At 75.0% G+C, this 227,812-nt stretch carries 223 protein-coding genes, 1 tRNA gene, 3 pseudogenes and 10 riboswitches (1 of these 237 running past the window's edge); of the genes and pseudogenes, 125 read left to right on the top strand and 102 right to left on the bottom strand.

The window, feature by feature from the left end; translation table 11 throughout:
• The 3 genes from purE to BJ968_RS06850 form a co-directional block, all read left to right on the top strand.
• On the top strand, window positions 1-21 hold the final stretch of the coding sequence (purE, locus tag BJ968_RS06860) for a 5-(carboxyamino)imidazole ribonucleotide mutase (protein ID WP_343077871.1). Its footprint begins 501 nt before the window's first position; 21 of the gene's 522 nt are visible here — the last part of the coding sequence; its start codon lies beyond the left edge, outside the window; the stop codon is at window positions 19-21.
• Between the two features lie 75 nt (window positions 22-96).
• Window positions 97-1,353: an alpha/beta fold hydrolase gene (locus BJ968_RS06855; RefSeq protein WP_218885576.1), complete on the top strand. Its 1,257-nt coding sequence runs from the start codon at window positions 97-99 to the stop codon at window positions 1,351-1,353.
• Between the two features lie 107 nt (window positions 1,354-1,460).
• Window positions 1,461-3,215, top strand: coding sequence for a S8 family serine peptidase (locus tag BJ968_RS06850; RefSeq protein ID WP_343077870.1), 1,755 nt, complete (start codon window positions 1,461-1,463; stop codon window positions 3,213-3,215).
• 58 nt (window positions 3,216-3,273) lie between these two features.
• Here BJ968_RS06850 and BJ968_RS06845 read toward each other — a convergent pair whose 3' ends face one another.
• Window positions 3,274-4,521, bottom strand: a complete 1,248-nt coding sequence (locus tag BJ968_RS06845) for an LCP family protein (RefSeq protein WP_179750381.1) — start codon at window positions 4,519-4,521, stop codon at window positions 3,274-3,276.
• A gap of 155 nt (window positions 4,522-4,676) precedes the next feature.
• Here BJ968_RS06845 and dprE2 point away from each other — a divergent pair, with 155 nt between their 5' ends.
• From dprE2 to BJ968_RS06825, 4 genes are all read left to right on the top strand, one after another.
• Window positions 4,677-5,420, top strand: coding sequence for a decaprenylphospho-beta-D-erythro-pentofuranosid-2-ulose 2-reductase (dprE2, locus tag BJ968_RS06840; RefSeq protein ID WP_179750379.1), 744 nt, complete (start codon window positions 4,677-4,679; stop codon window positions 5,418-5,420).
• A gap of 143 nt (window positions 5,421-5,563) precedes the next feature.
• Window positions 5,564-6,874, top strand: a complete 1,311-nt coding sequence (locus BJ968_RS06835; RefSeq protein WP_179750377.1) for an MFS transporter — start codon at window positions 5,564-5,566, stop codon at window positions 6,872-6,874.
• Between the two features lie 190 nt (window positions 6,875-7,064).
• The gene (locus tag BJ968_RS06830; protein ID WP_179750375.1) at window positions 7,065-7,421 is read left to right on the top strand and encodes a YciI family protein; all 357 of its coding nucleotides are present in this window, start codon (window positions 7,065-7,067) and stop codon (window positions 7,419-7,421) included.
• A 92-nt stretch (window positions 7,422-7,513) separates the two neighbouring features.
• Window positions 7,514-8,755 carry a DUF6596 domain-containing protein gene (locus tag BJ968_RS06825; RefSeq protein ID WP_179750373.1) on the top strand — a complete coding sequence of 414 codons (1,242 nt, stop codon included), beginning with the start codon at window positions 7,514-7,516 and terminating at the stop codon, window positions 8,753-8,755.
• On the opposite strand, the gene BJ968_RS06820 is transcribed toward BJ968_RS06825, so the two are convergent.
• Window positions 8,752-9,360: a hypothetical protein gene (locus BJ968_RS06820; protein WP_179750371.1), complete on the bottom strand. Its 609-nt coding sequence runs from the start codon at window positions 9,358-9,360 to the stop codon at window positions 8,752-8,754. The genes BJ968_RS06825 and BJ968_RS06820 overlap by 4 nt on opposite strands.
• A 74-nt stretch (window positions 9,361-9,434) precedes the next feature.
• Here BJ968_RS06820 and BJ968_RS06815 point away from each other — a divergent pair, with 74 nt between their 5' ends.
• Window positions 9,435-10,598, top strand: a complete 1,164-nt coding sequence (locus tag BJ968_RS06815; protein WP_179750369.1) for a DNA glycosylase AlkZ-like family protein — start codon at window positions 9,435-9,437, stop codon at window positions 10,596-10,598.
• Between the two features lie 4 nt (window positions 10,599-10,602).
• Here the strand turns inward: BJ968_RS06815 and BJ968_RS06810 are convergent, their stop codons facing one another.
• Entirely contained in the window at window positions 10,603-11,220 is a 618-nt protein-coding gene (locus tag BJ968_RS06810) for an MBL fold metallo-hydrolase (protein WP_179750367.1), read from the bottom strand.
• A 9-nt stretch (window positions 11,221-11,229) separates the two neighbouring features.
• Complete coding sequence (locus BJ968_RS06805; protein WP_179750365.1) at window positions 11,230-11,493, bottom strand: hypothetical protein; 264 nt, start codon at window positions 11,491-11,493, stop codon at window positions 11,230-11,232.
• 185 nt (window positions 11,494-11,678) lie between these two features.
• Here BJ968_RS06805 and BJ968_RS06800 point away from each other — a divergent pair, with 185 nt between their 5' ends.
• From BJ968_RS06800 to BJ968_RS06785, 4 genes are all read left to right on the top strand, one after another.
• The gene (locus tag BJ968_RS06800; protein ID WP_179750363.1) at window positions 11,679-11,882 is read left to right on the top strand and encodes a hypothetical protein; all 204 of its coding nucleotides are present in this window, start codon (window positions 11,679-11,681) and stop codon (window positions 11,880-11,882) included.
• 32 nt (window positions 11,883-11,914) lie between these two features.
• On the top strand, window positions 11,915-14,803 hold the full coding sequence (locus tag BJ968_RS06795; RefSeq protein WP_179750361.1) for an AAA family ATPase: 2,889 nt from the start codon (window positions 11,915-11,917) through the stop codon (window positions 14,801-14,803).
• Window positions 14,804-14,835: 32 nt separating this feature from the next.
• The gene (locus BJ968_RS06790; protein ID WP_179750359.1) at window positions 14,836-15,300 is read left to right on the top strand and encodes a YbaK/EbsC family protein; all 465 of its coding nucleotides are present in this window, start codon (window positions 14,836-14,838) and stop codon (window positions 15,298-15,300) included.
• 68 nt (window positions 15,301-15,368) lie between these two features.
• Entirely contained in the window at window positions 15,369-16,049 is a 681-nt protein-coding gene (locus BJ968_RS06785; protein ID WP_179750357.1) for an NADPH-dependent F420 reductase, read from the top strand.
• 109 nt (window positions 16,050-16,158) lie between these two features.
• On the opposite strand, the gene BJ968_RS06780 is transcribed toward BJ968_RS06785, so the two are convergent.
• Window positions 16,159-16,770 carry a TetR family transcriptional regulator gene (locus BJ968_RS06780; RefSeq protein ID WP_179750355.1) on the bottom strand — a complete coding sequence of 204 codons (612 nt, stop codon included), beginning with the start codon at window positions 16,768-16,770 and terminating at the stop codon, window positions 16,159-16,161.
• A gap of 187 nt (window positions 16,771-16,957) precedes the next feature.
• On the opposite strand from BJ968_RS06780, the gene BJ968_RS06775 reads away from it, so the two are divergent.
• Entirely contained in the window at window positions 16,958-17,866 is a 909-nt protein-coding gene (locus tag BJ968_RS06775) for a dienelactone hydrolase family protein (RefSeq protein WP_179750354.1), read from the top strand.
• 75 nt (window positions 17,867-17,941) lie between these two features.
• Here the strand turns inward: BJ968_RS06775 and argG are convergent, their stop codons facing one another.
• The 4 genes from argG to BJ968_RS06755 form a co-directional block, all read right to left on the bottom strand.
• Window positions 17,942-19,354, bottom strand: coding sequence for an argininosuccinate synthase (argG, locus tag BJ968_RS06770; protein ID WP_179750352.1), 1,413 nt, complete (start codon window positions 19,352-19,354; stop codon window positions 17,942-17,944).
• A gap of 38 nt (window positions 19,355-19,392) precedes the next feature.
• Window positions 19,393-21,012, bottom strand: coding sequence for a Na+/H+ antiporter (locus BJ968_RS06765; RefSeq protein ID WP_179750350.1), 1,620 nt, complete (start codon window positions 21,010-21,012; stop codon window positions 19,393-19,395).
• A 241-nt stretch (window positions 21,013-21,253) separates the two neighbouring features.
• Window positions 21,254-22,573, bottom strand: a complete 1,320-nt coding sequence (locus BJ968_RS06760) for an FAD-linked oxidase C-terminal domain-containing protein (RefSeq protein WP_179750348.1) — start codon at window positions 22,571-22,573, stop codon at window positions 21,254-21,256.
• Complete coding sequence (locus BJ968_RS06755) at window positions 22,570-22,851, bottom strand: helix-turn-helix domain-containing protein (protein WP_179750346.1); 282 nt, start codon at window positions 22,849-22,851, stop codon at window positions 22,570-22,572. The genes BJ968_RS06760 and BJ968_RS06755 overlap by 4 nt, the downstream gene beginning before the upstream one ends.
• A gap of 59 nt (window positions 22,852-22,910) precedes the next feature.
• Between BJ968_RS06755 and map the strand changes: the two genes are divergently transcribed.
• The 4 genes from map to BJ968_RS06735 all read left to right on the top strand — a co-directional run bounded on the left by map (window position 22,911) and on the right by BJ968_RS06735 (window position 26,725).
• Window positions 22,911-23,678: a type I methionyl aminopeptidase gene (gene map / locus BJ968_RS06750; protein WP_179756317.1), complete on the top strand. Its 768-nt coding sequence runs from the start codon at window positions 22,911-22,913 to the stop codon at window positions 23,676-23,678.
• A gap of 110 nt (window positions 23,679-23,788) precedes the next feature.
• A complete protein-coding gene (locus BJ968_RS06745) occupies window positions 23,789-24,400 on the top strand; it encodes a TetR/AcrR family transcriptional regulator C-terminal domain-containing protein (RefSeq protein ID WP_179750344.1) in 612 nt (203 codons plus the stop codon).
• A gap of 198 nt (window positions 24,401-24,598) precedes the next feature.
• Window positions 24,599-26,173: an FG-GAP and VCBS repeat-containing protein gene (locus BJ968_RS06740; RefSeq protein ID WP_179750342.1), complete on the top strand. Its 1,575-nt coding sequence runs from the start codon at window positions 24,599-24,601 to the stop codon at window positions 26,171-26,173.
• Between the two features lie 60 nt (window positions 26,174-26,233).
• Window positions 26,234-26,725 (top strand): hypothetical protein, encoded by a 492-nt coding sequence (locus tag BJ968_RS06735; protein ID WP_179750339.1) that lies wholly within the window; start codon window positions 26,234-26,236, stop codon window positions 26,723-26,725.
• Window positions 26,726-26,748: 23 nt separating this feature from the next.
• Here the strand turns inward: BJ968_RS06735 and BJ968_RS06730 are convergent, their stop codons facing one another.
• The gene (locus tag BJ968_RS06730; RefSeq protein ID WP_179750337.1) at window positions 26,749-27,627 is read right to left on the bottom strand and encodes an SIS domain-containing protein; all 879 of its coding nucleotides are present in this window, start codon (window positions 27,625-27,627) and stop codon (window positions 26,749-26,751) included.
• Window positions 27,628-27,713: 86 nt separating this feature from the next.
• Here BJ968_RS06730 and BJ968_RS06725 point away from each other — a divergent pair, with 86 nt between their 5' ends.
• Entirely contained in the window at window positions 27,714-28,754 is a 1,041-nt protein-coding gene (locus BJ968_RS06725; protein ID WP_179750335.1) for an SIS domain-containing protein, read from the top strand.
• Window positions 28,751-29,848, top strand: a complete 1,098-nt coding sequence (locus BJ968_RS06720; RefSeq protein WP_179750333.1) for an amidohydrolase family protein — start codon at window positions 28,751-28,753, stop codon at window positions 29,846-29,848. The genes BJ968_RS06725 and BJ968_RS06720 overlap by 4 nt, the downstream gene beginning before the upstream one ends.
• Window positions 29,849-29,966: 118 nt before the next feature.
• On the opposite strand, the gene BJ968_RS06715 is transcribed toward BJ968_RS06720, so the two are convergent.
• A complete protein-coding gene (locus tag BJ968_RS06715; RefSeq protein WP_179750331.1) occupies window positions 29,967-31,511 on the bottom strand; it encodes an amino acid permease in 1,545 nt (514 codons plus the stop codon).
• Window positions 31,512-31,690: 179 nt separating this feature from the next.
• On the opposite strand from BJ968_RS06715, the gene BJ968_RS06710 reads away from it, so the two are divergent.
• From BJ968_RS06710 to BJ968_RS06695, 4 genes are all read left to right on the top strand, one after another.
• Complete coding sequence (locus tag BJ968_RS06710) at window positions 31,691-33,619, top strand: primary-amine oxidase (RefSeq protein WP_179750329.1); 1,929 nt, start codon at window positions 31,691-31,693, stop codon at window positions 33,617-33,619.
• Window positions 33,619-35,055, top strand: coding sequence for a gamma-aminobutyraldehyde dehydrogenase (locus BJ968_RS06705; protein ID WP_179750327.1), 1,437 nt, complete (start codon window positions 33,619-33,621; stop codon window positions 35,053-35,055). Before BJ968_RS06710 ends, BJ968_RS06705 begins: the two co-directional genes overlap by 1 nt.
• A gap of 11 nt (window positions 35,056-35,066) precedes the next feature.
• Complete coding sequence (locus tag BJ968_RS06700; protein ID WP_179750325.1) at window positions 35,067-35,534, top strand: Lrp/AsnC ligand binding domain-containing protein; 468 nt, start codon at window positions 35,067-35,069, stop codon at window positions 35,532-35,534.
• A 111-nt stretch (window positions 35,535-35,645) separates the two neighbouring features.
• Window positions 35,646-36,527 carry a universal stress protein gene (locus BJ968_RS06695; RefSeq protein ID WP_179750323.1) on the top strand — a complete coding sequence of 294 codons (882 nt, stop codon included), beginning with the start codon at window positions 35,646-35,648 and terminating at the stop codon, window positions 36,525-36,527.
• A gap of 110 nt (window positions 36,528-36,637) precedes the next feature.
• Here BJ968_RS06695 and BJ968_RS06690 read toward each other — a convergent pair whose 3' ends face one another.
• From BJ968_RS06690 to arsM, 3 genes are read right to left on the bottom strand one after another with little or no spacing between them, the layout of a single operon-like run.
• A complete protein-coding gene (locus BJ968_RS06690; RefSeq protein ID WP_179756315.1) occupies window positions 36,638-36,994 on the bottom strand; it encodes an arsenate reductase ArsC in 357 nt (118 codons plus the stop codon).
• A gap of 56 nt (window positions 36,995-37,050) precedes the next feature.
• Entirely contained in the window at window positions 37,051-37,833 is a 783-nt protein-coding gene (locus BJ968_RS06685) for an aquaporin (RefSeq protein WP_179750321.1), read from the bottom strand.
• On the bottom strand, window positions 37,830-38,699 hold the full coding sequence (gene arsM / locus BJ968_RS06680; RefSeq protein WP_179750319.1) for an arsenite methyltransferase: 870 nt from the start codon (window positions 38,697-38,699) through the stop codon (window positions 37,830-37,832). The genes BJ968_RS06685 and arsM overlap by 4 nt, the downstream gene beginning before the upstream one ends.
• 101 nt (window positions 38,700-38,800) lie before the next feature.
• On the opposite strand from arsM, the gene BJ968_RS06675 reads away from it, so the two are divergent.
• Both BJ968_RS06675 and BJ968_RS06670 read left to right on the top strand, forming a co-directional pair.
• Window positions 38,801-39,163, top strand: a complete 363-nt coding sequence (locus BJ968_RS06675) for an ArsR/SmtB family transcription factor (protein WP_179750317.1) — start codon at window positions 38,801-38,803, stop codon at window positions 39,161-39,163.
• A 75-nt stretch (window positions 39,164-39,238) separates the two neighbouring features.
• Window positions 39,239-39,505 (top strand): hypothetical protein, encoded by a 267-nt coding sequence (locus tag BJ968_RS06670; protein ID WP_179750315.1) that lies wholly within the window; start codon window positions 39,239-39,241, stop codon window positions 39,503-39,505.
• On the opposite strand, the gene BJ968_RS06665 is transcribed toward BJ968_RS06670, so the two are convergent.
• On the bottom strand, window positions 39,495-39,884 hold the full coding sequence (locus tag BJ968_RS06665) for a Rid family hydrolase (RefSeq protein WP_179750313.1): 390 nt from the start codon (window positions 39,882-39,884) through the stop codon (window positions 39,495-39,497). The genes BJ968_RS06670 and BJ968_RS06665 overlap by 11 nt on opposite strands.
• A gap of 51 nt (window positions 39,885-39,935) precedes the next feature.
• On the opposite strand from BJ968_RS06665, the gene BJ968_RS06660 reads away from it, so the two are divergent.
• Complete coding sequence (locus BJ968_RS06660; protein WP_179750311.1) at window positions 39,936-40,466, top strand: isochorismatase family protein; 531 nt, start codon at window positions 39,936-39,938, stop codon at window positions 40,464-40,466.
• A gap of 2 nt (window positions 40,467-40,468) precedes the next feature.
• Here BJ968_RS06660 and BJ968_RS26410 read toward each other — a convergent pair whose 3' ends face one another.
• Both BJ968_RS26410 and BJ968_RS06650 read right to left on the bottom strand, forming a co-directional pair.
• Window positions 40,469-41,110 carry an FCD domain-containing protein gene (locus tag BJ968_RS26410; RefSeq protein ID WP_179750309.1) on the bottom strand — a complete coding sequence of 214 codons (642 nt, stop codon included), beginning with the start codon at window positions 41,108-41,110 and terminating at the stop codon, window positions 40,469-40,471.
• Window positions 41,107-41,814: an SDR family NAD(P)-dependent oxidoreductase gene (locus BJ968_RS06650; RefSeq protein ID WP_179750307.1), complete on the bottom strand. Its 708-nt coding sequence runs from the start codon at window positions 41,812-41,814 to the stop codon at window positions 41,107-41,109. Before BJ968_RS06650 ends, BJ968_RS26410 begins: the two co-directional genes overlap by 4 nt.
• Window positions 41,815-41,887: 73 nt before the next feature.
• Here BJ968_RS06650 and BJ968_RS06645 point away from each other — a divergent pair, with 73 nt between their 5' ends.
• Window positions 41,888-42,640 carry a glucose 1-dehydrogenase gene (locus BJ968_RS06645; RefSeq protein WP_179750305.1) on the top strand — a complete coding sequence of 251 codons (753 nt, stop codon included), beginning with the start codon at window positions 41,888-41,890 and terminating at the stop codon, window positions 42,638-42,640.
• Window positions 42,641-42,788: 148 nt separating this feature from the next.
• Here the strand turns inward: BJ968_RS06645 and BJ968_RS26405 are convergent, their stop codons facing one another.
• The gene (locus tag BJ968_RS26405; protein ID WP_179750303.1) at window positions 42,789-43,601 is read right to left on the bottom strand and encodes an IclR family transcriptional regulator domain-containing protein; all 813 of its coding nucleotides are present in this window, start codon (window positions 43,599-43,601) and stop codon (window positions 42,789-42,791) included.
• A 267-nt stretch (window positions 43,602-43,868) separates the two neighbouring features.
• The gene (locus BJ968_RS06635) at window positions 43,869-44,795 is read right to left on the bottom strand and encodes an exopolyphosphatase (protein WP_343077869.1); all 927 of its coding nucleotides are present in this window, start codon (window positions 44,793-44,795) and stop codon (window positions 43,869-43,871) included.
• A gap of 240 nt (window positions 44,796-45,035) precedes the next feature.
• On the opposite strand from BJ968_RS06635, the gene BJ968_RS06630 reads away from it, so the two are divergent.
• The gene (locus BJ968_RS06630) at window positions 45,036-46,037 is read left to right on the top strand and encodes a LacI family DNA-binding transcriptional regulator (protein ID WP_179750301.1); all 1,002 of its coding nucleotides are present in this window, start codon (window positions 45,036-45,038) and stop codon (window positions 46,035-46,037) included.
• 44 nt (window positions 46,038-46,081) lie between these two features.
• Window positions 46,082-46,507 (top strand): Dabb family protein, encoded by a 426-nt coding sequence (locus tag BJ968_RS06625; protein WP_218884877.1) that lies wholly within the window; start codon window positions 46,082-46,084, stop codon window positions 46,505-46,507.
• A gap of 55 nt (window positions 46,508-46,562) precedes the next feature.
• On the opposite strand, the gene BJ968_RS06620 is transcribed toward BJ968_RS06625, so the two are convergent.
• Window positions 46,563-46,898: a DUF8129 domain-containing protein gene (locus BJ968_RS06620; protein ID WP_179750299.1), complete on the bottom strand. Its 336-nt coding sequence runs from the start codon at window positions 46,896-46,898 to the stop codon at window positions 46,563-46,565.
• A 540-nt stretch (window positions 46,899-47,438) separates the two neighbouring features.
• Here BJ968_RS06620 and nrdH point away from each other — a divergent pair.
• The 4 genes from nrdH (at window position 47,439) to nrdF (ending at window position 51,256) form a co-directional block, all read left to right on the top strand.
• Window positions 47,439-47,678: a glutaredoxin-like protein NrdH gene (nrdH, locus tag BJ968_RS06615; RefSeq protein ID WP_179750297.1), complete on the top strand. Its 240-nt coding sequence runs from the start codon at window positions 47,439-47,441 to the stop codon at window positions 47,676-47,678.
• A 23-nt stretch (window positions 47,679-47,701) separates the two neighbouring features.
• A complete protein-coding gene (gene nrdI / locus BJ968_RS06610) occupies window positions 47,702-48,100 on the top strand; it encodes a class Ib ribonucleoside-diphosphate reductase assembly flavoprotein NrdI (RefSeq protein ID WP_179750295.1) in 399 nt (132 codons plus the stop codon).
• Window positions 48,101-48,171: 71 nt separating this feature from the next.
• A complete protein-coding gene (gene nrdE, locus BJ968_RS06605; RefSeq protein ID WP_246314762.1) occupies window positions 48,172-50,253 on the top strand; it encodes a class 1b ribonucleoside-diphosphate reductase subunit alpha in 2,082 nt (693 codons plus the stop codon).
• Between the two features lie 31 nt (window positions 50,254-50,284).
• A complete protein-coding gene (nrdF, locus tag BJ968_RS06600) occupies window positions 50,285-51,256 on the top strand; it encodes a class 1b ribonucleoside-diphosphate reductase subunit beta (protein ID WP_179750291.1) in 972 nt (323 codons plus the stop codon).
• Window positions 51,257-51,316: 60 nt separating this feature from the next.
• Here the strand turns inward: nrdF and BJ968_RS06595 are convergent, their stop codons facing one another.
• The gene (locus BJ968_RS06595; protein WP_218884876.1) at window positions 51,317-52,063 is read right to left on the bottom strand and encodes an FCD domain-containing protein; all 747 of its coding nucleotides are present in this window, start codon (window positions 52,061-52,063) and stop codon (window positions 51,317-51,319) included.
• A gap of 127 nt (window positions 52,064-52,190) precedes the next feature.
• Here BJ968_RS06595 and BJ968_RS06590 point away from each other — a divergent pair, with 127 nt between their 5' ends.
• Together BJ968_RS06590 and BJ968_RS06585 are read left to right on the top strand one after the other, a co-directional pair.
• Window positions 52,191-53,207, top strand: a complete 1,017-nt coding sequence (locus tag BJ968_RS06590; RefSeq protein ID WP_179750289.1) for an ABC transporter substrate-binding protein — start codon at window positions 52,191-52,193, stop codon at window positions 53,205-53,207.
• Between the two features lie 149 nt (window positions 53,208-53,356).
• Window positions 53,357-54,067 (top strand): ANTAR domain-containing protein, encoded by a 711-nt coding sequence (locus BJ968_RS06585; RefSeq protein ID WP_179750287.1) that lies wholly within the window; start codon window positions 53,357-53,359, stop codon window positions 54,065-54,067.
• Here BJ968_RS06585 and BJ968_RS06580 read toward each other — a convergent pair.
• Window positions 54,064-54,705: a TRIC cation channel family protein gene (locus BJ968_RS06580; RefSeq protein WP_179750285.1), complete on the bottom strand. Its 642-nt coding sequence runs from the start codon at window positions 54,703-54,705 to the stop codon at window positions 54,064-54,066. The two genes, BJ968_RS06585 and BJ968_RS06580, sit on opposite strands and share 4 nt — an antisense overlap.
• 132 nt (window positions 54,706-54,837) lie before the next feature.
• On the opposite strand from BJ968_RS06580, the gene BJ968_RS06575 reads away from it, so the two are divergent.
• Window positions 54,838-54,910 (top strand) — tRNA-Lys (locus tag BJ968_RS06575).
• A 595-nt stretch (window positions 54,911-55,505) separates the two neighbouring features.
• Here the strand turns inward: BJ968_RS06575 and BJ968_RS06570 are convergent.
• Window positions 55,506-56,228: an Ltp family lipoprotein gene (locus BJ968_RS06570; protein ID WP_179750282.1), complete on the bottom strand. Its 723-nt coding sequence runs from the start codon at window positions 56,226-56,228 to the stop codon at window positions 55,506-55,508.
• Between the two features lie 175 nt (window positions 56,229-56,403).
• Between BJ968_RS06570 and BJ968_RS06565 the strand changes: the two genes are divergently transcribed.
• The gene (locus tag BJ968_RS06565) at window positions 56,404-57,318 is read left to right on the top strand and encodes a CARDB domain-containing protein (RefSeq protein WP_179750280.1); all 915 of its coding nucleotides are present in this window, start codon (window positions 56,404-56,406) and stop codon (window positions 57,316-57,318) included.
• Between the two features lie 151 nt (window positions 57,319-57,469).
• Here the strand turns inward: BJ968_RS06565 and BJ968_RS06560 are convergent, their stop codons facing one another.
• The 7 genes from BJ968_RS06560 to BJ968_RS06530 form a co-directional block, all read right to left on the bottom strand.
• Window positions 57,470-57,796, bottom strand: coding sequence for a putative quinol monooxygenase (locus tag BJ968_RS06560; protein WP_179750278.1), 327 nt, complete (start codon window positions 57,794-57,796; stop codon window positions 57,470-57,472).
• Window positions 57,793-58,965, bottom strand: coding sequence for a levoglucosan dehydrogenase (locus tag BJ968_RS06555; protein WP_179750276.1), 1,173 nt, complete (start codon window positions 58,963-58,965; stop codon window positions 57,793-57,795). Before BJ968_RS06555 ends, BJ968_RS06560 begins: the two co-directional genes overlap by 4 nt.
• A gap of 53 nt (window positions 58,966-59,018) precedes the next feature.
• A complete protein-coding gene (locus BJ968_RS06550) occupies window positions 59,019-59,846 on the bottom strand; it encodes a TIM barrel protein (protein WP_179750274.1) in 828 nt (275 codons plus the stop codon).
• Window positions 59,847-59,893: 47 nt separating this feature from the next.
• The gene (locus BJ968_RS06545; RefSeq protein ID WP_179750272.1) at window positions 59,894-60,865 is read right to left on the bottom strand and encodes an ABC transporter permease; all 972 of its coding nucleotides are present in this window, start codon (window positions 60,863-60,865) and stop codon (window positions 59,894-59,896) included.
• Window positions 60,862-62,346: an ATP-binding cassette domain-containing protein gene (locus tag BJ968_RS06540; RefSeq protein WP_179756307.1), complete on the bottom strand. Its 1,485-nt coding sequence runs from the start codon at window positions 62,344-62,346 to the stop codon at window positions 60,862-60,864. Before BJ968_RS06540 ends, BJ968_RS06545 begins: the two co-directional genes overlap by 4 nt.
• Before the next feature lie 65 nt (window positions 62,347-62,411).
• The gene (locus tag BJ968_RS06535; RefSeq protein ID WP_179750270.1) at window positions 62,412-63,569 is read right to left on the bottom strand and encodes a substrate-binding domain-containing protein; all 1,158 of its coding nucleotides are present in this window, start codon (window positions 63,567-63,569) and stop codon (window positions 62,412-62,414) included.
• A gap of 306 nt (window positions 63,570-63,875) precedes the next feature.
• A complete protein-coding gene (locus tag BJ968_RS06530; protein ID WP_218884872.1) occupies window positions 63,876-64,907 on the bottom strand; it encodes a LacI family DNA-binding transcriptional regulator in 1,032 nt (343 codons plus the stop codon).
• 283 nt (window positions 64,908-65,190) lie between these two features.
• Here BJ968_RS06530 and BJ968_RS06525 point away from each other — a divergent pair, with 283 nt between their 5' ends.
• The 4 genes from BJ968_RS06525 to BJ968_RS06510 all read left to right on the top strand — a co-directional run bounded on the left by BJ968_RS06525 (window position 65,191) and on the right by BJ968_RS06510 (window position 68,098).
• A complete protein-coding gene (locus BJ968_RS06525; RefSeq protein ID WP_425491479.1) occupies window positions 65,191-65,658 on the top strand; it encodes an MmyB family transcriptional regulator in 468 nt (155 codons plus the stop codon).
• A gap of 310 nt (window positions 65,659-65,968) precedes the next feature.
• Entirely contained in the window at window positions 65,969-66,688 is a 720-nt protein-coding gene (locus BJ968_RS06520; protein ID WP_179750267.1) for an alpha/beta hydrolase, read from the top strand.
• An 82-nt stretch (window positions 66,689-66,770) separates the two neighbouring features.
• The gene (locus BJ968_RS06515; protein ID WP_179750265.1) at window positions 66,771-67,370 is read left to right on the top strand and encodes a sulfite oxidase-like oxidoreductase; all 600 of its coding nucleotides are present in this window, start codon (window positions 66,771-66,773) and stop codon (window positions 67,368-67,370) included.
• The gene (locus BJ968_RS06510) at window positions 67,340-68,098 is read left to right on the top strand and encodes an FAD-binding oxidoreductase (RefSeq protein WP_179750263.1); all 759 of its coding nucleotides are present in this window, start codon (window positions 67,340-67,342) and stop codon (window positions 68,096-68,098) included. The genes BJ968_RS06515 and BJ968_RS06510 overlap by 31 nt, the downstream gene beginning before the upstream one ends.
• A gap of 40 nt (window positions 68,099-68,138) precedes the next feature.
• On the opposite strand, the gene BJ968_RS06505 is transcribed toward BJ968_RS06510, so the two are convergent.
• Window positions 68,139-69,005 (bottom strand): MmyB family transcriptional regulator, encoded by an 867-nt coding sequence (locus BJ968_RS06505; RefSeq protein ID WP_218884870.1) that lies wholly within the window; start codon window positions 69,003-69,005, stop codon window positions 68,139-68,141.
• Between the two features lie 201 nt (window positions 69,006-69,206).
• Here BJ968_RS06505 and BJ968_RS06500 point away from each other — a divergent pair, with 201 nt between their 5' ends.
• Complete coding sequence (locus tag BJ968_RS06500; RefSeq protein WP_179750260.1) at window positions 69,207-72,032, top strand: AAA family ATPase; 2,826 nt, start codon at window positions 69,207-69,209, stop codon at window positions 72,030-72,032.
• Window positions 72,033-72,050: 18 nt separating this feature from the next.
• Here BJ968_RS06500 and BJ968_RS06495 read toward each other — a convergent pair whose 3' ends face one another.
• Together BJ968_RS06495 and BJ968_RS06490 are read right to left on the bottom strand one after the other, a co-directional pair.
• Window positions 72,051-72,398 carry a DUF202 domain-containing protein gene (locus BJ968_RS06495; RefSeq protein ID WP_179750258.1) on the bottom strand — a complete coding sequence of 116 codons (348 nt, stop codon included), beginning with the start codon at window positions 72,396-72,398 and terminating at the stop codon, window positions 72,051-72,053.
• Complete coding sequence (locus tag BJ968_RS06490; RefSeq protein WP_179750256.1) at window positions 72,395-72,781, bottom strand: DUF202 domain-containing protein; 387 nt, start codon at window positions 72,779-72,781, stop codon at window positions 72,395-72,397. Before BJ968_RS06490 ends, BJ968_RS06495 begins: the two co-directional genes overlap by 4 nt.
• A gap of 86 nt (window positions 72,782-72,867) precedes the next feature.
• Between BJ968_RS06490 and BJ968_RS06485 the strand changes: the two genes are divergently transcribed.
• From BJ968_RS06485 to BJ968_RS06470, 4 genes are all read left to right on the top strand, one after another.
• Window positions 72,868-73,596 carry a hemerythrin domain-containing protein gene (locus BJ968_RS06485; RefSeq protein WP_218884868.1) on the top strand — a complete coding sequence of 243 codons (729 nt, stop codon included), beginning with the start codon at window positions 72,868-72,870 and terminating at the stop codon, window positions 73,594-73,596.
• A gap of 205 nt (window positions 73,597-73,801) precedes the next feature.
• Window positions 73,802-74,473, top strand: coding sequence for a riboflavin kinase (locus BJ968_RS06480; RefSeq protein ID WP_218884866.1), 672 nt, complete (start codon window positions 73,802-73,804; stop codon window positions 74,471-74,473).
• Window positions 74,474-74,545: 72 nt separating this feature from the next.
• Entirely contained in the window at window positions 74,546-74,866 is a 321-nt protein-coding gene (locus tag BJ968_RS06475; protein WP_179750252.1) for a hypothetical protein, read from the top strand.
• 61 nt (window positions 74,867-74,927) lie between these two features.
• A complete protein-coding gene (locus BJ968_RS06470) occupies window positions 74,928-76,442 on the top strand; it encodes an amino acid permease (protein WP_218884864.1) in 1,515 nt (504 codons plus the stop codon).
• Window positions 76,443-76,488: 46 nt separating this feature from the next.
• On the opposite strand, the gene BJ968_RS06465 is transcribed toward BJ968_RS06470, so the two are convergent.
• The 3 genes from BJ968_RS06465 to BJ968_RS06455 all read right to left on the bottom strand — a co-directional run bounded on the left by BJ968_RS06465 (window position 76,489) and on the right by BJ968_RS06455 (window position 80,705).
• Entirely contained in the window at window positions 76,489-77,949 is a 1,461-nt protein-coding gene (locus BJ968_RS06465; RefSeq protein WP_179750250.1) for an aldehyde dehydrogenase family protein, read from the bottom strand.
• A 32-nt stretch (window positions 77,950-77,981) separates the two neighbouring features.
• A complete protein-coding gene (locus tag BJ968_RS06460; RefSeq protein ID WP_218884862.1) occupies window positions 77,982-79,667 on the bottom strand; it encodes a thiamine pyrophosphate-dependent enzyme in 1,686 nt (561 codons plus the stop codon).
• Window positions 79,668-79,826: 159 nt separating this feature from the next.
• A complete protein-coding gene (locus tag BJ968_RS06455; RefSeq protein ID WP_179750248.1) occupies window positions 79,827-80,705 on the bottom strand; it encodes a LysR substrate-binding domain-containing protein in 879 nt (292 codons plus the stop codon).
• Window positions 80,706-80,784: 79 nt separating this feature from the next.
• Between BJ968_RS06455 and BJ968_RS06450 the strand changes: the two genes are divergently transcribed.
• Genes BJ968_RS06450 through BJ968_RS06440 form a run of 3 tightly spaced genes read left to right on the top strand, consistent with a single transcriptional unit; the run spans window position 80,785 to window position 83,296 of the window.
• Window positions 80,785-81,969 carry an acetyl-CoA C-acyltransferase gene (locus tag BJ968_RS06450; protein WP_179750246.1) on the top strand — a complete coding sequence of 395 codons (1,185 nt, stop codon included), beginning with the start codon at window positions 80,785-80,787 and terminating at the stop codon, window positions 81,967-81,969.
• Window positions 81,966-82,646 (top strand): 3-oxoacid CoA-transferase subunit A, encoded by a 681-nt coding sequence (locus tag BJ968_RS06445; RefSeq protein WP_179750244.1) that lies wholly within the window; start codon window positions 81,966-81,968, stop codon window positions 82,644-82,646. Before BJ968_RS06450 ends, BJ968_RS06445 begins: the two co-directional genes overlap by 4 nt.
• Window positions 82,643-83,296 (top strand): 3-oxoacid CoA-transferase subunit B, encoded by a 654-nt coding sequence (locus BJ968_RS06440; protein WP_179750242.1) that lies wholly within the window; start codon window positions 82,643-82,645, stop codon window positions 83,294-83,296. Before BJ968_RS06445 ends, BJ968_RS06440 begins: the two co-directional genes overlap by 4 nt.
• A gap of 52 nt (window positions 83,297-83,348) precedes the next feature.
• On the opposite strand, the gene BJ968_RS06435 is transcribed toward BJ968_RS06440, so the two are convergent.
• Both BJ968_RS06435 and BJ968_RS06430 read right to left on the bottom strand, forming a co-directional pair.
• The gene (locus tag BJ968_RS06435; protein ID WP_179750240.1) at window positions 83,349-84,401 is read right to left on the bottom strand and encodes an AAA family ATPase; all 1,053 of its coding nucleotides are present in this window, start codon (window positions 84,399-84,401) and stop codon (window positions 83,349-83,351) included.
• Window positions 84,402-84,535: 134 nt separating this feature from the next.
• Complete coding sequence (locus BJ968_RS06430) at window positions 84,536-85,213, bottom strand: TetR/AcrR family transcriptional regulator (protein ID WP_343077867.1); 678 nt, start codon at window positions 85,211-85,213, stop codon at window positions 84,536-84,538.
• A 92-nt stretch (window positions 85,214-85,305) separates the two neighbouring features.
• Here BJ968_RS06430 and BJ968_RS06425 point away from each other — a divergent pair, with 92 nt between their 5' ends.
• The 3 genes from BJ968_RS06425 to BJ968_RS06415 are packed head-to-tail and all read left to right on the top strand — an operon-like array spanning window position 85,306 to window position 89,032.
• Window positions 85,306-86,679 (top strand): flavin monoamine oxidase family protein, encoded by a 1,374-nt coding sequence (locus BJ968_RS06425; RefSeq protein WP_343077866.1) that lies wholly within the window; start codon window positions 85,306-85,308, stop codon window positions 86,677-86,679.
• Window positions 86,676-87,521: a universal stress protein gene (locus tag BJ968_RS06420; RefSeq protein ID WP_179750236.1), complete on the top strand. Its 846-nt coding sequence runs from the start codon at window positions 86,676-86,678 to the stop codon at window positions 87,519-87,521. Before BJ968_RS06425 ends, BJ968_RS06420 begins: the two co-directional genes overlap by 4 nt.
• Window positions 87,518-89,032: an amino acid permease gene (locus BJ968_RS06415; RefSeq protein ID WP_179750234.1), complete on the top strand. Its 1,515-nt coding sequence runs from the start codon at window positions 87,518-87,520 to the stop codon at window positions 89,030-89,032. The genes BJ968_RS06420 and BJ968_RS06415 overlap by 4 nt, the downstream gene beginning before the upstream one ends.
• A gap of 47 nt (window positions 89,033-89,079) precedes the next feature.
• Here BJ968_RS06415 and BJ968_RS06410 read toward each other — a convergent pair whose 3' ends face one another.
• The gene (locus BJ968_RS06410; RefSeq protein ID WP_179750232.1) at window positions 89,080-91,239 is read right to left on the bottom strand and encodes a SpoIIE family protein phosphatase; all 2,160 of its coding nucleotides are present in this window, start codon (window positions 91,237-91,239) and stop codon (window positions 89,080-89,082) included.
• A gap of 145 nt (window positions 91,240-91,384) precedes the next feature.
• On the bottom strand, window positions 91,385-91,822 hold the full coding sequence (trxA, locus tag BJ968_RS06405) for a thioredoxin (RefSeq protein WP_179750230.1): 438 nt from the start codon (window positions 91,820-91,822) through the stop codon (window positions 91,385-91,387).
• A 50-nt stretch (window positions 91,823-91,872) separates the two neighbouring features.
• Between trxA and BJ968_RS06400 the strand changes: the two genes are divergently transcribed.
• Window positions 91,873-92,595 carry an LmeA family phospholipid-binding protein gene (locus BJ968_RS06400; RefSeq protein WP_179750228.1) on the top strand — a complete coding sequence of 241 codons (723 nt, stop codon included), beginning with the start codon at window positions 91,873-91,875 and terminating at the stop codon, window positions 92,593-92,595.
• 71 nt (window positions 92,596-92,666) lie between these two features.
• A complete protein-coding gene (mgrA, locus tag BJ968_RS06395) occupies window positions 92,667-93,701 on the top strand; it encodes an L-glyceraldehyde 3-phosphate reductase (protein ID WP_179750226.1) in 1,035 nt (344 codons plus the stop codon).
• A gap of 27 nt (window positions 93,702-93,728) precedes the next feature.
• On the opposite strand, the gene BJ968_RS06390 is transcribed toward mgrA, so the two are convergent.
• Window positions 93,729-94,184 carry a DUF4383 domain-containing protein gene (locus BJ968_RS06390; RefSeq protein WP_179750224.1) on the bottom strand — a complete coding sequence of 152 codons (456 nt, stop codon included), beginning with the start codon at window positions 94,182-94,184 and terminating at the stop codon, window positions 93,729-93,731.
• 62 nt (window positions 94,185-94,246) lie between these two features.
• A riboswitch (TPP riboswitch) is annotated at window positions 94,247-94,347 on the top strand.
• On the opposite strand from BJ968_RS06390, the gene thiM reads away from it, so the two are divergent.
• The 8 genes from thiM to BJ968_RS06350 all read left to right on the top strand — a co-directional run bounded on the left by thiM (window position 94,340) and on the right by BJ968_RS06350 (window position 103,240).
• On the top strand, window positions 94,340-95,143 hold the full coding sequence (gene thiM, locus BJ968_RS06385) for a hydroxyethylthiazole kinase (RefSeq protein ID WP_179750222.1): 804 nt from the start codon (window positions 94,340-94,342) through the stop codon (window positions 95,141-95,143). (Overlaps the previous riboswitch by 8 nt.)
• On the top strand, window positions 95,140-95,763 hold the full coding sequence (thiE, locus tag BJ968_RS06380) for a thiamine phosphate synthase (protein WP_179750220.1): 624 nt from the start codon (window positions 95,140-95,142) through the stop codon (window positions 95,761-95,763). Before thiM ends, thiE begins: the two co-directional genes overlap by 4 nt.
• A complete protein-coding gene (gene thiD / locus BJ968_RS06375; RefSeq protein WP_179750218.1) occupies window positions 95,760-96,575 on the top strand; it encodes a bifunctional hydroxymethylpyrimidine kinase/phosphomethylpyrimidine kinase in 816 nt (271 codons plus the stop codon). The genes thiE and thiD overlap by 4 nt, the downstream gene beginning before the upstream one ends.
• Entirely contained in the window at window positions 96,572-97,231 is a 660-nt protein-coding gene (locus tag BJ968_RS06370; RefSeq protein ID WP_179750215.1) for a thiaminase II/PqqC family protein, read from the top strand. Before thiD ends, BJ968_RS06370 begins: the two co-directional genes overlap by 4 nt.
• Window positions 97,232-97,313: 82 nt before the next feature.
• Window positions 97,314-98,528 (top strand): acetate/propionate family kinase, encoded by a 1,215-nt coding sequence (locus BJ968_RS06365; RefSeq protein ID WP_179750213.1) that lies wholly within the window; start codon window positions 97,314-97,316, stop codon window positions 98,526-98,528.
• Window positions 98,529-98,603: 75 nt separating this feature from the next.
• Complete coding sequence (gene pta, locus BJ968_RS06360; protein WP_179750211.1) at window positions 98,604-100,715, top strand: phosphate acetyltransferase; 2,112 nt, start codon at window positions 98,604-98,606, stop codon at window positions 100,713-100,715.
• Between the two features lie 199 nt (window positions 100,716-100,914).
• Window positions 100,915-102,633, top strand: a complete 1,719-nt coding sequence (locus BJ968_RS06355) for a DEAD/DEAH box helicase (protein WP_179750209.1) — start codon at window positions 100,915-100,917, stop codon at window positions 102,631-102,633.
• Window positions 102,634-102,799: 166 nt separating this feature from the next.
• Window positions 102,800-103,240 (top strand): OsmC family peroxiredoxin, encoded by a 441-nt coding sequence (locus BJ968_RS06350; RefSeq protein ID WP_179750207.1) that lies wholly within the window; start codon window positions 102,800-102,802, stop codon window positions 103,238-103,240.
• Between the two features lie 2 nt (window positions 103,241-103,242).
• Here the strand turns inward: BJ968_RS06350 and BJ968_RS06345 are convergent, their stop codons facing one another.
• The gene (locus BJ968_RS06345; protein WP_179750205.1) at window positions 103,243-104,607 is read right to left on the bottom strand and encodes a serine hydrolase; all 1,365 of its coding nucleotides are present in this window, start codon (window positions 104,605-104,607) and stop codon (window positions 103,243-103,245) included.
• Window positions 104,608-104,656: 49 nt separating this feature from the next.
• Here BJ968_RS06345 and BJ968_RS06340 point away from each other — a divergent pair, with 49 nt between their 5' ends.
• Window positions 104,657-105,664, top strand: coding sequence for an alanine racemase (locus BJ968_RS06340; RefSeq protein ID WP_179750203.1), 1,008 nt, complete (start codon window positions 104,657-104,659; stop codon window positions 105,662-105,664).
• On the opposite strand, the gene BJ968_RS06335 is transcribed toward BJ968_RS06340, so the two are convergent.
• Window positions 105,625-106,536 (bottom strand): oxygenase MpaB family protein, encoded by a 912-nt coding sequence (locus BJ968_RS06335; protein ID WP_179750201.1) that lies wholly within the window; start codon window positions 106,534-106,536, stop codon window positions 105,625-105,627. The two genes, BJ968_RS06340 and BJ968_RS06335, sit on opposite strands and share 40 nt — an antisense overlap.
• A gap of 34 nt (window positions 106,537-106,570) precedes the next feature.
• Complete coding sequence (locus tag BJ968_RS06330) at window positions 106,571-107,434, bottom strand: NAD(P)H-binding protein (protein ID WP_179750199.1); 864 nt, start codon at window positions 107,432-107,434, stop codon at window positions 106,571-106,573.
• A gap of 82 nt (window positions 107,435-107,516) precedes the next feature.
• Between BJ968_RS06330 and BJ968_RS06325 the strand changes: the two genes are divergently transcribed.
• Entirely contained in the window at window positions 107,517-107,900 is a 384-nt protein-coding gene (locus tag BJ968_RS06325; protein ID WP_179750197.1) for a winged helix-turn-helix transcriptional regulator, read from the top strand.
• 121 nt (window positions 107,901-108,021) lie between these two features.
• On the opposite strand, the gene BJ968_RS06320 is transcribed toward BJ968_RS06325, so the two are convergent.
• The 3 genes from BJ968_RS06320 to BJ968_RS06310 are packed head-to-tail and all read right to left on the bottom strand — an operon-like array spanning window position 108,022 to window position 111,044.
• Window positions 108,022-109,680: a catalase gene (locus BJ968_RS06320; protein WP_179750195.1), complete on the bottom strand. Its 1,659-nt coding sequence runs from the start codon at window positions 109,678-109,680 to the stop codon at window positions 108,022-108,024.
• A 29-nt stretch (window positions 109,681-109,709) separates the two neighbouring features.
• Window positions 109,710-110,144 (bottom strand): transcriptional repressor, encoded by a 435-nt coding sequence (locus BJ968_RS06315; RefSeq protein WP_179750193.1) that lies wholly within the window; start codon window positions 110,142-110,144, stop codon window positions 109,710-109,712.
• 51 nt (window positions 110,145-110,195) lie between these two features.
• Window positions 110,196-111,044 (bottom strand): SDR family oxidoreductase, encoded by an 849-nt coding sequence (locus BJ968_RS06310; protein WP_179750191.1) that lies wholly within the window; start codon window positions 111,042-111,044, stop codon window positions 110,196-110,198.
• Window positions 111,045-111,115: 71 nt separating this feature from the next.
• Between BJ968_RS06310 and BJ968_RS06305 the strand changes: the two genes are divergently transcribed.
• From BJ968_RS06305 to BJ968_RS06290, 4 genes are all read left to right on the top strand, one after another.
• Window positions 111,116-112,780: a metallophosphoesterase family protein gene (locus BJ968_RS06305; protein ID WP_179750174.1), complete on the top strand. Its 1,665-nt coding sequence runs from the start codon at window positions 111,116-111,118 to the stop codon at window positions 112,778-112,780.
• Window positions 112,781-112,851: 71 nt separating this feature from the next.
• Window positions 112,852-113,076, top strand: coding sequence for a hypothetical protein (locus tag BJ968_RS06300; protein ID WP_179748100.1), 225 nt, complete (start codon window positions 112,852-112,854; stop codon window positions 113,074-113,076).
• 105 nt (window positions 113,077-113,181) lie between these two features.
• Window positions 113,182-113,802, top strand: a complete 621-nt coding sequence (locus tag BJ968_RS06295; protein WP_179750172.1) for a DUF47 family protein — start codon at window positions 113,182-113,184, stop codon at window positions 113,800-113,802.
• 5 nt (window positions 113,803-113,807) lie between these two features.
• Window positions 113,808-114,809 (top strand): inorganic phosphate transporter, encoded by a 1,002-nt coding sequence (locus BJ968_RS06290; protein ID WP_179750170.1) that lies wholly within the window; start codon window positions 113,808-113,810, stop codon window positions 114,807-114,809.
• Between the two features lie 104 nt (window positions 114,810-114,913).
• Here BJ968_RS06290 and pstB read toward each other — a convergent pair whose 3' ends face one another.
• From pstB to BJ968_RS06250, 8 genes are all read right to left on the bottom strand, one after another.
• Window positions 114,914-115,693 (bottom strand): phosphate ABC transporter ATP-binding protein PstB, encoded by a 780-nt coding sequence (gene pstB / locus BJ968_RS06285; protein ID WP_179750167.1) that lies wholly within the window; start codon window positions 115,691-115,693, stop codon window positions 114,914-114,916.
• 27 nt (window positions 115,694-115,720) lie between these two features.
• Window positions 115,721-116,803 (bottom strand): phosphate ABC transporter permease PstA, encoded by a 1,083-nt coding sequence (pstA, locus tag BJ968_RS06280; protein ID WP_179750165.1) that lies wholly within the window; start codon window positions 116,801-116,803, stop codon window positions 115,721-115,723.
• Window positions 116,800-117,753, bottom strand: coding sequence for a phosphate ABC transporter permease subunit PstC (pstC, locus tag BJ968_RS06275; RefSeq protein WP_179750163.1), 954 nt, complete (start codon window positions 117,751-117,753; stop codon window positions 116,800-116,802). The genes pstA and pstC overlap by 4 nt, the downstream gene beginning before the upstream one ends.
• A gap of 111 nt (window positions 117,754-117,864) precedes the next feature.
• A complete protein-coding gene (pstS, locus tag BJ968_RS06270; protein ID WP_179750161.1) occupies window positions 117,865-118,983 on the bottom strand; it encodes a phosphate ABC transporter substrate-binding protein PstS in 1,119 nt (372 codons plus the stop codon).
• Between the two features lie 218 nt (window positions 118,984-119,201).
• Window positions 119,202-120,146, bottom strand: coding sequence for an NUDIX domain-containing protein (locus BJ968_RS26400; protein WP_179750159.1), 945 nt, complete (start codon window positions 120,144-120,146; stop codon window positions 119,202-119,204).
• A 35-nt stretch (window positions 120,147-120,181) separates the two neighbouring features.
• On the bottom strand, window positions 120,182-122,323 hold the full coding sequence (locus tag BJ968_RS06260) for an RNA degradosome polyphosphate kinase (RefSeq protein WP_179750157.1): 2,142 nt from the start codon (window positions 122,321-122,323) through the stop codon (window positions 120,182-120,184).
• Window positions 122,324-122,409: 86 nt separating this feature from the next.
• Window positions 122,410-123,306: a mycothiol synthase gene (mshD, locus tag BJ968_RS06255; RefSeq protein ID WP_179750155.1), complete on the bottom strand. Its 897-nt coding sequence runs from the start codon at window positions 123,304-123,306 to the stop codon at window positions 122,410-122,412.
• Complete coding sequence (locus BJ968_RS06250) at window positions 123,303-124,142, bottom strand: winged helix-turn-helix transcriptional regulator (protein ID WP_343077862.1); 840 nt, start codon at window positions 124,140-124,142, stop codon at window positions 123,303-123,305. Before BJ968_RS06250 ends, mshD begins: the two co-directional genes overlap by 4 nt.
• A 194-nt stretch (window positions 124,143-124,336) precedes the next feature.
• On the opposite strand from BJ968_RS06250, the gene BJ968_RS06245 reads away from it, so the two are divergent.
• The 5 genes from BJ968_RS06245 (at window position 124,337) to BJ968_RS06225 (ending at window position 128,087) form a co-directional block, all read left to right on the top strand.
• Window positions 124,337-125,134, top strand: coding sequence for a hypothetical protein (locus tag BJ968_RS06245; RefSeq protein WP_179750153.1), 798 nt, complete (start codon window positions 124,337-124,339; stop codon window positions 125,132-125,134).
• Between the two features lie 165 nt (window positions 125,135-125,299).
• Window positions 125,300-125,842, top strand: a complete 543-nt coding sequence (locus BJ968_RS06240; protein WP_179750151.1) for a heme-binding beta-barrel domain-containing protein — start codon at window positions 125,300-125,302, stop codon at window positions 125,840-125,842.
• Between the two features lie 23 nt (window positions 125,843-125,865).
• Window positions 125,866-126,291 carry a transcriptional repressor gene (locus BJ968_RS06235; RefSeq protein WP_179750149.1) on the top strand — a complete coding sequence of 142 codons (426 nt, stop codon included), beginning with the start codon at window positions 125,866-125,868 and terminating at the stop codon, window positions 126,289-126,291.
• An 11-nt stretch (window positions 126,292-126,302) separates the two neighbouring features.
• Complete coding sequence (gene ygfZ / locus BJ968_RS06230; protein WP_179750147.1) at window positions 126,303-127,391, top strand: CAF17-like 4Fe-4S cluster assembly/insertion protein YgfZ; 1,089 nt, start codon at window positions 126,303-126,305, stop codon at window positions 127,389-127,391.
• A gap of 69 nt (window positions 127,392-127,460) precedes the next feature.
• A complete protein-coding gene (locus tag BJ968_RS06225) occupies window positions 127,461-128,087 on the top strand; it encodes an RsiG family protein (protein WP_218884855.1) in 627 nt (208 codons plus the stop codon).
• Window positions 128,088-128,112: 25 nt separating this feature from the next.
• Here BJ968_RS06225 and BJ968_RS06220 read toward each other — a convergent pair whose 3' ends face one another.
• The gene (locus BJ968_RS06220; protein WP_218884854.1) at window positions 128,113-128,661 is read right to left on the bottom strand and encodes a MarR family transcriptional regulator; all 549 of its coding nucleotides are present in this window, start codon (window positions 128,659-128,661) and stop codon (window positions 128,113-128,115) included.
• 53 nt (window positions 128,662-128,714) lie between these two features.
• Here BJ968_RS06220 and BJ968_RS06215 point away from each other — a divergent pair, with 53 nt between their 5' ends.
• Both BJ968_RS06215 and BJ968_RS06210 read left to right on the top strand, forming a co-directional pair.
• Window positions 128,715-130,268 (top strand): FUSC family protein, encoded by a 1,554-nt coding sequence (locus BJ968_RS06215; RefSeq protein ID WP_179750143.1) that lies wholly within the window; start codon window positions 128,715-128,717, stop codon window positions 130,266-130,268.
• 9 nt (window positions 130,269-130,277) lie between these two features.
• Window positions 130,278-130,613 (top strand): DUF2516 family protein, encoded by a 336-nt coding sequence (locus BJ968_RS06210; RefSeq protein WP_179750141.1) that lies wholly within the window; start codon window positions 130,278-130,280, stop codon window positions 130,611-130,613.
• A gap of 3 nt (window positions 130,614-130,616) precedes the next feature.
• On the opposite strand, the gene BJ968_RS06205 is transcribed toward BJ968_RS06210, so the two are convergent.
• Entirely contained in the window at window positions 130,617-130,928 is a 312-nt protein-coding gene (locus tag BJ968_RS06205) for a hypothetical protein (protein ID WP_179750139.1), read from the bottom strand.
• Window positions 130,929-131,029: 101 nt separating this feature from the next.
• Here BJ968_RS06205 and dtd point away from each other — a divergent pair, with 101 nt between their 5' ends.
• Window positions 131,030-131,455, top strand: a complete 426-nt coding sequence (gene dtd / locus BJ968_RS06200; RefSeq protein WP_179750137.1) for a D-aminoacyl-tRNA deacylase — start codon at window positions 131,030-131,032, stop codon at window positions 131,453-131,455.
• A 76-nt stretch (window positions 131,456-131,531) separates the two neighbouring features.
• Here dtd and BJ968_RS06195 read toward each other — a convergent pair whose 3' ends face one another.
• Complete coding sequence (locus tag BJ968_RS06195) at window positions 131,532-132,374, bottom strand: class I SAM-dependent methyltransferase (protein ID WP_343077861.1); 843 nt, start codon at window positions 132,372-132,374, stop codon at window positions 131,532-131,534.
• Window positions 132,375-132,429: 55 nt separating this feature from the next.
• On the opposite strand from BJ968_RS06195, the gene mshA reads away from it, so the two are divergent.
• Genes mshA through BJ968_RS06180 form a run of 3 tightly spaced genes read left to right on the top strand, consistent with a single transcriptional unit; the run spans window position 132,430 to window position 135,654 of the window.
• Window positions 132,430-133,704, top strand: coding sequence for a D-inositol-3-phosphate glycosyltransferase (mshA, locus tag BJ968_RS06190; RefSeq protein WP_343077860.1), 1,275 nt, complete (start codon window positions 132,430-132,432; stop codon window positions 133,702-133,704).
• Window positions 133,705-133,751: 47 nt separating this feature from the next.
• On the top strand, window positions 133,752-134,504 hold the full coding sequence (locus BJ968_RS06185) for a phosphoglyceromutase (RefSeq protein WP_179750134.1): 753 nt from the start codon (window positions 133,752-133,754) through the stop codon (window positions 134,502-134,504).
• 1 nt (window position 134,505) lies between these two features.
• Entirely contained in the window at window positions 134,506-135,654 is a 1,149-nt protein-coding gene (locus BJ968_RS06180; protein WP_179750132.1) for a glycosyltransferase, read from the top strand.
• A gap of 26 nt (window positions 135,655-135,680) precedes the next feature.
• On the opposite strand, the gene BJ968_RS06175 is transcribed toward BJ968_RS06180, so the two are convergent.
• Together BJ968_RS06175 and phoU are read right to left on the bottom strand one after the other, a co-directional pair.
• Window positions 135,681-136,373, bottom strand: coding sequence for a hypothetical protein (locus tag BJ968_RS06175; protein WP_179750129.1), 693 nt, complete (start codon window positions 136,371-136,373; stop codon window positions 135,681-135,683).
• Between the two features lie 60 nt (window positions 136,374-136,433).
• Window positions 136,434-137,099 carry a phosphate signaling complex protein PhoU gene (gene phoU, locus BJ968_RS06170; RefSeq protein WP_179750127.1) on the bottom strand — a complete coding sequence of 222 codons (666 nt, stop codon included), beginning with the start codon at window positions 137,097-137,099 and terminating at the stop codon, window positions 136,434-136,436.
• A 187-nt stretch (window positions 137,100-137,286) separates the two neighbouring features.
• On the opposite strand from phoU, the gene BJ968_RS06165 reads away from it, so the two are divergent.
• Together BJ968_RS06165 and BJ968_RS06160 are read left to right on the top strand one after the other, a co-directional pair.
• Entirely contained in the window at window positions 137,287-138,543 is a 1,257-nt protein-coding gene (locus BJ968_RS06165) for a sensor histidine kinase (protein WP_343077859.1), read from the top strand.
• The gene (locus tag BJ968_RS06160; protein ID WP_179750123.1) at window positions 138,540-139,220 is read left to right on the top strand and encodes a response regulator; all 681 of its coding nucleotides are present in this window, start codon (window positions 138,540-138,542) and stop codon (window positions 139,218-139,220) included. Before BJ968_RS06165 ends, BJ968_RS06160 begins: the two co-directional genes overlap by 4 nt.
• Before the next feature lie 61 nt (window positions 139,221-139,281).
• Here BJ968_RS06160 and BJ968_RS06155 read toward each other — a convergent pair whose 3' ends face one another.
• Entirely contained in the window at window positions 139,282-139,974 is a 693-nt protein-coding gene (locus tag BJ968_RS06155) for a hypothetical protein (RefSeq protein ID WP_179750121.1), read from the bottom strand.
• 310 nt (window positions 139,975-140,284) lie between these two features.
• Between BJ968_RS06155 and BJ968_RS06150 the strand changes: the two genes are divergently transcribed.
• Genes BJ968_RS06150 through ispF form a run of 3 tightly spaced genes read left to right on the top strand, consistent with a single transcriptional unit; the run spans window position 140,285 to window position 141,923 of the window.
• The gene (locus BJ968_RS06150) at window positions 140,285-140,767 is read left to right on the top strand and encodes a CarD family transcriptional regulator (RefSeq protein ID WP_012084764.1); all 483 of its coding nucleotides are present in this window, start codon (window positions 140,285-140,287) and stop codon (window positions 140,765-140,767) included.
• Window positions 140,764-141,447 carry a 2-C-methyl-D-erythritol 4-phosphate cytidylyltransferase gene (gene ispD / locus BJ968_RS06145; protein WP_179756288.1) on the top strand — a complete coding sequence of 228 codons (684 nt, stop codon included), beginning with the start codon at window positions 140,764-140,766 and terminating at the stop codon, window positions 141,445-141,447. Before BJ968_RS06150 ends, ispD begins: the two co-directional genes overlap by 4 nt.
• The gene (ispF, locus tag BJ968_RS06140; protein WP_179750119.1) at window positions 141,444-141,923 is read left to right on the top strand and encodes a 2-C-methyl-D-erythritol 2,4-cyclodiphosphate synthase; all 480 of its coding nucleotides are present in this window, start codon (window positions 141,444-141,446) and stop codon (window positions 141,921-141,923) included. The genes ispD and ispF overlap by 4 nt, the downstream gene beginning before the upstream one ends.
• Before the next feature lie 45 nt (window positions 141,924-141,968).
• Here ispF and BJ968_RS06135 read toward each other — a convergent pair whose 3' ends face one another.
• From BJ968_RS06135 to BJ968_RS06120, 4 genes are all read right to left on the bottom strand, one after another.
• The gene (locus BJ968_RS06135; protein WP_179750117.1) at window positions 141,969-142,397 is read right to left on the bottom strand and encodes a hypothetical protein; all 429 of its coding nucleotides are present in this window, start codon (window positions 142,395-142,397) and stop codon (window positions 141,969-141,971) included.
• A 99-nt stretch (window positions 142,398-142,496) separates the two neighbouring features.
• Window positions 142,497-143,720, bottom strand: a complete 1,224-nt coding sequence (locus BJ968_RS06130) for an AI-2E family transporter (RefSeq protein ID WP_179750115.1) — start codon at window positions 143,718-143,720, stop codon at window positions 142,497-142,499.
• Window positions 143,721-143,800: 80 nt separating this feature from the next.
• Window positions 143,801-144,427, bottom strand: coding sequence for an MBL fold metallo-hydrolase (locus BJ968_RS06125; RefSeq protein WP_179750112.1), 627 nt, complete (start codon window positions 144,425-144,427; stop codon window positions 143,801-143,803).
• Window positions 144,424-145,542, bottom strand: a complete 1,119-nt coding sequence (locus tag BJ968_RS06120; RefSeq protein ID WP_179750110.1) for an S-(hydroxymethyl)mycothiol dehydrogenase — start codon at window positions 145,540-145,542, stop codon at window positions 144,424-144,426. The genes BJ968_RS06125 and BJ968_RS06120 overlap by 4 nt, the downstream gene beginning before the upstream one ends.
• 56 nt (window positions 145,543-145,598) lie before the next feature.
• Here BJ968_RS06120 and cysS point away from each other — a divergent pair, with 56 nt between their 5' ends.
• Window positions 145,599-147,017 (top strand): cysteine--tRNA ligase, encoded by a 1,419-nt coding sequence (gene cysS / locus BJ968_RS06115; RefSeq protein ID WP_179750108.1) that lies wholly within the window; start codon window positions 145,599-145,601, stop codon window positions 147,015-147,017.
• Window positions 147,017-147,982 (top strand): 23S rRNA (guanosine(2251)-2'-O)-methyltransferase RlmB, encoded by a 966-nt coding sequence (rlmB, locus tag BJ968_RS06110; RefSeq protein WP_179750106.1) that lies wholly within the window; start codon window positions 147,017-147,019, stop codon window positions 147,980-147,982. Before cysS ends, rlmB begins: the two co-directional genes overlap by 1 nt.
• 397 nt (window positions 147,983-148,379) lie before the next feature.
• On the opposite strand, the pseudogene BJ968_RS06105 reads toward rlmB, so the two are convergent.
• A pseudogene (locus BJ968_RS06105) lies at window positions 148,380-149,063 on the bottom strand (winged helix-turn-helix transcriptional regulator); the annotation flags it as partial.
• Between the two features lie 149 nt (window positions 149,064-149,212).
• Between BJ968_RS06105 and BJ968_RS26395 the strand changes: the two are divergent.
• Both BJ968_RS26395 and BJ968_RS06095 read left to right on the top strand, forming a co-directional pair.
• Window positions 149,213-150,083: pseudogene (locus BJ968_RS26395) on the top strand (class I SAM-dependent methyltransferase).
• Window positions 150,084-150,137: 54 nt separating this feature from the next.
• Window positions 150,138-150,638 (top strand): MarR family winged helix-turn-helix transcriptional regulator, encoded by a 501-nt coding sequence (locus BJ968_RS06095; RefSeq protein WP_179750105.1) that lies wholly within the window; start codon window positions 150,138-150,140, stop codon window positions 150,636-150,638.
• Window position 150,639: 1 nt separating this feature from the next.
• Here the strand turns inward: BJ968_RS06095 and BJ968_RS06090 are convergent, their stop codons facing one another.
• The 3 genes from BJ968_RS06090 to BJ968_RS06080 form a co-directional block, all read right to left on the bottom strand.
• Window positions 150,640-151,524: an NAD-dependent epimerase/dehydratase family protein gene (locus BJ968_RS06090; protein ID WP_425491477.1), complete on the bottom strand. Its 885-nt coding sequence runs from the start codon at window positions 151,522-151,524 to the stop codon at window positions 150,640-150,642.
• 19 nt (window positions 151,525-151,543) lie between these two features.
• Window positions 151,544-152,809, bottom strand: coding sequence for a DUF4032 domain-containing protein (locus tag BJ968_RS06085; RefSeq protein ID WP_179750102.1), 1,266 nt, complete (start codon window positions 152,807-152,809; stop codon window positions 151,544-151,546).
• Window positions 152,810-152,905: 96 nt separating this feature from the next.
• Entirely contained in the window at window positions 152,906-153,982 is a 1,077-nt protein-coding gene (locus BJ968_RS06080) for an ABC transporter ATP-binding protein (protein ID WP_179750100.1), read from the bottom strand.
• A gap of 271 nt (window positions 153,983-154,253) precedes the next feature.
• Between BJ968_RS06080 and BJ968_RS06075 the strand changes: the two genes are divergently transcribed.
• The 6 genes from BJ968_RS06075 (at window position 154,254) to BJ968_RS06050 (ending at window position 162,297) form a co-directional block, all read left to right on the top strand.
• On the top strand, window positions 154,254-154,736 hold the full coding sequence (locus tag BJ968_RS06075; protein ID WP_179750098.1) for a cation:proton antiporter regulatory subunit: 483 nt from the start codon (window positions 154,254-154,256) through the stop codon (window positions 154,734-154,736).
• Window positions 154,737-154,767: 31 nt separating this feature from the next.
• Window positions 154,768-155,952 (top strand): cation:proton antiporter domain-containing protein, encoded by a 1,185-nt coding sequence (locus BJ968_RS06070; protein WP_179750096.1) that lies wholly within the window; start codon window positions 154,768-154,770, stop codon window positions 155,950-155,952.
• 269 nt (window positions 155,953-156,221) lie between these two features.
• Window positions 156,222-157,184, top strand: coding sequence for an ABC transporter permease (locus BJ968_RS06065; protein ID WP_246314705.1), 963 nt, complete (start codon window positions 156,222-156,224; stop codon window positions 157,182-157,184).
• Window positions 157,185-157,324: 140 nt separating this feature from the next.
• A complete protein-coding gene (locus BJ968_RS26390) occupies window positions 157,325-158,170 on the top strand; it encodes an ABC transporter permease subunit (protein WP_179756282.1) in 846 nt (281 codons plus the stop codon).
• A 72-nt stretch (window positions 158,171-158,242) separates the two neighbouring features.
• Complete coding sequence (locus BJ968_RS06055; RefSeq protein ID WP_179750094.1) at window positions 158,243-159,871, top strand: type 2 periplasmic-binding domain-containing protein; 1,629 nt, start codon at window positions 158,243-158,245, stop codon at window positions 159,869-159,871.
• Window positions 159,872-159,903: 32 nt separating this feature from the next.
• Complete coding sequence (locus tag BJ968_RS06050) at window positions 159,904-162,297, top strand: glycosyl hydrolase family 95 catalytic domain-containing protein (RefSeq protein WP_179750092.1); 2,394 nt, start codon at window positions 159,904-159,906, stop codon at window positions 162,295-162,297.
• A 168-nt stretch (window positions 162,298-162,465) separates the two neighbouring features.
• On the opposite strand, the gene BJ968_RS06045 is transcribed toward BJ968_RS06050, so the two are convergent.
• From BJ968_RS06045 to BJ968_RS06035, 3 genes are read right to left on the bottom strand one after another with little or no spacing between them, the layout of a single operon-like run.
• Window positions 162,466-163,218 carry an SDR family oxidoreductase gene (locus BJ968_RS06045; protein WP_179750090.1) on the bottom strand — a complete coding sequence of 251 codons (753 nt, stop codon included), beginning with the start codon at window positions 163,216-163,218 and terminating at the stop codon, window positions 162,466-162,468.
• Entirely contained in the window at window positions 163,215-164,273 is a 1,059-nt protein-coding gene (locus tag BJ968_RS26385) for a zinc-dependent alcohol dehydrogenase (RefSeq protein ID WP_218884842.1), read from the bottom strand. The genes BJ968_RS06045 and BJ968_RS26385 overlap by 4 nt, the downstream gene beginning before the upstream one ends.
• Complete coding sequence (locus BJ968_RS06035; RefSeq protein WP_179750088.1) at window positions 164,270-165,637, bottom strand: enolase C-terminal domain-like protein; 1,368 nt, start codon at window positions 165,635-165,637, stop codon at window positions 164,270-164,272. The genes BJ968_RS26385 and BJ968_RS06035 overlap by 4 nt, the downstream gene beginning before the upstream one ends.
• Window positions 165,638-165,913: 276 nt before the next feature.
• Between BJ968_RS06035 and BJ968_RS25495 the strand changes: the two genes are divergently transcribed.
• Window positions 165,914-166,597: an FCD domain-containing protein gene (locus BJ968_RS25495; protein WP_218884841.1), complete on the top strand. Its 684-nt coding sequence runs from the start codon at window positions 165,914-165,916 to the stop codon at window positions 166,595-166,597.
• Between the two features lie 32 nt (window positions 166,598-166,629).
• Here the strand turns inward: BJ968_RS25495 and otsB are convergent, their stop codons facing one another.
• Together otsB and BJ968_RS06020 are read right to left on the bottom strand one after the other, a co-directional pair.
• Complete coding sequence (gene otsB / locus BJ968_RS06025) at window positions 166,630-167,430, bottom strand: trehalose-phosphatase (RefSeq protein WP_179750086.1); 801 nt, start codon at window positions 167,428-167,430, stop codon at window positions 166,630-166,632.
• Window positions 167,427-168,851 (bottom strand): trehalose-6-phosphate synthase, encoded by a 1,425-nt coding sequence (locus BJ968_RS06020; RefSeq protein WP_179750084.1) that lies wholly within the window; start codon window positions 168,849-168,851, stop codon window positions 167,427-167,429. The genes otsB and BJ968_RS06020 overlap by 4 nt, the downstream gene beginning before the upstream one ends.
• A gap of 170 nt (window positions 168,852-169,021) precedes the next feature.
• On the opposite strand from BJ968_RS06020, the gene BJ968_RS06015 reads away from it, so the two are divergent.
• Window positions 169,022-170,923: a protein kinase domain-containing protein gene (locus tag BJ968_RS06015; RefSeq protein ID WP_179750082.1), complete on the top strand. Its 1,902-nt coding sequence runs from the start codon at window positions 169,022-169,024 to the stop codon at window positions 170,921-170,923.
• 24 nt (window positions 170,924-170,947) lie between these two features.
• Here BJ968_RS06015 and BJ968_RS06010 read toward each other — a convergent pair whose 3' ends face one another.
• The 9 genes from BJ968_RS06010 to BJ968_RS27155 form a co-directional block, all read right to left on the bottom strand.
• A complete protein-coding gene (locus BJ968_RS06010; RefSeq protein WP_179750080.1) occupies window positions 170,948-172,111 on the bottom strand; it encodes an AAA family ATPase in 1,164 nt (387 codons plus the stop codon).
• A gap of 144 nt (window positions 172,112-172,255) precedes the next feature.
• Window positions 172,256-173,335, bottom strand: coding sequence for a substrate-binding domain-containing protein (locus BJ968_RS06005; RefSeq protein ID WP_179750078.1), 1,080 nt, complete (start codon window positions 173,333-173,335; stop codon window positions 172,256-172,258).
• Window positions 173,336-173,360: 25 nt separating this feature from the next.
• Window positions 173,361-173,651, bottom strand: coding sequence for a GNAT family N-acetyltransferase (locus BJ968_RS06000; RefSeq protein ID WP_179750076.1), 291 nt, complete (start codon window positions 173,649-173,651; stop codon window positions 173,361-173,363).
• 131 nt (window positions 173,652-173,782) lie between these two features.
• Window positions 173,783-174,226 (bottom strand): riboflavin kinase, encoded by a 444-nt coding sequence (locus BJ968_RS05995; RefSeq protein WP_179750074.1) that lies wholly within the window; start codon window positions 174,224-174,226, stop codon window positions 173,783-173,785.
• 4 nt (window positions 174,227-174,230) lie between these two features.
• Entirely contained in the window at window positions 174,231-175,835 is a 1,605-nt protein-coding gene (locus tag BJ968_RS05990; protein ID WP_179750072.1) for a dipeptide ABC transporter ATP-binding protein, read from the bottom strand.
• Between the two features lie 9 nt (window positions 175,836-175,844).
• The gene (locus BJ968_RS05985) at window positions 175,845-176,693 is read right to left on the bottom strand and encodes an ABC transporter permease (RefSeq protein ID WP_179750070.1); all 849 of its coding nucleotides are present in this window, start codon (window positions 176,691-176,693) and stop codon (window positions 175,845-175,847) included.
• On the bottom strand, window positions 176,690-177,667 hold the full coding sequence (locus BJ968_RS26380) for an ABC transporter permease subunit (RefSeq protein WP_179750069.1): 978 nt from the start codon (window positions 177,665-177,667) through the stop codon (window positions 176,690-176,692). The genes BJ968_RS05985 and BJ968_RS26380 overlap by 4 nt, the downstream gene beginning before the upstream one ends.
• A gap of 3 nt (window positions 177,668-177,670) precedes the next feature.
• Window positions 177,671-179,350, bottom strand: coding sequence for an ABC transporter substrate-binding protein (locus BJ968_RS05975; protein WP_179750068.1), 1,680 nt, complete (start codon window positions 179,348-179,350; stop codon window positions 177,671-177,673).
• Window positions 179,351-179,452: 102 nt separating this feature from the next.
• Window positions 179,453-179,533, bottom strand: a complete 81-nt coding sequence (locus tag BJ968_RS27155) for a putative leader peptide (protein WP_425491566.1) — start codon at window positions 179,531-179,533, stop codon at window positions 179,453-179,455.
• A 7-nt stretch (window positions 179,534-179,540) separates the two neighbouring features.
• A riboswitch (SAM riboswitch) is annotated at window positions 179,541-179,627 on the bottom strand.
• A gap of 125 nt (window positions 179,628-179,752) precedes the next feature.
• On the opposite strand from BJ968_RS27155, the gene BJ968_RS05970 reads away from it, so the two are divergent.
• The 6 genes from BJ968_RS05970 to BJ968_RS05945 all read left to right on the top strand — a co-directional run bounded on the left by BJ968_RS05970 (window position 179,753) and on the right by BJ968_RS05945 (window position 186,323).
• On the top strand, window positions 179,753-181,123 hold the full coding sequence (locus BJ968_RS05970) for an FAD-binding oxidoreductase (protein WP_179750067.1): 1,371 nt from the start codon (window positions 179,753-179,755) through the stop codon (window positions 181,121-181,123).
• Between the two features lie 47 nt (window positions 181,124-181,170).
• Window positions 181,171-181,265, top strand: a riboswitch (SAM riboswitch).
• A 160-nt stretch (window positions 181,266-181,425) separates the two neighbouring features.
• Window positions 181,426-182,328 carry a sulfurtransferase gene (locus BJ968_RS05965; RefSeq protein ID WP_179750066.1) on the top strand — a complete coding sequence of 301 codons (903 nt, stop codon included), beginning with the start codon at window positions 181,426-181,428 and terminating at the stop codon, window positions 182,326-182,328.
• Complete coding sequence (locus BJ968_RS05960) at window positions 182,325-183,554, top strand: aminotransferase class I/II-fold pyridoxal phosphate-dependent enzyme (protein ID WP_179750065.1); 1,230 nt, start codon at window positions 182,325-182,327, stop codon at window positions 183,552-183,554. Before BJ968_RS05965 ends, BJ968_RS05960 begins: the two co-directional genes overlap by 4 nt.
• A complete protein-coding gene (locus BJ968_RS05955) occupies window positions 183,551-184,069 on the top strand; it encodes a GNAT family N-acetyltransferase (RefSeq protein ID WP_179750064.1) in 519 nt (172 codons plus the stop codon). Before BJ968_RS05960 ends, BJ968_RS05955 begins: the two co-directional genes overlap by 4 nt.
• A gap of 173 nt (window positions 184,070-184,242) precedes the next feature.
• Window positions 184,243-185,730, top strand: coding sequence for a pyridoxal-phosphate dependent enzyme (locus BJ968_RS05950; RefSeq protein WP_218884840.1), 1,488 nt, complete (start codon window positions 184,243-184,245; stop codon window positions 185,728-185,730).
• The gene (locus BJ968_RS05945) at window positions 185,727-186,323 is read left to right on the top strand and encodes a methyltransferase domain-containing protein (protein WP_179750063.1); all 597 of its coding nucleotides are present in this window, start codon (window positions 185,727-185,729) and stop codon (window positions 186,321-186,323) included. The genes BJ968_RS05950 and BJ968_RS05945 overlap by 4 nt, the downstream gene beginning before the upstream one ends.
• Window positions 186,324-186,401: 78 nt before the next feature.
• Here BJ968_RS05945 and BJ968_RS05940 read toward each other — a convergent pair whose 3' ends face one another.
• From BJ968_RS05940 to BJ968_RS05925, 4 genes are all read right to left on the bottom strand, one after another.
• Window positions 186,402-187,376, bottom strand: coding sequence for an ABC transporter substrate-binding protein (locus tag BJ968_RS05940; protein WP_425491564.1), 975 nt, complete (start codon window positions 187,374-187,376; stop codon window positions 186,402-186,404).
• 88 nt (window positions 187,377-187,464) lie between these two features.
• Window positions 187,465-188,244: an ATP-binding cassette domain-containing protein gene (locus BJ968_RS05935; RefSeq protein WP_179750062.1), complete on the bottom strand. Its 780-nt coding sequence runs from the start codon at window positions 188,242-188,244 to the stop codon at window positions 187,465-187,467.
• Entirely contained in the window at window positions 188,241-189,206 is a 966-nt protein-coding gene (locus tag BJ968_RS05930) for an amino acid ABC transporter permease (protein WP_179750060.1), read from the bottom strand. Before BJ968_RS05930 ends, BJ968_RS05935 begins: the two co-directional genes overlap by 4 nt.
• Window positions 189,203-191,176, bottom strand: coding sequence for an FAD/NAD(P)-binding protein (locus BJ968_RS05925; RefSeq protein ID WP_218884839.1), 1,974 nt, complete (start codon window positions 191,174-191,176; stop codon window positions 189,203-189,205). Before BJ968_RS05925 ends, BJ968_RS05930 begins: the two co-directional genes overlap by 4 nt.
• Before the next feature lie 172 nt (window positions 191,177-191,348).
• Window positions 191,349-191,443: riboswitch (SAM riboswitch) on the bottom strand.
• A 121-nt stretch (window positions 191,444-191,564) separates the two neighbouring features.
• Here BJ968_RS05925 and BJ968_RS05920 point away from each other — a divergent pair.
• The gene (locus tag BJ968_RS05920) at window positions 191,565-192,572 is read left to right on the top strand and encodes an ATP-grasp domain-containing protein (RefSeq protein ID WP_179750058.1); all 1,008 of its coding nucleotides are present in this window, start codon (window positions 191,565-191,567) and stop codon (window positions 192,570-192,572) included.
• A gap of 190 nt (window positions 192,573-192,762) precedes the next feature.
• Here BJ968_RS05920 and BJ968_RS05915 read toward each other — a convergent pair whose 3' ends face one another.
• The 3 genes from BJ968_RS05915 to BJ968_RS05905 form a co-directional block, all read right to left on the bottom strand.
• A complete protein-coding gene (locus tag BJ968_RS05915; protein WP_179750056.1) occupies window positions 192,763-194,079 on the bottom strand; it encodes an NtaA/DmoA family FMN-dependent monooxygenase in 1,317 nt (438 codons plus the stop codon).
• A gap of 11 nt (window positions 194,080-194,090) precedes the next feature.
• The gene (locus BJ968_RS05910; RefSeq protein ID WP_179750054.1) at window positions 194,091-195,134 is read right to left on the bottom strand and encodes an LLM class flavin-dependent oxidoreductase; all 1,044 of its coding nucleotides are present in this window, start codon (window positions 195,132-195,134) and stop codon (window positions 194,091-194,093) included.
• A gap of 28 nt (window positions 195,135-195,162) precedes the next feature.
• Window positions 195,163-196,551 carry an NtaA/DmoA family FMN-dependent monooxygenase gene (locus BJ968_RS05905; RefSeq protein ID WP_218884838.1) on the bottom strand — a complete coding sequence of 463 codons (1,389 nt, stop codon included), beginning with the start codon at window positions 196,549-196,551 and terminating at the stop codon, window positions 195,163-195,165.
• Window positions 196,545-196,633, bottom strand: a riboswitch (SAM riboswitch). Its footprint overlaps the gene before it by 7 nt.
• A 74-nt stretch (window positions 196,634-196,707) precedes the next feature.
• Between BJ968_RS05905 and BJ968_RS24185 the strand changes: the two are divergent.
• Window positions 196,708-198,053 (top strand): annotated as a pseudogene (locus BJ968_RS24185) (nitrite/sulfite reductase); the annotation flags it as partial.
• Window positions 198,054-198,299: 246 nt separating this feature from the next.
• Here BJ968_RS24185 and BJ968_RS05895 read toward each other — a convergent pair.
• The 7 genes from BJ968_RS05895 to BJ968_RS05865 form a co-directional block, all read right to left on the bottom strand.
• Window positions 198,300-199,865 carry an MFS transporter gene (locus BJ968_RS05895; RefSeq protein WP_281372920.1) on the bottom strand — a complete coding sequence of 522 codons (1,566 nt, stop codon included), beginning with the start codon at window positions 199,863-199,865 and terminating at the stop codon, window positions 198,300-198,302.
• 79 nt (window positions 199,866-199,944) lie between these two features.
• Complete coding sequence (locus BJ968_RS05890) at window positions 199,945-200,496, bottom strand: GNAT family N-acetyltransferase (protein ID WP_179750050.1); 552 nt, start codon at window positions 200,494-200,496, stop codon at window positions 199,945-199,947.
• On the bottom strand, window positions 200,496-200,867 hold the full coding sequence (locus BJ968_RS05885; protein ID WP_179750048.1) for a rhodanese-like domain-containing protein: 372 nt from the start codon (window positions 200,865-200,867) through the stop codon (window positions 200,496-200,498). The genes BJ968_RS05890 and BJ968_RS05885 overlap by 1 nt, the downstream gene beginning before the upstream one ends.
• A 20-nt stretch (window positions 200,868-200,887) precedes the next feature.
• A complete protein-coding gene (locus BJ968_RS05880; RefSeq protein ID WP_246314684.1) occupies window positions 200,888-201,955 on the bottom strand; it encodes an LLM class flavin-dependent oxidoreductase in 1,068 nt (355 codons plus the stop codon).
• A gap of 79 nt (window positions 201,956-202,034) precedes the next feature.
• Complete coding sequence (locus BJ968_RS05875; protein WP_179750046.1) at window positions 202,035-203,402, bottom strand: NtaA/DmoA family FMN-dependent monooxygenase; 1,368 nt, start codon at window positions 203,400-203,402, stop codon at window positions 202,035-202,037.
• 14 nt (window positions 203,403-203,416) lie between these two features.
• Window positions 203,417-204,661: an LLM class flavin-dependent oxidoreductase gene (locus BJ968_RS05870; RefSeq protein ID WP_179750043.1), complete on the bottom strand. Its 1,245-nt coding sequence runs from the start codon at window positions 204,659-204,661 to the stop codon at window positions 203,417-203,419.
• Window positions 204,658-204,767: riboswitch (SAM riboswitch) on the bottom strand. (Overlaps the previous gene by 4 nt.)
• A gap of 10 nt (window positions 204,768-204,777) precedes the next feature.
• Window positions 204,778-206,118 carry an aminotransferase class V-fold PLP-dependent enzyme gene (locus BJ968_RS05865; protein WP_179750041.1) on the bottom strand — a complete coding sequence of 447 codons (1,341 nt, stop codon included), beginning with the start codon at window positions 206,116-206,118 and terminating at the stop codon, window positions 204,778-204,780.
• Window positions 206,119-206,171: 53 nt separating this feature from the next.
• Window positions 206,172-206,285, bottom strand: a riboswitch (SAM riboswitch).
• A gap of 137 nt (window positions 206,286-206,422) precedes the next feature.
• Window positions 206,423-206,514, top strand: a riboswitch (SAM riboswitch).
• A 61-nt stretch (window positions 206,515-206,575) separates the two neighbouring features.
• Here BJ968_RS05865 and BJ968_RS05860 point away from each other — a divergent pair.
• From BJ968_RS05860 to BJ968_RS05845, 4 genes are all read left to right on the top strand, one after another.
• On the top strand, window positions 206,576-207,544 hold the full coding sequence (locus BJ968_RS05860; protein ID WP_179750039.1) for a methylenetetrahydrofolate reductase: 969 nt from the start codon (window positions 206,576-206,578) through the stop codon (window positions 207,542-207,544).
• Window positions 207,541-209,871, top strand: coding sequence for a 5-methyltetrahydropteroyltriglutamate--homocysteine S-methyltransferase (gene metE / locus BJ968_RS05855; RefSeq protein WP_179750037.1), 2,331 nt, complete (start codon window positions 207,541-207,543; stop codon window positions 209,869-209,871). Before BJ968_RS05860 ends, metE begins: the two co-directional genes overlap by 4 nt.
• A gap of 53 nt (window positions 209,872-209,924) precedes the next feature.
• Window positions 209,925-210,572, top strand: coding sequence for an LLM class flavin-dependent oxidoreductase (locus BJ968_RS05850; protein WP_179750035.1), 648 nt, complete (start codon window positions 209,925-209,927; stop codon window positions 210,570-210,572).
• Between the two features lie 90 nt (window positions 210,573-210,662).
• A complete protein-coding gene (locus tag BJ968_RS05845) occupies window positions 210,663-210,998 on the top strand; it encodes an LLM class oxidoreductase (protein ID WP_179750033.1) in 336 nt (111 codons plus the stop codon).
• Between the two features lie 23 nt (window positions 210,999-211,021).
• Here the strand turns inward: BJ968_RS05845 and BJ968_RS05840 are convergent, their stop codons facing one another.
• A complete protein-coding gene (locus BJ968_RS05840) occupies window positions 211,022-212,113 on the bottom strand; it encodes an LLM class flavin-dependent oxidoreductase (protein WP_179750031.1) in 1,092 nt (363 codons plus the stop codon).
• A 100-nt stretch (window positions 212,114-212,213) separates the two neighbouring features.
• Window positions 212,214-212,327: riboswitch (SAM riboswitch) on the bottom strand.
• Between the two features lie 99 nt (window positions 212,328-212,426).
• A riboswitch (SAM riboswitch) is annotated at window positions 212,427-212,519 on the top strand.
• Between the two features lie 185 nt (window positions 212,520-212,704).
• On the opposite strand from BJ968_RS05840, the gene BJ968_RS05835 reads away from it, so the two are divergent.
• The 8 genes from BJ968_RS05835 (at window position 212,705) to BJ968_RS05800 (ending at window position 219,520) form a co-directional block, all read left to right on the top strand.
• Window positions 212,705-214,297: an ABC transporter substrate-binding protein gene (locus BJ968_RS05835; protein ID WP_179750029.1), complete on the top strand. Its 1,593-nt coding sequence runs from the start codon at window positions 212,705-212,707 to the stop codon at window positions 214,295-214,297.
• Window positions 214,294-215,289 (top strand): ABC transporter permease subunit, encoded by a 996-nt coding sequence (locus tag BJ968_RS05830; RefSeq protein WP_179750027.1) that lies wholly within the window; start codon window positions 214,294-214,296, stop codon window positions 215,287-215,289. Before BJ968_RS05835 ends, BJ968_RS05830 begins: the two co-directional genes overlap by 4 nt.
• 38 nt (window positions 215,290-215,327) lie before the next feature.
• Entirely contained in the window at window positions 215,328-216,176 is an 849-nt protein-coding gene (locus tag BJ968_RS24180; RefSeq protein WP_343078233.1) for an ABC transporter permease, read from the top strand.
• Window positions 216,173-217,798 carry a dipeptide ABC transporter ATP-binding protein gene (locus BJ968_RS05820; protein WP_179750025.1) on the top strand — a complete coding sequence of 542 codons (1,626 nt, stop codon included), beginning with the start codon at window positions 216,173-216,175 and terminating at the stop codon, window positions 217,796-217,798. The genes BJ968_RS24180 and BJ968_RS05820 overlap by 4 nt, the downstream gene beginning before the upstream one ends.
• On the top strand, window positions 217,795-218,286 hold the full coding sequence (locus BJ968_RS05815) for a GNAT family N-acetyltransferase (protein WP_179750024.1): 492 nt from the start codon (window positions 217,795-217,797) through the stop codon (window positions 218,284-218,286). Before BJ968_RS05820 ends, BJ968_RS05815 begins: the two co-directional genes overlap by 4 nt.
• Window positions 218,287-218,369: 83 nt before the next feature.
• Entirely contained in the window at window positions 218,370-218,768 is a 399-nt protein-coding gene (locus BJ968_RS05810; RefSeq protein ID WP_179750023.1) for a pyridoxamine 5'-phosphate oxidase family protein, read from the top strand.
• Window positions 218,765-219,214 carry a pyridoxamine 5'-phosphate oxidase family protein gene (locus BJ968_RS05805; protein WP_179750022.1) on the top strand — a complete coding sequence of 150 codons (450 nt, stop codon included), beginning with the start codon at window positions 218,765-218,767 and terminating at the stop codon, window positions 219,212-219,214. Before BJ968_RS05810 ends, BJ968_RS05805 begins: the two co-directional genes overlap by 4 nt.
• Window positions 219,215-219,256: 42 nt before the next feature.
• Window positions 219,257-219,520, top strand: coding sequence for a hypothetical protein (locus BJ968_RS05800; protein WP_179750021.1), 264 nt, complete (start codon window positions 219,257-219,259; stop codon window positions 219,518-219,520).
• On the opposite strand, the gene BJ968_RS05795 is transcribed toward BJ968_RS05800, so the two are convergent.
• Window positions 219,517-220,356 (bottom strand): TIM barrel protein, encoded by an 840-nt coding sequence (locus tag BJ968_RS05795; RefSeq protein ID WP_179750020.1) that lies wholly within the window; start codon window positions 220,354-220,356, stop codon window positions 219,517-219,519. The genes BJ968_RS05800 and BJ968_RS05795 overlap by 4 nt on opposite strands.
• 154 nt (window positions 220,357-220,510) lie before the next feature.
• Between BJ968_RS05795 and rpiA the strand changes: the two genes are divergently transcribed.
• On the top strand, window positions 220,511-221,230 hold the full coding sequence (rpiA, locus tag BJ968_RS05790; RefSeq protein ID WP_179750019.1) for a ribose-5-phosphate isomerase RpiA: 720 nt from the start codon (window positions 220,511-220,513) through the stop codon (window positions 221,228-221,230).
• A 147-nt stretch (window positions 221,231-221,377) separates the two neighbouring features.
• Here the strand turns inward: rpiA and BJ968_RS05785 are convergent, their stop codons facing one another.
• On the bottom strand, window positions 221,378-222,658 hold the full coding sequence (locus tag BJ968_RS05785; RefSeq protein WP_343077853.1) for an APC family permease: 1,281 nt from the start codon (window positions 222,656-222,658) through the stop codon (window positions 221,378-221,380).
• Between the two features lie 132 nt (window positions 222,659-222,790).
• Between BJ968_RS05785 and ppk2 the strand changes: the two genes are divergently transcribed.
• Complete coding sequence (gene ppk2 / locus BJ968_RS05780; RefSeq protein ID WP_179750018.1) at window positions 222,791-223,621, top strand: polyphosphate kinase 2; 831 nt, start codon at window positions 222,791-222,793, stop codon at window positions 223,619-223,621.
• Window positions 223,622-223,643: 22 nt separating this feature from the next.
• On the opposite strand, the gene BJ968_RS05775 is transcribed toward ppk2, so the two are convergent.
• Together BJ968_RS05775 and BJ968_RS05770 are read right to left on the bottom strand one after the other, a co-directional pair.
• On the bottom strand, window positions 223,644-224,120 hold the full coding sequence (locus tag BJ968_RS05775) for a hypothetical protein (RefSeq protein ID WP_179750017.1): 477 nt from the start codon (window positions 224,118-224,120) through the stop codon (window positions 223,644-223,646).
• Window positions 224,117-224,710, bottom strand: coding sequence for an RNA polymerase sigma factor (locus BJ968_RS05770; protein WP_343077851.1), 594 nt, complete (start codon window positions 224,708-224,710; stop codon window positions 224,117-224,119). The genes BJ968_RS05775 and BJ968_RS05770 overlap by 4 nt, the downstream gene beginning before the upstream one ends.
• Window positions 224,711-224,905: 195 nt before the next feature.
• Between BJ968_RS05770 and BJ968_RS05765 the strand changes: the two genes are divergently transcribed.
• From BJ968_RS05765 to BJ968_RS05735, 7 genes are read left to right on the top strand one after another with little or no spacing between them, the layout of a single operon-like run.
• A complete protein-coding gene (locus tag BJ968_RS05765) occupies window positions 224,906-225,370 on the top strand; it encodes an Asp23/Gls24 family envelope stress response protein (protein WP_179750016.1) in 465 nt (154 codons plus the stop codon).
• A gap of 4 nt (window positions 225,371-225,374) precedes the next feature.
• On the top strand, window positions 225,375-225,725 hold the full coding sequence (locus BJ968_RS24175) for an Asp23/Gls24 family envelope stress response protein (protein ID WP_179750015.1): 351 nt from the start codon (window positions 225,375-225,377) through the stop codon (window positions 225,723-225,725).
• Window positions 225,726-225,753: 28 nt separating this feature from the next.
• Window positions 225,754-225,933, top strand: a complete 180-nt coding sequence (locus tag BJ968_RS05755) for a DUF2273 domain-containing protein (protein ID WP_179750014.1) — start codon at window positions 225,754-225,756, stop codon at window positions 225,931-225,933.
• Complete coding sequence (locus BJ968_RS05750; RefSeq protein WP_179750013.1) at window positions 225,926-226,342, top strand: Asp23/Gls24 family envelope stress response protein; 417 nt, start codon at window positions 225,926-225,928, stop codon at window positions 226,340-226,342. The genes BJ968_RS05755 and BJ968_RS05750 overlap by 8 nt, the downstream gene beginning before the upstream one ends.
• Window positions 226,339-226,926, top strand: a complete 588-nt coding sequence (locus BJ968_RS26375) for a DUF6286 domain-containing protein (RefSeq protein ID WP_179750012.1) — start codon at window positions 226,339-226,341, stop codon at window positions 226,924-226,926. The genes BJ968_RS05750 and BJ968_RS26375 overlap by 4 nt, the downstream gene beginning before the upstream one ends.
• On the top strand, window positions 226,923-227,492 hold the full coding sequence (locus BJ968_RS05740; RefSeq protein WP_179750010.1) for a hypothetical protein: 570 nt from the start codon (window positions 226,923-226,925) through the stop codon (window positions 227,490-227,492). The genes BJ968_RS26375 and BJ968_RS05740 overlap by 4 nt, the downstream gene beginning before the upstream one ends.
• 14 nt (window positions 227,493-227,506) lie before the next feature.
• Entirely contained in the window at window positions 227,507-227,731 is a 225-nt protein-coding gene (locus BJ968_RS05735) for a LysR family transcriptional regulator (protein WP_179750008.1), read from the top strand.
• The last annotated feature ends 81 nt before the right edge of the window (window positions 227,732-227,812 follow it).

Below are 227,812 nucleotides of genomic sequence, written 5' to 3'. Positions count from 1 at the left end.
AGCGTCGGGTTCGGTTCCTGAGGGCCGCTCCGCCCCGGCCCGCCGGCGCGCGGTGACGCCGCGCCCGGACGCGGGCCGGGTAGCGTCGGCGCCGTGCTGAGCACCGAGTCCCACCGCGTCGACGGCCACGACGTCCACGAGCACGTCCTCACCGTCCCCCTGGACCACGCGGGCGCGACGCCCGGGACGATCGAGGTGTTCGCCCGCGAGTACGTCCGCGACGGGCAGCGCGCCGCGCCGCGGCTGGTGTTCTTCCAGGGCGGGCCGGGGAACCCGGCGAACCGGCCCGACGTGATCGGCGGCTGGCTGGACCGGGCGCTGGAGGAGTTCCGCGTCGTCCTGCTCGACCAGCGCGGGACGGGCCGGTCGACGCCGCTGGACCGGCAGAGCCTCACGGGCAGCGCCGAGGAGCAGGCCCGCTACCTCAGGCACTTCCGGGCCGACTCGATCGTGGCCGACGCCGAGCTCCTGCGCGCCGCCCTGGGGGGTGAGCCGTGGTCCGCGCTGGGCCAGAGCTACGGGGGTTTCTGCCTCACGACGTACCTGTCGCGGGCTCCGCAGGGGCTGCGGGAGGTGTTCGTCACCGCGGGCCTGCCGGGGCTCGCGACGAGCGCCGACGACGTGTACCGCGCCACGTACGCCCAGACCGCGGTGCGCAACGCCGAGTTCTTCGCCCGCTACCCGCGCGACCTGGCCGTGGCGCAGCGCGTCGCCGACCACCTCGAGGCCACCGAGGAGTTCCTGCCGACGGGGGAGCGGCTGTCGGGCCGGCGGTTCCGCACGCTCGGGATCGCGCTGGGGCAGGTGTCGGGTTTCGACGCGCTGCACTTCGCGCTGGAGGACCCGTTCACGCCCGGTGGGCGGCTGCGGGAGCGTTTCCTGGTGGAGGTGGGGCGGCGGCTGTCGTTCGCGGCGCACCCGCTGTACGCGCTGGTCCACGAGAGCATCTACGCGCAGGGGGCGGCGACGGGCTGGGCGGCCGAGCGGGTCCGCGGCGAGTTCGCCGAGTTCGCCCTCGACGCGCCGGTGTTCCGGTTCACCGGCGAGCACGTGTACCCGTGGCAGTTCGACGAGGACCCCGCGCTGGTGCCGCTGCGCGGGGCCGCGCACCTGCTGGCCGCGGACGCGACCCTGCCGCCGCTGTACGACGCCGACGTCCTGGCGCACAACGCGGTGCCCGTCGCCGCGGCCGTGTTCGTCGACGACATGTTCGTCCCGTACGCGTTCTCGCGGGACACGGCGCGCGCGATCCGCGGGGCGCGGACGTTCGTCACCAACGAGCACCAGCACGACGGGTTGCGGCTGGACGGGCGCCGGCTGCTCGACGTGCTGACCGGCCTGGCGCGCCGCTGATCGGTTTTCGGGGCAACTACCGTGCATCTTGCCGAACGTCAAGGGTTGTCTGTGGGCAATCTGTGCACCATGCTCGGCCCGGTCCGAACACCCAGGCAGGAGGCCACGTGCGCAAGATCGTCTTGTCGGCCGCGATGAGCACCGCGTTGCTCGCGACGACCCTGGCGGTGACGCAGTCCGCGTCCGCCGACACCGCAGCGCAGACCACCGCGCAGAGCACAACGAAGACCACCCAGGGGGCGACGACGCGGTACGTCGTCCTCTACGACGCCGGCACCAGCGACGCCGCCGCCCGTTCCGCCATCGAGGCCGCCGGCGGGACCGTGCTGTCCAGCAACGCCGAGGTCGGTTACGCCCTCGTCGAGAGCGCCGCCACCGACTTCACCGCCAGGACCGACGCCGCCGTCGGCCTCGTCGGCGCCGCCGCCGACCGCAGCATCGGCAAGGCTCCCGCCGACGTCGCCTCCAGCGCCGACGCGGTGGAGAAGCTCACCCAGGCCGAGCGCGCCACCCTCGCCGGCCGCTCGACGCTGAAGTCCCCCGCCCGCGCACCCCGCCAGGAACCGCTGGCGGCGCTGCAGTGGGACATGCGGGCCATCGGCGCCACCACCGACGGGTCCTACCGGACCCAGCCGGGCAGCAAGAAGGTCACCGTCGGCATCATCGACACCGGTGTCGACGGCACCCACCCCGACATCGCCCCCAACTTCGACGCGGCCGGCAGCCGGAACTTCGTCACCGACCTGCCCGACCTCGACGGGGAGTGCGAGGTCGCCGGCTGCGTCGACCCCGTCGACGTGGACGACGACGGGCACGGCACGCACGTGGCCAGCACCATCGGCTCGCCCGTCAACGGCCTCGGCATCGCCGGGGTCGCGCCGAACGTCAACCTCGTCAGCCTGCGCGCCGGTCAGGACTCCGGGTACTTCTTCCTGCAGCCCACCCTCGACGCGCTGACGTTCGCGGCCGACTCCGGCGTCGACGTCGTGAACATGAGCTTCTACGTCGACCCGTGGCTGTACAACTGCCAGGCCAACCCGGCCGACACGCCCGCCGAGCAGCAGCAGCAGCGCATCATCGTCGCCGCCGTGCAGCGCGCGATCGACTACGCCCGCAGCAAGGGCGTGCTGCCGGTCTCGGCCAGCGGCAACGAGGCCACCGACCTCGGCGCCCCCGGCGTGGACTCCACCAGCCCCGACTACCCGGTCGACGCCGACGGCAACCCGGTGGACGCCCGGGACCGCACCATCGACAACGCGACCTGCCTCAACGTCCCCGCCGAGAACGACGGGGTCGTGACGGTGAACTCGACCGGGCCGTCCGGGCGCAAGGCGTACTACTCGAACTTCGGCACCGAGCAGTCCGACGTGTCCGCCCCCGGCGGCGACGCCTACGACACCCCGAACGGGCGCAGCGCCCCCGGCGGGATGATCCTGGCGGCCTACCCGGCGAACGTCGCCAAGGCCGAGGGGACCATCGACGAGAACGGCGAGCCGAACACGCCGATGGTCCTGCGGGAGAAGACGAAGGACGGCCAGGACGCCTACTACCAGTACCTGCAGGGGACCTCGATGGCCGCCCCGCACGCCGCCGGCGTCGCCGGTCTCGTCGTCAGCGAGTACGGCAAGCCCGACCCGGCCCACCCCGGGACGCTGACGCTGGACCCGGCGCTCACCCAGGCGATCCTGCTCGGCACCGCCACCGACACCCCGTGCCCGGTGCCGGCGGAGTTCACCTACCGCCGGGTGTCCGCCACGGCCGGTGAGCTCGTCTCGACGGCCACCTGCGCCGGGACGCTCGACGACAACGGGTTCTACGGCGAGGGCATCGTCAACGCCCTCACCGCCGTCTCGGCGTTCTGACCCGCACCACCCCCGGGACCCCCGCGGTCGAGGACGTGCCGTCCTCGACCGCGGGGGTTCACGGCGTCAGGGAGCGCAGCGCCTGCGTGTCGTCCCGCTTGAGGTCCTCGAACATCGCCAGCGCCTCCTCGGTGTCCCACTTCACCGCGACCCCGTGGCTGGTGCGCAGGTTCGGGTCCGAGACCGGGACGGTCATCGAGACGCCGTCCGCGCCCGTCGCCGCGCGCATCCCGCGCAGGAAACCCACGAGGTCGGTGACCGAGGAGTCGTCGTCGAGCGTCACCGCGCCGCCGCCCGCCGAGGCCAGCGGGAACGCGCGGAACGGGTTCAGCAGCGTCGCCGGGCTCGCCGCCTTCGCCGTGATCGCCCCGAGCAGCTCGCGCTGGCGCTGCACGCGGCCGAAGTCGCCGTTGACGTCGCTGTAGCGGTACCGGGCGTACCCCAGCGCCGTCCTGCCGTCCATCGTCTGGCACCCGGCCTGGATGTCCAGGCCCGCCCGCACGTCGTCGACGGCCGTCGCCGGGCACATCTCCACCCCGCCGACCGCGTCGACGATCCGCGCGAACCCGCCGAAACCCGTCTCGACGTAGTGGTCGACGCGCAGCCCGGACACGCCCTCGACCGTCTGCACCAGCAGCGGCGCGCCCCCCGTGGCGAACGCCGCGTTGATCTTGTTCTTGTCGTGGCCGGGGATCGGCACGTACGAGTCGCGGGGGACGCTGATGAGCGCCGCCGGGCCCCCGCCGGCGGGGACGTGCAGCAGCATGATCGTGTCGGTGCGCTGCCCGGAGATGTCGTCGCCGCCGGCGGAGTACTCCGCGATCTCCTCCGGGCTCAGCCCGTCGCGGGAGTCGCTGCCGACGATGAGGTACGTCGTGCCGGGCGTCGCGGCCGGCCGGTCCCCCGTGGGCAGGGCCGCGACCCGGTCCACCGCCGACCAGCCGCGCGCCGCCAGCACCACCGGGTACGCCACGGCCAGGACCACGAGGACGGCCACGACGGCCAGCACCCGGCGGCGGCGGACGTTGGCGCGCCGGCGCGCCGGCCGGGGGTCGGGGGCCCGCCGGACCTGCGGCCCGCGCCCCTGACCGCCGCCCTGACCGGCGTCGCGGCCGCCGCCGTGCCCGGGACGGTCCGCCGCCGGGGCGGGGGAGCGCAGCTCGGCGAGCCGCTGCTCGCGCCCCGGTGCCTGGGCGGCGGCGCGCACGGGCCGCCGGCCGGGCCTGCCGTACGTGGTGGAGTGCCAGCGCTGAGCGTCGTCCCCCGCGGGGGTGGGGTGGTCCGGCTGGGGCGGTTCAGCGGGCATTGCCCCACGGTACGGCCGCGAGCGGCGCGGACCCGGCCCCCACACGGGGAACGCACACTTCCCGCCCCCGACCCGGCCGGGACGCGCCCGCCGTCGGGGAGACTGGGCGCGGCGCGCGGCACGAGGCCGCCCCCAGGAGAGGTGGACCGGACCCGATGGCGCACCCCAACCCCGTGCTGGTGCTCGGCGGACGCAGCGAGATCGGCCTGGAGGTGGCCGAGCGCCTCGTCCGCGCCGGGGCCCGCACGGTCGTCCTGGCCGCGCGCCGGTCCCACGACCTCGCCGGCGAGACCGCGCGGCTGACCGCGCTCGGCGCCGACGTCGAGACCGCCGAGTTCGACGCCGACGACGTCGGCGCCCACGAGGGGTTCCTCGCCGGGGTCGTCGCCCGGCACGGGGCCGTGGACGCCGTCGTCGCCTTCGGGGTCCTGGGGGACCAGGCCCGCGCCGAGCACGACGTCGCGCACGCGCTCGCCGTCGTCCACACCGACTTCGTCGCCCAGGTCAGCGTCCTGTCGCACCTGGCGAACCTGCTGCGGCCGCTGCGCGCGGGCCGGGTCGTGGTGTTCTCCTCCATCGCCGGGGCGCGGGTGCGGCGGGCGAACTACGTGTACGGGTCGGCCAAGGCCGGGCTCGACGGGTTCGCCTCCGGCCTGGCCGACGCCCTGCACGGCAGCGGTGTGCGGCTGCTGCTCGTGCGGCCCGGGTTCGTCGTGGGCCGCATGACCACGGGCATGTCCCCGGCGCCGCTGGCCAGCACCCCCGCCCAGGTCGCCGACGCCGTCGCCGCCGCGCTGGCCGCCGGCCGCGGGGAGGTCTGGGTCCCCGGGACGTTGCGGGCGCTGGCCGCCGCGATGGCCGTCACCCCGCGCCCGGTGTGGCGGCGCGCGCCCCGCTGACCCCTTCCTCCCTCCCTCCCCGCGGTGATCAAGCACTTGTGGACAGGAGTGCTTGATCACCGGAGTGTTTGATCACGGGGGGGCGAGCGGAGGGGGGCGATGGTGGCGGGTCACGGGGTCACCACCCTCTAGGCTCCGGACGCGTGGACGACCCGCGCACCCTCTCGCAGCGCCTCGACGCGCTGCCCTTCACCGCCCGGCACCGGCGGCTGCTCCTCGGGTCCGGGGTCGGCTGGGCGCTGGACGCGCTCGACGTCGGGCTCGTCGCCTACGTCCTCGTCGCGCTGCGCACGCAGTGGGAGCTGTCCGAGGGGCAGCTGTCGTGGATCGCCTCGGTGGGGTTCGCCGGGATGGCGGTCGGGGCGACCCTCGGCGGGCTGCTGGCCGACCGCGTGGGCCGCCGGCAGGTCTTCGCGCTCACCCTGCTGCTGTACGGCCTGGCCACCGGCGCCGCCGCGCTGTCCTGGTCCCTCGGTGCGCTGCTGGTGTTCCGCTTCCTCGTCGGCCTGGGGCTGGGCGCGGAACTGCCCGTCGCCTCCACCCTCGTCAGCGAGTTCGCACCGCGCCGGGTCCGCGGCCGCGTCGTGGTCGTGCTGGAGGCGTTCTGGGCGGTCGGCTGGACCGTCGCGGCCCTCGTGGGTTTCCTGCTGGTCCCCGGCTCGGCCGACGGGTGGCGCTGGGCGCTGGCCATCGGGGCCCTGCCCGCCGTCTACGCCGTCGTCGTGCGCTGGGGGCTGCCGGAGTCGGCGCGGTTCCTGCTCTCGCGCGGCCGGGTGCAGGAGGCGACGCGGGTCGTGCGGGAGTTCGAGGTGTCGGCGGGGGTGACCCCGACCGCCGACGACGTGGTCCCGGACACCGCGACCGCACCCACCCGGGGGATCTGGTCGGCGGGGCTGCGGTCGCGGACCGCCGGGTTGTGGCTGGTGTGGTTCTTCGTGAACTTCAGCTACTACGGCGCGTTCACGTGGATCCCGAGCCTGCTGGTGAAGGACGGTTTCACCGTCGTCCGCTCCCTGGAGTTCACGCTGTTCATCACCCTCGCGCAGTTGCCCGGGTACGCGCTGGCGGCCGTGCTCGTCGAGGCGTGGGGGCGGCGGCGGACCCTGTCGGCGTTCCTCGTCGGGTCCGCGCTGTCGGCGCTGGCGTACTCGGCGGCCGGGTCGGAGGGGACGCTGCTGGCCGCGGGCATGGCGCTGTCCTTCTTCAACCTCGGCGCGTGGGGCGCGCTGTACGCCGTGACGCCGGAGGTGTACCCGACGACGGTGCGCGGCCGGGGCGCCGGGGCGGCCGCCGGTTTCGGCCGGATCGCCTCGATCCTCGCGCCGCTGTCGGTGCCGTTCCTGTCGGGGTCGGGCGGCACGGGGCTGGTGTTCGTGGTGTTCGGCGTCGCGTTCGCCGTCGCCGCGTCGGCGAGCTTCCTGCTGCCGGAGCGGCGCGGGGTGGCCCTCGACTAGGGCGCGTCCCGCGGATCACCGGGGTCGGGTCCGCCCGGCCCGGCCCGTGCCACCTGCCCCTGCGCGCCGTCGGCGGCGGGAGGATCTCCGAGAAGACCGGACGTGGCTGTCGATCCGGCGGCAGGGTGTTCGTCGTCTCGATGACGGAGCCGGACAGGCCGGCCCGCGAACCGGTGCAGGAGGCAGCGCCATGGCCAAGTACGCGATCCTCATCTACGAAGACCAGGCCTTCTACGCGAACGCGTCGCCCGAGGTGTGGGGCGCGGTGCTCGACGCGCACAACGCGTTCGCCGAGCAGGTCGTCGAGCTCGGTGGGTCCCTGGAGGCCGGGGAGGCGCTCGCGCCCACGACGACGGCCACCACGATCAAGGGTGGCGGCCCGGTGACGGACGGCCCGTTCGTCGAGACCAAGGAGGCCTTCGGCGGCTTCTACGTCGTCGAGGCGCGCGACCTCGACCACGCCGTCGAGATCGCCAGGCTCTGCCCGGCCCCCGGCGGCGGCGTCGAGGTGCGTCCGGTCATGGACCCGACGGCAGGTCCGTCCTGACCGCTCCCCGCGACGAGCCGGCCGCGTCCGCCGAGCGGGCGGACGCGGTCGCCGCCGCGCTGGCGCAGGCCCACCGCTGCGAGTGGGCCTTCGTGCTGGCCGCCACGGTGCGCGTCACGGGCGACCTGGACGTCGCGGAGGAGTGCGCGCAGGAGGCGTACGTCAGCGCGCTGCGGACCTGGACCCGCGACGGCGTCCCGCAGCGGCCCGGCGCGTGGCTGACCACGGCGGCGCGGAACCACGCGGTGGACCGGTCGCGTCGCGAGGTCACCCTCCGGCGCAAGCTCCCGCTGCTCGTGGAGCCGGCGACCGTCGACCCGCACGACCCGACCGACCCGGACCGGCCCGAGGCCGCGGTGCCGGACGACCGGCTCCGGCTGGTGTTCACCTGCTGCCACCCCGCCCTCGCCCCCGAGGCCCGCGTCGCCCTCACCCTGCGCCTGGTCTGCGGCGTCCCCACGCCCGACGTCGCCCGGGCCTTCCTGGTGCCCGAGCCGACGATGGCGGCCCGGATCACCCGGGCCAAGAAGAAGATCTCCGCAGCGCGGATCCCCTACCGGGTCCCGGGCCGGGCGGAGCTGCCCGAGCGCCTGGACAGCGTGCTCACCGCCGTCCACCTGCTCTTCAGCACCGGCCACACGGCCGGTGAGGGGGACGCCCTCGTCCGCGCGGAGCTGTGCGACCGGGCCCTGCACCTCGCGCGCACCCTGGCCGCGCTGCTGCCCGAGCAGGCCGAGACCCGCGGCCTGCTGGGCCTGCTGCTCCTCACCGACGCGCGCCGGGCCACCCGGACCGACGAGCAGGGACGGCTGCTCCTGCTCGCCGACCAGGACCGGACGCGCTGGGACCAGCGCGCGGTCCTGGAGGGGCTCACGGTGACGGCCGGGGCGCTGGCGTCCGGCCCACCGGGGCGGTTCACCCTGCAGGCGGCGATCGCCGGCGTGCACGCGGTGGCCCCGTCCCTGGAGCGGACCGACTGGCCGCGCGTCGTGCACCTCTACGACCGGCTGCTGGCGGTGTGGGACACCCCGGTGGTCGCGCTCAACCGGGCCGCCGCCGTGGCGTTCGCCGACGGCCCGGCCGCCGCCCTGCCGCTCCTGGACGAGCTGGCGGGCGATCCCCGGCTCGCCGGCTACCCCTACCTGCCCGCCACCCGCGCCGACCTGCTGCGCCGCGTCGGCGACGCCGCCGGCGCGGCTGAGTCCTACCGGCGCGCGCTGGAGCTCACGGCGAACGCCGCGGAGCGCGCCTTCCTGGAGCAGCGCCTGGCTGAAGTCGGCCGCGCCGCCGAGCCCGCGCCACCGGACCCCGGTGAGCCGCGGGACGCGCCCTAGCCGCGGCGCGGTCCCCGGCGGTCCCGCCGCACCAGCTCGGCGGCGGCCTCGACCTCCAGCGCGGCGAGGTCGACGAGCAGGCTCGCCGCGCCGTGCAGCCGGTCGCTGAGGGCGTCGACGCCGGGGGACAGCAGCGTGAGGTCACCGCGGTCGGCGAGGTCGGCGAAGATGCCGTCGTTGCTGACGACGACGAACTCGACGGGGTCGGGGACCTCCTGCGCGGCGGCCAGCAGGGCCAGGTCGGCGACGTCGGCCCCGTCGGGGACGGCCTGGGCCCGGTCGGCGAACTCCTCCAGCCACGGCCGGGACCGGGCCACGGCCCCCACCTGCCCCGCCAGCGCCACCCGGTCGGCCTGCCGGGCCAGGTCGAGGACGACCGAGAGCCGGGCCCGCAGCCGGGTGGGCCCGGCGCGCAGGTTGTCCAGGTCGACCAGCAGCACGCGGGTGGCGCCCTGTCCCGCCCAGACGGGGTACCCCGCCACCAGGTCGCGCAGGGCGTCGCTGAGGGGGTCCGGCCCGGGCCGGACGACCTCGGGGGAGGGCGCGTCGGCGAGGTCGAACCACTCGTAGTCGGCGTACTCGCCGGGTGCGCCGCCCAGTCCCATGGCCCCAGGGTCCCAGGTCCGGTCCGGTCGGTGACCGCGGGCCCGGTGTCGGCGGTGGCTGCCACGATGCCCCCGTGCGCCACGTCACCGACGCCGAACGCCGCGCCCGGCTCGCGGTCCGCCACGCGCTGGCCCCCGCCCACCGCGTCGCGTCCCCCGAGGCGGCGACGCGGGCCATGACGGTCCTGCACGCCACCGAGCCCGCGACCGTCCACCTGTCCTGCTGGGCGCGCGTGCCGGGCCTGCGGACGACCGACGTGGAGCGGGCGCTGACCGTCGACCGCACCCTCGTCAAGCAGCTCGCGATGCGGCGCACCCTGTTCGTCTTCCCGCGCGACCTGCTGCCCGCGGCCCTGCCCAGCGCGTCGGCCCGGGTCGCGCGCACCGAGCGCGCCGCGATCGCCAAGGACGTCGTGAAGGCCGGGTTGGCCGCCGACGGGGACGCCTGGCTCGACACCGCGCGCGCCGCGGTCCTGGCCGTCCTCGCCGAGGCCCCCGGGGGCCTGTCGGCCCGCGCCGTCCGGGAGGCCGTCCCGCTGATCGACGTGAAGGTCTCGGTCAGCGCCGGGTCGCAGTGGTCGGCCTCGCGGGTCCTGACCCACCTGGGGCTCACGGGGGACGTGGTGCGCGGCGCGAACGCCGGGCACTGGCGGGTGTCGCGGCCGGCGTGGACGCTGACGCGGGACTGGATCACCCCGCCGGGACCGCTGAGCGCCGAGCACGGGTGCACCGAGCTCGTGCGGCGCTGGCTGACGACGTTCGGGCCCGGCACGGAGGACGACGTCGTGTGGTGGCTGGGCGCGACGAAGGGGGTCGTGCGCGCGGCCCTGGCCGACCTCGCGGCGGTGCCGGTGTCCCTGGACGACGGGTCGACGGGGTGGCTGCTGCCCGACGACGTCGAGGAGGTCCCCGACCCCGGCCCGTGGGTCGCGCTGCTGCCGGTGCTCGACCCGACCGTCATGGGGTGGAGGTCGCGGGGGTTCCTCCTCGGCCCGCACCGGGAGCGGTTGTTCGACCGCAACGGCAACGCGGGCACGACCGCGTGGGTCGACGGGCGGGTCGTGGGCTGCTGGGTGCAGGACGGCGGGGGCCGCGTGCGCGTGCGGTCGCTGGAGGAGGTGGCCGCGCCGGCGCGCGAGGCGCTGGAGGCCGAGGCGGACCGGCTGACGGCGTGGCTGGACGGGGTGCGGGTGGGGACGGTCTACCCGTCGCCGGCCATGAAGGAGCCCGTCGCCTGAGCGGTCACCAGCCGCGGGCGCGCCACTCGTCCAGGTGGGGTCGTTCCGCGCCGAGGGTGGTCGGCGCCCCGTGGCCGGGGTGGACGACGGTGTCGTCGTCGAGCACGTCGAACAGGCGGGCGGTGACGTCGTCGAGCAGCGAGGTGAACCGCTCGGGGTCCCCGGAGGTGTTCCCGACGCCGCCGGGGAACAGCGAGTCGCCCGTGAAGACGTGGTCGGGCCCGTCGGGGTCGCGCAGGAGCAGGGCGACGGAGCCGGGGGTGTGGCCGCGCAGGTGGACGACCTCCAGCAGGACGTCCCCCACGCGCACGACGTCGCCGTGCTCGAGGCGCTGCTGCACGGGCAGGGGGAGGTCGTCGGCGTCGTCGGCCCCGGCGGCGGTGCGCGCGCCGGTGGCCTCCACGACGGCCGCGAGCGCGCCGACGTGGTCGTGGTGGCGGTGGGTGGTGACGACGACGTCGAGCTCGCCGTCGACCAGGGCCAGCAGCGTCTCGGGTTCGGCGGCGGCGTCGACGAGCAGCCGCCGCCCGGTGCTGCGGCAGCGGACGGCGTAGGCGACGTTGTCCATCGGGCCGACGTGGGCCTCGTCGAGGGTGGCCGTCGCGGTCGTCGTGGGAGCCATGGCGCGACGCTACCGAGCCGCCCCCCGCGGCGGCCGGGGGACCTCGCCGGCGCGGGTGCGCTCGCGCAGGTCCACGACGGTGGGGGAGGGGCGGGCGTGCTGGTGGCGCTCGTGCACCCGGTGGGCCAGGGCGACGGCGAAGGCCATGGTGCACAGGCCGTAGAAGACGGCGCGCGCGAGCTGGCCCTGGGCGGCGAACCCCCCGGTCAGCACCAGGCAGCCCAGGGCACCGATGAGGTGCACGAGGTCGATGAAGGAGCGCCAGGTGGCCACCGCACGATGGTGGCCCCCGCTCGCTCCCCGGGCACGACGGGCGGCCGAACTCCACCGCCGCGGTCCACGCGTCTTCACGTCGGGTCGCACCTCATCGACTCTAGGTAACTAAGGCGTGCGGGGCCCGCTGAGACGGCGCGAACGCCTGACGTGACCGGCGGTCCCTCAGCGGCAGCGTCGTCACCGTGAACACCTACGGGATGGACTGGGAACTGCGTGAGGGCCTGGCCCTGCGCGTGGACGAGGCGCTGGCCGTCGCCGAGCGCGAGCGGCTCGTGCGCCGGCTGCGCGCCGCGCGCCGGGCCGCGCGCCGGGCCGCATGGCCCGCCGGGCGAGGCTGGTGGGCGCGGCACCGGCTGCCGCGCAAGGAGTTCCGCGCGGCGGGCTGAGGTTGTCCGGACCCGGTGCCACGATGACGCACGTGCCCGTCCTGCCGCCCGTCGCCCCCGGCCCGCCCCCGGCCCTCGTCGGGCGGGCGGTCGAGCTCGGCGCGCTCGAGGCCGCCCTGGCCGCCGCCCGCGCCGGCACCTCGGCCGGGGTCCTCGTCGAGGCCGACGCCGGGGTGGGCAAGTCGCGGCTGGTCGCCGAGCTCGCCGCGCACGCCCGGGCGGCCGGGGACACCGTCCTGCTCGGGCACTGCGCCTCCGCCGGCGGGGAGGCCCTGCCCTACCTGCCGTTCGTCGAGGCCCTCGAACCGCTGCGCGACCGCGGCCGCTCGCCGTCGTTCTGGGCCGTGCAGGCCCCGGGGGAACCCGCGGCCGACGTCTCGCAGGTGCAGCTGTTCGACGCCGTCGCCGCGGCCCTGGCCGCCGCGGCCCGCGAGCAGCCCGTGCTGCTCGTCGTGGAGGACCTGCACTGGGCCGACGGCGCCAGCCGCGACCTGCTGACGTTCCTGCTGCGGCGGCTGCGCGGCGAGCGGCTGCTCGTCGTGGCCACCGTCCGCACCGACGACCTGCACCGCCGGCACCCGCTGCGCCCGGTGCTGGCCGAGCTGAGCCGCCTGCCGGGGGTCCAGCGCATCGTCCTGGACCCCTTCACCACCGAGGAGACCGCCCAGTTCCTGCGCGAGCTCGCCGGCGGCGACGTCCCGCCCGCGACAGTCCGGCGGATCCACGCCCGCGCCGAGGGCAACGCCTACTACTGCGCCGAGCTGCTGCTGGCCGGGGTGGGCCGCGGCGGCCGGCTGCCCGACGGCCTGGCCGACGCCGTCCTGACCCGGCTGGAGACCCTCCCGGGCCCCGTCTCGGACCTGGTGCGGACCGCCTCCGTCGGCGGCCGCCGCGTCCCGCACGACCTGCTGCGCACGGTGACGGGCCTGGCCGACGAGGACCTCGAGCACCGCATCCGCGACGCCATCGCCCTGCGGGTCCTCGAACCCGACGGCGACGAGGGCTACTCCTTCCGGCACGCCCTGCTGCACGAGGCCGTCTACGGCGACCTCCTGCCGGGTGAGCGCGTGCGCCTGCACGCCGCCTACGCCGACGCCATCGCCGCCGCCATCGCCGCGGGGGGCCGGGCGTCGGCGGCGCAGCTGGCCCACCACGCCCGGCAGAGCAACGACCTGCCCCGCGCCCTGGAGGCGGGCATCGCCGCCGCCGACGAGGCCCAGCGGCTGCGGGCGCCCGCGCAGGCGTGGCGGCACCTGGAGGCGGCGCTGCCGCTGTGGACGGCCGTCCCCGACGCCGCCGAGCGCACCGGCACGACGCTGCTGGCCCTGACGCTGCGCGCCTCCCAGCTGGCCTCCAGCGCCGGGGAGGTCGCGCGCTCGGCGCTGCTGGCCCAGGAGGCCGTCGACCTCGTGCCCGCCGGGGCGAGCCCCGCGACGGCCGCGGAGGTCCACTCCCAGTGCGCGTCGGCGCTGTGGGCCGCCGACCGCGACGAGGAGGCCATCGCCCACGCCCGGCGCGCGCAGGAGCTCGGCGGCGACGACCCCGAGGCGTGGTCGGCGGTGTTCTGGGCCACGGCCGTGGCCGCCCGCTGCTACCTGGGCCTGGACCGCTTCGCCGAGTCCGCCGCCGAGGCCCACCGCGCGCTGGCCATGACCGGGGGCCGGGAGTTCGCCGGGGGCGAGGCCGACGTCCTCATCACCCTGGCCGGGCTGGACAACCTCGCCGGCCAGCTCGCCGACGCCGACGCGCTGTTCGCCCGGGCCGCCGCGGCCGCCGAGGCCGGCGGCCACCTCGGCACCGCGCTGCGAGCCCGCTACAACCTGGCCGCGGACCGCTACGACCGCGGCGACCTCGCCGGGGCCCGGGAGGTCCTCGACGAGTCCTGCGCGTGGGCGGCCCAGCTGGGGCTGTCGTGGTCGCCGTACGGGTTGCAGCTGCTGTCCCTGCAGGCCACCACCAGCTTCGTCACCGGCGAGTTCGACCGCGCCCTGGAGCAGGCCCGCGCCGTCGGCCCGCAGGCCCCGCACCTGGCCGCCGTCGCCGTGGGGGTCGTCGCCGCGGAGGTCCTCGCGGCCCGCGGCGCGTTCGAGGAGGTCGCCGCCGTCCTGGACCCCGCCTGGTTCGACGACGCCGAGGAGGGGCTGCACGCGGTCGCGGCCCACGCCGAGGCCCTGCGCTGGGAGGGCCGGCCCGCCGCCGCGGCCGACGCCCTCGTCGGCGCCCTGTTCAGCTACCCCGGCATCGAGCACCCCCTGCACCTGCTGGGGATCCGGCTGGGGGCGCAGGCCGTGGGCGCGCTCGCCGACGCCGGGTCGGCCGACGAGGCCCTCGTGCGGCGCGTGGAGGACCGCGTCGCCGGGCTGCTGCGGGACGGCCAGCCGCGGGCGGGGCAGCTGGGGCCCGAGGGCCGGGCCTGGGCGGCGGTCCTGCGCGCCGAGGCGGCCCGGTTCCGGGGCGCGCCGCCGCTGGACCAGGTCGCGGCCTGGCGGCAGGTCGTGGAGGAGTTCTCCTACGGCGACGTCTACGACCTGGCCCGCGCCCGGTGGCGGCTGGCCGAGGCCAGCGTCGCCGCCGGCCTGCGGGAGGAGGGTCTGCTGCTGCTCGACCAGGCCCGCCGGACGGCGGCGCGGCTGCGGGCCGTCCCGCTCGCCGCGGCCCTGGAGGACCTGGCGCGCAGGGTGCGGGCGCGCTCCGAACCCGGGCGCGGGCCGCTGACGGCCCGGGAGCTGCAGGTGTTGGACCTCCTGGCCGCCGGGCGCACCAACCGGCAGGTGGGGGAGCAGCTGTTCATGGCCGAGAAGACCGCCAGCGTGCACGTCTCCCGGATCTTCGCCAAGCTCGGAGCGTCGTCCCGCGCCGAGGCGGTCTCGATCGGGCTGCGCAGCGGGCTCCTGGCCGACCGGGACCACCACGACGGGTGACGCCGAGCCACCCCGCGACCCGAGGAGTCCTGGTGCACCGCAACGCTGTCGTCGTCGCCCGGGCGCTGCGCGAGGCCGGGGCCCGGGGCGAGGTCGTCGAGCTGACGAGCCCGGCGCGCACCGCCGCCCAGGCGGCCGAGGTCCTCGGCTGCCCGGTCGGCGCGATCGCGAACAGCCTCGTGTTCCTCGCCGACGACGAACCGGTCCTCGTGCTGACCAGCGGCGAGCACCGCGTCGACGTGACCGCCACGGCCGCCGCGCTCGGCGCGCGCGAGCTCACCCGGCCCCGCGCGCCCGTGGTCCGGGCCGCGACGGGGCAGCCCGTCGGCGGGGTCTCCCCCGTGGGGCACCCGCAGCACCTGCGCACCGTCATCGACGTCGACCTGCTGCGCTACGACGTCGTGTGGGCCGCGGCCGGGACCCCGCACGCGGTGTTCCCCACGACCTTCGCCGAGCTCGTGCGGATGTGCGACGCCGAGCCCGTGCGGGTCGCCTGAGCGGTCCCGGCCCACCCGTCCGGGTGAGGTGCCGGAATGCTCCCCGCGCGGTGCGCCTTGCAGCAGTCATGAGCGTCATCGGAATCATCGGCAGCGGCAACATCGGCAGCGTCCTCGCGCGACTCGCGGTGGACGCCGGTCACGACGTCGTCATCGCCAACTCCCGCGGCCCGGAGTCGCTGGCCGGCCTCGTCGGAGAGCTGGGCCCCCGGGCGCGCGCCGCGACGACCGCCGAGGCCGCCGAGGCGGGGGACCTCGTCGTCGTCACCATCCCCCTGGGCCGCGTCCAGGACCTGCCGGCCGGGCTGCTGGACGGCAAGGTCGTCATCGACACCTGCAACTACTACCCCGAGCGCGACGGCGACATCGCCGTCCTGGACAGCCACGAGCTGACCACCAGCGAGCTCGTGCAGCGCCACTTCGCGGGGGCCCGCGTCGTCAAGGCGTTCAACAACATCTTCGCCCAGAACCTCGGGGAGCTGCAGCGCCCCGCGGGCGCGGCGGACCGCACGACCCTGACGATCGCCGGGGACGACGAGGAGGCCGAGCGCGTGGTCGCCGAGTTCCTCGACGCCATCGGCTACGACGTCTTCGACACCGGGAGCCTGGCCGACAGCTGGCGCTTCCAGCGCGACCAGCCCGCGTACGCGGGGGTCTACACCGAGAGCGGGGACCCCGCCGAGCCGCGTCGGCGCACCCGCGAGGAGCTGCAGGCCCGGCTCGAGGAGGCGGACCGCTCCATCCGCTGAGCCGTCCCACCCAGTCCCACCCGCGTCCCACCCGCGTCCCCCCGGACGGCCGGCACCGGCCCGTCCGGGGGGACGCGCGGTTCGGGGGCTCCCGCTGCTCCCGGGGGCGTCAGGGGCGGCGCGGGTACGCCGCCTCCAGGCCGCGCACGAACCCCTCGAACGCGGCGTCGACGCGGGCGGTGTCGCCGGTGACCAGGCGGTCCAGCAGCAGCCCGCGCATGGTCGACAGGACGAGGGTGCCCAGCGACCGGGCCGTCGCGGGGTCCGCGCCGGCGGCCGCGAACCCGGCGGCGACGAGGTCGCTGCGCTCGCGCACGGACCGCCGCACCGTCGCGGCGAGGCCGTCGTCGTAGAGCGCCTGGCCGGTGATGGCCAGGAACAGCCGGACGTGGCGCTCGCCCGGCTCGGCGGTGGCGTGGTGCCACAGCGCCCGCAGCGGCCCGCCCTCGGGGTCGCCCTCGTGCAGGCCCGGGGCGCTGAAGGCGCGGGTCAGGACGCGCTCGACGATCTCGGCGAGCAGCCCCTCGCGGGAGCCGAAGTGGTGCAGCAGCGCGGCGTGGCTGACGCCGACCCCCTCGGCGACGCGGCGCAGCGAGGCGTGGGCCAGGCCCTGCTCGACGACGTGCTCGGTGGCCGCCTGCAGGAGTTCCTCGCGGCGGTGCCGGTAGCGCAGCCGGCGGCCGTCCTCGGCCGGCGGGCCGTCGTCTGCGGGGGGTGGCACGGGGGAAGGGTAGCCGCGGCGGGGAGGTCGCCGGGCGGCGCGCAGGACTTGCTTGACCACGTGGTGAGGCAAAGTTAGCGTGAGCCCGGCCGGCCCGGTGGAGGTGCTCGGGGTCACGACGTCGCGTCCCCGGCGGCTCCGTCCGCGCGGGCCCGTACCCCCCGTCGGTCCCCGAGAGGAAACCCCGATGCCGCGCACCACCCCCACCAGCGACCGCACCCCGCGCCGCGGCACCCGCCGCGTGCGTGCCTCGCTCGCCGCGACCACGTTCGCCCTGACCCTGCCGCTGCTCGCCGCGCAGCCCGCGCAGGCCGCGGACAACCCCTACGAGCGCGGCCCGGCGCCCACGACGTCCAGCATCCAGGCCACCCGCGGCTCGTTCGCCACGGCGCAGACCACCGTCTCGAGCTTCTCGGCCCGGGGTTTCGGCGGCGGCACGATCTACTACCCGACCTCCACGACGGCCGGCACGTTCGGCGGGGTCGTCATCGCCCCCGGCTACACGGCCACCCAGTCCAGCATCGCCTGGCTGGGGCCGCGGCTGGCGTCCCAGGGTTTCGTGGTGTTCACCATCGACACCCTGAGCCGCTACGACCAGCCGGCCACCCGCGGCGACGAGCTGCTCGCGGCCGCCGACTACCTCACCGGCAGCAGCAGCGTCCGCAGCCGGGTCGACGCGAGCCGGATCGCGGTGGTGGGTCACTCGATGGGTGGCGGCGGCACCCTGGAGGCCGCCAAGGACCGCCCGTCGCTGCGCGCGGCGATCGGCCTGACCCCGTGGAACCTCGACAAGACGTGGCCGGAGATCACCACCCCGACGTTCATCGTGGGGGCGCAGGACGACACCGTCGCCCCGGTGACCTCGCACTCGGAGCCGTTCTACCAGTCGCTGCCCTCGACGACCGAGAAGGCGTACCTGGAACTGCGCGGCGCGAGCCACTTCGCCCCGAACTCGTCCAACACCACCATCGCCTCGTACAGCATCTCCTGGCTCAAGCGGTTCGTGGACGACGACACCCGGTACAGCCAGTTCCTGTGCCCGGCGCCGTCGATCACCACGACCATCAGCGAGTACCGCAGCAACTGCCCGTACTGACCGGCTGCGCGGCAACGGGTCCGGACAGCGCGCAGGCCCGGCGGGGAACCCCGCCGGGCCTGCGCGTGCGCCGGGTCAGTCGGTGCCGGACTCCATGGCCGCGGCGTCGAGCAGTTCGTCCTCGCTGGTCCGCCCGCGCGAGGCGATGGCCTCGGCGCCACCGGACTCCAGGGCGCCGATGAGGCTGACCTGCGAGCTGCCGACCATGCCCAGACCCGCGTACTGCTCCAGCTTGGCGCGGGAGTCGGCGATGTCGAGGTTGCGCATGGTCAGCTGGCCGATGCGGTCGACGGGGCCGAAGGCGGAGTCCTCGGTGCGTTCCATCGACAGCTTGTCGGGGTGGTAGCTGAACGCCGGGCCCGAGGTGTCGAGGATCGAGTAGTCTTCCCCGCGGCGCAGCCGCAGGGTGACGGTCCCGGTGACGGCGTTGCCGACCCAGCGCTGCAGGGACTCGCGCAGCATGAGCGACTGCGGGTCCAGCCAGCGCCCCTCGTACATGAGCCGGCCCAGGCGGCGGCCCTCGTTGTGGTAGCTGGCGACGGTGTCCTCGTTGTGGATGGCGTTGACGAGGCGCTCGTAGGCCGCGTGCAGCAGCGCCATGCCCGGCGCCTCGTAGATGCCGCGGGACTTGGCCTCGATGATGCGGTTCTCGATCTGGTCGGACATGCCCAGCCCGTGCCGGCCGCCGACGGCGTTGGCCTCCAGCACCAGGTCCACGGCGCTGTCGAAGGTCGTGCCGTTGATCGAGACGGGACGGCCCTGCTCGAAACCGATCGTCACGTCCTCGGGGGCGATCTCGACGGCGGGGTCCCAGAACCGCACGCCCATGATCGGCTCGACGAGTTCCACGCCGACGTCGAGGTGCTCCAGCCGCTTGGCCTCGTGGGTGGCGCCCCAGATGTTCGCGTCGGTCGAGTACGCCTTCTCGGTGCTCGCGCGGTACGGCAGGTCGCGCGCCTGCAGCCACTGCGACATCTCCGTGCGCCCGCCGAGCTCGGTGACGAACTCCGCGTCCAGCCACGGCTTGTAGATGCGCAGGGCGGGGTTGGCGAGCAGGCCGTAGCGGTAGAACCGCTCGATGTCGTTGCCCTTGTAGGTGGACCCGTCGCCCCAGATCTGGACGTCGTCCTCGAGCATCGCCCGCACCAGCAGGGTGCCGGTGACCGCGCGGCCCAGGGGCGTGGTGTTGAAGTAGCTGCGGCCGCCGGAGCGGATGTGGAACGCGCCGCAGGTCAGGGCGGCCAGGCCCTCCTCGACGAGCGCGGCGCGGCAGTCGACGAGCCGCGCGAGCTCGGCGCCGTAGGCCGACGCGCGGCCCGGGACGGAGTCGATGTCGGGCTCGTCGTACTGGCCGATGTCCGCGGTGTAGGTGCACGGTACCGCGCCCTTCTCGCGCATCCAGGCGACGGCGACGGAGGTGTCGAGACCGCCGGAGAAGGCGATGCCGACGCGCTCGCCGGCGGGCAGGGACGTGAGCACCTTGGACATGCGGAACAGTATGCACACCCCTGCATGAACATTCAAAGTCAGTCGACGGGAGCCTCCCGCTGCGGCGGCGGCGCGTGCAGGTACCGGCCCCCCGCCCGCAGCAGCGGCACCTCCTCCTCGGCCAGCAGCCGCGTCTCGTCCCGGTCCAGGCGCTCCTGCAGCCGCCACATCTGGGTGTCCTCCAGCAGCCCGTCGGCCACCAGGTCCGCCAGCGCCTCCCGCTTGAGGGCCAGCAGCTGCAGCTGCAGCGCGCGCAGCTCGCGCTGGTCCAGGTGCGCGCCCAGCGGCGAGCCGTCGGTGACGTGGTCGCGCAGCGCCTCCACCACCTCCGCCGACACCCCTGCGCGCCCGTCCGCCGCGTCCAGCTCCGTGCGGGCGACCTCGCTGAGCCGGGCGTACGCCCGCTCGTAGGCCGTCTGCTCCTCCAGGGCGTCCGGCACCGGCACGCGCGCCCAGCGGATGACGGCCGGCAGCGTCGCCCCCTGCACCAGCAGCGTGAACCCGATGACGACGAACGTCAGCACGAGGACCTCCTCGCGGCCGGGGAAGGGCCCGGCGCCGGCGCTCAGCGGGATCGACAGGGCCGCCGCCAGCGAGATGGACCCCCGCATCCCCGCCCACGTCGAGACCACCCGGGTGCGCCAGCCGACCCGCAGCGCCCGCTGCGCCGGGCGCCGGTCCAGGGCCCGCACCAGGTGCGGGGTCACGAGCATCCACAGCAGCCGGGTCGCGAACGTCGTCAGCGCCAGCAGCACCCCCTCGCCGACCAGCCGCGCCGCCTGCGACCCGCCGCCGGCGCCGGTGAACAGCGAACGCGCCTCCAGGCCGACGAGCACGAACAGGCCGCCGTTGACGAGCCACGTGGTGATCTCCCAGAACGCCCCGACCTGCAGCCGGCCGCGCGCGCCCACCAGGCGCCGGGTCTGCCGGCTGATCCCCAGCGCGCACACCACGACGGCCACCACCCCCGAGGCGTGGACCTCCTCGGCCAGCACCGAGGCCGCGAACGGCTCGACGACCGAGACCGCCCCCAGCACCAGCGGGTCGCTCACCCGGCGCAGCAGGAACAGGGCCAGCCACGCGACGACGACCCCGGCGGCGATCCCGCCCGCGTACGACCAGGCCAGGTCGCCCAGCGCCGACCAGGCGGTGACCCGCTCGCCGCCGGCGGCCGCGACGGCGACCGCCAGCACGACCAGCGCGGTGCCGTCGTTGACCAGGCTCTCCCCGCGCAGCATCGTCATCAGCCGCGGCGGCAGGGCGCGGCCGAAGGCGGCCACGGCGCTGGCGTCGGTGGGGGCCAGCACCGCGCCCAGCACCCACGCCGTCGCCCACGGCAGCCCCAGGGCGTGCCCGATGGCGGCGACGGCCGCGGCCGTGGCGACGACGAGGGGGACCGCGGCCAGCAGGATGGCCCGCCGGTAGCGCCAGGCGTGCTGCACCGACGTCGTGTAGGCCTCCCAGTGCAGGATCACCGGCAGCAGGACCAGCAGCACCAGGTCCGGTTCGACGACGACCTCCCCGGCGGCCGGGACGACCGCGAGCAGGCAGCCCAGCAGGAACAGCACCGTGGGCGGGGGCAGCCGGACCTGCCGGGACAGGGCCGGGGCGAGCGCGACCAGCCCCACGACGACGACGAGCAGCGCGTTGGTCTCCACGGCCCGACATGGTGGTCCGCCCCGGCCCGTTGTGCCAGGGCGTGCTGGTGCCACCTTCGCCGGGCCCACCCTCCCCGCCCTCCCCATTGCACCCCTCCCCGCCCTCCTTGGACCCCCAGGAGGGCGCGAAGCACTGTTCGGGCCCCGTGCAAGGGCCCGGGAGGGCCCGAAGCGTGCTCTGCGCGGGGGAGGGAGGCAGCGGGGAGGGGGTCAGCGGGGGAAGGGGGCAGTGGGGGAGGGGTCAGATCGCCTTGCCGGGGTTGAGGATGCCCAGCGGGTCGAAGACGGCCTTGAGGCCGCGCTGCAGGTCCAGGCTGTCCTGCCCGAGCTCGGCCCGCAGCCACGTCCGCTTCAGCAGCCCCACGCCGTGCTCGCCGGTCAGGGTGCCGCCGAGGCTCAGCGCCAGGTCGAACACCGCGCACGCGGCCTCCCACGGCGGGCCCTCGGTCACCGTCGCGCCGCGCTCGACGACGACGATCGGGTGCAGGTTGCCGTCGCCGGCGTGGGCGATGGTCGCGATCCGCACGCCGGTGCGGGCCGAGATGGCCTGGACGCCGGAGACCGCTTCGGCCAGCTTCGAGCGGGGCACCGAGACGTCCTCGATGAACACGTCGCCGGTGGCCTCCAGCGCGGGCAGCCCGGCGCGGCGGGCGGCGAGCAGCTCCTCGGCCTCGGCGGGGTCGGTCGTCGAGCTCCACGACGTGGCGAAGGGGGCGACGACCTCGCCGACGGCCGCGGTGTCCGCGACCGCGCCCCGGCCGTCGCACTGCACGACGAGCACCGCGGCTCCCCGCGAGCGCAGCGACGAACCCCGCGCCGCGTCGACGGCCTCGAGCGTCACGGCGTCGACGAGTTCGAGCACGGACGGCTGCAGCCGGGCCGACGTGATCGCCGAGGCCGCGGCGGCGGCTGCGACGACGTCGTCGAAGTGCGCTGCGAGGGTGGCGGTCTCGGCGGGCCGGGGCCGCAGCCGCAGGGTGGCGCCGACGACGACCGCGAGCGTGCCCTCGGAACCGACGACCAGGCTCGTCAGGTCGTACCCGGCGACGCCCTTGACGGTCTGCCGGCCCGTGGACAGCCGCCGCCCGTCGGCGAGCACGAGGTCCAGGCCCAGCACGGACTCGCGCGTCACGCCGTACTTGGCGCAGCGCAGGCCGCCGGCGTTGGTGGCGATGTTCCCGCCGACGGTGGAGATCGCGGCGCTGGCGGGGTCGGGGGCGTAGAACAGGCCGTGCTCGCCCGCGGCGGCGTCGAGGTCGGCGGTCAGCACGCCCGGTTCGACGACGGCGACCTGGTCGTCGGGCCGGAGCTGCACGATGCGGTCCAGGCCGGACAGGTCGAGGACGACCTCCCCGGCCCGCGCGCTGGCCCCGGCGGCCAGCCCGGTCCCGGCGCCGCGGGGCACGACGGGGGTGCGGTGGGCGCTGGCCCAGCGCAGCGTCTCGACGACGTCGTCGACGCACGTCGCCCGCACGACGCCGTCGGGGAGGGTGTCGGGGCGGTGGCCGGAGCGGTCGGTCGCCGCGGCCTCGCGCGCGGCGAGGTCCTCCAGCAGCTTCACGCCACCCCCTCCGCGGGGCCCTCGACGGGGATCGCCGGTGGCGTGCAGTGCTCGACGACCTGCACCAGCGGCAGGTCGAGCGCGTCGGCGAGCGCGACGACGGTGAAGAACGCCGGGGTGGGGATGCGGCCGGCCTCGATCTTGCGCAGCGTCTCGGCGGGGACGCCGGACAGCGCGGAGACCTGCGGGACGGTGCGCTCGCCGCGGGCGGTGCGCAGGAGTTCGCCGAGGCGGCGCCCGCGGGCGCGCACCTCTTCGGGCAGCGGGGGCCGGACCATGGACGTGATACTAATACCGGGATAGAAGTACCGGGATAAGAATACCGAAGGGGATGGCGATGGTGGAACTCAAGACGCCCGGCGAACTCGAGGCCATGCGCGCCGCGGGCCGGGTCGTGGCGCGGGCGCTCGCCGCCGTGCGCGAGCACGCCGCGCCCGGGGTGCGGCTCGACGAGCTCGACGCCGTCGCCCGCGAGGTGATCTTCGGTGCGGGTGCCACGTCGCCCTTCCTGAACTACCAGCCCCGGTTCGCCGACACCCCCTTCCCCGGCGTCATCTGCGCCTCCGTCAACGACGCCGTGCTGCACGGCATCCCCGGCCCCTACGTCCTGCGCGACGGCGACCTGCTCAGCGTCGACTGCGGCGCCGTGCTCGACGGCTGGGCCGGGGACTCCGCGACGACCTTCAGCGTCGGCACCCCCCGGCCCGGCGACGCCGAACTCGTCGCCGCGACCCGGGAGGCGCTCGCCGCCGGCATCGCCGCCGCCGTGGTGGGGAACCGGGTCGGCGACGTCTCCGCCGCCATCGGCGCCGTCGGCCACGCCCACGGCTGCGGCGTGAACACCGAGTTCGGCGGTCACGGGGTCGGGCACACGATGCACGAGGACCCCTCGGTGCCCAACGACGGCAAGGCCGGCCGCGGCCTGAAGCTGCAGGCCGGCCTCGTCATCGCCATCGAGCCGTGGTTCACCGCCGGCGGGAACCCCGCCTACCGCACCGACGACGACGGCTGGACGATGCGGAGCGTCGACGGCAGCCGCGGCGCCCACGAGGAGCACACCGTCGCGGTGACGGCCGACGGGCCGGTCGTCCTCACCGCGCCCTGAACCGGGCGGGGCGCTCCCGCGGTCCCGGCGGGCCGACGTAACCTGACGCTTCGGACGCCGGGAACCGGGGGCGTCAGGAGGTGAGGGGGAACCCTCCGGACGGAGTCGCCATGCCCAGGTCCTCGACCGCCCCCCTCGACCGCGCGACCATCGCCCGGGCGGCGCTGGAACTCATCGACGAGAACGGCCCGGGCTGGACGATGCGGGCCCTCGGTGACCGCCTGGGCGTGCGGGCCCCCTCCCTCTACAGCCACGTCTCCTCGCAGGAGGAGATCGTCGACGCCGTCCACGAGCTCATCAACGACGAGATCGACCTGGAGACCCTGCAGGCCCCGGACCTGCGGAGCGCGCTGACCGCCTTCGCGCGCTCCTACCGGGCCGCCTACGCCCGGCACCCCCGCGCCGCGGTCCTCATCGTGCGCCGCCCCATCGGCACCGAGTCGGCGCCGCGGGTCTACGACGCGGTGCTCGCCACCCTGCTGCGTCACGGCCTCGCGCCGGAGGAGGCGCTGCGCAGCGTCGTCGTCCTGGACTACCTGGTGCTGGGGTCGGCGGTGGAGACCTTCATCGGGGGTTTCGGGCGGACCGAGGAGTACGAGGGCAGGTACCCGGCGCTGGTCGCGGCCCTGCGCGCCTGCGACCGCCGGACCATCGACCAGGAGGGTTTCGAGGCCGGGCTCGCGCACCTGGTGGAGGCGGTGGCCGCCCGCGCCGCGGGCTGAGGACGTCCCGCGCGGCGGAGGCGCGGAAACCCTTGACCCGCTCTTCCTAACAGCATTAGGTTGCGGTCACGGCACTCGCCGAGCGCGCCCGCCCGAGCGGAACGCACCACCCCGCCACGTACCACCCGCGATGCACCGGACAGGGGGTCCGGCGCATCGCCCTGCGGTCGCGCGCCCACGTTCTCAGGGGGAGAACACATGCAGCGCAACACGTCCACGACCCGATCACGCTTCGTCCCCGCGGTGACCGCCGGGGTCCTGGCCACCTGCCTCGGTGCCGTGGCCGGTGCCCCCGCCGCGCACGCCGACGGCGGGGTCGGCATCTCCAGCGACTTCAACGGCGACGGGTACGAGGACCTCGCCATCGGCTCGCCCTACCAGGCCGTCCGGGGCAAGGCCGACGCCGGCACCGTGACCGTCTCCTACGGCGGTTTCGGTGGCGTGTCCGCCGGCGGCACCCAGCTGTGGCACGGCGACAGCCCGCAGCTGGACGGCAGCGCCTCGGACCACGAGTTCTTCGGCACCGCCCTGGCCGCGGCCGACTTCGACGGCGACGGGTACGCCGACCTCGCCGTCGGTGTCCCGGGCAACGGCTCCGGTGCCACCGGCGCCGGCAGCGTCGTCGTCCTCAAGGGCGGCCCGGGCGGTCTCACCGCCACCGGCAGCCGCGAGTACCGGCAGGGTGCCGGGGTCCCCGGCACCGCGGGCACGTCCGAGGACTTCGGCTGGGCCCTGGCCGCGGGCGACTTCGACCGCGACGGCCGCGCCGACCTGGCCGTCGGCGCCCCCGGCGACACCAGCGGCGGGATCCGCGGCGGCAGCGTCAGCGTCCTGCGCGGGGTGGACGAGTGGAACGGGAACTCCACCGTGCTCGAACCGGACTCCGTCTGGACCGACGGGCAGGTCGGGCAGGGTTTCCCCGCGAACGGCTCGCAGTTCGGCCGCGCGGTCGCGACCGGCGACGTCACGGGGAACGGTTTCGACGACCTCGTCGCCGGATCCCCCGGGACGCAACGGATCACCCTCCTGCACGGTGGCGAGGACGGGATCACCTCCGTGAACGGCCGCACCGTCACCCCGACCGACCTGCCGGGCGGCGCACCCCGTCCGAGCTTCGGGGTCACCCTGGCCGTCGGGCGTTTCGTGGGCAGCCACCACGAGGACGTCGCCATCGGGGCGCCGCAGGCTTCCGTGGTCTCCGAACCGGGTGCCGGGGTCGTCACCGTCCTGCGCGGCGACGCCTGGGGCGTCGACACGACGCGGCCGCAGGTCCTCGTCGAGGGAGCGGTCCCGGGCGGGGACATGCGGGCCCGCGACGGTTTCGGCTCCGCCCTCGTGGCCGGTTCCTTCGGCCACGGCGGCGAGGAGGACCTCGTCATCGGGTCCGAGGGCCAGGACGTCGACCTCGGCCGCGACGCCGGCGCGGCCTACGTCTTCTACGGCGGGGCCGAGTCCTTCTACGAGGCCGACCGGACCGTCCTGTCCTCCACCGCGGACGGCTACCGGAACGCGGGGAACACCAACGACTGGTTCGGCACGTCCCTGGGACGGGCGGACCTGAACGGCGACGGCCGGGACGAGGTCCTCGTCGGCGCCCCCGGCGACCGCGTCGGGGGGCTCCAGGCGGCCGGGTCGGTGGAGGTGTTCGCGGGCCAGGACGGCGCGGTGAGCAACTCGCACGCCCGCACGACGTGGCACCAGGGCCTGTTCCCGAACGTCGCGAACGCGCTGAACTCCCCGTCGGTGCACTACGGCCGCGGTCTGAGCCGCTGACCACGACGCCCCTCCGGCGCCACGCCGGGCGGGCGTCCCGACCCGTGAGGAGGTGCGCCCGTGCCGGCACGGACACCGGGGACGACGACGGGGACAGGGACCCGGACCAGCGAGGACGTCGGGTGGGACCGGCTCGACGCGCCCCTGCGCGAGGCCCTGGCGCGCGCGTGGGCGCAGCGCGGTGACCAGGTGGGGGAACTGCGGGGACGCCGTTTCGTGCAGACCCGCACCCCGGGGGTCGCCGGCAGCCGGTGGCGGGCGCGGCCGCCCGTGCCGGCCTCCGTCTCCACCGCGTTCGTCCACGGCGGGGAACTCCACCTGGCGGTGGCGGGTCCCGCGGGCGGTGCCGCGCTCAGCGCCCGCGCGGCCGACGTCGAGGCGGCTCCTGCGCCGGACGGGACGAGCCTGCTGCTCACCGCCACCTGGCGCGGGGGGAGCGAACGGGGCAGCACCTGCCTGGCCCTGGGGCCCGGACCGGCTGCGGCGGCCCTGCGCGCCGAGGTCGTCGCCGCCTGCGCGGGCCCGCTCCCGCGGGGAGGGCGAGGCTCCTGAGCCCTGCCCTCCCCGGCGGCCGGTCAGGGGGTGCGGCGGCGCGGGCGGGGTTCCTCCACGGCGCGGTACGTGCGGCGCAGGGTCCCGGTGGCCGCCTCCCCGAGCCGCTGGGCCACGGCCACGTACAGGGAGTCCAGGACCAGGGTGGCTCCCGCGCGGCTGGCCGTGGCTCCCGCGCGGTACGCGGTCTCGCGCCCGGTGGCGAGCAGGACGTGGTCGGCGGTGGTCGCCAGCGCCGCCCCCGCCGCGCTCGTCACGGCCACGACGGTGGCGCCGCGCTCGCGAGCGCGGCGGGCGGCGGCGACCACGTCGGGGGTGGTGCCGGAGTGGCTCACGACCAGCGCGACGTCCCCCGGGTGCAGGGTCTCGGAGCTGACCAGGGCGGCGTGCCCCTCGGTCCGCAGGCGGGTGGTCAGACCGACGCGGACGGCCTTGTGGTCGAAGTCGGCGGCCAGCAGGCCGGAGGTCCCGATCCCGTAGCAGTCGGTCAGCCGGGCGGCGTGGACGGCCCGCGCGGCGGCGTCGAGGGCGTCGAGGTCGAGGGTGCGGGCGGTGGCGTGGACCGCCTCGCTCTCCAGGGCGGCCAGCCGGGCGACGACCCCGGCGAGGTCGTCGGCGTCCTCGGGGGAACCGGTGAGGAGGGCGGCCGGTTCGGCCGGGGGCCCGGAGGCGGCCAGGGCGAGCCGCAGCTGGGGGTACCCGGCGAACCCCAGCGACCGGGCGGTGCGCACGACGGTGGCCTCGCTGGTGCCGGTCCGGGCGGCGAGGTCGGTGACGGTGAGCTGGGCGGCCCCGGCGGGGTCGTCGAGGAGCTCGGCCAGGACGCGCGCGGCCGAGGCGGTGGCCGAGGGCACGGCGGCGAGCAGGTGCGCGCGCAGGGACGCGGGGTCGGGTGCGGTCACGGGGCTCCGTCCGGGAGGGTCTGGCGGAATTTTTCGTCGAAGGCTAGTTTCATGTCAACTTCCGCCACTCGACGTCTGGAGCAGCCGTGAGCACCCCCCGCGGACACCTCGTCCGCTCCGAGATCGCCGAACAGCCCGCCGTCGCCGACCGGGTGCTGTCCGCCGCCGGCGGGGACCTGGCCCGCACCGCCCGCCTGCTGCGCGAGGCCGCCCCCCGCGCGGTGCTGCTCACCGCGCGCGGCACCAGCGACCACGCCGCCCTGTACGCCAAGTACCTCCTGGAGGTCGGCCTGGGGCTGCCGTGCGGGCTGACGTCCACCTCCACCCTCACCGTCTACGGCGCCACCCCGGACCTGCGCGGGGTGCTGTGGATCGCCGTCAGCCAGTCCGGGGGGTCCCCGGACCTCGTGGAGTCCACCGCCGCGGCCCGCCGCGCCGGGGCCACCACCCTGGCCGTGACGAACAACCCGTCCTCGCCGCTGGCCGCCGCCGCCGAGCACCACCTCGACGTCCACGCCGGCCCCGAGCTGGCCGTGGCCGCGACCAAGAGCTACACCGCCCAGCTGCTGACCCTGTGGCTGCTGGTCACCGCCTGGCGCGGCGGGGACCTCACCCCCGCCCACGCGGTGCCGGGGTTCCTGGCGCAGGCGGTCGCCGCGCCCGACGTCCCGGACGTGGCCGCCCGGTACCGGTTCGTGGACCGGCTCGTGCTGACCGCGCGCGGGTACTCCTACCCCACGGCGCGCGAGGCGGCGCTCAAGCTCATGGAGACCTCCTACCTGTCGGCGCAGGCGTTCTCGGCGGCCGACCTCATGCACGGGCCGCTGGCGATGGTCGACGCCGACCGCCCCGTCATCGCGGTGGTGCCCGAGGGGCCCGGCGGGGAGGCGGTGACCCCCGTCCTGGCCGCCCTGCACGAGCGCGGCGCGGACGTGTGCGCGGTGGCCCCCGCGGGGCTGGCCCCCCAGGCCACCGTCCGGCTCGCGCTGCCGTCGGGGATCCCCGAGGACCTCGCGCCCGTCGTGCAGATCGTGCCGCTGCAACGGCTGGCCCTGGAGATGGCCGTGGCCCGGGGGCTGGACCCCGACGCCCCCCGGGGTCTGCGCAAGGTCACGGAGACCCGGTGACCGTCCTGGCGCGGGGCACCGTCCGCACCGGCGCGCGCGTGCTGCCCGGCGGCTGGGCGCTGCTCGAGCGCGGTGAGGTGCTGCGGGTCGGGACGGGCCCGGCGCCCGCCGCCGACGAGACCGTCGAGGGAGCCCACGTCGTCCCGGGCTTCGTCGACGTCCACTGCCACGGCGGGGGCGGGGCGAGCTTCGGGGGACCCGTCGAGGACGCCGCCACCGTCGTCGCCACCCACCGCGCCCACGGCACGACCACCCTCGTCGCCAGCCTGGTCACCCGCCCCGTCGAGGAGCTGGCCGCGACCCTCGACGCCTACGCCGACCTCGTCGCCGACGGCGTCCTGGCCGGCGTCCACCTCGAGGGCCCGTGGCTGAGCCCGGACCACCGCGGGGCCCACGACCCCGCGCTGCTGCGCACCCCCGACCCCGCCGACCTCGACCGGCTGCTCGGCACCGGCCTCGTGCGGGTGGTCACGATCGCCCCCGAGCTGCCCGGGGGGCTGGACGCCGTGCGGCGCACCGCCGCCGCCGGCGCGGTCGCCGCGGTCGGGCACACCGGGGCCGGCGCCGACGTCGTCCGCGAGGCGGTCGAGGCCGGCGCGACGTGGGCGACCCACCTGTTCAACGCCATGCCCCCGCTGCACCACCGCGACCCCGGGCCGGTCGCGGCGCTGCTGGAGGACGAGCGGGTGACGGTCGAGCTCATCGCCGACGGGGTCCACCTGCACCCGCTGACGGTCTCCCTCGCCGCGCACCGGGCCGGGCCGGGGCGGGTCGCCCTCGTCACCGACGCGATGGCCGCCACGGGCTCCGCGGACGGCCGGTACCGGCTCGGCGACCTGGACGTGGACGTCGTGGGGGGAGTGGCCCGCCTCGTCGAGGGCGGTTCGATCGCCGGGAGCACCCTGACGCTGGACCGGGCGCTGCGGTTCGCGGTGACGCGGGCGGGGCTGGAGCTCGACGACGCCCTCGCGGCGGTCACGTCCACGCCCGCCCGCGGGCTCGGCCGCACCGACGTCGGCCACCTCGAACCCGGCGCCCGCGGCGGGGCGGTCGTCCTCACCGACGACCTCACCGTGCACCGCGTCCTCACCTGACACCCCGCCGACGACACCCCGCCGACGACACCCCGCCGACGACACCCCGCCGACGACGAGGGCGGCGGCCGGGAGGGACCCCGGCCGCCGCCCGGTCCCCGCGGCGCGGGGGTGGGGGTCAGAGACCGCCGACGGGCGGCTCACCCGTCTCGGGCACCAGGACGGGCGTGTCCGCGTCCAGCGTCCGGCCCCGGAAGAACGGTCGCAGCCGCGCCGCGCACAGCAGCATCAGCGGCACCCCCAGCACCAGCATCCCGATGCCGATGACGAACACGCCGCCGAGCGGGCCGAAGGTCGTGAAACCGTAGTCGGGCTCCAGCATGTCGACGCTGCTCCGGGCGAACGCCCACAGCATCGCGGCCCCGCCCAGGACGGGGAACAGCCCGCGCAGCAGGAAGTCGCGGACCGAGCGGGTCAGCGTCCGGCGGAAGTACCAGACGCACGAGAACGCCGTGATCCCGTAGTAGAACGCGACGGCCAGGCCGAGGGAGGCGATGGAGTCCTGCAACGCGTTCTGGCTCACCAGGCTCAGCACGAGGTAGAACGCGACGGCCGCCGCGCCCATGACGACCGTCCCGAAGGAGGGCGTCCGGTACCTGGGGTGGACGTTCGCGAACCGTTGCGGCAGCGCGCCGTAGACGGCCATCGACAGGGTCCCGCGGGCCGTGGGCAGGATCGTCGTCTGGGTCGAGGACGCCGCCGAGATCGCGACGGTGACCAGCAGCAGCCCCGACAGCACGGCGCCGCCCACGGGGTCGCCCAGCGTGGACAGCACGTCGTCGGCGTTGTCGGGGTTGTTCAGCCCGATGCCCGTGGTGCCGAACCCGGCGTAGGCCTGCACGGCGACGGCGACCAGGACGTACGTCACGACGAGGATCACGGTGGCCAGCAGGGCCGCGCGGCCGGGCGTCCGGTCGGCGTCCCGCGTCTCCTCGCTCACCGCCAGGCAGGCGTCCCAGCCCCAGTAGATGAAGATGCAGAGGATGACGGCCTCGGCCAGCGCCGACCCGCTCACGCCGAACGGGGAGAACCAGTCCCACCGCGGCTGCACGGCCTGCGCGCCGGCGTCGCCGGAGCGCACCAGCCACAGGGCGCCGACCGAGATGATCCCCAGCACCGCGAACTGCACGACGACCAGGACGTTCTGGATGCGCTCGGAGATCGTGATCCCGCGGTAGCTGACGTACGTCATGGCGACGATGAAGACCAGCCCGAGGCCGGTCCGCAGCAGGAGGTCCTCGGCCGCGCCGTCGAAGCCGAGGAAGCGCAGCGTGTAGACCGCGGAGATCTCCGCGACGTTGGCCAGGACGATGACGGCCGACACGGCCACCCCCCAGCCGCCCATCCAGCCGACCCACGGCCCGAAGGCCTTGGTGCCCCACGTGAACGTGGTGCCGCAGTCGGGGGCCGCGCGGTTGAGCTCGCGGTAGGCGACGGCGACCAGGAGCATCGGGACGAAGGCGACGAGGAACATCGCCGGGGCCTTGTCGTGGACGGCGAGGACGACGTACCCGAGGGTGGCGGCGAGGCTGTACGCGGGCGCGGTCGCGCCCAGGCCGATGACGGTGTTGCCCCACAGGCCGAGGGCGCCGGGCTGCAGGCCCTTGCCGGCGGCGGGGCCGGAGGTGACGGGTCCGTCGGGGGGGTGGTCGGTCCGGGGCACGGGACCTCCTGTGCGCGGGTGGGGGTGCAGAACTCGGAGACACTAGCAGCGGCCGGCGATAGGCTCGCGGATTCCGTCGTCTACCGGGTGGTGGACGACGGTTTCCGTCGTCCACCCTTGCTCGAGGCTCAGGTTGACGACACACTGACCCCAGAGCCCACCGAAGGAGGAGGTCCGTGGTGCCCGACCACCCGCTGGTCCCGCTGAGCGGGGAGGAGTTCCGCCGCAACCTCGACGTCCTCCGCGCGAGCGGCCGGCTGACGCCGACGACGCGCTTCGCGGGGGTCGTCCTGGCCGAGCCGCCCAAGGCCGACGTCCTGGCCTGGGCCCCCGGCGACCCGGTGCCCCGGCGGGCCCGCTCGGTGGTGTGGGACCGCGCCGACAACCGCGCCCACGACGTCGTCGTCGACCTCGTCGCCGGGACCGTCGAACGCTTCGAGCCGCTGCCCGGGGCCACGCCCAACTTCACCCTCGACGAGTTCCACGAGGTCGACCGCGTCCTGCGCACCGAGCCCCGCGTCGTGCAGGCCCTCGCCGCGCGCGGCATCACCGACCTCGACCTGGTGCTCCTGGACACCTGGACCTACGGCGCCGCGCTCATGCCCCCGCAGTGGCGCGACCGCCGCCTCGGGTGGGTCGACGTCTGGCGCCGCGGGACACCCGGCGGCAACCCCTACGCCCACCCCGTCAACGGCCTGAAGTTCGTCGTCGACGTCAACACCCTCGAGCTCCTCGACGTCGAGGACGGCCCCGTGGTGCCCGACGCCCCGACGCGCGGGGAGTACGACCCCGCGCTCACCGGCCTCGAACCCGCCCCGCCGCTGCGCCCCCTGGAGATCACCCAGCCCGAGGGCCCGTCGTTCACGGTCACCGACGACGGGGAGCTGCGCTGGCGGAACTGGTCGGTGCGGATCGGCTTCACCCACCGCGAGGGGCTCGTGCTGCACCAGCTCGCCTGGGTGGACGGGGACGAGCGCCGCGAGATCGGCTACCGGATGTCCTTCGCCGAGATGGTCGTCCCCTACCGCGACCCCTCCTTCGAGCACCGCCGCCGCACCGCCTACGACATCGGCGAGTGGGGCCTGGGGTACATGACGACGTCCCTGGAACTGGGCTGCGACTGCCTCGGCGAGATCCGCTACCTCGACGCCGTCCTGGCCGACTCCCGCGGCGAGCCGTACGTCGTCCCGCAGGCGGTCTGCCTGCACGAGGAGGACGACGCCGTGCTGTGGAAGCACGTCGACGAGCACGCCGGGACCCAGGTCCGGCGCTCGCGGCGGATGGTGGTCTCCTTCCACGCCACGGTCGCCAACTACGAGTACCTCGTCTACTGGCGCCTCTACCTCGACGGCACGATCGAGTGCGAGGTGCGCGCGACGGGGATCATGGTGACCACCCCGATCGCGGAGGGGGCGCCCACCCCGGCCACCGGGGTGCTCGTCGACGAGCGCACCTACGCCCCGATCCACCAGCACTTCATCGTCGCCCGGCTCGACCTGGACGTCGACGGACCGCGCACCACCGTCCACGAGGTCGACACCCACGTCGTCCCCACCGGACCGGACAACCCGCACGGGCTGGCGCTGGCGACGACCTCGACCCCGGTCCGCTCCGAGCGCGAGTCCGGCCGCGACGTGGACCAGCAGCGGCAGCGGGTCTGGAAGGTCGCCAGCACCCGGCGCACCAACGCGTGGGGCACGCCGACGGCCTACAAGCTCGTGACGCCCGACGCGATCCCGCACCTGTTCGCCCCCGACGCCCCGCAGTTCCTGCGGGCTCCCGTCATCGGGCACGACGTGTGGGTCACCCGGCACCACGACGACGAGCTGTGGCCCGCGGGGGACCACCCCACCCAGAGCTCGGAGGACCTGGGGATCACCCGCTGGACCGCCGACGACGAACCGCTGGAGGACACCGACACCGTGCTGTGGCACGTGTTCGGCATCCACCACGTGCCGCGGCCGGAGGACTGGCCCGTCATGCCGTCCGACGCCGTGGTGTTCCGGCTCAAACCGTCGGGGTTCTTCGACCGGAACCCCGCCCTGGACCTGCCGCCGAACCCGGCGGCGCACTGCCACCGACCGCCCACCGGAGGGAAGAAGAACTGATGGAGACGCTCCTCAACGTCGTCGACGGCGAGTCCGTCCCCGCAGCGGACGGCGCCACGACCGACGTCGTGAACCCCGCGACCGGCGCCGTGTACGCCACGGCACCGCGCTCGTCCGCGCAGGACGTCCAGACCGCCTACGCCGCAGCGGAGAAGGCCTTCAGCTCGTGGGGGCGCACCACCCCGGCCGAGCGGCAGAAGTTCCTGCTCGACCTCGCCGACGCCATCGAGGACCGCGCCGAGGAGTTCGTCGCCGCCGAGGTGGAGAACACCGGCAAGCCCGTCTCGCTGACCCGCAGCGACGAGATCCCGCCGGGGGTCGACCAGCTCCGGTTCTTCGCCGGCGCGGCGCGCGTCCTGGAGGGCCGGTCGGCGGGGGAGTACCTCGCCGGGCACACGTCGTGGATCCGCCGCGAGCCCATCGGCGTCGTCGGCCAGGTCACGCCCTGGAACTACCCGTTCATGATGGCCATCTGGAAGATCGGCCCGGCCCTGGCCGCGGGGAACACCGTCGTCCTCAAGCCCTCGGACACGACGCCGGCCTCCACCGTCCTGCTGGGCAGGATCGCCAACGAGATCCTGCCGCCCGGTGTGCTCAACGTCGTCTGCGGCGACCGGGACACCGGCCGCGCTCTCGTCGAGCACCCGACCCCGGGCCTGGTCGCCATCACCGGGTCCATCCGGGCCGGGATGCAGGTCGCGGAGTCGGCCTCCAAGCAGGTCAAGCGCGTCCACCTCGAACTGGGCGGCAAGGCCCCCGTCGTGGTGTTCGACGACGCCGACGTCGCCGCGGCCTCGGAGGCCATCGCCGCGGCCGGGTACTTCAACGCCGGTCAGGACTGCACCGCCGCCACCCGTGTCCTCGTCGCCCCCCGCGTGCACGACGACTTCGTGGCCGCCCTGTCCGAGCAGGCGCGCAACACGAAGATCGGCCTGCCGGACGACCCCGACACCGCGGTGGGCCCGGTGAACAACCCGAACCAGCTCGCCCAGGTCTCCGGCTTCGTCGACCGGCTGCCCGACCACGCCGTCCTGGGCGCAGGCGGGTCGCGGGGCACCGGTGACCTGGCGAACGGGTTCTACTACCAGCCGACCGTCGTGTCCGGGCTGGCGCAGGACGACGAGGTCGTGCAGAACGAGATCTTCGGCCCGGTCATCACGGTGCAGCGGTTCACCGACGAGGACGAGGCGCTGCGCTGGGCCAACGGCACGAAGTACGGGCTGGCCTCCAGCGTGTGGACGAAGGACTTCGGCCGCGCCATGCGCATGTCGGCCGCGCTAGACTTCGGCTGCGTGTGGATCAACACCCACATCCCGATCGTCGCGGAGATGCCGCACGGGGGGTTCAAGCAGTCCGGGTACGGCAAGGACCTGTCGATGTACGGGTTCGAGGACTACACCCGGGTCAAGCACGTCATGGCCAACCTCGACTCCTGAGGACGGGGCGCGTGCCGGGCCGCCAGCCCACCTCCACCCTCGACGACGTCGCGAAGCGGATCATCGAGGTCCTGCAGGTGGACGGCCGGATGTCCTACGCCGCCATCGGCAAGGCCGTCGGGCTGTCCGAGGCGGCGGTCCGGCAGCGCGTCCAGCGGTTGCTGGACGGCGGCGTCGTGCAGATCGTCGCGGTCACCGACCCGGTCCAGGTGGGTTTCGCCCGCCAGGCGATGATCGGGATCCGGGCCGACGGGGACACCCGCGTCGTCGCCGACCGGCTCGCCGAACTGCCCGAGGTCGACTACGTCGTGGTGACGGCGGGGTCCTTCGACGTCCTCGCGGAGGTGGTCTGCGAGGACGACGACGGGCTGCTGGAGATCGTGAACACGCGGATCCGGACCATCCCGGGGGTGCAGGCGACCGAGACGTTCGTCTACCTCAAGCTGCGCAAGCAGCTGTACGACTGGGGCACCCGCTGACGCGCTGACCGTCACCGCCCCGGCGTCCCGTTGTGCGACCGCCGTCGCGGGGGGAGGATCGGGGAGCACCGGGACGACCGCGGCTCCCGGTCCCGACCGCGAGGAGGCGGCGTGCGCGCGACGACGGTGGGTTTCTCCGGTTCGGGCGCCTCGCGGCGGGCCCTGCGCTGGACCGTGCAGGACTGCGCCGCGACCGGGCGGCCCCTGCACGTCCTGCTGGGGCCCGCCGCCGGGCACCGCGACCTCGACGCGGTGCTGGGGGAGGAGCTGCTGCGGGTCGCCGGCCGCGAACCGCGGTTCGACGTGACCCTGACGACCGACGACACCGCCCGCGCGCTGCTCGTGGCCGCCGCCGACAGCACCCAGCTCGTCCTGGGCTGCGGGCGCGACGTCGCACCCCTGGGCCCGGGGACCGGCCCGGTCCTGGGCGCGGTGCTGCCCCGCTGCCCCGTGCCCGTGGTCCTCGTGGGGCCGCAGGCCGTCCTGACCCCGGCCCGCCGCGTCGTCGTCGCCACCGACGCCACCGACACCGCTGACGCCACCGGTACCGCCGACGCCGCCGACACCGCGACCGACGGGGCCGTCGCGGCCTGGGCCGCGGACCGGGAGCTGCCGCTGCGGCTGCTGACCACGTGGCGGGCGCGTCCACCGGAGCCGGGGTCCGCCGAGGCGGAGCGGCGGCACGCCCACCTGCTCGCCGCCGGCCGGCACCACGCCGCCCGGGCGCGGCTGTCGGCGGCCACCCACCGCCCCGTGCACGCCGACGTGGTCGAGGGCCCGCTCGCCGACGTCGTCCCGCGGCGGCTGAGCGTGGGGGACCTGCTCGTGGTCGCGGCCGGGGCGGTGCCGGACCTGCCGGTGCGGACGCTGCGCTCACCCGTCGTGCTGGTGCCCCCACCCTCGACACGGCCCCCCGTGCCCACCGGTGAGCCCGGCGACCGGCAGCGCGTGCAGGTCCCCCCGGTGGGGCACCCGGCGCTCACCGGCGCCTGACGCCCGGCGTCCCGGGACGCCGGGCGGGGCGCACCGCGGGTGTTCGTCGTCGCCGACGACTGCACCGGTCCCGCCCCGGCGTGGACCGGTCCCGGTCCGCGGCCGGTGGGTCAGCGGTCCCCGGCGGGCACCAGTTCCGCGAGGAGCTGCTCGACGAGGGTGCGGATCCGGTCGCGGATGGGGCGCACGGCCTCCACGCCCTTGCCGGCGGGGTCCTCCAGCTGCCAGTCCAGGTACCGCTTGCCGGGGTAGAAGGGGCAGGCGTCGCCGCAGCCCATGGTGATGACGACGTCGGAGGCCTCGACGGCTTCGGGGGTGAGGACCTTCGGGCTCTGGTCGGAGATGTCGATGCCGACCTCACCCATCGCCGCCACCGCGGAGGGGTTGACGGAGTCCTTCGGCGCTGAGCCGGCGGAGCGGACCTCGACGGCGTCCCCGGCGAGGTGGGTCAGCCAGCCGGCGGCCATCTGGGACCGGCCGGCGTTGTGGACGCAGACGAACAGGACGCTGGGCTTGCTCTGGTTCACCGGGTGGTCTCCGCATCGGGGTGGGGGTCGGGCTGGGTGTCGGGCTGGGTATCGGGGTCGGTCTGGGGGTGGGGCACGAGGACGTCACCGGCGGCGGCGCCGGCCGTGGGGTGCAGCGCGAGCAGGACCCCCGCGCCGACCACGCCGCCGACCAGCTGGGCGGCGGTGAACGCGGCCGCGGAGGCCGGGGCGATGCCGGCGAAGGTGTCGGTGAAGACGCGGCCGACCGTCACGGCGGGGTTGGCGAACGAGGTGGAGCTGGTGAACCAGTACGCGGCGCCGACGTAGGCGCCGACGGCGGGGGCGGCGATCGCGGCCCGCCCGGTGCGGGCCAGGGCGAAGACCAGGAGCACCAGGACGGCGGTGGCGACGACCTCGGCGAGCAGGTGCCCGCTGGTGGTCCGGTCCTCGTCCGAGGTCTGCAGCACGGGCAGGTCGAACATCGCGTTGGCCAGCAGGCTGCCGCCGACGGCCCCGGCGGTCTGCGCCGCGAGGTAGGGCAGCACGTCCTGCCCGCGCAGGCCCGTCCCGGCGCGCCGCCCCAGCGCCCAGTCGGCCAGGGTGACCACGGGGTTGAAGTGGGCGCCGGAGACGGGCCCGAACAGCAGGATCAGCACGGCCAGGCCCAGGACGGTGGCGGTGGAGTTCTCCAGCAGCTGCAGCCCGACGTCGTCCGGGGACAGCCGCTGGGCGGCGGTGCCGGAGCCGACGACGACCGCGACCAGCAGGCCGGTGCCCAGGAACTCGGCGAGCAGGCGGCGGGGCAGCGGGACGGTCACCGGCACCCGCACGAGCCGGTCGGGTGCGTGCCGCCGCCCTGCGCCTGCGCCGCGCAGCACTCCGCGACCCCTGCCGCGGCGACCGCCCCGGCCGGGTCGGCGATGGGCTTGGTCGCGCGGACGACCGCGCCGTGCAGGCCCTCGGCGACCTCGTGGGTGAACTCGACGCTGGCGTCGGTGAAACCCGCGGCGGCCAGGCCGTGGAGGTACTCGCTGCGGGAGAGCGCCCCGGCGATGCAGCCGGCGTAGCTGCCGCGTTCGGCGCGCTGGGCGGGGGTGAGGTGGTCCTCGGCGACGACGTCGGAGATCCCGATCCGGCCGCCGGGGGTCAGGACCCGGAACACCTCGGCCAGGACGGCGGGCTTGTCGGTGGACAGGTTGACGACGCAGTTGGAGATGACCACGTCGACGGTGCCCGCGGGCAGCGGGACGGCCTCGATGCGGCCCAGGAGGAACTCCACGTTCTCCGCGCCGGCCTCGGCGGCGTTCGCCCGGGCCAGGGCGAGCATCTCCTCGGTCATGTCCAGGCCGTAGGCCTTGCCGGTGGGGCCGACGCGCTCGGCCGAGAGCAGCACGTCGATCCCGCCGCCGGAGCCGAGGTCCAGGACCCGGTCGCCGGGCTGCAGGTCGGCCACGACCAGCGGGTTGCCGCACCCGAGCGAGGCGGCGACCGCGCCGGCGGGCAGCCCGTCCAGCTCCCGGGCGCCGTAGCGGGCGGCGCCGAAGACGTCGGTCTGCTCCAGGGCGTCCGCGCTCCCGCACGAGCCCTGTCCGCCGGCGGTGACCACCCGGGCGGCGGCGGCGTACCGCTGCCGGACCTCTTCCCGGAGCTGCTCCGGAGCCTCGTGCGCGTGCTGGTCCACCATCGCTCCCCCTGCTCCTGGGCATCGACGGGCGTCGATGCGTACGTGGGTCCACTGTGGACTCGGACATCGACACCCGTCAATGTCTGGGGCATGCTGGGGCCATGACGACGGCGCTGCCCCTGACCGAGCGGACGGCCCCGGGGACGACCGGCTGCTGCGCACCGGTGACCGGGGTGCCGCTCTCGCTGCAGGAGGCGGAGCGGCTGGCGGCCGCGCTGAAGGCGGTGGCCGAGCCGACCCGGCTGCGGCTGCTGTCGCTGGTCGCCGCCCACGAGGGGCAGGAGGCGTGCGTGTGCGACCTCACCGAGCCCGTCGGCCTGTCCCAGCCGACGGTGTCGCACCACCTGAAGGTGCTCGTCGACGCCGGCCTGCTGGAGCGGGAGAAGCGCGGCGTGTGGGCGTACTACCGGCTCGTGCGCGGGCGGCTGGAAGACCTCGCCCGCGCCCTCGCGCCGACCCCCTGAGCCTCGCCGCCGACCGGCGGCACCTCCTCGCGGTTCCGGTCGAACACCTGTTCGATCCCGTGGCATCCTCGTGGGGTGTCCGGTGGCCAGCTGCGCAGGGACGGGCAGCGCCCGCTGTACGAGGTCGTCCGCGAGCAGCGGGCCCGGCGGGAGGAACCGGCCGTGCGCCACTGCTGGGTCCGCTCACCCGAGGGCGGGGACCCGTGGCCGGGCATCGTCGTGTCCTGGGTCCGGGACCCGGGCGGGTGGCGGGGTCGCGTCGTCTACGTGGTGCCCGGGGACGAGCCCGTGCTCGTCGAGGCGTGGGTCGAGGCCGAGCACCTGCGCCCCGTCACCGGGTGACGATCGCGTCGGCCTCGACCTCCACGAGCAGCCCGGGTTCGATGAGCCGGCTCACCTCGACCATCGTGGCGGCGGGCCGCACGTGCCCGAGGAACTCCCCGTGCACGCGGCCCACCTCCTCCCAGCGGGAGATGTCGGTGACGAACAGCCGCGTGCGCACGACGTCCTCGAGCGTCGCCCCGGCCTCCAGCAGGGCGGCGCGGATCCGGACGAGGCAGGTGCGGGTCTGCTCGGCGATGTCGTCGCCGCCGACGGGGCCCTGCGGCGAGGCGGCCGTCGTGCCGGCCACGGCGACGTGGTCGCCGACGCGCACCGCGCGCGAGTAGCCCACGAGGGGTTCCCAGGTGCCGCCGCTGGAGACGAGCTGACGAGTGCTCACGGGAGGACTCTGCCGCACCCGGGCGGCCCGCGGTGCCGTAGCGTCCGGACGGTGACCCAGACGCCGTGGCTCGTCCTCGTCGACCTGCAGCGCATCTTCGGCGCGCCCGGCAGCCCGTGGGCCGCGCCGCGGTTCGACGCCGCGGCGGCTGCGTGCGCCCGGCTCGCCGAGCGCTTCGCGCCGAACGTCGTGCTCACCCGCTTCGTCGCCCCCGCCGCGCCGCAGGGGGCCTGGGCGGCGTACTACGAGCAGTTCCCGTTCGCCCTCGTCCCCGACGACGACCCGCTGTACGAGGTCGTCGACGGTTTCACCGGCCGGGGGTTCCCCGTCGTCACCCGCCCCACGTTCGGCAAGTGGGGCCCGGAACTGGCGGCCGTCACCGGGTCGTCGCCGCTGGTCGTCGGCGGGGTCTCCACCGACTGCTGCGTGCTGTCCACGGTGCTGCCGGCCGCCGACGACGGCATCGCCGTCACGGTCGTCGCGGACGCGTGCGCCGGGGCCAGCGACGCCGACCACGACCGCGCGCTGGACGCCCTGCGGCTGTACGCCCCGCTCGTCACGGTCGTCGACTCGCTGGCGTGAACTCACCGGGCCGAGGTCCGGGCGACGATCTCGCGCGCGAGGTCACCGGCCGCGGCGGCCTCGCCGTCGGCGACGGCACCGGCCAGCGCGGTGTGCAGCCGCACGTCGTGGGCGGCCGGGCGCACGCCGGCGCGGTCGGCCACCGCCAGGCCCACGACCGCGCCGAGCGCGGCGAACGTCGCGTTCCCCGACGCGCGCAGCAGGAGGTCGTGCAGCTCGGCGTCGGCGCGCGCGAGCCCGCCCGGGGCCCGCAGTTCCCGCGCCAGCCCCCGCAGCCGGGTGCGGGTGGCGTCGTCGGCGTTGCGCGCGGCGGCCTGCGCGGCAGCCGGTTCCAGGACCTGCCGGAGTTCACGCAGTTCCCGGGTCTGGGTTTCCCGGTCCGGTCCGGACAACCGCCAGCGGACCACCTGCGGGTCCAGCAGGTTCCACTGCGCGGCCGGCCGGACCACCAGCCCGACCCGGGGGGAGGCGGTCAGCAGCCCCAGGGAGGCCAGGACGCGGGTGGCCTCGCGCACGACGCTGCGCGAGGCCAGGGTCCGGTCGACGAGCGCCTCGACCGACGTGCGCGAACCCGCCGGGAGCCGCCCGTCGACGACCGCGGAACCGACGTCGTCGAGGACCCGCTGGAACGCCGGGCTCCTCACCGCCGGGGCACGGGGGAGACGACGAGCTCGTCGATCCGCACGTGCGCGGGGGAGTCCAGGACGAACTGCACGGTGCGCGCGACGTCGTCGGGGGTGAGCATGTGCTCGCGGGCCGCGGCGTCGGGGACGACGGGGCGCTGGTCGAGGAAGTCGGTGGCGACGTCGCCGGGGCACAGGTGGGTCGCCCGGACCCCGTGCGCGGCCTCGCCGGCGTTCAGGGTGCGCACGACGGAGGACAGGGCGCTCTTGCTGGCGGAGTAGGCGACCCCGGCGTTGGGGTGGAAGGCCCAGCCCGCGTACGAGGAGACGACGACCACGAGCCCGGAACTGGCGCGCAGGTCGGGCAGGGCGGCGTCGACCACGGTGACGACGGCGTTCAGGTTCACGGCCACGACGTCCTGGAAGGTGTCCACGTCCTGGTCGTCCCACTGCCGCTGCGGCGTGTTCCGCCCCGCGGCGAGCACGAGGGCGTCGAGGCGGCCGAACTCCGCCACGACGCGGTCCCGCGCGGCGCGGACGGCGTCCCGGTCGCGCACGTCCAGCGGGATCTGCAGGGTCGTCCCGTCGATGCCGGACGCCGTGTCCCGCAACGCCTCCGCGCGCCGTCCCGACAGGACGACCGTCCACCCGGCCGCCGCGGCGGACCGGGCCACGGCCCGGCCCATGCCGGACCCGGCGCCGGTGATCCACAGGACTCGTTGCACGTCGGTCTCCTCGGTCGTAGGTTCTGACTCAACAGTATGCTCATTGACGGTACGCTCACCGAGGAGTTCACCCGTGCACCTGGACCTGACCGAGCGCGTCGTCGTCGTCACCGGGGCGGGGCGCGGGATCGGCCGCACGCTGGCCCACCGGTTCGCCGGGGAGGGCGCGCACGTCGTCGCCCTCGACCGCGCCTTCGAGGACCCCGGGGAACCCGGTGTCCGCCAGACCGCGTGCGACGTCACCGACCCGGACTCGGTCCGGCGCGCGGTCGAGGCGACGGTCGCGGAGTTCGGGACGATCGACGTCCTCGTCAACAACGCCGGGGTCAACGTCGACGGCCGCGTCGCGGACCTCACCTGGGAGCGGTTCCGGCAGTGCCTCGACGTCAACGTCGGAGGGGTCTTCCTCGTCAGCCAGGCCGTCGCGGAGGTCGTGAAACCCCGCCGCCGGGGCCGCATCCTCAACGCCGCGTCGTTCGCCGCGATCGTCCCCAGCGTCGGCAGCGCCGCCTACGCCGCGTCCAAGGCCGCCGTGGTGCAGTTCACCCGCGTCCTGGCCTCCGAGCTCGGCCCGTACGACATCACCGTGAACGCCTACGCCCCCGGCATGGTCCCCACCGCCATGAACGGGTTCGCCGACCTGCCCGCCGACCAGGCCGACGAACTGCTCGACACCCTCTCGCTGCGGCGCTGGGGCCGCGCCGACGACATCGCCGACCTGCTCGTGTTCCTCGCCAGCGACGCCGCGGGCTACATCACCGGCACGCTCCTGGACGTCTCCGGCGGCAAGCTCGCGACGCAGATCCCGAGCCGCGCGCGCCGGTGAGGGCGGAGGCGTCCCCGCCCGGGGCGGGCCCGTGGGCCGGGCACCGGTCGCTGACCGCCGCCGGACCCGGTCACCGGAGTGCTCGGTCACTGAAGTGCTCGAGCACGGCCGGGGTCGGGGACCCGGAGCGGTCGGGGCCGGTGGTGCCCTACCGGATTCCCGCGGCGCGCAGTTCCCGCGCCAGCCGGGCGGCGTGCCGGGTGAGGACGCCGGCGACGCGCTCGACCTCCTCGTCGGTGGCGAGGGCGGCGGGCAGGCTGCAGGACAGGGCGTCCGTCGCGGGGATGCGGTACTCCACGCGCACGCCGACGCAGACGGTGCCGGGCAGGTTCTGCCCGCGCTCCACGGCCCACCCGCGGGTGCGCACGTCGTGCAGCTCGGCGTCGAGGGCCGCCCGGTCGGCGACGGTGTCGGGGGTCAGCTGCGGGAAGGGCCCGGCGGGCAGCAGCGCGTCGAGCTCGGCGGCCGTCCGCTCGGCCAGCAGGGCCTTGCCGAGGGAAGTGGCGTAGGCCGGCAGGTACCGCCCGACCCGCGAGTGCGCGCGGTGGGCGTCGGCGGCCTCGCGGGTGGCGAGGTAGACGACGTTGGGGCCGTCGAGGCGGGCGACGTGGGTGGTGCAGCGGGTCTCGTCGCGCACGGCCTCGACGGCCGCCAGGGCCAGCGGCAGCGCGGGGTCGCGGTCCAGGTAGGCGGTCCCGGTGAGCAGGGCCCGCGACCCGATGCCGTACCCGCCGGCGCCGGGCCCGGACGTCGCGGGCGGTTCGATCCAGTGCAGGTCCACGAGGGTGCGCAGCAGCGCGTGCAGGCTGGAGCGGGGGTACCCGGTGCGTTCCTGCAGCTGGGCGACCGTGAGCACGTAGGGCGGCTGGGCCAGGGCCTGCAGGATGTGCACGGTGCGCTCGGCCGACTTCACCGGTCCCCGGCCGGTCTCCGCCTCCGGGGTGTCCTCCTGGGTCGCCACCCGACGAGCTTAGACGCCGGGCACGCACGTGGACGGTTCCACGTGCGTGGACGGTTCCACGTGGGTGGACGACGGCGAGAGTGCTCGACGTCGAGGACCTCTCCCGGCCCGGGGAACCCCGGGGGCGGTGGGGTCGGGTGCGCGTTCCGGCGGTCTGGGTGTCACCCCGGGTCGCCGCCGTAGCGGTCTTCACCACTCCGCTCGCCCCTCCAGGCGCCCGGCCCCACCGCACCCACCAGGTACCGCGGCAGCGATCACGGTAAACCTTCAGCGGCTGCGCAGCTGCCCGATCAGCTCGCCGAGCACCCGTTCGGCGTCCTCGTGCGGGACCTGGCAGGTGCCGGCGGCCACGTGCCCGCCGCCGCCGTGCTCCAGGCAGACCGCGCCGACGTCGACGGGGGAGGTGCGGTCCACGATGGACTTGCCGATGGCGAAGACGGTGTTCAGCTTCGCGCGGCCCCACATGACGTGCATCGAGACGCGGGCCTGCGGGAACAGGGCGTAGACGAAGAACCGGTTGCCGGCGTGGATCGTCTCCTCCTCGCGCAGGTCCAGCACCGCGACGTCGCCGTGCAGGGTCGTGACGCGCTCCAGCTGCGCCTTGAACAGGGCCGCCTGCGCGTGGAAGAGGTCGACGCGCTCGGCGACGTCGGGCAGCGCCAGGATCTCCTCGACGTCCTGGTAGTCGATGCAGGCGTCGATCAGCTGCATCATCAGCTGGTAGTTCGAGATGCGGAAGTCGCGGAAGCGGCCCAGGCCCGTGCGCGAGTCCATGAGGAAGTTCAGCAGCGTCCAGCCGGTCGGCTCGAGGATCTCGCTGACGTCGTACTGCGCCGCGTCGGCTTGGTCGACGGCGCGCATGAGCTCGTCGGAGATCTTCGGGAACCGCGCCGCACCCCCGAAGTGGTCGTAGACGACCCGGGCCGCCGAGGGCGCCTCGGGGTCGATGACGTGGTTGGCGGCGCCGGCGTTGCGCAGCGTCTCGGAGTGGTGGTGGTCGAAGACGAGGTGCGCCCGCGGGTCGTAGGGCAGGTTCGTGAGGATGTCACGGCCGGTGATCTCCACGGCCCCGTCCTGCACGTCCTTGGGGTGCACGAAGGTGATCTCGTCGACGAGGTCGAGCTGGCGCAGCAGCACGGCGCAGACCAGCCCGTCGAAGTCGCTGCGGGTCACGAGGCGGAAGGTGTCGCTCACACCCGGCTGATCGGCGGCCACGAGCCCGAGCTTGATCGATCGGTGCCGGTCTGTCCCCCGGACGGGTGTCGCGGGCCCCGCGCGGGGCCGCAGCGGTGTGCTTGACGTCCCCGGGGCGCGGTCCCACACTCGCAGCGCCGCGGTGAACCGTGTCACGGTGGCCCGGGCAGTCCCCCCGGCGACGGCCCCGCGGCCGGACGGGGGACCGGACGCGCGCTGGACCTGTGGGACGTTGAGGACATGGCGACGGTCAAGGAAGTCGCCCAGCGGGCAGGGGTGTCGCTGGGCACGGTCAGCAACGTGCTGAACCGCCCCGAGGTGGTCTCGGAGGCGCTGCGCACCCGGGTGCAGGACGCGATCGCCGAGCTGGGTTTCGTGCGCAACGAGTCCGCGCGCCAGCTGCGGGCCGGGGTCAGCCGCACCATCGCGATGGTGGTGCTGGACGTGGCCAACCCCTTCTTCACCGACGTCATCGCCGGGGCCGAGGAACTGGCCGAGCAGCACGACTGCCTCGTGGTCATGTGCAACAGCGCCAACTCCGCCGACCGCGAGGCCCGGCACCTGCGCCGGCTGGACCAGCAGCGCGTCCTGGGGGTCCTGCTGACCCCGGTGCACGACACCCCCGGCCCGGCGCTGACCGAGGTGCGCGACCACGGCACCCCGGTGATCCTCGTCGACCGCGGCGCCGGCCGCGGCGGGCAGGCCTCGGTCGCCGTCGACGACGTCCTGGGGGGACGGCTGGCGGGGCAGCACCTCGTGGGGGCCGGCCACCGCGACATCGCCTACGTCGGGGTCGCCGCGCCGCTGCGGCAGGTGCAGGACCGGCTGCGCGGCGTGCGGGAGGCGGTCGGGGCGGCGGGGACGGTGCGGGTCGTGGAGGCGACGGGGCTGTCGGTGCGGGCCGGGTCGCAGGCCGCGGCGCAGCTGCTGGCCTCCCCGGCGCACGAGCGTCCCACCGCCGTGTTCTGCGCCAACGACCTGCTGGCCCTCGGCGTCCTCAACGAGTGCGTCCGCCGCGGGGTGCGGGTGCCCGAGGAGCTGGCCGTGGTCGGCTACGACGACATCGGGTTCGCCGCGACCGCCACGGTGCCGCTGACGTCGGTGCGCCAGCCGCGGGAGATGCTCGGCCGCACGGCCGTGGAGCTCCTGCTGGCCCAGGTGGAGGGGCGCGCGCCGCAGCAGATCGTCTTCGAGCCCGAGCTCGTGGTGCGGCGCTCGACCGGGCGGCGCGTCAGCCCCTGAGGTCCTCCGGCCGGTCGCGGCGCGGCGGGTGGCAGCATGGCCGCGTGACCGTTCCCGCGCCCGTCCAGCAGCTGCTCGCCGAGGTCGGCGTGGCCGCCTTCACCGCCCGCGACTTCCGCCCCGGCCTCGTCCGGCACGTCGTCCTCTTCCGCTACCGCCCCGAGGTCGACGCCGACCAGCGCGAGGAGGTGCTGCGGCGGTTCCGGGCCCTGGCCGACTCCCCGCGCGACGGGGCGCCGTACATCGTCTCGATCGAGGCCGGGCCCCAGACCAGCGGGGAGGGCGTGGACGGCGGGTTCGACCACGGCATCGTCGTGACGTTCGCCTCCGAGGGGGACCGCAACCACTACGTCGGCACCCCCGTGGTCGAGGACCCGGCGTTCTCCGACCCCGAGCACGCCCGGTTCAAGGAGTTCGTCGGGCCCCTGCTGGCCGACGTCCTGGTCTTCGACGTCGCCGTCCCGGCCTGAGGCCCGGGGCCTGAGGGTCTGAGGCCCGGGATCGGAGTCCCGGGCCCGTCCGGGGTCAGGTCCGCGGCTGGGCGGGGTTGGTGGGCACGCCCTGCGAGGGCGGGTTGACCGGCGGGCCGGTCACCACCGAGGGGCCCTGGGCGTCCGGGGCGGGGGCGTGCTCGGGCTGGGCCCCGGCCGGGTCGCCACCGCTGGGGACGGCGCCGTCGGCCAGCTGCTGAGCCCGCGCGCGCAGCACCGTCAGCACCGGTTCGCGCCGGCCGTGCGCCTCCTCGTGCTCGAGGAGGGCCTGCAGGCCGGGGGCGTCGAGCGAGCGGATCCGGTGCGTCAGCGACGCCAGGGGCAGGTGGTCGTAGTCCGGCACCGGCAGGTGCTCGCGGTCGCTGGTCACGGGGTACCTCCGCGGGGAGGGCGCTGGGCGCCTGGAGCGGCTCCGTCCTTGAACCACCACCGAGCCTAGGTGCCGCACCCCTGCGCGGCGACCGGGCGCGCGGGGCCCAGGGAGCGGGCGGCCGCCCCGTGCGGGGCACCCCGACATCTGGGGTCGGGATGAGCCCGGGACCCCCAGGTGTTGTGGATGAGTGTGTGGACGAGGCCCGTGCGGCGGTGGAGCGGCTGTGGAGGACACGCCGACGCGACACGACACGCCGATCACGCTCCGTGGTCCGTTAATGACGACGAGTGTCACCCAGACGGCCCCGCCGAGGGTGTCGCCGCAGGTCAGGGGCTTGCGGGCCGGACCCCGGTCCCCGACTCGCCCCGGGTGGCGAATCACAACCGTGTCACACACCATGTAGTGGTGGTTTTCCACACCGCCCCCCAGGGGTAGTGTCGTAGTACCCCAGCAGGACGGGAACCCGAGCCGAGACTCCCCGGAGCCCCGGCGACGCTGAACCTGCACGACAGGACCCGAGGGAAGAAGGAACACCCGATGAGCATCACCGTCTACAGCACGCCCTCCTGCGTGCAGTGCAAGGCGACCTACCGCGCCCTGGACCGCAAGGGCCTGGCCTACGAGGTCGTCGACGTGACGGTCGACGCGGACGCGCTCGCGCTGGTCCGCTCGCTCGGGTACGTCCAGGCGCCCGTCGTCGTCGCGGGCGAGGACCACTGGTCGGGCTTCCGCCCCGACCGCATCGACGCGCTGGCCAAGGCCGCCGTCTCCGTCTGACCCGCTCCCCCCGGAGGGTTCCCGTGGCACCCGGCGTCGTCTACTTCTCCAGCGTCTCGGGCAACACGCACCGCTTCGTGGGCAAGCTCGGCCTGGAGCGGCCGGCCCTGCGCATCCCGCTGCACGCGCGGGACGAGCCGCTGCACGTGAGCGAGCCGTTCGTCCTCGTCGTGCCCACCTACGGCGGGGGCAACGGCGCGGGTGCCGTGCCCAAGCAGGTCATCCGCTTCCTCAACGACCCCGCCAACCGGGCCCACCTCCGGGGTGTCATCGGGGCGGGGAACACCAACTTCGGTGAGCACTACGCCGCGGCCGGCGACGTCATCGCCGCCAAGTGCCACGTGCCCCACCTCTACCGCTTCGAACTCTTCGGGACCCCCGACGACGTGCGCCGCGTGCGCGAAGGATTGGACTCGCTGTGACCCTCACCTCCGACGCTCCCGAGCTGCAGACCGTCCCGGCCCAGGGGCCGAGCTACCACACGCTCAACGCGATGCTGAACCTCTGGGACGACCAGGGGAAGATCCAGTTCGGGGCGGACGTCGAGGCCGCGCGCCAGTACTTCCTCCAGCACGTCATCCCGCGCACCCGGCGGTTCGAGACCTTCGAGGCCCGCCTGGACCACATGGTCGAGGAGGGCTACTACGAGAAGCACGTCCTGGACCAGTACCCGCTGGAGTTCGTCCGCGCGCTGACCGACCGCGCGCACGCCGCGAAGTTCCGCTTCGCCACGTTCCTGGGTGCCTTCAAGTTCTACACGAGCTACGCGCTGAAGAGCTTCGACGGCAAGCAGTACCTGGAGAACTTCGAGGACCGCGCCGTCATGACGGCCCTCACCCTGGCCGTGGGGGACCAGCGGCTCGCCACGGCCATCGTCGACGAGGTCGTCGCCGGCCGCTTCCAGCCCGCGACCCCGACGTTCCTCAACGCCGGCAAGGGCTCGCGCGGGGAGCTCGTCTCCTGCTTCCTGCTGCGCATCGAGGACGACATGGAGTCCATCGGCCGCAGCATCAACTCCGCCCTGCAGCTGTCCAAGCGCGGTGGCGGCGTCGCCCTGCTGCTGAGCAACATCCGCGAGTACGGCGCGCCGATCAAGAAGATCCAGAACCAGTCCTCGGGCGTCATCCCCGTGATGAAGCTCCTGGAGGACTCCTTCTCCTACGCCAACCAGCTCGGCGCGCGCCAGGGCGCCGGCGCGGTGTACCTGTCGGCGCACCACCCCGACATCATGCGGTTCCTGGACACCAAGCGCGAGAACGCGGACGAGAAGATCCGCATCAAGACGCTGTCCCTGGGGGTCGTCGTCCCGGACATCACGTTCGAGCTCGCCAAGAACAACGAGCCCATGCACCTGTTCTCCCCGTACGACGTGGAGCGCGTGTACGGCAAGCCGTTCGGCGACATCGCCGTCTCGGAGCACTACCGCGAGATGGTGGCCGACGACCGGATCCGCAAGACGCAGATCTCGGCCCGCGACTTCTTCCAGACCCTCGCCGAGCTGCAGTTCGAGTCGGGCTACCCGTACATCGTGTTCGAGGACACGGTGAACCGGGCCAACCCGATCGCCGGCCGCATCAACATGTCCAACCTGTGCTCGGAGATCCTGCAGGTCAACACGCCCAGCAGGCTGGCCGAGGACCTGACGTACGCCCAGGTCGGCAAGGACATCTCCTGCAACCTCGGGTCGCTGAACATCGCCCTGGCGATGGACGGCGGGGACCTCGGGCAGACCGTCGAGACCGCGATCCGCGCGCTCACCGCCGTGTCGGTGGCCAGCGACATCCAGTCCGTCCCCTCGGTCGCCCACGGCAACTCCCGGTCGCACGCCATCGGCCTGGGGCAGATGAACCTGCACGGCTACCTCGCCCGTGAGCGCGTGCACTACGGCAGCCCCGAGAGCATCGACTTCACGAACGTCTACTTCGCGGCGGTGCTGTTCCACGCCCTGCGGGCCAGCAACCGGATCGCCATCGAGCGCGGCGAGACCTTCGACGGCTTCGAGAACTCCACCTACGCCTCCGGCGCGTTCTTCGACAAGTACGTCGAGAACGACTTCCTGCCCACGACCGAGCGCGTCGAGCAGCTGTTCGCCCAGGCCGGCATCGCGCTGCCCACCCGCGCCGAGTGGGCGGAGCTGAAGGCGTCCGTCGTCGAGCACGGCATCTTCAACCAGAACCTGCAGGCCGTCCCGCCGACGGGTTCGATCAGTTACATCAACAACTCGACCTCCTCGATCCACCCGATCGCCTCCAAGATCGAGATCCGCAAGGAGGGCAAGCTCGGCCGCGTGTACTACCCGGCGCCGTTCATGACGAACGACAACCTGGAGTACTACGAGGACGCGTACGAGATCGGTCCCGAGAAGATCATCGACGTCTACGCCGCGGCGACGCAGCACGTGGACCAGGGCATGTCCCTGACGCTGTTCTTCAAGGACACCGCGACCACGCGCGACATCAACCGCGCGCAGATCTACGCCTGGCGCAAGGGCATCAAGACGATCTACTACATCCGGATCCGGCAGATGGCCCTGGAGGGCACCGAGGTCGAGGGCTGCGTCAGCTGCATGCTCTGAGCGCCGGCTGGATCGATCGGGGGAGAAGGACATGGAGAAGTTGAAGCTCATCGACCGCGTCAACGCGATCAACTGGAACCGGCTGCAGGACGAGAAGGACCTGGAGATCTGGAACCGGCTCACCAGCAACTTCTGGCTGCCGGAGAAGGTCCCGCTGTCCAACGACGTCCAGTCGTGGCAGAACCTCGCCCCGGAGGAGCGCGTCCTGACGATGCGCGTGTTCACGGGACTGACCCTGCTGGACACCATCCAGGGCACGGTCGGCGCGGTCTCGCTCATCCCCGACGCGCTGACCCCGCACGAGGAGGCCGTCTACACGAACATCGCGTTCATGGAGTCGGTGCACGCCCGCAGCTACTCCTCGATCTTCTCCACGCTCGCCACGACGCGTGAGATCGACGAGGCCTTCGGCTGGTCGGAGGACAACGAGGCGCTGCAGCGCAAGGCGTCCATCGTGCTGGAGTACTACCACGGTGACGACCCGCTGAAGCGCAAGGTCGCCTCCACGCTGCTGGAGTCGTTCCTGTTCTACTCCGGGTTCTTCCTGCCGATGCACTTCTCCTCGCGCGCGCAGCTGACGAACACCGCCGACCTCATCCGGTTGATCATCCGCGACGAGGCCGTGCACGGGTACTACATCGGCTACAAGTTCCAGCGCGGGCTGGAACTCGTCGACCAGGCCAAGCGCGACGAGATCAAGGACTACACGTTCGACCTGCTGTACGAGCTGTACGACAACGAGTGCAAGTACACCGCCGACCTGTACGACGGTGTGGGCCTCACCGAGGACGTCAAGACGTTCCTGCACTACAACGCCAACAAGGCGCTGATGAACCTCGGGTACGAGGGCATGTTCCCCTCGGACATGACGAAGGTGGACCCCTCGATCCTGGCGGCGCTGTCCCCGAACGCCGACGAGAACCACGACTTCTTCTCCGGGTCGGGGTCCAGCTACGTCATCGGCAAGGCCGTGGCCACCGAGGACGAGGACTGGGACTTCTGACCCGCCCGGCCTGACCCGGCGAACCCCTCCGTGCACGCGCGCGGAGGGGTCCGTCGCGTCTCAGGGGGTGTCGGGCCCGCCCGCGTGCTCGACCCGGTCGCCCGCGGTGCGCATGTGCGAGCGCATGGCTGCCTCGGCCGCCGCCGGGTCGCGGGCCACGACGGCGTCGAAGACGGCCCGGTGCTCCGCGCAGGCCACCTCGGCCTGCTCGCGGCGACGCAGCCCGCGGCCCACCCACAGCCGCAGCAGGGTGCGGGTCGTCTCCAGCAGGTCGGCGAGGACCTCGTTGCCCGACGTGCGGGCGAGGACGACGTGGAACTGCGCATCGGCCTCGATGAACGCGGTCAGGTCGTCGAGCGTGGCGTCCATGGCCGCGAGGGAAGCGCCCAGCGCCTCGGCGCCGGCCTCGTCGACGCGCTCGGCGGCCAGGACCGCGGCGTGCACCTCCAGGGCGCTGCGGACCTCCGACAGCTGCGCCGTGTGCTCGGCCGAGAGCATCAGGCCCCAGCTGAGGGTGGTCGGCAGCAGGTCGGACATGCTGTCGCGCAGGTAGGTGCCCGACCCGGGGCGGACGGTGACGATGCCGAGCACGTCGAGGGCGGCCAGCGCCTCGCGCACGGCGGAACGGCCCACACCCAGCTCCTCGGCGAGCTGGCGCTCGGGCGGCAGCCGGGAGCCGGGGGCGAACTGCCCCGAGGACAGCAGGTTCGTGAGCTGACGGACGACCTCGGAGACGGCGCTGCCGCGGGGCACGGCCGTGAGCTCCATCCGCGCCAGAGCGGGGTCGTCGCTGCGGAAGGCCGGCACGCCGTCAACGTACCGGAAACGCCGTCACCGGCCCGGCTGTCGTCCCTCGCCGGACCTCGGCGGGTGTGATCAGCACCTCAACCGGTGGAGCGACCTACCACACCTTTGGTGAGGCTAGCCTTGGCTCGTGAACCGTCGCTCCGTCCTCGCCGCCCTGGCCGCCTCCGGCGCCCTCACCACCCTCGCCGCCTGCGGCGGGGACGACACCGCCACCGGGGGGTCGGCGACGTCCCCGACGACGTCGGCCGCCCCCGGGTCCTTCCCCGTGACCATCGAGCACAAGCTCGGCTCCACCACCGTCGCCGCCGCCCCCACCAAGGTCGTCACCGTCGGCTACAACGAGCAGGACTTCGTCCTCGCGCTCGGCGTGACGCCCGTCGGCACCCGCACCCCCCTCGGCGACTACGACTCCACGAAGCGGCCGTGGGCCGCGGACCTGCTGCCCGCCGGCGGCATCCCCTCCGTGGGGCAGGCGGAGCTGAACTTCGAGCAGATCGCCGCGCTGCAGCCCGACCTCATCATCGGCGCGTACTCCTACATGACGCAGGAGGACTACGACAAGCTCACCGCCATCGCCCCCACCATCGCCGACGTCATCCCCGCCGGGCAGGACGCCTCCACCACCGCCGCGGCCACCTGGCAGGAGGAGCTCGCCGCGATCGGCAAGGCGCTGGGCAAGGAGACCGAGGCGAGCTCGCTCACCGACGACGTCGAAGCGCAGTTCACCGACGCCGCCGACGCCAACCCCGGCTTCGCCGGCAAGACCGTCAGCGTCGTCCTCTACAACCAGGGCTACTACGCCCTCGACGCCACCGACCCCCGCGGCGACTTCTTCCTGCAGTTCGGGTTCGACGCCAACAGCGCGACCGGCTCCCTCAGCGAGGAGCAGGTCGTCCAGCTCGACACCGACGTCCTCGTGGTCCTCGGGCTCAGCAGGGCCGACTTCGCCCAGAACGCCGCCGCCGCCCGCCTGGCGGTCGTCACCGAGAACCGCACCGTCTACGTCCCCACCTTCGCCGACGACTTCGCCGGCGCCCTGGGGTTCTCCAGCCCCCTGTCGCTGCCGTTCGCCATCGAACGGGCCGTCCCGGCGCTCGCGGCCGCCGCCGACGGCGACCCCGCCACCGTCCCCGCCGACCTCTGACCCCCGCCACCCCGGGCGCGCACCGCCCGGGGTGGCACGAGCACGGCCCGTGATCCTCCACAATGGACCCGCACGTGCAGCCCAGGGCGTGCCGACGGTGACGTGGGGACGACCAGCCGGCCAGGGGGCCGGCTCCGTGGGAGGGCTGCGTGAGCGTGCGCGCCGACGCGGTGGCTGCTGCCGTGAACGACATCGCACAAGTGCTCGCCCGGCGCGGTGAGCCGCTCGACCTGGCGCACCGGCTCGTGGAGCACTGCGCCGACCTGCTGTCCGCCTCCGCCGTCGGGCTCTTCGTCGAGGACGCCGACCAGGAGCTGCAGGTGCTGGCCTGCACCCCCACCGACGTGCGCGTCGTCGAGCTGTTCCAGGTGCGCACCCTCCAAGGGCCCTGCATCGAGGCCTACCGCACCGGTCAGGTCGTCTCCGTCGACACGGCCACCGCCCTCGCCGCCCGCTGGCCCGAGTTCGCCGCCCAGGCCGCCCAGGTCGGCATCGTCGCCGTGCACACCGTCCCCGTGCACAGCGGCGGCCGCACCATCGGCGCCCTCAACCTCTTCCGCGACCACGAGGGCGCCTTCTCCGCCGTCGAGTCCGACGTCGCGCACGCCATGGCGTCCTTCGGGGCCGTCGGCATCACCCAGCTCGAGCACGTCGCCGAGGGCGCGCGCGTCCAGGCCCAGCTGCAGGAGGCCCTCGACAGCCGCATCGTCCTCGAGCAGGCCAAGGGCGCCCTCGCCCAGCGCTACCGCGTCCACCCCGACGACGCCTTCCAGCGGCTGCGCGCCCGGGCCCGGGCCGAACGCCGCCGCCTGCGCGACGTGGCGCAGGAGGTCGTCGACGAGCTCGTCCGGACCGCCTAGCCGTCCAGCTCGCCGGGCGCCGGGCGGGGCGCGCGCGGTGCCTGCCAGCCGCGCAGCACCCCGCCCGTGCGCAACCCCGCGCACACCACCCCGCCGGCGAACGCGGCCACCCCCGACTCCACCCCCAGCAGGGGACCGGCCACGGCGACACAAGCCCCCAGCAGCGCCGGCACCGCGTACAGGCCGCCGGTGAGGATGCTGGGCACCTTGCGCACCAGGACGTCCCGCAGCGTCCCCCCGCCCACACCCGTCAGCCCCCCGAGCAGGATCGCCTGCCCCGCCCCGGCCCCCGCGTCGACGGCCAGCTGGGCCCCGGTCACGGAGAACAACGACAACCCGATCGTGTCGAACACCAGGATCGGCCGGTACACCCGCACCAGCAGCCGCTGCCCCCAGAACGCCGCCAGCGCCCCCGCCGTGGCCGTCGCCAGGTAGTACCAGGTCCGGAACGTCGCCGGCGGCAGCTCACCCAGCAGCACGTCCCGCGCGATCCCGCCGCCCACGGCCGTCACGATCCCCAGCGTCACCACCCCGAACAGGTCCAGGTGGGTGGAGCGCATCGCCACCAGCGCCCCGTCCAGGGCGAAGGCGAACACCCCCACCAGCTCGAGCAGGAGCAGGAATCCCTGTGCGGTCACCCTGCCGATTCTGCCGCCGGGGGCGGGATGCCGCCGCCGCGCGGGGGAGCGCCCGGCCGGGGGACGCAGCCCGCAGGGGTGGTGGAGGCCCGCGGGCACGTCTGCGATGATGGGCGCGGGTCCGAGGGCCCGGGGCCTCTAGCTCAATCGGCAGAGCAGCGGACTTTTAATCCGCGGGTTCAGGGTTCGATCCCCTGGGGGCCCACCCACCGCGCAACGGTTTCTCGGGTCGTCCAGCCCCCGTCACCGTCGCTTCAGTCCGCACTCGGCCCGCACGCGCCTTCCAGGTCGCCTCAGCGTCCGGGTCCAGCCGGTCCGTGACCGCGCCCACGTCGTCGTCGAAGGGGTGCTGGCACGTCGACAGCTCCAGCGCTGGCGACGTGTGCCCGAGGAGCACCTGGAGGTGACGGACGCGCGCGCCGGCCGGGGCCGCCAGCGATGCCGCCGTGTGTCTCGACCCGTGCACGGTGAAGCCCTCACGCTCCACCCGATCAGTGGCCGCCACGAAGACCTCGGGCCCGCCAGTCGCGCAGAGGGAGCAGCACACCCGTCGGTGCCGTGCAGACGAGCCCGTCGGGCCCACGGCCGGCGCACGGAGTGCACGTCCCGGACCCTCAGAGGCGCCACCCACCCCAGCGCATCCTCGTGGAGACCGAGATCCGGACCACCGGGTACATCGGGGCCGACGACGACGCCGGGGAGCAGGTCGCCGCCCGCTGGGCCCGCGACGACGTCGTCGCGGGCCCAGCGGATGGGCCCGAACCGCTGGTCCCTGCGGCGCGTGTGGACACGGGCCCAGGTCAGAGGCCGACCTTGGACACTCCGTAGTCGGCCTCAGCGGCGCTGAAGCCCTCGAAGGTGAGCTGATCGGTCAGGCCCTGGCGCGAGAAACCCGACATCTCCAGGTAGCTGGCCGCCTTCTTCGCGGCCTGCTCGTTCCAGTCCGCGCCAGTCTGGTCCACGCCGTAGGCCGCATCCTCCGGGGAGAACCCCTCGAAGGTCAGCTGCTGGATCAGGCCGGACCGGGAGAAGGCGCTGAGCTCGAGGTAGCTCTCCGCCTTCCGCACCGCGTTCTTCTGGGAGACCGAACCGCCCGTGAGGGCCTCGGTGGTCTCCGCGGGCGCGGGGGCCGGCGCCGCCTGCGCGGGGGCGGACGTCTCGACAGCAGCAGGCTCGGACGGCGTGGCGACCTCCGCGGCCGCTGAAGCAGAGGCGGCTGCGGAACTGATGGCGGTGCTGGCTGCGTCGGTGCCGGCGCCGATCGCGGCGAAGAGGACGATCCAGCCGATGATGCCCAGCGCCAAGGAGATGGAGGAGACGATGATGCCGGCCTTCACCCGGGCCGGGCTGATCTCGCCGCGCCTGGCCTTGCCGCGGGCCACCAGGCCCAGGACGAGGCCGATGAGCGAGCAGATGCCGACGATGAAGCCGACAGCGCCGAGGACGACGCTCGCGGTGGCCATCCCAGCGGGCTGGTTCGTCACCTGGGAGTGCTGCGGCGCAGTCGGGTACTGCGTGGACATGGACGTCTCCTGAAGTCGGTGCGGGTCGTCGCTGAGAGCCGCAGGTGACATCGGTGCTGAACTCCGAAACGTCACACGCGCCCTGACCCCCCTTTCGGGGGTCACGCTGCGTAACCCACATGGGCCTACAGTGCGCAGCGGGCACAGCCAGTGCCCAGCACTCATGGGGGGAACCATGCGCACCAAACGCTTCACCACGCTCGCCGCCACGGCGGCGGTCGCGGCCAGCCTGCTGGGGGCAGGCACCGCGCACGCCGCCACGGCCAAGCCGGACCTCGTCGTCACGAAGGTCACCTGGGCTCCGCAGTCGGTCGCCGTCGGGCAGCAGCTCGCCTTCACCGCCACCATCAAGAACCAGGGCAACGCGCCCACTCCGAGCGGCGTCATCCACGGCATCGGCTTCCAGGTCGACGGGAAGCTCCGCACCTGGTCCGACCTGTCCACCTCGCCCCTCGCGCCCGGCGAAACCCGCACTCTCACCGCCAACAGCGGACCCACCGGCTCCCGCACCTGGACCGCGACTCTCGGTGGCCACGAGATCCTCGCCTACGTCGACGACGCCGGCCGCATCGCCGAGTCCAACGAGTCGAACAACCGCACCAAGACCACCTTCACCGTCACCGCCAAGCCGACGCTGACCACCACGTTGGTCGGGGCCAGCAGCTACAGCACCTTCCCCGCGATGCCCGTCAAGACCGGTGTCGCCAGTGCCATCAGCGGCTCCGGCTACGGCTCCTGCTTCACCGACACCGGAGCAGTCCCCGGTACGGAGACCTACCTCGGCGAGTACAGCGCCGGACCCGGCAACTACTACACCGGCGGGCCGTTCAACTACTCCGGCCTCGCCGAAGTCCCCGCGGGCGCGACCAGCGCCACCAGCGTCCCCGTGAGCCTGACGGAGATCCGCAAGTGGCACTACCCCGATCCCGGACTGAAGATCACCTGTGCCGACGGTCAGTACCCGGGGTTCTCCAAGCTCCACGTCACCAGGGTCACCACGAGCAGGTGGACCCTCAACGACGGAGGCTGGTCCGGAGTGACCCAGCTTGCGACTGCCACGGCCGTCGCCAACGCTGACCTGCCCATGTGACGCTCGCGCCTCCCGGCCGCCAGCCCCCGACGCCTCACGGTGTCGGGGGCTTCGTGCTGTCGGAGATCAGGCCGCGGGAGCTCCCACCAACCCAGCTCTGGAAGGCTGGTTGAGCGGCGATCTGGCCCAAGGCACTGCCGGGTCCGCCCGGTCAGCTGGGCAGCAACCGCCGCACGGCGATCGGGTCGGCGAGGTCCGGGGTCAGCGCCTCCAGCAGCTCGACCACCTGCGCCCCGGTGTCGTGGCGCTGCCACGCCGCCTCGTCCTGCCACTCCTCGTACAGCGCGAAGGTGGCTGGGTCGTCCACGTCGCGGTGCACCCGGTACTGCAGGCAGCCGGGTTCGGCCAGGCTGACCTCGGCCAGCTCGTGCAGCCGGGTCAGCACCTGCCCTGCCCTCCCCGGCCGGGCCCGCAGCACCACGACCAGGACGTAGGTGTTCGTCCCGTCGGGGCCGCCCGGGGCGGTGGGGGTGCTCAACCGTCGACCTGGGGGACGTCGGTCCACGCACCGGTGGCGGCCGAGGCCAGGACGGCGTCGTCGACGAGGGTGGCCTGGTACCCGTCCTTGAAGTTCGGGCTGACCGACCCGCCGGTGGCGATGGCGCTGAAGAAGTCGTACGCCTCGATGATCTTCGTCTCACCGTAGCCGATGCCCAGGGCCGGGATCGGCCACAAGCCGTGCCCGTAGGGGGTGTTGGGGCCGGTGTAGACGGTGCGGAAGCCGCGGCGGTCGCCGCCGTCGGACGCGAAGCAGACCTGCAGCTCGTCGCGGCGCTCGTAGTTGAAGACGATGGAGCCCTCGGTGCCGTGGATCTCGAAGGTGATGTGGTTGTTGCGGCCCCAGGCGTTGCGGGTCGCCTCGATGGAGCCGACGGCGCCGTCGGCGAAGCGCAGCATCGTCATCACCTCGTCGTCGACGTCCACGTCACCGCGGGGGCCGTCGCCGCCCCTGGTGGTGCCGAGGCTGTCGGCGCCGCCGGACTGCAGGGGCCGGGTGGGGATGAAGGTCGACGTCATCGCGTTGACGCTCGCGATCTCGCCGACGAGGTAGCGGGCCAGGTCGACGACGTGGCTGCCGATGTCGCCCAGCGCGCCGGAACCGGCGATGTCCTTCTGGAACCGCCACGACAGCGGGGAGTCCGGGTCGGCGCTCCAGTCCTGCAGGTAGGTCCCGCGGAAGTTCAGGACGCGGCCGATGGCGCCCTCCTCGAGGTACTTCTTCGCCAGGGCGACGGCGGGGGTGCGGCGGTAGTTGAACGCCACCATGTGCACGGTCCCGGCGTCCTTCACGGCGTTCCACATCTGCGCGGCCTCGGGGGCGGTGCGCGCCAGCGGCTTCTCGCAGATGATGTGCTTGCCGGCGCGCGCGGCGGCGACGGCGATCTCGGCGTGCAGGTGGTTGGGCGTGGCGATGTCGACGACGTCGACGTCCGGGTCCTCGACGACCTGGCGCCAGTCGCCGGTGGACCGCTCGAAGCCGAAGCGGCGCGCGGCTTCGGCGGCCAGTTCCTCGTTCGACTCGGCGATGACGGACCGCACGGGCAGCGCGGGGGCGGGCCAGAAGAACATGGGCATGGCCGCGTAGGCCAGGGAGTGGGCCTTGCCCATGAAACCGCCGCCGATGAGGCCGACGTTGAGGGTTCGCACGGTGCTGCTCCTGGAGTTCGTGGGGGGTCGTTGCGGGGGAGGGGCGGGCCGGTTCAGCGGCCGGTGGCCAGCAGCCGGTCCAGGTACGCCTTGCTGGTCCGGGCGGCCTCGGCGGGGTGCCCGGCGTACTCGTCCAGCTCGACCACGAGCCAGCTGTCGTAGCCGGACTCGCGCACGGCCGCGACGATGTCGGGCAGGTCGAGGGTGCCTTCGCCCAGCGGGAGGAAGGCGAAGGGTTCGGGGCGGAAGTCCTTCAGGTGGACGTGCCGGATCCGGTCGGGGTAGCGGCGGATGAGGGCGGCGGGGTCGCCGCCGCCCGCGGCGAGGTGCGCGGTGTCGGGGCAGAAACCGATCCGGGTCCGGCTCATCAGGCGGTCCAGCTGCTCGGGGGACTCGACGATGGTGGACAGGTGCGGGTGGTAGCTGGCCTCCAGGCCGTGCTCCTCGGCGATCGCGGTGACCCGGTCCAGGGTCTCGCCGAGGCGGTCGTAGTCCTCCCCGGGGATGCCGGCGCTGCGGGTGGCGCCCCCGCCGACGACCAGCCGGCCGGCGCCGAAGGTGGCGGCCAGTTCCGCGGCCCGCCGGACGCGGTGCAGCTCGTCGGGCAGGACGTCGGCGTAGACGAAGTTCGCCCCGGTGTAGACGCTGACCAGTTCCAGGCCGGCCTCGTCGAGCAGACCCTTCAGGGTGCCGGGTTCGTCGGCGAAGTCGAGGAGGTTCCCGTCGAACATCTCGGTGCCCTCGTAGCCGGCGGCGCCGATGTCGCGCACGGCCTCGGCCATGGAGCCGTTGGTGCGGTAGAAGAGGTCCTTGACGCTGGTGACGCCGGTGGCGTGACCGACGACGCCGCCCCAGGTGATGGTGTGGTACGCGAGTCGCACTGCAGTTCCTCAGGTGGTGGTGGGTCCGCCCCGTCGCCGGGGCGCGGTCACTTCTTGCGGGCCAGGGCGACGGCGAGGATGATGATCACGCCGCGGACGACCTGCTGCTGGCTGGAGTCCAGACCGGCCAGGATGAGGCCGTTGTTGATCAGCCCGATGAGCAGGGCGCCCATGAGGGTGCCGACGACGGAGCCGGCGCCGCCGAAGAGGCTGGTGCCGCCGAGGATCACCGCGGCGATGGCGGACAGCTCGTCACCGGCGCCCCACTGGAACCGGCCGGACTCCAGGCGCCCGGCGTAGAGCATCCCGGCCACCGAGGCGACCAGGCCCGACAGGAGCATCACGGTGAAGGTGATGCGCCTGGTGTTCACGCCCGTGAACTGCGCGGCGGTCCGGTTGCCGCCGGTGGCCAGCACCTGGCGGCCGAACCGCGTCTTGGCCAGCACGACCGCCCCGACGACGACGAACACGAGGCTCCACAGCAGCAGCCCGGGGACGGGGCCGAAGTTCCCGCCGCCGAACAGCAGGTTGAAGGTGTCGTCGAGGATGGGCTGGGGCGCGGAGGCGGTGATCCACTGCGCCAGGCCGGCGGCCACCCCGAGCATGCCCAGGGTCACGAGGAACGAGGGGATGCCCAGCAGGCTGACCAGGGCACCGTTGAGGGAGCCGATGACGAGCCCCACCAGCAGGCCGGCGACGACACCGGCCACCAGGCCGTGGTGGGCGATGGCCATGGCGGCGCACACCGACGACAGGCCCGCCACCGACCCCACGCTGAGGTCGATCTGGGCGCAGGCGATGACGAAGGTCATGCCGACCGCGATGACGGTGATGGTGGCGGTCTGCCGGAAGATGTTCAGCAGGTTGGTCGGCGACAGGAAGCCGTCGTCGCGCAGGAGGACGGCGAAGAAGGCGAAGACGACCGCGAAGCCGATGTAGATGACGTAGCGGCGCCAGTCGAGTCGGCCGATCGCGGCGGCGGTCGACGAGGTGCTCTTGCTGACTGCGGCGGTGCTCATCGGGTCACTCCCTGGACGGCTAGTTCGAGGAACTCCTCGTCGGCGATCGCGTCGCGCGGGTGCTCGGCGACGACGGTCCCGTCGCGCACGATGAGGACCCGGTCGCTGACCGCCAGGAGTTCGGGGTACTCGGAGGAGATGACGATGACGCCCTTGCCGTCGGCGGCGAGGCCCCGGATCATCTCCACGATCTCGCTCTTGGTGCCGATGTCGACCCCGGCGGTGGGTTCGTCGAGGATGAGGACGTCGGGGTCGGTGCCCATCCACTTGGCGAGCACGACCTTCTGCTGGTTTCCGCCCGACAGCAGCCGGACGGGCCGGTTCGGGTGGGCGACCTTCACCGCGAACCGGCGGATGAGGTCTCCGGCCAGTTCGCGCCCGCGGCGGCCGTCGAGCAGCGGGCCGCGCCCGACCTCGCCGAGCAGGGGCAGCAGCAGGTTGTCCGCCACGGAGTGCTCCAGCACCAGACCCTGCTCGCGGCGGTCCTCGGGGATGAGCGCGAGACCGGCCTCGATCGCCTTGGCGGGTGAGGACAGGTCGACGGTCCGCCCCCGCACGCTGACGCTCCCGGAGGTCACCTTGTCGATGCCGAACAGGGCCCGGGCCAGTTCCGTGCGCCCGCTGCCCATCAGCCCGGCCAGGCCGATGACCTCCCCGGCGCGCAGGGTGAAGGAGACGTCGCGGACCTTCGGCGGGGCGTTGAGGGAACGGGCCTCCAGCAGCACCTCGCCGGGTCCGGCGCCTTCGCGCCGGCGGTAGGCCATCTCGTTCCCGAGCGTCCTGCCGACGATCCCCTCGACGATCTGCGCGGGGGTGATCCCGGTCAGCGGCCGGGTCAGCAACCGGTTCCCGTCGCGCAGCACGGTGATCCGGTCGGCGATGCGGTACACCTCCTCCATGCGGTGGGAGATGTAGACGATCGCGAGGCCGTGGGCCGTGAGGCGCCCGATCAGCTCGAACAGCGCCTCGCTCTCGTGCCGGGCGAGGCTTGCGGTCGGCTCGTCCATGACGAGGACCTTGGCGTCCCGGGCGAGGGCCTTGGCGATCTCGGTGAGCTGCCAGTAGGCGGTGCTGAGGTTCCCGACGACGGCGCGCGGGTCGACCTGCACGCCCATCTCCTCGAAGACCACGGACGCCTGACGGACCGCGGCGCGGTCGTCGACGAGGCGACCGCGACCGAGGGGTTCGGCGCCGAGGAAGATGTTCTGGGCCACGGTGAGGCTGGGCACCAGGCTGAACTCCTGGAAGACCATGCCGATCCCGGCGGCCCGGGCGTCCTGGATCGAGCGGATCTCCACGGGGCGCCCGTCGATCTCGATGGTCCCCGCGTCCCGGGTGTACACGCCCTGGAGGATCTTCATGAGGGTCGACTTGCCGGCGCCGTTGCCCCCGGCGAGGGCGTGCACCTCCCCGCGCGCGACCTCGAAGTCGACGCCGCGCAGCACGGCGACACCGTCGAAGCTCTTCTCGATGCCGCTCATCCGGATGGCCGGCGCGTCGAGGGTGCCGGCCGCCCCGGAGGAGTTCTCCGGACCGGTCGCGCGCATCAGTCCTCCACCGAGTCCTGCAGTTCCCGGGGGGCGTCCTGGTGGTAGACCTTCTTCCAGGCGTCCAGGACGTTCTCGTGCGTGACGGGCAGGCCGCTGAGGGCGACGTACGGCGGGGCCTGCTGGCCGACGAACGACCCCGCCGCCAGGTTCGCCTCGGTGACGGCCTGGTCGAAGGGGACCTGCGCGCCGAGGCCGACGACGAGGTCGTCCTCGGCCAGGGCGATCGCGACGTTGGTGCCCAGGTCCTGGGTGGCGATCTTGAGGTCGCTGCGGCCGGAGGCGCGCGCGGCGGCCAGGACGCCCTCGGCCGGGACGTCCCAGACGGCCCAGATCCCGGCCAGGTCGGGGTGCTTGGCCAGCATGGCGTTGGCCGCGCCCTGGGCGTCGCCGGCGAAGTCGGGACCGGCGATGCCCTGGTCCTCCACGACCTCCATGTCGGGGTAGTCCTGGGCCAGGGTGTCGGTGAAACCCTTGTAGCGCTGCTGCGTGGCGAAGAAGTCGGCCTCGTGGTGGATGATGCCGATCTTCCCCTTGCCGCCCGTGGCCTTGGCCAGCAGGTGCGCGGAGATGACGCCGTTGCCGAGGTTGTCCGCGGAGACGACCGAGACGTAGTCCTCCCCGGCGGTCAGGCCCTGCGGCGCGTTGTCCATGAACACGAGCTTCACGCCGGCCCGGGCGGCCTTCTCGTACTGCGCGGCCGTCGCCACCGGGTCGGTGGGGATCGAGACGATGATGTCGGGGTCCTTCGTCAGGACCGTCTCCAGGTCGGAGACCTGCTTGTCCGGTTTGAAGTTCGCGTCGGTGACGGCCACGACCTCGACGCCCAGCTCGGCGAAGCGCTGGCGCAGGCCGGCGATCTGCGCGTTGGCCCAGTCGTTGCCGCCGTAGTGCATGACGATGGCGGCCTTCAGGTGCAGGTCCCTGACCTGCTGGACCTGGGCGTCGGTGAGGTCGGCGGCCGAGGCCGGCGCGGCGTCCTCGCCGTGCGGCCCCTTGGAAAGCACCGTCCCGGCCACCGCCGCCAGCGCCTCGTCGGCCTTGGCCGCGACGGCGGGGTCGGCCTGGCTGGTGGTGCCGCCGGCGGAGGTGCACCCGGTCAGCACCAGGGCTGCGGCGGTGAGCAGTCCGGCGACGGACGTCGTCGTCCTGGGCATGGGCTCGTCTCCTCGTGTCGTGCCGGGTGCTCGGGCGGTGGTGCGAGCGCGGGTACCCGGTGGTTCGTGGGGGTGGTCGTGCCCGTCGACGGGTCGGGCGGCTGGCGGTCGCCCGGAGGGTGCCGGGGGCTCGTCGTAGCGCCCCCGGGACCGGTCGTCGGTCGGTGTGACGCCTACCGTGACCGGTAACAGTGGCAGTGTCAAGCAGGGTGACGCACGTCACATCGAGAGGTTGGGGGTGCCGTCACGCCCCGCCGGGCGGGAGCGGGCGCACGCCGGTGGACCGGGTCGAGCGGGGGAGGAGGGTCAGGCGCGCGGAGGCGCGGTGCTGCTGCGGACCACGAGGCTGGGAGCCTTCGGGGGCTCCTCGCGCAGCTCGGCGCTCGCGGGGTCCTCCAGCAGGCTGAGGGCGTCGCGCGCCAGTTCCGCGAAGTCCTGGCGCACGGTGGTCAGCGGCGGGAAGAAGAAGTCCGAGCCCTCGACGTCGTCGTACCCGATGACGCTCACGTCCTCGGGGACCCGCACGCCGTTCTCGGCGAACACCCGCAGCAGTCCCAGCGCCATGTGGTCGCTGGCGGCGAAGACGGCGGTGGGCAGCCCCTCCTCGAGCAGGGTGCGCCCCAGGTCGTAGGCGTAGGCGGGGCTCCAGTCGCTCTCGAACCAGCGGTGGCCGGCCAGCCCGGCCTCGGCCATCTCCGCCGCCCAGCCGCGGTGGCGGACGCGCCCGTCCAGCCAGTCCAGCGACCCCGCGATGTGCACGACGTCCTTGTGCCCCAATCGGATCAGGTGCTGCGTCGCCATCCGGGCGCCCAGTTCCTGGTTCTCGCCCAGAGCCGGCGCGCCGGGCGTGGAGGCCTCCCCGGCGGCGATCAGGACCAGCGGCACCCGGGCGCGGTAGGCGCGCACCGTCGCCGCCGCGGCGGCCAGCGGGGCGATGGCGACGATGCCGTGCACCCCCATCTCCTCCAGGCCGCGCAGAGCGGCGGGGACGGACGTGGCGTAGGGCTCACCGATCGTCACCACGGCGCAGGTGAGCCCCCGGGTCCGCGCCGCCGTCTCCAGCGCCATCAGCGTGTTGACCGGACCGAGGCGCGGGGAGGCGTCGGTGACGATGCCCAGGGTCCCGGACCGGTTCGTCGCCAGGTTCCGTGCCGTCAGGTTGCGCCGGTACCCCAGCTCCTCGACGGCGGCCAGCACCTTCGACCGCGTGGCGGGAGCGACGTCGGGCAGGTCGTTCAGCACCCGCGAGACCGTCTGGTGGGAAACGCCGGCGACTCGTGCGACGTCCCGCAGGCCCGGGTAGCGGCCTGAGCCGGCGGTCGTCCCGCGTCCCGGCACCTCAGCCTCCGCCGTCCGATCCTCCTGCCCCGACGTCGGCGATCCTAGAGGGCGGGTCGCCCGGTCCCGCCGCCGAGGCCGGGCGGGGACGCCCGGATCCCCAGCACCCCGGTGCGGTGGGCGTGGGACCTGTCCCTGTCAGGGTCTGGCTGCCAGCCCGGTCCTGCCTAGGCTCGACCGGGTGGACCGGGGAGGGCTCGACGGGGGGCGGGGTGAGGGACGGGGCGGCCCGGCCGACGGGCCGTTGCACCGGTTGGTGGACTGCCTCCACGAGGTGCCGGCCGTGCTGCGCAGCCGTCACCTCGACGTCCTGGCCTCCAACCAGCTGGCCCGTCGTCTCACCGCGGCGTTCGAACCGGGCGTCAACGTCGCGCGCTTCGCCTTCCTCAACCCCATCGTCCCCGACCTCACACCCGACTGGGTGACGTTCACGCGCCTCGTCGCGGAGACGCTGCGCGCGTCCCTCGAGAGGCACCGGGAGGACGCGAGGTTCCGCGCCCTGGTGGGTGAGCTCGCCGCCCGCAGCGACGACTTCAACCGGGCCTGGGCCGGGCCCCGGCCCGAACCGCCGGGGACCGGGCAGTTCGGCTGGGAGCACCCCGTGGTGGGCCGCCTGGCGCTGGCCTACCAGGAACTGCGGGCCCGCGGCGGGGAGGACGGGGAGGTGCTGGTCCTGTGGCGGCCCGTCGACGGCGTCTCCGCCGAACGCCTGGAACGGTTGCGCACCGGCGGCGACCCGGTTCCCGGCTGATCACCCCACCGGAACCCAGCACGAGAAGAACTCACCACGAGGAGAAACCGTCACCGGCAGGAACCCACTGCGAGAGGACCAGTCACCGGCAGAAACCCGCCTGCGGGTGTTCCGCGGTGCGCCGCACCGCCCGCCGGTCCTGACCCTGCGAGGACCTGGCTGCCCCGGCGGGCCCGCTCGTACGGTCCCGCAGTACCCGGTACCCGCAGCCGGACCCGCAGCCGGACCCGAGGTCGGGACTGCGCGCCGACGCGGGTGAGCCGCTCCGAGGGGGCGGCGCTCCGCGACCCCACCCCCGAAGGGGAAACGCATGTCGTCCTCGTCCCCGACCGTCGTGCTGGTCCACGGAGCGTTCGCCGACGCCTCCAGCTACGCACCCGTCGTCCGCGAACTCCTCGTCGCGGGGGTGGCCGTCCAGGCGCCCGCGGTGCCCAACCGCAGCCTCATCGGTGACGCCCGTTACGTGGCGTCGGTGGTCCGCCAGATCGAGGGCCCCGTGCTGCTGGTGGGGCACTCCTACGGCGGGGCGGTCGTCACCGTCGCCGGGGTCGAGGAGAACGTCGCCGGCGTGGTGTACCTGTCGGGGTACGCCCTGGAGGAGGGCGAGAGCCTGGGGGAGCTCCAGGGCGGTTTCCCGGACTCGCAGCTGCCGGCGGCGCTGGTGTACCGCGACTACCCCGCCGACGACGGGTCGACGGGTACCGACGTCTACGCCGACCCTGCCCGGTTCGGGACGGTCATCGCCCACGACGTCGACCCCGACCTGGTCGCGGTCCTGGCCGTCTCCCAGCGCCCCCTGGCCGCCGCCGCGTTCAGCGAGAAGGCCCCGGCCGCGGCGTGGAGGACCAGACCGGCGTGGGCCCTGGTCTCGAGCGCGGACCGCACCATCAACCCCGAGGTGCAGCGGTTCGGGTACTCCCGGGCGGGGATCGAGGCCATCGAGGTCGACTCCTCGCACATGGTCATCCTGTCCCACCCCCGGGAGGTCGCCGACCTCGTCGTGCGCGCGTTGCGCGAACTCGCCGGCTGACCCGGCTCCACCGGCGGGAGGGTGGGCCGCCGGCGGGGGAACTCCTTCCCGGCGGCTCGCCCGTGTGCTTGACTACCGGGCTATGGCGACGGTTTCCCCCGGCTTCGGCGGTCGACGGCGCACCCCGCGTGCGGACCTGCCGCCCGGGCAGTACGAGGAGCAGGGTTTCCCCGTCCTGTCCTACGGACCCACCCCGCGCGTCCCCCTGGACGAGTGGCGGTTCACCATCACCAGCGAGTCGGGGACGCAGCAGCGCTGGACCTGGCGGGAACTCATGGCCCTGCCCCACGAGGACATCACCGTCGACATCCACTGCGTCACGAAGTGGTCGAAGTTCGGGACCGACTGGCGGGGCGTCTCGCTCGACGTCCTGCTCGCCGACACCGAGACCACCGCCGACTACGCGGTGGCGCACAGCTACGGCGGGTACACCACGAACCTCCCGCTGGAGGACCTCACGGACGGCAAGGCGTGGATCGCCTTCTCCTACGGGGGTGAGGACCTCGAACCCGCGCACGGGGGCCCGGCGCGGCTCCTCGTGCCGCACCTGTACTTCTGGAAGTCGGCCAAGTGGGTCAACGGCCTGCAGCTCACCGAGACCGACGAACCGGGTTTCTGGGAATCGGTCGGATACCACAACTACGGAGACCCGTGGCGCGAGCAGCGGTACCAGGGCGACTGACCTGGCAGGTCGCCACCCTGTCGGCGGCCAGGTGGGAGAACCCCTCGGCGCGGACCCTCGTCCTGGACGTCCCCGGGTGGCCCGGTCACCTGCCCGGGCAGCACGTCGACGTCCGCCTCACGGCACCGGACGGGTACCAGGCCCAGCGCAGCTACTCGATCGCCTCCTCCTGGCCGACGCCGGACGGGGACCGCCTCGAGCTGACCGTCCAGCGCCTCAGCGACGGCGAGGTCTCGCCCTACCTCACCGACGACCTGCCGCTCGGGGGGCAGATCGAACTGCGGGGACCGGTGGGGGGACGTTTCGTCTGGCGCCCGCAGGGCACCGCCCCGGTGCTGCTGGTGGCCGGCGGGTCCGGTGTCGTGCCGCTGATGTCGATGATCCGCACGCGCGCCGTGCTGGGCGACCGCCACCCGTTCCGCCTCGTCTACTCCCTGCGCAGCCCCGCCGAGCTGTACTACGGCGAGGAGTTGCGGCGGTTGGCGTCCGGCGACGCGGACCTCGACGTGCACTACGCCTACACCCGGGCCGCGCCGCCGGGGTGGCCCGGGCGGCCGGCGCGGCTGGACGCGGCGGCCCTCGCCGAGCACGGCTGGCCGCCGGAGTCCGGCGCCGACTGCTTCGTGTGCGGTCCCGCGGCGTTCGTCGAAGTGGTGGCCGACCTGCTCGTGGACGCGGGGCACGACCCCGGGCGCATCCGCACCGAACGCTTCGGCGGGACCACCTGACGCGGGCAGCCGGCCGGACCGCGCGCCGGCGACCCGGTGCTCACAGCAGTTGCGGACTGCGCTCGACGCGCGCGGTGAGGGCTTCCAGGGCCCGCTCGGCCACCGTGCCGGCGCGGGCCCGCAGGATGGTCACCACGTACCCCGGGTGCTCGGGGACGGCGAGGTTGTCGTAGTCCAGGTCGACCTGCCCGAACCCGTCGACCGTGGCGGAGAAACGCCCCAGCAGGGGGGTCGTGGCGACCTCGTGGCCGGCCCACCACCGGCGGAAGTCCTCGTCGCGCACCGACAGGGTGCCCACCACCTCCTGCAGCCGGGAACTGCCGTGGTCGGCGAACAGGCGCAGGGTCGCCACCGCGCGGCGGGCGGTCTCGTCCCACCCCGGCGTCGTCCGCTTCACCTCGGGGTCGAACAGCTCCAGCAGGAGGTTCCGCCCCGGCTGCAGGGCCTCACCCAGCGCCCTCGCCAGCGGGTTGCTGATCACGACGTCCTGGACCGCGTTCGAGACGAACGTCGGGGTGTGGCTGAACCTGTCCACCAGGGACGTGAGGCGCTCACCCACGACGACCGACGCCTCCCGGGGCGCGGGGACGGCCAGGAACCCGGTCACCAGGCGGGACAGGTACTCCCGCTCGGCCGCGTCCAGCCGCAGGGCCCGCGCCAGCGCCGCCAGCACCTGGGTGGAGGGCTGGTGGTCCCGGCCCTGCTCCAGGCGCAGGTAGTACTCCAGGCTCACCCCGGCCAGGGCCGCGACCTCCTCGCGGCGCAGCCCCGGCACGCGGCGCCCCGCGTCGCGCCGCAGGCCGACGTCCTCCGGTTGCAGCGCGTCCCGGCGAGCGCGCAGGAACCGGCCCACGCTGCGCGCCTCGCCGCTCACCGCGCCGCTCCCGCGGCGGGTGCGTCGTCCCACCTCACGACGACCACCTCCCGTCTCGTGGACCCTCGTCGGGTGCCCGGTCGCGCTAGCACACGAGCACTCAACCCGCTCGTCGACGCGGGCGCATCGCACGTTCGTGCGAGGTCCTGACCACCGGCCCGCACGGCTGCGCTGGCAGACTGCCCGCACACGGCGGTGAGGACCGCGGACGGGGCGACGACGGGGGTTGCGAGGGTGGGCGGGCTGCACGGGCGGCAGCGGGAACTGCGGGAGGCCGCGGCGCTGCTGGACCGCACGCGCCGCTCCGGCCGCACGAGCCTGCTCACCGTCGAGGGCGTGCCCGGCATCGGCAAGAGCGCCCTGCTGCACGCCGTGACCGGCCTGGCGTGCGAACGGGGCTTCACCGTCGGCGCCGGGGGCGGTGAGGAGTCCTCCCGGATGCTGCCCCTGGCCGCGCTGCTGTCGGTCCTGCGCGCCGGTCCCGAGCCGCTGCTGTCGGAGGCGGCCTTCGCCGAGCTGGGGGAGCTGTACGACCGCCAGCCCTGGCTCGTCGAGCGCCTGGCCGACGCCCTCGCCGTGCCGGCCGCCCGCGGGCCGCTGCTCGTGGCGGTCGACGACGCCCAGTGGATGGACCAGCTGAGCGTCTTCGCCGTGCGCGTCCTGCTCAAACGGCTCGCCCACCAACCGGTCTGCTGGGTGCTGGCCGCTCGCCCGGACGTCGACGGCCCCCTGGACCGGCTGGCGGCCGCCGCCCCGCACCCGGACGCCGTCCACCGCCTCGTGCTGCGGCCCCTGGACGACGAGGCCGTCAGGACCCTGGTGCGCGACGAGCTCGGCGCCGACCCCGACCCCGCGCTGCGGGACCTGCTGGACCGCGCCGCCGGGCACCCCCTGCTGGTCAGCTCGCTGCTGGGCGGGTGGCGCCCCGCACCCGACGGGACCGACGCAGCCGAGGGGACCGAGGGGCCCGACGAGCCGGGCGGCGCCGTGGCGAGGCTGCCCCGGCAGCTGGTCCTGGCGGTGCGGCGCCAGCTGGAGAGCCTGCCGCCGGCCTCCGTGGACCTGCTGCGCACCGGCGCCGTCCTGGGCAACCGCTTCGACCTGGCCGACGTCGCCGCCCTGCGCCGCGAACCCGCCACGCACCTGCTCACCCCCCTGGAGGACGCCGAACGCGCCGGGCTGCTGCGCCAGCACGGTGCCCGGGTCGCCTTCCGGCACGACCTCGTGCGCGAGGCCGTCTACCAGGGGCTGCCGCCGGCGGCGCGCGCCGCGCTGCACCGCGACGCGGTCGGCACGATGCTGCGCCGGGGACGCCCCGCCGCGCACGTGGTGCCCCACGTGCTGGGCGGGCTCACGGACACCGCCCCCGAGGACCTCGGGCCCACCGAGCGGCGCCGGGCCGCGGGGTTGCTGCGCACCGCGGCCGCCGAGCTCACCCGGGCCACCCCGGTCGCCGCCTCCGAGCTGCTGACCCACGCGCTGCGCCTGCTGCCGGCCGACAGCCCCGACCGGCTGGACACCGGGCTGGAGGCGCTGGAGGCGGCCACCGCCGGGCTGCAGGTCGAGGCCGCGGCCGAGCTCGGCCTGGCGCTGCTCGCCGAGGCGACCACACCGCTCGGCGCGGGACGCGTCTGGCTGCGGCTGGCCGGGCCGCTGCGCGCCCTGCACCGCGACGGGGAACTGCGCGAGGGGGTGGTGCGGACCCTGGCGGACCTGACCGACGACGACCCGGTCAGCGCCCCCGTGCACCTGCGCCTGCGCGCGGTGCACGCGCTCGCCGCCAGCCGCGGTCCCGGCTCCGCCGCCGCCACCGCCGCCGCGCGGTCGGTGCTCGCCGACGCCGAGCGGCTCGGGGACCAGGACGCCGCCGAGACGGCCCTCCTGGCCCTCGCCGAGTCCGCCGCCCGGCAGGGCCGGCACCGCGACGCCCTGGAAGCGGCCCGCCGCGCCCGGCTGCGCCACGGCGGACCGGCCCGCTCCGCGGAGGTCGCGGCGCTGACGGGGCTGGAGCGGTACGACGAGGCGCGCGCCCTGCTGGCCGAGGCCTCCGAGGTCCACCGCTCCGACGCCTGGCGGACCCTGCCCGAGCACGTCTGGCGGCGCTCGCTGCTGGAGCTGTTCGCCGGCCGCACCGACCTGGCCCGGGCCGAGGCCGAGTACCTGCTGCAGCTGGGGGAGGACTACGAGGAGTTCGCCCTCTACCGGGCCGAGGCGCACTGCGTGCTGGCCCGCGTCGTCGGCACGCGGGGGGACACCGCGGCCGGTCGCCGGCACGTCGAGGCCGCCCGCTGCGGGCTGGCCCCCGGCGACGTGCAGCAGCACCTGACCCTGCACGTGGTCGACGGGCGCCTGGCCGAGGGGGCCGGTCACGACGACGCCGCCGTCGTGGCCTTCACCCGGGCCCTGCGGCTGCGCCGCGAGCACGGCCTGCTCGGCGCCGGGCCCGACTACGACTCCGCGCCGCAGATCGTGCGCGTCGCCCTGCGCGCCGGCGCGCGCGAGCTGGCCGAGGAGGCCGCGGCCGGGGCGGCCGGCTACGCCGAGCGCAACCCCGGCGTGCCCGGCATCCAGGGCATCGCCCTGCACGCCCGTGCCCTGCTCACCGCGGACGTCGAGGGCCTGACCGAGGCGGTGCGCGTCCTGGCGACCGGACCGAGGGTCCCGGTGCACTCGGTGGCGGCCGGTGACCTGGCCGCCCTGCTGGCCGCGGCGCACCGGCGCCCCGAGGCCCTGGAGGCGTGGCGCCGGGCGAGCGAGGCGCTGGAGTCGTGGGGGGCCAGCACCGTCATCGTCGACCCGCGGGCGGTGGCCCTGCGCGACGAGCCCCAGCCGGCCCGGCGGGAGGCGCCGCGCCCGCCCGACGGCTGGGACGCGCTGACGGCGGCCGAGCGGCGCGTCGCCGAGCGCGTCGGGCGCGGGGGCACCAACCGCTCCGTCGCGGCGCAGCTGGGCGTCTCCCCGCACACCGTCAGCACCCACCTGCGGTCGGTCTTCGCCAAGCTGGGCATCAACTCCCGCGTCCAGCTCGCCCACGTCGTCGCCGCGCGGTCCGCGGGGTAGCCGTCGCCCGCCGGTGGGTCACCCGGTGCCGTGGTGCACCACCAGCGCGAGCCCGCCCAGGCCCAGCAGGCCGGTCACCAGCGCCGTCCCGGCCAGCAGGTGCGCCCCGCCGTGCCGGTGGTCGAGGTCGCCGGCGCGCAGCAGGCGGGCGGTGGTCCGCCGGGCCCGGCGCCCGGCCAGGTGGTGCAGCGCCACCGCCCACACGGCCCCGGCCAGCCCCAGCGCGACCGCGCCCGCACCGAGCTGGGCGGGCAGCAGCCGCGCGGCGCCCAGGGAGGCGACCAGCAGCGACAGGGCCGTGCGGCGCCAGGCCAGGGCGGTGCGCTCGGGTTGCAGGCCCGGGTCGTAGAGCGCGCGCCGGGTCACCGCAGCAGGAGCCCGAGCAGCACGAGCACCCCGGCCACGACGGTCCCGGCGCTCAGCGGCGCCGCCAGCGCCGGGGAGGGCAGCGGCTCGCCGCGGCGCAGGGCGCGCTCGTCGCGGGCCCAGCCGCGCCAGGCCTGCACGGGGGCCAGCAGGCCCAACACGACGAGGACGACGGAGGCGGCCAGCCGCAGCTGCGGCTGCAGCGGCAGGTCCAGCCCCTCCAGGGCGACCCCGGCGGCCAGCAGCGCCAGGGAGGTGCGGATCCAGGCCAGGAAGGTGCGCTCGTTGGCCAGCGAGAACCGCGGGTCCGGTTCGGTGCCGTGGCGGTAGACCGACGCCGGGAAGCGTCCGCGCCCGGACGGTGCGCGGCGGCCGGGCTCCACGCCGGGCACCGTACTGCACCGCCGGACCGCACCGCCGGACCGCACCGCCGCGCGTGTGGGCGGCGGTTCCGGGGTAGGTCCCCGGCATGACCAACCCCCGCCGCAACGGCCTGACGTCGGTCGCCGACCAGAGCGAGGACGAGCTCGGGGGTGCGGGCAGCGTCCTGTGGCGCCAGCGCGCCGACCACGCCGACCTCGACGCCCTCATGCACGCCTACGACGCCGAACCGGACGCCGACGCCCGCGGGCGCATCGTGGCCGAGTTCGGCGAACGCGCGCTGCGGCACGCCTTCGCCGAGGAGACGGTCCTGTTCCCCGCCTACCGGCGGCACCTGCCCGGCGACGACGACGAGCTGACCGCCCACATCGAGGGCGACCACCAGCAGGTCAACGAGCTGCTGCAGGACCTGCAGCGCGCCGACCCCGCCTCGCCCGGCTACGACGCGCGGGTCCGGCGCGCGTTCGAGGTCGTCCGGCACGACGCGCACGACGAGGAGGACGACCTGCTGCCCCGGCTGCAGCAGGTCGCCGACGTGGGGGAGCTGCGGGCCATCGGCGCGGCGTGGGAGGCGGCCCGGCGCGCCTCGCCCACCCGCCCGCACCCGAAGGTGCCCCGGCGTCCCCCGGGCAACGTCGTCGCCGGTGCGGGGCTCGCGGTCTCGGACCGGGTGAAGGACGCCGTCGACGCGGCGCTGCCGGTGGGCAGCGCCCGCCGCGCCGTGGGCCGGGGGGCGCTCGCCGTCACCGCCGCGGCGGTGGTCGTGGCGGCCGTCCGGCGGTCGCTGCGGGGCGGTCGCGCGGGCCGCCGGCGCTGAGCCCGGCCGGGGAGCCGCCCCGCCCCGGCCGCACCTCCACCCACCCACCCGTGATCAAGCACTCTCCTGCTTGATCACGGAAGTGCTTGATCACGGGAGTGCTCGATCACTGAGGGGTGGGGGATCCGTCGCGGGTGGGGCGGAGGGGTGGTGCGGCCCGGCTAACCTGGCGGGACCAGACCGCCGGCGGGGGAGAACAGCTGCAGTGGACGAGCACGGACCCGCCCTCCCGCTGGAGGTCACCGGCGTCGTCGAGCGCGGCGACGAGCGTGGCCGCACGCTGGGTTTCCCCACCGCGAACCTGTCGCTGCCGGCGGACGTGGACCCCGCGCGGGACCCCTCCGACGGGGTGTGGGCCGGGGTCGTGCAGGTGCACGGCGACGAGGACGTGTTCGTGGCGGCGGTCTCGATCGGCACCCGCCCGACGTTCTACCGCCGCGACGGCGTCCGCCTCCTCGAGGCGCACCTGCTGGACTTCTCCGGCGACCTGTACGGCCGCCGGGTGAGCGTGCACCTCTTCCGCCGGCTGCGTTCCCAGCGCCGGTTCGACGGGCCCGTCGAGCTCGTCACCCAGCTGGAGGTGGACGTGCGCGCGGTCCGGGCCTGGGCCCGCGAGCAGCAGCTGCGCGGCAAGCGGAAGGTGGCGCCCGGGGCCCGGACCGTGCGCCGGCAGGGGCTCGCGCAGCGGCTCGTCGACCGCGCCGAGCGGCGCAGCGCCGCGGTCGCCGCGGAGGTGGCGGCCGTGCTGGCCGCGGGCGGGACCCCCGAGCACGAGCACGTCGCCCGGGCCACGGGGATCCCCGTGGAGTACCTGCGCTGGCGCTACCCGGACCTGACCGTCCTGCACGGCGACGCCACGGCCGAACGCGCCGGCTGACCGTCCCGCGTCCGGGCGCGGTGGCGGGATCCCCCCCCGTCCGCGCACCGGCCCGGCGAGGGGACGGGGAACGTGTCCGACCTCGACCAGCAGGTCGTCGAGGAGTTCCGCGGCAACGGCGGGACGGTGACGACCCACGGCTTCGGCCGCAACCCGGTCCTGCTGCGCCGCACCGGTGCCCGCAGCGGCGCCGAGCGCGACGAGGTGCGGGAGGCGTTCGAGGCGGCCAGCCCGGGTTCCGCCGCCCACGAGGCGAGGACGTCCCGGGTCGTCCCCGTCGTGGAACTGCGGCCGCGGGACCGAGCGCCGCGGGACGCGGGCCGGGACGCTCGTGACCGGGGGCACCGCGCGCCCCGATCGGGTGCTCCGCCACCGCGCGCGGCCCCCCGGTGAGGACACCTGCCCGTAACATCCCTCGTCCACACTCTGCTCACCGTCGAGATTCGGAGTACAAGTGATCCACGAGCACCCCGGTGCCCCCGAGCCGGCCGCCGCGACCCACGGCGTCCAGCGGAGCCGCCTGGTCAAGACGCTGCGCCGCGGCGACATCGTCCTGTTCATCGTCGCCGCCGTCATCAGCGCCGACAGCATCGCCGTCCTGGCCTCCGGTGGCCCCGAGGGGCTGGTCTGGTCGGCGTTCATCGGTGTCGCCTTCCTCATCCCCTCGGCGTTCGTCTTCGCCGAGACCTCCTCGACGTACCCGGAGGAGGGGGGCCCGTACCAGTGGGTCCGCCGCGCGTTCGGCAAGACGTGGGCGTCCGTCGCGGTGATGCTGTACTGGATCACGAACCCGATCTGGCTGGGCGGGTCGCTGGCCTTCATCGCCGGTGCGGTGTGGTCGGAGTACGTGTTCCCGACGTCCGGCGTCGGCGACTTCGTCGTCAAGCTCGTCTTCGTGTGGGTCGCGATCCTGCTGGCGATCGTGAGCCTGAAGCGCGGCAAGGTGCTCATCAACGTCGGGGCCTACGCGAAGCTGTTCGTGCTGCTGAGCCTCACGGTGACGGCGCTGGTGCACGTCGCCCAGCACGGGGCGGCCGGGGTGGACTGGTCGGCCGCGAAACCCACCGCGGCCGGGTTCCTGGCCATCGTCCCGGTGGCGCTGTTCGCCTTCGTCGGCTTCGAGGCGCCGAGCGCGGCGTCGGAGGAGATGCACGACCCGCAGAGGGACACCCCGGTGGCCATCGCGCGCGGGGCCGGCATCACCCTGCTGGCCTACCTGGCGCCGGTCCTGGCCATCATCCTCGTCACCCCCGCCGACCGCAGCGCCGACGCGGGGGTCATGCAGGCGATCGGCCAGAGCTACACCGTGTTCGGGCCGGCCGCGGGGCCGCTGCTGACGATCACGGGCCTGGCGTTCGTGTACGCCCTCATGACCCAGGGCAGCGCCTGGATGATCGCGACCGACCGCATGCAGGCCGTCGCGGCCGGCGACGGCGCGTTCTTCACGGCCAAGCTCGGGGAGTTCTCCCGCCGGCTCGGCACGCCCGTCCGGATGAACGTGCTGTCGGGTCTGGTCGGCACGGTGTTCCTCGTCGCGGCGACGCTGCTGGTGCACGGCACGGCGGCGGCGGTGTTCGGCGTGGTGCTGACGCAGGCGGTGTCGACGCTGCTCATCAGCTACGTCGTGATCGTCCCGGCGATGATCCGGCTGCGGCGCGTCGACGACGTGCCCCGGCCCTACCAGGTCCCCGGCGGGCGCAACGGGTACACCGCCATGGCCGTCGTCGTCTACGCGTTCATCCTGCTGGGGTCGATCGCCGCGGTCGTCCCGGGCGTCCTGGAGGCGGTCCTGGGCATCGACTACGACTTCCTCGACGAGTGGGGCGTCAGCCGCGGCAGCTTCGAGGTGTTCACCGTCGGCACGCTCGTCGTGGTCGTCGTCGCGGCCCTCGCCGGCCGGGTGGTCGGCGGCGCGGCCGCACCGGCCGGGGAGCCGCCCGTGGTGGCCCGGGAGACCACCCGCAGCTGAGGGTCCTCCGTGACCGGGCACGCTCATGCCCGGTCACGGGGCGGGGTCAGCCGATCCCGACGTACTTGGTCTCCAGGTACTCCTCGATCCCCTCGAACCCGCCCTCGCGGCCGTAGCCGCTGGCCTTGACCCCGCCGAAGGGCGCCGCGGCGTTGGAGACGACACCGGCGTTGAGGCCGACCATGCCGGTCTCCAGGGCCTCCGCGACCCGCAGGCCGCGGTCGAGGTCGCGCGTGAACGCGTAGGCGATCAGCCCGAACTCGGTGGCGTTGGCCAGGGTCAGCGCCTCGTCCTCGGTGTCGAAGACGACGACGGGGGCGACCGGCCCGAACGTCTCCTCGGTGAGCAGCCGGGCCCCGGCGGGCACGTCGGTCACCAGGGTGGGGGCGTAGAAGTACCCGCGGTCCCCGACCGGGGCGCCGCCGGTGAGGACCTTGCCGCCGGCCAGGACGGCCTCGTCGACGCGGGCGGCGACGTCGGCGCGGGCCCCGGCGTCGATGAGCGGGCCGACCTGCGTGCCGGGTTCGACGCCGTCGCCGACGACGAGGTTCCCGAGGCGGTCGGCGAAGCGCTCGGTGAACTCGGCGGCCACGCCGCGCTGGACGTAGAAGCGGTTCGCGGCCGTGCAGGCCTCACCGGTGTTGCGCATCTTCGCGGCGAGCGCCCCCTCGACGGCCCTGTCCAGGTCGGCGTCGTCGAAGACGAGGAACGGGGCGTTGCCGCCCAGCTCCATCGACACGCGCAGGACCTGGTCGGCGGAGGCGGCGATGAGCTTGCGGCCGACCTCGGTGGAACCGGTGAAGGTGAGCTTGCGCAGCCGCGGGTCGGCCAGCAGGGGGGCGGTGACCCGGCCCGTGGTGGACGTGGTGACGACGTTCAGGACGCCGTCGGGCAGCCCGGCCTCGGACATCAGCTCGGCGAACTTCAGCATCGTCAGCGGGGTGGCGGTGGCGGGTTTGACGACCATGGTGCAGCCGGCGGCGACGGCGGGGGCCACCTTGCGGGTCGCCATGGCCAGCGGGAAGTTCCACGGGGTGATCATCAGCGTGGGGCCGACGGGGGCCTTGGTCGTCAGCAACCGGCTGCCGCCGACGGGGTTGGGCGCGTAGCGGCCGGAGATCCGGGGGGCCTCCTCGGAGAACCAGCGCAGGAACTCCGCGCCGTAGGTCACCTCGCCGCGGGCCTCGGCCAGCGGTTTGCCCATCTCCAGCGTCATGAGCAGCGCGAACTCGTCGGCGCGGGCCGTGAGCAGGTCGAAGGCGCGGCGCAGGACCTCGGCGCGCTCGCGGCTGGGGGTGCGGGCCCAGGACGCCTGGGCGGCGACGGCGGCGTCCAGGGCCTCGCGGCCGTCGGTCTCGTCGGCGTCGGCGACGGTGGTGAGGACCTCGCCGGTGGCGGGGTTCTCCACGTCGATGCGGTGCTCGCGGCGGCCCTCGCGCCAGTGGCCGCCGATGAACAGGCCGCTGGGCACGGTCTGGACCACTTGCTGCGCGGGAGTGGTGCTCACGTCCGGGTCCTCCTCGGGTTCGGGGTGCGGGGTCAGTACGCGCGGGTGCGCTGCTCGACGACGAGGTGGACGAGGGCGAACACGTGCTCCTCGTCGATGGCCCGCAGGGCGGCGGCCAGGGCGCCGGGGACGTCGGCGTCGCGTTCGGCGCGGACGCCGAACCCGCCGAAGGCCTGCGCCACGAGCGCGAAGTCGGGGTTCTTCAGCTGGGTCCCGCTGATCCGGCCCGGGTAGTGCCGTTCCTGGTGGGTGCGGATCGTGCCGTACTCGGCGTTGTCCACCACCACGACCAGCGGTGTCGCCCCGTACTGCGCGGCGGTGGCCAGTTCCTGGCCGTTCATGAGGAACTCGCCGTCCCCGGCGACGGTCACGACCCGCCGGCCCGGGTACGACAGGGACGCCGCGACGGCGGAGGGGACGGAGTACCCCATGGACCCGTTGCGGGCGCTGAGCATCGTGGCGAACCCGTGGGTGGGGAAGTACCGGTGGGCCCAGTTGGTGTGCTCACCGGCCCCGAACGTCACGATCGCGTCGCGGGGCAGGCCGGGCACGAGGTTCGCCATGAAGGTGTCCACGCGCGCCGGGCCGGGGGAGGGGGTGGCCGGCGGCAGGGCGGCGAACCGCTCCTGCTCGGCGCGCATCCGCCGCGTCCAGGCCACCCACTCCGGCCGGACGTCGAGGTCGATGCCGGCCAGGTCGCGCACGAACACGTCGGGTTTGGCGACGACCTGGTACGACACCGCGCCGCTGCGCCCGCGCAGCGAGGGGTCCATCGTCACCAGGAAGTTCTTGCGGGACCAGTCCTGGCGCACCACGAAACCGTCGGTGATGGTGTCGCCGGGGACCGTGCCGACGAAGACGAGCAGGTCGGTCTCCTCCAGCAGGTCGTAGGTCGGTTTCGGCCGCCCGTAGCCGATGGGGCCGACGTAGCTGGGGGAGTCGAAGGGGACGGTGCCCTCGGTGCGCCACTCGGCGGCCGCGGGGATGCGGTGCCTCTCCAGCCAGGCCGTGAGCTGCTGCGCGGCGGCGGGGGTCCAGTCGTTGCCGCCGGTGACGAACAGCGGTTTGGCCGCGCCCGCGAGCGCCCGGGTGAGGGCGTCGACGTCCCGGGCGGTCATGCCGCCGGTGGCGACGGGGATGGGCGGGTGGGCCGGGGTGTGCACCTCGTGGCGCAGGACGTCCTCGGGCAGCCCGACGACGACCGGGCCGGGCCGGCCGCTGCTGGCGGCGAACATCGCCTCGGCGACGATCTCGGAGGCGCGCTCGGCGTTGTCCAGGACCATGACGCGCTTGGCACCGGTGTCGAACCACGCCTTGACGTCGAACTCCTGGAACGCCTCCCGGTCGCGGTGGTCGAAGGGGATGAGCCCGACGAACAGCACCATGGGCGTGGCGTCCTGCCAGGCGGTGTGCAGGCCGACGTGGGCGTTGGCCGCGCCCGGGCCGCGGGTCACCATGGCGATGCCGGGGCGCCGGTGCATCTTGCCGTCGGCCTCGGCCATGTAGGCCGCGCCGCCCTCGTGGCGGGTCACGACCGTCTGGATGCCGGAGTCGTGCAGGCCGTCGAGCACGTCGAGGTAGCTCTCGCCCGGCACGACGTAGACGCGTTCGACGCCGTGCGCGGCGAGCGCCTCCACGACGACGTGGCCCGCGCTGCGGGGGGCGCGGGGACCGGGTGGGTTCGGGGAGGGGGACGGTGCCGCCAGGAGTTCGGTCACGTCCGGGACGCTAGTGAGGCCCGGCGCGGTGGGCAGGCCTCCGCCGGCGGAATCTTCCCCGCTCCTTCCACCCCTGTGAAGACAGGGCGTTGTTCACCGCGCACGGCGGTGAACCGCCCCCGTCCGCTCACCCCCCGCTCACCCCGCGCGGCGGTCGGGTCAGCCGGCCGGGGCGCTCCACGCCGCCAGGAACCGCGCGACCGGCGGGTGGTCGCGGTCGACGCGCCACGTCGCGACCAGTTCGAGGTCCGTGCGCGTCCCGGCGAACGGGCGGTACTGCACCGCCCCGGGCCGGGAACCGGCCGTGGACGCCGGGACGACGGCGCAGCCCAGCCCCGCGGCCACGAGCGCCACCACCGTCTGCACCATCCACAGGTCGTCCTGCACGACGCGCACGTGCACCCCGGACAGCAGGGCCGTGGTGCGCTCGCGCAGCCCGTCGTCGCCGTGGCGGGCCGGCAGCAGGACCGGTTCGCGCTCCAGCTCGGCGACGGGGACGGCGGGCAGGGCCGCGAGGCGGTGACCGGCCGGCACCGCCAGCACGAGCGGTTCGGCCGACAGGACCCGGGAGGCCAGCTGCGGGCCGTCGGGCACGGCGTAGAGCAGGACGACGTCGAGGTCGTCCAGGTCCAGGCGGCGCAGCAGCTCCGGCGGCCGGCCCTCGACGAGGGAGACCTCCAGCCCGGGCAGCTCCTCGCGCACGCGCCGCAGCACCTCCGGCAGCGCCCCGGCGGTGGCCGAGGGCACCAGCCCCACCCGCAGCCGCCCCACGCCGCCCTCGCGCGCGTGCCGCGCGGTCGTGGCCAGGCGGTCGTAGGCGGCCAGGATCCGGCGGGCCTCGGGCAGCAGGGCCCGGCCGGCGGCCGTGAGCCCCGGGGTGCGGCCCGAGCGGTCGAACAGGTCCGCGCCCAGCTCCCGCTCCAGCGCCCGCACCTGCGTCGACAGCGGCGGCTGGGCCACGTGCAGCGAGCGGGCGGCCGCGCTGAACGAGCCCTGCTCGGCGACGGCGACGAAGTACTCCAGGCGGCGCAGGGTCACCCGTCGATACTCGCGAAGTACCGATCCGCTCCACAACCGATATTGGACGTATGGGCGCGGACAGGGTGAAAGTGGACCCGTGCCCTCGCCCGCCTCCCCAGCCTTCGTCTACGACGCCGTGCGGACACCCTTCGGGAAGTTCGGCGGCGCCCTCGCCGAGACCCGCCCCGACGACCTCGCCGCCACCGTCGTGCGCGCCGTCGTCGACCGCTCACCCGGCCTGGACCCCGCCGCCGTCGACGAGGTCGTCCTCGGCCTGGCCAACGGCGCGGGGGAGGACAACCGCAACGTGGCGCGCATGGCCGTCCTGCTCGCCGGGCTGCCCACCTCCGTCCCCGGCAGCACCGTCAACCGGCTCTGCGGCTCCGGCCTCGACGCCCTGTTCGCCGCCTCGCGGGCCGTGGAGACCGGCGACGCCGACGTCGTCGTCGCCGGGGGCGTGGAGTCCATGACCCGCGCCCCCTGGGTGCTGCCCAAACCCTCCCGCGCCTTCCCCGCCGGCGACGTCACCGCCCCCTCCACCACCCTGGGGTGGCGGCTGGTCAACCCGCGCATGCCGAAGGAGTGGACCGTCAGCCTCGGCGGCGCCAACGAGCTCCTGCAGCAGCGGTTCGGCATCTCCCGCGACCGCCAGGACGAGTTCGCCGTCCGCTCCCACCGCCTCGCCGCCGCCGCCTGGGACGAGGGTTTCTACGACGAGCTCGTCGTCGCCGTCGACGGGCTCGCCCGCGACGAGGGCATCCGCGCCGACTCCACCGTCGAACGCCTCGCGGGCCTGAAACCCGCCTTCGGCGGCACCATCACCGCGGGCAACGCCTCCCCGCTGAGCGACGGCGCGTCCGCCGTCCTCGTGGGCTCGGCCTCCGCCGCGCTCGGCCGCGAACCCCTCGCCCGCGTCGCCGGCCGGGGCGCGTTCGCGCTCGACCCGCAGGACTTCGGGTTCGCCCCCGTCGAGGCGGCGAACCGGGCGCTGGCCCGGGCCGGGATCGGCTGGGACCAGGTCGGTGCCGTGGAGCTCAACGAGGCCTTCGCCGTGCAGTCCCTGGCCTGCCTGGACGCCTGGAAGGTCGACCCGGACATCGTCAACACCCGCGGCGGGGCCATCGCCCTCGGGCACCCCCTGGGAGCCTCCGGCGGCCGCGTCGTGGGGACCCTCACCGAGCGGATGCGGCGCGAGCGGGTCCGCTGGGGCGTCGCCGCGATCTGCATCGGCGTCGGGCAGGCGCTCGCCGTCGTCCTGGAGAACGCCGGGGAGACCCGTTGAGCCGCACCGTCTTCCCCGAGGACGTCGACGCCGCCGTCGCGGACGTCGCCGACGGCTCGACGGTCCTCATCGGAGGTTTCGGCCCCGCCGGGCAGCCCGTCGAGCTCATCGACGCCCTGCTGCGGCAGGGGGCCACCGACCTGACCGTGGTGAACAACAACGCCGGCAACGGCGACGTCGGGCTGGCCGCGCTGCTGAAGGCCGGCCGCGTCCGCCGGATCGTCTGCTCGTTCCCGCGCCAGAGCGACTCGTGGGTGTTCGACGAGCTGTACCGGTCCGGGCGCATCGAGCTCGAACTCGTCCCGCAGGGCAACCTCGCCGAGCGGCTGCGCGCGGCCGGGGCGGGCATCGGGGCGTTCTACTGCCCGACGGGGGTGGGGACACCGCTGGCGGAGGGGAAGGAGACCCGGGTGATCGACGGCCGCGAGCACCTGCTGGAGTTCCCGATCCACGGGGACGTCGCGCTCGTCAAGGCGCACGTCGCGGACCGGGCGGGGAACCTCGTGTACCGCAAGACGGCCCGCAACTTCGGCCCGCTCATGGCGGCCGCGGCCCGCACCAGCGTCGTGCAGGTCGCCGAGGTCGTGCCGACCGGCGGGCTGGACCCCGAGAACGTCGTGACACCGGCGATCTACGTCGACCGCGTCGTGCGCGTCCCGCAGGGGGTGGCGGCGTGACCGTCGAGCACCTGGACCGCGGGCCGCTGTCGAAGGACGAGCTGGCCGCGCGCGTCGCCCGCGACATCCCCGAGGGGGCGTACGTGAACCTCGGCATCGGGCGCCCCACCCTGGTGGCCGACCACCTGTCCCCAGAATCGGGCGTCGTGCTGCACACCGAGAACGGGATGCTCGGGATGGGCCGGGCCGCCGTCGGCGACGAGGTCGACCCCGACCTCGTGAACGCGGGGAAGGTCCCCGTCGTCGAGACCCCCGGCGCCTCCTACTTCCACCACGCCGACAGCTTCGCCATGATGCGCGGCGGCCACCTCGACGTCTGCGTGCTGGGCGCCTACCAGGTCGCGGTGAACGGGGACCTGGCGAACTGGCACACCGGGGCGCCCGACGCCATCCCCGCCGTCGGGGGCGCCATGGACCTGGCCACAGGGGCGCGGGCCGTGTACGTCGTCATGCCGTTGCGCGGGCGCGACGGGACCCCCAAGCTCGTCCCGCGCTGCACCTACCCGCTGACGGGTGTGGGGTGCGTCTCGCGCGTCTACAGCGAGGAGGCCGTGCTCTCGTTGCGCGGCGGCGAGGTGGTCGTGGAGGAGACCTGGGGGACGAGCGTCGCCGAACTGCGTGATCTGCTGGTGGGTCTGACGATCGCGTGACGGGCGGACGAGGCGGCGATGACGTCCTCCGAGCCGGGACACCCCCGCGGGATCACGCCAGCCAGCGTCGCCAACCCGTCGGGTCGGGTGCGGGCAGTGGCAGGGGTTCTTCGCCCAGCGCGCGGGCGGCGTCGGCGATGTCGTCGGAGGTCAGCGTCACGACGTCCGCGCGGTCGAGGTCGTCGGCGCTGCGGGCCCCGTCGCGGGTCAGCCTCAGCGCTTGGCGGTTGAGGGCCTGCTCGAACAACGTGCGGGCGAAACGGGCGTTGCCGGACTCCTCGCCGGGGTGCAGACCGGCGAGGATGCGGCGCAGCGTCTCCTCGGCGCCGGGCGCCAACTCGTACTCGTGCTGAGCGGCGATGATCGCGAAGATCTCCTGGAGCTCGTCGGTGGAGTAGTCGGGGAAGTCGACCTCACGCGCGAAGCGCGATCGCAGACCCGGGTTGGACAGCAGGAAGGACTCCATCAGCCGGGGGTAGCCGGCCACGATGACCACCAGGCGGTGGCGGTGGTCCTCCATGCGCTTGAGCAGGACCTCGACGGCTTCCGTCCCGAAGTCGAGGCGGCCCTCACCCTCGGGGGCCAAGGAGTAGGCCTCGTCGATGAACAGGACGCCGTCGAGGGCCCGGCGGATCACCCGGTCGGTCTTGACGGCCGTCTCCCCGACGTACTGCCCGACGAGGCCGGCGCGGTCGACCTCGACCAGGTGACCCTTCTGCAGCAGGCCGACCGCCCGGTACATCTCGGCGAGCAGTCGCGCCACCGTGGTCTTGCCGGTGCCGGGGTTGCCCAGGAAGACCAGGTGCTGCGACGTGGCCGCTTCGGGCAGGCCGTGGGTCTTGCGACGCGCCTGCACCTGCAGGAAGGCGACGAGCGCCCGCACCTGTTCCTTCACCGTGTCCAGGCCGACGAGGCCGTCGAGTTCGGCCTGCAGCACCGAGAGGGGTCGAGCCGGCCCGGGACGAACCCCGCTGCGGTTCCCGAGGCGTTCACCCAGTTCGTCCGCGCCGCGCAGACCGGAGCGTCCGAGCTGGTCGCTGAGGCGCTCGCCGAGTTGCCCGACCGTGTCGCGCAGGTCGTCGAGCGCCTTGCGGTTGAGGGCCATGCCGCGAGCCTAGAGCCCACCGCGTCGGACCACCTGCGAAGGGACGGGCTGTGGGCTGCTGCGCAGTTCCCGGCCCCGGTCGGGCCCGTCCGAACGGGTTCCCGTCGGGTCGGCGGGCGGGGCCGGGCCGTCCGCTACCCCTCCTGAGGACCCTGCTGCGCCAGGACGGCCCGCAACCCCGTCAGCAGCGCCTCGAGCCCGAGGTCGAACGCCGCCCGCGCCGTGTCCCCTCCCGGCCGGGCGGCGTTCGCCGTCCGGACCGTCGGGGCGTCCAGTTCCCCCGGGTCGAAGATGTCCTCGGGGGACTGGGTGTCCAGCGCCGAGCCGAGCACGAACGACTCGACCGCCACGACGACGTTCGTGACGAGGTGCGCGGGCCACCCCCCGGCGAGCAGGCCGGCGCTGACCCGTTCGTACATCGCGACCGTGTGCGGGGCGCTGCTCACGGGCGTGACGGCGATGATCGGGACGAGCGCGGGGTGGCGGGCGTAGGCGTCGCGGTAGGACCACGCCCAGCGGGCCAGGGCCTCGTCCCAGGGCGGGCCGTCGAACCCGGAGCAGTCGATGCGGCGGTTGACGTCGTCCTGCACGGCGCGCAGGACGTCCTGCTTGGTCGCCACGTGGTTGTAGAGCGCGCTGGGGGAGACCCCCAGCCGGCGCGCGAGCGCCGCCATCGTCAGGCCGTCGCGGCCGCGCTCCTCCAGCAGGCGCACGGCCTCGGCGGTGATCCCGTCGCCGGTGAGGACGGGGCTGGTGGGGCGACCGCGCCCGCGCCGGGCCGGCGGCCGGGGGGGTGGGGGTGGCGCGGACACGGGTGCATCCTCGCGCACGACCTTGACACCGGACGGCCGCGGGCCATTAATGAAGGCCGATCACTTTGCGCCGATCGGACCTTGGAGGTCCCGTGAGCCCCACCGAAGTCACCGCCGACGTCGTGGTCGTGGGAGCCGGTCCCGCCGGTCTCAACGCCGCCCGGCACCTCACCCGGGCCGGCCGGGACGTCGTCGTCCTCGAGGCCCGCGACCGCGTCGGCGGCCGCACCCACACCGAGGAGCACGACGGCGTCACCCTGGAGATCGGCGGCCAGTGGATCTCCCCGGACCAGACCGAGCTGCTGGGCCTGCTCGACGAGATCGGGTTCGAGACCTACCCGCGGTACCGCGAGGGCGAGTCCGTCTTCATCGGCCTCGACGGCGTCCGCACGCGCTACCGCGGGGAGACCTTCCCCGTCCCCGACGCCACCGCCAAGGAGATCACCCGCCTCACCGAGCTCATGGACGACCTCGTCGCCTCCGTCGGCGCGACGCAGCCGTGGGCGCACCCGCGCGCCCGCGAGCTCGACACGATCTCCTTCGAGGCCTGGCTGCGGCAGCAGTCCGACGACGAGGAGGCGCGCACCGCCGTCGAGCTGTTCATCGCCGGCGCCATGCTGACCAAACCCGCCCACGCCTTCTCCACCCTGCAGGCCGTGCTCATGGCCGCCTCGGCGGGCTCGTTCACCAACCTCACCGACGAGTGCTTCATCCTCGACCGCCGCGTCGTCGGCGGCATGCAGAGCGTCTCGCAGCACCTGGCCGCCGAGCTCGGCGACCGCGTCCACCTCAGCACCCCGGTCCGCACGATCCGGCAGACCAGCGGTGACGACGGGGACGGCGTCGTCGTGGAGTCCGACCGGGTGACCGTGCGCGCCCAGCGCGTCGTCGTCGCCGTCCCGCCGCCGCTGTTCTCCCGCATCAGCTACGACCCGCCGCTGCCGCGCCGCCAGCACCAGATGCACCAGCACCTGTCCATGGGCCTGGTCATCAAGGTCCACGCCACCTACGCCACGCCGTTCTGGCGCGAGGCGGGGCTGTCCGGCACCTGCTTCGGGACCTCCACCCTCGTGCAGGAGGTCTACGACAACACCCTCCACGGCGACGACCGCGGCACCCTCGTCGCCTTCGTCGCCGACGAGAAGGCCGACGCCGTCCTCGCGCTGCCCGAGGCCGAGCGCCGCGCCGCGGTCCTGGACTCCGTCGCGCAGTTCCTCGGCGACGAGGCGCGGGAACCGGTGGCCTACTACGAGTCCGACTGGGGCAGCGAGGAGTGGACGCGCGGCGCCTACGCCGCCAGCTTCGACCTCGGGGGCCTGGCCCGCTACGGCGCCGACCAGCGCACCCCCGTCGGGCGCATCCACTGGGCCTGCTCCGACCTGGCCGCCGAGGGGTACCAGCACGTCGACGGCGCGCTGCGCTCGGGCCGGGCCGCCGCCGCCGACGTCGAAGAACTCCTCGGGTGAACGCCCCGGGGACGAGCGGACGCCGCTACGTCGTCGCCTACGACGGCGGCCCCGGGACGCTGCAGTGGGCCGACGTGCTCGCGCGGTCCCTGGACGTCGGCGTCGACGTCGTGGTCGTCGTCCGCAGCGACGACCCGTTCGGCGGGGTCTACCCGCCCGTCGGTGACGTCACCGGCGTCATCACCGAGCAGGCCCGCGGCTGGGCCGCCGAGGCGCTCACCGCGTTCGGGCCCGACGTCGACGTGCGGACCGACGTCCGCACCGCCGGCTCGGTGCCCGAGGGGCTGCTGGAGGCCGCCGCCACCGGCGGGGCCTCCGCCGTCGTCGTGGGCGCCGGGGGAGGGATCCTCCCCTTCGGCGTCGGCACCGTCGCGCGGACCCTCCTGCACGTCTCCCCGGTGCCGGTCCTGCTGCTGCCGCGGCACGCCCCGCCGCCGCGCGTCGACCACCTCTACGTCGCCGTCGGCACCCGGGCGGGAGCCTCGGCCGTCCTGCGCGAGGCGTGGGAGGCCGCCGTGCGGACCGGTCTGCCGCTGCACGTCGTGAGCCTCGTCGAGCAGGACGAGGAGTCCGGGGCCGACCCCGGGGCGGTGGCCGGGGTGCAGGCCCTGGTGGACGACATCCGGACCAGCGCCGCGCCGGCGCAGGTGAGCGTGGAAGTGGGGCGAGGACGCACCATGGCCGAAGCAGTGGGTTCCATCGACTGGGCGGCGGGCGGTCTGCTGGTCGTCGGGTCCTCCCGGCTGGCCCAGGGGCGCCAGACGTTCCTCGGGCCGACCGCCGCGCGGATCCTGCGGCACGTGCCCGTCCCGGTCGTCGTCGTCCCCCGGGGCGAGCAGTGACCGCCGCGCCCGAGCGGACCGCCCGCGAGGCCAAGGGCCTGGGCGACGGCCGCGTCGGGCTGCTGGGGGCCGTCGTCATCGGCGTCTCCACGATCGCCCCCGCCTACACCCTCACCGGGGCCCTGGGGCCCACGGCGTCGGCCGTCGGGGACCACCTCCCGGCGATCTTCCTCGTGGGTTTCGTCCCCATGCTGCTCGTCGCGCTGGGGTACCGGGCGCTGAACTCGGCCATGCCCGACGCGGGCACCACGTTCACGTGGAGCTCGCGCGCGTTCGGCCCGTGGATCGGCTGGATGGGCGGCTGGGGCCTGCTCGCCGCGACCGTCCTGGTCCTGTCCAACCTCGCCGGCATCGCCGTCGATTTCTTCTACCTCATGCTGTCCCAGCTCACCGGGGACGAGTCGATCGCCGACCTCGCCGCGAACGTGCCGGTGAACGTGGCGACCTGCCTGGTGTTCATGGCGCTGGCCTGCTGGGTCTCCTACCGCGGGCTGGAGGCGACCAAGGTCGTCCAGTACGTCCTCGTCGCGTTCCAGCTGGTCGTGCTCGTCTGGTTCGCCGTCGCCGCGTTCGTGCACGTCGCGCGCGGCACCGCCCCGGCCGGGCTGACCCTCGACCCGGGCTGGTTCAACCCCCTCGGCGTCGACTCCTTCTCCTCCTTCGCCGCCGGGATCTCCCTGTCGGTGTTCATCTACTGGGGCTGGGACGTCGTCCTGACGATGAACGAGGAGACCCAGGGCGCCCGCACCACCCCCGGCCGGGCCGCGCTGTCCACGATCGCCGTCATCGTCGTCCTCTACCTGACGATGGCGCTGGCCGTCCTGTCCTTCTCCGGCACCGGCACCGACGGGCTGGGCCTGGGCAACGAGGACATCCAGGAGAACCTCTTCGCCGCCCTCGCCAGCCCCGTCATGGGACCGGTCGCGATCCTCATGTCGCTGTCGGTCCTGGCGTCCTCGGCGGCCTCGCTGCAGTCGACGTTCATCTCCCCGGCCCGCACCCTGCTGGCCATGGGCCACTACGGGGCGCTGCCGCCGAGGTACGCCCACGTCAGCCGCCGGTTCCAGTCCCCGGGGTACGCCACCGTCGTCTCGGCCGTCGTGGCGTCGGTGTTCTACGCCGTGATGCGGGTGCTGTCCGAGGACGTGCTGTGGGACACCATCTCCGCGCTGGGGATGATGGTCTGCTTCTACTACGGCGTCACCGCGCTCGCGTGCGTCTGGTACTTCCGCGGCAGCTGGCGCGGGGACGTCAAGGCGTTCCTGTCGACCTGCCTGGCCCCCCTCGTGGGCGGGGTGCTGCTGCTGGTGTTCTTCGTCCAGACCGCGGTCGACTCCACGGACCCCTCCTACGGGTCGGGCTCGCAGGTCGGCGGGGTCGGCCTGGTGTTCGTGCTCGGCATCGGCGTCCTCGCCCTCGGCGTCGTCGTCATGCTCGTGCAGCGCGCACGCCGGCCCGGGTTCTTCCGCGGCCGGACCATCCCCGTCGGGCGCAGCACCACCGACGCGTGAGGCGGTGGGGTCCGGGCCGCGCCCGGACCCCGCCGCTCACCGGCCGCTCACGCGCCGGGCACCTCGAGGGTGAACCACACGACCTTGCCGATGGGCTCCTCCCGCACGCCCCAGCGGGTCGCGGCCGTCTCCAGCAGCCAGATCCCGCGGCCCGACAGGGCGTCGTCGTCGTGGGTCTGCAGCACCGGGACCCGGTCGTTGTCGTCCCCGACCTCGACGTGCACCGAGCGCGGGCTCGCGACGACCCGCAACCGGGCGTCGCTGCGGCCGTGGACGACGGCGTTCGTCACCAGCTCGCTCGCCAGCAGCACCGCGGTCTCCGTCGTGTCGTCGTCGACCCCCTGGTGGCCGCAGCAGCGCTGCACCACCCGGCGGGCGTCGCGCACCGAGCGCGGGTCGGCCGGCAGCACCGTCTCGGCCACCCCGTCCCCGGCCTGCACCGCCCGCGCCGCCGACACCGCGTCCACGTGCAGGACGAGCAGGGCCGTGTCGTCCTCGGCGCCGCTCGCGCGCGTGCCGGCCAGCAGCGAGTCCGCCCACCCCCCGGCGTTCAGGACGTCGCGGGCCTGCAGGGCCGCGCGGACCGCGGCGACGCCCTCGTCGAGGTCCAGGCCGCGGCGCTCCACGAGCCCGTCGGTGTAGAGCACCAGCAGGTCGCCGGGGTCGAGGTCCACGACGTGCTCGTGCCGCAGCGACGTCGGCTCCACCCCCAGCATGAGGTCGTCGCAGGTGTCCAGGACGTCCACCCCGCCGCGCGCGCGGCGCAGCAGCGGCGGCAGGTGACCGGCGTTGGCCCACCGCAACCGCCGCGACCCGATCCCCGGCAGCGGCGGGTCCACGACCGCCAGGACCGCCGTGGCCAGCGCCCCCAGCTCCAGGCCCGCCATCGCCTGGTCCAGCCGGGCCAGCAGCGTCGCCGGGCGGTCGTCACCGTCGAAGGCGATGCCCCGCACCATGTTCCGCACCTGGCCCATGGCCGCCGCGGCGACCTGGTCGTGCCCCACGACGTCCCCGACGACGAGGACGGTGCCGCCCGAGCGGGTCGCGAACGCGTCGAACCAGTCGCCGCCGACCTCCGCGCCTCGGGCTGCGGGCTGGTAGCGCATCGCCAGCTGCAGGCCCTCCCGGACCGGCGGCTGCGTCAGCAGGCTGCGCTGCAGCGTCTCGGACATGCGGCGCACGGCGCGCACCTCCTCGGCCGCGGACCGCTCCCCGGTGATGCGCTCCAGCGCCTGCGCGCACTGCGCCGCGCAGCCGTCGAGCAGCTCCAGCTCCTCGTCCGTGAACGGGTGGTCCCGGCCCCACCCGGCCGCCAGCCCCCCGATCACCTGCCCGCCCACCAGCAGCGGCAGCGAGGCCCAGGCCCGCCGGCCGTTGCCGTTGCGCAGCGAGGCCGTCAGCGGGTGGTAGGCGTCGACCGCCGCGGCGTCGGGCAGCAGGACGCGCTGGCCCGTGCGCGCGCTCACGCAGATCGGCAGCGGGGAGTCGAACGGCAGGCGGTCCCACTGCTCGTCCAGCTCGTCGTGGAGACCACCGACGCCCACCAGCTGCCAGCCGCCCTCGCCCCGCACCGCGATGCCCGCCGCGTCGGCGTCGATCGCGGCCAGGCCGTGGCCGGCCAGGGCGTGGACGACGTCGGTCAGCGACCGGGCCGAGGCCAGCTGCAGCGCCGTCTCGGCCAGCGCCGAGACCCGCCGCGCCGCCTGGGCCTGAGCGGCCTGCGCCACCCGCCCGGCCTCCAGGCGGGCGACGAGCCGGGAGCCGAGCGCCGGCTCGACCTCGTGCGGGACCCCCCGCTGGTGGTCCAGCACGTACCGGCTGACGTCCTCGACGTGGAACAGCAGCAGCTCGACGCGGCCCGCGTCGTCCAGCAGCGGCGAGCAGGCCAGCGACCACCACCGCTCCGCGGGCGACCCCGCCAGGGTCGGCGCGACGTCGTAGCGCAGCAGCGGCACCGACTCCGCCCGCCCCGAGGCCAGGACGCGGGTGAACAGCGCGCGCAGCGGGTTCCCGCCGTCGACCAGCGTCTCCGGGGACGTCGGGTAGACCTCGAAGCCGTCGCGGCCCAGCACCTCGTGCCGCTCGCGGCCGGTGAGGCGGAGGAACTCGGCGTTCACGTCGACGACGGTGAAGTCCGGGCTCAGCACCGTGTACGCCGTCGGCAGGGCCCGGAACACGGCCCCCATGTCGACCGGTGCGGTGGTCACCCTGTCCCGTCCCCCCTGGTCGTCCCCGACCGCTCCCGTCGGCTCGCGGCCCCATCGAATCACTCCGGCGGGGCCGTGTCTGCCTCAAACGCGCGGGAGCCCCGCCCGGGACGGACGGGGCTCCCGCACGGGGACCGGGGACGGGTCAGAAGGCGGCCGGGTCGGTGCCCGCCCGCACGCCCTCGCGCGCCGGCTGCTGCTGGGCCTGCTGCTTGGCCTGTTCGGCCGCGAGCGCCTGCGCGTACTGCTCCTTCACCTGGTCCATGTCCAGGGCGCGGACCTGCTCGATGAGCTGCTCCAGCGCCGGGCCGGGCAGGGCGCCGGGCTGGCCGAAGACCGGGATGCCGTCGCGGTAGGCCACCAGCGTCGGGATCGACGTGATGCCGTAGCGCGCGGCCAGCACCTGCTGGTCCTCGGTGTCCACCTTGGTGAAGGTGATGTCCTCGTGCTGGGTGGAGGCCTGCTCGAACACGGGTGCGAACTGCTTGCACGGACCGCACCAGTCGGCCCAGAAGTCGATGAGGACGATGCCGTCCTTCACGGTCTCGTCGTGCGTCTCCAGGGTCAGTGCCTGAGTGCTCATGCCCTTGCCAACCACGGTGGGTCCCCAGACCTTCCCGTACCGTCGCGCAGGTGCCCCGATCGCGCCTGCTCCGGCTGCTGGTGACCCTCGCGGCGCTCGCGGTGATCGCCGTCGCGGCCGACCTCGGCGCGCGCGCCTGGGCGACCGCCCGCGTCGCGACCGAGCTGCGCACCCGCTACGACCTGCCGCAGGACCCGCGGGTCACCGTCGCGGGCGGGTCGTTCCTGTGGCAGGTCGCGCGGGGGCGCTTCGAGGACGTCACCGTCACCGTCGGGCAGCTGCCGGCCGGCTCCCTCGCGCTGCACGACGTGCGGGTGCGCGTGCCGGAGGTGGACGTCCCGCCCACGGTGCTCCTGGGGCGCGCAGGCACGGTGGACCTCGCCGGCGGGACGCTGCGGGCGCAGGTGCCGTTCGCGGACCTGGCGCGGCAGGTGTCCGTCGCGGGCCTGGACGTGCGGCTGGCCCGGGACGGGGACGCGGTGCGCGCCGCGACGACCGTGCGGGTCCTCACGGCCGGGCTCGAGCTGGCCGTGACCGCCCGGCCCGTCCTGGACGGCGCGGCCGTCCGCCTCGAACCGGTCAGCGCGCAGCTGGCCGGGGCGACGGTGCCGCTGAGCCGGGCGCGGCGGCTGCTGGAGCTGGCCGGGGTCGATGACCTGTCCGTCCCGCTGGAGGGGGTGCCGGCGCAGGTGCGGCTGAGCGGTCTGCGCGTCACCGACACCGGCCTCGCCGTGGAGGGCGCGCTCGCGCCGGGCCCCGTCGACGTCCCCTGAGCCGCCCCGCCCACCCGGGGCCCCGGCCCCGCCGCGGCCGTGCGGCCCGGCCCGCGTGACAGGATCGCGCTGTGACCTACACCGCAGACGCTGGACGGTACGAGTCCATGCCCTTCCGCCGCTGCGGCCGCAGCGGCGTCGAGCTGCCCGCGCTCTCGCTGGGTTTCTGGCACAACTTCGGCGACGACAAGCCGTTCCAGACCCAGCGCGACATCGCCCGCCGCGCGTTCGACCTGGGGATCACCCACTTCGACCTCGCCAACAACTACGGCCCGCCCTACGGCTCCGCCGAGACGAACTTCGGCCGCCTGTTCCGGGAGGACTTCGCGCCGTACCGCGACGAGCTGGTCATCTCCTCCAAGGCGGGCTGGGACATGTGGCCCGGCCCGTACGGCGACCGCGGCTCCCGCAAGTACCTCACGGCGTCCCTGGACCAGTCCCTGCAGCGCATGGGCCTGGAGTACGTCGACATCTTCTACCACCACCGCCCGGACCCGGACACCCCGCTCGAGGAGACGATGGGGGCGCTGGACGCCATCGTCCGGTCGGGCAAGGCGCTGTACGTGGGGATCTCCTCCTACGGTCCCGAGCGGACGCTGCAGGCCTCCCGGATCCTGCGCGACCTCGGCACGCCGCTGCTCATCCACCAGCCGTCGTACTCCATGTTCAACCGGTGGATCGAGTCCGGGCTGCTGGACGTCCTGGAGGCCGAGGGGGTCGGCTGCATCCCCTTCACCGCCCTGGCCCAGGGGCTGCTGACCGACCGGTACCTCCACGGCGTCCCCGAGGACTCCCGTGCGGCGCAGGGCAAGTCCCTCGACCCCTCGGTCCTGAACGACGAAACCCTGCGCCGCATCCGCGGTCTGCAGGAGATCGCCTCCGGGCGCGGGCAGACGCTGGCGCAGCTCGCGCTGTCCTGGGTGCTGCGCGACCGCCGGGTCACCACGACCCTCATCGGGGCCAGTTCGGTGCGCCAGGTCGAGGACAACGTGGCCGCCGTGCAGAAGCTGGAGTTCAGCGACGCCGAGCTGGCCGCGATCGAGGAGTTCGCCGTGGACTCCGGCGTCGACCTGTGGGCCGGCGTCCGCGAGGGCGGCGAGAACTGACCCGTGGGCTGGCCCCCCCGCGGGGGGTCAGCCCAGTTCGGCCGTCGAGGGCCTGCGGCCCGCGCGCACGGGCACGAGCGCGATGAGCAGACCCGCCGCGGCCAGGACCCCGTGCAGCGTGGTGACCGGCCACGCCAGGTTCAGCGGGGTGTCGCCGGACCCCTCGCTGGACAGGCCCCACGCGAACAGCGCGGCGCAGGCGGCGAACAGCACGATCCCGAACCACCGCCCCCGGCGGGCGCCGGTGCGGCCCAGCAGCCCCAGCAGCCCCAGCACCACGTGCACGGCGCTGGAGAGCGGGTTGACCGAGAAACCGACCACCTGCTGCTCCTGGGTCCCGCCGGTCCAGTCCCCGACGCCGGACACCGCGAAACCCGCCACGCCCAGCAGCAGGAGCAGGACCCCCACGACCAGCGACAGGTGCTGCCCGGCGGTGGTGCGCGGGTGCACCGGCTCCACCGACCCCGCGAAGTTCTGGCTCATGAGCAGCCGCTACCCGGTGGTCCCCGGCGCAAACGGGCCCGGCCCCCCGCGGTGCTACTGTCGGCCGCGACACGGGGTGCTGCGCGCGGATCGCGCAGCTGAGATCACACCCGGAGAACCTGATTCAGGTAATGCTGACGAAGGGATGTCGCGGCATGGCTGCCGTCACGGGGGAAGACGTCGCGCGGGCACGGGCCGCGGTGGCGCAGCGCGCACCGCTGGTGCAGTGCCTCACCAACTCGGTCGTGCAGACCATCACCGCCAACGCCCTGCTGGCCGCCGGGGCCGCCCCGGCGATGGTCGACAACGTCCACGAGGCCGCCCCGTTCGCGGCCGTCGCCTCGGCCGTGCTGGTCAACGTGGGCACCCTCGACGACGTCAAGGCGACGGCCATGGCGCTGGCGGCCGGAGCGGCCCGCGCCCACGGCACCCCCTGGGTCCTGGACCCCGTCGCCGTCGGCGGCCTGGAGTTCCGCACCCGGGTGGCCCGCGACCTGCTCGAGCACGCCCCGACCGTGGTGCGCGCCAACGCCTCCGAGGTCCTGGGGCTGGCCGGCGCCGGAGCCGGGGGGCGCGGGGTCGACGCCACCGACGGGGTCGAGGACGCCGTCGAGGCCGCGCGGGCGCTGTCGTCGCGCACCGGCGGCGCCGTGGCCGTCTCCGGGACCGTCGACGTCGTCGTGCACGCCGGGCGCACCGTCCGCGTCCCCGGCGGTCACGAGCTGCTGACCCGCACGACCGGCGCGGGCTGCTCCCTGGGGGCGCTCGTCGCCGCCTACGCCGGGGTCGAACCCGACCCGCTGGTGGCGGCCGTCGCGGCCCACCTGCACGTCGCGGTCGCCGCCGAGCGCGCCGCCGAGCGCGCCGCGGGGCCGGGGTCCTTCGCCACCGCCTGGCTCGACGAGCTCGACGCCGTCGACGCCGGGGCGCTGGGCGCGGCCGCGGGACGGCTCGCGTGAGCTTCACCCCCAGCCTGTACCTGGTGACCGACACCGCCCTGTGCGGCGACCGCGGGGTCGCCGAAGTCGTGCGGGCCGCCGTCGCCGGCGGCGTCGACGCCGTGCAGGTGCGGGCCAAGCACGGCCCTGACCGCGACCGCCTCGCCCTCGTCGTCGCCGTGCGCGACGTCCTGGCCGGCACCGGGGTGCCCCTCTTCGTCAACGACGCCGTCGACGTGGCGCTCGTCGCGGGCGCCGACGGGGTCCACCTGGGCCAGTCGGACCTGCCGGCCGAGCAGGTCCGCCGCATCGCCCCGGGCCTGCTCGTCGGGCTGTCGGTCTCCACCGTCGAGCAGGCGCAGCGGGTGGACCCCGCGGTGGTGGACTACCTCGGGGTGGGCCCCGTGCGCGACACCGCGACGAAACCCGACGCCGCCGCCGCGCTCGGCGCCGAGGGCGTGCGGGCCGTCGTGGCCGCCTCGCCCGTGCCCTGCGTGGCGATCGGCGGCATCCACCCCGACAACCTCGACCCCCTGCGCGGCACCGGGATCACCGGGTTCTGCGTCGTGTCGGAGATCTGCGCGGCCGACGACCCGCGACGCGCGGCCCGGGCGCTGCGGAACCAGTGGGACCGCGCGTGAGCGCCGTCGCGCTCACCGTCGCCGGCAGCGACCCCAGCGGGGGAGCGGGCGTCCAGGCCGACCTGAAGACGTTCGCGGCGCACGGGGTGTACGGCACGAGCGTCCTGACCGCCCTGACGGCGCAGAACACCCGCGGCGTGCGCGGCGTCCACGTCGTCCCGGCCGGTTTCGTCGCGCAGCAGCTCGACGCGGTGCTCGACGACGTCACCGTGCACGCCACGAAGATCGGGATGCTCGCCGACGCCGGCGTCGTCGCCGCGGTGGCCGCCGCGGTGCGCTCCCGCGACGTCGGCCGCGTCGTCCTGGACCCCGTCATGGTCGCCACCAGCGGTGACCGCCTGCTCGACCCGGCCGCCGTCGCCGCCCTGCGCGAGGACCTGCTGCCGCTGGCCGACCTCGTCACCCCGAACGTGCCCGAGGCGGCCGTCCTGCTGGACGCCGAACCGGCCCGCGACCTCGACGGGTGCCGGGCGCAGGCGCGCGAGCTGTTCGCCCGCAGCGGGACCACCGTCCTGCTCAAGGGCGGGCACCTGACCGGGGCGGACAGCGTCGACGTCCTCGTCGGCGACGCCGGAGAACTCCTCCTGCGGCGGCCCCGGGTGGACACCACCGCGACCCACGGCACCGGCTGCACGCTGTCCTCGGCGCTGGCCGCGCAGGCCGCCCTGCACCCCGGCGCGGGCTGGGAGCAGCTCGCCGACCCCGCCCGCGACTACCTCCAGGCCGCCCTGCGCGCCGGCGCCGCCCTGCGCGTCGGGTCCGGGCACGGCCCCCTCGACCACGCCTTCGCCCTGCGGGAGGACCGACCGTGACCTTCACCGACCGGGCGTGGGAACGCACCGCGGCCGTGCGCGCGGCGATCGAGGCGTCGCCGTTCCTGGCCGAGCTGGGCGCGGGCACGCTCGACGCGGCCGTGTTCCGGCACTACCTGGAGCAGGACGCGATCTACCTGTCCGGGTACGCCCGCGCGCTGTCGCTGCTGGCCGCCCGCGCCCCCGACACCGCGGCCGCGACGTTCTGGGCGCAGTCCGCCCACGGCGCCGTCGTCGTGGAGTCGGCCCTGCACGCCGACCTGCTGGAGTCCGGGCTGCTGCCGCCGGCCCCGGCCGCGCCGGTCGCCTCGCCCACCACCCTGGGCTACGTCTCCCACCTCGTGGCCAGCGCGGCGACCGACCCCTACGCCGTCGCCGCGGCGGCCGTGCTGCCGTGCTTCTGGGTCTACGCCGACGCCGGTCGGCGGCTGGCCGCGCACGCCGAGCTCGTGCCCGGGCACCCCTACGCCCGGTGGGTCGCCGCCTACGACGCCCCCGAGTTCCACGCCTCCGTCGAGCGGGCCCGGGCCCTCGTGGACGCCGCGGCCACGGCCGGGCTGGAGGAGGCCATGCACGAGGCGTTCGCCGTCGCCACCCGCTACGAGTGGCTGTTCTGGGAGACCGCGCACCGGCGCGAGACCTGGCCCGTCCCCTGACCCCGCGCGGGCGCGGACCGCGCCGGGGCGGGAGAGTGTCGGCACGGCTCCGCGCGGGCGGGCCACGAGGAGGGGAGCGGTCTTGTCCAGCAGCGGTTCGGTCGTCGTCGTGAACTGCGGCAGCTCCTCCGTCAAGCTCGCCCTCGTCGACCCCGTCACGGGCGAGCGCGCCCTCAGCTGCCTCGGGGAGCGCATCGGCAGCCCCGACGCCGTCGTCCACATGACGACCGCGCAGGGCACCCGCACCATCACCCCGGCCGCCTCCACCCACCGCGGCGCCCTGGCCCACGTCCTGCAGCGCCTGCTCGACCTGGACCTGCCGCCGCTGCTGGGGGTCGGGCACCGCGTCGTCCAGGGCGGGTCGGTGTTCCACGGGTCGGTGCGCGTCGACGACCGCGTCCTGGCGCAGATCCACGAGCTGTCCGCGCTGGCCCCGCTGCACAACCCGGCCAACGCCTCCGGCATCGAGGCCGCCCGCGCCGTGCTGCCGGAGCTGGAGCACGTCGCCGTCTTCGACACCGCGTTCCACCAGACGATGCCCGAGACGAACTTCCGCTACGCCGTCCCGGCCCGCTGGTACGAGGAGTTCGGCGTGCGCCGCTACGGCATGCACGGCACCAGCCACCGCTACGTCAGCCAGCGGGCCGCGGAGGTCCTGCACGCCGCCGACGGCCGCGACCCGGCCGACCTGAAGCTCGTCGTGGCCCACCTGGGCAACGGGTGCAGCGCCACCGCCGTGCTCGGGGGCCGCTCGGTCGACACGACGATGGGGCTGACGCCGCTGGAGGGCCTGGTCATGGGCACCCGCTCGGGCGACCTGGACCCGGCCGTCGTCGAGCTCGTCGCCGACCGGACCGGCGAGAGCGTCACCGAGATCGTCCGGCAGCTCAACTCCGCCTCCGGGCTGCTGGCCCTGTCGGGGCTGTCCAACGACGTGCGGACCCTGTCGGGCAAGGCGGCCGAGGGGCACGCCGGGGCGCGGCTGGCCCTCGACGTCTTCGTCCACCGCGCGGCCAAGCACGTCGCGGGCCTGACCGTCTCCCTCGGCGGCCTCGACGCCCTCGTGCTGACCGGCGGCATCGGGGAGAACGCCGCGAACGTCCGCTCGATGCTGCTGGCGCGGCTGCGCCACCTCGGGCTCGTCGAGGACCCGGCCGCCAACGCCGAGCACGGCCGCGGCTCCACGCCCGCCGGGCGCATCACGGTGCCCGGTCCCGGGCCGCTGGCGATGGTCGTGCCGACCGACGAGGAGCTGCTCATCGCCCGCGACACCGTGGCCCTCGTCCAGCACCGCTGAGGGTCCGCTGAGGGCACCCTGAGCGGGGGCCGCCCCGCCGTCGCCGCCACCGGTGCGGTGGGGGAAGGTGGACCCATGGCCCGCGTGCTGCTCGTCGTCCCCACCGGCCACGGTGCCGGTCTCACCTCGACCTGCCTGGGGCTGGTGCGGGCCCTCGACGCGCGCGGGGTGGACGTCGGCTTCCACAAGCCCCTCGCCCAGCCCACCCGCGTGAGCGAGGCCGACCGGTCCGTCGCGCTGGTCCGCCTCACCACCGCCCTGGACCCGGCCGAGCCGATCGCCGCGACCCGCGTCGTCGAGCGGCTCTCCCGCGGCGAGGTCGACGACCTCATGGAGGAGGTCGTCGCCGCCGCCGAGGGCGTCCTGGCCGCCCACGACGTCGTCGTCGTCGAGGGGCTGGCCCCCTCGGCGGACCAGGTGTTCTCCGGCCGCGTCAACCAGGCCCTGGCGACCGCCCTGGACGCCGACGTCCTGCTCGTCGGCTCCGCGGGGCTGCTGGGAGCCGAACCCGGTGCGCCGGAACGGATCGCCGAGGACATGGCCGTCACCGCCGGCACCTACCGGACGGGGGAGTCGCTGCGCGTCGTCGGCGGTGTCGTCTCCCGCTGGCCCGTCGCCGACGACCCCGAGACGGGCGTGGCCCGCATCTCCGCGCTGCGCGGGGCCCTGGAGCACCACGGCATCCCGCTCGTCGGCGTCGTGCCCTTCCGCGGCGACCTCACCTGGCCGCGCGTGCGCGACCTCGTGCGCGACCTCGGCCCCGGGCTGGACCTCGACGTGATCACCCACGGCGACCAGGGCCGGCGCATCAAGGAGGTCGTCGTCGCGGCCCAGGCCGTGCCCGGGATGCTCCCGCTGCTGCGCGAGGGCCGGCTCATCCTCGTCCCCGGCGACCGGCACGACGTCGTCATGGCCACCTGCCTGGCCGCGCTCAACGGCACCCGCCTGGCCGGCCTGCTGCTGACCGCCGGTGTCGGGATGGACCCGCGCGTGGCGGAGCTGACCGCCGCGGCCGCCGCCACCGGGCTGCCCATCCTGCGCTCGGACCGCAGCACCTACGCCACCGCGACCGCCGTGAACCGCCTGGACCCCGAGGTCCCCGCCGACGACGCCGAGCGCGCCGTGGCGCTCACGACGACGGTGGCCGACGCCCTGGATCCCCGCTGGCTGGCGGGGCTGCCCACGGCCGCGCACACCCCGCGCCTGTCGCCGGCCGCGTTCCGGCGCCGGCTGACGACGCTGGCCGCCGAGCGCGTCCAGCGGATCGTGCTGCCCGAGGGCACCGAACCGCGCACCGTGCAGGCCGCCGCGCTCTGCGCCCAGCGCGGCATCGCCCGGCCCGTGCTGCTGGGCCACCCCGACGAGGTCGCCGCCGTGGCCGCCGGCCTCGGGCTCGACCTGCCCGACGGCGTGGAGGTGCTCGACCCGGCGGGGCTGGTGGACCGGTACGTCGACGTCCTCGTCGAGGCCCGCAAGCACAAGGGGATGCGGCCCGACGTGGCCCGCGACTCCCTGGCCGACCCGATCTGGCTGGGCACCACCATGCTGCAGGCCGGTGACGTCGACGGGCTGGTCGCGGGCGCGGTGCACACCACGGCCGCCACCGTCCGCCCCGCGCTGCAGGTCGTGCGGACCCGGCCGGGCGCGCGGCTGGTCTCGAGCGTGTTCTTCATGTGCCTGCCCGACGACGTCGTCATCTACGGCGACTGCGCCGTCAACCCCGACCCCGACGCCGAGGACCTCGCCGACATCGCCCTGCAGTCCGCGGCCTCGGCGCGCGCCTTCGGCATCGAACCGCGCGTGGCGATGATCAGCTTCTCGACGGGGTCCTCGGGGGCCGGGTCCAGCGTCGACAAGGTCGCCGAGGCGACCCGCATCGCCCGCGAGCGCGAACCGGACCTCGTCATCGACGGGCCGCTGCAGTACGACGCGGCCGCCGTCGCCTCCGTCGCGGCCTCCAAGGCCCCGGGCTCGCCCGTGGCCGGGCGGGCGACGGTCTTCGTCTTCCCCGACCTCAACACGGGCAACACGACGTACAAGGCGGTGCAGCGCAACGCGGGGGTCATCTCGGTGGGGCCCATGCTGCAGGGGCTGGCCAAGCCGGTGAACGACCTGTCGCGGGGGGCGCTGGTGGACGACATCGTGTACACGATCGCCCTCACCGCGATCCAGGCCTCGCGCGGCTGAGGGACCGTCCGGGGCGCGGGGGAAGAAGCCGGGACGCGGGCCTGTTACTATTCTCAGGACGGCCTGATGCCGTCCACTCAGCGGGCGAGCCGCCCGCGAGGTCGCTTGAGTCTCATCCCTCAGCATCGATGCGCCTGTCTGGGCGTTCTGGGGGCGGACCGCCGTGCGGCCGACAGCCCCACGTGGAGTTCCTTACCCCATGCCCCAGTACGAAGACCGTTCGTACCGTTCTCCCCGTCCCCGCAACGACGAGGGCGGCTTCCAGCGCCGCGAGTCCCGCGGCTACACCGACCGCTACGAGCGGTCCGACCGTGCCTACGACCGTGACGACCGTCCCCGCTCCGGCGGCTACGGCTCCGGCGGCGGCAGCTACAACCGCGACGACCGTCCCCGTTCCGGGGGCTTCGGCAACCGCGAGGGCGGTTCCTCCTACGGCAGCCGCGGCGGCTACCAGGGTCGCGGTGGCTCCGGCGGCCGCTTCGGCGGTGCCCGCCGCAACGGGCCGCCGCGCAGCCCGCGCTCCTTCGCGCCCTCGGCCACCGAGCAGGCGCTGACCGCGGCCGAGTCCGTCGAGGTCGTCGACGCCACGTTCTCCGAGCTGGGCCTGCCCGACGAGCTCGTCGCGGCGCTGGAGCGCCGCGGGATGACCGCGCCGTTCGCCATCCAGCAGCGCGTGCTGCCCGACGGCATCGCCGGCCGCGACATCCTCGGCCGCGCCCGCACCGGCTCGGGCAAGACCCTCGGCTTCGGCCTGCCCATGCTGGCCCGCCTGGCCCAGCAGAAGCGGCCGCGCATCACCGGCGCCCCCCGCGGCCTGGTCCTCGTGCCGACCCGCGAGCTGGCCATGCAGGTGGCCGACGCGCTGCGCCCCCTGGGCGACTCGCTCGACCTGCGGATGTCCGTCGTCGTCGGCGGTGTCCCGTACGGCCGCCAGATCGCCGCGCTGCAGCGCGGGATCGACGTCCTCATCGCCACCCCGGGCCGTCTCGTCGACCTCATCGAGCGCGACGCGGTGTCCCTGGGCGAGGTCGACGTGGCCGTCCTCGACGAGGCCGACCACATGGCCGACCTGGGCTTCCTGCCCAACGTCCGCGCCATCCTGGAGGGCACCAAGCCCGGCGGGCAGCGGATGTTCTTCTCCGCCACGCTCGACCGCGGTGTCGAGGCCCTCGTGACGGACTTCCTCACGAACCCCTCGTTCCACGCCGTCCCGGCCCCGGCCGACGACGTCACGAACATGGAGCACCGGGTGTTCGCGGTCCGCCCGCACGACAAGCTGTCGATCCTCACCGAGATCAGCCAGCGTCCGGCCCGCAGCATCTTCTTCGTGCGCACCAAGCTCGGCGCCCAGCGCCTGGCCGACCAGCTGCGCGAGGCCGGTGCCCCGGCCGAGGCCATCCACGGCGACCTGCGCCAGTCGCAGCGGTCCAAGGCCATCGACGCCTTCTCGCGCGGGGAGACCCGCGTCCTCGTCGCCACCGACGTCGCCGCCCGCGGCATCCACGTCGACGACGTCGACCTCGTCGTGCACGTCGACCCGCCGAACGACCACAAGGACTACCTGCACCGCTCCGGCCGCACCGCGCGCGCCGGCGCCAAGGGCACGGTCCTCGCGATCGCGCTGCCGGACCAGGTCCGGCGGTACGGCTGGCTGCACCGCGACGCCAACGTCGAGGCCAACGGCGTCGAGCACGTCCTGGCCGGCGACGAGGTCGTGCGCGCCGTGGCCGAGTCCGGTGAGCCGGTCGTCGTCAAGGAGCGCAAGGTCGAGGCCCGCGAGGGTCGCCCGCGTCGCGGTGGCCCGCGCCGCGACGGCGGTTTCCGCGGCGGCCCGCGCCGCGACGGCGGTTTCCGCGGCCCGCGCCGCGACGGTGGCGAGTCCCGCGGCCCGCGCCGCGAGAGCGCCCCGCGCGACTGACCAGCACCACCGCACCACCTGCACCACCCCGGCGGACCCGGGCGCGAAGCACAGTTCGCGCCCGGGTCCGTCGGCGTTCGGGGCCCGAACCGTGCTTCGCGCGGCGTGGGGGAGCGGTTGAGGTGAGGATGGGGGACGCACGACGTCACCCACCCGTGGAGGAAGCATGCCCACCCGTACCGCACGCACCGCCTGGAACGGCACCCTCGAGCAGGGCTCCGGCCAGGTCGAGCTGTCCAGCTCCAAGGTCGGTACCTACGACGTCTCCTTCCCCAAGCGCGCCGCCGACGACGCCGGGGGCACCACGAGCCCCGAGGAGCTCATCGCCGCCGCGCACTCCTCCTGCTACGCCATGCAGTTCTCGGCGTTGCTCGCCGAGGCCGGCGGCACCCCCGAGAGCCTCGAGGTCGTCGCCGACGTCTCCCTCGGGCCGGACCCGGCCGGCGGGTTCAAGCTCACCGGCATCACCCTGAAGGTGACCGGTGAGGTCAGCGGGATCGACGCCGACACCTTCGTCAAGACCGCCCAGGCGGCCAAGGAGACCTGCCCCGTGTCCAAGGCGCTGACCGGGGTGGAGATCACCCTCGAGGCGTCGCTGGACGCCTGAGCTCAGGGCGCGCAGCGCTCCAGCGGCACCAGCACGGCGCCGCTGGACGCGCGCAGCGTCGGCGTGCCGTCGGGGCGCTCACCCAGGCGCCAGGTCTCCCCGACCTCGCCGTACCCGTGGTCGTCGACGACCCGCAGCGTGCGGGCGTCGAGGACCTCCAGGACCTTGGGCGCGTCGGCGGGTTCGCCGGAGTCGGGGTCGAGCACCAGAAGGCTCCCGCCGGCCCGCACGACGTCGGTCACGCCCCACAGGCTGGCCCAGCGCCCGCAGAAGGCGTCCAGGTCCACGCCCGGGGTCACGCCCGCACGCACGGGAGACCAGCGCTGCGCGAACAGGTCGACGAGCTTCACCGCGCCCAGGGCGAACTCACCGGCGGGGCCGTCGGCGCAGTTCGTCAGGACGCTGACGGCCAGGCCGCTGCGCGGGTCCAGCAGGCTGCGGGTGGCGTGGCCGGGGAACCCGCCGCCGTGCCCGACGAGGTCCCGGCCGCCGACCTCGTCGCGGCCGAACCCCAGCCCGTAGGTCCCCGGCCCCGGCCCGGTGCTCCACTCCGCCCGCTGCGCGAGCCGCCGGGAGCGCGGGGACAGCAGCCCCTCCCGGCCCTCGGCGTGGGAGGTGAACCACGCCGTGAGGTCCTCGGCCGTGGAGCAGAAACCCGCCGCGGGTGCCATCGCCCCGGTCGCGGCGTGCGGCAGCGGCCGGCGCGGGCCGGCCGCCAGCGCGGAGTAGCCCGTGGCCAGCTCGCCGGCCGCGGGCAGGTCCGGTGTCGTGCGCGACAACCCCAGCGGGGCCAGGACCTCGCGCAGGTGGTCGGCGTAGCCGGTCCCGGTGACGGCCTCGACGACGAGGCCCAGCAGCGCGTACCCGACGTTGGAGTACTTGAAGCGGGAGGACCGGGGCAGCAGGGAACCCCCGGTGCGCACCGCGGCCCGCACCGCGGCCACGTCGGGGAACTCCCCGGCGAGCTGCCAGTGGTCGCCCGCGGTCCCGTCGCGGGTCACCCCCGCGGCGTGGCCCAGCAGTTCCCGCAGGCTCGCCCGCCCCAGTTCGGCGTCCTCCCCGGCCACCCAGGGCACGTGGGTGGCGAGGTCGTCGTCCAGGCGCAGCCGGCCCTGCTCGGCCAGGCGCAGCACGGCCGTCGCCGTGAAGGTCTTGGAGTGCGAGGCGACGCGGAACACGTGGCCGGTGGTCAGCGGCGCACCGCGCCCGAGGTCGGCGGACCCGTGGGCGCTGGAGTGCAGCAGTTCCCCGCCGAGGCGGACCGCGAACTGCACCCCCGGGACCTGCGACCGCTCGCAGCGGAAGGCGATCCAGCGGGCGGCGACGTCGGCGGCGGCGGTGACGGTCTCGGCGGTGAGCGCGGGCACGCCGGTCACCGTAGCCCGGCGGGCGGGCCGGGGCGGGCACGATGGCCTCGTGACCGCCACCCCGCACCTGCTCGTCGACCCCGGGCGGGTCGAGGCCAACCTCGCCCGCACCCACGCCGCGCTGTCCGGGCTGGCCGTCCGCCCGCACGCCAAGACCCACAAGTCCCTGGAGGTCGCCCGCCGCCAGCTCGCGGCCGGAGCGGTCGGGCTGAGCGTCGCGACGGTCTCGGAGGCCGAGGTGTTCGCGCAGGTCTGCGACGACCTGTTCATCGCCTACCCGGTGTTCCTGGACGCCGAGCGGACCGCGCGGGTGCGGGCGCTCGGTGAGCGCGCCCGCGTCAGCGTCGGGATCAGCGGGACCGAGGCGCTGCCGCAGCTGCCGGGCCTGCACGTGCTCGTCGAGGTCGACCCGGGGATGGGGCGCAGCGGCGCCCCCGCCGCCGACGCCGGCCGGATCGCGGCGGCGGCGCGGGACGCGGGGCTCGTCGTGGACGGCGTGTTCGCCTTCCCCGGGCACTCCTACAGCCCCGACGGCCGGGCGGCCGCGGCCGCCGACGAGGCGCGGGAACTGGCGCGAGCGGTGGAGTCGCTGGCGGCCGAGGGCGTCGCGGCCCGCGTCGTCAGCGGCGGGTCCACGCCGTCGCTGGGCTTCGCCGACCGGGACGTCCTGACGGAGTACCGGCCCGGGGTGTACGTCTTCGGCGACGCCCAGCAGTGGGAGCTGGGCACCACCGACCCCGCCGACATCGCCCTGACCGTCGTGGCGACGGTCGTGGCCCGCTTCCCCGGCCGGGTCGTCGCCGACGCGGGCAGCAAGGTCCTGGGCGCCGACCGGCCCGGGTACGCCAGCGGTTTCGGCCGGCTCCTGGACCACCCGGACGCGCGGGTCAGCGCGCTGTCGGAGCACCACGCGACCATCACGGGCTTCGACGCCCCGGTGGGCACGCGCGTGCGCCTGGTGCCCAACCACGTGTGCTCGGCCGTGAACCTGGCCGACGAGCTGCAGGTGGTGGGGTCTCAGCCCTGGCGGGTGGACGCCCGCGGCTGCAACGCCTGAACGCGCCGCCGCGCGACCTCGGCGTGCGGCCACTGCGCGACGCCCCGCGGCAGGACCGGGCGCGCCGCGCGCAGCAGCCCGCGGGTGAGGCCGGCGGCCGCGCGCCGGCCGGGGGACAGGGGCAGCCCGTAGGCCCCGGCGATCCGGGCGGGCAGGACGTCGGCCGTGATGCTGCGGGCCAGCGCCGCGACCCCCGGCAGGGGAGGGGAGGTGCGCTGGGTGAGGACGTCGCGGGCGACGGCGCGCGCGGCGTCGGTGACGACGAGGCCGCGCAGGGTGCGGGCGACGTAGTCGTCGAACTCCGCGACCGTCCCGGGCAGCACCTGGTCGGGGACGGCGAACAGCCGCGCGAAGGGTTTGGACTCCTGCCAGTGCCCTTCCCGCTCGGCCGGGGTCAGCCGGACCCCGGCGTACCGCTCGGCCACCCGGCGCGCCGTCCACACCAGCGTGGCGTGGACCCACAGCGCCAGGTCGGGGTCGTTCGCGCGGTACGGGGTGCCCGCCGGGGTCCCCGGCACCGCGCTGCGGGTCGTGCCGCGCACGGGGGCGTGGGCGCGCCCCACCTCCCGGGCCGCGGCGCGGGCCTGATCGGTGTCCCCGAAGGTCACGGTGAGGGCGGCCTGCAGGGTCCCGAGCAGGCGCCGCGCGGGCCCGGCGGCGTAGTCGCTGTGCACGGCCACGCCCTCGGCGACCAGCGGGTGCGCGACCTGCAGGAGGATCGCCGCCGGGCCGCCGAGGACGACGGCCCGTTCGGCGCTGACCCGCCGGAAGGGCCCGCCGGGGGCGATGACCCCCGGGTCCCCGGGGGTGCCGGGGCCGGGGGCGGGCGGGAACACCGCGCTCAGCGGCAGCCGGGGCAGGGGACGGGGCACCCCCCGATCGTGCCCCACCCCGCGGGCCGGTGCGTCAGGCGGCGGTGTGGGCGGCGCGGACGGCCTCGGCCAGGGTGGTGGCGGGGCGGCCGATGAGCTGCTCCAGGTCGCGCGAGTCGGTGAACAGGTCCCCGCGGGCGATCGAGGCGTCGAGGGCGGCGACGAAACCGGCCGTGCCGGCGTCCAGGCCGAACCCGGTCAGCGCCTGCTCGTACTCCTCGCCGGGGAGGTCGCGGGAGACGACGGTCGTGCCGGTGACGTCGGTGATCGTGGCGGCGAGCTCGGTGAAGTCGAAGGTGGTCCCGGCCAGCTCGTGGGTGCGGCTGGTGGTGTCCTCGCCGACCAGGGCGGCCGCGGCGGCGGCGGCGTAGTCGGCGCGGGTGGCGGCCGAGACCTTCCCGCCGTGGGTGGCGCCGAGGACCTGGCCGGAGCCGAGGTACTCGCCGAGCCGTTCGGTGTAGTTCTCGAGGTACCAGCTGTTGCGCAGGACGACGTGCTGCAGGCCGGAGGCGGCGAGGACCTCCTCGGTGGCCTTGTGCTCGGGGGCCAGCGGGCTCTGCGTGGTGTCGGCGCGCAGCAGGGACGTGTAGACGATCCGCTGCACCCCGGCGGCCTTCGCGGCCTCGACGACGTTGGTGTGCTGGGCGACGCGCTGCCCGACCTCGCTGCCGGAGACGAGCAGCAGCCGGTCGACGCCCGCGAGCGCGGCGGGCAGGGAGGCGGGGTCGGAGTAGTCGCCGGGGCGGACGACGACGCCGCGGTCGGCGAGGTCGGCGACCTTGGCGGGGGTGCGGACGACGGCGACGACGTCGGCGGCGGGCACGCCGCGCTCGAGCAGGGCCTCGACGGCGAGGCGTCCGAGGTGGCCGCTGGCGGCGGTGACGGCGTACGTGGTCATGGTTCCTCCTGGGTGGGTGCTGCGCGATCGATGGCACTAACCATTCCACAGTGCCATGTGTTCCCGCGGTACCCTTGACCGCATGGAGAACGCCTCGCCGCCGCAGGACCTCGTCGCGGACGTCTTCGCCCGCGACTGCACCTCCCGGGCCGCGTTCGAGGACGTCACCGCCAAGTGGGCCTCGCTCGTCCTGCTCGCCCTGGGGGAGGGGTCCTTCCGCTTCAACGCGTTGCGGCGCAAGGTCGAGGGCGTCAGCGAGAAGATGCTGTCGCAGACGCTGCAGGCCCTGGAGCGGGACGGGATGCTCACCCGCGAGGTCGTCACCGCCATCCCGCCGCGGGTGGAGTACGAGCTCACCGAGCTCGGGGCGCAGGTCTCCGGCAAGCTCCAGGGGCTCGCGGAGCTGCTGGAGGCGTCCGCGGGCCAGGTCGGGCTCGCGCGGGAGCGGTACGCCCAGCGCGCGTGACCACCGGAGTGCTCGGTCACGGGAGTGCTCGATCACGGGAGTGCTCGATCACGGGGGGGCGGGGGACGACGAAGGCGCCGGCCCCCGCGGGGACCGGCGCCTCCTCCAGCGCTGAGCTCGATCAGGCGCGGACGTCGCGCTCGTTCGGCACGGCGTGGGTCATGACCAGACCGGACACGTCGCGCGGGCCGTTCTTGCCGAGGTTGGCCGCGCGGGCCAGCTCCTCCTCGGTCAGCGTCTGCGTCTGCAGCGGCTCCAGGTGGCGGACGTCGTCGGCGGTGATGCCCAGGCCCTCGCCCACGCGCTGGCCGTACTCGTCGTCGGCCATGAACATGTGCCAGACCATCCGCTCCTGGATGGGGCGGATGCACTGCGACAGCGCGTCGACGAAGTTCGCGACGAGCTCGTCCTTCTCCCAGTCCAGGGAGAGCTGGAAGCGCTCCCCGGCCTGCTGGTAGTCGTTCGTGACCGGGATGCGCTTGCGGGTCAGGCGGCCGGAGATCACCGGGCCCTGCTCGTCGTGCGTGGGGGCGGTGGCCTCGCGCAGACCGCCGATGATCGACGGCTCGTAGTTCACCGTCGGGTTCTCCCCGCGGCCGTCGACGTGGTACGCCATCGCCCCGTCGCGCTGGTTGGTGCGCACGGTCGCGCCCTTGGCCTGGTTCACCGGCAGCTGCAGGTAGTTCGGGCCGACGCGGTAGCGCTGGGTGTCGGAGTAGGAGAACGTCCGGCCGACGAGCATCTTGTCGTCGGAGAAGTCCAGGCCGTCGACCAGGACGCCGGTGCCGAACGCGATCTGCTCGGACTCGGTGAAGAAGTCCACCGGCTTGCGGTTCAGGACCATCTTCCCGATCGGGGTGAGCGGGAAGAGGTTCTCGGGCCACACCTTGGTGTCGTCCAGCGGGTCGAAGTCGAGCTCGGGGTGCTCCTCGTCGCTCATGGTCTGGACGAGCAGTTCCCACTCGGGGTGGTCGCCGGCGTCGATCGCGGCGTACAGGTCGCGGGTGTGCGGGCCGAGGTCCTGCGCCTGCACGGCCGCGGCGTCGGCCGACGTCCAGCTCTTGACGCCCTGCTTGGGGTGCCAGTGGTACTTGACCAGCAGCGTCTCGCCCTCGGAGTTCACCCACTTGTAGGTGTTGACGCCGAAGCCCTGCTGCGTGCGGTAGCTGGCCGGGATGCCGCGGGGGGAGAACACCAGGGTGAACATGTGCAGCGACTCGGGCGTCTGGCTGGCGAAGTCGAAGACGCGGTTCGGCACCTGGCGGTCGAAGGTGACCGGGTCGGGCTTCTGCGAGTGGATGAAGTCGGGGAACTTGATCGCGTCGCGGATGAAGAAGACGCCCAGGTTGTTGCCGACGAGGTCCCAGTTGCCGTCCTCGGTGTAGAACTTCACCGCGAAGCCGCGCGGGTCGCGCAGCGCCTCGGAGGAGTCGCGGCCACCGGCCACGGTCGAGAAGCGGATGGCCAGGTCGGTGCGCTTGCCCTTCTCCTGGAACAGCTTCGCGCGGGTCTTGCTCGCGATCGGCTCGTCGCCGAAGGTGCCGTAGGCCTCGAAGTAGCCGAAGGCCGTGGTGCCGCGGGCGTGCACGACCCGCTCGGGGATGCGCTCGCGGTCGAAGTGGCTGATCTTCTCGAGGAACTGGTAGTTCTCCAGCGTGGCGGGGCCGCGGGCCCCGATGGTGCGCTGGTTCTGGTTGTCGTACACCGGGTGGCCCTGACGGTTGGTCAGGACCGGGCGGTCGTCCCCGGGGGCCGAGGGCTGGCTCGCGACGTCGGTCATCGCACTTCCTCTCGATCTGGTGGTGCTGGTCAGGCGATGGACTTCGGGGTGCGGCACTCGGGGCAGCGGCCCCAGAACACCACTTCGGCCTCCTCGACCGCGAAACCCGCGGCGTCGGAGGGCGACAGGCAGGGGGCGTGGCCCACGGTGCAGTCCACGTCGACGGTGCGACCGCAGTCGCGGCACACCAGGTGGTGGTGGTTGTCGCCCACGCGCGCCTCGTACCGCGCGGGGTGACCGGCCGGTTCGACGCTGCGGGCGAGCCCGGCGCCGCTGAGCGCCTCGAGGCAGTCGTAGACGGCCTGGGTCGAGACGGTCGGCAGGACGGTCCGGGCGCGGTCGGCGATCTGGGCGACCGCCAGGTGCTCGGAGGTGGTGCGGGCGGCCTCCAGGACGTCGAGCACGACCACGCGGGGCTGCGTGGCGCGCAGCCCCTTCGCGCGCAGGAGGTCGGCACTGGTCACGGCACGACCCAACCAGGCCAGTCTGGAACGAGTCAAGAAAGGGTGGCCTCACTACGGGCGGCGCCAGGCCTCCCCGGTCAGGTGCGAACCGGCCATCGGGCCCATCTGCAGCATCCCGCCGTCGACCGCGTACGACGACCCCGTCACGTACGAGGCCTCCGCCGAGCACAGGAACCCCACGAGCGCCGCGACCTCCCGCGCGTCCCCCGGACGGCCCAGCGGCACCCCCGGGCGGTGCTCGGTGTGCGGGTCGGTGTCCTCCTGCCCCGTCATGGGCGTCGCGATCTCGCCGGGGGCCACCGCGTTGACGGTGATGCCGTGCTCGGCCAGCTCGATCGCCGCCGTGCGGGTCAGCAGCCCCAGCCCGCCCTTGGCCGCGCAGTACGGCGCCGCCCCCACCCGCGGCTGGTGCTCGTGGACGCTGGTGACGTTCACGACGCGGCCCCCGCGCCCGGCCGCGACCATCCGCCGGGCCGCGCGCTGCAGGAAGAGGAACGCCGCGTCGAGGTCGACCGACAGCACCTCCCGCCAGTCCTCGAAGGACAGGTCCAGCAGCAGCGTCGAGGTGCCCGTGCCCGCGTCGTTGACCAGCACCTCCACCCCGCCGAGCTCCTCGGCCAGGGAGTCCACGACGTCGGCCGCGCCGGGCAGGTCGCGCAGGTCGGCGTGCCGCAGCGCCGCGCGCCGCCCCAGCGCCCGCACCTCGCGCACCGTCGCCTCCCCGGCGGCCTCGTCGCGGAACCAGGTGAGGCCGACGTCGTGGCCGCGGCGGGCCAGCTCGACGGCCACGGCCCGCCCGATGCCGGACTCGGCGCCGGTGACCAGGGCCGGGCCGGGGCGGCCGGTGGGGGAGGGGGAGCGCAGGTCGCGGAACGGGGTGCTGGTCGTGGTCTCGGTCATGCCCTGCCCGTACCCTCTCCGGCGCCCGCCACGCGCAGCGGTCCGGGTCCGGCTGCGCGAAGATCGTGCTGATGTCCGACAGGAAACGCCGCCCCGAGCCCCGGCCGCCGCGCGTCCCGCACCGGTGGCGCGCGCGCTGGGACGCCTCCGCCGACCGCCGCGGCGGCCGGTTCCTGCGCCGCCACCTCCTGCCCTGGCTCGCCGTCCTCGTGGTCGGCGGGCTCGGCGCCGCCGCCGGGTTCGCCCTGGCCCCCGGGTCCACCACCTACGTCGGCCCCCTGCAGACCGAGGTCCGCGTCCGGCCCAGCCTGGACCCGGGCGTGCAGGTCGACCTGCCGCCCGTGGGCGAGGTCCGCTTCGACACCCACCGCGCGCCGGTCCTCGTCAGCGCCAGCATCCGCAGCGTCGACCTCGACGCCGCGGCCCGCCTCGTGCGCTCCCCCCAGCAGCTGCTGGCCCTGGAGCTGACCGCCGCCGACACCGTCCGCGCCGCCGCGGTGCGCGCCGCCGCGTACAGCCTCGGCTGCGGGTTCGCCGGGGCGCTGCTGGCCGCCTCCGTCGTCTTCCGCGGCCGCCGCCGCACCCTGCAGACCGGGGCCGCGCTGCTCGTCGTCGTCGTCGCGACCGGTGGCGGCGCCTACGCCACGTTCGACCCCGCCGCGCTGCGCCAGCCCCGGTTCACCGGCCTGCTGTCCCGCGCCCCCTACCTGGTCTCCAGCACCCAGAACGCCCTCGAGCGGCTGGAGAGCTACCGCAGCGGCCTGTCCGACATCGTCCGCAGCGTCTCTACGCTCTACGCCGCCGCGGCGAACCTGCCCGTCCTGGGCGACGCCCGGGCCGGCACCAGCGGCCTGGGGGAGGACGTCACCACCGTCCTGCACATCTCGGACCTGCACCTGAACCCGCTCGGCTACGACCTCACGGCCAACCTCGTCAAGCAGTTCGGCGTCCAGGCCGTCGTCGACACCGGCGACACCACGACGTGGGGCACCGCCGTCGAGTCCAGCTTCCTGGCCCGCATCCGCGACCTCGGCGTCCCCTACGTCTGGGTGCGCGGCAACCACGACTCCACCGACACCCAGGCCCAGGTGGCCGCCGAGGGCGCGACCGTCCTGGACGCCGGGGCCACCACCGAGGTCGCGGGCCTCGTGCTCGCCGGCCAGGGCGACCCCGTCTTCACCCCCGACGGGGAGGGCAAGGTCGCCACCGGGACCGCCGAGCAGGTCCAGGAGCAGGCCAACGACGTCCTCGCCGACGGCATCGCCGCGTGGGACCGGGCCCACCCCGACCGGACCGTCGACGCCGCCCTCGTCCACGACCCCAGCGGGCTGCAGCCCCTGCTGGGGCGCGTCCCGCTCGTGCTGGCCGGTCACCTGCACAAGCGCTCGGTGACGCTGGACGCCTCCGGCACTCGGGTCATGGTCGAGGGGACGACCGGGGGAGCGGGCATCACCGCCGCCGGCCTGACCCGGCTCGCCGACGGCGACCCGCTGCCCCTGTCGGCCACGCTGCTGTACTTCGGCCGCTCCGGCGACGACGCCGGCCGGCTGCTGGCCTACGACGAGGTCACCGTCGGCGGCCTGGGGCTGGCCGAGGTGAACCTGCAGCGCACCGTCCTGACCGACGAGGACCGCCCCCCGCTCGTGGTGCCCAGCGGGTCCCCCACGAGCGGCGCGACGGGCTCGGCGACGGGCTCGGTGACGGGGTCGGCGACGGGCACGGCGACGGGCGGTTGAGGGCTCCGCACGGGTGGTAGTCGCCCAAGTGCCGTCCGGGGGGCCCCGCCCCGGCGTACGGTGGTGCCACCATGACGCACTCGCTCGATCCGGACCCCGCTCTCGACCCGGACGCCTCCCCGGGTCGGCGCGTCCTGCCCGGGGCCCGCTCCGCCGCCCCCGCCGCGCCCCTGGCCGACACCGACCTGGCCGAGGAGATCGAGCTCTACACCGACGTCGTCGTGGCCGCCTCGGAGAGTGACGGCCCGCTGCCCGAAGGTGAGCTCGACCGCGTCCTGGGTGTCGACGGCGACTGATCGGCCGCACCGGCCGCCGGGCGCGTCCGGTCCCGGGACCCCGACCGCCTAGAGTCGACGCCCGGGCCCCTGCACCGGCCCGAGGACCGAGCCGTGGAGCATGCCGTGCGTTTCCGACTGACCCCCCACGACACCTCCTTCTTCGACCTGTTCAGCGCGATGGGGCAGGTCCTGCTCGAGGGGACCGTCCTGCTGACCGAGGCCATCGGCAGCGAGCCGCCCCGCCGCGCGGCGATCGGCCTGGCCATGGAGGACGTCGAGCACCGCGGCGACGAGACCGGCCGCGAGCTGCTGCGCAAGCTCGACACCACCTTCGTGACGCCCTTCGACCGCGAGGACGTCCACGAGCTGACCTCCCGCCTCGACGACTGCCTCGACCTCATGCAGGCCACCGTCGACCTCGTCGTCCTCGTCGAGACCGGCCCCCTGCCCCCGGCCGTCGGCGAGATCGTGCAGGTCCTGTCCCGGCAGGCCGAGCTGACGGCCGAGGCCATGCCCCGGCTGCGGTCGGTGACGACCCTGACCGACTACTGCTCCGAGGTCGGCCGCCTGGAGAACCAGGCCGACCAGCTGCACCGCCGGGTGCTGGCCGACCTCCTCGCCGGCGGCCGCGACGTCTTCGAGGCCTGGCGGGTCAAGGAGGTCGTCGACCGGCTCGACGGCGTCGCCGACGCCTTCGAGCGCGTCGCCCACACCGTGCGGACCCTCGCGGTCAAGGAGTCCTGAGCCGGGTGGACCTCGCCCTCGTCCTCGTGGTCGTCGTCGTGGCCCTGGCCTTCGACTTCACCAACGGGTTCCACGACGCGGCCAACGCCATCGCGACGTCGGTCTCGACGCGCGCCCTGACGCCCCGCGTCGCGCTGACCATGGCGGCGCTGCTGAACCTCGCCGGCGCCTTCCTGGGCACCGGCGTCGCGGCCTTCATCGCCTTCGACGTCGCCGACGTCGGCACGGGCCCCCTCGCCGGCACGGTCGTCCTGGCCGCCCTCGTGGCCGCCATCGGCTGGAACCTGTGCACCTGGCGGCTCGGCCTGCCCTCCTCCAGCACCGGGGCCCTCATCGGCGGGCTGTGCGGAGCGGCCTTCACCGCCGGGGCCGCGATGCACTGGGACGCCGTCCTCGTCTTCGTCCTCGTCCCCATGGTGCTGTCCCCGCTGCTGGGGTTCGGGCTCGGCTACCTGGCCGTCCTCGCCGTCCACCGGGTCGCCCGCGACGCCGACCGCCGCCCCCTCCAGCGCCGCCTGCGGATGCTGCAGACCGTCTCGGCCGCCGCCATGGCGCTGGGCCACGGCCTCCAGGACGCCCAGAAGACCATGGGCGTCATCGTCCTGGTCCTGGTGGCCGGCGGGTTCCACACCGGCCGGGGCATCCCCTGGTGGGTCACGGTGCTCGCCGCGCTCGCGATGGGCGCGGGCACCTACTGCGGGGGCTGGCGGATCATCCGGACCCTCGGCCGCCGGGTCGCCCAGCTCGACCCGGCCCGCGGCTTCGCGGCCGAGACGGTCTCCTCCGCGGTCCTGTACGTGGCGGCGCTGGTGCTCAACGCGCCCGTGTCCACCACCCAGGTGGTCTCCTCGGCGGTCATCGGGGCCGCGGCCACCCGGCGCCGCTCCGCCGTCCGCTGGCGCGTGGTCCGCACGGTGGTCGCGGCCTGGGTGCTCACCCCGGTCGCGGCCGCCGCGCTGGGGGCCGCGGGGTACCTGCTGCTGTCCCTGGCCGTCCCGGGGGTGTGAGGCCCACCCCCGGCCGGGACCGGTCGGGGCCGGCGGGGGGACGACGAAGGGGAGCCCCCTCCCCGGGCGGGAGGGGGCTCCCCGGAGCCGGTGCGGGGCGCGGCTCAGCCGAAGCGGCCCGAGATGTAGTCCTCGGTGGCCTTCTGCGACGGGTTGCTGAAGATCGTCGAGGTGTCGTCGATCTCGACCAGGTGGCCGGGCTTGCCGACGCCGGCCAGGTTGAAGAACCCGGTCTTGTCCGACACGCGCGCGGCCTGCTGCATGTTGTGCGTCACGATGACGATCGTGTAGTCGCTCTTGAGCTCGCCGATGAGGTCCTCGATGGCGAGCGTGGAGATCGGGTCCAGCGCCGAGCACGGCTCGTCCATCAGCAGGACCGAGGGGCGGATCGCGATGGCGCGGGCGATGCACAGGCGCTGCTGCTGCCCACCGGACAGGCCCAGGCCCGGCTTGTCGAGGCGGTCCTTGACCTCGTTCCACAGGTTCGCCCCGCGCAGCGAGCTCTCCACGAGGTCGTCGAGGTCGCTCTTGCGCATGCGCTTGGCGTTCAGCCGCACCCCGGCCGCGACGTTCTCGTAGATCGACATCGTCGGGAACGGGTTCGGGCGCTGGAACACCATGCCGATGTGCTGGCGCACCGACACCGGGTCGACGTCCTTGTCGTAGAGGTCCTGGCCGTCCATGACGACCTTGCCCTCGACGCGGGCGCCGGGGATGACCTCGTGCATGCGGTTGAGCGTGCGCAGGAACGTCGACTTGCCGCAGCCGGACGGGCCGATGAGCGCGGTGACGGCCCGCGGCTCGATCGTCACGTTGACGTCCGCCACCGCGAGGAAGTCCCCGTAGTAGATGTTCAGATCGCTCACGTCGATCATCTTGGCCATGACGGCCTCCTTACTGGTCTGAGACGGTCAGCGGCCGGTCTTGGGGGCGAAGAAGCGCGAGATGAGCCGCGCGACGAGGTTCAGCAGCATCACCAGGGCGATGAGGACCAGGGCGGCGGTCCAGGCGCGCTCGGTGCCGGCCGCGGCCGGCACGCCGGGCTGGGTGTACTGGTAGAAGGCGTACACCGGCAGGGTCGCCATCCGGCCCTCGAAGGGGTTGAAGTTCGACCCCGTGGTGATCCCCACGGTGATCAGCAGCGGGGCGGTCTCCCCGGCGACGCGGGCCACGGCCAGCGTGATGCCGGTCGCGATGCCCGACACGCTCGTGCGCAGCACGACCTTGACGACCGTGCGCCACTTGGGCACGCCGAGGGCGTAGGCCGCCTCGCGCAGGTCGTTCGGGACGAGCTTGAGCATCTCCTCGGTCGAGCGCACGACCGTGGGGACCATGAGGATCGCCAGGGCGATGGCGCCCATGATCCCCAGCTTCGTCCCGGGCCCGGAGACGAGCGCGAAGAGCGCGGCGACGGCCAGGCCGGCGACGATCGAGGGGATGCCCGTCATGACGTCGACGAGGAACGTGATGGCGCGCGCCAGCCGCGAGCCCGCGCCGTACTCGACGAGGTAGACGGCGGTCATGAGGCCGATGGGGACCGAGATCACCGTCGCGATGAGCGTGATGATGATCGTGCCCCAGATGGCGTGCAGCGCCCCGCCGCCCTCACCGACGATGCGGAACATCGACATCGTGAAGAAGTCGGCGTCCAGGCGGTGCCGGCCGTTGTCGACGACGGTCCACACCACGGAGACGAGGGGGACCATCGCGACGAGGAAGGCGATCGTCACCAGGGCGGTGACGAGGCGGTCCTTGGCCTTGCGGCTGCCCTCGCGCACGCCGGAGGCGACCCCGATGACCACCAGGTGCAGCAGCGCCGCGAGCACGGCGACGGCGCCCTTGGACGTCCCGCCGGGCAGCAGCACCGCCAGGGAGAGGACGACGGCCACGGCGAGGGAACCCCACGGGGCCCAGCGGGGGAGCTTGCGCTGGCTCAGCGGCTGGTCGATGGCGGCGGCGAGGTCGCCGGCCGCGCCGTTCGTGGTGGTGGTCATGCCTTGGCTCCCGAGCGCGAGACGATCAGGCGGGCGACGAAGTTCACCGCGAAGGTGATGACGAACAGGGCCAGGCCGCTGGCGATGAGGACGTTGACGTCGACCCCGGAGGCCTCGGCGAAGTTCAGCGCGATGTTGGCCGCGATCGTCGACGGGTTCGTCGCGCTGATGAGGTTGAAGGTGACGACGTTGGAGACCGACAGCACCAGGGCCACGGCCATCGTCTCACCCAGCGCGCGGCCCAGGCCCAGCATGGCGGCGCTGACGACGCCCGAGCGGCCGTACGGGATGACCGAGTACTTGATCATCTCCCAGCGCGTGGCGCCCAGGGCCAGCGCGGCCTCCTCGTGCAGGCGCGGCGTCTGCAGGAAGACGTCGCGGCCGATGGCCGTGACGATGGGGAGCACCATGACCGCCAGCACCAGCCCGGCGGTGAAGATGGTGCGGCCCGTCGCGGAGGCGGGGCCGGCGAAGAGGGGGATGAAGCCGAGGTTGTCGGCCAGCCAGCCGTAGATGGGGGCCATCGCCTTGGACAGGACGACGATGCCCCAGATGCCGTAGACGACGCTGGGCACCGCGGCGAGCAGGTCGACGAGGTAGCCCAGGCCCTGCGCGAGCCGGCGCGGGGCGAAGTGCGAGATGAACAGGGCGATGCCGACCGCGATGGGCGTCGCGACGACGAGCGCGATGACCGCGGCGAGGATCGTGCCGAACAGCAGCGGCCAGACGTAGGCGACGAGGCCCTCGCCGTCACCGACCTCGGCCTTGTCGGCCGTGAGGGCGGGGACGGCCTGCCCGACGAGGAAGGCCGCGACACCGGCCAGGACGAGGAGGATGACCACGCCCGCCCCCGTCGCGGTGCCGCTGAAGATCTTGTCCCCGGCCCGGTTGGCGCCGCGCTCGATGACGGCGCGCTCCTCGGCGGCGGGACTGGGGGTGCGACTGCTCACCCGGGTCCTCCGAAAATCGTGTGTCCAGTGATGGTGCCCCGGGCCGGCCCGGGGAGGAACGGGAGCGGCGGTGGCAGGTGGTGACCCACCTGCCACCGCCGCTCGGCCCGATCAGCTGGAGATCTTCTCCAGGGAGGCGGTGATCTGGGTGCGCAGCTTCTCGGAGATCGGCGCGGAACCGGCGGCCTTGGCCGCGGCCTCCTGGCCCTCCTCGCTGGTCACGTAGGTCATGTAGGCCTTGACCAGCTCGGCGGTGGCGGCGTCCTCGTACTTGGAGCACACGATGTCGTAGGACACCAGGACGACGGGGTACGCCCCGGCCGCGGTCGTGGCGCGGTCGATCTTGATGGCGATGTCGCCGTCGGGGCGGCCCTCGACCTCGGGGGAGGCGTCGACGACGGCCGCGGCGGCCTCGGCGGTCGGGCCGACGAAGGCGTCGCCGACCTTGACCGAGACGATGCCCAGGCCCTCGGGGGCGACCTGGGACTCGTCGGCGTAGCCGATGGTGCCGTTGCCGCCCTTGATGGCCTGGACCACGCCGGAGGTGCCCTGGGCGGCCTCGCCGCCCTCGACGGGCCACTTCTGCGCCGCCTCGGCGGTCCACACGGTCGGGGCGGCCGTGTGCAGGTAGTCGGTGAAGTTCTGGGTGGTGCCGGAGTCGTCGGAGCGGTGCACCGGGGTCACGGCGGTGGCCGGCAGCGTCACGCCCGGGTTGTCGGCGGCGATGGCCGGGTCGTTCCAGGTCTTGATGTTGCCCAGGAAGATGCCGGCGACGGTGTCGGGCGACAGGTTGAGCGTCTTGACGCCCTCGAGGTTGAACGCGACGGCGATGGGGGAGACGTAGACCGGGATGTCGATGGCGTTGCCGCCCTGGCAGGTCTCCTGCGCCTGGGTCAGCTCCTCGTCCTTGAGGTAGGCGTCCGAGCCCGCGAAGGGGACGCCGCCGGAGAGGAACTGCTCGCGGCCGCCGCCGGAACCGACGGGGTCGTAGTTCAGCTGCACGTCGGGGTTGGTGCCCTGGAACCCGGCGGCCCAGGTCTGCTGCGCGACGGTCTGGGTGCTGGCGCCCGCGCCGTTGAGGGAACCGCTCAGCGACGCGGCCGACGAGGAGGCGGAGTCGCTCGAGCCGCTACCGGTGCTCGTCTCGTTGGAGCCACTGCACGCAGCGAGGCCGAGGGAGAGGGCCAGGGCGGCCGGCAGGGCGGCGCGACGGATGATCGTGCGGTTCAAGGGGAGAGCCTTTCGCTCGGCGGGCGCAGGGGGGCGCCGGCGCGGGTTCCGACGGCTCGAAGGTAGGGAGCGTGAGTGACGTGTTCGCTCGCCGCGGGTGAACGAGGCGTGAACGACTACCTACGGTTGCGTGCCGGGTCGGCGGACGAGCGTCGACGAGCAGGTGAACGGGTGACAGTGTGCACGCTGAGTGACGAAGCCTGGGCGTCCGGGTGAGGTCAGAAGGAGTGCCGCTCCACGGCGACGACGGTGGCCTGCGCGCCGCTGCCGCTCAGGTGGGCCACCACGACGGCCGCCTTCTCCAGCTTCGCCCCCAGCGCGTGCGCCTGGGCGCGGTCGCGGGCCCGGGCCGACACGACCGCCTGCAGGGTCGGCAGGACCGGCCCGTGCGAGCACACGACCACGGCCCGCCCGGCGTCGAGCAGACCGCTCACCACCCCCGCGGCTGCGGCCGGGTCGGCGCGGAAGGCGGCCTCGGTCAGGGCCGGTTCCTCCTCCACCGGCAGCCCCGTCAGCTCCGCCGCGGGCAGCACCGTCTGCACGCACCGGGCCCACGGGGAGGTCAGCAGCGCGTGCACGTCGAAGCAGGCCAGCAGGGGGGCCAGGTCGCGGGACTGGGCGTGGCCGGACTCCAGCAGCGGGCGCACGGCCTCCCCGTCGGCCCAGTCGCTGCGCTTGACGGCCCGGGCGTGCCGCAGCACCACCAGCGTCCACGTCGGGGTCGGCAGCTCGCCGTCGGGGAGGGCGGCGTGCAGGAGCTCCACGTCCGCGGCGTGCGTCAGCCGCTGCGCGGCCTCCCGGGGGCTGAACCAGCCCGACTCGGCGATCTCGTCGGGGTCGGCCGGGTCGAACACGTCCGGGTCGGCCGCCCCGGCGGGCCGGGCCAGCCAGTACCGCACCCGCTTGCGCAGGCCGCCGTCCACCTCGTACCGCTGCTCGGGCAGCGGGACGCCGAGGTGGACGCGCACGCCCGTCTCCTCGGCCGTCTCCCGCACGGCCGCCACCGCGGGGTGCTCGACCACCCCCTCGACCCGGTCGAGCTTGCCCTTGGGCCAGGACCAGTCCGCCGCGCGGGTGGCGGTGCGGGGCCGGTGGACCAGCAGCACCTCGGGGCCGGAGCCGCCGGCGCGCACGACGACGCACCCGGCGGCCTCGACGTCCACCCGCGCGCGGGACGAGGACCGGTGGGCCGGCTTGGTCACCGGCGACGGCGCGCGGTCGGGCGGCGTCCCGGGCGGGTCGCGATGATGTGCTCCTGCAGGTCCAGCAGCGGCTCGCCGTCCGCGCCCACGTGGTGGCGCGTCCACGTGCCGTCCGCCCCGAGGTGGAACGAGCTCGTCGTGTCGGCCATGCAGTCGTCCAGCAGCGTCGAGACCTCCCGGACGTGGCGGGGGTCGGTCAGCCGCACGACGGCCTCGACGCGGCGGTCCAGGTTGCGGTGCATCATGTCGGCGCTGCCGATCATGACGACCGGGTCGCCGCCGGAGGCGAACCAGAACAGCCGGCTGTGCTCCAGGAAGCGCCCCAGGATGCTGCGGACCCGGATGTTCTCGCTCAGCCCCGGGACCCCCGGCTTCAGGGCGCAGATGCCGCGCACCACGACGTCGACGGGGACCCCGGCGTTCGAGGCGCGGTAGAGGGCGTCGATGACGGCCTCGTCGACGATCGAGTTCACCTTGATCTTCACCCCGGCCGGCTGGCCCTGCCGGGCGTTGTCGACCTCCCGGTCGATCCGGTCGATGAGCCCCGTGCGCAGCGAGCGCGGGGCCACCAGCAGGCGCTTGTACGCCGTCTTGGGGGCGTAGCCCGACAGCTGGTTGAACAGCCGGGTGAGGTCCTCCCCGACCTGCGGGTCGTCGGTCAGCAGCCCCATGTCCTCGTACAGGCGCGCGGTCTTGGGGTTGTAGTTGCCCGTCCCGACGTGGCAGTACCGGCGCAGCCCGCCGGACTCCTGCCGCACCACCAGGCTCAGCTTCGCGTGCGTCTTCAGCCCCACCAGGCCGTAGACGACGTGCACGCCGGCCTGCTCCAGCTTGCGCGCCCACGTGATGTTGGCCTGCTCGTCGAAGCGCGCCTTGATCTCCACCAGGGCCAGGACCTGCTTGCCGGCCTCGGCGGCGTCGATGAGGGCGTCGACGATGGGGGAGTCGCCGGAGGTGCGGTACAGCGTCTGCTTGATGGCCAGGACCTTCGGGTCCGCCGCGGCCTGCTCCAGGAAGGCCTGCACGCTCGTGGAGAACGAGTCGTAGGGGTGGTGCAGCAGGACGTCGCGGTTGCGGATCGCCGCGAACACGTCCGAGGGCTTGGCCGTCTCGGCGCCGTCGGTCAGGTCGCGGTGGGTGCGGGCGACGAACTTGGGGAACTTCAGCTCCGGGCGGTCCAGGTCGGCGATGTCGCCCAGGCCGCGCAGGTCCAGCGGCTCGGGCAGCTCGTAGACCTCCTGGTCGTGGACGCCGAGCTCGCGCACCAGCAGCTCGCGGACCTCCGGGGCGATGTCGGAGGCGACCTCCAGGCGCACGGCCGGGCCGAAGCGGCGGCGCAGCAGCTCCTTCTCCAGCGCCTGCAGCAGGTTCTCGGCGTCGTCCTCCTCGACCTCGAGGTCCTCGTTGCGGGTGACGCGGAACGTGTGGTGCTGGACGATCTCCATGCCCGGGAAGAGCTGGTCCAGGTGCACCGCGATGACGTCCTCGAGGGGGACGAACCGCGCCCCGTCGCCGTCGGCCTCGACCGTGACGAACCGCGGCAGCAGCGGCGGCACCTTGACGCGGGCGAAGTGCTCCTTGTCGGTCGTGGGGTTGCGCACGACGACGGCCAGGTTCAGCGACAGGCCGGAGATGTACGGGAACGGGTGGGCCGGGTCCACGGCCAGCGGCGTCAGCACCGGGAACACCTGGTCGCGGAAGAACCCGTGCAGGCGCACCTGCTCGCTCTGGCTCAGCTCGTCCCAGCGCACGATGGTGATGCCGGCCCCGGCCAGCGCCGGGCGGACGTTCTCCAGGAACACGTTCGCGTGCCGCTCGGTCAGCTCGTGGGCGCGCACGGCGATGGCGTCGAGGACCTCGCGCGGCTCCAGCCCGCTGGCCGCGGTGACGGCCAGGCCGGTCGCGATGCGCCGCTTGAGGCCGGCCACGCGGACCATGAAGAACTCGTCGAGGTTGTTCGCGAAGATCGACAGGAAGCGGGCGCGCTCCAGGAGCTTGACCTCGGGGTCCTCGGCCATCTGCAGGACGCGCTCGTTGAACGCCAGCCAGGAGACCTCCCGGTCGGCGAAGCGGTCCTCGGGCAGGTCGACGGTCTCCTCGACCGGTGCCACCGCGGGGAGGGGGGTCGTTGCCGTCATGGCGATCAGTCTGCCACCGGGCCGCGGGGGGCCGCAGGCGCAGCCGGGCCGCTGCCGCCGAACACCGGGTGAACCCTCGGCCGGGCTCAGGCGCCCGCGCCGTGCCCCGCGTCGTGCCCCGCGTCGTCGCCGGGCCAGGCGTACTGCACGTCCACCGCGGCGCGCTCGAACCCCAGCCGGTGGTACAGCCGCACCGCCGGGACGTTGTCGCCGTCGACGTACAGGTCGACGGCCCGCACGGAGGGGGCCACCGCCCGCAGGCCGCGCACGAGCAGCGCCCGCCCCAGACCGGCCCCGGCCCGCCCCGGCGCGACCCCCAGGACGTACAGCTCGCCCTGGCCGGCCTCGGCCTTCATCCAGCAGAACCCCGTCAGGTCCGGGCCCTCGTGCGACAGCAGCAGCAGGGCCGGGTCGAACCACGGCTCGGCCAGGCGGGCCCGCAGGTCCGCGACCGTCCACCGGCCCTGCTCGGGGTGGGTGGCGAACGCCGCGGCGTTCAGCGCGACCCACGCCTCGTCGTCGGCGCCGGGCACGAAGGGACGCACCCCCACCCCGGCGGGCAGGTCCGGGACCGGCAGGTCGGCCAGGCCCTCGGCGGGCCGTTCCAGCCGCAGCAGCTCGCGCACCCGCCGCCAGCCGCGGCGCCCGGCCAGGGCCCGCGCGCCGTCGGTGTCGCCGTGCGACCACAGCCGCACGGGCCGGCCCGCCGCGAGCTCCTCGACGCGCGCGGCCAGCGCGGCCCCGTGACCGCGGCGCCGGTGGGCGGGGTCGACGAGCAGCTCACCCTCGAACCCCCCGCCCGCCGGGGCGAGCTGGGCGTACCCGGCCAGGACGTCGCCGTCGCGGCGCAGGACGTGCCGGACGTCGTCGCCGGAGGTGAGCCGCAGCACGGCGTCCTCGGACAGGGCGGTCGCGGCGTCGGCCGCCGAGGCCGCCGCGGCCAGGGCCAGGACGTCGTCGCGGTCGGCGGTCCCCAGGCTCACCGGAGGCCGGAGGGGCTGGGGGGCGCGTCGACGTCCGGAGCGGCCGGGTCGTCGGCCGGGCCCTCGTCGAACCCCTCCTCCAGGTCGCTGCCCAGGTCCGGGCCCAGGTCCGTCCCCATGCCCGCGCCCAGGTCGAGCCGGTCGTCGAGGTCGCGGCCGGAGGAGACGAAGCGGTACCCCACGTTGCGCACCGTCCCGATGGCGTTCTCGTGCTCGGCGCCCAGCTTGGCGCGCAGCCGCCGCACGTGGACGTCGACCGTGCGGGTGCCGCCGAAGTAGTCGTAGCCCCAGACCTCCTGCAGCAGCTGGGCGCGCGTGAAGACGCGGCCGGGGTGCTGGGCCAGGTGCTTGAGCAGCTCGAACTCCTTGTACGTCAGGTCGAGCTGGCGGCCGCGCACGCGCGCGGAGTAGGCCGCCTCGTCGATGACGACGTCCCCGGCGCGGATCTCCGACGGCGCGGCCGGGTCGGTGTCCTCGGCGGGCCGGCGCGAGCGGCCCGCGGCCAGCCGCAGCCGGGCGTCCAGCTCCGCCGGGCCGCACGTGTCGAGCAGGACGTCGTCGGCGCCCCAGTCGGCCGCCACGGCCGCCATGCCGCCCTCGGTGACCACCAGCAGCAGCGGCTGCGACAGGCCCGTGGTGCGCAGCAGGCGGCACAGGGAGCGGGCCGCGGCCAGCTCGCGGCGGCCGTCGACGAGGACGGCGTCGGAGGTCGGCTCGTCCACCAGCACCGAGGCCTCGGCGGGCAGCACGCGCACGCTGTGCGGGAGCAGCCCGAGGGCCGGCAGCACCTCCGTCGAAGGAGCGAGTGCGTTCGTCAACACGAGGATCTGCGCCACCCGCGCTCCTGCCCTCCGTCCGCCGGGACACCGCGCACCGGCGGGGCGCCGGACAGGCCGGGGCGTCCCCGCGGTGGTGTGCAGGACAACGGTGCCCAGACTACGCGTGTCGAGGAGGGCAACAGGACCACCCCCGCCCGCCCGGGGGCCCTCTGGGAGGATCGGGGCGTGAACCGGGACCAGGTGGGGACGGCGTGAGCCGGTCGGCGACGGCGACGACGACCCTGGCGCTCGCCGCGGTCCTCGCCCTGGCCGCCTTCGGGCCGGCCCCCGTGCGGGCCCTGGCCGTCGTGCTCGTCGGCGCGCTGGTCGCCGTCGGCTGGCCCGAGCTGCTGGACCTGCCCGCCCGCCGCAGCACGACCGTCCTCGTCGGGCTCGTGGCCGTGGCCGCGGCGGTGGCCGCGGCGGTGGCCGTCGCGCACGCCCGCGACGAGGGCACCCAGGCCGCGGGGGTCCTGGCCCACTCGCCCGCCGTGGCCGCGCTGTCCCTGCTGGCCGCCTTCACCCACCAGCTCCTGCGCCGCGACGGCCGCCCCCGGCTGGTGGAGTCGGTCACCGCCTCGGTGGGCGCGCAGGCCGTCGTCGTGCTGGGGGCCGCGTGGGTGGCCGTGCCCTCCACCTACGCCGGGGCCACCCTGGCCCCCGTCGTGCTGGCCGCCGTCGTCGCCACCGCCGCCGTCTCGGCCACGACCTGGCCGCTGCGGGTGGCCGGCCCGGTCAACCTCGTCGTGGGCGGGGCGGCCGGCTGGCTCGCGGCGACCCTGGCCGTGCTCCTGGGCGCCGGCACCGGGGACGTCGTCTCGCAGGGCCGCTGGGCGGTCGCGGGGATCGTCGCCGGCGTCGGCGCGGGCGTGCTCGTCTCGGCGTGGCGGGGCCTGACCGCGCGCCTGCCGGCGGCCGGCACGGTCCCCGCGGCCCTGGCCGTGGCCGCCGTGCCCGTCGCCCTCGCCGGCGGCGGCGCGTACCTCGTGGGGCGCCTCGTCCTGCTGTAGTGAGCCCGCCCACGTCACCCCGGCCCGCGGCGCGCGCGCCGGTACGCTGGGCGGGTGCACCCCCTCGAGACGTTCTTCCTCGTCCTGCTGATCGTGGTGAGCCTGGTGATCGCCTGGTTCGCCGGGTACGTCGTGTACCGCCTCTACCAGGGGCAGCGCTGACCCGTGGCCGTCCCCCTGCGCACCGACACCCCGCTGGCCCTCGTCCCGCTGTCGTGGCTCCTGGGCCGCTGGGAGGGCGCCGGCGTGCTGGGCCACCCGGCCCGCGGTGAGAGCGACACCCGGTTCGGGCAGGTCGTCGAGTTCGGGCACGACGGGCGCGACTTCCTCAGCTACACCTCGACCACGTGGGCGCTCGACGAGGACGGCGAGACGACCGAGCCCCTCGACGTCGAGACGGGCTACTGGCGACCGCAGGCCGTCGACCTCGACAGCCCCGCTCCCGCCGACGGCCCCCGGCCCGTCGAGCTCGAGGTGCTGCTGACCCACCCCACCGGCGTCGTGGAGATCCTGGCCGGCACCGCCCGCGGCCCGCGCATCGACCTGAGCACCGACGTGGTGGCCCGCACGACGACGGCCCACGAGTACACCTCGGGCACGCGCGTGTACGGCCTGGTCGAGGGCGACCTGCTGTGGGCCCTGGACGTCACGCTCGAGGGTCACCCCCTGCGCAGCTACGCCTCGGCGCGGCTCAAGCGCGTCGACTGACGGCTCCCGGGGGTGTCCTGACGGTGCCGTCCACCGACCTGCCGGCCCTGCTGCACGCGCGGGGGCTGCGCTCCACGCCCCAGCGCCGGCGCATCCTCGACGCCGTCCGCGACCTGGGGCACGCCAGCGCCGAGGAGGTCTCGGAACACCTCGCCCCCCGCGACGGTTCCCCCGGGGTGGACCCGTCGACCGTCTACCGGGCGCTCGCGGTCCTGGAGGAGGTCGGGCTGGTCGCCCGCACCCAGCTGGACCGCAAGGTGCCGTCCTTCCACGCCGTCGAGCACGGCGGGCACCTGCACCTGGTCTGCGACGGGTGCGGCGCGGTGGCCGAGGCCGCCCCCGGGCCCGCCCGGGAGATGGCCGCCGAGATCCTGTCCCGTGACGACTTCGTCGTCGACACCGGCCACCTCGCCCTGCGCGGGCGGTGCGCGCGGTGCCGCGACCGCTAGGAGGCCCCACCGTGACCGCTCCGACGCAGACCCTGCGCTCGCCCCTGCTGGACAGCCCCGGCGCCGTCGCGGCCGAGGGGCCCGACGCCGGGGTCGCGTGGCACTACGGCGACCCGCACGGCGAGCAGCGCGCCCTCGTGCGCGGTGAGGCCGTCGTCGACCTGTCCCACCGCGGGGTCCTGCGGCTGACCGGGCCCGACCGGCTGTCCTGGCTGCACAGCATCACCTCCCAGGCCCTCACCGGGCTGCCCGCGGGGACGTCCACGGAGACGCTCGTGCTCAGCCCCACCGGCCGCGTCGAGCACGCCCTGCACCTGCACGAGGACGGCGAGGCCACCTGGCTCACCGTCGAGCCCGGCACCGTCGACGCCCTGCGGACGTGGCTGGAGCGCATGCGGTTCCTCCTGCGCGTCGAGATCGCCGACGTCTCCGCCGAGGTCGCCGTCCTGGGGGAGCCGAGCCGGGACGCGGGCTCGGCCGCCGGGCCCGTCTGGGTCGACCCGTGGCCGGGGGCGACCCCGGCGAACGAGGGCGGCAGCGCCGACACCGCCAGCTACGCGGCCGTCACGACCCTGGAGCACCCCGGCGCCGACCGCCCCTGGCGCGAGGTGCTCGTCCCGCGCGACGGCCTGGTCGCCGCCGTGGCCGGCCGCCGGCTGGCCGGGACGTGGGCCAGCGAGGCCCTGCGCGTGGAGGCGTGGCGGCCCCGGCTGGGCCTGGAGACCGACGAGCGCTCCATCCCGCACGAGCTGGACTGGCTGCGCACGGCCGTCCACCTGCACAAGGGCTGCTACCGCGGCCAGGAGACCGTCGCGAAGGTGCACAACCTGGGCCGGCCCCCGCGCCGCCTCGTGCAGCTGCACCTGGACGGCTCCTCCCACGACCTGCCCGCGCACGGCGACGACGTCGTCCTCGACGACCGCACGGTCGGGTCGGTGACCACCGCCGCCCGCCACCACGAGCTGGGCCCGGTCGCCCTCGCCGTCGTCAAGCGGTCCCTGCCGGTCGACGCCCGGCTGCACGTCGTGGCCGGGTCGGGCACCGAGGGGGCCGAGCAGCGCCGGATCGCGGCCGCGCAGGAACTCGTCGTCGCACCCTGAGCGGCCTCCTGACGCGCCGCTGACGCGTGCGTCATACTCTCTCCCAACGCACGCTTCGTGACCAAGCGAGTGCGCGCAGTCGCATCCGAGCCGGGGGAGGCCGTCGTGGACGAGCAGGTCAGCGGGTACCAGGCGGGTGGGCGCCGGGCCCTCGACAAGGTCCTCGCCCCCGACTTCCTCGACGGGCTGCAGGACATGGACCTGCCCACCCTCCGCGAGCACCGCACCGTCGCCGAGCAGGAGGAGGCCGACCTGTCCTACGCCCGGCGGCTCATCCAGGGCCGCCTGGACCTGCTGGGCGCCGAGGAGCAGCGCCGCGCCGGCACCGACGGCGCCGCCGACGTCCGGCACGCCCGTTCCGACGCCGAGCTCGTCGCCAAGCTCACCGACGTCCTGGCCGACCCGCGCCGCACCGACCACGGCATGGGCCGCTTCAGCTCCGTCGAGCCCTCCCGCGTCGGTGAGCACCGGCGCCGGGCCGAGCTGGCCGTCGCCGACCCGCACCTGTCCGACCTCACCGCCATGGACGACGCCCAGCTGGCCGCCGCCCGGACCCGGCTCGTGGCGCTCGAGCAGGAGCTGTCGGCCGACCGGCACCGCGTGCAGCAGGCCATGGACGCCTGCACCGACGAGATCACCCGCCGCTACCGCGACGGCGTCGTCTCCGTCGAGGACGCGCTGCGCTCCTCGCGGTAGCCCCCCGCGGCCCGCGCGCGGGCCCTCAGGCCGGGGCGTGCCGCAGCAGGACCCGCAGGCTCGCGGTCAGGTCGTCCCGCTCCCGCGCGGACAGCCGCGCCGCGAAGGCGCGCTCGGCGTCGAGGACGCGCGGCAGCAGGCGGTCGACGAGGTCGCGGCCGGCGGGGGTCAGGGACAGGCGGGTGACGCGCCCATCGCGCTCGTCGGGCGTCCGTTCGAGGTGGCCGACCCTCGTCAGGTGGTCCAGCCGCTTGGTGGTGGCGGCCCCGGAGGACAGGGTCGCGGCGGCGATGCCCGTGGGGGTCAGGGGCGTGCGGCCGCTGCGGCGGACGGCGCTGAGCACGTCGAACTCCGGCCGGGTCAGGCCCTCGGCCTTGACGACGGGGTCGGTGGCGCGCGCCAGGGCCGCGGCCACCAGGCGCAGGCGGCCCGCGACGGCCATGGGTGCGGTGTCGAGGTCGGGGTGGACGGTGGCCCACTCCCGTCGGACGGCGTCCACCGCGTCCGCGGGGTCGCCCGGGTCGCCCGGGTCGTCCCGGCCGTCGGGGGCGGGGGAGCGGGAGGTGCTGGTCACGGGCCCAGTCTACGCAAGTGCTTCGCAGGTGAAACACCTGTTAACCTCTTGCGGTGAGCCTGCCCGCGCACCTGCACCGGTCCGTCCGCGGGTGGTCCCGCATCGCTCCCGGCCGCCACCCCTGGTGGGCGGCCGGCAGCGCCACCACCGCCCTGGCCCTGCCGCTGGCCGTCGCCCTGGCCGCCGACGCCCCCCTGCTGGCCGCCCCCGCCACCTTCGGGGCCCTGACCAGCCTCTACGGCCGCCACGAGGTCTACGCCCGCCGGTGGCGGACCCAGGCGTGGACCGGTCTCGGGCTCACCCTGGCCGTCCTCGCCGGCGCCGTGGCCGCCGCGCTGCCGCTGACCGGCTGGGCCGACGTCGTCGTGCCGGCCGCGGTCGTCGCCCTCGTGGCCACCGTCGCGAAGTTCACCACCGACGCCGCCCGGACCGGGCCGCCCGGCGGCCTCATCCCCGTCTTCGCCGCCGGCACCCTGACGGCCGAACCGCTGCGCGGAGGCGACCTGCCGGCCGTCGCCGCCGTCACGCTCGCCTGCGCGGCGCTCGGCGTCGCCGTCTCCGGGGCGGCCGTCCTGTGGCGCACCGACGGCCCCGAACGGGTGGCCGTCGCCCGCGCGGTCGGCGCCGTCCTCGGCGCCGGCGGGCACGACGCCTCCGCCCGGCACCGGGCCAGCACCGCCCTGCACGCCGCCTGGGCCGTCCTCGGGCCGCGGGCGCGGGGCCCGCTGGGGGGCTGGCTGGTCCACGCCGAGCGCGTCCTGCACGCCCGCGCCGACGCCGCACCGCTGCGCGCGGTGCTCCCCGCGCTCGCCGGCCGGGGCCCCGTCCCCGCCGCCCCATCCGGGCCCGCCCCCGTCCCGCTCGCCTGGCCGCGCCGGCGCGTGTGGACCGCGCTGCGGACCCCCGGGGTGCTGCACGTCCCGGCGCTGCGGGTGGGGCTGGCCTGCGGTGCCGCCGTGCTGGTGGCGACGGCGCTGGGGTTCGGGCACGTCTACTGGGCCGCCGTGGGGGCGGCCGCGGCCCTGCAGGCGCCGTCGGCGGGCCTGACGACCCAGCGCGCCGTGCAGCGCGGGGCGGGCACCCTCGTGGGGGTCGTGCTGGCCGCGCTCCTGGTGCACCTGGCCACCGACGACGTGCGGGTCTGGGTCCTGACGGTCGTCTGCATGTTCGCCGTCGAGCTGTGCATGCCCCGCAACTACGCGCTCGGGACGGTCGCCATCACCGGGCTGTCCCTGGTGCTGACGCGGCTGGGCGCGCACGGCGCCGGCGTCGAGCGCCTCGTCGTCGACCGCGTCGGCGACACCGTGCTGGGCGTCGCGCTCGGCGTCGTCGTGGCGGTCCTGGTCCGCAACCGGTACGCCCACCACGCCCTGGAGCGCGCCCTGGAGCAGACCCGCGACAGCGTCGCGGGGACCGCCGAACCGCACGTCCTGCGGGCGCGGCTGCTCGCGCTGGCCGAGGCGCGCACCCTGCTCGAGGACGACGAGTGGCGCGTCCCCGCGCCCCGGGCGGCGCGCGCCGACGAGCACGACGGGTACCGCCGGCTGGGCGACCTGCTGCGCGCGGACGGGGGCGAGCGCGGAACTCACCGGGCCCCTCGACCGTAGAGTCCTGACGTGGAGCTCCTCAGCAACCTGCAGAACGGCGTGCTGCTGGTCCTGGGCGTCGCAGCGCTGGGCCTGGAGGTCTGGGCCCTGCTCGACTGCCTGCGCCGGCCGGCCGCGGCGTTCACCGCCGCCGGCAAGCGGACCAAGACGTTCTGGACGGCGATCACGGCCGTCGCCACCGCCGTCGGCTTCGTGTCGGTGTTCTCCGTCCTGGGGATCTTCGGCATCCTCGCGGTCGTCGGGGCCGCGGTGTACCTCGCCGACGTCCGCCCGGCGGTCCGCCAGTACGGCGGCGGCCCGCGCCGCGACCGCGGCGGTCACCAGGGCCCCTACGGCCCCTGGTGAGGGTCAGCGGGCGGAGGCGACCCCGCCCGCGCGGCGGTGCGCCAGGCCCCGCGCGCACCGCACGAGCGTGACCGCGACGACCACGAGCGCCGCGGCCGACACCAGGTCGGCCTCGGTGAACCCGCGGTCGGCGGTCCAGGCGTGCAGGACGCGCCCCTCGACGGGCTGGTTGACGCGCGTCCAGATCGCGGCCAGCAGGCCCAGCACGACGGCGCCGTCCAGCCGCGGCCGCACGAGCGCCCCGAGGGCGCAGACCCCGAGGGCCAGCAGGGTCACGGGGATCACCACGGGCGCGTCGAGGAGGGTCTGGAGCACCCGCCGATCCTAAGCTCGCAACCCTGCCGTGGGGTGAGGTTCGCCCCCGGTCCGCCAGATCGTCACCGGACGTCCACCCGGTCGGAGGAGGAGCGCGCGCCGTGAGAGCCGTCGTGCAGCGCGTGACGCGCGCGCAGGTCACCGTCGACGGGGAGGTCGTCGGCGCCCTCCACGAGCCGGGCCTGCTGGTGCTGCTCGGCGTCACCCACGACGACGGGCCGGCCCAGGTGGAGCTCGTGGCGCGCAAGGTGGCCCAGCTGCGGGTCCTGCGCGGGGAGCAGGCCGCCGTCGACGTCGGCGCCCCGGTCCTGCTCGTCAGCCAGTTCACCCTCTACGCCGACACGCGCAAGGGCCGCCGGCCCACCTGGAACGCCGCGGCGCCCGGCCCCGTGGCCGAACCGCTCGTCGAGGCCGTCGCGGACGCCCTGCGCGGGCACGGCCTGCGGGTGGAGACGGGGCGCTTCGGCGCCGACATGGCCGTCGAGCTCGTCAACGACGGCCCGACGACGATCTGGCTGGAGGCCTGAGCCCGGCCGGGCCCCTCAGCGGCGCGCCACACCCGCGCCCTACCCGCGCCGGACCCGAGCCGGACCCGAGCCGGCCTCACCCCGGGCGACGGGCCGGGGCGACGCACGCCCAGTCCACCGTCAGCTCACCCAGCCGCCACCGCGACGGGCCGCCGCGCACGGGCCAGTCGCGGGCCAGGTCCCGGCAGGTCGCGATCCACCGCTGCCGCACCCCGAACGTGCCGGCCGGGGCGGCCCGGGCCCACGCCGCGTCCGCGGCCCGCAGCAGGTCGTGCACGCCCTCGCCCGGCACGTTGCGGTGGATGAGGACCTTCGGCAGCCGCTCGGCCACCGCCGAGGGGGCCGGCAGGTCCGCCAGCCGCACCGAGAGCGTCAGCGACACCGGGCCGGCGTCGCGCTCCAGCGCCACCCACGTCGCGCGCCGCCCCAGCTCGTCGCACGTGCCGTCGACGAGCAGCCCGCCGGGGGCCAGCCGGGACCGCAGCAGCCCCCAGGTCCGCTCCACCTCGTCGGACTCGTACTGCCGCAGCACGTTGAACGCCCGCACGAGCACGGGGTCGCCGTCCGTGGGGACCTCGAAACCACCGACCGCGAACTCCGGGGCGCCCGGCACCCCCGCCAGGGCCGCCCGCGCCGAGGCGACGCGCTCGGGGGCGATCTCCAGCCCCACGACCCGCACGTCCGGCCGGACGCGGCGCACCCAGCGCTGCAGGTCGGTGACGGTCACGTGCGAGGCGCCGTAGCCGAGGTCGACGACGAGGGGGTCCACCGCCCGGCGCAGGCGGGCCCCCTGGGTCTGCGCCAGCCAGCGCTCCACCCGCCGCAACCGGTCCGGCCCCGTCGTGCCGCGGGTCACCGCACCCACCGCGGCGACCCCCGCACCACCGCTGCGGACGCGGGAGGCAGACTGCCGGGGCACGGCGGGACACTACGAGGCCCGGCCACGGGTGCGACCGCGGGGGAGAGGGGGGCACGTGCACGGCAGCTCACGCGCGCTCTCGCGCGTCGCCGTCGTCTCCGTCCACACCTCCCCGCTGGCCCAGCCGGGCACGGGGGACGCCGGCGGCATGAACGTGTACGTCCTGGAGCTGGCCCGGCAGGTGGCCCGCCGGGGCGTGGAGGTCGAGGTCTTCACCCGCCGCACCTCCTCCGACCAGCCGCCCGTCGTCGACGACGTCCCCGGCGTCCGCGTCCGGCACGTGGCCGCCGGCCCCTACGAGGGGCTGGCCAAGGAGGACCTGCCCGGGCAGCTGTGCGCCTTCACCGCCGGGGTGCTGCACGCCGAGGCCCACCAGGACGAGCACCACTTCGACGTCGTCCACTCCCACTACTGGCTCTCGGGGCAGGTCGGCTGGCTGACGGCCGACCGCTGGGACGTGCCGCTGGTGCACTCCATGCACACCATGGCCAAGGTGAAGAACGCCGCCCTCGCCGAGGGGGACGTGCCCGAACCGGCCGGCCGCGTCATCGGCGAGCAGCAGGTCGTCGACGCCGCCGACCGGCTCGTGGCCAACACCGGCGCCGAGCGCGACGACCTGGTGACCCTGTACGGCGCGGACCCGGCCAAGGTGGCCGTCGTCCCGCCGGGCGTCGACCTGGACACCTTCGGCCCCGGGCCCGGCCGCGCCGCCTCCCGGGAACGGCTCGGCTGGCCCGCCGACGCGCACGTGCTGCTCTTCGTGGGCCGCATCCAGCCCCTCAAGGCGCCCGACCTGCTCGTGCGGGCCGCCGCGGTCCTGCTGCGCGAGCAGCCGTGGCGCCGCGAGCGGCTGCGCGTGGTCGTCCTCGGCGGCCCCAGCGGGTCCGGCACGGCGCACCCGGAGTCGCTGGCCGAGCTCGTCGCCCAGCTCGGCCTGGACGACGTCGTGCACCTGGCCCCGCCCACGCCGCGGGAGGTGCTGGCCGACCACTACCGCGCCGCCGACCTCGTGGCCGTCCCCTCGTACAACGAGTCCTTCGGGCTGGTGGCCCTGGAGGCCCAGGCCTGCGGGACGCCCGTCGTGGCGGCCGCCGTGGGCGGTCTGCGCACCGCCGTGGACGCCGACCCGCTGACCGGCACCGGCGTCCTGGTGCCCGACCACGACCCGCGGACGTGGGCGCGGGCCCTGGCCGACCTGCTCGACGACCCCGACCGGCGCGCCGGCCTGGGGCGGCGCGCCGCCGCCCGCGCCCGGGGCTTCGGGTGGGGCGCGACCGCCGAGGCGACGCTGGAGCTGTACGCGCGCGCCGTCGAGGCCAGGCGCGCGTAGGACGGGCGTGCGCAGGAGCGGCGCCCGCCCTCGGTAGGGTGCCGCCCATGACTGAAGCGGCGCACACCCTCGTCCTCCTCCGCCACGGCGAGAGCGAGTGGAACGCCCTGAACCTCTTCACCGGCTGGGTCGACGTGGCCCTGTCCGAGAAGGGGCGGGCCGAGGCCACCGCGGGCGGGAAGATGCTCGTCGAGTCCGGCGTCCTGCCCGACGTCGTCCACACCTCCGTGCTGCGCCGCGCGATCACCACGGCGTTCCTGGCCCTCGACGCGGCCGACCGCCACTGGATCGACGTCAAGCGGTCCTGGCGCCTCAACGAGCGCCACTACGGTGCGCTGCAGGGCAAGGACAAGAAGCAGACGCTCGCCGAGTTCGGCGAGGAGCAGTTCATGCTGTGGCGCCGCTCCTACGACACCCCGCCGCCGCCCATCGAGCTCGGCTCGGAGTTCTCCCAGGACGGCGACCCCCGCTACGCCGGCCTCGGCGCGGACGCGCCGCGCACCGAGTGCCTGGCCGACGTCGTCGCCCGGATGCTGCCGTACTGGACCGAGGAGGTCGTCCCGGACCTGCGCGCCGGCCGGACCGTCCTGCTCGCCGCCCACGGCAACTCCCTGCGCGCCCTGGTCAAGCACCTCGACGGCATCTCCGACACCGACATCGCGGGCCTGAACATCCCCACGGGCATCCCGCTGGTGTACCGGCTCGACGCCGACCTGAAGCCCCTCGTCCCCGGCGGGGAGTACCTGGACCCGGCCGCGGCGGCCGCCGCCGCGGCGGCGGTGGCCAACCAGGGCCGCTGAGTTGACGCAGCCGCCCGCGGCCCCCGGGCCGCGCGTCCTGCTCATCGAGGGCGCGCTGCGGGACAACGGGGGCCTGCGGGTCTCCCTGGACCTCGCCCGCCGCTGGCAGGACCTCGGCGCCCGCGTGCGCTTCCTGGTCCTGGAGGACGTCGAGCCCGACGGGCCGATGCTCGCGCCCGACCCCGCGCTGGACACCCGGTGGGGCAGCGACCGGGTGCGGCGCTTCCGCTCGGCCGCCCCGCGGGTCGTGGCCAGCACGCTGCGGCACGCCCGCCGGGCCGACGTGGTCGTCTCCGGCAGCGAGGTCGGCTACGGCGTGCTCATCGGCTGGGCCGCGGCCCGGCTGGCCCGCAAACCCTTCGTCGTCCTCGTGCAGAGCTCGCTGCCGCGCGCCGTCGCGGCGTGGACCCCGGCCCGGTTGCGGCCGCTGCTGACCCAGGTCCACCAGCGGGTCGACGCCGCGGTCTGCGTCTCGCCCGGCCTGGTGCCCGACGTCCTCGAGGTCGGCGTGCCCGCCGAGCGCGTCCACAGCGTCGACGTCGGCATCGACGTCGCCGCCACGCTGGCGCGGGTGAGCGCCACGGGCGGGCCGGTGCGCTCGACGTCCGGGCGCACCCGGCTCGTGGCGGCGGGCCGGCTGACGGCCCAGAAGGGCTTCGACGTCCTGCTCGACGCCCTCGCGCGCGTCGTCTCGGCCGGCGGCGACGTCGAGCTGGTCCTGGTCGGCGCGGGGGAGGACGAGGCGGACCTGCGCTCGCGGGCGGACCTGCTCGGCGTCGCCGACCGCGTCGACTTCGCCGGTCACGTCGGCAACCTGCAGAACCTGCTCGCCGGGGCCGACCTGTTCGTCCTGTCCTCGCGGTACGAGGGCAACGGCAGCCTCGTGCTCCTGGAGGCGCTGGCGCACGGGACCCCCGTCGTCGCGACCGACTGCCCCACGGGCCCGCGCCACGTGCTGCGCGACGGCGAGGTCGGCGACCTCGTCGCCCCCGAGGACCCCGCCGCGCTCGCCGGGGCCGTCCTGGACTTCCTCGCCGACCCCGGGCCGTTGCGGCGCAAGGCGCTGCGTGGTCCGGCGCGGGCGTGGGACTTCGACCAGGACCAGGCCGCCGTGGCGTCGGCGCGGGTGCTGGCCTCGCTGCTCAGCTGACGTCGCCGGTCAGCTGGGGTCGCCGCTCAGCTGTCCGTGGTGCCCGTCGCGGCACCGCCGGGGCTGCCGGTGGACCCGGACGGCGTGGAGGAGGGGCTGGAGGAGGCCTCCGCGCAGGCCTGCTCCACCGCGGCCTGCAACCGCTCCTGCGCCTCCACCACCCGCGTGGCGGCCGCGGGGTCGGGGTTGACGACCACGCTCGCCTCGTCGAGGGCGTCCATGGCCGCCGCCAGGTCCTCCGCCGAGCCGGTCCCGGCGTCCAGCGTGCCGACCTGGGTGGCGAGCCGGGCGTAGTAGTCGAGCACGACCTGCGCGTCCGGCGTGGCCTCCGGCGGCGCGGCGGCCAGGACCGCGGCGTAGTACGTCGGTCCCTCGTTCGTCGTCACGACGGTGAACACCGACTGGGCCCGCGGGTCCCCGCGCTTGATCCCGAGCCGGTCCAGCTCGGCGGAGTAGTCCTCGTCGAGCACCTCCTGCGCGGCCTGGACCGACGGGCAGTCGAAGCCGGGCCCGGTGCTGGTGGGGCCGGCGGAGGCCGACGTGACCGTCGCCGTCGTGGGGGCCGTCGTCGGGGCGGCCGAGGCGGTGGTCGTCGTGGGCGCGGGGTCGGGCGCACCCCCGCCGCAGGCGGCCAGCCCGGCGACCACCGCGGCCGCCGTCCCCAGCGCGCGGCCCCGCGCCGCCGGGCGCGCGCCGGTGGCGCGCCATCGCGTGATCACGGGCTCGACGCTACACCTCGCCCCCGGGGGCGGCGCGTCCGTGCGGACCCCCGCGCGGGCTCAGAAGTGCTGCGCGGCAACGTCCTCGTCGCGCGAGCCCGTCACCAGGAACAGCACCGACTTGGCCACCGACACCGCGTGGTCGGCGAAGCGCTCGTAGTAGCGGCTGCACAGCGTCAGGTCGACGGCCACCTCGGTGGGGTGGTCCCAGGTGCGGCCCAGGACCTGCTCGAAGACCTGCCGGTGCAGGGCGTCCATCTGGTCGTCGTCGAGCTCCATCTCGGCGGCCAGGGCGAGGTCGCGGCTGGCGATGACGCTGCCGGCCTTGGCGACGATCCGCTCGGCGACCTGCCCCATCTCCAGGACGGTCGCGCGCAGCTCGGCGGGGACGACGGGGTCGGGGTAGCGCAGCCGGGCCAGCTTGGCGACGTGCCGGGCCAGGTCGCCCATGCGCTCCAGGCTGGAGCTCATGCGCAGCGCGGTGACGACGACCCGCAGGTCGGTCGCGACGGGGGACTGGCGGGCCAGGACCCCCACGGCGCGGTCCTCGAGGTCGCGCTGCAGGTCGTCGATGCGCCGGTCGGCGGAGATGACCGTCTCGGCGAGCTCGCGGTCGGTGTCCAGCAGGGCGGTGGTGGCGCGCGTCATGGCCGACTCCGCGAGCTGCGTCATCTCGACGAGGGTGTCCACCAGCCCGCTGAGCTCGTCGTGGTACACGTTGCGCACGGGTGCCTCCAGGGCGTTCGGTGGGACCGCCCCCGCGCTCGGGGGACGTTCCGCGGTCATGCTGCCCGGACCACGCTGTCAGGGCAGGGTGAACGGGCGGCCCCCGGTGGGTGAACATCTGCCCGCCCGGTGGCCGGCGTCACGGCGTCGGCCCGAGGTGGTCCTGCGGCAACCGTACGCTGGTCCTGTGCTCGGCGAGGTCTCCGTCTCGATCGCCGCGGCGGTCGGCGTGCTGGCCGGTGCCGCGGGTGTCCTCGCGTTCCGGCTCTCCGAGCGCCTGCAGCACGCCTCGCCCGAGGACTCGCGCCCCGTGGGGGCCCTGCCGCCGGGGGTGAGCGAGGTCCTCATGGCGCTGCGGTCCTCGGCCGTCGTCCTCGCCGCCGACGACCAGGTCGTCAAGGCCAGCGCCGCCTCCTACGCCACCGGTGTCGTCTCCGGGGGTGAGCTCGTCGACGCCCAGCTGCGCGAGATGGTGCGCGCCTGCCGCCGCGACGGGCGGGTGCGCGAGACCGAGACCGAGCTCGGCACGGGGCTGGGCCGCCCGCCCGCCGTCGTGCTGGCCCGGGTGACGCCGCTGGGGCCGCACCACGTCCTGCTGCTGCTGGAGGACCGCACCGAGTCGCGCCGGGTCGAGGCCGTGCGCCGCGACTTCGTCGCCAACGTCAGCCACGAGCTGAAGACGCCCGTGGGGGCGCTGTCGCTGCTGTCCGAGGCCGTCGAGGACGCCGCCGACGACCCGGACGCCGTGCGGCACTTCGCCGGCCGGATGCGCCGGGAGTCGACCCGGCTGGCGACCCTCGTCAAGGAGATCATCGACCTGTCGCGGTTGCAGGCCGCCGAGACGGTCTTCCGGCCCGAGACGCTGGAGGTCGACCAGGTCGTCGCCGAGGCCGTGGACCGGGTCAGCACCGTGGCGCAGCAGCGCGGCTCGGAGGTGGTCGTCACGGGCCAGCGGGGGCTGCACGTGCAGGGCGACAAGGAGCTGCTCGTCACGGCCCTGCGCAACCTGGTGCACAACGCCCTGGCGTACTCCCCCGAGCGCAGCCGCGTCGTGGTGGAGGTGCGCCGGGGCGTCGGCCGCGTCATCGGCACCCCCGCGGGCCAGCAGGTCCCGACGATCGACCTCGCCGTCTCCGACCGCGGGGTGGGCATCAGCCAGGCCGACCTGAACCGCATCTTCGAGCGGTTCTACCGCGTGGACCCGGCCCGGTCCCGGTCCACGGGGGGCACGGGCCTGGGGCTGTCCATCGTCAAGCACATCGCCGGCAACCACGGTGGCGACGTCAAGGTCTGGAGCGCCGAGGGCGAGGGGTCCACCTTCACGCTGCGGCTGCCCGACCCCGACGCCGGCCCCGCCGAGCGACCCACCGCCCGAACGCCCGGGACGGCGGCTCCCGCCGGCCGGCGCACCGCACCGAACACCCCCTTGGAGGTCCGACCGTGACGCGCATCCTGGTGGTCGAGGACGAGGAGTCGTTCTCGGACCCGCTGTCCTACCTGCTGCGGCGGGAGGGTTACGACGTGGCGGTCACCGAGAACGGCCCGGACGCCCTGGAGGAGTTCGACAAGGCCGGCGCCGACCTGGTCCTGCTCGACCTCATGCTCCCGGGCCTGCCCGGGACGGAGGTGTGCCGGCAGCTGCGGACGCGCTCCAGCGTCCCGGTGATCATGCTGACGGCGAAGGACTCGGAGATCGACAAGGTCGTGGGGCTCGAGATCGGCGCCGACGACTACGTCACCAAGCCCTACTCCTCGCGCGAGCTGCTGGCCCGGGTCCGGGCGGTGCTGCGCCGCGGTGCCGAACCGGAGGAGCTGGTGCAGACCACGGTCGAGGCCGGCGGGGTGCGGATGGACGTCGACCGGCACGTCGTGACGGTCCGCGGGGAGCGGGTGCCGCTGCCGCTGAAGGAGTTCGAGCTCCTGGAGCTGCTGCTGCGCAACGCCGGCCGCGTGCTGACGCGGGTCCAGCTCATCGACCGCGTCTGGGGGTCGGACTACGTGGGGGACACCAAGACCCTCGACGTCCACGTCAAGCGGCTGCGGGCCAAGATCGAGCCGGACCCGGCCAACCCGCGCCACCTCGTGACCGTGCGCGGGCTCGGCTACAAGTTCGAGAGCTGAGCGGGGCGGTACGACGAGGGGGGCGGTCCCGGCCGGGACCGCCCCCCTCGTGCTGACGTGCTCAGTCCTGCTCGGAGTCGCCGAGCCTGCTGGTCTCGCCGACCTGCGGGCCGCAGGTGACCGACTCCGTCGGGGTCGCCGCGGCGGGGGCGGTGGCGGTGGCCTCGGGGGCCGGGGCCGTCGGGGTGACGGTCGCGTACTCGAAGCAGGGGAGCATGACCTGGGCGTCGACCTCGGCCCGCTGGTCGCCGACGCTGAACGTCACCGGCACGGTCTGGCCGGGGGTGACGGGGAGCTGGGGGACCTGGAGCCAACCGACCGGCTCCCGGCTGTCGGAGGTGTCGGCCGCGGAGGTGTCGGCGTCGACGGCCGAGGGGTCGCCCAGGCGCAGCGAGGTGTTCCCCTCGAGGGAGAAGGACTGCGACGTCGGGGCCCCGGCGTCCACGTCGACCGAGACGGACACGTCCTGCGGCTGGGCGCCGGAGTTCACCAGGACCGCCGACAGCACGCCGGGCTCGTCGACCCCGCTGGAGACGAGCAGGACGTTGCGGATCTGCACCTCGCCGAGGGAGGCGCTCACGCCGTCGCTGGGGTCGTACGGCTTGAGGACCGTGGCGGGGGAGAAGACCGAGCAGCCCGCGAGCCCCAGGGCAGCGGCTGCGGTCACGACACCGGCGGCCGACCGGCGAGCGGTCCGGGTCCACGCGCTGCGGGTCCACTCGCGACGGGGCAGGGAACGGGTCTGGAGCGTCACGCGGTCACACTACCGGCTGTCGTCGTGGCCGCCGCAGGTGAGGCGGGTCGGTGCCGCCGTGACGTCGGTCGCGTCGATCACGTCGCGATCACGGCCCCGTCACGACACGGACGCACCCCCCGCGCAGCGGCGCGTGCCTGCGTGATCACCGTGCGCGACCCCGCGGACCCCCTGCGCAGCACGGAGATCCGGCGCTGTCAAGCCCCGATTTCCTCCCCGCGTGCCTCTGACCTGCGCAAACGCTCCGGCCGGGGCTGTCCAGCCCCTTTCCAGCGTGGTAACCTGGGTGCAGGGAAAGGGGTCACCTTCTATGGCTTTCACGGTCGGCGAAACGGTCGTCTACCCCCACCACGGGGCAGCACTGATCGAAGAGATCAAGACCCGCACCATCAAGGGTGAGGACAAGCTGTACCTCGTGCTGAAGGTCGCCCAGGGCGACCTCACCATCGAGGTGCCGGCGGACAACGTGGACCTGGTCGGGGTCCGCGACGTCGTGGGGCGCGAGGGGCTGGACCGGGTGTTCTCGGTGCTGCGCACCCCGTACGCCGAGGAACCGACCAACTGGTCGCGCCGCTACAAGGCCAACCTCGAGAAGCTGGCCTCCGGCGACGTCGTCAAGGTCGCCGAGGTCGTGCGCGACCTGTGGCGCCGCGACCAGGACCGCGGCCTCTCGGCCGGCGAGAAGCGCATGCTCGCCAAGGCGCGGCAGATCCTCGTCTCCGAGCTCGCGCTCGCCGAGAACACCAACGAGGACAAGGCCGAGTCGCTGCTCGACGAGGTCCTGGCCTCCTGAGCTCGGCGCTCGTCGTCCCGGCCGCCGGCCGGGGCGACCGCCTCGGCGCTGACCGCCCCAAGGCTCTCGTACCCCTCGACGGGGTTCCCCTGCTCGTGCACGCCGTGCAGCGCGCCACGGCCTCCGGTGTCCTGGACGCCGTGGTCGTGGTCGCGCCCGCCGGCGCGTGCGAGGAGGTCCGCGAGCTGCTCCGCCCCGTGGTGCCCGACGTCGTCGTGGTGGCCGGTGGGACCGAGCGCCAGGACTCCGTCCGGTGCGGTCTGGACGCGCTGCCCGCCGACGTCGACGTCGTCCTCGTGCACGACGCCGCCCGCTGCCTGACGCCCCCGGCCGTCTTCGCCTCCGTGGTGGACGCCGTGCGCGCCGGGGCACCCGGGGTCGTCCCGGTGCTGCCCGTCTCCGACACCGTCAAGCGCGTCGCGGGCCGGCGCGTGCTGGAGACCGTGGACCGCAGCGAACTGGTCGCCGTGCAGACGCCGCAGGGCTTCTCCGCGCCCGTGTTGCGCGCCGTGCACGCCGCGGCCGTGCCCGGGGCCGCCGCCACCGACGACGCCGGGATGCTCGAAGCCCTCGGCCACCCCGTCGTGACCGTCCCCGGCGACGACCGGGCCTTCAAGGTCACCCGCCCGCTCGACCTGCTGCTGGCCGAGGCGCTGCTGGCCGCGGAGGTCACCGCGTGAACGCGCTGCCGCGCGTGGGCACCGGGATCGACGTCCACCCCCTGGCGCTGGGCCGGCCGTGCTGGGTCGCGGGCCTGCTGTGGCCGGAGGAGACGTCCGGTCCCGAGGGGCACTCCGACGGCGACGTCGCGGCGCACGCCTGCTGCGACGCGCTGTTCGCCGCCGCGGGGCTCGGCGACCTCGGCGCGCACTTCGGCACCGCGCGCCCCGAGCTCGCCGGGGCCTCCGGGGCCCGGCTGCTGGGCGAGGCCGCGCGGCTGGTGCGCGAGGCCGGGTTCGAGATCGGCAACGTCTCGGTGCAGGTCGTCGGCAACCGGCCGAAGATCGGCCGCCGCCGCGCCGAGGCGCAGGACGCGCTCAGCGCGGCCGTCGGCGCGCCCGTCTCCGTCGCCGGCACCACGACCGACGGCCTGGGGCTCACCGGCCGCGGCGAGGGCATCGCCGCCGTCGCCACCGCGCTCGTCGTCCCCCGCTGAGGGACCGCCCCCCGGGCCGGTCCCGGGGGTCGTGGCGGGCCGCCGTCACAGCCGCTGGGGCTCCCACCACGCCGGGGGCCGGGCCGTCGTGACGCGGACCAGCTCCTCGCCCAGCCGCTCCGAACCCCGGCCCAGGTCCTGCGCCCCCACCGGGCGCGGCCGCACCGCGCGCACGACGGCGTGGTCGGAGTGCCGGTCGCACGCGAGCAGGACCAGGCCGGTGGCGGCCGCGTGGTGCGGGGCGACGAACCGTCCCCAGGTCTGCACGTCCCCGTGGTCGTCGACGACCTCCAGGACGCACGAGCACTCCGGCGCCGCCCGGCCCAGCGCCTCGCGCACCTCCGGCAACCGGTCGTGGCGCACGTGCAGGACGCTCACGATCCCGTCCTCGTCGCGCAGCACCAGCCGGGGTTCGTGCGGGTCGGGGGACAGCTCCGCGCGCAACCCGCCACGTCCGACTCGTCGTCTGTCCACGGGGCACCTCCAGCGTCGTCGCCAGTGTCGTCGCCGCTCCCAGGGTCCCACCGCGACGGGCCGGGCGCCAGGGCCCGGCCCGTCCTGCGCGGGAGGTCCTCAGCCCTGCCCGGGCGCCTCACCGGACGGCGCCTGCGGGGACGACTCCTGCGGGTGCCGGACCCGCCGGCGGCGGCGGTTGGACTCCTCGGCCTGCGGGTTCTCCGGCTCGTCCGGGACGAGCTCGTGGTGCACGTACCGCAGGACCACCGTGATGATCGCCGCCACCGGCACCGCCAGGAACGCGCCCGTGATGCCGAACAGGGTGCCGCCGACGGTCACCGAGCCGATGACGACCGCGGGGTGCAGGGCCAGCGACTTGCCGACCAGCAGCGGCTGCAGGACGTTGCCCTCCAGCTGCTGCACCAGGAGCACGATGCCCAGCACGATGAGCGCCTGCACCCAGCCCAGCGTCACCAGCGCCACGAGGACGGCCACGACGCCGGTCACGACGGCCCCGACGATGGGGATGAAGGCGGCGAAGAAGATGGCCACGGCCAGCGGCAGGGCGAACGGCACCCGGACGACGGCCAGGCCGATGCCGATGAACAGGGCGTCGACGAGCGCGACGGCCGCCTGGGACAGGATGTAGCCGCGGACGGCGGCCCACACGCGCGTGCCCAGCGCCGTGGTGTGCCGGTGCGCCTCCGCGCTCATCCAGCGCCGCGACCACGGCAGCAGGCGGTCGCCGTCGGACAGGCAGAAGAACGCCAGGACCAGGACCAGCAGGAACGTCACGACGCCGGACCCGATGCTGGCCCCGACCGTGCCGACGCCGCCCACCACGCTGAGGGCGATGGTCTGCGCGTTCGTCTGCAGCTCGGTGATGCCCTGGTCGACGAGGTTGCCGATCTCGTCGTCGCCCAGGTTCAGCGGCGGGCCGGTGACCCAGACCTGCACCTTGTCCAGGCCCGCGACGGCGGAGTCGGCCACCTCCCCGGCCTGCCCGGCCACGTTGGGGATGAGGGCCGCGAAGATGCCCACCACGACGGCGATGAGCAGCAGCAGCGACACCAGCGCGGCGAGGGAGCGCGGCAGCACCGCCCGCAGCACCTGCGCCAGCGGCCACAGGATCGCGCTGAGCAGGATCGCCAGCAGCAGCGGCAGGAGCAGCGACCAGCCCTTGCCGAGCAGCCAGACCAGGCCCGCGACGCCGACCCCGATCACGAGGAGGCGCAGGGTCCAGCGGGAGGCCTCGGTGACCCCGCGCTCCACGACCCGGGTGGGGCGCTCGCGGGGGCCGCGGGACGCGGTGGTGGGCGGGGTGTCCGGCTGATCACTCACCCGGGGATGGTCTCAGGAGACACCCAGCCCGGCACCTCGCGGCGCCGGGCCCCCGCGGGGCCGCCGCGGAGGCCGGGGCCTCAGTGGCCCCGGTCGACCCACTCCCGCAGGTGCGGGCTCTCGTCGCCGATCGTCGTGTCCTGGCCGTGGCCGGTGTGGACGCGGGTCTCGGCGGGCAGCTCGAACAGCACGTCGCGCAGCGAGTCGACGATCGTGGGGAAGCTGGAGAAGGAGCGCCCGGTGGCCCCGGGCCCGCCGGCGAACAGGGTGTCGCCGGTGAAGACCGTGGCCAGCTCCGGGGCGTACAGGCACACCGACCCGGGCGTGTGCCCGGGGGTGTGCAGGACGTGCAGGTCCGTGCCGGCGACGGTGATCACCTCGCCGTGGGCAAGGTCCTGGGTGGCGGTCCCCGCGTTCGTCAGGTCCCAGACCTCGCGGTCGGCCGGGTGCAGCAGCACCGGGGCTCCGAACCGCGCCGCGAGGCGGGGGGCCTCGCGGACGTGGTCGTCGTGGGCGTGCGTGCAGACCACCGCCAGCAGGCGCCGGTCCCCGATCGCGGCGGCGATGGCGTCGGCGTCGTGCGGGGCGTCGACGACGACCACCTGCTGGTCGTCGCCCACGATCCAGACGTTGTTGTCGACGTCGAACGTCTGCCCGTCCAGGGAGAACGTGCCCGACGTCACCAGGTGCTCGACCCGCGCGCTCACAGGACCACCACGCTGCGCAGGACCTCACCGCGCGCCATCGTGGCGAAGGCCTCCTCCACGTCGCCCAGGCCGATGCGCTCGGAGACGAAGGCGTCCAGCGGCAGCCGCCCCTGCGCGTGCAGCTCCAGCAGCTGCGGGAAGTCCCGCTCGGGCAGGCAGTCGCCGTACCAGGAGCTCTTCAGCGCCCCGCCGCGGCCGAAGACGTCCAGCAGGGGCACCTCCAGCTGCATCTGCGGGGTGGGCACCCCCACCAGGACGACCGTGCCGGCCAGGTCGCGGGCGTAGAACGCCTGCCGCCACGTCTCCGGGCGCCCGACCGCGTCGATGACGACGTCGGCGCCGAAACCGTCGGTGAGCTCCTGCACCGCCGAGACGACCCCGGCCTCGTCCAGCCCGCGCGAGTTCACGGTGTGGGTCGCGCCCAGCTGCCGGGCCCAGCCCAGCTTGCGGTCGTCCAGGTCGATCGCGACGATCCGGCGCGCCCCGGCCAGCACCGCCCCGGCCACCGCGGCCGCCCCCACGCCGCCGCAGCCGATGACCGCGACGGTGTCCCCGCGCTGCACCGGGGCGGTGTTGACGGCCGCGCCCAGGCCGGCCATGACCCCGCAGCCCAGCAGCCCGGCCACGGCCGGGTCGTAGGAGCGGCCGGTGCCGTCGTAGATCGAGGTGTCCACGCGGGTGGCCTGCCCGGCCGCCACGAGGGTCTTGGGGGCGAAGGCGCCGATGCCCAGCGCCGGCGACAGCGGCGTCCCGTCGGTCAGCGTCATCTTCTGCGTGGCGTTGTGGGTGGCGAAGCAGTACTGCGGCCGGCCCCGCTTGCAGGCCCGGCACTGCCCGCACACCGCGCGCCAGTTCAGCACCACGGTGTCGCCCACGGCGACGTTCGTGACGCCCTCCCCGACCGCCGAGACGGTGCCGGCGGCCTCGTGGCCCAGCAGGAACGGGTAGTCGTCGTTGATGCCGCCCTCGCGGTAGTGCAGGTCGGTGTGGCAGACGCCGCACGCGGCGACGTCGACGACGACCTCACCGGCGACCGGTTCGGGCACCACGACGTCGACGGTCTCGACGGGGGCGCCCTTGCGGCGGGAGATCACTGCGGGAACGGTCCAGGCCATGGGGGGACCCTAACGAGGCGCCCGGACACCCGCACCGCCCCGGTAGCCTGGAGCCCGTGACCCTCCACCTGCACGACAGCGCCAGCGGCGCGGTGCGCGAGTTCGCGCCGCTCGTCCCCGGGCAGGTCGGCATCTACGTCTGCGGTCCCACGCCGCAGGGGTCACCGCACCTCGGCCACGTCCGCAGCCAGGTCGCCTTCGACGTCCTGCGCCGCTGGCTGGAGCGTTCCGGGCTGGCCGTGACGATGGTCCGCAACGTCACCGACATCGACGACAAGATCCTCGCCAAGGCCGCCGAGGCCGGGGTCGAGTGGTGGGCCCACGCCTACCGCCACGAGCGGGAGTTCTCCGCCGCCTACGACGCCCTGGGCGTCCTGCCCGCCACCGTCGAGCCCCGCGCGACCGGCCACGTCCCGGAGATGGTCGAGCTCATCGCCCGCCTCGTCGAGCGCGGCCACGCCTACGCCGCCGCCGACGGCTCGGGCGACGTCTACTTCGACGTGCGCTCCTGGCCCGCCTACGGCGAGCTGACCCACCAGAAGCTCGACGACATGGAACCGGCCACCGACGCCGACCCGCGCGGCAAGCGCGACCCGCGCGACTTCGCGCTGTGGAAGGGCGCCAAGGCCACCGAACCGGCCAGCGCCTCCTGGGACACCCCCTGGGGACGCGGCCGCCCCGGCTGGCACCTGGAGTGCTCGGCCATGATCGGCCGCTACCTCGGGCCCCGGTTCGACATCCACGGCGGTGGACTGGACCTGCGGTTCCCGCACCACGAGAACGAGCAGGCCCAGTCCCGCGCCGCCGGCGACGGGTTCGCGAACTTCTGGCTGCACAACTACTTCGTCACCATGTCGGGCGAGAAGATGAGCAAGTCGCTGGGCAACGTGCTGGGCATCCCGCACCTGCTGCGCAGCCACCGCGCCGTCGTCCTGCGCTACTACCTCGTCGCCGGGCACTACCGCTCGCACCTGGAGTGGTCGGAGAACTCCCTCGTCGAGGCCGAGGCGGCGTACTCCCGCCTGGAGGGTTTCGTGCGCCGCGCCGCCGAGCGCCTGGGCGCCCCCGGGGAGGCGGCCGCGGTGCCGGCGGCGTTCGCGGCCGCCATGGACGACGACCTGGGCACCCCCGCGGCGCTCGCGGTCCTGCACGACGCCGTGCGCGCCGGGAACTCCGCGCTCGCGGCCGGTGACGACGCGGCCCTGCGGACGGCGCTGGAGGAGGTCCGCGCGGGGCTGGACGTGCTGGGTCTGGACCCGTTCGCCCACCCGTGGGCGTCGCAGGCGCAGGGGGCCGACGGTTCCCGCGCCGCGCTGGACGTGCTGGTGCGCGCCCGGCTGGAGGACCGCGCCGCCGCCCGGGCGGCCCGGGACTTCGCCACCGCCGACGCCGTGCGCGACTCCCTCAAGCGCGCGGGCATCGTGATCGAGGACACCCCCACCGGTGCGCGGTGGGTTCTGGAAGGTGAGCAGTAGTGGCAGGCAACTCCCAGCGCCGCGGCGCGACGAGCAAGGGCAAGAAGGGTCCGGGCGTCGGCAGCGGCGGCAAGGGCCGCCGGGCGCTGGAGGGCAAGGGGCCGACGCCCAAGGCCGTCGACCGCCCGTACCACCCGGCCGCGAAGGCGGCCCGCCAGGCCGCGCACAAGGCGGCGACGACGAACGGCCGCCCGGGCGGCCGTCCGCCGGTGCGGCGCAAGTCGACCGGCGAGACCGAGTGGATCGCGGGGCGCAACTCCATCGTCGAGGCCCTGCGCGCCGAGCTGCCCGTCACGGGCATCTACGTCGCCTCGCGCCTGGAGACCGACGACCGCGTCCGGGAGATCCTCAAGATCGCCGGTGACCGGGGCATCCCGCTGCTGGAGGCCTCCCGCCAGGACCTCGACCGGTTCACCGACGGCGCCGTCCACCAGGGTGTCGCGGCCACCGTGCCGCCGTACGACTACCAGCACCCGATGGACCTGCTGGAGGCGGCGGCCGACTCCGGCCGCCCCGCCCTCGTCGTCGCCCTCGACGGGGTCACCGACCCGCGCAACCTCGGCGCCGTGGTGCGCTCGGTCGCCGCGTTCGGGGGTCACGGCGTCGTCGTGCCCGAGCGCCGGGCCGCGGGCATGACGGCCTCGGCGTGGAAGACGTCGGCCGGTGCCGCGGCGCGGGTCCCCGTCGCGCGCGCCGCCAACCTCAACCGCGCGATCGAGGAGTACCAGAAGGCGGGCCTGTTCGTCGTCGGCCTCGACGCCGACGGCGACGTGGACCTGCCCGACCTGCAGCTGGCCGACGGCCCGCTCGTGGTCGTGGTGGGGGCCGAGGGCGCCGGGTTGTCGCGGCTGGTGCGCGAGAAGTGCGACCAGGTCGTGAGCATCCCGATGGCCGGTGCGGTGGAGTCCCTCAACGCCGGTGTCGCGGCGGGGATCGCGCTGTACGAGGTCGCGCGGCACCGGTGAGCCTGGACGTCTTCCTGACGCGGTACGCCGGCGGCGTCGAGGTCCCCCTCGACGCCGCGGCCGTCCGCGCGGTCGTCGACCCCGTCGTGACCGAGCGGGACCCCGAGCACCTGTACGTCCGGGTCGGCGTCGAGGACGACCGCCTCGACGTCTACGGCTACGGCGACGCGGTGGACTCCCTCATGCTCGAGGTCGACGGCGGCGACGACGTGCGCGTCCTCGCGCTGGACCTGGCCCGGCGCACCGGCGCCGCGATGACCCTGGAGGCCGGGCCGGTCGCGGTGACCGACGCGGCGGCGCTGGCCGACCTCCCGGCGGACCTGCGCCCGGGGGCGGTCGTGGTCACCACGGTGGCGGAGTTCGACGCCTTCCTCGCCGGCTGAGCCCCCGCCGGCCCGGGGCGGGGGACCGCGGCGAAGGCCGGGAGCACGAACCAGCCGGGCAGCGCGCGCCGCAACGCGGCCGGCCCGTCCACCACGACGTCGCCGTGAGCGCTCGCACCGCGCCAGTCGCGGGCCCCGCGCCACACGTCGGTCAGGGCGCGCACGGTCGTCGAGACCGTGACGTCGACGGGTGCGCCGGGGTCCCGGTCGCAGACGTCGGCCACGGGGGCCGAGCCGTCGGAGTCCAGCACCAGCCACCACGTCCTGGCCCGGGGCGCCGCGTCGGCGAAGTCGAAGCGGACCACGGTGCGTCCCACCGGGACCCTGGCGGCGTCGAGGTTGCGGTGCAGGTCCCACACCAGCAACCGCGGGTCCACGTCGGAGTCGGTGAGTTCGGGCACCCAGCGCGTCCCCCAGACGGCCAGGGCCGTGACGACCGGTTCGAGCTCCCGGCCGGCGGGGGTGAGGTGGTAGGTGATGCCGCGGGCGTCCTGCCGCCGTTCGACGACCCCGGCCCGTTCGAGCTGCCGCAGCCGGCGCGACAGCAGGGTCGGGGACATGCGCGGGTTCCCGCGGCGGATCTGGCTGAAGCGGTCGCTGCCGACCAGGAGCTCGCGCACGACGAGCAGCGTCCAGCGTTCGTCGAGGAGTTCGAGCGCCTTCGCGACGGGGCAGAACTGGTGGTAGGGCGACCCCACGCCGAGAGGGTAGGCCCGCGCGGCGGCCGGCGGCCAGAGCCGGTACAGATCGTGCACTGGAGCCGTCCGGGGCGGGGTTCCTAGGCTCGGCGGCGGCGGCGACGGAGCCGCCCCGGGAGGGTCCCGGACCACCGTTCGAGGAGCACACCATGACCGTCACCGACATCGACGAGTCCGCCGACCGGGCGCTGAAGGCCAGGCACCGCGCCATGTGGGCCTCCGGGGACTACCCGGCCCTGGCCCGGGAGGTGATCGCCGCCCTGGGCCCGGTGCTGGTGCGGGAAGCGGGGATCGGCGCCGCCGACCACGTCCTGGACGTCGCCGCCGGGTCGGGCAACGCGTCCCTGCCGGCGGCGCGGACCGGGGCGCGGGTCGTCGCGGTCGACCTGGCCCCCGAGCTGCTGGCCGTCGGGCGGGCCCAAGCGGAGGCGGAGGGTCTGCGGTTGCAGTGGCTGGAGGGCGACGCCGAGCACCTGCCGTTCGCCGACGGCGAGTTCGACGTGGCGATCTCGTGCGTCGGGGTGATGTTCGCCCCCCACCACGAGCTCGCGGCGGCCGAGCTGGTCCGCGTCGTGCGGCCCGGGGGCCGCCTGGTGCTGCTGAGCTGGACCCCGGAGGGTTTCATCGGTCAGCTGTTCCGGACCCTGGCGCCGTTCGCCCCGCCGCCCCCGCCCGGCGCGCAGCCGGCGCCGCGCTGGGGGGACGAGCAGCACGTGGCCGGGCTTGCTGGCCGGTGGCGCGCGCGTCACGAGCTCCCGGCGGGAGTCGTTGCGGGTGGACGCGTTCAGCGGGGCGGAGGCCTTCCGGGACTACTTCCGCAGCCACTACGGCCCGACCATCGCCGTCTACCGCAACGTCGCCGACGACCCGCAGCGCACCGCCGCCCTCGACGAGGCCCTCGTGGCGCTGGCCCGCGGGGCGGGGGCGGACGAGGGGGTGATGGACTGGGAGTACCTGCTGCTGACGGCCGAGGTCGGCGTGGACGGGGTGCGGTCCGCGGGAACGGGTGTGACATCCTGAGGGGGTTCGCGGGGGAAAGTGTTTGAATCTTCAAACACATGGTACGCTGCGCGGATGACCGAGCAGACTCCCCGCTGGCTGAACCCCGACGAGCGCCGGGTCTGGCTGCGGCTCAGCGCGCTGATGGAACTCCTCCCGGCCGCGCTGGACGCCCAGCTCCAGCGCGACGCCGACCTCACCAAGACGGCCTACTTGACCCTGGCCATGCTCTCGGAGGAACCCACCCGCAGCCTGCGCATGAGCGAGCTCGGGGCCCGCTCCAACGCCAGCCCGTCGCGCATCTCGCACGTCGTGTCTCGGCTGGAGAAGGACGGCTGGGTCCGCCGGGAGAAGAGCCCCAACGACGGCCGCGGGCAGGTCGCCGTCCTCACCGACGCCGGCTACGACAAGGTCGTCGCCTCGGCCCCCGGGCACGTCGAGCGCGTCCGCGAACTCGTCTTCGACCCGCTGGCCGGGGACGACCTCGGCGTCCTCGACGCCGTGATGGTCAAGCTGCTGGACGTGCTCGACCCGGACGCCAAGTTCGCCGCGACCGCCCTGGCCCGCGAGGTCTGACCTACACGTGGTCGCGCCAGGAGTGCTGGGGTTCGTACCCCAGCACCCGGCGCGCCTTGTCGATCGACAGCAGCGTCTCGTGCTCGCCGAGCTCCTTGCGCACCTCCACGCCCGGGTACACCTCCGCCATCAGCGACGCCGACGAGCGGGTCATCACCGTGTCGGCGTTCGCCACGACGCACACCTCGACACCCGGCCCCTCGCGGTGCAGCGCCAGCCGCACGGCCTGCGCGCCGTCGCGGGCGTCGACGTAGCCCCACAGGTTCCACTTGCGCAGCGCCGGGTCCGCGTCGAACGACGGGAACCTCGCGTAGTCCTCGACGTGCATGACGTTCGAGAACCGCAGCCCCGTCATCGTCAGGTCGGGCACCCAGCGGCAGAAGTGCCGGGCCATCTCCTCCTCGAGGGACTTCACCAGCGAGTACGTCGACTCCGGCCGGACCGCGTACTCCTCGTCCAGCGGCGCGTACGGCGGGGGAGCGGCCTCGAAGGGCAGGCCCAGCACCGTCTCGCTGGAGGCCCACACCACCTGCTTGATCCCCGCCGCGCGCGCGGCGTCGAAGACGTTCCACGTCGCCGCGGAGTTGTTCCGGAACGTCGTCGCGTTCGGGGCCAGCCCCGGCGCCGGGATCGCGGCCAGGTGGACGACGGCGTCGAAGGGGCCCCCGCGCTCCTCGATCCGCCCCGTCAGCGCCTCGGTGACCTGGCCGTGGTCGGACAGGTCGATCCGCACGAACTGCGCGTCGTCGCGGTCGCTCAGGCCGGGCGGCGGGGTCTGGTCCAGGGCCAGCACCGACCAGCCGTGGTCGAGCAGGTCGCGCAGGACCACGCGGCCGAGCTTGCCGGCCGCCCCGGTCAGCGCGACGCGGGGTTGAGCAGCAGACACCAGTGTCCTCCAGGGTTCGTCAGTCGTCGTCGGCGATCACGCGGATCGCCTGGGTGTCGACGCCGAGCACGGCTCGCTCGTCGGGTTTGCCCGGCAGCACGCCGGTGACGTAGGAGTGCACCGCCTCCTCCAGCCCCACGTCACGGCTGGCCTTCTCGGACAGGTACCACCGGTGCTCGAGCACCTCGTGGAACAGTTCCGCGGCCTCCATGCGGCCGCGCAGCTCGCGGGGCACCGCCCGCTGCACGGGTTCGAACACGTCCGCGACCCAGTCGTGCGCGACGATCTCCTCGTCCTCGCCCTGCCGGTCCTTCGCCGCGGTGTAGGAGTCCAGGTCGTTGAGCAGCCGGCGCGCCTGGTTCTCCTCCGCGTCCAGGCCCGTCAGCCGGAGCAGGCGCCGGGAGTGGTGACCGGCGTCGACGACCTTCGGCTCGATGCGGACCGTCGTGCCGTCGATGTCGGTGGTGATGGCCAGCTCGCCGACGTCGAACCCCAGGTCGTTCAGGCGCCGGATGCGGGCCTCGACGCGCCAGCGCTCACCCCGCTCGAAGGACTCCGGCTCCGTCAGCTCCACCCACAGCGCCTCGTACCGGGAGACGATGCGGTCCGCGATCGCGAGGACCTCGTCCATGTCGGCGTCGAGGGCCTCGGAGGCCACGACGTCCATGAGCTCGCCCGCGATGTTGGTGCGGGCCAGGTCCAGGTCGTACGCCCGCTGCCCCGTGGACAGCTCGTCGTACAGCTCGCCGGTCTCGGCGTCGACGAGGTACGCCGCGAAGGCCCCCGCGTCGCGCCGGAACAGCGCGTTCGACAGCGACACGTCGCCCCAGTAGAAACCCGTCAGGTGCAGCTTCACGAGCAGCACGGCCAGCGCGTCGACGGCCCGCTTGGCGGTGTCCGGGCGCAGCATCTGGCTGTACAGCGCGCGGTAGGGCAGCGAGTACTGCAGGTGGCGCGTGACGAGCACCGCGTTCAGCGGTTCGCCGTGGCGGTCGACGCGGCCGGTGATGACCGCCACGGGCGCCACCGACGGCACCTCGAGCCGGTTCAGCAGCCGCAGCATCCGGTACTCGCGGTGCGCGATCGGCGCGTTCGTCTCCTTGACCGCCAGCACCCGGTTGCCCAGCTTCACGAACCGGACGACGTGCCGGGAGATGCCTCGCGGCAGCGCGGCCAGGTGCTCCTGCGGCCACTCCTCCAGGGGGATGTCCCACGGCAGGTCGAGGAGCTGGGGGTAGGGGCGCGCCGCGGTGATCTGCAGCGACGCCGCCGTCTCGGTGCTCACGCGCCCATCCTCTCAGGCGGGGACGACGAGAGGGCCGCCACTCCCGGGGGGAGTGACGACCCTCTCGCTCGGACGGTCAGGACGACGATCGGCGCGTCAGGCGCCGATGCGCTGCCCGCTGGTGACGTCGAACAGGTGGACGTGGCCCTGCTTCGGCGTGAAGTGGACCGTCGAGCCCTTCTCCGGGGGACGGCGGCCGTCGACGCGCGCGATGACCTGGTGCGACTCCCCGCCCGGCTGGGCCAGCGAACCGTAGATGTAGGCGTCGGCGCCGAGCTCCTCGACGACCTCCACCTGCACGGGCAGACCCGCGGTCGACAGCTCCAGGTCCTCCGGACGGACACCCAGGGTGACCTTGCTGCCGGTGCCGGCGAGGAGGCTGCGCTCCACCGGGTGGACCGTGTCGCCGAAGCGCAGACCGCCGTCGGTGGCGTCCAGCGTCAGCAGGTTCATGGCGGGGGAGCCGATGAAGCCGGCGACGAAGACGTTGTTCGGGTGGTCGTACATGCGGCGCGGGGTGTCGACCTGCTGCAGCAGACCGTCCTTGAGGACCGCGACGCGGTCACCCATCGTCATGGCCTCGACCTGGTCGTGGGTGACGTAGACCGTCGTGACGCCCAGGCGGCGCTGCAGCGAGGCGATCTGCGTGCGCGTCTGCACGCGCAGCTTGGCGTCGAGGTTCGACAGCGGCTCGTCCATGAGGAAGACCTGCGGCTGGCGGACGATCGCGCGGCCCATGGCGACGCGCTGGCGCTGACCACCGGAGAGGGCCTTGGGCTTGCGGGTCAGGTACTGCTCCAGGTCCAGGATCTTCGCCGCCTCCTGCACGCGGCGCTTGATCTCGTCCTTCGGCGTGCCGGCGATCTTGAGCGCGAAGCCCATGTTGTCGGCGACCGTCATGTGCGGGTAGAGCGCGTAGTTCTGGAACACCATCGCGATGTCGCGGTCCTTCGGGGGGACCGTCGTGACGTCGCGGTCACCGATGAGGATGCGTCCGCCGTTGACGTCCTCGAGACCGGCGAGCATGCGCAGGGAGGTGGACTTGCCGCAGCCGGAGGGGCCGACGAGGACGAGGAACTCGCCGTCCTCGATGTGCAGGTCCAGGGCGTCCACCGCGGGCTTGTCGCCGCCGGGGTAGATGCGCGTCGCCTTGTCGAACGTGACCGTAGCCATCGTCGTGTGTCCTTCCACCGGCAGGTACGTGCCGGACGATCCGTCGTGGAATGGGTGTCTTCAGTTGTCCACCGCACCACTGCATCGCTGCACCGTTGCGCGCGGTCCCCCGGACTATGCACGACGATCGGGGATGCGGCAAGGGTGTCGCCGGGATGTCGGCGGGCCCGCGCGGTGTTGCACACCGTGGGACGCCGCGCGGGTGCGGCGTCCGGGGGACAGCTGGCGCCCTGGTCGTCGGCTCCCCCGAACGTGGAGGACACTGATCCCTGTGGACCTGGAAGAGACCAAGCTGCCCGGCGTGGGGCTGCGGCACGACTTCACCACCGCCCGCGGCCGCCGCATCGGCGTCATCTCGACCCGCGGCGGCGAGCGGGAGCTGCTCGTCTACTCCCAAGACGACCCCGACGCCTGCCACGCCGTCGTCGACCTCGACGGCGACGAGGCCGAGGTGCTCGCCGAGCTGCTCGGGCAGCCGCGCGTCATCGAGCGGCTGGCCCGCCTGCGCGAGCAGATCGAGGGCCTGGCCACCGAGGGCATCTACCTCGAGGACGGCTCGCCGTTCGTCGGCCGGACCCTGGCCGACGCCGCCGTCCGCAGCCGCACCGGGGCCTCCGTCGTGGCCCTCGTGCGCAACGGCGAGGTCGTCCCCTCGCCCGCGCCGTCCCAGCGGTTCCGCTCCGGTGACAAGATCGTCGTCGTGGGCACCCAGGAGGGCGTGCGCGCCACCGCCGAGCTGCTCGCCCACGGCTGACGCCCGCTGACGGAAGGACGGAACTCGACAGGTGCACACCGCTGCTCTGCTCATCGAGCTCGGTGCGATCATCTTCGGGCTCGGTCTCGTCGGTCGCCTCGCCGGGCGCCTGGGGATCTCCCCGGTGCCGCTCTACCTGCTCGCCGGCCTCGCGTTCGGCGCCGGCGGCGTCGTCCCGCTGAACGCCCCCGAGGGCTTCCTCGAGGCGGCCTCCGAGATCGGCGTCGTCATGCTCCTGCTGCTGCTGGGGCTGGAGTACTCCGCCGGCGACCTGCTGGGCAACCTGCGCCGGCAGGCCCCCGTCGGGGTGCTCGACCTGTTCCTCAACGGCCTGCCCGGCGCCGCCGCCGGGCTCCTGCTGGGCTTCGGGCCCGTCGGCGCCCTGGCGATGTTCGGCATCACCGCCGTCAGCTCCTCCGGCATCGTGGCCAAGGTGCTCGCCGACCTGGGCCGGCTGGGCAACCGCGAGACCCCCTCCGTCCTGGGCATCCTCGTCCTGGAGGACCTCGGCATGGCGGTCTACCTGCCGATCCTCACCGCGGTCCTGGCCGCCTCGGGGGTCTGGGAGGCCACCGGGTCGGTCCTCATCGCCCTGGCCTGCCTCGCCGTGGCCCTCGTCGTGGCCCTGCGCTGGGGGCGCTTCGTGTCGAAGTTCGTCTCCGCCGGGTCCAGCGAGGTCACGCTGCTGCGCGTCCTGGGCCTGGCCCTCCTGGTCGCCGGGGTCGCCGAGCGGCTCCACGTCTCCGCCGCCGTCGGGGCGTTCCTGCTGGGCATCAGCCTCGCCAGCGACCTGGAGGAGGAGACCCACCACCGCCTCGAACCGCTGCGCGACCTGTTCGCGGCCGTCTTCTTCGTCTCCTTCGGCCTGTCCACCGACCCCGGCTCGCTGCCGCCGGTGCTGCTGCCCGCGCTGGGCCTCGTCGTCGTCGGCGTCCTCACCAAGCTCGTCACCGGCTGGGTCGCGGCGAAGCGGGCCGGCATCGCCGTCCCCGGCCGCGTCCGCGCCGGCGCCGCGCTCATCCCGCGCGGGGAGTTCTCCATCGTCATCGCGGGCCTGGCCACGGCCGCCGGGGTCGACGCCCGGCTCGCGGCGCTCGCCGCCGCCTACGTCCTGGCCATGGCCGTCCTGGGGCCGGTGCTGGCGCGCTTCGCCGACCCCTGGGCGCGGGCCTGGGTCCGCCGGCAGCGCGAGCGCGCGGCCACCACCGCCCGCTGACCCCTCACCGCCCGGTGCGCCGCGGGGGCGTTCCCGCGCGCCCGCCCGATCTCCCCGGTCACCGTCGCGGAGACGGGTTGACACCCCAAACATCAGACGAATAGCGTCGGCGAACACACCACCCCCTGCTGCACTCAACGAGGAGGCACAGTGTTCGTGCTCGTGGCGGGCCGAAGCGTCGAGAGGGTTCGGCGAGCCGCCCCCTCCCGATGGCGACGTCAGGTCATTGATCAGATGACTGACGGCGACGGCAGGGGTCGTCCGTGGCGCTGACCCCGCTGCGGCCGACGGCGGTCGCCCGCGCGGCGGACACCGGCACCCGCGGCCGCTCGGCGGCCCGGCGCAGCCTGCGCCGGCACTGGCAGCTCTACGTCATGCTCGCCGTGCCGCTGCTGTGGTTCGTCGTCTTCAAGTACGTCCCGATGGTCAACGCCGTCATCGCCTTCAAGCAGTACAACGTCGTCGACGGCATCTGGGGCAGCGACTGGGTCGGCCTGGCCAACTTCCAGCGCTTCTTCGACAACCCGGTCTTCGGCCGCATCGTCTCCAACACGTTCATCCTGTCGGTCTACGCCGTGCTGGCCGGCTTCCCGGTGCCGATCGTCCTGGCGCTGGCCATCAACGAGGTGCGGCTGCGCTTCTTCGCCCGCACCGTCCAGCTCGTCACCTACGCGCCGTTCTTCATCTCCACGGTGATCATCGTCTCGATGACGATCCTCGTGCTCTCCCCGCGCATCGGGCTGCTCTCGGACGTCTTCGGCTTCTTCGGCGCCGACCAGCCCAACGTGCTGGGCGACCCGAACGCCTTCCGGCACGTCTACGTCTGGACCGACGTGTGGCAGACGGCCGGGTACTCGGCGGTCATCTACCTCGCCGCCCTGGCCGGCATCGACCCCACGCTCTACGAGGCGGCCCGGGTCGACGGGGCCAACCGGCTGCAGAAGATCATCGCCGTCGACCTGCCCGGCATCGCGCCCACCGCCGTGATCATCCTCATCCTCGGCGTCGGCAACGTCATGTCGCTGGGCTTCGAGAAGGCCTTCCTGCTGCAGAACCCGCTGAACCTGTCGCAGTCGGAAGTCATCGCGACCTACACGTACAAGGTCGGCCTCATCAACGCCGACTTCAGCCTCGCCAGTGCCATCGGCCTGTTCAACTCCGCCATCAACCTCGTGCTGCTGGTGACGGTCAACCGGGTCGCCAGACGAGTCACCGGGAGTGGTCTGTGGTGAGCGGGACGACGCGGTCCTCGACGTCCGGGACGCCCGGGACGTCCCCGACCCGGCAGCGGTCCGCGGGCCGGCCGGGGCGGTCCTCGGGCCAGGTGCGCCGGGCGCGGCAGGTGAAGGACCCCGCGGTCGACCGCGTGTTCATGGTGGGGGTCTACGTCCTGCTGGTCACCGCGCTCGTCGTGGTCCTGGTGCCGCTGCTGTACATCCTCGCCAGCTCCCTCAGCTCCCCGGCGGCCGTCTCGGCCGGGCGGGTGTTCCTGTGGCCGGTGGACTTCAGCCTGCGCGGCTACCAGGTGGCCCTGAGCAACTCGGCGATCGTCACCGGCTTCCTCAACTCGCTCTTCTACACCGTCGTCGGCGCGGCCATCAGCGTGACCCTGACGATCATGATCGCCTACCCGCTGTCCATCCCCGACCTGTGGGGACGCAAGGCGATCACCAAGTTCGTCGTGTTCACCATGCTCTTCGCCGGCGGCATCATCCCCACCTACCTCGTCGTGCAGGCCCTCGGCCTGCTCGACACCCGCGGCGCGCTGCTGCTGCCGCAGGCCATCGGCGTCTGGCAGGTCATCATCGCCGTCGCCTTCCTGCGCTCCTCCATCCCCGACGAGCTGCACGAGGCCGCGCAGCTCGACGGGGCCAGCGACCTGCGCATCCTGTTCACCGTCGTCCTGCCGCTGGCCAAACCGCTCATCGCCGTCATCGCCCTCATGTACGGCATCGCGCAGTGGAACTCCTACTTCGACGCGCTGCTGTACCTGCGCGACCCCGACCTGGCCCCGCTGCAGATCGTCCTGCGCAACATCCTCATCCTCAACACCTCCGGCGGCAGCACCGACGCCGCCGCGATGATGGAGCGCCAGCAGCTGGCCAACCTGCTGAAGTACTCCCTCATCGTCATCGCGACCGTCCCGCTGCTGCTCGTCTACCCGTTCGTGGCGCGCTACTTCACGAAGGGCATCCTCGTCGGCGCGGTCAAGGGCTGACCCGGCACCCGCCCCCTGCTCGTCCCACCACCGCCGGCGACACGGTCGTCGCCGCCCACCGAAGGGATCCCCATGTCCGCACGACGACGTCCCCGCGCCCTGGCCCTGGCCCTGGCCGCGCTCACCCTCTTCGCCACGTCCTGCTCGTCGGGGGAGGACGCGGGGGAGGACGCGCAGAAGCTGACGATCTTCGCCGCCCAGGGACCGGACACCGACCTGGCCACGAACTCGTTCAGCAAGGAGATGGAGAAGCTCACCGGCACCACGTTCGAGTGGCAGACGACGACCTGGGACGGCACCACGGCCGCCGAGGCGCGGCGCATCCAGCTCGCCGGCGGGGACTACCCCGAGGTGTTCCTCATGGTGCCGTGGGTCGACCAGTTCTCCCAGCAGGACCTGCTGCGCTACGGCCAGCAGGGCGTCCTGCAGCCGCTGAACGACCTCATCGAGGAGCACGCGCCGAACATCAAGGAGACGTTCGCCGAGAACCCCGACTACGCGAAGCTCGCCACCGCGCCCGACGGCAAGATCTGGGGCCTGCCGCAGTGGAACGACTGCTACCACTGCTCCTACCAGGCCAAGCTGTGGATCAACACCGCCTGGCTGGACAAGCTGGGGCTGAAGATGCCCACCACCACCGACGAGTTCTACGACGTCATGGTGGCCTTCAAGACCCAGGACCCCAACGGCAACGGCCAGGCCGACGAGATCCCGCTGACCTCCAGCGTCGACGACCTGCTGCTGCCGTACTTCGTCAACGCCTTCCTCTACGACCCCCAGGGCAGCGGGACCTACCTCTCCACCCTGGCGCTGCAGGACGGGAAGGTGACCCTGCAGGCCCGGCAGGACGCCTACCGCGAGGCCCTGGCCTACATGGCGAAGCTGTACGCCGCCGGCCTCATCGACCCCGCCGCCTTCACCCAGAACCGCGACGCCCTCATCGCCAAGGGCGACAACGCCGAAGCGCCGCTCGTGGGCGCCGCGACGGCCCTGCACCCGAACATCTTCGTCACCACCGGGCAGGACGACGGGCGCGACGAGGCGTACCAGGCGGTGCCGCCGCTCAAGGGTCCCGACGGCGTGCAGTTCGCCTCCTACAACCTGCCCAGCATGCCGGGGGCCACCTTCGCCGTCACGAACAAGGCCAGCGAGGACGAGCAGGTGGCGGCCGTCAAGATGATCGACTACATGTTCCCCCAGGACCAGCACGCCCGCGCCGAGTTCGGCATCGAGGGCAAGGACTGGTTCAAGCCCGAGCCGGGGGAGGTCGCCCTCGACGAGAGCCTCACCCCGTTCGCCCGCGTCCCCGAGGCCGACCCGAACGTGAAACCCGCCAACGACGGCTGGGGCCCGCTGGCGCAGTACAACTCCAACGCCGACTTCCGCAACGGCCAGGTGCAGCCCGCCGACGGGTACGAGCGCAAGCTGTTCGAGGCCAGCAAGCTCTACGAGCCGTACGTGCCGCAGGACCAGGTCTTCCCGTACTGGTCGGTCTGGGTGCCGCAGGAGGAGTCGGCCGAGGTGGCCGAGCTCACCACCAACATCCAGAACCTCGTCAGTCAGGCCAGCGCCGAGTTCGTCACCGGTACCCGGGACGTCGACGACGACGCGGCGTGGGCGTCCTACGTCGACGAGCTGGACAGCACCGGCCTGGCCCGCTACCTGGAGATCCAGCAGAAGGCGTACGACGCCACCAAGTGACCCACCGACCGCCGCACCGATCCCGGAGAGACATGACCCGCCTGCCCAGCCCCCGGCACGTCATCGCCTGCGACCGCCCCGCCACCCGCTTCGCCGACGCGTTCCTGCTGGGGGACGGGCGGCTGGGGGCGACCGTCGCCGGGGGCGTCGGGGCGGAGACCTTCGACCTCAACGTGGACACCCTGTGGTCCGGAGGGCCGATCGGGCTCCGCGACGACGCCGGTGCCGCGCACGTCCTGCCCGCCCTGCGCGAGGCCGTCGCCGCCGGGGACCACCACCGCGCCGACGAGCTGGCCGTGCAGCTGCACGCCCCCGGCTGGACGGAGTCCTACCAGCCCGTCGGTCGGCTGGCCTGGCACCACGACCCCGGCGCTGACCCCGGCGCTGATCCGGGGGCGGGGACCGGGGAGGTGGAGGGGTACGTCCGCGACCTGGACCTGTCCCGCGCCGTGGCCGGCACCCGGTACTCCCGCGCCGGCGTCGAGCGCACCGTCGAGGCGTTCGTCGCCCCCGGCGTCAGCGCCCTCGTCGCCCTCGCGCCGCGGACGGGCACGGACCTGCCCGCGGTGGAGTTCACCAGCCCGCACCCGCTGCTGCTGCAACGGGTCGAGGAGGTCCCCGGCGGCACCCTGCTGCTGGCCGCGGGCCGCGTCCCGGCGACGGTGGTGCCCAACTACGTCCCCTCCGACGACCCGGTCCGCTACGCCGACGACGACCCCGCCGCCGACGGCACCGTCGCGCGCGGCGGAGGTTTCGCCGTCGCCGCGCTCGTGCACGCGGACGGTGACGGCGCGACCGCCCGGCTGACGGCCACCGTCGTCACCGGGTTCCGCGGCTGGCGGGAACGACCGCTCGCCGACGTCGAGCTGCTGGCGCGACGGGCGCGCGAGCAGGTCCTGGCCGCGGCGGACGTCCCGGCCGCGCAGCTGCGCGAGCGCACCGCGGCCGAGCACCGCCGGTTCTTCGCCCGGGTGGACCTGGACCTGACGGCCGCGCCGGGTCACGAGCAGGACGTCGCCGTGGCCCAGCAGGTCTTCGACCTCGGCCGCTACCTGCTCGTGGCCTCCTCCCGGCCCGGCACGCAGGCCGCGAACCTGCAGGGCATCTGGAACGTCGACGTCCGCCCCGGCTGGAGCAGCAACTACACGACGAACATCAACGCCACCATGAACTACTGGGCGGCCGAGACGACCGGCGTGGCCGAGCTGCACCGCCCGCTGCTGGAACTGGCCCGCGACCTGGCCGAGGCGGGGCGCGAGACGGCCCGGCTGGACTACGGCGCGCGCGGGGCGGTCGTGCACCACAACACCGACGTCTGGCGGTTCACCCGCGCGGTGAACGGGCGCCCGCTGTGGTCGAACTGGCCCTCGGCGCTGCCGTGGCTGGCGGCCCACGCGTTCGACCACCTCGACTTCGGTTCCGCCGCCGACGACGTCCTGGGGCAGGTGGCCCTGCCGGTGCACCGCGCGGCCGCGGCCGCCGCCCTGGACCTGCTCGTGGAGGACGCCGCCACCGGTCTGCTGCTGCCCAGCCCCTCCACGTCGCCGGAGAACACGTTCCTGCTGCCCGACGGGTCGCAGGCCGCCGTCACGGCCGGGTCGACGATGGACCGCGAGCTGACCCGCGAGGTGTTCACCCACTACCTGGAACTGCTGGAGCGGGCCGGGTCCGCCGGGGACGAGGACGTGGCGCTGGCCGCCGAGGTGCGCGCGGCGCTGGCGCGGCTGGCCGAGCCGGCCGTCGTCGACGGCGTCCTGCAGGAGTGGGGCCCGGGCCTGGTCTCGGCCGAACCCGGGCACCGGCACGTCTCGCACCTGTACGGCGTGTTCCCCGGGACGAGCACCACCCGCCGCCGCACCCCCGAGCGGCTCGACGCCGCCCGCCGGGCCCTGGAGGGGCGGCTCAGCCACGGCGGCGGCCACACCGGCTGGAGCCGGTCGTGGGTCGTGTGCCTGGCGGCCCGGTTCGGCGACGGCGCCGCCGCCGAGGAGCACCTGCGCGTCCTCGTCGCCGACCTCATGTCGGAGTCCCTGCTCGACCTGCACCCGCACAGCGACTGGCCGGGCGGGGCGATCTTCCAGATCGACGGCAACTTCGGCGCCGTCGCCGGCATCGCCGAGACCCTGCTGCAGGGCCACGACGGGGCGCTGGACCTGCTGCCGGCGCTGCCCCCGGCGTGGGTGGCCGGGTCGGTGCGCGGGCTGCGCGCCCGCGGCGGGCACGTCGTGGACCTGACGTGGGCCGGTTCGGCGCTGACCCGCGCCCGCGTCGTCGCCGGCCGCGACGGCGAGCTGGCCGTCCGCGTCCACGGCGTCCCCGTCACCGTCACGACCGCCGACGGCGAACCCGTCGCGAAGGGCGGGGACGAGGACCTCGCGTGGACCGCCCGCGCCGGGGCCGAGTACCTCGTCGAGGCCACCCGCTAGCCCGGAAGTGCTTGATCACCGAAGTGCTTGATCACCGAAGTGCTTGATCACCGAATGCTTGATCACCGCGAGGAACCCCCACGGTGATCAAGCACTCTCGTGATCAAGCACTCTCGTGATCAAGCACTCTCGTGATCAAGCACTCTCGTGATCGAGCACGCCGCTCCGTCAGCGGGCGAGCCAGCCCCCGTCGGCGGCCAGCACGACGCCGTGGACGTAGTCGGCCGCGGGGCTGGCCAGGAACACGACGGGGCCCGCGACGTCCTCGGGGGTGGCCCAGCGCCCGGCGGGGATGCGTTCCAGGAGGGCGCGGGAGCGGTCGGGGTCGGCGCGCAGCGCGGCGGTGTTGTCGGTGACGACGTACCCGGGGGCGACGGCGTTGACGTTCACCCCGCGCGGGGCCCACTCGTTGGCCAGGGCGCGGGTCAGGCCCGCGACGGCGTGCTTGGAGGCGGTGTACCCCGGCACGTTGATCCCGCCCTGGAAGCTCAGCAGCGACGCGGTGAAGACGACCTTGCCCCGGCCGCGGGCCAGCATCGTCGCCCCGACGCGCTGGGTCAGCGCGAACTGGCTCGTGAGGTTGACCTGGACGACGTGGTCGAAGTCGGCCTGGGGGTGCTCGGCGGCCGGGGCGCGGCGGATCGTGCCGGCGTTGTTGACGAGCACGTCCACCTCCCGCTGCGCGAGGGCGTCCCCGAGCGCGGCCACGGCGGCCGGGTCGGCGAAGTCGCAGCCCAGCGCCTCGTACCGCCGGCCCGCGGCGCGCACGTCGTCGGCGACCCCGCCCTCCGGGGGAGCGGTGGCGACGCCGATCACGTCGGCCCCGGCGGCGGCCAGGGCCACCGCGCAGGCGCGCCCGATGCCGCGGCTGGCGCCGGTGACGACGGCGAGGCGCCCCGTCAGGTCGAAGGGGCCGCTCACGCGCCGCCCCGGGCCGGGCGGCAGTCCACGAGCACCTTGACCGCCCCGCCGTCGGCGAGCGCCGCGAAGGCCTCGTCGACGCGGGCCAGCGGCAGGACGTGCGAGACGAGCGCGGCGACGGGCAGTTCGCCGCCGGCGACGAGCCGCACGGCCTCCTCCACGTCGCGGCGCTCGTACAGGCGCGCGCCGAGCAGTTCCAGCTCGCGCCAGAAGAAGGGGTGCAGGTCGACCTCGCGGGGCGCGGCGTGGATGCCGACCAGGCACAGGCGCCCGCGGACGGCGAGGGCGCCGATCGCGGCGTCCAGGCCGGGCGCGGACCCGGAGACCTCGAAGGCGACGGCGGCCCCGGCCCCGCCGGTGCGCTCGCGGGTGAGGGCGGCGAGGTCCTGGGCCAGCGGGTCGACGACCTCCAGGCCGAGGGTCGCGGCCAGCTCCCGGCGGGTGGCGTCGGGTTCGGACAGGACGACCTCGGCGCCGGCCCGCCGGGCGACGAGGGCGATGAGCAGGCCGACGGGGCCGCCGCCGACGACGGCGGCGAACTCCCCGGGGGCCAGGCGGGAGCGGCGCACGTCGTGGACGGCGACGGAGGTCGGTTCGAGCAGCGCCGCGTCGCGCGGTTCGGTGCCGTCGGGGACGCGGACGAGGGTGTGCTCGGGGACGACCCAGTGCTCGGCGAGGGCGCCGGGGGAGTCGATGCCGAGGAAGTCGAGGTGGTCGCACACGTGGGGGAACCCGTTGCGGCAGGTGGCGCACGTGCCGTCGGGGCGCAGCGGGACGACGGTGACGAGGTCGCCCGCGGACCACCCCGTCACGCCCGGCCCGAGGGCGCTGACGGTGCCGACGGTCTCGTGCCCGATGACGGCGGGCGTGCTGACCCGGGCGTCCATGTGGCCGGCGGCGATGTGCAGGTCGGTGCCGCAGATGCCGGTGAACAGGGGGGCGACCTCGACCTCGCCGGGGCCGGGGGAGCGGCGCTCGACGCGGTCGGCGCGCACGTCCCCGGCGCGGTGGTACCGGGCGGCGAGGTGGGTGGTGAGCTGCGTGGTGGTGCTCACGCCAGGATCCCCTCCACGGCGACGGCCTGCGGGGCGCGGCGGGCGACCCACACGGGCCCGTCGGGGAAGGTGTGCTCGGCGATGGAGGCCGCCAGCATCTGCCCGCCCCCGCCGGGGGCCAGCGGCGCCCGGTAGCGGCCGTTCTCCAGCTGCACGGGCGTGACGAAGTGCTCGTGCAGGTGGTCGACGTGCTCGACGACGCGGTCGGTCCAGGTCCCCGAGACGCTGACGTAGTCGGCCATCGACAGGTGCTGCACCATCTCGCACAGCCCCACCCCGCCGGCGTGCGGGCAGACGGGGACGCCGTGGTGGGCGGCCAGCAGCAGGATCGCGAGGTTCTCGTTGACGCCGGCGACGCGCGCGGCGTCGATCTGCACGACGTCCACCGCGCCGGCTTGCAGGAGCTGCTTGAACACGACGCGGTTGGCGACGTGCTCGCCGGTGGCGACCTTGACGGGGTGCAGCGCCCGGCGGACCGTCGCGTGCCCCAGGACGTCGTCGGGGCTGGTGGGTTCCTCGATCCAGTAGGGGTCGAAGGGGGCCAGCGCCCGCATCCAGGTGATGGCCTCGCCGACGTCCCAGCGCTGGTTGGCGTCCACGGCGATGCGCACGCCGTCGCCGACGGCGGCGCGGGCGACCTGCATGCGGCGCACGTCGTCGAGCAGGTCGGCGCCGACCTTGAGCTTGATCTGGGTGAACCCGTCGGCGACGGCCTGCTTGGCCAGCCGTTCCAGCTTCTCGTCGGAGTAGCCCAGCCAGCCGGGGGTGGTGGTGTAGGCGGGGTACCCGCGGCGCAGCAGCTCCTGCTCGCGCTCGGCGCGGCCGGGCACGGCGCGCCGCAGCAGGGTCAGGGCCTCGCGCTGGGTCATGGCGTCGGTGAGCCAGCGGAAGTCGACGAGGGAGACGACCTCCTCGGGGTCCAGGTGCGCCAGCAGCCGCCACAGCGGCTGGCCGGCACGCTTGGCGCGCAGGTCCCAGGCGGCGTTGAGGACGGCGCCGACGGCCATCTGCACGACGCCCTTCTCCGGGCCGAGCCAGCGCAGCTGCGGTTCGTGCACCATCTCCTTGGAGAACGCGCCGAGGTCGCCGAGGACGTCGTCGACGCGGCGGCCGACGACGAAGGGCGCCAGGGCGCGGATCGCCGCGGTCTGCAGGTCGTTGCCGCGGCCGGTGGTGAAGGCCAGGGCGTGCCCCTCGTGCCCGTCGCCGGCGTCGGTGCGCAGGACGGCGTAGGCGGCCGAGTAGTCCGGCTCGGGGTTCATCGCGTCCGAGCCGTCGAGGTGCTCGGAGGTGGGGAACCGGACGTCGTGGACGTCCAGGCTGGTGAACACGGCGGGACGGGTCGACAAGGTTCCTCCAGGCATCTGACGATTCCCCTCACCGCGTGGCGGGGTGGCGGGGTGGTCGCGAGGCGGGTCCGCCGGGACGGGTGCGGGGGGGGTGCGGGGCGGCCACGGTGCCGTCCGCGCGGGTGGTGCGGGGTCTGGGTGGGGGGCTCTCCGGTTCCCGGCTCGTGGGCTGAGCTGCTGGCGTCGAACCTAACCGGCGCAGACATCAGATGTCTAGGGTGCGGGCGGTCGGGGCAGAATGAGCTCGCCGCCGGGACGCCGTGCCCCGGCGCGGGGGAGCAGGGGGTGGGTGTGGCCGCACCGCTGACGGAGGCCGCCATCGAGCGCATCCGCGAGCTGGTCCGTCGCGGGGACCTGCGCCCCGGGCAGCGCCTGCCGGCCGAGGCGGCCCTGTCCGAGCAGCTCGGCGTCTCCCGCTCCGGGCTGCGCGAGGCCGTCCGCGCCCTGGCCACCGCCGGGGTCCTGGAGGTGCGCCGCGGCGACGGCACCTACGTCACCAGCCTCACCCCCGACCTGCTGTTCACCGGGATCGGCGAAGCCGTCGACCTCATGGCCGACGAGCACCTGCTGGCCGTCATGGAGTGCCGCCGGCTCATCGAGCCGCAGGCCACCGCCCTGGCCGCGGCCCGCGCCGACGCCGACGCCCTGGAGCTGGTCGCCCACCACCTGCGCTGCATGGAGGAGGCCGCCGACGAGGAGACCCTCGTCGCCCACGACGAGCAGTTCCACGGGGCCGTCGCCGCCGCCAGCGGCAACGACGCGCTCGCCGCGATCCTGCGCGGCATCTCCGGGGCCACCGTGCGCGCCCGCGTCTGGCGGGCCCTGACCGTCGCCGACTCCCGCCAGCGCACCATCGCCGAGCACGCGGCCATCCACGCCGCGGTGCGCGACGGGGACCGCGAGCGCGCCCACGCCGCGGCCCTGCTGCACGTGGCGAACGTCGAGGCCTGGCTGCGCACGACGCTGCAGCACTGACCCGCCCGCCCCGGCCCCCGGTGGCGGTCCCCTCAGCCCCGCAGGTCCGCCAGGGCGTGCAGGAGCCGGGCCACCTCCACCGGCGAACCCACCCGCAGCGCCGCCGCGGTCGGGCCCTGCCCGACCTTCACCGTCACGTCCCCGTCGGCCGGCGACAGCGCCGCGAAGGCGTTCTCGTCGGTCACGTCGTCACCGGCGAACAGCACCGCCGCCACGGGCCGGCCCTCGCCCGAGAGCCGCTCGCGCAGCCGCAGCAGCCCCGCGCCCTTGCCCAGCTCCACCGCCCCCAGCTCGACGACCTCCTTGCCGCGCAGCGGGTGCACGCCCTCCCACCGCGCGGGCCCGGCCAGGGCCTGCTCGGTGGCCGCCTCGGCGTCCGGGCGCGAGGCCCGCCGGGTGTGCAGGACCGCCGACATCGGCTTGCGCTCCACGTGCACCCCGTCGCGGCCGGCGGCGATCCCGTCCAGGGCCGCCCCCAGCCGCTGCAGCAGGTCCTGCTGCCCGGCCGTCAGCGCCTGCCCGCCCGCGGCCCCCTCCAGGGAGCTCTGCGTGCCGTGCCCGCCGACGAGCACCACCCCCTCGGGGGGGTCCGCGCACGCGCGCAGGTCGTCCAGGTCGCGGCCGGAGACCAGCGCCACGTCCGTCGTGGTGACCAGCCGCTCCAGCGCCGCGACGGCCTCCGGCAGCGGCCGCGCCGCCGACGGCTCGTCGACGAGGGGGGACAGCACCCCGTCGAAGTCCAGCGCCACGAGCACCCGCGGCCGCGCCGCGAAGGCCCGCAGCGCGGCGTCCAGCTCGGCGTCCGGGGTGGTCCCGGGCCCGGTGGCGTTCACTCCCGGCCCGCCCCCGACCGCGACGCGTGCTCACCGAGGGCCTGCAGGAACGACGCCGCCCACCGCTGCACGTCGTGCTCGGCGACGCGCCGGCGCATCGACCGCATGCGGCGGCCGGACTCGCGCGAGGACATCCGCAGCGCCCGCAGCATCGTCCCCTTCAGCCCGTCGATGTCGTGCGGGTTGACCATGAGGGCCTGCCCCAGCTCGTCCGCGGCGCCGGTGAACTCGCTGAGCACCAGCACCCCGCGCTCGTCGTGGCGGGCCGCGACGTACTCCTTGGCGACGAGGTTCATGCCGTCGCGCAGCGCCGTCACCAGCATGACGTCCGCCGCGAGGAACAGCGCCGCCATCTCCTCCTTGCCGTAGGAGTGGTGCAGGTAGTGCACCGCGGTGTTCCCGATCGTCCCGTGGGTGCCGTTGACCCGCCCGACCGTCACCTCGACGTCCTGGCGCAGCTGGATGTACTGCTCGACGCGCTCGCGCGACGGCGTCGCCACCTGGATGAGGGAGGCCTCCTCGACCTTGACCGCGCCGTCGTCGAGCAGCTCCTCGAACGCCTTGAGCCGGTGCAGGATCCCCTTGGTGTAGTCCAGCCGGTCCACCCCCAGCAGGACGTGCTCGGGGTTGCCCAGGTCGCGGCGGATCTCCGCCGCCCGCGCCTTGACGTCCTCGCGCTGGGCCAGCTCGTCCAGCGCGCCGAAGTCGATGGAGATGGGGAACGACGCGGCCCGCACCTCGCGGCCGCCCTCGTCGTCGAGCCGGATGCGGCCCGAGCGCGCCGGCAGGTTCGAGGCCCGGCGGCACGCGCGCGTGAAGTTGCTGGCGTCGGCCGCGCGCTGGAAACCGACCAGGTCCGCGCCCAGCAGCCCGTCGATGATCGCCTTGCGCCACGGCAGCTGCGCGAAGATCTCGAACGGCGGGAACGGGATGTGGTTGAAGAACCCGATGCGCAGGTCCGGCCGTCGCCGGCGCAGCATCCGCGGCACCAGCTGCAGCTGGTAGTCCTGCACCCAGACCGTCGCGCCCTCGGCGGCCTGCTCGGCCGCGGCCTCGGCGAACCGCTCGTTGACGCGCACGTACGCCTCCCACCAGCTGCGGTGGTAGCCCGGCGCCACGATCACGTCGTGGTACAGCGGCCACAGCGTGCCGTTGGAGAAGCCCTCGTAGTAGTCCTCGACCTCCTCCGCGGACAGGCCGATGGGGACGCAGCGCACGCCCTCGGCGTCGAACGGCTCCGGCGGCTCGCCGGGCGCACCGGCCCACCCGACCCACGCGCCGTCCTCGCGCTGCATCACCGGTTCCAGCGCGGTCACCAGACCACCGGGGCTGCGCCGCCACGACGTCGAACCGTCGGGCTCCTCCACGCGGTCCACCGGGAGCCGGTTGGCCACCACCACCAGGTCGTAATCGCCGGCCACGGGTGATCCTCCTCGGGGTAGCTGTGCGGCGACCCTATCGGTGACCGCGCGTGAGCACCCGCCGTGATCCCCACCGCGGGGCGTGAGCGCTCCGTCCCGCGGCGATCACGACCGTGTGAAGAGCCCGTGCGCGCCCCGGCGGGCGCGCCCGCCTGCCGTACCGTGGGGGCGTGGTCACCCCCTACCCGCACTCCGGCGGCGAGGCGCGCACGCGCGCCGTCGACACGGGCGCGGGTGGCCCCGGTCCCCGCCCGGACCTGCGGGTGGAGCCCACCCCCGCCCAGGACTGGCGCCCCCACCTGCACGCGCCCGCCCCCGGCGACCGGCTCGGCCCCTACCGCCTCGACCGCGAGATCGGCCAGGGCGGCATGGGCATCGTCTACCTCGGCCTCGACGACGAGCACCGCGCCGTCGCCCTGAAGGTCCTCAAACCGCACATCGCCGCCGACCCGCAGGCCCGCCAGCGGCTGGCCCGCGAGGTCGCCACCCTCGAACGGGTCCGCTCCCCGCGCGTGGCCGAGGTCCTCGCCGCCGACGTCGACGGCCAGTGGCCCCACCTCGTGACCCGCTACGTGCCCGGCCCGCCGCTGGAGACCGTCGTCCAGACGCGGGGACCGCTGCGCGGCAGCACCCTGCGCGACCTCGGCCACGGCCTGGCCGAGGCCCTGCACGCCATCCACGCCGCCGGCGTCGTGCACCGCGACCTCAAGCCCAGCAACGTCCTGCTCCTGGACGGCCTGCCCGTCGTCATCGACTTCGGCATCGCCCACGTCGCCGACGACGTCCGGCTCACCTCCACCGGCCTCGTCATGGGCACCCCCGGGTACCTCTCGCCGGAGGTCGTCGCCGGCGGGCTCGTGTCCCCGGCCACCGACTGGTGGGGCTGGGCCGCCACCGTCGCCTACGCCGCCAGCGGCCGCCCGCCCTTCGGCGGCGGCCCCATGGAGGTCGTCCTCGACCGCGTCCGCCGCGCCGACGTCGACCTGTCCGGGGTGCCCGCCGACCTGCGCGGGCCCATCCTCGCGGCGCTCGCGGTCAACCCGGCGCACCGCCCGCACCCCGAGGCGCTGCTGCGGGCCCTGGACGGCGCGACGACCGGCCCGCAGGCCCGCACCGACCACGCGGCCCGCACCACCGCGGTGCCCGCGCCCGCGGCCCCGCCGCAGCGGGCGCCGCGCTCGCGGTTCGAGTCGCTCATCGCCGACGAGGCGCCCGGCGGGACGGCGCAGCTGCCCGCCGTGCCGCCCGCCGGGCCCTCCGCCGAGTCCTCCGCCGAGGCGACCAGCGTGCTGCCGCCCGTCCGGCCGGCCCCGCCGACCGCCCCCTTCCCGCAGCCCGCCGCCCAGCGCCCGCCCGCCCAGCAGGCACCCCCCGGCTGGATCCCGCGCGTGCCGGGCCCCGGCCCGCAGCAGCCGGCCGCAGCCCAGCCCCACCCCCAGCACCCCGCGGGCCGGCCCGCCGAACCCGCGCCGCGCCTGGGCACCAACGGCGAACCCGCGCGCCCGCAACGGTCCTGGACGCTGCTCGCCGGGCTGCTCGCGCTGCTGGGGGTGTTCGCCGTGGCCCCGGCCGCCGGGGTCGTCCTCGCCGTCGCGGGCGCCACGCTCGCCCGCACCGTCGACCGCGCCGCGGCCGGGTTGTTCCGCCGGCGCTGGGAGGCCGGCCCGCGGTCCACCGACGCCCTCGCCGTGGGGGCCGCGACACCGTGGCACGCGCTGCGCGCGGCCCTGTCGACGGTGTTCGCCTCGATCATCCCGCTGCTCGTCGGGGTGAGCGTCGCCTTCATCCTCGGCACCTTCGGGCGGGGTTTCCTCGGCGGGTACGCCAGCCCGTGGACCCTGGCCCTCAGCGGCCTGGCCGGGACCCTCGTCGCCTGGCACGGTCCCGGCGGCCGGTCGCTGCAGCGGGGCACCCGGACCGCCGTCCGCAGCGTCCTGCGCGGTGAGCGGGAGACGGGCGTCGCGATCGGCGTCCTGCTGCTCGTCGCGTTCGCCGCGCTGCTCATGGTCCTGGGCGGGACGACGCCCGACTGGCGGCCGCTGAGCTCCTCACCGCTGACGTGGCTGAGCTGACGGGCCGCTGACGGGCGACCCGCCCTACAGGTAGCCGAACCGCATCGGTCCCGGCCCGCCGACCTCGCCGGGGTCCCGGTGCGCCCGCAGCTCGGGCAGGAGGTCGGCGACGGCACCCTCGTCGATCTCCAGCGCGGGCACCTCCGGCCGGCGGACCAGCAGTTCCAGGGCGTGCGGGATCCGCGCGGCGAGGACGGCCAGCAGCCGGTGCAGGCGCCGCTCGGTGGTCCGCAGCCCCTCCTCGTCGCGCGTCCCGCTGCCCGCGGCGAGCAGCCGCGCCGCGCTGGGGCGCAGGACGAGACGGGTCTCGGGCCGGACGCCGTCGACGGGCCACAGGCCCACGTCCTGCAGGACCTGCGGCCACAGCCGCTCGACGACGAGCAGTTCGCGCTCGAGGCGGGCGAACCCGGTGACGTGGACGACCTCCACGCGGTCCAGCAGCGGCGCGGGAACCGCGCCGAGGTCGTTCGCGGTCGCGATCCAGCACACCTCCGACAACGGCAGCGGGAGGTCCAGGTGGTCGTCGCGGAACTCCCCGCGACCGTCGAGGACCTCCAGGAGCGCGTCCGCGGGCCGGCCCTCGGACCCGCCGGGGCCGAGCTTGTCGACCTCGTCGAGCAGGATCACCGCGTCGCGCCGGCCCGCGCGCACCAGGGCCGTCGTCACCACCGAGGGCTGGGACCGCGCGTACGTCCGGGGGAAACCCCGCAGGGCCGTGCCGTCCGACTGCCCGGCCAGGCCGATCGTGCTGAAACCCGTGCCGGCGGCCCGGGCCAGTTCCCCGGCCAGCCGCGTCTTGCCGACCCCGGGCGGACCGACGAGCAGCATCGCCGTCCCCAGCCGGCCACCGGACCCCGAGCGCACCGCGGGGCGGTTGCGGAACGCCCGCAGCGCGGCGTGTTCCACGAACACCTGCCCGGCGTGACGCGCACCGCGGTGCCGGTGCAGCTCCCGGTCCACCGCCGCGCTGAGGTCCCGGTGCTCCCGCCACCCCTGCGGGGCGCGCAGCCAGGGGACGGAGGCCACGGTGCGCAGGTGCTGCACCTCCTCCCGCCACGCGCGGTCCCGGCGCGCGGGCAGGTCGTGCAGGAGCCGGCGCAACCGGTCGCCGACCTCCCCGGGGACGTCGGGGGAACCCAGGAGGGTGACGACCCGCCCGGCCAGGTCGTCGGGCACGTCCCGGGGCACACCCCCGGGAACGTCGAGCGGTGCGGGCGCGGTGGGTCGCGGTCGGTCCTCGGCGTCCATGGACGATGGTTCCACGGCCCGGCCGTCCGCGGAACCCGCGTCGACCGGGTCGTCAGCCCCGCAGGCCGTCAGCCCCGCAGGTCGTCAGCCCCGCAGGTCCGGGGTGCTCGCCCGCACCAGGACCTCGCCCTCGACGTGCTCGCGGCGGGCCGCGCCGCCGTCGGCGGAGTCGACCAGGGCGAACAACCGGCCGCCGATGTCGGTCAGGGGCAGGCGGACGGTGGTCAGCGCGGGGGCGATGTCGCGCAGGGTGGGGATGTCGTCGAAACCGGCCACGGCCAGGTCGCGCGGCACGTCCAGCCCGGCGTCCCGGGCCGCCGCGACGGCCCCCACCGCCATGACGTCGTTCGCCGCCAGCAGCACCGGGGGACGTCCTGCGGTGCGCGGCAACGGGTCGCGGGCCAGGAACTCCGCCACGCCGTCGTAGGCGCCGTCGCGGGTGAACGGGGCGCTCAGCCGGTGCACCGGCGCCAGGCCGTGGGCGGCCAGCCCCGCCAGGAACCCCTCGGCGCGCTCGCGGGCGGTCAGCAGGTCCCCGGGCCCCTCCAGCAGCAGGAACTCCCGGTACCCCAGGCCGACGACGGCCTCGGCCAGCCGCCGCGCGCCCCCGGCGTTGTCGACCAGCACGCTGTCGACCCCGAGGAGGTCCTGCGTGGCGGCGGCGACGATCCCGCCGCCGGCGCGGAACGCCTCGAGCTCGGCGCGCAGGGCGTCGGTGCTCGCGCCGTCGGCCCAGCGGGACCCGGCGAGGATCACCGCGCGCACCCGCTGGCGGCGCAGCGCGGCCACGTGCGCCACCTCGCGGGCGGCGTCGCCGCGGCTGACCGAGAGGGTCACGATGGCCCCCGAACCCTCGGCGGCGTTCATGACCCCCGCCGCCAGGGACGAGAAGTACGGGTCGGCGATGTCGTGGACGACGAGCCCGACGACGTCGGAACGGCCCCGCGCCATCGCCTGGGCCTGAGCGTTGGCGCTGTAGTCCAGCCGGGCCGCGGCGGCGTGCACGCGTTCGCGCAGCGCCTCCCCGACGACGCGGGTGCTGCCGTTCAGCACCCGTGACGCGGTCGCGAGGGAGACCCCCGCCTCGCGGGCGACGTCGTCCAGCGTCACCGGCCCGTCGGGGCGGCTGCGGCGGGCGCGACGTCGCGGTTGTGCGTTGACCACGGGGACATCGTGCCCTGTCCGGTGCTCAGAGGATGTCGGCGTACTCCTCGGCGTGCCGCCGCACGTGCAGGCGCACGAACGAGCACGCGGGCACGACCTTCAGGCCCCGGGCGCGGACGTCGGCCAGGGCAGCGTCCACGACCTTCGTGGCCAGCCCCTGGTTCTCGTGCCGCGGGTCGACCTCGGTGTGGACCATCGCGATCGAGGACCCCCGCGGGACGTAGTCCGCGAGCGCGACGACCTCCCCGTCGAGCCGGCCCTCCCAGCGGTGCGCCTGCTCGTCGTGCGTCACGACCAGGTCGTCAGCGGTGCTCATGCCGGTGCCAACACCGCGGGCGCCGGGAGGCTTCCGCGCGGGTCGGTCGGGGTTCGGATCGTTGTGACAACGCTCGCGTTCACCGGCAGCGTTGTCACAACGGTGCGAACCCCACCGACCCCGGGACGACGTCAGCGGACCGCCGCGGCGGCCCACTCGCGTGTCGCGGCGACGTCGCGGTGCATCTGCTCGACGAGCTCGTCCGACCCCGCGAACGCCAGCTGCGGGCGCAGGTGCCGGTGCAGGGTCACGAGGACCTCGTGGTCGTACAGGTCCAGGGTGACGTCGAGCAGGAACGCCTCCAGCAGCCGCTCCCCGTCGGCGTAGTACGTGGGCCGGCGGCCCACCGAGACCGCGGCGACGTGCACGGGGCCGTCCTGGCCGGGGTCGACCTGGACGGTCCCGGCCCACACGCCGTCGGCCGGGCCGGTCCCGGTGATCGTCACGTTGGCGGTCGGGAACCCCAGGAGCCGGCCGCGGGCGTCGCCGTGCTCGACGACCCCCCGGAGCACGGCGGGGACCACCGCGGCGGGCGGGCCGGTCCGGGTGCGGGGACCGGGGACGCGCAGGGACACGGGACTACCTCCAGGTTCCGAGGGCGGGTTCGGCGGGCAGCGCGGGACGCGGGACCGCCGCGACGAGGGCCTTGGTGTACTCCTCGCGCGGGTCGGTGAGGACGCGTTCGACGGGCCCCTCCTCGACCACGCGGCCGTGCCGCAGCACGGTGACGGTGTCGGCGAACTGCCGCACGAGCGCCAGGTCGTGGGAGACGAACAGGTACGTCAGGCCCAGGTCCCGCTGCAGCGCCACGAGGACCTCCACGATGTCGGCCTGCACCGAGACGTCGAGCGCGGACGTCGGCTCGTCGAGGACGACGACGTCGGGGCGCAGCACGAGCGAGCGTGCGATCGCCACGCGCTGGCGCTGCCCGCCGGACAGCGCGGTCGGCCGTCGCCGCCACAGGTGCTCGGCGAGCCCCACCGCGGTCAGCGCGTGCGCCACCCGGCGCTCGCGCTCGGCGCGGTCGCCGATCCCGTACCGGTCCAGCGGTTCGCGCACGAGCGCGTCCAGCCGCCACGTGGGGTCCAGCGACGTGAAGGGGTTCTGGTAGACGAGCTGCAGGTGCCGGCGCGTGCCGCGCAGCTGCGCGTGCGAGCGCCCCTGCACCTCCTCCCCGGCGACCAGCACCTGCCCGGCGTCGGGCTGCTCCAGGCCCAGCAGGACCCGCACCGCGGTCGTCTTGCCGGACCCGGACTCCCCGACGAGGGCGTGGGTGGTGCCGGCGGGGACGGAGAACGACACGTCGTCCAGGGCGCGGGTGCCCGTGGCGAACGTCTTGGTGACCCCGCGCAGCTCCAGCCGGGCCGGCCCCGGCGAGGGGACCCGGTCCCCTCGGTAGCGGTCCGGGTTGAGGGCGGGCACGTCGGCCTGCAGGTCGCGGGCGTACTGCGAGCGGGGGGCGGTGAACACCTGGGCGGTCGGGCCCGCCTCCTCGACCCGGCCCTCGCGCAGCACGACGATCCGGTCGGTGCGCTCGGCGGCGACGGCGAGGTCGTGGGTGATGAGCAGCAACCCGATGCCCAGCTCGGTGCGCAGCCCGGTCAGCAGGTCCAGGACGCGGCGCTGGACGGTCACGTCGAGGGCGCTGGTGGGTTCGTCGGCCACGAGCAGGTCCGGTCGGGGCAGCACGGTGAGCCCGATGAGGACGCGCTGCAGCATCCCGCCGGACAGCTCGTGCGGGTAGGCGTCGTAGACGCGCTCGGCGTCGGGCAGGCCCACCCGCTCGAACACGTCCAGGACGGCGCGACGGCGCGCGCGACGGTCCCGCTCACCCGTGAGGGCCGCGGCCTCCTGGGCCTGGGACCCGATGCGGCGCACGGCGTTGAGCGAGGTCGCCGGGTCCTGCGGGACGAACCCGAGGGTGCGCCCGCGCAACGGGCGGAACCGGCGCTCGGGGATCGACAGGACGTCGGTGCCGTGCAGCCGGACGGCCCCGGAGGCGCGGGCCTGGTGGCGGGGCAGCAGGCGCAGGACGGAACGGGCGATGGTCGACTTGCCCGACCCGGACTCGCCGATGAGGGCGAGGCTGCCGCCCACGGGAATCTCGAAGGAGACGTCGGACACGACCCGGGTGCGGCCGTAGGCCACCGACAGGTCCTGCACCTGCAGCAGGGGTTCGCTCACGGGATCTCCTCAGTCGGTGCCGCGCAGCCAGCGGCTGATGCGGTTGACGGACAGGACGGTGGCGATGGTGACGGCCGCCGGGGCGTAGACCAGCCACGGCGCGGTCGGGTAGTCCTTGCCCGCCGAGACGAGCAAGCCCCAGTCGGAGGCCGGCGGCGGGTCGCCGTAGCCGAGGAAGGCCAGGCCGGCGATCACGAGGACGGACAGGCCGAACTGCAGCACGGCCAGGGCCAGTACCGTGCGGGAGGCGTTGGGCAGCACGTGCCGCAGCAGCACGTGCGTGCGCGAGCCGCCCTGCAGGAAGGAGGCCTCGACGAACACCGACCGCCGCGTCTTGAGGACCTCCGAGCGCATGACGCGGGCGAAGACCGCGACGGCGGAGACGCCGGTGGCGATGGCGGCGTTGATGGTCTGGAACCCCAGCGAGCTGACGACGATGACGGCCAGCAGGAAGCTGGGGATGGCCAGCAGGACGTCGACGACGCGGGCCAGGACCACGTCGACGAGGCCGCCGAGGAACCCGGCGAGCAGCCCGACGAGCCCGCCGACGACGACGCCGATGCCGACGGCCACGAGCGCGCTCGTGACCGAGCTGGCCGTCCCGTGCACGACGCGGGAGAACTCGTCGCGGCCCAGGTGGTCGGTGCCGAACCAGTGCGCGGCGCTGGGACCCAGGAGCTTGTCGGCCGTGACGCCGTTGACGGGGTCCTGGTGGGTGAACAGGCCCGGGGCCAGCGACCAGGCCACGACGACGGCGAGCACGAGGAAGGACAGGACGACGGTCGGCGGGACGCGGAACGCCGAGCCGCGGGTGATCGCCGGGGTCTGCGCCCGGGTGGCCGTGATGGTGCCGCTCATGCCGGGCTCAGCTCCTCGCGGGGGACGACCGTGCTGCGGGGGGTGCGGACCCGGGGGTCCAGCAGGGGGTAGACGAGGTCGGCGACGAGGTTCACCACGACGAACACGACGGCGGCCAGCGACACGACGGCCTGCAGCACGGGCAGGTCCTGCGTCGTCACCGACGACTCCACGAGGCTGCCGACGCCGGCGCGCCCGAAGATCGTCTCGGTGATGAGGGCGCCGCCCAGCAGTTCCCCGACGGTCAGGGCCAGGACCGTGACCACGGGCAGCGAACTGGGCCGCAGCAGGTGCCGCAGCAGCAGCCGGCCCCGGCCGAGCCCGCGCGAGCGGGCCACCGCGGCGTACTCCTGCCGCGACTCGTGGTCCAGCCCGGCGATGAGCACCTCAGCCAGCTGCGCCGAGACGGGGATCCCCAGCGCCACCGCCGCGAACGTCGTCGCCCACGCCGAGTCGGGTTCGATGATGCGGAACAGGCTCAGCTGGAGCGCGAACACGTGGATGAGCACGAGGCCGATGACGAAGTTCGGCACCGACAGGAACAGCGACGGCAGCGAGCGCAGCACGCCCTGGCCGGCGCCGCGGGGCAGGACCTGGGTGCCCACGGCGATGGCGGCGGCCAGGACGACGGCGACCACGAGGGCTGCGCCGGCGAGGGTCAGCGTCGAGGGCAGCACCTCCAGCAGCGACTCCGACACCGGCCGGTTGCTGCGCAGCGACACCCCGAGGTCACCGGTGAGGAACCGCGACAGCGACTCCCACAGCTGCACCGGCACGGGCCGGTCGAGCCCGTAGTAGGAGACGATGCGCGCGATCTGGTCCTCGGTGAACCCGTTCTCGGGGTTGCGCAGCGTGTTCGTGACCGGGTCCCCGGGCAGCACGCTGATGACGACGAACGTCGCGACGTACGCCAGCAGGACGACGACGACGGCCTGGCCGACGCGCCGGGCGGCGAAACCCGGGTACCCGCGCACGGCTCAGCCCTCGAGGTGGGCGGTGTAGAAGTTCGCGTACGCCACCCCGTTGTAGCTGACGCCCTTGAGGTCGGGGCGGGAGGCGTAGATGCGCTGGACGATCTGCTCCAGCGGGATGAACAGCCCCTGCTCCAGGACGTACTGCTGCAGCTGGTCGACCGAGGTGGTGCGGGCGTCCTCGTCGACCGCGCCCGCGACGTCGTCGCGCAGCTGGTTCAGCGTCTGGTCGCTCTCGCCGAGGCCGAACCAGTCCTCGCCCTTGTTGGCGCTGGTGAGGATGCTGGCGACGGTGCCGACGTCGATGAAGCTGCGGGTCACCTCGTAGTTCGACAGGGTCTTGTTGCCGGTGACCCGCTGGCCGTAGGTCACGACGTCGAAGGTCTGCAGGTCGACGGTGAAGCCGACCGCGCCGAGCTGCTGGGCGACGAGCTCGTCGATCGCCTGCGACGTGACGAGGTAGGGGTTGGGGAACAGCGTGACCGCCAGCGGCTGGCCGTCCTTGCTGCGCTTGCCGTCCGCCCCGGCCACCCAGCCGGCCTGGTCCAGCAGCGCCTTTGCCTTCGCGGCGTCGTGGGTGAACTCGGCGGAGTGGTCGGTCGCCTCGGGCACGTTGGACTGGATGAAGGACTCCGCCTTCTTCCAGTCGCTGGTGTAGACGGTGGAGAGGATCTCGTCGCGGTCGACGGCGTGCTGGAAGGCCTGGCGGACGAGGACGTCGGTGAAGGGCGCGACGGACGCGTTGAGCCGGTAGCCGTGGACGAACCCCAGGTAGCGCGGCGTGGCGACGGTGAACCCGGCCCCCTTGAGGCCGTCGAGCTCCTGCGGCGTGGCGTTGAAGACGACGTCGGCCTGGTTGGACTGCAGGCTCGCGGTGCGCAGCGAGCTCTCCTTGACGATCTTGTACGTGATGGTGTCGAGGGTGGCGGCGTCGGTCTTGCCGAGGGCCTGCGGTCCCCAGGCGTAGTCGGCGCGCTTGGTGAGGACGACGTTGTCGCCCTCCTTCCAGCTCTTCACGGTGAACGGGCCGGAGCCGCTGACCTGGGAGAGGTCGGCCTGGCCCTCGGTCGGCAGGGCGATCGTCTTGGGGGAGATGAGGATCGACCCGTGGTACCCCAGCGTGGGGATGAACCCCAGGGTCGGGGCGCTGAACTCGACGACGACGGTCGAGGCGTCGGCGGCTGAGGCCTGCAGGTACGTCTTGGGGAACAGGCCGATCGGGTTGACGCCCTTGTCGGCCTGGCCCTTGGCCCAGTAGTCGAGGTTCGCCACGACGGCCGCGGCGTCCAGGGCGGTGCCGTCGGAGAACGTCACGCCGCTCTTGAGGTGGAGCGTGAACTCGGTGGCGTTCTCGTTCTGCTCCCACTTCTCCGCCAGCCACGGGGTCACCTCCCCCTCGCCGTCGACGTACACGAGCTTGTCGGTGACGTGCCCCCAGACGTTCCCCTGGAAGCTGGAGATGGCGCTGTTGTCGGGGATCCAGGTGTCGCCGAGGGAGTCGATGAGGAAGACGATGTCGCCCCCCTGCTTCGCCTTCCCGGAGCCCGACGCGGAGTCCGCGCCCGACGCGCCGCCGCCGCAGGCGGACAGCAGGGTCCCGACGGCTCCCGCTCCCAGGGCGGCGGAGACCGTGCGGCGGGACGGGTGGTGCTTGTCGGCTCCGGTGCCGGACGTGCTGCTGGACATGGGGACGTGGCTCCTCGGACGTGCGGGGTGGACCGCCCGGGGTGTCTCCGGCGCGGCGGGGAGGGTGCTGGCCGCGGCCGGTCGCCGGTCCGCGGTGGGGGCTCAGCGCCGGGGTGGGAGCGCGCTGGACTGGCGCAACAGGTCGACGTGGCGACGTGTCGTCAGGAACAGCGGGGACCGCATCAGGTTTCCTCCATCGGTCCTGGCGGTAGCACCTTCCCGAAGGAGGTTGCTGCGGCGTCGTCGAGCCAGGTCTCTCAGCCGCTCTGGATGGTGGTGGGAGCGTGGCAGAGTTCTCAGCCGTCGTCAATCTCCCGCCCGCCCCGGTGTGCGATGGTGTTCCCCCCACCGCACCCGTGACGACCCCGGGTGCTCCAGGTCCCCACCCGATCGGAGAAACCCATGACGACCGAACTGCTCCCCGACGTCCTGACGGGCCCGCTGGCCGAGCTCGACGCCGCGCTCCCGGGTGCCGTGGACGTCCGGTTCGCCGCGCACGAGGTGACGGACCGGTCCCGCGTCGACGCCCCCGCGGGGGTCCTGGCCGTCGTCCGCCCCGCCGACGTCGAGGGCGTCCAGGCGGTGCTGCGCTGGGCCACCCGGCACCGGGTGCCGGTGGTGCCGCGCGGGGCCGGAACGGGGTTGTCGGGCGGAGCGGTCGGGGTGGCCGGCGGGATCGTGCTGTCCACCGAGCGGCTGGACCGGATCCTCGAGATCGCCCCCGCCGACCAGGTGGCCCGGGTCGAACCCGGCGTGCTGGGCGCCGACCTCGACGCCGCGCTCGCGCCGCTGGGGTTGCGCTACGCCCCGGACCCGGCGAGCTGGCGCGTCTCCAGCATCGGCGGCAACGTCGCCACCAACGCCGGGGGGTTGCGGTGCGCCAAGTACGGCGTCACCCGCGAGTCGGTGCTGGCCCTCGACGTGGTGCTGGCCGACGGGACCCTCGTCTCGACGGGGCACCGCTCCATCAAGGGGGTCACCGGGCTGGACCTCGTGGGGCTGTTCACGGGCTCGGAGGGGACGCTCGGGGTCGTCGTGGGCATCACCGTGCGGCTGCGGCCCCGGCCGGTCCGGGAGGAGACCGTCGCGGCCTGGTTCGACTCCGTCGACGCGGCCGCGCAGGGCCTGCTGGCGATCACGGCGGGGACGGCGCGACCGGCCGTCGTCGAGCTGCTGGACGGCCCCACGCTGGGCGACGTCGACGCCCACTCGGGCACGTCCCTGGCCGCCCACGGCGACGCGCTGCTGCTCGTGCAGACCGACGGGCACGGGGCCGAGGCCGAGGCGGCCGAGGTGGAGGCGGCGCTGGCCGGGGCCGGGGGGCGCACCCGCCGCCTGCACGGCGACGACGCGGAGTTCCACTGGGAGCTGCGCCGGACCGGCCGTGGTCCGCTGGAGGACGAGCTGGCCGTGGGCGAGGACGTCGCGGTCCCGCTCTCGCGCATCGGGCAGTTCCACCGGGAGATCACCAGGATCGGTGCGGCGCACGGGGTCTCGGTGCGCGCGGTGGCCCACGCCGGGGACGGGAACTTCCACCCGCTGCTGTTCGCCGACGAGGTCCCCGGTGCCGCCGAGCGCCTGGAGGCGGCCGCCGACGAGGTGGTCGCGACGGCGCTGCGCCTGGGCGGGACCATCAGCGGCGAGCACGGCATCGGCACGGCCAAGCAGCGGTGGCTGGCCGACGAGCTCGCCCCGCGCGTGCGCGAGCTGCAGGCCGGCATCAAGGCCGTGTTCGACCCGCTGGGCCTGCTCAACCCGGGCAAGGCCCTGTGAGGGCGGGGGATTGACAACCGGTTCGCGGTCCCGCGAGAGTGGTGGGGCAACCATCAAGAGCGGCTGAGAGACCTGGCTCCGTGACGCCGCAGCAACCCCCCGTGCGAACGGGTGCGGGTGCTTCCGCCGGGAACGATGGAGGATCGATGCAGCACCGCACGTCCCGTGCTCCCCGGCGCCGTCCGGGCAGGCCCTTCCACGCCCGCAGCCGGCGCGTGGTGGACCTGTGCCGCCGCGCCAGCAGCGCCTGTCGCTGAGGCCCGGCCCAGCGTCCTCGTCCCACCGATCCCCGGAGCACACCCATGCCCACCCCCGCCGACACCAGCGACCCCAAGTTCGCCGCCTACGCCCACCCCGACCGCCTCGTCAGCACCGCCTGGCTGGCGCAGAACCTCGGCCGCGAGGGCCTCGTCGTCGTCGAGAGCGACGAGGACGTCCTCCTGTACGACACCGGCCACGTCCCCGGCGCCGTGAAGGTCGACTGGCACACCGAGCTCAACGACCAGGTGACCCGCGACTACCTCGACGGCAAGGGTTTCTCCGAGCTGCTGTCCCGCAAGGGGATCAGCCGTGACGACACCGTCGTCGTGTACGGCGACAAGAACAACTGGTGGGCGGCCTACGCGCTGTGGGTCTTCAGCTTGTTCGGGCACCCCGACGTCCGGCTGCTCGACGGCGGCCGGGCCGCGTGGGCCGCCGAGGGGCGGGAGCTGACGACCGACACCGTCGAGCGCACCCCGACCGACTACCCCGTGGTGGACCGCGACGACAGCACGATCCGCGCCTTCCTGCCCGACGTGCGCGCGCACCTCGGCGGTCAGCTCATCGACGTGCGCTCCCCTGGGGAGTACTCCGGCCAGCTCACGAACATCCCCGACTACCCGCAGGAGGGCACCGTCCGCGGCGGCCACGTCCCCGGGGCGGCGAACGTCCCCTGGGCGCAGGCCGCCGCCGAGGACGGCCGGTTCAAGGACCGCGCCGCCCTCGAAGCCCTCTACACCACCGGTGGGGCGCACCTGGACCCCGATCAGCCGACGATCGCGTACTGCCGCATCGGGGAACGCTCCAGCCACACGTGGTTCGTGCTGACCCACCTGCTCGGCCTGCCCGACGTGCGCAACTACGACGGCAGCTGGACCGAGTGGGGCAACGCGGTCCGCGTGCCCATCGCCGTCGGCGCCGAGCCGGGGCAGGTGGCCCGGTGACGCTCCTGGAGGACGGGGCGGGGCTCGACCCCGAACTGCTCAGCGGCCCGCACCTGCTGTCGCGGCGGGCCCGGGACGTGCTGCCCGCCGTGGGGTTCGGGCCGCGCCCGGCCAGCCCCGTCGAGGGCACCATCGGCCTGCACGGCGGGGTCCCCGGGGCGGCGGCCCTGCCGCTGGCCGGGCTGTCGCGCGCCTTCGCCGAGGAGCTGGCCGACCCGGCCGCGCCGTCGCTGCGCTACTCGGTGCCGCTGGGTCTGCCCGAGCTGCGCGAGTGGATCGCGGCCGACGAGGGCACCGCGCCCCAGCGCGTCGCCGTCACCAACGGGGCCCTGCACTCCCTGGCGCTCGTGTTCGACGCGCTGCTGGACAGCGACGACGTGGTGCTCGTCGAGAACCCGACGTACCCGCTCGTCCTGACGCTGCTGCGCCAGCGGCGCGTCGACACCCGGCCGGTCGCCACCGGGCCCGACGGCATCGACCTGGACGACCTGGAGTCCCAGCTGCGGGCCGGGCTGCGCCCCAAGCTCGTCTACACGATCCCGGACTTCCAGAACCCCACGGGCACGAGCGCCCCGACGGCCTCGCGCCGGCGGCTCGTGGAGCTCGCCGAGCGGTACGGCTTCCTCGTGCTGTCCGACGACCCCTACCGCAAGCTGCGCTTCGACGGCACGCCCGCCGAGGACCTGGACCTGGCCTCCGAGCAGGTCCTGCACGTGAACACCTTCTCCAAGACGCTGGGGCCGGGGTTGAGGCTGGGCTGGATCGCCGGCCCCGAGTGGCTGATCGGCGCCGTCCTGGACGCCCGCCGCGACTCCGACCAGCACACCTCCCTCGTGGTGCAGCGGGCGGTCCACCGCTTCCTGGCGACGCCGGGGAACCTGGTCGAGGCGCTGCGGCACAGCCGGTCCGTGCTGCGGGAGCGGCACGACGCGCTGCTGGCCGCGGTCACGGAGGAACTGACCGGGGTCCTGGAGGTCCCGCCGGCCGACGGCGGCATCTTCGTCTGGGGTCGGGTCGTCGACCCCGCGATCGACCTGGAGAGGGCGCTGGAGGCGGCCCGGCAGAACGCCGTCGACTTCCCGCTCGGCCGGTACTTCAGCCCCGTCGGCCCGCACGAGTTCCCCGACCACTTCCGCTGGGGGTTCTCGGACCTGACGCCGCAGGAGCTGCGCGAGGCCGTGCACCGCGTCGCGGTCGCGTTCGCCTCCCCGCTGGCCCGCCGGTGACCGTCCGCCTCGAGACGGGTGCCGGGACGGGCGGGCCGGCCGTGGTCACGTGGGTGGCCACGGGCTGGGACGACCCGCGCGTCGCGGCCCTGCGCGCCCTCATGGACGCCGAGATCGGCCCCCGGTACGCCCACCCCGACGGCGCCCCCCGGTCCTACCCGCCGGCACCGTCCGCCGGTGAGGTCGACGTGGCGTGGCTCGCGCTGGCCGGCGGCGAACCGGCCGCGACGGCCAGCCTGCGCCGGCTGTCCGTCGCGGGGGAGCCGTTGCGGCACGAGGTGAAGCGCGTCTTCGTCGGCCCCGCGCACCGGCGGCGGGGCCTGGCGGCGCAGGCGCTGCGCCGGGTCGAGGGGTCGGCCCGGGAGCTCGGCGTCCGCCGCCTCGTGCTGCAGACCGGCGACCGGCAACCCGAGGCGATCGCGCTGTACGAGCGCGAGGGCTGGGCACCCGTCCCCGTCTACCCGCCCTACGACGCCGTCGCGCACAGCCGCTGCTTCGGCAAGGACTTCGACTGACCCCTGGGCCGCGCCGCCCCGGCGACCGCGGGCGCGGGTGCTCCCGCCCGGGACGGTGGACCCCGTCCGCGTGACCGCCGGACCCCGCGCGGTCCGCCGGTGCCGTCCCGGTGCCCTCGTCGCCGGGCCCGGCCCTCGCCCCCCGTCCCCGCCCCACCACCGGAAGGCCCACCGTGAGCACCCTCGAACGGCTGCCGATCACCGGGACCACCGACGACCTCCGCCTGGGGGTGAGCGCCGGCCCCGTCCACGAGTCCGTCCTCGACGCCATCGGTTCCAGCCCGCTGATCCGCCTGCGGCGCACCGCGTCCCACCTGCAGGCCGCCGTCTACGTCAAGCTGGAGCAGAACAACCCCGGCGGCAGCGTCAAGGACCGCGCCGCCTTGTGGATGGTCCGCCGGGCCCGCGCCGACGGTTCGCTGCGCCCCGGCGGAACGATCGTCGAGGGGACCTCCGGGAACACCGGGGTCGGGCTGGCCGTCGTGGGCGCCCAGCTCGGCCACCCCGTCGTCGTGGTGGTCCCCGACAAGACGAGCCGGGAGAAGATCGCCGTCCTGCGCGCCTACGGCGCCGAGGTCGTCGTCGTCCCCGGCGGGGTGCCGCGCGACGACCCGCGGCACGTCCACAGCACCGCGGTCCGGCTGGCCGCCGAGATCCCCGGCGGGTGGCTCGCGAACCAGTACGACAACCCGGCCAACCCCGCCGCCCACCGCGAGACGACGGGCCCGGAGATCTGGGCCCAGACGCGGGGGCGCCTCACCACGTTCGTCGCCGGTGTCGGCACCGGCGGCACCGTCTCCGGCACGGGGGAGTACCTGAAGTCCGTCAGCGGCGGCCGGGTCCGCGTCGTCGGGGTCGACCCGGCGAGCTCGACGTACTCCGGCGGTGACGGCAGCCCGTGGGCGGTCGAGTCCATCGGCCACTACCTGCACCCCGACACCGTCGAGGACGTCTGGCCGGAGTCCTACCACCCCGGCGTGCTCGACGCGATCGTCCCGTTCGAGGACCGCGACGCCCTGCTGACCGGCCGCCGGCTCGCCCGGCAGGAGGGGCTGCTCGTCGGGGGCTCGGCGGCCGCGGCCGTCGCGGTGGCGCTGCGCGAGGCCGAGGGCCTGGGCCCGCAGGACGTCGTCGTGGTGCTGCTGCCCGACTCCGGGCGCGCCTACCTGTCGAAGAACTTCGACGACGACTGGCTGCGCCACAACGGCTTCCTCGAGGAGGGCGTCGAGGACCCGGTGCGCGACCTGCTGCCGGAAGGCGCCCTGGACGCCCCCGGCCCCATCGCCCTGGCCGCCGACCTGACCGTCGGGCAGGCCGTCGAGCAGGCCATCGCGGAAGGGGCCCTGGGGCGCACACCGCTCGCGGTGGTCCTGCCGCGCCACCAGGCCCGCCGGCCGCGCGCCCTCGGCGACGTCGTGGCCGCCACGACCCTGGCGGGGTTGCGCGCCCTCGTGCGCGAGGACCCGGCGCGGGCGCGCTCCCCGCTGCGCGAGGTCGCCGACCCGCCCCTGCCGCACGTGGGGGTCGGGCAGGGCGCGCAGGAGGCGCGCGAGGCGCTGGGGGAGTTCCCGGCCGCGTGGGTGCTGGTCGACGGCCGCGTCGCCGGCTGGGTCCGGCGGGCGCGCCTGGGACTGCCCCGCACCCCGGAGGACGGGGCGTGAGGACCGGCACCCGGTCGCGCCGCGCGCTCGTCGCCGGGACGCTGGCCCCCGTCCTGGCCGGCCTCGGCGCCCCGCCGCTGCGCGTCCTGGACGCCGGTGGCGGCGACGGCCGCGACGCGGTCGAGCTGGCCCGCCTGGGCCACGACGTGACCGTGCTGGACTCCTCGGGGCGGGCCCTGGCGGCGGCCCAGGAACGGGCCGCCGAGGCCGGTGTGGCCCACCGGGTCCGCACGGTCGACGCGGACCTGGACGACATCGCGGCGCTGGCCGCCCTGACGCACCACCGGGCGGGCGGGTCGGGCTCGTTCGACCTGGTCCTGTGCCACGACGTGCTGCCCGCGCGGGGGACCCTCGCGCAGGTCGTGGCGGACGTCGCGGCCCTGACCTCCTCCGTCCACGCCGGGGGTGCGGTCTCCCTCCTGGCCCCCGTCGGCCGCCCCGCCCGCACCGGGTTGCTGCGGCTGGAGCGCGACCTCGTGCGCGGTGCGCTGCTGGCCAGCGGGTGCGAGATCGTGCACGAGGAGCGGGACGTCGTCGACGAGGTGAGCGGGGTGTCGCACTGGCACCTGGTCGCCCGCCGCCACGGCGACTGAGACCCCGGCCCGGCCCGGTGCCGGGGCGGACGCACGACGGCCCACCCGCCGCAGCGGGTGGGCCGTCGTGCGTCGGGGTCAGCTGGTCTTCGGCAGACCGGGCGGGTTGATCTGCGAGGTCGGCACGGCCTCGTTGGACAGGTTCCAGCGCTCGAGGGTCTCGGCGTACGCGCCGTTCTCGATGAGGTGGTTCAGCGCGTCGGCCAGGGCCTGGACGAGGCCGTTGTCCTTCTTCGTCGTCGCGGCGATGTCGGCCTGGATGGTGCCGCCGCCGGGGACCGTCCCGACGATCTTCGTGTCGCCCGCGACCAGCGCGTGGTACGCGGCGGTCGGGTTCGGCCCGAAGTTCGCCTCGATGCGGCCCGACTTCAGCGCCAGGTAGGTGTCGGAGGCCTGCTGGTAGTACTGGATGGTCGCCTCCTCCTCGCCGGCGGCCTTGAGCTGCTCGTTCCAGTCCAGCAGGACCTTCTCCTGGTTGGTGCCCGAACCGACCGAGACGGTCAGCCCCGCGATGTCCTTGGGCTCCTCGATCGACGTGATCCCCGAGTCCTTCGCGACCTCCCAGGCGAGGGTGTCGACGCGGTAGGAGGCGAAGTCGTACTTCTCCTTGCGCTCCTCGGTCACGGTGATGTTCGAGAACCCGACGTCGAACTGGCCGGAGTCCATCGACAGGAAGAGGTTCTCCCAGCTGGTGGCCTGGATGTCGGGCTTCAGCCCGAGCACGCCGGCGACGAGCAGGGCGATGTCGGGTTCGATGCCGATGACGGTCTTGTCGTCGTCGGCCTTGAAGCTCAGCGGCGGGGCGCCGTTGCCGGTGGTCCCGATGACGAGGGTCCCGCGGTCCTTGATCGCCTGGGGGACCTTCGCCGCGATCTCCGGGACGGCCTCGACGGTGACGCGGCCGCTCTGCTCGGGGCTCGTGTCGACACCCGACCCGCCGCTGGTGCTGCTGGTGGAGGCGGGGGCCGCGGCGGGGTCGGCGTTGCCCGACGCGCACGCCGACACCACCAGGGGGGTGGCGGCCAGCGACAGGAGCCAGGTACGTCGGCTGATCAAGGGGTTCTCCTCGTGCTCGGGCCCGCCCGGGAGCAGGCCGACATCGCGGTCCGGCGGATCGCCGGACCGTCGGGGGTGGGGTGGTTCAGAGGACCTTCGCGAGGAACGAGCGGGTGCGCTCGTGCCGGGGGTGGTCGAAGACCTCGGTGGGGGTGCCCTCCTCGAGGACGACGCCCTCGTGCATGAACAGCACGCGGTCGGCGACCTCGCGGGCGAAGCCGATCTCGTGGGTGACCACCACCATGGTGGTCCCCGACGCGGCGAGGTCCCGGATCACGTCCAGGACCTCACCGACGAGTTCGGGGTCCAGCGCCGACGTGGGTTCGTCGAACAGGACCAGGGAGGGTTTGAGGGCGAGCGCGCGGGCGATCGCGACGCGCTGCTGCTGCCCGCCGGACAGCCGGCGCGGGTACTCACCGGCCTTGTCGGCCAGGCCGACGCGTTCCAGCAGCGCCCGCGCCTCGGCCTCCACCTCTGGCCGCTTGCGGCGCTGCGCCGAGACGGGGGCCTCGACGACGTTCTCCAGCACCGTCAGGTGCGGGAAGAGGTTGAAGTGCTGGAACACGAACCCGATGTTCGACCGCTGGCGCAGCACCTCGCGCTCGTGGAGCTCACGCAGGTGGTTCCCGGCCCGCTTGTAGCCGATGAGCTCGCCGTTGACCTCGACGACGCCGGCGTCGACCTTCTCGAGGTGGTTGATGGTGCGCAGCAACGTCGACTTGCCCGACCCGGACGCGCCGAGCACGACGGTGACGGTGCCGGCCGCGACCGACAGGTCGATCCCGCGCAGGACCTCCAGGGCGCCGAAGCGCTTGTGGACGCCTTCGAGGCGGACGACGGGGCGGGTGAGGGTGGGTGTGCTCACCGGGTGACCTCCAGACGGCGGGCGCGCGCGGTGCGCACGCTGCGGAAGAGCTTCAGCAGGGCCGGCTCGTCCTGGGCGCGAGAACTGCCCCGGCCGTAGTAGCGCTCCACGACCCACTGCAAGCAGGACAGGACGGTGGTCAGGACGAAGTACCAGACGGCCGCCACGAGCAGCAGCGGGATGACCCGGCCGGTCCGGTTGTAGACGACCTGCACCTGGTAGAAGAGCTCGGGCAGCGCCATGATGTAGACGACCGAGGTGCCCTTGAGCAGCCCGATGATCTCGTTGCCCGTCGTGGGGACGATGATGCGCAGCGCCTGCGGGAGCTGGATCCGCCAGAACTGCCGGCCCTGCGGGATGCCCAGGGCCGCCGCCGCCTCCCGCTGCCCGGGGTCGATCGCCAGGAAACCGGACCGGACGATCTCGGCGAAGTACGCGGCCTGGTGCAGGCCCAGCCCGAGGAAGGCCGCGGTGAGCGGGCCGATGAGGTCCTGGGTGCCGAACGACCAGAACTGCGGGCCGAAGGGGATCCCGAACCCGATGCTCTTGTAGAGGATCGCCAGGTTGAACCAGAACAGCAGCTGCAGGATGAGCGGGACCGACCGGAAGACGCTGACGTAGCTGAAGCTGACGGCCTTCAGCAGCGGGTTGTGCGACATCCGCATGAGGGCCAGCACCGTGCCGAGGACCAGGCCGATCGCGGTCCCGGCGATGGTGAGCTCCACCGTCAGCCACATCGACCTCAGGATCGTCGCGGAGAACAGGAACTCCCCGACCGTGGGCCACTCCCAGGCGGGGTTGGTGACGAGCGCGTTGACCGCCATCGCCGCCAGGACCGCCACGACCGCGGTCGCCACCCACCGCCACGGGTGGCGCGCGGGCAGCACCTTGACCGCGCCCGCGGGTCGGTCGGCCGCCGCGGCGGGGCGGGGGGCGGTGCCGGTGCGAGTCGTCTCGCTCATCGTCGTTCTCCAGGCAGGTCGGACAGGGTGGTGGTGCCGGCGGGGGCGGCCGGTGCGTCGCGCGTGGCCCGCAGCAGCTCGGCGGCGAGCCGGTCGGCCCGCCGGAACAGCTCGGCGTCCGTGCCCGGCCGGGCGAACGCGGGCGCCGCGCCCTCCCCGGAGACCCAGGCCCCGGTGGCGAACCTGCGCGGGTGCGCCGAGCCGTCGTCGCGGACCAGCCGGGCCCGCTCGTCCACGACGAGCCGGCCGTTGGACAGCCGGGCCTCGCCGTCGAGGACCTGGTGGGCGCGCACGTCACCGCGTTCGCGCAACCGCGTCAGCAGGACGTCGGAGGTCCACTCCAGGTCCGGGACCGGCAGCCGGGCCTCCACGAGGCCGCGCGCCCGCACCTGGTGCGGGCCGCTGGCGGAGGAGGCGGTGAACGTGCCCGTCACCGGGTCGGCGACGACCTCCAGGCCCGCGCCCAGGAACCGCAGCACGCCCGCGCGCGCCAGGGCCGACAGCTGCCGCAGCCGGTGCGGCGGCGGGCCGCTGGCGACGTAGCTGAAGAAGCCGTGCCACCAGCCGTCGACGTCGAGCGCGGACGAGCGGGCGTTGAGCCGCCCCGCGGCGTGCAGGCCCGCGGTCACCACGTAGGCCGACAGCAGGGCCGCGACGACGGCGCCGTCGGGGGAGTGGCGCGGGTCGCTGCGCCGGGCCCGGTCCCGCTCGAGGTGGTCCAGGACGCGCTCGTGCACCTCGTCCCCGGAGGTGCCCCACCACGCGTCGAGGGGACGGTCCAGGTCGGCGGGGTCGAACCGGTCGGCCGGGTCCGGCACGGCCCGCTCGACGAGCTCGTCGACCTCGGCCGACCCCCAGGGGGCCCGGGAGAAGCGGGCGTCGAACTCCGCGGCGGCCAGCGTCGTGCGGTGGGGGTGGGTGCGGAACAGCTCGCGGTAGTGCGCCCCCGCCAGCTCCTTGGCGATGAGCGGCCACAGGTCCGCGCGCAGGTCCAGGGCGGCGTCGCCGAACTGGGCCTGGACGGTGGCCGCGGAGTAGTGGCGCGGCAGCCCGAGGTCCCGCGGGAGGTCGTAGTCGATCTTCGAGCGGTAGGGCACCCCGCGGCGCGAGCCGGTGTGCAGGCGCGGCTCCCGCCCGCTGGGCCGGTACTCCAGGCTCCCGTCGGGGTTCTCGCTGAACCGGCCCCCGCGGCCCTCGGTCAGCCGCACCACCAGGTCGACGAAGGCCAGGCCCATGCCGACCACGACGACGTCCGCACCGGGCCGCAGCACGTCCAGGTCCTGGTCGCTGGTGTACCCCGGGCGGACGTGGGCCAGGCCGTGGGTGCGGGCGAACGCCTCGTTGCGGCGCTCGCGCGGCCCGGGACGCACGTCCAGGTGGCCCTGCACGAGCAGCACGGCGTCGACCCGGACGGTGTCCTCCCGCCCGGCCAGGTGCAGGTGCTGGCTCCCGTCGACGGGGTCGTCGGTCAGGTCCAGGACCGTCCGGGCGTGCCGGTGGACCCGCACCCCGGCGGGCAGCGCGTCCAGCGTCCGCCGCCAGGCGTCGGCGAAGTAGCGGCTGGCCAGGCGCCGGGAGGTGAACGAGCCGGGCCCGTGCGCCAGGACCTCCTCGCGCAGCAGGTCGTCGCCGGCGAGGGCGGCCTCGTGCGCGAGGGCGGCGCGGTGGTCGGCGACCCACTGCGCCAGCCCGGGGCCGCGCAGGATGGGCTCGGTCAGCCCCGTGACGGACTCGTCGGGCAGCACGCTGATGTCGGCGGCGCGCGAGTTCATCCACAGCAGCGGGTCCTGCGCCTCCCGCCAGACGCGGCCGGCGCCGGAGTCGAAGGGGTCCACCACGTGGACGTCGAGCGGGCGGTCGTCGCCGGAGGCCGCCCAGCGCGCGCCCAGGCGCTGCAGCAGGACGAGCGTGCGGGGGCCGGCGCCGACGACGCCGAGCGAGCGGGTGGGGACAGCGGGGGTGGGGGACACGAACAGCTCCGGAGGTCCGCGCCGGGACCGGCGCAGTGGACGTCCGCGGGCGCAGCCGCGACGGACGGGGGGTCAGACCCCCGCACAGACCGCCGAGCTGAGGCGGCCCAGGTCGACGTGACGACGCCGGACGAGGAGACTGCCGGGTGCGGTTCGACCGTTCACGCTGCCACTCCCATCGGTCCTGGCGGAAGCACCCGCGCCTGACGGCTCAGGGGGTTGCTGCGGCGTCGACGAGCCAGGTCTCTCGGCCGCTCTGGATGGACACCACGAAAGTAGCCCACCGGGCCGTGTTTCTCCAAACAGCCCCCGGGGCGGCCCGGGAGCCGGGACCGCGCCCGTGGTGGCACCCTGTACCCAGGACTCCCGAGAGCACCGGAGGAACCCCGTGACCGTCGTCGAGCACACCCGCGCCTGGAGCTTCGCGCCCGGCACCGCGCCCCGCGTCCACGTCCTGCACGAGAACCCCGAGTGGTTCCCGCCCTTCGAGTCCGCCTTCCGCGCGGCCGACGTGCCGTTCCAGGAGGTGCTGCTCACCGACGGCTCCCTGGACCTCGACGCCGAGCCCGCTCCGGGCGTGTACTGGTCGCGGCTGAGCGCCTCCGCGCACACCCGCGAGCACCGCTTCACCAAGGAGTACACCCGCGCGGTGGTGGCCTGGCTGGAGGGCTGGGGCCGGCGCGTCGTGGGCGGCTCGCACGTCGTGGAGCTGGAGGTCAGCAAGGTCGCCCAGCACGCCCTGCTGCGCCGGCACGGGTTCGACGTGCCGCGCACGCTCGCGGTCTTCGGCCGTCAGGAGCTGGGCGTGCGGGCCCGGGAGCTGGCGGCGCCGTTCATCACCAAGCACAACCAGGGCGGCAAGGGTCTGGGGGTGCGCCGGTTCGACACCCACGAGGAGTTCGACGCCTACGTCGCCTCCGCGGAGTTCGAGGAACCGGCCGACGGGATCACCCTCCTGCAGGAGTACCTGCGCTCGGCGCAGCCGTTCATCACCCGCGCCGAGTTCGTCGGGGGCCGGTTCGTGTACGCGGTGCGGGTGGACACCTCCGCGGGCAGCTTCGAGCTGTGCCCGGCCGACGCGTGCGAGGTGCCGACCTCCGGGCAGACGCTGGAGGCGTGCGTCGTCGACGGCCCGCAGGGCCTGTTCACGCTGCGCGAGGAGATCACGGCCGACACCCCGCTGGTGAAGCGGTACGAGGAGCTGCTGCGCGGCGCGGGGATCGAGATCGCCGGCATCGAGTTCCTCGAGACCGCCGACGGCCGCACCGTCACCTACGACATCAACACGAACACGAACTACAACCCGGCCGTCGAGGCCGTCGCCCCCCGCTCGGGCCCGGGCGAGATCGCCCGCTACCTCGGCGATCTCCTGCGCGCCGAGACGCACCCCCGCTGACGCCCCCTCCCGCCGACCCCCCTCCCCACTGACGCCCCCTTCCCCCGCTGACGCCTTTCCCGCTCGAAGCACGGTTCGGGCCCTCCACGCGGCGCGTGGAGGGCCCGAACCGTGCTTTGAGCGGGAAAGCGAAGGAGTGGGATGGGTGAGTGAGTGAGTGGGTGGGTGGGTGAGGGGTGGAGGGGTGGGGTCAGCGGCGGGTCAGGGGGGCCCGCAGGCCGAGGTGCTCGCGCAGGGTGGTCCCGACGTACTCGCTCGGGTAGGCCCCGCGGTCCTGCAGCGCCGGGACGACCTGGTCGACGATGTCGTCGAGCCCGCTGGGCACGAGGTAGGGCGTGATGTTGAACCCGTCGCTGGCGCCGGAGCGGACCCAGAACGCGAGCTCGTCGGCCAGCTGGGAGGCGGTGCCGGCGAAGCCGCGTTCGGAGGAGTGGTGCAGCACGAGCTCGCGCAGCGAGAACTTGTTCTCCTCCGCGACCGCCCGCCACTGCTGGGCCAGCGCCCGCGCGTCGGCGCCCGCGCGGTGCGCACCGCGGGTCCCGTCGATGTCCGCGATGACGGGGTCGTGCGCGGGCAGCGGGCCGTCGGGGTCGTAGCCGGACAGGTCCTCGCCCCACACCTGGCCGACGAGGGACAGGGCGGTGGCGGGGGTGACCTGCTGCTCCAGCACCCAGCGGGCCTTCTCCTCCACCTCGGCCTCGTTGTCGGCCACGACGATCTGGGTGCCCGGCAGGATGAGCACGTCGCCCTCGGGGCGGCCCGCGGCGACCGTGCGGCGGCGGATGTCGTCGGCGAACTCCAGGGCGTCGGCGTGGTCGGTGCCGTGCCGGGAGAAGATGACGTCGGCGGTCCGGGTGGCGAAGTCGCGGCCCGCGGGGGAGTCGCCGGCCTGGAACAGAACCGGGTGCTCCTGCGGGCTGCGCGGCACGGTCGGCTCGATCTCCACGTCGAAGAACCGGTCGGAGGAGGTGACCGGTGTGAAACCCCTCCCGTCCCAGCTGTCCCAGACCGCTTTGGCGAGGTTCACGAAGCGCTCGGCGCGCTCGTACCGGTCGGCGTGGTCGAGGTAGCCGCCGCGGCGGAAGTTCGCCCCCGTCCAGGCGTTGTCGGTCGTCACGACGTTCCACGCGGCCCGGCCACCGGACAGGACGTCCAGCGACGCCAGCCGCCGCGCCAGGTCCGCCGGGTCGTTGTAGGTGGTGTTCTGGGTCGCGACCAGGCCGATGCGGGAGGTCAGGCCCGCCAGCGCGGCCAGTTCCGTGAGGGCGTCGGGCCGTCCCACGACGTCGAGGTCGTGGATCTTCCCGTGCTGCTCGCGCAGCCGCAGGCCCTCGCCGAGGAAGAATGCGTCGAACAACCCCCGCTCGGCGGTCCGGACGAGCTGGGTGAACGTCGAGTGGTGCATCTGCGACCCGCTGCGGGGGTCCGACCAGATGGTGCTGTGGTTGACGCCCTGGAAGAACACGCCGAAGTGGACGACGGCGTCGGGGTACCGGAGTTCGGTCATCGTTCGTGTCCTCAGGCCGTGGCGAACTGGTTGACGGGCCGCGCCAGGCCCAGGGTGGAGCGCAGCGTGGCTCCCGCGACGGGCGCCTGCAGGAGGCGGGCGACGCGCAGCGCCGGGAGGGTCGTGCGCAGCAGGGTGCGCAGGTCCTCGTCGAGGACGGCCGCGTGCAGGCGGACGCCGTTCACCGAACCGGCCAGCCCCGACAGGTACCGGGCGAACCCCTCGCCCGAGCCCGACCAGCGGATGCGCCCGGACGCCGGGGCGGCCGCGTCGGCGTCCAGGGCCGCGAGGCGGTCGGCCGCGGCGTGGGCCTCGGTGTCGAGGGCGAACTCGACGTCCAGCACGACGAGCGGGCCGCCCGCGGTGCGGCGGGCCCCCTCGTCCCCGCTGAGCACCACGTCGGCGTGCGTGGTGGGCGTCAGGTCGCGCTCGTGGACGACGACGACGGACTGGCCCTGCGGGCTGCGCGGCACGGTGAGCGGGCCCTTGACCGACCAGCGGCCCGTCTCGACGTCGACGTGGTGCAGGCGGTCGCGGTCGACGTAGCGCCCCGTGGCGACGTCGCGGACGACCGCGTCGTCCTCCCAGGAGTCCCACAGCGCCCGCACGGCACGCACGACGTCGGCCAGTTCCGCGGCCGGGTCCGCCGCGACGGGCAGGTCCACGGCCCGCGCCGCGCGCGCGGGGGAGGTCGTCGCGATCCAGCCGGCCCGGCCGTGGCTGGAGTGGTCCAGGGAGGCGATCTGGGCGGCGACGTGGAACGGTTCGGAGTACGTCGTCGCGGCCACCGGCAGCAGCCCGACCGCGTCCGTCGTGCCGGCCAGGAAGGCCGCGCGCTGGACGGCGTCGAGGTGCCCGACAGGGTTGCGCGGGTCCGGGGCGGTGGAGTCCTCGAACGTCAGGCCCGTCAGGCCCTGCGCCTGCGCGGTGACGGCGAACTCGCGCAGGCGGGCGGGGAAGAACACCTGGTCGGGCGTGGAGCGGGAACGGCGCCAGGCGGCGGGGTGCCACCCGCCGCCGTCGACCTCCAGGAACACGTGGAACGGGGTGGGCATGTCGGCTCCTGGTCTGAGGGGGTGCGGGTCACGGGGTGGGGACGGCGGCGCGCCGGAACCGGGCGCCGGTGTGCTCGCCGGGCAGGAGGGGCCCGGCGCCGCCGAAGCGCTCGCGCAGCGTCTGCCCCGGGACGTAGCCCTCGGGCCGGCGGCCGCGGGCCCGCAACCGGGGCCCGATGAGCTCGGCGAAGTCCAGCAGGGTGCCGTAGCTGTGGTGCTGGGTGAGGTTGATGCCGTCGATGCCGACGTCGTCGAGCCAGTGCTCGATCTGCGCGACGACCGCGTCGGGGGTCCCGACGGCCGAGAAGGTGCGCTCGCGCCGGGCGATCGCCGCGGCGAACTCACCCACGGTGCGCTGCCGGGGCAGCCCGGCCGCGCCGGGGTGGTCGGCGCGCCCCTCGAGCGCGAGGGCCTCCCCGACGGTCCGGTCCGCGGGGTGGGCCAGCGGGTCGAACGGCAGCGAGGCGTGCGCGAACCTGCCCTCCAGGCTGTCGTACCGGGCGTGCGCGGCGAGCTTGGCGGTCACGTCGGACTCGGTGTGCCCCGTGATGACGGTCGCCTGCACCACGAACTTCACGCTGCGCGGGTCCCGGCCGTGACGGGCGGCGGCCTCGCGCACCGCCGCGATCGTGCGGGCGACCGCGGCGTGGTCCGGTCCGCCGGTGAACACCAGTTCGGCGTGCCGGCCCGCGAACTCGATGCCGTCGGCCGACGCCGTGGCCTGGACGACCAGCGGGGTCCGCTGCGGCGAGGGGGAGGACAGGTGCGGCCCGGCCACCCGGAAGTACGTGCCGTCGTGGTCGATCGCACGCACCCGGTCGGGTTCGGTGAACACGCCCCGCTCGCGGTCGGCGACGACCGCCCCGGCGTCCCAGGAACCCTCCCACAGCGCGTAGACGACCTCCATGAACTCGTCCGCGATCCGGTACCGCTCGTCGTGCGCGATCTCACCGGGCAGCCCGAAGTTGCGCGCCGCGCTGGGCAGGTAGCTCGTGACGACGTTCCAGCCCACGCGGCCCTTCGTGAGGTGGTCCAGGGTGCTCATGCGGCGGGCGAAGGGGAACGGCGGTTCGTAGCTGGTGGAGAACGTGACCGCGAACCCGAGGTGGTCGGTCACGGCCGCCATCGCGGGCACGACGAGCATCGGGTCGTTGCTGGGGACCTGCAGCCCCTCGCGCAGCGCCGTCTGCGGGCCGTCGCGGTAGACGTCGTAGGCGCCGATCACGTCGGCGAGGAAGACGGCGTCGAACTGCGCGTCCTCGGCCAGCCGGGCCAGCGTCGTCCAGTACCCGATGTCGTTGAACTCGTGGCGGTGGTTGCCGGGCAGCCGCCACAGCCCGTGCGTGATGTGGCTCACGCAGTTCATCTCGAACAGGTTGAGCAGCAACGGCTTGGGGCCGGGCAACGCGTCCTCCATCGTCCTTGGCGGAAGCACCGACCCTCGGAGGGGGTTGCTGCGGCGTCGTCGAGCCAAGTCTCTCGGCCGCTCTGGATGGTTCGCACAGTCAACGACACGTCCCGTCGCCGTGTCAACCGAGCTCCACGCACCCCCTCCCACGTGATCGAGGACCGCATGTCCGGCGACGAGACCGCACGGGGACGCACCCACGGGCAGTGGCTCGTGGACGGGCGCACCCCGCTGAACCACGACGAGCAGTTCACGCCCGACGGACCCCCGCTGGAGGTGCGCGGGCGCATCGAGCGGGTCTACGCCCACCAGGGGTTCGCCTCCATCGACCCCGACGACCTCGACGGCCGGTTCCGCTGGTGGGGGCTGCACACGCAGCGCCGTCCCGGCGTCCCCGGTGGCCGCACCGCGCAGCTCACCGCGGCCGAGCTGTCCGACGAGTGCTTCACGCTGCGCGTCCGGCTGGACGGCGGCGCCCTCACGACGCGGCAGCTGCGCGTCCTGGGCGACGTCTCCCGCACGTACGCCCGCGGCACCGCCGACCTCACCGACCGGCAGAACGTCCAGCTGCACCGGGTGCGCATCGAGGACGTCCCCGCGATCTGGGCGCAGCTGGAGGCCGTGGGCCTGCGGACGACGGAGGCCTGCGGCGACGGCCCCCGCGTCGTCCTGGGCAGCCCGGTCGCCGGGGTGGCGGCCGACGAGGTCCTCGACCCGACGCCGGTGGTCGAGGAGATCGTGCGGCGGTTCGTCGGCGACCCCGACCTCGCGAACCTGCCCCGCAAGTTCGATCCGCGGTCACGGGGCACCCCAGCCAGGACGTCGTGCACGAGATCGACGACGTCTCGCTGGTCGGCGTGGAGCACCCCGAGCTGGGTCCGGGGTACGACCTGTGGGTCGGCGGGGGGCTGTCGACGAACCCCCGCCTCGCCGAGCGCCTGGGGGCCTTCGTCCGGCCCGAGCAGGCGGCCGACGTCTGGCACGGGGTCGTGCGGATCTTCCGCGACCACGGCTACCGGCGGCTGCGGCACCGCGCCCGGCTGGAGTTCCTGCTCGCCGACCGGGGCCCGGTGCGGTTCCGCGAGGTCCTGGAGCGCGACCACCTCGGGTACGCGCTGGCCGACGGGCCGCCCGCCCCGGCCCCGACGGGCGCCGGGGACCACGTCGGGGTCCACGAGCAGAAGGACGGCCTGCGCCACGTGGGGGCGACCCCGGTGGCGGACCGGGTCAGCGCCGACGTCCTGACCGGGCTGGCCGACGCCGCCGAAGCCGTGGGCTCGCGGCGCGTGCGGCTCACCCCCCAGCAGGAGGTCCTGGTGCTGGACGTGCCGCCCGGGCGCGTCGGGCAGCTCACCGCGCAGCTCGACCGCATCGGGCTGAGCACGGCCCCCAGCCCGTTCCGGCGCACCACGACGGCCTGCACCGGCATCGAGTGCTGCGAGCTCGCGATCGTCGAGACGAAGCGGACCGCGGCCGAGGCGGTGAGCGACCTGGAGTGCCGGCTCGCCGAGCGGGAGGAGGAGGAGACGTTCGCGCAGTGGGCGCACCGGGCCGACGAGGCCGCCCTGCGCTGACCCGCGCACCCCCGCGCGGGAAAACCCCCGAAGGCCCTTGCGCAGCGGGACGCGTGTGTCACAGTGAGGCACCCGAGAGCGGAGGTGCGAGGTGCGAGGACGTCGACTGTGGGCCCGGTTGTGCGCTGGCGCAACCAGTTTCGGGTCGGCGCTGGTGCAGGGCCTGGCCCTGGCGGGGCACGGTCAGTGGGGGTTCGCGTGGTCCCCGGTCGACCCCGACCTGGAACCAGGTCCCGGTGAGCTGAGCTGGGCCGAGTTCGAGGCCGAGCTGCACGCGCTGCTGTCCGAGGAGCCCCGCGGCGCCGGGGACGGACCGCGTCCCAGCAGCGAGCCGATGCCCTGACGCTCGGCCCGCAGGGCGGCGTGCGCCAGCCCCGCGGAGACCAGCAGCAGTCCCGCGCACCCCAGGGCCAGGTGCGAGAACACGCGCAGGTGGGCGGGACCGGGCGCGCCGGGGGCGCCCACGAGGTACGCGCCGGTCGCCACCGGCACCGCGACGGCCGCCGCCACGCGCTGCGAGAGCTGGAACAGGCCCGCGGCGACGCCGGCCACGGCCACCGGGGCGTGCTGCAGGGTCAGCACCTGGTTCGGGGAGATCACCGCGCCGACGGCCGCCGACGACACCGCCGCTGTCAGCGAGGCGACCAGCACGGCGTGGGTGGGCAGCGCGGGCAGCAGCAGCGCCTCGGCCGTCACCGAGGCCGTCGCCACCAGCGTCGAGACGACGACCAGCCGCCGCCCCCACCGCACCACGAGGCGGGCGGACAGGGCCGCGCAGACCCCCGAGGCGACCGCGGCCGGCAGCAGCACCAGCCCCGCGTCGAAGGCCGACAGGCCCAGCCCGGACTGCAGGACGAGCACCTGCAGCATGCCCAGGGCCAGCACGGCGCCGAAGACGCACATCGCCACGCCCGTGCCCAGGGCGAAGTCCGGGCGCCGGAAGAGGTCGGGGACGAGCAGCGGGCTGGCCGCCCGGCGCTCCCACCACCGCAGGACGGCGGTCAGGACGACGGCGGCGAGCACGCAGGGGACGGCGACCGCGACCGTGGCCCGGCCCGTGGTGAAGGGCAGCAGCAGGCAGACCGTGACGGCGGCGACGACGACGCTGCCGGGCAGGTCGAGCCCGCCGCGCGGCAGTGGCCGGCGCGCGGTGCGCGGCAGGTGCCGCGCGGCGACGGGCAGCAGGAGCGCGGCGAGCGGGATGTTGGCGGCCAGGACCAGGCGCCACCCCAGGTGCGGGCCGCCCAGGCCGGTGAGCAGCCCCCCGAGCAGCGGGCCGCACGCCGAGGAGCACGCCGTGGCCACCGAGTAGCCGGCGAAGGCGCGGGCCCGCTCGGGGCCGCGGAAGACCGCCTGCAGGGTGCCGTGGACCTGCGGGTTCACGACACCCGCGCCGAGCCCCTGCAGCGCGCGGGCGAGCACGACCGTCCACGCGTCCTGCGCGGTCGCGGACAGCACGGCCGCGGCGGCGAAGACGGCGAAACCGCCCAGGTGCAGGGACCGCCGCCCCAGGACGTCACCGAGCCGGCCGGCGGGCACCAGGGCCAGCCCGAAGGTCAGCGAGTAGGTCGCGAGGATCCACTGCACCTGGGTGGCCGAGGCGTGCAGGTCCGCGCGCAGGGCGGGCACGACGACCCCGACCATGCTCTGGTCGACGAGGGTGACGAAACCCGTGCCGAGGCAGACGAGCCAGACGGCGGTGCGCGGGTCGGGGGTCCGGGGGCCGGTGGTGCGGGCACGCGTGCGCAGGGGGTTCTCCGGTCGGTGACGGCGTGGCGTCCGCGCCGGGGTGGACGAGGGGCTGGACGGGACGGTCAGGACGGGACGGTCAGGACGGGGACCCGGGGGCTGGGTCGACGTCGCGGCCGAACACCGCGAGCCGCAGGCCCCCGTGGCCCAGCCGGTCCTCCCGCGCGGTCAGCCGGGTGAAACCCGCCCGGTGGTAGAGCCGCTGCGCCGTCTCGTTGCGGGCCCCGGTGTCCAGCACGAGCCGGGTGTGCCCGCCCTCGCGGGCCCGGGCCGCCGCGTCCTCGAGCAGCAGCGCGCCGATCCCGCGCCGGCGGGCGGCGAGGGAGACGGCCAGCAGCCGCAGCTCCAGCTCGTCGGGCCCGGCGAAGCGCGCGTGCTCGGTGCCGCCGGGGGCCAGGGTCGCCGTCCCCAGCAGCTCCCCGCCCTCGACCGCGACGCGCACGTCGGCGGTGCGCGCCCGGCCGGCGACGTCGCGCAGCAGCGCGGCCCGCTCGGCGTCGGGCGGGTAGGGGCCCGCGGAGAACCCGGCCACCGTCAGCTCCCCGACGGCGTCGAACTCGTCGGGGCGGGCCGACCGGACGGTCAGCGTGGTCGCACCGCCCGGCACCGGGTCCTGCGCGGTGGTGGTCATCAGGCCTGCACGGGTTCCTCGGTGGGGAGCCCGGCGGCCTTCCACGCCGGGAACCCGCCGTCGACCTGGACGACGTGGGTGAAACCGGCGGCGAGCAGCTCAGCGGTGACGGGGCCGGACCCGGCGGGGGAACCGCAGATCACGACGATCTCCTGGTCCTTGCCGGTCAGCTGCTCCAGCGCGCCGGGTTCGCCGACGGCGAACTTCCGGCCGACGTCGGTCTTGGCGACGACGACGGCCTGCGGCAGCTCGCCGTGCGCGGCGCGGCCGGCGTCGCTGCGGACGTCGACGAGCAGGGCGCCACCGGCGACGGCGCGACCGGCGGTCTCGGCGTCGACGAGGGGGGCCTCGGGGAGGGTGGTCTCGCTCACGTCACTCCTGGGGGTTCGGCTCACGCGGTCGCGCGGGCGGGTTCGGGCAGGTGCACGGTCGGCCGGTCGCGCCAGGCCTGCGCGAGCAGGTCGTAGGAGCGGAACCGGTCGGCGGCACGGTACGTCGCGGTCGTCACGAGGACCTCCTCGGCCCCCGCGACCCGGGCCAGGGCCTCGAGGCGGGTGACGACCTGCTCGGGGGAGCCGACGACGTGGGCCTCCAGCCGGTCGGCGACGAGGGCCCGATCCTGCGGGGTCCAGTCGAAGGCGTCCACCTGCTCCGGCGACGGCACCGGGGTGGCGCCGGTGCCGCGGCGGACGCCGAGGACCCACTGCGCGTACGGGCGGGCCAGTTCCCGGGCCGCGGCGTCGGTCCCGGCCACGACGACGTCGGCGGACACCGCCACCCGCGGTGCGGGCAGGACGCCGGGGCGGAACGCGTCGCGGTACGCCGCGACGGTCTCCAGCACGGACGCGGGCGCCACGTGGTAGTTCGCGACGAGCGGCAGGCCGAGCTCGCCGGCGACCCGCGCGGACTCGCCGCCGCTGGAGGCCAGCACGTGCACGCTCACCGGCGCCCCCGACAGCAGCGAGCTGCCGTGCGGGCGGCCCTCCGCGTCGGTGTGCCCCCGGCCGAGCAGGTCCAGGGCCAGGCGCAGCTCGTCGCGCAACGGCGGGGCGTCGGTGCGGTGGACGCCCAGGACGCGGGCGGTGGCGCGCAGCGTCTCCACCAGCGCGGGGTCGCGCCACGGCGACGGCGGGGCGGCCGGGACCGGCAGCCCGTCGACGACCCGGGACCCGGGGGCCGCGGGACGTCCCTCGCCCGGCGGGGTGGGGGCGTGGACCCGGCCGAACCCCAGGTCGACGCGGTCACCGACGGCGCGCGCGATCGTGGCCCACTGCTCGGCGGCGACGGCGGGGGTGGTGACGGCCAGCAGGCTGGCGGCCGAACCCACCCGCAACCGCCGCGTCGAGGACGCGATGAGCGCGGCCAGGACGGCCGGGGTGGCGCTGGAGACGCCGGGGGACAGGTGGTGCTCGGCGAGCCAGTACCCCCGGTAGCCCCACCCGTCGGCCGCCCGCGCCAGTTCCAGGGTCCGGCCGACGCCCTCCCCGAGGCCCTCGTGCTCGCTCTCGGGGTGAGGTCGAGGATCGACAGCTCGACGCTCACGCCGGTTGCGCCGCCCTGGCCGGGGACAGTCCCAGGTTCTCCCGCAGCGTCGTCCCGGTGTACCCGGTGCGCAGCGAGCCGCGTTCCTGCAGCAGCGGCACGACGGTGTCGACGAACTCGTCCAGGCCCGTCGGCACCACGGGCGGGTGGAGGATGAAACCGTCCGAGCCGTCGTGCTGCACGAAGTCGTCGAGCTGGTCGGCGACCGCCGTCGGGGTGCCGACGAACGTGGCGCGGGCGGTGACCTCGATGACGGTCTCGCGCAGGTTCAAGCCCCCGCGCGCCGCGACCTCCCGCCACCGCGCCACGACGGCGTTCAGGTCGGGGTCGTGGATCGCCCGCCCCCTCCAGCGCGGCGGGGAGGTGGTGTCGGCGTCGAACTCCGGCAGCGGGCCCTCGGGGTCCAGCTGCGACAGGTCCCGGTTCCACACCTGCTCGGCCAGCGCGAGCGCGGTCGCGGGGCTGACCTGCCGGTGGGTGAGCTCCCGGGCCTTCTCCTGCGCGTCGGCGGCGCTGTCGCCCAGGACGACACCGGCCGAGGGCAGGATCTTGATGTCGCTCGCGAGCCGCCCGTGCCGCACGGCCCGGGCCTTGACGTCGCGGTAGAACGGCACGGCGTCGGCGAGGGTGCGGAACGGGGAGAAGATCGCGTCGGCGTTGGCGGAGGCGAACTCCCGCCCCTGGTCGGACACCCCGGCCTGGATGATCAGCGGGTGCCCCTGCGGGGGGCGGGGGACGTTGAACCGGCCGCGGACGTCGAACTGGTTCGTGCGCACGTCGAACTCGCCGACCCCGTGCCGGGCGAGGAACTGCTCCGTGGCGCTGTCGGCCGGCACGTCACCGGAGTTCCAGGAGTCCCACAGCGCCCGGACGGCGATCAGCACCTCCTCGGCGCGCTCGTAGCGCTGGGACCGGTCGAGGTACCCGCCGCGGCGGAAGTTGGCCGCCGTGAACGCGTCGAAGCTCGTGACCACGTTCCACGCCGCGCGGCCGCCGGAGAGGTGGTCCAGGGAGGCGAACTGCCGCGCGAGCTCGTACGGCTCGTTGAACGTCGTGTTGACGGTCCCGGCCAGCCCCAGGTGGTCGGTGACCCCGGCCAGGGCGGCGAGGACGGTGAACGTGTCCGGGCGGCCGACGACGTCGTTCTCGTAGATCTGCCCGGCGTGCTCGCGCAGCCGCAGCCCCTCGGCCAGGAAGAACAGGTCGAAGAAACCCCGCTCGGCCGTGCGGGCCAGGTGGGCGAAGCTCTTCACGTCGATCTGGCTGCCCGCGGCGGGGTCCTGCCAGACGGTGTGGTGGTTCACGCCCGGGAGGTGGGCGCCGAGGACGATCTGCTTGCGGGGCTTGCCTTCGGGGACGCTCATCGGGGTTTCCCTCCTCAGACGGTGGCGTAGCGGTTGGCGGGCCGGGCCAGCCCGAGGTGGTCGCGCAGGGTGGCGCCGGTGTACGCGCGGCGGAAGGCCCCCGCGGACTGCAGCAGCGGCACGACCTCGTCGACGAGGGCCGGCAGGTCGGTGGCGTTCACCGCCGGGCGGAAGCGGAACCCCTCGATCCCCGCGTCCCGCCACAGCAGCAGCCGCTCGACGAGGCCGGCGGGGGAGTCGGCGACGACGAGCGCGTCGGACGTGAACGCCTCCCCGTCGGCGGAGTCGAGGCGGTCCAGCCGGTTGCGGGCCTGCGCGGCGTCGGCGGCCAGGGCCACCACGAGGTCGGCGTGGACCTGCAGCGGCACACCCCGCCGGCCCACTGCGGCCTCCGCGGCCCGGACCTCGGCGACGACCGCGCGGGCGTCCTGCGCGTCGCGGGGGGTGACGAACACGACGTCGGCGCTCGCGGCGGCGAACTCGTAGGCGGTCCTGGCGTGCGCCAGGGCCGTCACGACGGGCTGGCCCTGCGGCGGGCGGGGCGTGATCGAGGGCCCCAGGACGGAGAACCACGGGGTCTGCGCGGCGACGCGGTGCAGCTTGGTGCGGTCGACGAAGCGGCCCGTGGCGACGTCGCGGACCACCGCGTCGTCCTCCCAGGAGTCCCACAGCGCGCGGACGGTGTCGACGACGGCGCGGGCCTCGGCGAACAGGTCCTCGACGACGGCGACGACCGCGGGGTCCTGCAGCGTCTCGCGGGTGACCGCCGGGATCGAGCGCCGGCCGAACAGCTCCGCCTCGTGCGCCCGGGCGGCGACCTGGGCCCGCCACCCGCCCCGGCCCGAGCTCACGTGGTCCAGCGTGGCCAGGCCCTTGGAGACGTGGAACGGTTCGGTGTGCGTCGTCGAGACGGTCGGGACCAGCCCGATCGCCTCGGTCACCAGGGCGAGCCGGGCCGCGACCAGCAGCGCGTCGAGCCGGCCGGCGACCCGGTCGGTGCGGTCGTCGGGCGGGCCGAAGCCGCTGCCCTGCAGGCCGAAGGAATCCTCGACGGTCACCAGGTCGAACAGGCCGCGCTCGGCTTCGGCGACCGTGTCGGCCCAGAACCGCGCGGTGAACAGCTCCCCGGCCCGGGAGCCGGGTTCCCGCCAGGACGCCGGGTGCCAGCCGGTCGACTCGAGGGCGGCGGACAGGTGAAGGGTTTCGGGCACGGGTCTCCTCCTGGAGTCGGGACGACTCGCAGGCGTCCGGCGGGTCATCGCGCTTGCCGGAGGGTTCCCTCCGGCCGGGTCGTCACCTGGGGCACCCCACCGCGGGGAGGGTTGCCGACCAGCTAGCCAGGGCTTGTCGCTGGTTCTCGTGACCTGCGGGCAGGCTAGCCCAGTTCCGGGACGGGGTCGAGGAAGGACTCCGGCGCCGGGCGGGCGTCGGTGAGCGGACCCCAGCGGCCCTCGACGACCCCGTACTCCAGCGCCGAGCCCGTGGTGAGGAACTGCTCCAGCGCGGCCAGCAGCCGCTCCACGTCGGCCGAGCTCGTCCCGACGCCCGTGGAGGCGCGCAACCCGCCCTCCACCAGCCCCAGGGAGTTCGCGAAGCGGTGCGCGCAGAACCTGCCGTCGCGCACCCCGACGCCGTGCTCGGCCGACAGGTACGCCGCCACCTCCGACACCGGGCGGCCGGGCACGGTGAACGTCACGACCCCCACGGCGTCGGCCGGGTGCGGGCGCACGACCCGCACGCCCTCCAGCGCGCTCAGGCCGGTGACGAGCTGCGCGCGCAGCGCCGCCTCGTGGGCCTCCAGGGCCCCTGCGGGCAGGGCCGCCAGCGTCGTGCACGCCTGCGCCAGCGCCACCGCGCCGACCACGTTCGGGGAACCCGCCTCGTGCCGGTCCGGGCCGGTCGCCCACCGCACCGCGTCGTGGCTGACGTCGAGCGTGGCCCCGCCACCGGCGAGGTAGGGCTCGGCGGCGTCCAGCCAGTCCCGGCGCCCCACCAGGGCCCCCGCCCCGAACGGGGCGTACAGCTTGTGCCCGGACAGCGCGATCCAGTCGATCCCGTCGCGGGCGACGTCGACGCGCCGGTGCGGCAGCAGCTGGGCCCCGTCGACGGCGAGGCGGGCCCCGGCGGCGTGCGCGGCCCGGGCCAGCCGGCGCAGCGGCAGCACCTCCCCGGTGACGTTGGACGCGCCGGCGACGGCCAGCAGGGCGTACTGCCCGGTGGCCAGCTCCGCCTCCAGCAGGGCCGTGGTCTCCTCGGCGTCGGCGCCGCCGCGGACCACCGTGGTGCGGGCCGAGCGCTGCCAGGGCAGCAGGTTCGCGTGGTGCTCGACGTCCGCGACCAGCACCCGCGCGCCGGCGGGGACGGCCCGGGACAGCAGGTCCAGGGCGTCCGTCGTGCTGCGCGTGAAGACCACGACGTCGTCCTCGCGGGCCCCCAGGAAGCGGCCCACCTGCTCGCGGGCCTGCTCGAACAGGGCGGTGGACACCTGCGAGAGGTAGCCGGCGCCGCGGTGGACGCTGGCGTAGTGCGGCAGCACCTGCGCGACCCGGTCCGCCACCGCCGCCAGCGCCGGGGCGCTCGCCGCGTTGTCGAGGTTGGCGTAGGTGGTGGTGCCCCCGGTGGCCAGCGGGACCGGGGTGTCGGCGCCGACGACGGGCAGCAGCGGCGGCACCGTGCGACAGGCGGGGCGGGTGGGGGACAGGGTGCTCGTCGTCACGGGGCTCCTCGGGACAGTGGACCCTGCCGGGAGGACCGGGATCGCCCCGGCGAGGTCCGCGCTTGCCGGAACCACGTCGGAACCGGCCAGGTCGTCACCCGGGGCACCCCACCGCGGAGGAGGGTTGCCGGCCAGCGAGCCGGGGCTTGTCGCTGGCGCTCATGACCTGGGGGGAGATTGCCACGTGCGGGCGCCGGGAATCAAGGTCGGTGCGTCGCGGCCCGGTCCCGGGAGCGCCGCCCGCCGGGGGGCCGTCCGGGGGAACCACTTGTGGACGGCGTCGCGGTCGGTCTACATTCGAAGAACACCATCCAGAGCGGCTGAGAGTCCTGGCTCGACGACGCCGCAGCAACCCCCCGAGCCCGGGCGAGGGTGCTAACGCCAGGTCGATGGAGTTCGTGATGCGCACCACCGATGTCGTCGTCCCCTCCCCGGCCCCGGGTCCGGGACCCGTGCGATGACGCTCGCGCCCCTCGTCGCCGGCGCCGCGGGGCGGCCCACGCTCAGTTTCGAACTCTTCCCCCCGCGCTCGGAGACCGGCCGCGACTCGTTGTGGCGCAGGCTGTCCGACCTCCTGGGGAGCAACCCCGACTTCGTGTCCGTCACCTTCGGCGCGGCGGGAGCGACCCGCGGTCCCAGCCGGGACCTGCTGGCGCACGTCCTGACCACCTCGGCGGTCCCGGCCATGGCCCACCTGACGTGCGTGGGTTCCTCGCGCCGGCAGGTCGTGGAACTGGCCACCGAGTTCCTCGACGCCGGCGTCCGCAACGTCCTGGCGCTGCGGGGGGACCCGCCGGCCGGTGTCCCGGACTGGACGCCGCACCCCGACGGCGTGGCCACCGCCCGGGACCTCGTGGAACTGCTGCAGGTGGCCGACAGGCGTCGGCTGGCGCTGCGCGGCGGTTCCCGCCCCCTCGACGAGGGACCGCTCAGCCTGGCCGTGGCCGCCTTCCCGCGGGCCAGGGACCACCACGAGCTCGCCGTCCTGCGCGCCAAGCAGGACGCCGGGGCGCGGTTCGCGATCTGCCAGGTGACGTTCTCCGCGCAGGAGTACGCCGCGTTCGTCCGCCGGGCCCGCGCGGCCGGGATCACCATCCCGCTGCTGCCCGGCGTCGCGGTCTCCGACGACCCACGGCGCCTGGAGCGGATCGGCGAGCTCACCGGCGTCCGGGCCCCGCGGGGGCTGCTCGCGGCCCTGGACACCGACGACGCCCCGACCCGCCGCCGGGCCGCCACCGCGTTCACCTCGGGACTGGCGCACGGCCTGCTCGAGGCCGGCGCGCCCGGCCTGCACCTGTACACGTTCAACGCGGCCGCCCCCGCGCTGGACCTGCTCGACCACCTCGACCTGACCCGACCCGCGACCCACCCCCGACCCGCCGCCGCCGTGGAGGCGACCGCCGCAGCAGGAGGAAGCACCCGATGAGCCAGACCACCCCCGCCTGGACCGCGACGATCCTGGGCTACCCCCGGATCGGTCCCGACCGCGAGACCAAGAAGGCCCTGGAGGCCCTGTGGTCCGGCAAGGCCGACCTGGCCACCACCGAGGAGCGGCTCGCCGCCGTCCGCGCGGCCACCGTCCGCCGCCTCAACGCCCTCGGCCTGCCGGCGCACGACGCGTCCATCCCGTCGTCGTTCTCCGCCTACGACCAGGTCCTCGACACCGCGGTCGCCGTCGGGGCCGTCCCGGAGCGCTTCGCCGACGTCGTCGGCCCCGACGGCAGGGTCGACCTCACCGGCTACTCCACGATCGCCCGCGGGCGCGGGGCGCAGGCCCCGCTGGAGATGACGAAGTGGTTCGACACGAACTACCACTACCTCGTCCCCGAGATCGGCCCCGGCACCGCGTTCCGGTTCGCCGACGACCGGGGCGTGCGCGAGTTCTCCGAGGCCCTCGCCGACGGTTTCCTCACCCGTCCCGTCGTCGTGGGCCCCGTGACGTTCCTGCTGCTGGCCAAGGCCGCCGACGGCAGCCCCGAGGGGTTCGCCCCCCTCTCGCGGCTCGACGACCTCCTCGGCGCCTACGAGGACCTGCTGGCCGCGTACGCCGCGGCCGGTGCCGAGTGGGTCCAGCTGGACGAACCCGGTCTGGTCAGCGACTCCGCCACCGCCGGTGTCGACGGGCTCGACGACCTCGTGCGGGCGGCCTACGCGCGCCTCACGGGCCTGGCGCACCGCCCGCGCCTGCTCGTCGCCACGCCCTACGGCGACGCGGGCGACCACCTCGCCTCCTTCGGGGCGGTCGAGGGCCTCGCCCTCGACCTCGTCGAGGGTTCCGTCCCGGCGGACCGCTCGGTCCTGGCCGGCAAGACCGTCGTCGGCGGGGTCGTCGACGGTCACAACGTCTGGCGCCGCGACCTCGTCCACGCCCTCGCCACCCTGCGCGAGCTCGAGGGCTTCGCCGCGCACGTCGTGGCCGGGACCTCCACCTCGCTGCTGCACGTCCCGCACGACGTGACCCGCGAGACGGCGCTCGACGAGCGGCTGCGCGGCTGGCTGGCCTTCGCCGACCAGAAGGTCACCGAGGTCGTCGTGCTCGGCAGGGCGCTCGCCGACGCCGCCGCGGTCGAGACCGAGCTCGCGGCCTCGGCCGCGGCCCTGGCCGACCGGCTCGCCGCCCCCGGGGTCGTCCGCCCCGAGGTGCGCGAGCGCCTGGCGGCGCTGACCCCGCAGGACTTCCGGCGCAGCGACTACGCCGTCCGCCGCGCCGCCCAGGACGAGGCGCTGCACCTGCCGGCGCTGCCCACGACCACCATCGGCTCCTTCCCGCAGACCACCGAGATCCGCCGGGCCCGCGCGGCCTGGTCCCGCGGCGAGCTGGACGGGACGGCCTACGAGGACTTCCTGCGCGCCGAGATCGACCGCGTCGTGCAGCTGCAGGAGGAGCTGGGCCTGGACGTCCTCGTCCACGGCGAGCCCGAGCGCAACGACATGGTCCAGTACTTCGCCGAGCAGCTCGACGGGTTCGCCGTCACGCAGCACGGCTGGGTGCAGTCCTACGGCTCGCGCGGCGTCCGGCCGCCGATCCTGTGGGGCGACGTGACGCGCCCCGCGCCGATCACCGTCCCGTGGAGCACCTACACCGCGAGCCGCACGACCAAGCCGGTCAAGGGCATGCTCACCGGCCCGGTGACCATCCTCGCGTGGTCGTTCGTGCGCGACGACCAGCCGCTGGGGGACACCGCGAACCAGGTCGCCCTCGCGCTGCGGGACGAGGTCGCCGACCTCCAGGCCGCCGGCATCGGCATCGTGCAGGTCGACGAGCCCGCGCTGCGCGAGCTGCTGCCGCTGAAGACGGCGGACCAGGCGGCCTACCTCGACTGGTCGGTCGCCTCCTTCCGCCTGGCGACCGCGGGTGCGGCCGACGCCACGCAGATCCACACGCACCTGTGCTACTCGGAGTTCGGCGAGGTCATCGACGCGATCGACGGCCTCGACGCCGACGTGACGAGCATCGAGGCCGCCCGCTCGCGCATGGAGGTCCTCGGGGACATCGCCCGCGCCGGGTTCGCCCGCGGCATCGGGCCGGGCGTGTACGACATCCACTCCCCGCGGGTCCCGTCCACCGAGGAGGTCGTGAACCTGCTGCGCTCGGCCGTCGGGTCCGTGCCGGCCCGCCAGCTGTGGGTGAACCCCGACTGCGGGCTGAAGACCCGCGGCTACGCCGAGACGACGGAGTCGCTGCGCCACCTCGTGGAGGCCGCCCGCACCGTCCGCGCGGAACTGCCCGTCGGGTCGCCGGTCGCGAGCTGACGCCGGCCCGCCGCGGCGGGCCACCGGAACACCCTGCGGGCCGGGCACCGGCGGTGCCCGGCCCGCACGACCGCCCTCCCACCGGACGCCGGCCGGGTACCCACCACCGCGTCGAACCGAGCCCCGGCGGGTGGCGGCTGCCGGGGGCGCGGGGACGGGCCGACGACGTCGACTGGATCGTCCACACGGCGCAGCTGGCCGAGCGGGCCCGGTTCGACCTGTTCTTCTGCGAGGACGCCCTGACCGCGCCGCGGCCGGGGCACGACGGTCCCGTCCGGGCGGTCGAGCCGCTGACGCTGCTGGCGGCCGTGGCCCGCGGGACCCGGCACCTCGGTCTGGTGGCGACCGCGTCGACGACGTTCAGCGAGCCCTGCGACCTCGCCCGGCAGTTCGCGTCGCTGGACCGCATCAGCCACGGCCGGGCCGGCTGGAACGCCGTCACGAGCCAGTTCGCCGACGTGGTCGCGAACTTCGGGCCGGCGCGGTTCCCCGACCACGCGACCCGCTACCTGCGCGCGGCCGAGTTCGTCGACGTCGTCTGTACCGTCGCGCAGGACCCCACCGAGGGACGAGGTTTCCGGGAGCGCGTCCACGCCGCCGCCCGGGTGCACGGACGTGAACCGGAGCAGGTCCTCGTGTTCCCCGGTGTGCTGCCGGTCGTCGCGGCGACCCGCGCTGCGGCGCAGGAGGTGTGGGCGTAGCTGCAGGAGCTGCAGGACACGGTGGCCGGGTTGCGGCAGCTGTCGTGGCGTTCCGGGCTGGATCTCACGGGGGCCGACCCGGAGCAACCCGTGCGGGACCTGCCGCCCAGCTCCCTGGGACGCAGCCGCGTGGCGTTGCTGTTCGGGCCCGCGGCGCGGGCCGGCTGGACGCTGGGGGAACTGGCGCGGCACGCGGCGGCGACCAACGGCCACCGGCTCCTCGTCGGGTCCGCCGACGAGGTCGCGGACGACCTGCAGCACTGGTTCGAGCACGGGGCCGCGGACGGGTTCACCGTCATCCCCACGCACGTGCCGGCGGGGCTGGAGGCGTGCACCGACCTCGTGGTCCCGCGGTTGCAGGAGCGCGGGCTCTTCCGGCGCGAGTACGCGGCGGGCACGCTGCGGGGGAACCTGGGGCTGGGCTGAGGTCGTGCCGGGAACTGTCCGCGTCAGGACGCGGCGGGGACGAGCGGGGCGCGGCCCTGCGCCTGCGCCGGGGCCGGCACGAGCGGCCGGGACGGGAACTGCCGCCGCAGCACGGGGGCCACGTCGGTGGTGAACAGGTCCCAGTTCTCGCGGTGCTGCGCCTCGCTGAACCCGGAGCGGTCGAAGTGCAGCGCGGTCACCTCGTGCCCGAACCGGGCGTGGTAGCGGCCGACCTTGTCGACGACCTCCTCGGGGGAGCCGACGAGGGCGGAACTGCGGGCGAGGAAGTCCTCGAAGTCCTCCCACACCGCCGGGACACCGCTGCCGGCGAACGCCTTCTGGCGGGCCTCGAAGTGCGGCCGCCAGACCCGGCGCGCCTCCTGGGAGGTGCGGGCCACGAAGCTGCCCGCCGAACCCGCTCCCACGAGCGCGTCGGCCGGGTCGTGCCCGTGCGCGGCCCACCGTTCGCGGTAGTGCTCCACGAGCCGGGCGTACGTGTCGATCGGGTACGTGACGTTCGCCGAGAACAGCGGGTCCCCGGCCGCCGCGGCGACCTCGACCGACTCCTCGCTGGTCGCGCTGCCGTGCCAGATCCGCAGGTCGCGCTGGTAGGGGGCCGGCCAGGTCTCGGCCCGGTCCAGCGACGGCCTGAACCGGCCCTGCCAGGTGACCTGCTCCTCCCGCCACAACCGGCGGAACAGCTCGTACCCCTCGGCGTTGCGGTCCCACTGGTCGTCGGTCGTGACGTGGAACAGGTTCGCCTGCGCCGCGCCGTTGCCCTTGCCGACGATGAGTTCGAGGCGGCCGTCCGCGAGGTGGTCCAGGGTCGCGTAGTCCTCGTAGGCACGCACCGGGTCGAGCAGGCTGAGCGTCGTGACGGTCGTGAACAGCTTGATCCGCGACGTGCGGGCCGCGATGTTGGAGAGGACGACGGTGGGGGAGGAGGACAGGAACGGGCGCTCGTGCCGTTCCCCGACGCCGTAGGCGTCGAAACCCCACTGCTCGGCCAGGGTGGCGTTCTCGACCACCTCGGTGAAGCGCTCGTGCTGGGTCGGCCACACCCCCGTCACCGGGTCGGGGGTGTGGGTGATGAGGGTCATCGCGAGGAACTTCACGGGTCGGTTCTCCCGGTGTCGTGGAACGGCGGGCGGGGGATCCCGGCGGTGGCCTGGGCGGCAGTCGTGCCGGGGGACGTCGCGCCGCGGGGGCCCGCGGAGCACTGCCTTGCCCTGCGGGTTCCGCAGGACCGGGTCCTCACCCGGGGCACCCCACGCCGTGCGAGGGGGTTGCCGGCTGCCGAGCCGGGGCTTCGCGGCAGCACTCGTGACCTGTTCCGGAGCGTGGCACGCGGACGATCCCGGCGTCAACGACGGGTGGGGACGGGCGGGTCTTGAGGATCCGGTGCGCGGTCCCCTATGGTGGCAGGGCACACCATCCAGAGCGGCTGAGAGACCTGGCTCAGAGACGCCGCAGCAACCCCCCGGAGACGGGCGCGGGTGCTTCCGCCAGGACCGATGGAGGAGTTCTCGTGGACCGCACGTCCCACACCGCGATCTGGCGCCGCGTCGTCGACTTCTGCCTGACCGGTTCCTCCGGCTGTCGCTGACCAGCGCCCCCTGAGCGCGCGGGAGACGTTCCCGCGCGCCCGCGCACCGCACGCCTCCGGCCGGTGCGCACCTCCGCCGTTCCCCCAGCCTGGAGCCCCTTTGCGCACCCGCACGCCCCTGTCCGCCCTCACCCTCGCCGGCCTCCTCGTCCTCACCGCGTGCAGCGGCGGGCAGAGCAGCGCGCAGAACCCCGCGGACGCCACGCCCGTGGACGGTGGGAACCTCACCTTCGCCATCTCCGTCGACTCCGGCTGCATCGACCCGCAGCAGGTCGGCAACAACGACGCGCTGAACATCGGCCGCCAGCTCGTGGACTCCCTCACCGTGCAGGACCTCGACGGGAAGATCCAGCCGTGGCTGGCGCAGTCGTGGGAGGTCAGCCCCGACGCCACCACCTTCACGTTCCACCTGCGGCAGGGGGCGACGTTCTCCGACGGGACCCCCGTGGACTCCGCGGCGGTCAAGGCGAACCTCGACGGGATCGTGGCGCTGGGGGCGAAGGCCTCCCTGGGGTCGACCTACCTGCAGGGGTACACCGGGACGCAGACGCCGGACCCGCAGACGGCGGTCGTGACGTTCTCGGCGCCCAGCGCGCAGTTCCTGCAGGCGACCTCCACGATGTCGCTGGGCCTGTTGTCGGTGCCGACCACCACGGCCGACCCCGCGACCCGCTGCGACGGGAGCACCCTCGTGGGGTCGGGGCCGTTCACGGTGGGCAGCTACACCAAGGACGACAAGACGGTGCTGGACAAGCGCAAGGGCTACGACTGGGCGCCGACGGGCTCGAAGCACTCCGGGGAGGCCCACTTGGACTCGATCACCTACCAGGTCGTCCCCGAGGCCAGCGTCCGCACCGGGTCGCTGCAGTCGAAGCAGATCGACGCCACCACCGGCATCGCCTCCCAGGACCTGCCGCAGTTCGACGGCAACGGGTTCTGGACGCAGCGCCGCGCGAACCCGGGGATCCCGTACAACTTCTTCCCCAACGAGTCCCGGCCGATCTTCTCCGACGAGCGCGTCCGGCAGGCCTTCTCCAAGGCCATCGACCGCGAGCAGCTCGTCAGCATCCTCAACCCCGACGACGTCGCGGTCAGCTCGGCGCTGTCGGCCTCGACGCCCGCGGCCCCCGACGACTCCGCCGCCCTGGCCCTCGACGTCGACGGTGCGAACGCGCTGCTCGACCAGGCCGGCTGGGTCGAGGGGGCGGACGGGATCCGGGAGAAGGACGGCCGCAAGCTCACCGTCACCGTCACGTTCTGGCAGTCGACCACCGCCGTCCTGGAACTGGTCCAGCAGCAGGTGCGCGCGGTCGGCATCGACCTCCAGCTCAAGCAGGGCACCACGGCCGAGACGACCGCGCTGCAGAACTCCGGCGACTGCGACGTCCTGTTCTACAACCTCACCCGGTCCGACCCGGACGTGCTGCGGACGATCTTCTCGACCGAGACGCGCAACGTGAACCACCGCGCGCACAGCCAGGTCGACGACCTGCTCACCCAGCAGGCCGCCACCCCCGACACCGCCCAGCGCGCCCAGCTCGTGGCGCAGGCCTCGAAGCTGCTCGTGGAGGACGCCCACTCGATCCCCCTCTTCGAGCTGTCCACCGTCATCGCCGCCCACGACGACGTGCACGACCTGCAGTTCGAGGGTTCCTCGCGGTTGTGGTTCTACGACGCCTGGAAGCAGTCGTGACGGGTTACGTCGCCCGCCGGCTGGGGCAGGCCGTCGTCGTCCTCTGGGCGGCCTACACCGTGACGTTCGTCATCCTCTACCTGCTGCCCAGCGACCCCGTCGAGATCATGCTCGCCGGCGGTCAGGGCGGGGAGCAGTCCACCGTCGACCCGGCCCAGGTCGCCGCCCTGCGCGCCGAGCACGGCCTCGACGACCCGCTGCCGGTGCAGTACGCCCACGCGCTGTGGAGGACGCTGCACCTGGACCTCGGCGCCTCCATCCAGAACGGCGCGCCGGTGACCTCCCAGATCGGGCAGGCGCTGCCGCAGACGGCGCTGCTGACCGCGTCGGCCCTCGCCCTCGCCCTCGTCCTGGGGGTCGGGACCGCGTTCCTGTCGACCTGGACGCGCTGGGCGTGGGTGCGCACGCTGCTGCTGGCGCTGCCGCCGCTGGGGGTCTCGCTGCCGACGTTCTGGGTCGGCCTGCTGCTCATCCAGGTCCTCTCCTTCCGGGTCCCGGTCTTCCCGGCCCTGGGCAACGAGGGCGCGGCGAGCCTCGTCCTGCCCTCGGTGACGCTCGCGATCCCGGTGTCGGCCTCCATCGCGCAGGTCCTGGCGCGCGGGCTGCGCACCGCGCTGGCCGAGCCGTACGTGGAGACCGCCCGCGCCAAGGGCGCCTCCCGGGCGCGGGTCCACCTGCGGCACGCCTTCCGCAACGCGACCCTCCCGGCGCTGACCATCGGCGGCGTCATCGTGGGCAACCTCCTCGCCGGGGCCGTCGTCGTGGAGACCGTCTTCTCGCGGGTCGGCATCGGCCGGCTCACCGTGACGGCCGTGAACGGGCAGGACATCCCGCTGGTGCAGGGGCTCGTCCTGCTGGCCGCCACCGTCTTCGTCGTCACCAACCTCGTCGTGGACCTGCTCTACCCGGTGATCGACCCGCGCGTGCGGGTCCAGGGGGCACCGCGCCGGCCCCGGCCCTCGACCCGGACCCTCGTGGGGAGCGCCTCGTGAGCCGGCAGGCCCCCGAGGCCGTCCTCGACGTCCTCGACATCGACGAGCGCTACCGCCGGGCCGCCGCACCCCGGCGGCCGGTCCCGTCGTGGCTCGAGCGCCCCGACCTGGTGCTGGCCGGGCTCGTCGTCCTGCTGGTGCTGGCCTGGGCCGCGTTCCCGTCGCTGTTCACCTCCCAGAGCCCGATCGACGGGACCACCGCCGACCGGCTCCAGGGGCCGTCGGCGGCGCACCCGTTCGGCACCGACCACCTGGGGCGCGACCTGTTCTCCCGCGTCGTGCACGGGGCGCGCCTGACGTTGCAGGCCACCGTCCTGGCGGTCCTCATCGGCCTGGTCGTGGGGACCCTCCTCGGCCTCGTCTCGGGTTTCGTCCGCGGGGTCGTCGACGACGTGCTCATGCGGACGATGGACGTGCTGCTGTCCATCCCGGCGCTGCTGCTGTCGATGGCCCTCATCACGGCACTGGGTTTCGGCACGGTGAAGGTGGCCGTCGCCGTGGGGATCGGCACGGTCGCCAACTTCGCCCGCGTCATGCGCTCGGAGGTGCTCAAAGTCAGCGCGGCCGTGTACGTAGAGGCGGCGCGGGCCAGCGGGGTCCGCACGACGGGCGTCCTGTTCCGGCACGTCCTGCCCAACGCGGCCGGTCCCGTGCTGGCCCTGTCGGCGCTGGAGTTCGGGGTGGCCGTCCTGGCGGTGTCCTCGTTGAGCTTCCTCGGTTTCGGTGCGCCACCGCCGACCCCCGAGTGGGGTTCGCTGGTCTCCGGGGGCCGGGACTACCTGGCCACCTCCTGGTGGCTGACGACGCTGCCCGGGCTGGTGGTGGCGGCCGTCGTGCTGTCCGCCAACCGGATCGCCCGGGCCCTGGAGAAGGGGACGGCGCCGTGAGCGAGGCGTTGCTGAGCATCCGCGACCTGAGGATCTCCTACGGCGACCGCGAGGTCGTGCACGGGGTGTCGTTCGACGTCCACCCCGGTGAGGTCGTCGCGGTCGTGGGGGAGTCCGGCTCGGGCAAGAGCACGACGGCCCACGCCGTCGTGGGGCTGCTCCCCGCCGGCGGGAGGGTCGGGTCCGGCTCGGTGCTCCTGGAGGGCGACGAGCTCGTCGGCCTGGGCGAGCGGGCGTGGCGGTCGGTGCGCGGAGCCCGCGTCGGGCTCGTCCCGCAGGACCCGACGCTGTCGCTGAACCCCGTCAAGCGCATCGGTGACCAGGTCGCCGAGGCGCTGCACGTCCACGGCCTGGCCAAGGGGGCGGCGGCCCGGCTGCGGGCGGTCGAGCTGCTCACCGCCGCCGGCCTGCCCGACGCGGCCGTGCGGGCGCGGCAGTACCCCACGGAACTGTCCGGCGGGATGCGCCAGCGCGTCCTCCTCGCCATCGGGCTGGCCGCCGGGCCCCGGCTGCTCGTGGCCGACGAACCCACCAGCGCCCTCGACGTCACGGTCCAGCGCCAGGTCCTCGACCACCTCGAGTCGCTGACCCGCCGGGCCGGGACGGCGGTGCTGTTCATCACCCACGACCTGGCCGTCGCCGCCGACCGGGCCTCCCGCGTCGTCGTCATGTCGCAGGGGGAGGTCGTGGAGGTCGGGACGGCCCAGCAGGTCCTGACCGACCCGGTGCACGAGTACACCCGGTCGCTGCTCGCGGCGGCGCCCAGCCTGCACAGCGCCCGGATCCGCGCCACCCCGCGCGCCCGGACGGCCCCGCCGGCGCCGCGCCCGGCCGAGCCGCTGGTGCAGGTGCGCTCGCTCGTCAAGGAGTTCCCCCTGCCGGGGCGGGGGAACGTGCAGACCGCCGTCTCCGACGTCAGCTTCGACATCGGCCGCGGCGAGACCGTCGGGCTGGTGGGGGAGTCCGGGTCGGGCAAGACGACGACCGCCCGGCTCGTCCTGGGCCTGGAACGCCCCACCTCCGGGGAGGTCCGGTTCGACGGGGTCGAGACCTCGCGGGCCAGGGGCTCGGCGTGGCGGCAGCTGCGCCGGCGCCTGCAGTTCGTCTACCAGAACCCCTACGCCTCCCTCGACCCGCGCGTCGCCGTGGGCGACACGATCGCCGAGCCGCTGCGCGCGTTCGGCGTCGGGGACCGCACCTCGCGCCGGAGGAAGGCCGCCGCCCTGCTGGACCAGGTGCGGCTGCCCGCGGACACCCTCGAGCGCCGCCCCGCCGAGCTGTCCGGCGGTCAGCGGCAGCGGGTGGCGATCGCGCGGGCCCTGGCCCTGGAACCGGAGTTCGTCGTCTGCGACGAGCCGGTGTCGGCGCTGGACGTGTCCGTGCAGGCGCAGATCCTCGAACTGCTCGTGCAGCTGCAGGCCGACCACGGCCTGAGCTACCTGTTCATCTCCCACGACCTGGCCGTGGTCCGCCAGATCAGCGACAAGGTGGGGGTCATGCGGCGCGGGGAACTCGTGGAGTTCGCCCCCGCGCAGGACGTGTTCGCGCACCCGCAGCACGAGTACACCGTGGAACTGCTCGAGGCCATCCCCGGCCGGCGGGCCCTGGAGGACGCCCAGTGACCGCCGCACCCGCCGAACTCGTCGTCCGGGTCGTGGGGACCACCGACCCGCTGGCGCAGCCCCTCTTCGACGACCTGGCCCACGAGTACGGGACCCGGTACGGCGGGACCCCCGAGCAGGTCCGCCAGGAGCTCGAGCGGTACCCGGCCGAGGAGTTCCTCGCACCGCACGGGGTGCTCCTGCTGCTGCTGGAGGACGGCGCGGCGGTCGCCGGGGGCGCCTACCGCCGCCACTCCCCGGGGACGGCCGAGCTCAAGCGCATCTGGACCCACCCCGCGCACCGCCGGCGCGGGCTGGCCCGCCGGGTGCTGCAGGAACTCGAACAGCGCGCCGTCGCCGCCGGGTACTCCCGGCTGCACCTGACGACGGGCCCGCGGCAGCCGGAGGCCAAGCACCTGTACCTGACCACCGGGTACCGGCCGCTGTTCGACGTCGCGGCCGACCCCGAGACCATCGGGCCGCTGGCCTTCGAGAAGGAGCTGCTGTGAAACCCGCCGCGGGGGTGGCCGGGCCCGGCTGAGGGGGACCAAGGACCCTCGTGCCCGCGCCGCCCGCGGCGCACGCTCAGGAGGTGGACGACCTCGCCGACCTGGACCCCGACGCCTGCCGCGCCCTGCTCGGCGCCGGGGGCCGCGGGCGCGTCGTCTTCACCGAGCACGCGCTGCCGGCCGTCGTGCCGCGCCCCTACGTCCTGTGGGGGGACCGGCTGTGGTTCCCCGTCCCGGCCTGGACGGCCCTGGCCGGCCACCGCGACGGCGGGGTGCTCGCCTTCCACGTCGACCACGTGGACGCCTGCGCCCGGGCGGGCTGGAGCGTGACCGTCCTGGGGCCCGCCCGCACCGAGCCCCCGCGCGCCGCCCCCGCGGCGGCGCGCGCCCTGGCGGCCGACGCCGGCGGTGCCGGGCTGCTGTCGCTGGACGCCGTCCGGTTCACCGGCCGGGTGCTGGGCCGCCTGCGGCGGGCGGCGTGAGCGCGCCGGGGCCGCAGCGCCTGGACCCGGCGCGGTGCCGCGGGCTGCTCGGCGAGCGCGGGGTGGGGCGGGTCGTCTTCACGCAGGACGCGCTGCCCGCCGTGGCGACCCTGAACTACGCCGTGGCCGGCGGAGCCCTGCACTTCCGCACGGCCGCGGGGACGGCCGTGGCGCGCTGCGTCGGGGACGCCGTGGTGGCCTTCAACGTCGACGCGGAGGGGACCGACGGTCCCGGCGCGGGGTGGAGCGTCACCGTGACCGGCCGCTGCCGCCGGGAGGAGCCCGGCGAGGACGTCCGCCGGGCGCTGGACGTGTGGGCGCCGGGGCCGCGGGAGGAGTTCTTCGCCGTCGACCTCGCCCTCCTGGAGGGCTTCGCCCTCGACGGGGGGCGTGCGGCCCGTGACGCGCGGACCCGTCCGGGTGGTGCGGTGCCGCCGGTCGGGTGAGCGGCCGTCGAGCCCCGCCCCGTCGCGGCCGACACCCTTGTCGTGCAGCAACAGAGTGCGGCCGTGGCGTCCTGGTGGCGCCACCTCGAACCCGCCGCCCGCGAAGACCTCCTGACCCTCGCCCCCGGCGAGTTCGTCCCCGAGCACCTCGCCGAGGACCTGCGCGGCTTCGGCGTCGACGTCGCCGCGGTGGCCGTCGCCCTGAAGCTGGCCGGGCGCAGCTACGCCGTCTACGCCCAGCCGCCCGCGCTGCGCGACTTCCTCGCCGCGGCCCGGGTCTGGCGCGAGGGGTGGTGCGAGGACTAGAAGCAGGCCAGGGCCGTCCGCCGGGCCCGGGCCAGACCGCTGCCGAGGTCCTGCGCGCGGTGCTCCTCGGACAGGATCTCCACGCCCCAGGGCCCGCGGAAACCCACCCGGCGCAGCACGTCGACGAAACCCCGCACGTCCTGGGCGCCCTCACCGCAGTAGCGGCGCCGGTCCCGGGTGTCCTCGAAGAGGGTCCCGACGGGATCGGCGTCGGCGTCGTCCAGCTCGACGGCCACGACCAGGTCCGCCGTCAGGCACGCCTCCAGCTCGGCCAGCGTCGTCCCGGCCCGCACGACGTGCCACAGGTCCACGGCCAGGCCCGCGCCGGGGTGGTCCACGGCGCGCACCAGGTCGGCGGCGGCCGGCACCGACCCGACCATCGAGAACGGCAGCGGTTCCAGCGCGACGCGCGTCCCCCGGTCCGCGGCCTCGGCCGCCAGCCGGCGCAACGGGCCCACGAGCGGCGACAGGTCGGCCCAGGGTTCGCCGAACGCCGTGCCGGCCTTGACGAACGGGGAGTCGAACGCCTCCGCCGCCTCCAGCAGCAGTTCCCAGCGCGGCCGCCACGCCGCCTCCTCGCGCCACCAGTCGCTCGCGAGCTCCACCTCCACGTGCGTCAGCCCCGCGTCCCGGGCCGCGGCGGCCAGGGCGGCGAAACCCGTCGTCGCGCGCACCCGCTCCAGGTCCGCGTGGGCCAGCCCCAGCCCCGCCCAGCCGCCCTCGGCGACGGCCCGGACGCGGTCCAGCGGGGAGTGCGAAGCGACCTCGGAGCCGTCCAGCGGGCGGGCCGAGCCGGCCGTCGTCCAGCACGTGGCCACCAGGGCGGGATCGGGCACGGGTCCTCCTCGGGTCGGCCCGCCCGACGCTACCGGCGCCCGCCCGCCCGCCGCGGTCGGCAGGGGACCCGGGGTCGACACCTCCGGGGGCAGTCGGGATGCTGTGCAGGCCAACCTCGCCGTGCCCGACGGCGACCACTCGGAGGGGACCACGGTGACCACCACGCAGGACCTGGCCAAGCAGGCCGCCGGACGAGCCGCCGCCCAGCTGTGCCGCGACGGCATGCGGCTGGGCCTGGGGTCGGGGTCGACCTCGCACGCGTTCGTGCGGGCCCTGGCCGAACGGGTCGCCGACGGCCTCGACGTCGTGGGCGTCCCCACCTCCACCGCGACGCGCGACCTCGCGCTCAGCCTCGGGATCCGGCTGACCGACCTCGACACCGACCCCCGCCTCGACCTCGCGGTCGACGGCGCCGACGAGCTCGACCCCCACGGCGACATGATCAAGGGCGGGGGCGCGGCCCTGCTGCGGGAGAAGATCATCGCCCGCGCCGCGGAGCGGACGGTCATCCTCACCGACGAGAGCAAGCTCGTCCCGCAGCTGGGCCGGTTCCCGCTGCCCATCGAGGTCCTGCCCTTCGGGTGGGCCAGCACGACCCGGCTGGTCGCCGAACTGCTGCGCGGTCACGGGTACGAGTTCCCCGACCCGGCGCGCCGGCTCAAGGACGGCGAGCTCGTGGTCACCGACTCGGGCAACCACCTGCTCGACATCGGGCTGACCGCGATCCGGGACGCGGCCACGCTCGCCCTCGAGCTGAACCAGATCCCCGGCGTCGTGGAGAACGGCCTGTTCATCCAGGTGGCCGACGCCGTCGTCGTCGGGCGCCCCGACGGGTCCTCCGAACTGCGCGAACTGCACCCGCAGCGGCGCTGAGGACGGGCCCGGCGACGGGCCGGGCCCGGGGAGCCGGTGGCGTTCCCCGGTGTCGCCCGCGCCCACCGTCCAGCTCGTCCCGCGCTGCGGCGCAACGGGTCACCGGCCAGCGGCGACCGCCGGCGTGCGGGCCCGGGAACTCCGGGGTCAGGCCGGCAGGGTTCCCCGCCGGGCCTGCCGCCGCAGCCGCCACGCCCGGTAGGCGATCCCGACGGCGAACACGGCGAGTCCGGCGAGCACCGAGCGCGGCGGCAGCGCCGCCACCAGCGCCACGCAGCCCACCGCACCGACGACCTGCAGGACCCGCGGGAAACGCCGCCGGTCGCGGGGCTGGCCCCAGGCCGCCACGTTCGCCACGAGGTAGTAGACGAGCACGCCGAAGGAGGAGAAACCGATCGCCGAGCGCAGGTCCACGCTCAGCACCAGCACGGTCACGACGACCGCGAGGGCCGTCTGGACGCGGTGCGGCACGGCGTGGCGGGGGTGCACCGCGGCCAGCGCCCGCGGCAGGTCGCCGTGGCGCGCCATCGCCAGACCGGTCCGCCCGATCCCGGCGACGAGGGCCAGCAGCGCGCCCAGCGCCGCGGCCGCCGCACCGACCCGCACCACGGGCGGGGCCCAGGCCCACCCCGAGGTCTGCGCGGCCGCCACGAGCGGGGCGTCCTGGACGGCCAGCCGGGCCGGGCCCAGCGCGGCCAGCACCGCCGCGCCCACGACGGCGTAGACGACGACGGCCGCGGCGAGGGCGACCGTCACGGCCCACGGGATCGTGCGGGCCGGGTCGCGGACCTCCTCGCCGAGCGTGGCGACGCGCGCGTACCCGGCGAAGGCGAAGAACAGCAGCCCGGCCGAGGCCAGGACCCCGCCGGGGTCCACACCGGTGCGCTCGAACGCCGCCGCCCCCGGCCCGCCACCGGCCAGGGCGGCGACGACCGCGACGGCCAGGGCGGTCAGGGTCACCGCGAGCAGGACCCGGGTCAGCCGGGCGGTGCGCGTGATGCCGTGGTGGTTGACCACGGCCAGCGCCACCACGGCCAGGGCCGCGACGGGCCGCTGCCAGGGCCCGGGGACGACGTGCGCGGCGAAGGTCGCGGCCATGGCCGCGCAGCTGGCCGTCTTGCCCACGACGAAGCCCCAGCCGGCCAGGAAGCCCCACCACGGGCCCAGTTCCTCGCGGCCGTACAGGTACACCCCGCCGGAGCTGGGGTGCGCCGCGGCGAGCTGGGCCGTCGCGGTCGCGTTGCACCAGGCCACGACCGCGGCCAGGAGCAGGCCCAGGAGCAGGCCGGAGCCCGTGGCGGCCGCCGCGGGCGTGAAGGCGGCGAACACACCGGCCCCGAGCATCGACCCCAGTCCGATCGCCACGGCGTCACCGCGGCCGAGTCGTCGGGTCAGGCCGCCGGGCACGTCCTGCGCGGAGGGAGTCACGGGCGGATCCTCCCCGCCCCGCCCGCGGCACCGTCGACCGGGGTCGGCGCGGGCGGCGCGTGCCCTGGCGGCCGGGGCGGCGGCGGGACACGATCGGGCAGGACGGTGGGCGACCCGGGGGAGGACCCGACGATGGCGAAGAGGCAGCGGGACCCCGAGGACGGCGGCGTCGGCCGCGTGCCCCGGGCGGCGTACGAGGCGCGGCTGCTGGAGCTGCAGCGCGAGCTCGTGGTCCTGCAGGACTGGGTCGTGCGGACCGGTGCCCGCGTCGCGATCCTCTTCGAGGGGCGGGACGCGGCCGGCAAGGGCGGCACGATCAAGCGGCTGACGGAGTACCTCAACCCGCGCACCGCGCGCACCGTCGCCCTGCCCGCCCCGACCGAGCGGGAACGGGGGCAGTGGTACTTCCAGCGCTACGTGCAGCACCTGCCGACGGCGGGGGAGATCGTGCTGTTCGACCGGTCCTGGTACAACCGCGCCGGTGTCGAGCGGGTCATGGGTTTCTGCACCCCCGAGGAGCTGGAGAGGTTCCTGGTGCAGGCCCCGGAGTTCGAGCGGATGCTGGTCGACGACGGGATCCTGCTGCTGAAGCACTGGTTCTCCGTCAGCGACACCGAGCAGGAGAAGCGGTTGCGGTCGCGGCTGGAGGACCCGATGCGCCGTTGGAAGCTGTCGGAGATGGACGTCGAGGCGCGGCGGCGCTGGGTCGACTTCTCCCGGGCCAAGGACGAGGTGTTCGCCCGGTGCGACACCCCCTGGGCGTCGTGGTGGGTCGTGGAGGCCGACGACAAGCGGGCGGCCCGGCTGAACTGCCTGGCGCACGTCCTGGACCAGGTGCCCTACGTCGAGCTCCCGCCGCGGGAGCTGACCCTGGGGCCCCGGCCGGCGGCGGGCGGGTACGTGCGGCCCCCGCGCGAGTCCCACCGGTACGTGCCCGACGTGGCGGCCGCCCTGCGGCGCTGAGGTCCCGGACCGGTGCGGCCGGTCAGTCCACGGCGGTGGGGTCGGTGACGACGTCGCCGACGTGCACGTGGACGTCGACGGCCTCGGGGGGCGGGCGCAACGGCCCGAGCAGGTCGGTCAGGGTGGCGTCCACGGCGGCGCGCACGGCCCGGCCGGCCGAGGGCAGGTGGGTCCCGAACAGCGCGGCGACCTCGACGGTCACCCCGGTCAGGTGCGCGCGGTCGTCGGTGGCGCAGTGCACGGCGGTGACCGAGACGTCCCGGACGGGGTCCACGGCCGCGCGCAGGTCGCCGACGAGGACGTCGGAGGCGAGCAGGAACTCGCCGAGGTCGTGCCGGCCCCGGACCGGCGCCGAGGGGCGGTGGGCGCGGCGGGCGAGGGCGATCAGGTCGGTGCGGACGTCCTGCCACCCGGTCGGGGTGTGGCGGCGCAGGGCGGCGGTGGCCTCGGCCAGGACGCGCGCGCCGTGCGCGCCGGGCCGGTCCGACTGGGTCGTCACCGCCACTCCTCCAGGGTGTTGGCCAACGTGGTGCGGCCCCGTTCCAGCAGGCCGCGCACCGCCGTGCTGCTGGTCCCGAGCACGACGGCGATCTCGGTGTAGCTCAGTCCCTCCACCTCGCGCAGGACCCAGGCCGTCCGCTGCCGCGGCGGCAGCAGGCGCAGCGCGACGTCCAGGGCCTCACGCAGCGCGGAGTCCAGGCTTTCCCCCTCCGGACCCGGGCGCAAGTCCCGGAGCTGGTCCTGGACCTCCTCGACCGGCAGGAAGGGGCGCGAGCCGGACCGCGGCCAGCGGTTCAGCCGGGCGAAGGCGGCGTGCCGGGTGAGGGTGAACAGCCACGTCCGCAGGCTCGCGTCGCCGCGGAAGCCCGGCAGGCCGCGCCAGGCGGCGAGCAGGGTGTCCTGCAGGCAGTCCTCGACCTGGTCGGCGTCGTCGAGGAGCCGTCCGGCGTAGCGCATGAGGGCGGGGCCGTGGCGGTCGACGATGACGGCGAAGGCGTCGCGGTCGCCGAGGGCGGCGCGGCGCGCCAGGACGTCGTCGGTCCGCGGGTCCTCACCCGCCGCCCCGTGGTCTGGAGCTGGCTGTCTCACACGATCGCTCCACGTCCGGTCTGCGGGGCCGGGGGCATCGCAGCACGTGACGGGGCCGGGCGCGACCCGAAGCTCCGCCGGCAGTGTGACGCGGATCACCCTCAAGTTGCCGTGACGATCTGCCGGGACGGCGCTCCAACCCTCCGTACGCACCCGATCCGGTCGCTCGGCGACCGGCCCACCGCAGGAGGAAACGTGAGCGAGAGCACCTTCACCAAGCCGACCGCCGTGCACGGCGTCACCAGCGCCGCCGCCCCCTCGGGCCTGGCCAGCGACCACGGCGTGACGACCATCGCCGACACCGTCGTGTCCAAGATCGCCGGCATCGCCGCCCGCGACGTCTCCGGCGTCCACGCCCTCGGCGGTGGGGCGGCGCGCGCCGTCGGGGCGCTGCGCGAGCGCATCCCCGGCGGCCGGGTCAACCACTCCCAGGGCGTGTCCGTCGAGGTCGGCGAGCGCCAGGCCGCCGTCGACATCGAGCTCATCGCCGAGTACGGCGTCGCCATCAGCGACCTCGCCGCCGCCGTGCGGCGCAACGTCATCGCCTCGGTGGAGCGCATGACCGGGCTGGAGGTCACCGAGGTCAACCTCGAGGTCTCCGACGTCCACCTGCCCGAGGAGGACGACGAGCCCGAGACCCGCACGGCCCGCGTGCAGTGACGTGGTGAACCCCACCGGCACCCCCGGCGGCCCCGCCGGCGGCCCCGTCGGCGTCGAGGAGCTCGCCGACGACGTGGCCGCCGCGGTCCGGGCGGTGCCCGGGGTCGCCCGGCTGCACGCCGGCGCCCTGGGCGAGCTCGGGACGTACCTGCCCGGCCGCCGGGTCCCCGGTGTCCGCGTCGGCGACGACGTGCTCGCCGGCCGGGCCCCCCTGGAGGTCCACGTCGTCCTGCGGCCGGGCACCCCGGTCCGCGAGGTCGCGCAGGACGTCCACGCGAGCGTCGCCCGCGAACTGGCGGAGCACGGCCTGACCGGCACCGCCGTCCTCGTCCACGTCGACGACGTGGACGCCTGACCACCCACCACCTACCCCGGGAGAACCCGTGTCCTCGTCGACGACCGGCCTGATCGCCGGTCTCCTGCTCGCGCTGATCGGCGGTGTGGCCGGCCTCGGCTGGTTCCTGCTGGCCCTGCTGCTCGGCGCCATCGGCTACCTCGTCGGCGCCCACCTGGAGGGGCGCGTCGACCTGCTGGCCCTGCTGCCCGGACGCAGCCGTGGCTGAGGCGGCCGTCCTGCCGGACGCGCCGGCCGCCGACCCCGGCACCCGCGGCCGGCTGGTCGTCACCGACCGCGCCGTCGTTCAGATCGCCCGCGCCGCAGCGGGTTCGGTCTCCGGCAGCGTCCGCGCCGACCGCTCCCGGGTGACGCTGGGGGCTGCGGTGGACTCCGCCCTGGACACGGTGCGCCAGCGCACCTACCCCACGGCCGAGTGCACCCGGGCGGGCAACCGGGTCCGCGTGAGCGTCCAGGTGGCCGCCCGCTGGCCGGTCCCGGCCCCCGACCTGGCCGCCCGCGTCCGCTCCGGCGTCGTGGAGGAGCTGTCGCGGCTGGCCGGGGTCGTCGTGGACGCCTGCGACGTCACGGTGGCCGAGTACGTCCACGCCCGGCCCGAGCGGGGGAGGGTGCGGTGAACGGCGGACCCCTGCCCCCCGCGAAGCGGCCCACCGGGGCCGGCCGGATCGGCGTGACCGGCCCCGTCCTGGCCGTCCTGCTGCTGGCGCTGGCCGTGGTCCTCGCCCGCGAGGCGCTCGTGGCCTCCGGGCGCGTCGGCGGCGGCTCCTGGGCCGGGCCCGTGCTGGACGGCCTCGACGGCACGACCCGCTCGCCCGCGGTCACCGCCGCCGGTGCGGTCGCGGTCCTGCTGGGCCTGTGGCTCGTCGCCACCGGGTTCTCCCGGCGCTCCCGCCGGACCGTGCGCCTGCAGGGCTCGGCGTCGGCCACCACGACGACGCGCGACGTCGCCCGGCTGGCGACGGGCGCGGCCCGGCAGCAGGACGGCGTCCTGCACGCCTCCTCCCGCGCCGGCCGCCGTCGCGTCGACGTGACCGTCTCGGCCACCACCCCGCTCGTGCGGGCGACGGTGGAGACGGCCGTGCGCACGGCCCTGGACCGGCTGGACCCCGCGCCCCGCGTGCGGGTCCGCCTGGAGGCGCCCGCGGCCGTCGCCGCCGCGCCCGGCGCCCGTCCCACCAGCGCCGTCGGGGGGACCTCGTGAGCCGCCGGGTGCTGGCCGTGGACCGGCTCGTCGCCGTCGTGCTGGGGCTCGTCCTGGTCCTGGCGGGGGTGGCCGCGGCGGGGTGGTCCACCGGCTGGTCCGACCGGTGGTTCCCGGCGGTGCCCGACCGGGTCGCGCTGCCGGACGTCGTGGGCGCCCCCTGGTGGCTCGTGGCGACCGCGATCGGCGCGGTCGTGCTCGCGGTGCTCGCGCTGTGGTGGCTGCTGGCCCACGTCCCCCGGCGGGGCGTGTCGACCCTGACCCTGCCCGGGTCGGGCCCCGGCGGCCGGCTGCACGTGGCCGTCGACGGGCCGGTCGAGGCGGCCGCGGCGCAGTTCGCCCTCCTGCCCGGGGTGCGCAGCGCCACGGGCCGGGCGCTGCGCGACCGCGGTGAGCTCGTCGTCGAGCTGCGCGCCGTCGTCGAGCCCACGGCCGACCTGCGCGAGGTCTCCACCGCCGCCGACGAGGTCAGCGCCCAGCTGCGGCAGGTGCTCGGGCGCGACGACGTCAAGGGGCGGGTCCGGCTCGGCGTGGCCCGCGACGACCGCTCCCGGCGGGTGCACTGAGGAGGCCGGCCGGCGTGCCCGACCCCGCGGGCGGCGACCCCGGACCCGGCAACGGGTTCACCGCCGAGGAGCGCCGGCTCCTGCGGGCGCTGCGGGAGGGCCGCAGCGCCGTCGCGGCCGCGGGCGAGCTGGGCACCGGCGTCGCCGAGGTGGCGCAGCGCCTGGCCCGGCTGCGGGCGCGTCTGGGGGTCGGCAGCACCCTCGAGCTCCTCGAGCGGTTCGCGGCGCAGCCGGACTGAGGGACCGCCGGCGCGCGCTCGCCGTTGCCGCCCCCCGCGGTTGCCAGTACCTTCGCGCCGGAACACCCGACCTCGGTGAGC

Origin of the sequence: Kineococcus aurantiacus (assembly GCF_013409345.1) — a bacterium.
GTDB classification, from domain to species: domain Bacteria; phylum Actinomycetota; class Actinomycetes; order Actinomycetales; family Kineococcaceae; genus Kineococcus; species Kineococcus aurantiacus.
This window is presented reverse-complemented; position numbering and strand designations above follow the sequence as displayed.

Bases quoted from the DNA above. Each gene is read 5' to 3' on its own strand.
- BJ968_RS06845 (WP_179750381.1), bottom strand. From the start codon at position 4,521: ATGCCCGCTGAACCGCCCCAGCCGGACCACCCCACCCCCGCGGGGGAC.
- dprE2 (WP_179750379.1), top strand. From the start codon at position 4,677: ATGGCGCACCCCAACCCCGTGCTGGTGCTCGGCGGACGCAGCGAGATC.
- BJ968_RS06830 (WP_179750375.1), top strand. From the start codon at position 7,065: ATGGCCAAGTACGCGATCCTCATCTACGAAGACCAGGCCTTCTACGCG.
- BJ968_RS06820 (WP_179750371.1), bottom strand. From the start codon at position 9,360: ATGGGACTGGGCGGCGCACCCGGCGAGTACGCCGACTACGAGTGGTTC.
- BJ968_RS06810 (WP_179750367.1), bottom strand. From the start codon at position 11,220: ATGGCTCCCACGACGACCGCGACGGCCACCCTCGACGAGGCCCACGTC.
- BJ968_RS06785 (WP_179750357.1), top strand. From the start codon at position 15,369: ATGAGCGTCATCGGAATCATCGGCAGCGGCAACATCGGCAGCGTCCTC.
- BJ968_RS06775 (WP_179750354.1), top strand. From the start codon at position 16,958: ATGCCGCGCACCACCCCCACCAGCGACCGCACCCCGCGCCGCGGCACC.
- argG (WP_179750352.1), bottom strand. From the start codon at position 19,354: ATGTCCAAGGTGCTCACGTCCCTGCCCGCCGGCGAGCGCGTCGGCATC.
- BJ968_RS06755 (WP_179750346.1), bottom strand. From the start codon at position 22,851: ATGGTCCGGCCCCCGCTGCCCGAAGAGGTGCGCGCCCGCGGGCGCCGC.
- map (WP_179756317.1), top strand. From the start codon at position 22,911: ATGGTGGAACTCAAGACGCCCGGCGAACTCGAGGCCATGCGCGCCGCG.
- BJ968_RS06745 (WP_179750344.1), top strand. From the start codon at position 23,789: ATGCCCAGGTCCTCGACCGCCCCCCTCGACCGCGCGACCATCGCCCGG.
- BJ968_RS06740 (WP_179750342.1), top strand. From the start codon at position 24,599: ATGCAGCGCAACACGTCCACGACCCGATCACGCTTCGTCCCCGCGGTG.
- BJ968_RS06705 (WP_179750327.1), top strand. From the start codon at position 33,619: ATGGAGACGCTCCTCAACGTCGTCGACGGCGAGTCCGTCCCCGCAGCG.
- BJ968_RS06690 (WP_179756315.1), bottom strand. From the start codon at position 36,994: ATGGCCGCCGGCTGGCTGACCCACCTCGCCGGGGACGCCGTCGAGGTC.
- arsM (WP_179750319.1), bottom strand. From the start codon at position 38,699: ATGGTGGACCAGCACGCGCACGAGGCTCCGGAGCAGCTCCGGGAAGAG.
- BJ968_RS06675 (WP_179750317.1), top strand. From the start codon at position 38,801: ATGACGACGGCGCTGCCCCTGACCGAGCGGACGGCCCCGGGGACGACC.
- BJ968_RS06630 (WP_179750301.1), top strand. From the start codon at position 45,036: ATGGCGACGGTCAAGGAAGTCGCCCAGCGGGCAGGGGTGTCGCTGGGC.
- nrdH (WP_179750297.1), top strand. From the start codon at position 47,439: ATGAGCATCACCGTCTACAGCACGCCCTCCTGCGTGCAGTGCAAGGCG.
- nrdE (WP_246314762.1), top strand. From the start codon at position 48,172: ATGCTGAACCTCTGGGACGACCAGGGGAAGATCCAGTTCGGGGCGGAC.
- nrdF (WP_179750291.1), top strand. From the start codon at position 50,285: ATGGAGAAGTTGAAGCTCATCGACCGCGTCAACGCGATCAACTGGAAC.
- BJ968_RS06570 (WP_179750282.1), bottom strand. From the start codon at position 56,228: ATGTCCACGCAGTACCCGACTGCGCCGCAGCACTCCCAGGTGACGAAC.
- BJ968_RS06565 (WP_179750280.1), top strand. From the start codon at position 56,404: ATGCGCACCAAACGCTTCACCACGCTCGCCGCCACGGCGGCGGTCGCG.
- BJ968_RS06545 (WP_179750272.1), bottom strand. From the start codon at position 60,865: ATGAGCACCGCCGCAGTCAGCAAGAGCACCTCGTCGACCGCCGCCGCG.
- BJ968_RS06540 (WP_179756307.1), bottom strand. From the start codon at position 62,346: ATGAGCGGCATCGAGAAGAGCTTCGACGGTGTCGCCGTGCTGCGCGGC.
- BJ968_RS06535 (WP_179750270.1), bottom strand. From the start codon at position 63,569: ATGCCCAGGACGACGACGTCCGTCGCCGGACTGCTCACCGCCGCAGCC.
- BJ968_RS06520 (WP_179750267.1), top strand. From the start codon at position 65,969: ATGTCGTCCTCGTCCCCGACCGTCGTGCTGGTCCACGGAGCGTTCGCC.
- BJ968_RS06515 (WP_179750265.1), top strand. From the start codon at position 66,771: ATGGCGACGGTTTCCCCCGGCTTCGGCGGTCGACGGCGCACCCCGCGT.
- BJ968_RS06485 (WP_218884868.1), top strand. From the start codon at position 72,868: ATGACCAACCCCCGCCGCAACGGCCTGACGTCGGTCGCCGACCAGAGC.
- BJ968_RS06435 (WP_179750240.1), bottom strand. From the start codon at position 84,401: ATGGCCCTCAACCGCAAGGCGCTCGACGACCTGCGCGACACGGTCGGG.
- trxA (WP_179750230.1), bottom strand. From the start codon at position 91,822: ATGAGCACTCAGGCACTGACCCTGGAGACGCACGACGAGACCGTGAAG.
- BJ968_RS06390 (WP_179750224.1), bottom strand. From the start codon at position 94,184: ATGAGCCAGAACTTCGCGGGGTCGGTGGAGCCGGTGCACCCGCGCACC.
- thiM (WP_179750222.1), top strand. From the start codon at position 94,340: ATGGCTGCCGTCACGGGGGAAGACGTCGCGCGGGCACGGGCCGCGGTG.
- pta (WP_179750211.1), top strand. From the start codon at position 98,604: ATGGCCCGCGTGCTGCTCGTCGTCCCCACCGGCCACGGTGCCGGTCTC.
- BJ968_RS06355 (WP_179750209.1), top strand. From the start codon at position 100,915: ATGCCCCAGTACGAAGACCGTTCGTACCGTTCTCCCCGTCCCCGCAAC.
- BJ968_RS06350 (WP_179750207.1), top strand. From the start codon at position 102,800: ATGCCCACCCGTACCGCACGCACCGCCTGGAACGGCACCCTCGAGCAG.
- BJ968_RS06330 (WP_179750199.1), bottom strand. From the start codon at position 107,434: ATGACCACGTACGCCGTCACCGCCGCCAGCGGCCACCTCGGACGCCTC.
- BJ968_RS06325 (WP_179750197.1), top strand. From the start codon at position 107,517: ATGGAGAACGCCTCGCCGCCGCAGGACCTCGTCGCGGACGTCTTCGCC.
- BJ968_RS06320 (WP_179750195.1), bottom strand. From the start codon at position 109,680: ATGACCGACGTCGCGAGCCAGCCCTCGGCCCCCGGGGACGACCGCCCG.
- BJ968_RS06310 (WP_179750191.1), bottom strand. From the start codon at position 111,044: ATGACCGAGACCACGACCAGCACCCCGTTCCGCGACCTGCGCTCCCCC.
- BJ968_RS06305 (WP_179750174.1), top strand. From the start codon at position 111,116: ATGTCCGACAGGAAACGCCGCCCCGAGCCCCGGCCGCCGCGCGTCCCG.
- BJ968_RS06300 (WP_179748100.1), top strand. From the start codon at position 112,852: ATGACGCACTCGCTCGATCCGGACCCCGCTCTCGACCCGGACGCCTCC.
- pstB (WP_179750167.1), bottom strand. From the start codon at position 115,693: ATGGCCAAGATGATCGACGTGAGCGATCTGAACATCTACTACGGGGAC.
- pstA (WP_179750165.1), bottom strand. From the start codon at position 116,803: ATGACCACCACCACGAACGGCGCGGCCGGCGACCTCGCCGCCGCCATC.
- BJ968_RS06260 (WP_179750157.1), bottom strand. From the start codon at position 122,323: ATGACGGCAACGACCCCCCTCCCCGCGGTGGCACCGGTCGAGGAGACC.
- BJ968_RS06185 (WP_179750134.1), top strand. From the start codon at position 133,752: ATGACTGAAGCGGCGCACACCCTCGTCCTCCTCCGCCACGGCGAGAGC.
- BJ968_RS06150 (WP_012084764.1), top strand. From the start codon at position 140,285: ATGGCTTTCACGGTCGGCGAAACGGTCGTCTACCCCCACCACGGGGCA.
- BJ968_RS06120 (WP_179750110.1), bottom strand. From the start codon at position 145,542: ATGGCCTGGACCGTTCCCGCAGTGATCTCCCGCCGCAAGGGCGCCCCC.
- BJ968_RS06095 (WP_179750105.1), top strand. From the start codon at position 150,138: ATGACCGAGCAGACTCCCCGCTGGCTGAACCCCGACGAGCGCCGGGTC.
- BJ968_RS06080 (WP_179750100.1), bottom strand. From the start codon at position 153,982: ATGGCTACGGTCACGTTCGACAAGGCGACGCGCATCTACCCCGGCGGC.
- BJ968_RS26390 (WP_179756282.1), top strand. From the start codon at position 157,325: ATGGTGGGGGTCTACGTCCTGCTGGTCACCGCGCTCGTCGTGGTCCTG.
- BJ968_RS06055 (WP_179750094.1), top strand. From the start codon at position 158,243: ATGTCCGCACGACGACGTCCCCGCGCCCTGGCCCTGGCCCTGGCCGCG.
- BJ968_RS06050 (WP_179750092.1), top strand. From the start codon at position 159,904: ATGACCCGCCTGCCCAGCCCCCGGCACGTCATCGCCTGCGACCGCCCC.
- BJ968_RS06035 (WP_179750088.1), bottom strand. From the start codon at position 165,637: ATGCCTGGAGGAACCTTGTCGACCCGTCCCGCCGTGTTCACCAGCCTG.
- BJ968_RS06000 (WP_179750076.1), bottom strand. From the start codon at position 173,651: ATGAGCACCGCTGACGACCTGGTCGTGACGCACGACGAGCAGGCGCAC.
- BJ968_RS05985 (WP_179750070.1), bottom strand. From the start codon at position 176,693: ATGAGCGGCACCATCACGGCCACCCGGGCGCAGACCCCGGCGATCACC.
- BJ968_RS05975 (WP_179750068.1), bottom strand. From the start codon at position 179,350: ATGTCCAGCAGCACGTCCGGCACCGGAGCCGACAAGCACCACCCGTCC.
- BJ968_RS27155 (WP_425491566.1), bottom strand. From the start codon at position 179,533: ATGCGGTCCCCGCTGTTCCTGACGACACGTCGCCACGTCGACCTGTTG.
- BJ968_RS05970 (WP_179750067.1), top strand. From the start codon at position 179,753: ATGACGACCGAACTGCTCCCCGACGTCCTGACGGGCCCGCTGGCCGAG.
- BJ968_RS05965 (WP_179750066.1), top strand. From the start codon at position 181,426: ATGCCCACCCCCGCCGACACCAGCGACCCCAAGTTCGCCGCCTACGCC.
- BJ968_RS05930 (WP_179750060.1), bottom strand. From the start codon at position 189,206: ATGAGCGAGACGACTCGCACCGGCACCGCCCCCCGCCCCGCCGCGGCG.
- BJ968_RS05915 (WP_179750056.1), bottom strand. From the start codon at position 194,079: ATGACCGAACTCCGGTACCCCGACGCCGTCGTCCACTTCGGCGTGTTC.
- BJ968_RS05910 (WP_179750054.1), bottom strand. From the start codon at position 195,134: ATGCCCACCCCGTTCCACGTGTTCCTGGAGGTCGACGGCGGCGGGTGG.
- BJ968_RS05905 (WP_218884838.1), bottom strand. From the start codon at position 196,551: ATGGAGGACGCGTTGCCCGGCCCCAAGCCGTTGCTGCTCAACCTGTTC.
- BJ968_RS05890 (WP_179750050.1), bottom strand. From the start codon at position 200,496: ATGACCACCACCGCGCAGGACCCGGTGCCGGGCGGTGCGACCACGCTG.
- BJ968_RS05875 (WP_179750046.1), bottom strand. From the start codon at position 203,402: ATGAGCGTCCCCGAAGGCAAGCCCCGCAAGCAGATCGTCCTCGGCGCC.
- BJ968_RS05870 (WP_179750043.1), bottom strand. From the start codon at position 204,661: ATGACCCGCCGGACGCCTGCGAGTCGTCCCGACTCCAGGAGGAGACCC.
- BJ968_RS05860 (WP_179750039.1), top strand. From the start codon at position 206,576: ATGACGCTCGCGCCCCTCGTCGCCGGCGCCGCGGGGCGGCCCACGCTC.
- metE (WP_179750037.1), top strand. From the start codon at position 207,541: ATGAGCCAGACCACCCCCGCCTGGACCGCGACGATCCTGGGCTACCCC.
- ppk2 (WP_179750018.1), top strand. From the start codon at position 222,791: ATGGCGAAGAGGCAGCGGGACCCCGAGGACGGCGGCGTCGGCCGCGTG.